Origin of the sequence: Lysobacter sp. Root916, assembly GCF_001429785.1 — a bacterium.
GTDB lineage: Bacteria > Pseudomonadota > Gammaproteobacteria > Xanthomonadales > Xanthomonadaceae > Lysobacter.
Map to the genome: position 1 here is coordinate 53,928 of NZ_LMJF01000012.1, position 230,686 is coordinate 284,613.

General features: G+C 68.5%; 199 protein-coding genes, 1 tRNA gene, 1 other RNA gene, 3 pseudogenes and 1 riboswitch (1 of these 205 running past the window's edge). Of the genes and pseudogenes, 140 read left to right on the plus strand and 64 right to left on the minus strand.

The window, feature by feature from the left end; translation table 11 throughout:
- From ASE35_RS09840 to ASE35_RS09865, 6 genes are all read right to left on the minus strand, one after another.
- Positions 1-374 carry the beginning of a hypothetical protein gene (locus ASE35_RS09840; RefSeq protein ID WP_157489396.1) on the minus strand. The gene continues 412 nt to the left of window position 1, outside the view, so only the first 374 of its 786 coding nucleotides appear in the window; the start codon lies at positions 372-374; its stop codon lies off the left edge, out of view.
- A gap of 100 nt (positions 375-474) precedes the next feature.
- Complete coding sequence (locus ASE35_RS09845) at positions 475-1,362, minus strand: EamA family transporter (protein WP_056178771.1); 888 nt, start codon at positions 1,360-1,362, stop codon at positions 475-477.
- A 114-nt stretch (positions 1,363-1,476) separates the two neighbouring features.
- Positions 1,477-1,992: an Mpo1-like protein gene (locus ASE35_RS09850; RefSeq protein ID WP_056178773.1), complete on the minus strand. Its 516-nt coding sequence runs from the start codon at positions 1,990-1,992 to the stop codon at positions 1,477-1,479.
- A 46-nt stretch (positions 1,993-2,038) separates the two neighbouring features.
- A complete protein-coding gene (locus ASE35_RS09855) occupies positions 2,039-2,374 on the minus strand; it encodes a multidrug efflux SMR transporter (protein WP_056178776.1) in 336 nt (111 codons plus the stop codon).
- Positions 2,375-2,439: 65 nt separating this feature from the next.
- Complete coding sequence (locus ASE35_RS09860) at positions 2,440-2,760, minus strand: hypothetical protein (protein ID WP_056178779.1); 321 nt, start codon at positions 2,758-2,760, stop codon at positions 2,440-2,442.
- 18 nt (positions 2,761-2,778) lie between these two features.
- Positions 2,779-3,705, minus strand: coding sequence for a phosphoribosylaminoimidazolesuccinocarboxamide synthase (locus ASE35_RS09865; protein ID WP_057160658.1), 927 nt, complete (start codon positions 3,703-3,705; stop codon positions 2,779-2,781).
- Positions 3,706-3,858: 153 nt separating this feature from the next.
- Here ASE35_RS09865 and ASE35_RS09870 point away from each other — a divergent pair, with 153 nt between their 5' ends.
- Positions 3,859-4,200 carry a DnaJ domain-containing protein gene (locus ASE35_RS09870; RefSeq protein WP_057160419.1) on the plus strand — a complete coding sequence of 114 codons (342 nt, stop codon included), beginning with the start codon at positions 3,859-3,861 and terminating at the stop codon, positions 4,198-4,200.
- A 65-nt stretch (positions 4,201-4,265) separates the two neighbouring features.
- Here ASE35_RS09870 and ASE35_RS09875 read toward each other — a convergent pair whose 3' ends face one another.
- Positions 4,266-5,117 carry an outer membrane beta-barrel protein gene (locus ASE35_RS09875; protein WP_056178785.1) on the minus strand — a complete coding sequence of 284 codons (852 nt, stop codon included), beginning with the start codon at positions 5,115-5,117 and terminating at the stop codon, positions 4,266-4,268.
- A gap of 166 nt (positions 5,118-5,283) precedes the next feature.
- Between ASE35_RS09875 and rpe the strand changes: the two genes are divergently transcribed.
- The 18 genes from rpe (at position 5,284) to ASE35_RS09965 (ending at position 23,897) form a co-directional block, all read left to right on the plus strand.
- Positions 5,284-5,958 (plus strand): ribulose-phosphate 3-epimerase, encoded by a 675-nt coding sequence (rpe, locus tag ASE35_RS09880; RefSeq protein WP_056178787.1) that lies wholly within the window; start codon positions 5,284-5,286, stop codon positions 5,956-5,958.
- Positions 5,955-6,428 carry a ribonuclease E activity regulator RraA gene (gene rraA / locus ASE35_RS09885; RefSeq protein ID WP_057163741.1) on the plus strand — a complete coding sequence of 158 codons (474 nt, stop codon included), beginning with the start codon at positions 5,955-5,957 and terminating at the stop codon, positions 6,426-6,428. The genes rpe and rraA overlap by 4 nt, the downstream gene beginning before the upstream one ends.
- Positions 6,429-6,652: 224 nt before the next feature.
- The gene (gene yegS, locus ASE35_RS09890) at positions 6,653-7,597 is read left to right on the plus strand and encodes a lipid kinase YegS (RefSeq protein WP_057163742.1); all 945 of its coding nucleotides are present in this window, start codon (positions 6,653-6,655) and stop codon (positions 7,595-7,597) included.
- Positions 7,598-7,752: 155 nt separating this feature from the next.
- Positions 7,753-9,243, plus strand: a complete 1,491-nt coding sequence (gene trpE, locus ASE35_RS09895) for an anthranilate synthase component I (protein ID WP_057163743.1) — start codon at positions 7,753-7,755, stop codon at positions 9,241-9,243.
- 313 nt (positions 9,244-9,556) lie between these two features.
- A complete protein-coding gene (locus ASE35_RS09900; RefSeq protein WP_057163744.1) occupies positions 9,557-10,339 on the plus strand; it encodes an SIMPL domain-containing protein in 783 nt (260 codons plus the stop codon).
- A gap of 182 nt (positions 10,340-10,521) precedes the next feature.
- A complete protein-coding gene (locus ASE35_RS09905; RefSeq protein ID WP_056178800.1) occupies positions 10,522-10,707 on the plus strand; it encodes a hypothetical protein in 186 nt (61 codons plus the stop codon).
- 139 nt (positions 10,708-10,846) lie between these two features.
- Positions 10,847-11,521 carry a response regulator transcription factor gene (locus ASE35_RS09910; RefSeq protein ID WP_057160423.1) on the plus strand — a complete coding sequence of 225 codons (675 nt, stop codon included), beginning with the start codon at positions 10,847-10,849 and terminating at the stop codon, positions 11,519-11,521.
- Positions 11,518-12,891 (plus strand): HAMP domain-containing sensor histidine kinase, encoded by a 1,374-nt coding sequence (locus ASE35_RS09915; protein ID WP_057163745.1) that lies wholly within the window; start codon positions 11,518-11,520, stop codon positions 12,889-12,891. Before ASE35_RS09910 ends, ASE35_RS09915 begins: the two co-directional genes overlap by 4 nt.
- A gap of 402 nt (positions 12,892-13,293) precedes the next feature.
- Positions 13,294-13,875: an aminodeoxychorismate/anthranilate synthase component II gene (locus ASE35_RS09920; RefSeq protein WP_057163746.1), complete on the plus strand. Its 582-nt coding sequence runs from the start codon at positions 13,294-13,296 to the stop codon at positions 13,873-13,875.
- A gap of 1 nt (position 13,876) precedes the next feature.
- Complete coding sequence (locus ASE35_RS09925) at positions 13,877-14,224, plus strand: hypothetical protein (protein ID WP_057163747.1); 348 nt, start codon at positions 13,877-13,879, stop codon at positions 14,222-14,224.
- A 28-nt stretch (positions 14,225-14,252) separates the two neighbouring features.
- Positions 14,253-15,284, plus strand: a complete 1,032-nt coding sequence (trpD, locus tag ASE35_RS09930; protein ID WP_057163748.1) for an anthranilate phosphoribosyltransferase — start codon at positions 14,253-14,255, stop codon at positions 15,282-15,284.
- Between the two features lie 33 nt (positions 15,285-15,317).
- On the plus strand, positions 15,318-15,668 hold the full coding sequence (locus tag ASE35_RS09935) for an antibiotic biosynthesis monooxygenase (RefSeq protein WP_057163749.1): 351 nt from the start codon (positions 15,318-15,320) through the stop codon (positions 15,666-15,668).
- The gene (gene iadA / locus ASE35_RS09940) at positions 15,661-16,872 is read left to right on the plus strand and encodes a beta-aspartyl-peptidase (protein WP_057163750.1); all 1,212 of its coding nucleotides are present in this window, start codon (positions 15,661-15,663) and stop codon (positions 16,870-16,872) included. The genes ASE35_RS09935 and iadA overlap by 8 nt, the downstream gene beginning before the upstream one ends.
- Positions 16,873-16,891: 19 nt before the next feature.
- Positions 16,892-17,734: a cyanophycinase gene (locus ASE35_RS09945; RefSeq protein ID WP_057163751.1), complete on the plus strand. Its 843-nt coding sequence runs from the start codon at positions 16,892-16,894 to the stop codon at positions 17,732-17,734.
- Between the two features lie 12 nt (positions 17,735-17,746).
- Positions 17,747-20,536: a cyanophycin synthetase gene (gene cphA / locus ASE35_RS09950; protein ID WP_056178825.1), complete on the plus strand. Its 2,790-nt coding sequence runs from the start codon at positions 17,747-17,749 to the stop codon at positions 20,534-20,536.
- On the plus strand, positions 20,537-22,363 hold the full coding sequence (locus tag ASE35_RS09955) for a Mur ligase family protein (RefSeq protein WP_057163752.1): 1,827 nt from the start codon (positions 20,537-20,539) through the stop codon (positions 22,361-22,363).
- Positions 22,360-23,151: an indole-3-glycerol phosphate synthase TrpC gene (gene trpC, locus ASE35_RS09960; RefSeq protein WP_056178831.1), complete on the plus strand. Its 792-nt coding sequence runs from the start codon at positions 22,360-22,362 to the stop codon at positions 23,149-23,151. Before ASE35_RS09955 ends, trpC begins: the two co-directional genes overlap by 4 nt.
- Entirely contained in the window at positions 23,148-23,897 is a 750-nt protein-coding gene (locus tag ASE35_RS09965; protein WP_057163753.1) for a haloacid dehalogenase-like hydrolase, read from the plus strand. Before trpC ends, ASE35_RS09965 begins: the two co-directional genes overlap by 4 nt.
- A 255-nt stretch (positions 23,898-24,152) precedes the next feature.
- On the opposite strand, the gene ASE35_RS09970 is transcribed toward ASE35_RS09965, so the two are convergent.
- Both ASE35_RS09970 and crp read right to left on the minus strand, forming a co-directional pair.
- Positions 24,153-24,614 carry a GNAT family N-acetyltransferase gene (locus ASE35_RS09970; RefSeq protein WP_082576477.1) on the minus strand — a complete coding sequence of 154 codons (462 nt, stop codon included), beginning with the start codon at positions 24,612-24,614 and terminating at the stop codon, positions 24,153-24,155.
- Between the two features lie 14 nt (positions 24,615-24,628).
- Positions 24,629-25,294, minus strand: a complete 666-nt coding sequence (crp, locus tag ASE35_RS09975; protein WP_036148366.1) for a cAMP-activated global transcriptional regulator CRP — start codon at positions 25,292-25,294, stop codon at positions 24,629-24,631.
- Positions 25,295-25,537: 243 nt separating this feature from the next.
- Here crp and speD point away from each other — a divergent pair, with 243 nt between their 5' ends.
- The gene (gene speD / locus ASE35_RS09980; protein WP_055908890.1) at positions 25,538-26,329 is read left to right on the plus strand and encodes an adenosylmethionine decarboxylase; all 792 of its coding nucleotides are present in this window, start codon (positions 25,538-25,540) and stop codon (positions 26,327-26,329) included.
- A 108-nt stretch (positions 26,330-26,437) separates the two neighbouring features.
- On the opposite strand, the gene coq7 is transcribed toward speD, so the two are convergent.
- Together coq7 and ASE35_RS09990 are read right to left on the minus strand one after the other, a co-directional pair.
- Complete coding sequence (coq7, locus tag ASE35_RS09985) at positions 26,438-27,082, minus strand: 2-polyprenyl-3-methyl-6-methoxy-1,4-benzoquinone monooxygenase (protein WP_057163754.1); 645 nt, start codon at positions 27,080-27,082, stop codon at positions 26,438-26,440.
- Between the two features lie 9 nt (positions 27,083-27,091).
- Positions 27,092-28,276, minus strand: coding sequence for a (Fe-S)-binding protein (locus ASE35_RS09990; RefSeq protein ID WP_057163755.1), 1,185 nt, complete (start codon positions 28,274-28,276; stop codon positions 27,092-27,094).
- A 179-nt stretch (positions 28,277-28,455) separates the two neighbouring features.
- On the opposite strand from ASE35_RS09990, the gene rplM reads away from it, so the two are divergent.
- The 6 genes from rplM to ASE35_RS10020 all read left to right on the plus strand — a co-directional run bounded on the left by rplM (position 28,456) and on the right by ASE35_RS10020 (position 31,938).
- Positions 28,456-28,884: a 50S ribosomal protein L13 gene (gene rplM, locus ASE35_RS09995; RefSeq protein ID WP_056178849.1), complete on the plus strand. Its 429-nt coding sequence runs from the start codon at positions 28,456-28,458 to the stop codon at positions 28,882-28,884.
- A gap of 15 nt (positions 28,885-28,899) precedes the next feature.
- Positions 28,900-29,292, plus strand: a complete 393-nt coding sequence (rpsI, locus tag ASE35_RS10000; RefSeq protein ID WP_056178853.1) for a 30S ribosomal protein S9 — start codon at positions 28,900-28,902, stop codon at positions 29,290-29,292.
- Positions 29,293-29,334: 42 nt separating this feature from the next.
- Positions 29,335-29,409: transfer RNA gene (locus tag ASE35_RS10005), tRNA-Gln, on the plus strand.
- A 312-nt stretch (positions 29,410-29,721) separates the two neighbouring features.
- Complete coding sequence (locus ASE35_RS10010) at positions 29,722-30,711, plus strand: fumarylacetoacetate hydrolase family protein (protein ID WP_056178855.1); 990 nt, start codon at positions 29,722-29,724, stop codon at positions 30,709-30,711.
- Between the two features lie 96 nt (positions 30,712-30,807).
- The gene (maiA, locus tag ASE35_RS10015; protein WP_057163756.1) at positions 30,808-31,476 is read left to right on the plus strand and encodes a maleylacetoacetate isomerase; all 669 of its coding nucleotides are present in this window, start codon (positions 30,808-30,810) and stop codon (positions 31,474-31,476) included.
- Positions 31,477-31,518: 42 nt separating this feature from the next.
- Positions 31,519-31,938 carry a surface-adhesin E family protein gene (locus ASE35_RS10020; RefSeq protein ID WP_157489397.1) on the plus strand — a complete coding sequence of 140 codons (420 nt, stop codon included), beginning with the start codon at positions 31,519-31,521 and terminating at the stop codon, positions 31,936-31,938.
- A gap of 94 nt (positions 31,939-32,032) precedes the next feature.
- Here the strand turns inward: ASE35_RS10020 and ASE35_RS10025 are convergent, their stop codons facing one another.
- Positions 32,033-33,145, minus strand: coding sequence for a PilT/PilU family type 4a pilus ATPase (locus ASE35_RS10025; RefSeq protein ID WP_056178868.1), 1,113 nt, complete (start codon positions 33,143-33,145; stop codon positions 32,033-32,035).
- Positions 33,146-33,314: 169 nt separating this feature from the next.
- On the opposite strand from ASE35_RS10025, the gene ASE35_RS10030 reads away from it, so the two are divergent.
- The 5 genes from ASE35_RS10030 (at position 33,315) to ASE35_RS10050 (ending at position 37,613) form a co-directional block, all read left to right on the plus strand.
- Complete coding sequence (locus ASE35_RS10030; protein ID WP_235570045.1) at positions 33,315-33,635, plus strand: DUF4398 domain-containing protein; 321 nt, start codon at positions 33,315-33,317, stop codon at positions 33,633-33,635.
- The gene (locus ASE35_RS10035; RefSeq protein ID WP_056178873.1) at positions 33,632-34,522 is read left to right on the plus strand and encodes an OmpA family protein; all 891 of its coding nucleotides are present in this window, start codon (positions 33,632-33,634) and stop codon (positions 34,520-34,522) included. The genes ASE35_RS10030 and ASE35_RS10035 overlap by 4 nt, the downstream gene beginning before the upstream one ends.
- 331 nt (positions 34,523-34,853) lie before the next feature.
- Entirely contained in the window at positions 34,854-35,072 is a 219-nt protein-coding gene (locus ASE35_RS10040) for a YdcH family protein (RefSeq protein WP_056178877.1), read from the plus strand.
- A gap of 229 nt (positions 35,073-35,301) precedes the next feature.
- The gene (locus ASE35_RS10045) at positions 35,302-36,672 is read left to right on the plus strand and encodes a pyridoxal-phosphate dependent enzyme (RefSeq protein WP_056178880.1); all 1,371 of its coding nucleotides are present in this window, start codon (positions 35,302-35,304) and stop codon (positions 36,670-36,672) included.
- The gene (locus tag ASE35_RS10050) at positions 36,669-37,613 is read left to right on the plus strand and encodes a 2OG-Fe(II) oxygenase (RefSeq protein ID WP_057163759.1); all 945 of its coding nucleotides are present in this window, start codon (positions 36,669-36,671) and stop codon (positions 37,611-37,613) included. Before ASE35_RS10045 ends, ASE35_RS10050 begins: the two co-directional genes overlap by 4 nt.
- Positions 37,614-37,623: 10 nt before the next feature.
- Here ASE35_RS10050 and ASE35_RS10055 read toward each other — a convergent pair whose 3' ends face one another.
- Entirely contained in the window at positions 37,624-38,640 is a 1,017-nt protein-coding gene (locus tag ASE35_RS10055; RefSeq protein ID WP_157489399.1) for a hypothetical protein, read from the minus strand.
- Between the two features lie 52 nt (positions 38,641-38,692).
- Between ASE35_RS10055 and ASE35_RS10060 the strand changes: the two genes are divergently transcribed.
- The 14 genes from ASE35_RS10060 to ASE35_RS10125 all read left to right on the plus strand — a co-directional run bounded on the left by ASE35_RS10060 (position 38,693) and on the right by ASE35_RS10125 (position 55,977).
- A complete protein-coding gene (locus ASE35_RS10060; RefSeq protein WP_057160438.1) occupies positions 38,693-39,871 on the plus strand; it encodes a cystathionine gamma-synthase in 1,179 nt (392 codons plus the stop codon).
- 206 nt (positions 39,872-40,077) lie between these two features.
- Positions 40,078-40,668: a class I SAM-dependent methyltransferase gene (locus ASE35_RS10065; RefSeq protein WP_082611217.1), complete on the plus strand. Its 591-nt coding sequence runs from the start codon at positions 40,078-40,080 to the stop codon at positions 40,666-40,668.
- 91 nt (positions 40,669-40,759) lie between these two features.
- On the plus strand, positions 40,760-41,611 hold the full coding sequence (locus ASE35_RS10070) for an ABC transporter permease (RefSeq protein ID WP_056178894.1): 852 nt from the start codon (positions 40,760-40,762) through the stop codon (positions 41,609-41,611).
- A complete protein-coding gene (locus ASE35_RS10075; protein ID WP_057163761.1) occupies positions 41,601-43,067 on the plus strand; it encodes an ABC transporter ATP-binding protein in 1,467 nt (488 codons plus the stop codon). The genes ASE35_RS10070 and ASE35_RS10075 overlap by 11 nt, the downstream gene beginning before the upstream one ends.
- 207 nt (positions 43,068-43,274) lie before the next feature.
- Positions 43,275-44,393: a class I SAM-dependent methyltransferase gene (locus tag ASE35_RS10080; RefSeq protein WP_235567214.1), complete on the plus strand. Its 1,119-nt coding sequence runs from the start codon at positions 43,275-43,277 to the stop codon at positions 44,391-44,393.
- A gap of 1 nt (position 44,394) precedes the next feature.
- Positions 44,395-46,590 (plus strand): glycosyltransferase, encoded by a 2,196-nt coding sequence (locus ASE35_RS10085; protein WP_056178902.1) that lies wholly within the window; start codon positions 44,395-44,397, stop codon positions 46,588-46,590.
- A 10-nt stretch (positions 46,591-46,600) separates the two neighbouring features.
- A complete protein-coding gene (locus ASE35_RS10090) occupies positions 46,601-47,506 on the plus strand; it encodes an NAD-dependent epimerase/dehydratase family protein (RefSeq protein ID WP_056178905.1) in 906 nt (301 codons plus the stop codon).
- Positions 47,507-47,866: 360 nt separating this feature from the next.
- A complete protein-coding gene (locus tag ASE35_RS10095) occupies positions 47,867-51,139 on the plus strand; it encodes a glycosyltransferase (RefSeq protein ID WP_057163762.1) in 3,273 nt (1,090 codons plus the stop codon).
- A 94-nt stretch (positions 51,140-51,233) separates the two neighbouring features.
- Complete coding sequence (locus ASE35_RS10100) at positions 51,234-52,313, plus strand: FG-GAP-like repeat-containing protein (RefSeq protein ID WP_057160444.1); 1,080 nt, start codon at positions 51,234-51,236, stop codon at positions 52,311-52,313.
- Between the two features lie 47 nt (positions 52,314-52,360).
- Positions 52,361-53,098: a class I SAM-dependent methyltransferase gene (locus ASE35_RS21970; RefSeq protein ID WP_057160445.1), complete on the plus strand. Its 738-nt coding sequence runs from the start codon at positions 52,361-52,363 to the stop codon at positions 53,096-53,098.
- A complete protein-coding gene (locus tag ASE35_RS10110; protein ID WP_235567215.1) occupies positions 53,095-54,135 on the plus strand; it encodes a dehydrogenase in 1,041 nt (346 codons plus the stop codon). Before ASE35_RS21970 ends, ASE35_RS10110 begins: the two co-directional genes overlap by 4 nt.
- Positions 54,132-54,716 carry a D-sedoheptulose 7-phosphate isomerase gene (locus ASE35_RS10115; protein WP_304438392.1) on the plus strand — a complete coding sequence of 195 codons (585 nt, stop codon included), beginning with the start codon at positions 54,132-54,134 and terminating at the stop codon, positions 54,714-54,716. The genes ASE35_RS10110 and ASE35_RS10115 overlap by 4 nt, the downstream gene beginning before the upstream one ends.
- The gene (locus tag ASE35_RS10120) at positions 54,713-55,411 is read left to right on the plus strand and encodes a nucleotidyltransferase family protein (RefSeq protein WP_057163763.1); all 699 of its coding nucleotides are present in this window, start codon (positions 54,713-54,715) and stop codon (positions 55,409-55,411) included. The genes ASE35_RS10115 and ASE35_RS10120 overlap by 4 nt, the downstream gene beginning before the upstream one ends.
- Positions 55,412-55,413: 2 nt before the next feature.
- Positions 55,414-55,977, plus strand: coding sequence for an HAD family hydrolase (locus ASE35_RS10125; RefSeq protein WP_057163764.1), 564 nt, complete (start codon positions 55,414-55,416; stop codon positions 55,975-55,977).
- 56 nt (positions 55,978-56,033) lie between these two features.
- On the opposite strand, the gene ASE35_RS10130 is transcribed toward ASE35_RS10125, so the two are convergent.
- From ASE35_RS10130 to ASE35_RS10160, 7 genes are all read right to left on the minus strand, one after another.
- Complete coding sequence (locus ASE35_RS10130) at positions 56,034-57,284, minus strand: VCBS repeat-containing protein (protein WP_157489400.1); 1,251 nt, start codon at positions 57,282-57,284, stop codon at positions 56,034-56,036.
- Entirely contained in the window at positions 57,281-58,444 is a 1,164-nt protein-coding gene (locus ASE35_RS10135) for a VCBS repeat-containing protein (protein WP_082611218.1), read from the minus strand. Before ASE35_RS10135 ends, ASE35_RS10130 begins: the two co-directional genes overlap by 4 nt.
- 38 nt (positions 58,445-58,482) lie before the next feature.
- Positions 58,483-58,869, minus strand: a complete 387-nt coding sequence (locus tag ASE35_RS10140) for a hypothetical protein (protein ID WP_057163767.1) — start codon at positions 58,867-58,869, stop codon at positions 58,483-58,485.
- Positions 58,870-59,142: 273 nt separating this feature from the next.
- Positions 59,143-61,443 carry an FG-GAP-like repeat-containing protein gene (locus tag ASE35_RS10145; RefSeq protein WP_235570046.1) on the minus strand — a complete coding sequence of 767 codons (2,301 nt, stop codon included), beginning with the start codon at positions 61,441-61,443 and terminating at the stop codon, positions 59,143-59,145.
- A 275-nt stretch (positions 61,444-61,718) separates the two neighbouring features.
- Positions 61,719-62,657: an electron transfer flavoprotein subunit alpha/FixB family protein gene (locus ASE35_RS10150; protein WP_057160451.1), complete on the minus strand. Its 939-nt coding sequence runs from the start codon at positions 62,655-62,657 to the stop codon at positions 61,719-61,721.
- Entirely contained in the window at positions 62,657-63,403 is a 747-nt protein-coding gene (locus ASE35_RS10155) for an electron transfer flavoprotein subunit beta/FixA family protein (RefSeq protein ID WP_056178938.1), read from the minus strand. Before ASE35_RS10155 ends, ASE35_RS10150 begins: the two co-directional genes overlap by 1 nt.
- A 171-nt stretch (positions 63,404-63,574) precedes the next feature.
- Entirely contained in the window at positions 63,575-64,387 is an 813-nt protein-coding gene (locus ASE35_RS10160) for a D-hexose-6-phosphate mutarotase (RefSeq protein ID WP_082611220.1), read from the minus strand.
- A gap of 134 nt (positions 64,388-64,521) precedes the next feature.
- Between ASE35_RS10160 and ASE35_RS10165 the strand changes: the two genes are divergently transcribed.
- On the plus strand, positions 64,522-65,934 hold the full coding sequence (locus ASE35_RS10165) for a mannose-1-phosphate guanylyltransferase/mannose-6-phosphate isomerase (protein ID WP_057163770.1): 1,413 nt from the start codon (positions 64,522-64,524) through the stop codon (positions 65,932-65,934).
- Positions 65,935-65,994: 60 nt separating this feature from the next.
- Here ASE35_RS10165 and ASE35_RS10170 read toward each other — a convergent pair whose 3' ends face one another.
- Positions 65,995-66,906: a hypothetical protein gene (locus tag ASE35_RS10170; RefSeq protein WP_057163771.1), complete on the minus strand. Its 912-nt coding sequence runs from the start codon at positions 66,904-66,906 to the stop codon at positions 65,995-65,997.
- 115 nt (positions 66,907-67,021) lie between these two features.
- On the opposite strand from ASE35_RS10170, the gene ASE35_RS10175 reads away from it, so the two are divergent.
- Positions 67,022-67,759 (plus strand): CoA transferase subunit A, encoded by a 738-nt coding sequence (locus tag ASE35_RS10175; protein WP_056178953.1) that lies wholly within the window; start codon positions 67,022-67,024, stop codon positions 67,757-67,759.
- Between the two features lie 53 nt (positions 67,760-67,812).
- On the plus strand, positions 67,813-68,448 hold the full coding sequence (locus ASE35_RS10180) for a CoA transferase subunit B (protein ID WP_057160453.1): 636 nt from the start codon (positions 67,813-67,815) through the stop codon (positions 68,446-68,448).
- 89 nt (positions 68,449-68,537) lie between these two features.
- Here ASE35_RS10180 and ASE35_RS10185 read toward each other — a convergent pair whose 3' ends face one another.
- A complete protein-coding gene (locus ASE35_RS10185) occupies positions 68,538-69,833 on the minus strand; it encodes an alpha/beta hydrolase (protein WP_057163772.1) in 1,296 nt (431 codons plus the stop codon).
- Between the two features lie 121 nt (positions 69,834-69,954).
- On the opposite strand from ASE35_RS10185, the gene ASE35_RS10190 reads away from it, so the two are divergent.
- Positions 69,955-71,319 (plus strand): PLP-dependent aminotransferase family protein, encoded by a 1,365-nt coding sequence (locus ASE35_RS10190; protein WP_200957020.1) that lies wholly within the window; start codon positions 69,955-69,957, stop codon positions 71,317-71,319.
- A 67-nt stretch (positions 71,320-71,386) separates the two neighbouring features.
- On the opposite strand, the gene ASE35_RS10195 is transcribed toward ASE35_RS10190, so the two are convergent.
- Both ASE35_RS10195 and ASE35_RS10200 read right to left on the minus strand, forming a co-directional pair.
- The gene (locus ASE35_RS10195) at positions 71,387-72,106 is read right to left on the minus strand and encodes a hypothetical protein (RefSeq protein WP_057163773.1); all 720 of its coding nucleotides are present in this window, start codon (positions 72,104-72,106) and stop codon (positions 71,387-71,389) included.
- Between the two features lie 2 nt (positions 72,107-72,108).
- Complete coding sequence (locus ASE35_RS10200) at positions 72,109-73,740, minus strand: electron transfer flavoprotein-ubiquinone oxidoreductase (RefSeq protein WP_056178970.1); 1,632 nt, start codon at positions 73,738-73,740, stop codon at positions 72,109-72,111.
- 158 nt (positions 73,741-73,898) lie between these two features.
- On the opposite strand from ASE35_RS10200, the gene ASE35_RS10205 reads away from it, so the two are divergent.
- Positions 73,899-74,636 carry a 4'-phosphopantetheinyl transferase superfamily protein gene (locus ASE35_RS10205; RefSeq protein WP_162259049.1) on the plus strand — a complete coding sequence of 246 codons (738 nt, stop codon included), beginning with the start codon at positions 73,899-73,901 and terminating at the stop codon, positions 74,634-74,636.
- Between the two features lie 6 nt (positions 74,637-74,642).
- Here the strand turns inward: ASE35_RS10205 and ASE35_RS10210 are convergent, their stop codons facing one another.
- From ASE35_RS10210 to ASE35_RS10230, 5 genes are read right to left on the minus strand one after another with little or no spacing between them, the layout of a single operon-like run.
- On the minus strand, positions 74,643-75,317 hold the full coding sequence (locus ASE35_RS10210) for an ABC-type transport auxiliary lipoprotein family protein (RefSeq protein ID WP_057163775.1): 675 nt from the start codon (positions 75,315-75,317) through the stop codon (positions 74,643-74,645).
- Positions 75,314-76,240: an MlaD family protein gene (locus ASE35_RS10215; RefSeq protein WP_056178980.1), complete on the minus strand. Its 927-nt coding sequence runs from the start codon at positions 76,238-76,240 to the stop codon at positions 75,314-75,316. The genes ASE35_RS10210 and ASE35_RS10215 overlap by 4 nt, the downstream gene beginning before the upstream one ends.
- Before the next feature lie 46 nt (positions 76,241-76,286).
- On the minus strand, positions 76,287-77,159 hold the full coding sequence (locus tag ASE35_RS10220) for a CPBP family intramembrane glutamic endopeptidase (protein ID WP_057163776.1): 873 nt from the start codon (positions 77,157-77,159) through the stop codon (positions 76,287-76,289).
- Positions 77,160-77,183: 24 nt separating this feature from the next.
- Positions 77,184-78,017 carry an ABC transporter ATP-binding protein gene (locus tag ASE35_RS10225; RefSeq protein WP_056179938.1) on the minus strand — a complete coding sequence of 278 codons (834 nt, stop codon included), beginning with the start codon at positions 78,015-78,017 and terminating at the stop codon, positions 77,184-77,186.
- Complete coding sequence (locus ASE35_RS10230; protein ID WP_057160460.1) at positions 78,011-79,129, minus strand: MlaE family lipid ABC transporter permease subunit; 1,119 nt, start codon at positions 79,127-79,129, stop codon at positions 78,011-78,013. The genes ASE35_RS10225 and ASE35_RS10230 overlap by 7 nt, the downstream gene beginning before the upstream one ends.
- Positions 79,130-79,263: 134 nt before the next feature.
- On the opposite strand from ASE35_RS10230, the gene ASE35_RS10235 reads away from it, so the two are divergent.
- On the plus strand, positions 79,264-80,535 hold the full coding sequence (locus ASE35_RS10235) for a threonine/serine exporter family protein (RefSeq protein ID WP_056178990.1): 1,272 nt from the start codon (positions 79,264-79,266) through the stop codon (positions 80,533-80,535).
- A 122-nt stretch (positions 80,536-80,657) separates the two neighbouring features.
- Here ASE35_RS10235 and ASE35_RS10240 read toward each other — a convergent pair.
- From ASE35_RS10240 to ASE35_RS10255, 4 genes and pseudogenes are all read right to left on the minus strand, one after another.
- Positions 80,658-81,032: pseudogene (locus tag ASE35_RS10240) on the minus strand (H-NS histone family protein); the annotation flags it as partial.
- 145 nt (positions 81,033-81,177) lie between these two features.
- On the minus strand, positions 81,178-82,908 hold the full coding sequence (locus ASE35_RS10245; protein WP_057163777.1) for a proline--tRNA ligase: 1,731 nt from the start codon (positions 82,906-82,908) through the stop codon (positions 81,178-81,180).
- Positions 82,909-82,979: 71 nt separating this feature from the next.
- Complete coding sequence (locus tag ASE35_RS10250; protein WP_056179000.1) at positions 82,980-83,243, minus strand: DUF4124 domain-containing protein; 264 nt, start codon at positions 83,241-83,243, stop codon at positions 82,980-82,982.
- Positions 83,244-83,249: 6 nt separating this feature from the next.
- Positions 83,250-83,681, minus strand: coding sequence for a DUF4124 domain-containing protein (locus ASE35_RS10255; protein WP_057163778.1), 432 nt, complete (start codon positions 83,679-83,681; stop codon positions 83,250-83,252).
- Between the two features lie 108 nt (positions 83,682-83,789).
- On the opposite strand from ASE35_RS10255, the gene pssA reads away from it, so the two are divergent.
- Genes pssA through ASE35_RS10275 form a run of 4 tightly spaced genes read left to right on the plus strand, consistent with a single transcriptional unit; the run spans position 83,790 to position 85,927 of the window.
- Positions 83,790-84,569 carry a CDP-diacylglycerol--serine O-phosphatidyltransferase gene (gene pssA / locus ASE35_RS10260; protein WP_056179006.1) on the plus strand — a complete coding sequence of 260 codons (780 nt, stop codon included), beginning with the start codon at positions 83,790-83,792 and terminating at the stop codon, positions 84,567-84,569.
- A complete protein-coding gene (locus tag ASE35_RS10265) occupies positions 84,566-84,961 on the plus strand; it encodes an alanine acetyltransferase (protein WP_157489401.1) in 396 nt (131 codons plus the stop codon). The genes pssA and ASE35_RS10265 overlap by 4 nt, the downstream gene beginning before the upstream one ends.
- Complete coding sequence (rimI, locus tag ASE35_RS10270) at positions 84,958-85,452, plus strand: ribosomal protein S18-alanine N-acetyltransferase (RefSeq protein ID WP_056179011.1); 495 nt, start codon at positions 84,958-84,960, stop codon at positions 85,450-85,452. The genes ASE35_RS10265 and rimI overlap by 4 nt, the downstream gene beginning before the upstream one ends.
- A 4-nt stretch (positions 85,453-85,456) precedes the next feature.
- Positions 85,457-85,927 carry a hypothetical protein gene (locus tag ASE35_RS10275; RefSeq protein ID WP_157489402.1) on the plus strand — a complete coding sequence of 157 codons (471 nt, stop codon included), beginning with the start codon at positions 85,457-85,459 and terminating at the stop codon, positions 85,925-85,927.
- A 345-nt stretch (positions 85,928-86,272) separates the two neighbouring features.
- Here ASE35_RS10275 and ASE35_RS10280 read toward each other — a convergent pair whose 3' ends face one another.
- The 5 genes from ASE35_RS10280 to ASE35_RS10300 all read right to left on the minus strand — a co-directional run bounded on the left by ASE35_RS10280 (position 86,273) and on the right by ASE35_RS10300 (position 92,635).
- Positions 86,273-86,797 carry a hypothetical protein gene (locus ASE35_RS10280; protein WP_157489403.1) on the minus strand — a complete coding sequence of 175 codons (525 nt, stop codon included), beginning with the start codon at positions 86,795-86,797 and terminating at the stop codon, positions 86,273-86,275.
- A 16-nt stretch (positions 86,798-86,813) separates the two neighbouring features.
- A complete protein-coding gene (locus tag ASE35_RS10285; protein WP_057163781.1) occupies positions 86,814-89,864 on the minus strand; it encodes a valine--tRNA ligase in 3,051 nt (1,016 codons plus the stop codon).
- Positions 89,865-89,969: 105 nt separating this feature from the next.
- Positions 89,970-90,395 carry a DNA polymerase III subunit chi gene (locus tag ASE35_RS10290; protein ID WP_057163782.1) on the minus strand — a complete coding sequence of 142 codons (426 nt, stop codon included), beginning with the start codon at positions 90,393-90,395 and terminating at the stop codon, positions 89,970-89,972.
- Positions 90,396-90,405: 10 nt separating this feature from the next.
- Positions 90,406-91,143 (minus strand): ATP-grasp domain-containing protein, encoded by a 738-nt coding sequence (locus ASE35_RS10295; RefSeq protein WP_056179026.1) that lies wholly within the window; start codon positions 91,141-91,143, stop codon positions 90,406-90,408.
- 22 nt (positions 91,144-91,165) lie between these two features.
- Positions 91,166-92,635, minus strand: coding sequence for a leucyl aminopeptidase (locus ASE35_RS10300; RefSeq protein ID WP_056179029.1), 1,470 nt, complete (start codon positions 92,633-92,635; stop codon positions 91,166-91,168).
- A 170-nt stretch (positions 92,636-92,805) separates the two neighbouring features.
- Here ASE35_RS10300 and lptF point away from each other — a divergent pair, with 170 nt between their 5' ends.
- Positions 92,806-93,891 (plus strand): LPS export ABC transporter permease LptF, encoded by a 1,086-nt coding sequence (gene lptF / locus ASE35_RS10305; protein WP_057160469.1) that lies wholly within the window; start codon positions 92,806-92,808, stop codon positions 93,889-93,891.
- A complete protein-coding gene (gene lptG, locus ASE35_RS10310; protein ID WP_057160470.1) occupies positions 93,888-94,991 on the plus strand; it encodes an LPS export ABC transporter permease LptG in 1,104 nt (367 codons plus the stop codon). The genes lptF and lptG overlap by 4 nt, the downstream gene beginning before the upstream one ends.
- A gap of 781 nt (positions 94,992-95,772) precedes the next feature.
- Here the strand turns inward: lptG and ASE35_RS10315 are convergent.
- Positions 95,773-96,249, minus strand: coding sequence for an RDD family protein (locus ASE35_RS10315; RefSeq protein ID WP_057163783.1), 477 nt, complete (start codon positions 96,247-96,249; stop codon positions 95,773-95,775).
- 113 nt (positions 96,250-96,362) lie between these two features.
- Between ASE35_RS10315 and xerD the strand changes: the two genes are divergently transcribed.
- The 19 genes and pseudogenes from xerD (at position 96,363) to ASE35_RS10410 (ending at position 123,200) form a co-directional block, all read left to right on the plus strand.
- Entirely contained in the window at positions 96,363-97,337 is a 975-nt protein-coding gene (gene xerD, locus ASE35_RS10320; protein WP_057163784.1) for a site-specific tyrosine recombinase XerD, read from the plus strand.
- A 200-nt stretch (positions 97,338-97,537) separates the two neighbouring features.
- On the plus strand, positions 97,538-98,413 hold the full coding sequence (locus tag ASE35_RS10325; RefSeq protein ID WP_057163785.1) for a DsbC family protein: 876 nt from the start codon (positions 97,538-97,540) through the stop codon (positions 98,411-98,413).
- Between the two features lie 183 nt (positions 98,414-98,596).
- Entirely contained in the window at positions 98,597-102,637 is a 4,041-nt protein-coding gene (purL, locus tag ASE35_RS10330) for a phosphoribosylformylglycinamidine synthase (RefSeq protein WP_057163786.1), read from the plus strand.
- 376 nt (positions 102,638-103,013) lie between these two features.
- Positions 103,014-105,848 (plus strand): RHS repeat domain-containing protein, encoded by a 2,835-nt coding sequence (locus ASE35_RS10335; protein WP_162259050.1) that lies wholly within the window; start codon positions 103,014-103,016, stop codon positions 105,846-105,848.
- 150 nt (positions 105,849-105,998) lie between these two features.
- Complete coding sequence (locus ASE35_RS20730) at positions 105,999-109,307, plus strand: Ig-like domain-containing protein (protein WP_082611222.1); 3,309 nt, start codon at positions 105,999-106,001, stop codon at positions 109,305-109,307.
- Between the two features lie 359 nt (positions 109,308-109,666).
- On the plus strand, positions 109,667-111,418 hold the full coding sequence (gene gspE / locus ASE35_RS10345) for a type II secretion system ATPase GspE (RefSeq protein ID WP_082611223.1): 1,752 nt from the start codon (positions 109,667-109,669) through the stop codon (positions 111,416-111,418).
- 41 nt (positions 111,419-111,459) lie between these two features.
- Complete coding sequence (locus tag ASE35_RS10350) at positions 111,460-111,924, plus strand: hypothetical protein (protein WP_157489405.1); 465 nt, start codon at positions 111,460-111,462, stop codon at positions 111,922-111,924.
- A gap of 7 nt (positions 111,925-111,931) precedes the next feature.
- Positions 111,932-113,149: a type II secretion system F family protein gene (locus ASE35_RS10355; protein WP_056179055.1), complete on the plus strand. Its 1,218-nt coding sequence runs from the start codon at positions 111,932-111,934 to the stop codon at positions 113,147-113,149.
- Positions 113,150-113,416: 267 nt separating this feature from the next.
- The gene (gene gspG, locus ASE35_RS10360; RefSeq protein ID WP_056179943.1) at positions 113,417-113,848 is read left to right on the plus strand and encodes a type II secretion system major pseudopilin GspG; all 432 of its coding nucleotides are present in this window, start codon (positions 113,417-113,419) and stop codon (positions 113,846-113,848) included.
- A gap of 100 nt (positions 113,849-113,948) precedes the next feature.
- Positions 113,949-114,389: pseudogene (locus ASE35_RS10365) on the plus strand (GspH/FimT family pseudopilin); the annotation flags it as partial.
- Positions 114,386-114,844, plus strand: coding sequence for a prepilin-type N-terminal cleavage/methylation domain-containing protein (locus tag ASE35_RS10370; protein ID WP_057163789.1), 459 nt, complete (start codon positions 114,386-114,388; stop codon positions 114,842-114,844). The pseudogene ASE35_RS10365 and the gene ASE35_RS10370, both read left to right, overlap by 4 nt.
- A complete protein-coding gene (locus tag ASE35_RS10375) occupies positions 114,841-115,497 on the plus strand; it encodes a prepilin-type N-terminal cleavage/methylation domain-containing protein (protein ID WP_057163790.1) in 657 nt (218 codons plus the stop codon). The genes ASE35_RS10370 and ASE35_RS10375 overlap by 4 nt, the downstream gene beginning before the upstream one ends.
- Positions 115,494-116,408, plus strand: a complete 915-nt coding sequence (locus ASE35_RS10380; RefSeq protein ID WP_057163791.1) for a type II secretion system protein GspK — start codon at positions 115,494-115,496, stop codon at positions 116,406-116,408. Before ASE35_RS10375 ends, ASE35_RS10380 begins: the two co-directional genes overlap by 4 nt.
- 71 nt (positions 116,409-116,479) lie before the next feature.
- Positions 116,480-117,616 carry a PilN domain-containing protein gene (locus ASE35_RS10385; protein WP_056179070.1) on the plus strand — a complete coding sequence of 379 codons (1,137 nt, stop codon included), beginning with the start codon at positions 116,480-116,482 and terminating at the stop codon, positions 117,614-117,616.
- Complete coding sequence (gspM, locus tag ASE35_RS10390; RefSeq protein WP_235568699.1) at positions 117,606-118,274, plus strand: type II secretion system protein GspM; 669 nt, start codon at positions 117,606-117,608, stop codon at positions 118,272-118,274. Before ASE35_RS10385 ends, gspM begins: the two co-directional genes overlap by 11 nt.
- Positions 118,264-119,082 (plus strand): hypothetical protein, encoded by an 819-nt coding sequence (locus ASE35_RS10395; protein WP_082611224.1) that lies wholly within the window; start codon positions 118,264-118,266, stop codon positions 119,080-119,082. The genes gspM and ASE35_RS10395 overlap by 11 nt, the downstream gene beginning before the upstream one ends.
- Before the next feature lie 10 nt (positions 119,083-119,092).
- Entirely contained in the window at positions 119,093-121,315 is a 2,223-nt protein-coding gene (gspD, locus tag ASE35_RS10400; protein WP_056179077.1) for a type II secretion system secretin GspD, read from the plus strand.
- A gap of 156 nt (positions 121,316-121,471) precedes the next feature.
- Positions 121,472-122,323 (plus strand): glycosyltransferase family 2 protein, encoded by an 852-nt coding sequence (locus ASE35_RS10405; RefSeq protein WP_057163793.1) that lies wholly within the window; start codon positions 121,472-121,474, stop codon positions 122,321-122,323.
- 37 nt (positions 122,324-122,360) lie between these two features.
- Positions 122,361-123,200, plus strand: coding sequence for a glycosyltransferase family 2 protein (locus tag ASE35_RS10410; RefSeq protein ID WP_057164008.1), 840 nt, complete (start codon positions 122,361-122,363; stop codon positions 123,198-123,200).
- Positions 123,201-123,363: 163 nt separating this feature from the next.
- Here ASE35_RS10410 and ASE35_RS10415 read toward each other — a convergent pair whose 3' ends face one another.
- From ASE35_RS10415 to lpxO, 5 genes are all read right to left on the minus strand, one after another.
- Positions 123,364-124,308 carry an MBL fold metallo-hydrolase gene (locus ASE35_RS10415; RefSeq protein WP_056179086.1) on the minus strand — a complete coding sequence of 315 codons (945 nt, stop codon included), beginning with the start codon at positions 124,306-124,308 and terminating at the stop codon, positions 123,364-123,366.
- A gap of 89 nt (positions 124,309-124,397) precedes the next feature.
- Entirely contained in the window at positions 124,398-125,213 is an 816-nt protein-coding gene (pyrF, locus tag ASE35_RS10420; RefSeq protein ID WP_057163794.1) for an orotidine-5'-phosphate decarboxylase, read from the minus strand.
- 12 nt (positions 125,214-125,225) lie between these two features.
- Positions 125,226-125,621 (minus strand): hypothetical protein, encoded by a 396-nt coding sequence (locus ASE35_RS10425; protein WP_056179090.1) that lies wholly within the window; start codon positions 125,619-125,621, stop codon positions 125,226-125,228.
- The gene (ettA, locus tag ASE35_RS10430) at positions 125,618-127,279 is read right to left on the minus strand and encodes an energy-dependent translational throttle protein EttA (protein ID WP_057163795.1); all 1,662 of its coding nucleotides are present in this window, start codon (positions 127,277-127,279) and stop codon (positions 125,618-125,620) included. The genes ASE35_RS10425 and ettA overlap by 4 nt, the downstream gene beginning before the upstream one ends.
- A gap of 240 nt (positions 127,280-127,519) precedes the next feature.
- Positions 127,520-128,422, minus strand: coding sequence for a lipid A hydroxylase LpxO (gene lpxO / locus ASE35_RS10435; RefSeq protein ID WP_057164009.1), 903 nt, complete (start codon positions 128,420-128,422; stop codon positions 127,520-127,522).
- 211 nt (positions 128,423-128,633) lie between these two features.
- On the opposite strand from lpxO, the gene glyA reads away from it, so the two are divergent.
- The 13 genes from glyA (at position 128,634) to thiL (ending at position 140,359) form a co-directional block, all read left to right on the plus strand.
- Positions 128,634-129,887 (plus strand): serine hydroxymethyltransferase, encoded by a 1,254-nt coding sequence (glyA, locus tag ASE35_RS10440; RefSeq protein WP_056179097.1) that lies wholly within the window; start codon positions 128,634-128,636, stop codon positions 129,885-129,887.
- Positions 129,880-130,539 (plus strand): TonB family protein, encoded by a 660-nt coding sequence (locus ASE35_RS10445; RefSeq protein WP_056179099.1) that lies wholly within the window; start codon positions 129,880-129,882, stop codon positions 130,537-130,539. The genes glyA and ASE35_RS10445 overlap by 8 nt, the downstream gene beginning before the upstream one ends.
- A 235-nt stretch (positions 130,540-130,774) precedes the next feature.
- Positions 130,775-131,293: a transcriptional regulator NrdR gene (nrdR, locus tag ASE35_RS10450; protein ID WP_056179102.1), complete on the plus strand. Its 519-nt coding sequence runs from the start codon at positions 130,775-130,777 to the stop codon at positions 131,291-131,293.
- Between the two features lie 42 nt (positions 131,294-131,335).
- The gene (locus ASE35_RS10455; RefSeq protein ID WP_057163796.1) at positions 131,336-132,544 is read left to right on the plus strand and encodes a hypothetical protein; all 1,209 of its coding nucleotides are present in this window, start codon (positions 131,336-131,338) and stop codon (positions 132,542-132,544) included.
- Positions 132,545-132,562: 18 nt separating this feature from the next.
- Positions 132,563-133,399, plus strand: coding sequence for a hypothetical protein (locus ASE35_RS10460; RefSeq protein WP_157489406.1), 837 nt, complete (start codon positions 132,563-132,565; stop codon positions 133,397-133,399).
- A 31-nt stretch (positions 133,400-133,430) separates the two neighbouring features.
- Positions 133,431-134,228 carry a hypothetical protein gene (locus ASE35_RS10465; protein ID WP_057163798.1) on the plus strand — a complete coding sequence of 266 codons (798 nt, stop codon included), beginning with the start codon at positions 133,431-133,433 and terminating at the stop codon, positions 134,226-134,228.
- Positions 134,225-135,325: a bifunctional diaminohydroxyphosphoribosylaminopyrimidine deaminase/5-amino-6-(5-phosphoribosylamino)uracil reductase RibD gene (gene ribD, locus ASE35_RS10470; RefSeq protein WP_057163799.1), complete on the plus strand. Its 1,101-nt coding sequence runs from the start codon at positions 134,225-134,227 to the stop codon at positions 135,323-135,325. The genes ASE35_RS10465 and ribD overlap by 4 nt, the downstream gene beginning before the upstream one ends.
- 10 nt (positions 135,326-135,335) lie before the next feature.
- Positions 135,336-136,097: a class I SAM-dependent methyltransferase gene (locus ASE35_RS10475; protein ID WP_057163800.1), complete on the plus strand. Its 762-nt coding sequence runs from the start codon at positions 135,336-135,338 to the stop codon at positions 136,095-136,097.
- 192 nt (positions 136,098-136,289) lie between these two features.
- Positions 136,290-136,447, plus strand: a riboswitch (FMN riboswitch).
- Between the two features lie 131 nt (positions 136,448-136,578).
- Positions 136,579-137,187, plus strand: a complete 609-nt coding sequence (locus ASE35_RS10480) for a riboflavin synthase (RefSeq protein WP_057163801.1) — start codon at positions 136,579-136,581, stop codon at positions 137,185-137,187.
- A complete protein-coding gene (ribB, locus tag ASE35_RS10485) occupies positions 137,184-138,314 on the plus strand; it encodes a 3,4-dihydroxy-2-butanone-4-phosphate synthase (RefSeq protein ID WP_056179126.1) in 1,131 nt (376 codons plus the stop codon). Before ASE35_RS10480 ends, ribB begins: the two co-directional genes overlap by 4 nt.
- 126 nt (positions 138,315-138,440) lie before the next feature.
- Positions 138,441-138,938, plus strand: a complete 498-nt coding sequence (gene ribH, locus ASE35_RS10490) for a 6,7-dimethyl-8-ribityllumazine synthase (protein ID WP_056179129.1) — start codon at positions 138,441-138,443, stop codon at positions 138,936-138,938.
- Positions 138,935-139,396 (plus strand): transcription antitermination factor NusB, encoded by a 462-nt coding sequence (nusB, locus tag ASE35_RS10495; RefSeq protein WP_057163802.1) that lies wholly within the window; start codon positions 138,935-138,937, stop codon positions 139,394-139,396. The genes ribH and nusB overlap by 4 nt, the downstream gene beginning before the upstream one ends.
- A gap of 15 nt (positions 139,397-139,411) precedes the next feature.
- On the plus strand, positions 139,412-140,359 hold the full coding sequence (gene thiL, locus ASE35_RS10500) for a thiamine-phosphate kinase (RefSeq protein ID WP_057163803.1): 948 nt from the start codon (positions 139,412-139,414) through the stop codon (positions 140,357-140,359).
- A 514-nt stretch (positions 140,360-140,873) separates the two neighbouring features.
- On the opposite strand, the gene ASE35_RS10505 is transcribed toward thiL, so the two are convergent.
- The 4 genes and pseudogenes from ASE35_RS10505 to ASE35_RS10520 all read right to left on the minus strand — a co-directional run.
- Positions 140,874-142,256, minus strand: a complete 1,383-nt coding sequence (locus ASE35_RS10505) for an FAD-linked oxidase C-terminal domain-containing protein (RefSeq protein WP_057160494.1) — start codon at positions 142,254-142,256, stop codon at positions 140,874-140,876.
- Complete coding sequence (locus tag ASE35_RS10510) at positions 142,253-142,789, minus strand: metal-dependent hydrolase (protein WP_057160495.1); 537 nt, start codon at positions 142,787-142,789, stop codon at positions 142,253-142,255. Before ASE35_RS10510 ends, ASE35_RS10505 begins: the two co-directional genes overlap by 4 nt.
- 6 nt (positions 142,790-142,795) lie before the next feature.
- Positions 142,796-143,188, minus strand: a complete 393-nt coding sequence (locus tag ASE35_RS10515; protein WP_056179147.1) for a YraN family protein — start codon at positions 143,186-143,188, stop codon at positions 142,796-142,798.
- A gap of 10 nt (positions 143,189-143,198) precedes the next feature.
- A pseudogene (locus tag ASE35_RS10520) lies at positions 143,199-144,467 on the minus strand (penicillin-binding protein activator); the annotation flags it as partial.
- Positions 144,468-144,706: 239 nt separating this feature from the next.
- On the opposite strand from ASE35_RS10520, the gene rsmI reads away from it, so the two are divergent.
- Positions 144,707-145,531 (plus strand): 16S rRNA (cytidine(1402)-2'-O)-methyltransferase, encoded by an 825-nt coding sequence (gene rsmI / locus ASE35_RS10525; protein ID WP_057160497.1) that lies wholly within the window; start codon positions 144,707-144,709, stop codon positions 145,529-145,531.
- Between the two features lie 119 nt (positions 145,532-145,650).
- Here rsmI and ASE35_RS10530 read toward each other — a convergent pair whose 3' ends face one another.
- Positions 145,651-145,992 (minus strand): hypothetical protein, encoded by a 342-nt coding sequence (locus ASE35_RS10530; RefSeq protein ID WP_057163804.1) that lies wholly within the window; start codon positions 145,990-145,992, stop codon positions 145,651-145,653.
- Between the two features lie 101 nt (positions 145,993-146,093).
- On the opposite strand from ASE35_RS10530, the gene rnpB reads away from it, so the two are divergent.
- Positions 146,094-146,454: RNase P RNA component class A (gene rnpB / locus ASE35_RS12540), an RNA gene on the plus strand.
- Between the two features lie 770 nt (positions 146,455-147,224).
- Here the strand turns inward: rnpB and ASE35_RS10535 are convergent.
- Positions 147,225-147,713, minus strand: a complete 489-nt coding sequence (locus tag ASE35_RS10535; protein WP_057160501.1) for a hypothetical protein — start codon at positions 147,711-147,713, stop codon at positions 147,225-147,227.
- A gap of 509 nt (positions 147,714-148,222) precedes the next feature.
- Here ASE35_RS10535 and mraZ point away from each other — a divergent pair.
- From mraZ to lpxC, 15 genes are all read left to right on the plus strand, one after another.
- A complete protein-coding gene (gene mraZ, locus ASE35_RS10540; RefSeq protein ID WP_057160503.1) occupies positions 148,223-148,669 on the plus strand; it encodes a division/cell wall cluster transcriptional repressor MraZ in 447 nt (148 codons plus the stop codon).
- Between the two features lie 11 nt (positions 148,670-148,680).
- Entirely contained in the window at positions 148,681-149,751 is a 1,071-nt protein-coding gene (gene rsmH / locus ASE35_RS10545) for a 16S rRNA (cytosine(1402)-N(4))-methyltransferase RsmH (protein ID WP_057163805.1), read from the plus strand.
- Complete coding sequence (gene ftsL, locus ASE35_RS10550) at positions 149,748-150,011, plus strand: cell division protein FtsL (protein ID WP_056179165.1); 264 nt, start codon at positions 149,748-149,750, stop codon at positions 150,009-150,011. The genes rsmH and ftsL overlap by 4 nt, the downstream gene beginning before the upstream one ends.
- The gene (locus ASE35_RS10555) at positions 150,008-151,972 is read left to right on the plus strand and encodes a penicillin-binding transpeptidase domain-containing protein (RefSeq protein ID WP_082611225.1); all 1,965 of its coding nucleotides are present in this window, start codon (positions 150,008-150,010) and stop codon (positions 151,970-151,972) included. The genes ftsL and ASE35_RS10555 overlap by 4 nt, the downstream gene beginning before the upstream one ends.
- Before the next feature lie 17 nt (positions 151,973-151,989).
- Positions 151,990-153,447, plus strand: coding sequence for a UDP-N-acetylmuramoyl-L-alanyl-D-glutamate--2,6-diaminopimelate ligase (locus ASE35_RS10560; RefSeq protein ID WP_057164013.1), 1,458 nt, complete (start codon positions 151,990-151,992; stop codon positions 153,445-153,447).
- Positions 153,444-154,850, plus strand: a complete 1,407-nt coding sequence (gene murF, locus ASE35_RS10565; protein ID WP_057163806.1) for a UDP-N-acetylmuramoyl-tripeptide--D-alanyl-D-alanine ligase — start codon at positions 153,444-153,446, stop codon at positions 154,848-154,850. Before ASE35_RS10560 ends, murF begins: the two co-directional genes overlap by 4 nt.
- Positions 154,840-155,925, plus strand: coding sequence for a phospho-N-acetylmuramoyl-pentapeptide-transferase (mraY, locus tag ASE35_RS10570; RefSeq protein WP_056179171.1), 1,086 nt, complete (start codon positions 154,840-154,842; stop codon positions 155,923-155,925). The genes murF and mraY overlap by 11 nt, the downstream gene beginning before the upstream one ends.
- Positions 155,925-157,226, plus strand: coding sequence for a putative lipid II flippase FtsW (gene ftsW / locus ASE35_RS10575; protein ID WP_056179173.1), 1,302 nt, complete (start codon positions 155,925-155,927; stop codon positions 157,224-157,226). The genes mraY and ftsW overlap by 1 nt, the downstream gene beginning before the upstream one ends.
- Entirely contained in the window at positions 157,223-158,338 is a 1,116-nt protein-coding gene (gene murG / locus ASE35_RS10580; protein WP_057163807.1) for an undecaprenyldiphospho-muramoylpentapeptide beta-N-acetylglucosaminyltransferase, read from the plus strand. The genes ftsW and murG overlap by 4 nt, the downstream gene beginning before the upstream one ends.
- 8 nt (positions 158,339-158,346) lie before the next feature.
- Positions 158,347-159,780: a UDP-N-acetylmuramate--L-alanine ligase gene (gene murC, locus ASE35_RS10585; protein ID WP_056179962.1), complete on the plus strand. Its 1,434-nt coding sequence runs from the start codon at positions 158,347-158,349 to the stop codon at positions 159,778-159,780.
- Positions 159,777-160,772 carry a D-alanine--D-alanine ligase gene (locus ASE35_RS10590; protein ID WP_057163808.1) on the plus strand — a complete coding sequence of 332 codons (996 nt, stop codon included), beginning with the start codon at positions 159,777-159,779 and terminating at the stop codon, positions 160,770-160,772. The genes murC and ASE35_RS10590 overlap by 4 nt, the downstream gene beginning before the upstream one ends.
- On the plus strand, positions 160,769-161,524 hold the full coding sequence (locus tag ASE35_RS10595; RefSeq protein WP_057163809.1) for a cell division protein FtsQ/DivIB: 756 nt from the start codon (positions 160,769-160,771) through the stop codon (positions 161,522-161,524). The genes ASE35_RS10590 and ASE35_RS10595 overlap by 4 nt, the downstream gene beginning before the upstream one ends.
- Positions 161,521-162,759, plus strand: coding sequence for a cell division protein FtsA (gene ftsA / locus ASE35_RS10600; RefSeq protein WP_056179184.1), 1,239 nt, complete (start codon positions 161,521-161,523; stop codon positions 162,757-162,759). The genes ASE35_RS10595 and ftsA overlap by 4 nt, the downstream gene beginning before the upstream one ends.
- 190 nt (positions 162,760-162,949) lie before the next feature.
- Positions 162,950-164,173 carry a cell division protein FtsZ gene (gene ftsZ / locus ASE35_RS10605; RefSeq protein WP_056179188.1) on the plus strand — a complete coding sequence of 408 codons (1,224 nt, stop codon included), beginning with the start codon at positions 162,950-162,952 and terminating at the stop codon, positions 164,171-164,173.
- A 386-nt stretch (positions 164,174-164,559) separates the two neighbouring features.
- On the plus strand, positions 164,560-165,468 hold the full coding sequence (lpxC, locus tag ASE35_RS10610; RefSeq protein ID WP_057163810.1) for a UDP-3-O-acyl-N-acetylglucosamine deacetylase: 909 nt from the start codon (positions 164,560-164,562) through the stop codon (positions 165,466-165,468).
- Between the two features lie 231 nt (positions 165,469-165,699).
- Here the strand turns inward: lpxC and ASE35_RS20735 are convergent, their stop codons facing one another.
- Positions 165,700-166,149: a DUF721 domain-containing protein gene (locus ASE35_RS20735; RefSeq protein ID WP_082576486.1), complete on the minus strand. Its 450-nt coding sequence runs from the start codon at positions 166,147-166,149 to the stop codon at positions 165,700-165,702.
- A gap of 7 nt (positions 166,150-166,156) precedes the next feature.
- On the opposite strand from ASE35_RS20735, the gene ASE35_RS10615 reads away from it, so the two are divergent.
- From ASE35_RS10615 to ASE35_RS10625, 3 genes are all read left to right on the plus strand, one after another.
- On the plus strand, positions 166,157-167,068 hold the full coding sequence (locus ASE35_RS10615) for a M23 family metallopeptidase (RefSeq protein WP_056179193.1): 912 nt from the start codon (positions 166,157-166,159) through the stop codon (positions 167,066-167,068).
- 311 nt (positions 167,069-167,379) lie between these two features.
- Positions 167,380-170,100 (plus strand): preprotein translocase subunit SecA, encoded by a 2,721-nt coding sequence (gene secA / locus ASE35_RS10620; RefSeq protein WP_057160509.1) that lies wholly within the window; start codon positions 167,380-167,382, stop codon positions 170,098-170,100.
- A 109-nt stretch (positions 170,101-170,209) separates the two neighbouring features.
- Positions 170,210-171,187, plus strand: coding sequence for a Nudix family hydrolase (locus ASE35_RS10625; RefSeq protein WP_057164014.1), 978 nt, complete (start codon positions 170,210-170,212; stop codon positions 171,185-171,187).
- Positions 171,188-171,403: 216 nt separating this feature from the next.
- On the opposite strand, the gene coaE is transcribed toward ASE35_RS10625, so the two are convergent.
- From coaE to ASE35_RS21995, 10 genes are all read right to left on the minus strand, one after another.
- Positions 171,404-172,015: a dephospho-CoA kinase gene (coaE, locus tag ASE35_RS10630; RefSeq protein ID WP_057163811.1), complete on the minus strand. Its 612-nt coding sequence runs from the start codon at positions 172,013-172,015 to the stop codon at positions 171,404-171,406.
- Positions 172,016-172,020: 5 nt separating this feature from the next.
- Positions 172,021-172,884, minus strand: coding sequence for an A24 family peptidase (locus tag ASE35_RS10635; protein WP_056179202.1), 864 nt, complete (start codon positions 172,882-172,884; stop codon positions 172,021-172,023).
- Between the two features lie 40 nt (positions 172,885-172,924).
- Positions 172,925-174,181, minus strand: coding sequence for a type II secretion system F family protein (locus tag ASE35_RS10640; protein ID WP_057163812.1), 1,257 nt, complete (start codon positions 174,179-174,181; stop codon positions 172,925-172,927).
- A 3-nt stretch (positions 174,182-174,184) separates the two neighbouring features.
- Positions 174,185-175,912, minus strand: a complete 1,728-nt coding sequence (pilB, locus tag ASE35_RS10645; protein ID WP_057163813.1) for a type IV-A pilus assembly ATPase PilB — start codon at positions 175,910-175,912, stop codon at positions 174,185-174,187.
- A 148-nt stretch (positions 175,913-176,060) separates the two neighbouring features.
- Positions 176,061-177,998, minus strand: coding sequence for a hypothetical protein (locus ASE35_RS10650; RefSeq protein ID WP_157489407.1), 1,938 nt, complete (start codon positions 177,996-177,998; stop codon positions 176,061-176,063).
- A gap of 173 nt (positions 177,999-178,171) precedes the next feature.
- The gene (locus ASE35_RS10655) at positions 178,172-180,121 is read right to left on the minus strand and encodes a hypothetical protein (protein WP_157489408.1); all 1,950 of its coding nucleotides are present in this window, start codon (positions 180,119-180,121) and stop codon (positions 178,172-178,174) included.
- Positions 180,122-180,308: 187 nt separating this feature from the next.
- Positions 180,309-180,740 carry a pilin gene (locus ASE35_RS21975; RefSeq protein WP_057163816.1) on the minus strand — a complete coding sequence of 144 codons (432 nt, stop codon included), beginning with the start codon at positions 180,738-180,740 and terminating at the stop codon, positions 180,309-180,311.
- Positions 180,741-180,967: 227 nt separating this feature from the next.
- Complete coding sequence (locus ASE35_RS10665; protein WP_235570048.1) at positions 180,968-182,878, minus strand: hypothetical protein; 1,911 nt, start codon at positions 182,876-182,878, stop codon at positions 180,968-180,970.
- Between the two features lie 135 nt (positions 182,879-183,013).
- Positions 183,014-183,439 carry a pilin gene (locus ASE35_RS21985; RefSeq protein ID WP_057163818.1) on the minus strand — a complete coding sequence of 142 codons (426 nt, stop codon included), beginning with the start codon at positions 183,437-183,439 and terminating at the stop codon, positions 183,014-183,016.
- A 355-nt stretch (positions 183,440-183,794) separates the two neighbouring features.
- On the minus strand, positions 183,795-184,223 hold the full coding sequence (locus tag ASE35_RS21995; RefSeq protein WP_057163819.1) for a pilin: 429 nt from the start codon (positions 184,221-184,223) through the stop codon (positions 183,795-183,797).
- 477 nt (positions 184,224-184,700) lie between these two features.
- Between ASE35_RS21995 and ASE35_RS10680 the strand changes: the two genes are divergently transcribed.
- Genes ASE35_RS10680 through ASE35_RS10700 form a run of 5 tightly spaced genes read left to right on the plus strand, consistent with a single transcriptional unit; the run spans position 184,701 to position 188,276 of the window.
- Positions 184,701-185,063 carry an EamA family transporter gene (locus ASE35_RS10680; RefSeq protein ID WP_157489411.1) on the plus strand — a complete coding sequence of 121 codons (363 nt, stop codon included), beginning with the start codon at positions 184,701-184,703 and terminating at the stop codon, positions 185,061-185,063.
- An 11-nt stretch (positions 185,064-185,074) separates the two neighbouring features.
- A complete protein-coding gene (locus tag ASE35_RS10685; RefSeq protein WP_057163820.1) occupies positions 185,075-185,869 on the plus strand; it encodes a glycosyltransferase family A protein in 795 nt (264 codons plus the stop codon).
- Positions 185,869-186,885, plus strand: coding sequence for a glycosyltransferase (locus ASE35_RS10690; RefSeq protein WP_082611228.1), 1,017 nt, complete (start codon positions 185,869-185,871; stop codon positions 186,883-186,885). Before ASE35_RS10685 ends, ASE35_RS10690 begins: the two co-directional genes overlap by 1 nt.
- Positions 186,886-186,909: 24 nt before the next feature.
- Complete coding sequence (locus tag ASE35_RS10695) at positions 186,910-187,575, plus strand: class I SAM-dependent methyltransferase (protein ID WP_057163821.1); 666 nt, start codon at positions 186,910-186,912, stop codon at positions 187,573-187,575.
- Positions 187,563-188,276: a methyltransferase domain-containing protein gene (locus ASE35_RS10700; RefSeq protein ID WP_056179234.1), complete on the plus strand. Its 714-nt coding sequence runs from the start codon at positions 187,563-187,565 to the stop codon at positions 188,274-188,276. The genes ASE35_RS10695 and ASE35_RS10700 overlap by 13 nt, the downstream gene beginning before the upstream one ends.
- A gap of 46 nt (positions 188,277-188,322) precedes the next feature.
- Here the strand turns inward: ASE35_RS10700 and ASE35_RS10705 are convergent, their stop codons facing one another.
- A complete protein-coding gene (locus ASE35_RS10705) occupies positions 188,323-189,732 on the minus strand; it encodes a sigma-54 dependent transcriptional regulator (RefSeq protein WP_056179236.1) in 1,410 nt (469 codons plus the stop codon).
- 65 nt (positions 189,733-189,797) lie between these two features.
- The gene (locus ASE35_RS10710; RefSeq protein ID WP_057160532.1) at positions 189,798-191,417 is read right to left on the minus strand and encodes an ATP-binding protein; all 1,620 of its coding nucleotides are present in this window, start codon (positions 191,415-191,417) and stop codon (positions 189,798-189,800) included.
- 261 nt (positions 191,418-191,678) lie between these two features.
- Between ASE35_RS10710 and sucC the strand changes: the two genes are divergently transcribed.
- The 5 genes from sucC (at position 191,679) to ASE35_RS10735 (ending at position 196,679) form a co-directional block, all read left to right on the plus strand.
- Positions 191,679-192,845, plus strand: coding sequence for an ADP-forming succinate--CoA ligase subunit beta (gene sucC / locus ASE35_RS10715; protein ID WP_056179243.1), 1,167 nt, complete (start codon positions 191,679-191,681; stop codon positions 192,843-192,845).
- Between the two features lie 12 nt (positions 192,846-192,857).
- Positions 192,858-193,733: a succinate--CoA ligase subunit alpha gene (gene sucD, locus ASE35_RS10720; RefSeq protein ID WP_056179245.1), complete on the plus strand. Its 876-nt coding sequence runs from the start codon at positions 192,858-192,860 to the stop codon at positions 193,731-193,733.
- A gap of 479 nt (positions 193,734-194,212) precedes the next feature.
- Positions 194,213-194,569 (plus strand): endonuclease domain-containing protein, encoded by a 357-nt coding sequence (locus ASE35_RS10725; RefSeq protein WP_057163822.1) that lies wholly within the window; start codon positions 194,213-194,215, stop codon positions 194,567-194,569.
- A 21-nt stretch (positions 194,570-194,590) separates the two neighbouring features.
- Positions 194,591-196,228: an NAD+ synthase gene (locus ASE35_RS10730; protein WP_057163823.1), complete on the plus strand. Its 1,638-nt coding sequence runs from the start codon at positions 194,591-194,593 to the stop codon at positions 196,226-196,228.
- 67 nt (positions 196,229-196,295) lie between these two features.
- Entirely contained in the window at positions 196,296-196,679 is a 384-nt protein-coding gene (locus ASE35_RS10735; protein ID WP_056179256.1) for a RidA family protein, read from the plus strand.
- Between the two features lie 193 nt (positions 196,680-196,872).
- Here ASE35_RS10735 and ASE35_RS10740 read toward each other — a convergent pair whose 3' ends face one another.
- A complete protein-coding gene (locus ASE35_RS10740; RefSeq protein ID WP_056179259.1) occupies positions 196,873-197,940 on the minus strand; it encodes an AraC family transcriptional regulator in 1,068 nt (355 codons plus the stop codon).
- Positions 197,941-198,120: 180 nt separating this feature from the next.
- Here ASE35_RS10740 and ASE35_RS10745 point away from each other — a divergent pair, with 180 nt between their 5' ends.
- The 21 genes from ASE35_RS10745 to ASE35_RS10845 all read left to right on the plus strand — a co-directional run bounded on the left by ASE35_RS10745 (position 198,121) and on the right by ASE35_RS10845 (position 230,611).
- Positions 198,121-199,350, plus strand: coding sequence for a parallel beta-helix domain-containing protein (locus ASE35_RS10745; RefSeq protein WP_056179262.1), 1,230 nt, complete (start codon positions 198,121-198,123; stop codon positions 199,348-199,350).
- Positions 199,351-199,353: 3 nt separating this feature from the next.
- Entirely contained in the window at positions 199,354-200,505 is a 1,152-nt protein-coding gene (locus ASE35_RS10750) for an SO2930 family diheme c-type cytochrome (protein ID WP_057160536.1), read from the plus strand.
- Between the two features lie 94 nt (positions 200,506-200,599).
- Positions 200,600-203,038, plus strand: coding sequence for a TonB-dependent receptor (locus tag ASE35_RS10755; RefSeq protein WP_082611229.1), 2,439 nt, complete (start codon positions 200,600-200,602; stop codon positions 203,036-203,038).
- 128 nt (positions 203,039-203,166) lie between these two features.
- Entirely contained in the window at positions 203,167-205,284 is a 2,118-nt protein-coding gene (recG, locus tag ASE35_RS10760; RefSeq protein WP_056179270.1) for an ATP-dependent DNA helicase RecG, read from the plus strand.
- Positions 205,285-205,414: 130 nt separating this feature from the next.
- Positions 205,415-206,527, plus strand: coding sequence for a glucokinase (locus ASE35_RS10765; RefSeq protein ID WP_255357133.1), 1,113 nt, complete (start codon positions 205,415-205,417; stop codon positions 206,525-206,527).
- Between the two features lie 52 nt (positions 206,528-206,579).
- Positions 206,580-207,587, plus strand: a complete 1,008-nt coding sequence (locus ASE35_RS22005; protein ID WP_057163825.1) for a N(4)-(beta-N-acetylglucosaminyl)-L-asparaginase — start codon at positions 206,580-206,582, stop codon at positions 207,585-207,587.
- Positions 207,584-208,321, plus strand: coding sequence for a copper homeostasis protein CutC (locus ASE35_RS22010; protein ID WP_057163826.1), 738 nt, complete (start codon positions 207,584-207,586; stop codon positions 208,319-208,321). Before ASE35_RS22005 ends, ASE35_RS22010 begins: the two co-directional genes overlap by 4 nt.
- A gap of 592 nt (positions 208,322-208,913) precedes the next feature.
- Positions 208,914-211,814 carry a TonB-dependent receptor gene (locus ASE35_RS10780; protein ID WP_235570064.1) on the plus strand — a complete coding sequence of 967 codons (2,901 nt, stop codon included), beginning with the start codon at positions 208,914-208,916 and terminating at the stop codon, positions 211,812-211,814.
- A gap of 137 nt (positions 211,815-211,951) precedes the next feature.
- The gene (locus ASE35_RS10785) at positions 211,952-214,210 is read left to right on the plus strand and encodes a family 20 glycosylhydrolase (protein WP_057163828.1); all 2,259 of its coding nucleotides are present in this window, start codon (positions 211,952-211,954) and stop codon (positions 214,208-214,210) included.
- Positions 214,207-216,678: a GH92 family glycosyl hydrolase gene (locus ASE35_RS10790; protein WP_082611230.1), complete on the plus strand. Its 2,472-nt coding sequence runs from the start codon at positions 214,207-214,209 to the stop codon at positions 216,676-216,678. Before ASE35_RS10785 ends, ASE35_RS10790 begins: the two co-directional genes overlap by 4 nt.
- A gap of 150 nt (positions 216,679-216,828) precedes the next feature.
- A complete protein-coding gene (locus tag ASE35_RS10795; RefSeq protein WP_056179285.1) occupies positions 216,829-217,878 on the plus strand; it encodes a LacI family DNA-binding transcriptional regulator in 1,050 nt (349 codons plus the stop codon).
- Between the two features lie 52 nt (positions 217,879-217,930).
- A complete protein-coding gene (locus ASE35_RS10800; protein WP_057163829.1) occupies positions 217,931-219,238 on the plus strand; it encodes a sugar MFS transporter in 1,308 nt (435 codons plus the stop codon).
- Positions 219,239-219,243: 5 nt separating this feature from the next.
- Positions 219,244-220,248: a carbohydrate kinase gene (locus ASE35_RS10805; protein WP_057164022.1), complete on the plus strand. Its 1,005-nt coding sequence runs from the start codon at positions 219,244-219,246 to the stop codon at positions 220,246-220,248.
- Entirely contained in the window at positions 220,232-221,527 is a 1,296-nt protein-coding gene (locus ASE35_RS10810; RefSeq protein ID WP_057163830.1) for an AGE family epimerase/isomerase, read from the plus strand. The genes ASE35_RS10805 and ASE35_RS10810 overlap by 17 nt, the downstream gene beginning before the upstream one ends.
- An 8-nt stretch (positions 221,528-221,535) precedes the next feature.
- Positions 221,536-224,184, plus strand: coding sequence for a glycoside hydrolase family 2 protein (locus ASE35_RS10815; protein WP_057163831.1), 2,649 nt, complete (start codon positions 221,536-221,538; stop codon positions 224,182-224,184).
- Between the two features lie 215 nt (positions 224,185-224,399).
- On the plus strand, positions 224,400-225,680 hold the full coding sequence (locus tag ASE35_RS10820; protein ID WP_157489412.1) for a glycoside hydrolase family 47 protein: 1,281 nt from the start codon (positions 224,400-224,402) through the stop codon (positions 225,678-225,680).
- Entirely contained in the window at positions 225,677-226,783 is a 1,107-nt protein-coding gene (locus ASE35_RS10825; protein ID WP_200957022.1) for a glycoside hydrolase family 99 protein, read from the plus strand. The genes ASE35_RS10820 and ASE35_RS10825 overlap by 4 nt, the downstream gene beginning before the upstream one ends.
- A 300-nt stretch (positions 226,784-227,083) precedes the next feature.
- Entirely contained in the window at positions 227,084-227,680 is a 597-nt protein-coding gene (locus tag ASE35_RS10830) for a DUF4166 domain-containing protein (RefSeq protein WP_056179297.1), read from the plus strand.
- Positions 227,677-228,612: a nucleoside hydrolase gene (locus ASE35_RS10835; RefSeq protein ID WP_057163832.1), complete on the plus strand. Its 936-nt coding sequence runs from the start codon at positions 227,677-227,679 to the stop codon at positions 228,610-228,612. Before ASE35_RS10830 ends, ASE35_RS10835 begins: the two co-directional genes overlap by 4 nt.
- Positions 228,613-228,682: 70 nt before the next feature.
- A complete protein-coding gene (locus ASE35_RS10840) occupies positions 228,683-228,925 on the plus strand; it encodes a type B 50S ribosomal protein L31 (protein WP_055903860.1) in 243 nt (80 codons plus the stop codon).
- A gap of 420 nt (positions 228,926-229,345) precedes the next feature.
- Positions 229,346-230,611, plus strand: a complete 1,266-nt coding sequence (locus tag ASE35_RS10845) for a citrate synthase (RefSeq protein WP_056179981.1) — start codon at positions 229,346-229,348, stop codon at positions 230,609-230,611.
- Positions 230,612-230,686 lie beyond the last annotated feature (75 nt).

Genomic DNA, 230,686 nt, shown 5'->3' on the forward strand with positions numbered 1-230,686 from the left:
CGGCTGCTGCCGTCGAAGCGCGAGGTCGGAATCGTTACCGAATCGCGATCGATGTCGAAGATCACGTCGACGCGGTCGGCGGTGGGCGCGAAGGTGAAGCTGTCGGCGAACGCGCGCACCATGCGCGGCGGGAAGGCCTCGGGCGCGCTGGTAATGGTCATGTTCGGGAAATGCGCCGCGCAATCGACGTCGGCGGGACAGGTCTCCTCGCGCAGCAGGTCGTAGGAGGCGGTGACCGTATCGCCCGGGCAGTACTGCGCGGGCGTCACCTGGCCCATGCCGTTCAAGACGCTGCGCTCCAGCCGGCACCCGGCGAATAAGACCGAGCAGGCGAGCAGCAGGGCGAGGGCCGTGCGGGAGGTCCGTGTGGTCATGGCGGCGTCCTTGTCGAGGGGGCATGGTTTGGCGGCTGACAAGGACGATCAACGGCGTGGCGGCGCGCGAGCGGACACGGCCGCGCGCGGTCGCGCGCGTTCAGGGCGTGTCGGAGGCCGGGATCGGGCGCGATTTGGCCAGCGCGCGCAGCGCGATGATGAGCACGCCGCCCAGCACCATGGCGCCGCCCAGCAGCAGACGCGGGCCGGGGCGGTCGCCCCAGAACGCGACGCCCAGGCCGATCGCGAGCACCGGCACCAGCAACAGCCACGGCGTGACCTGCGCGACCGGGTGGCGCTGCACCAGCACGTAGTACAGGCCATGGCCCAGCAGCGAGGACACGAACGCGGCGTAGAGCGCGCCGAACCAGCCGACCCAGCTCACCGATCCCAGGCTGGCGATGCCGCCGGGCTCGAGCAGCGCGCTGATCGCCAGCAGCGGCAGCACGCTGAGCAAGGCGGTCCAGCCCTGCTGGCTGTAAACGTCCAGTCCGCGCAGGCCCTTCATCAGCACCGTGCCCACGGCCAGGAACGCGGCCGAGATCAGCATCAGCACCAGCGACATCGGCTTGTCCAGCACCAGCGGATCGAAGCCCAGCACCAGCACACCGGCGAAGCTCACCGCGATCGCCACGCCGGTGCGCCAGGCGAAGCGCTCGCCCAACACCATCCACGCCAGCAGCGCGGTCATCGGCACATAGCTCTGCATCACGATCGCCGGCGAGGACAGATCGCCGGCCAGTTTGAGCGCGGTGAAACTCAGGCCGAAATGCAGCACGCCGATGCACAGGCAGACCGCGATCAGCCGCGGCCATTGCCCGGGCGCCGGGCGCTTGACGAAGAACATCAGCGGCAGCGCGAGCAGGGCGAAGCGCAGGCCGGTGAACAGGAACGGCGGGATCTCGCGCATCGCGAACGCCGAGGTCAGGAAGTTGCCGGCCCAGGCCAGGACGATGAGCAGCAGCAGGACGATGTCGCGGGCGGGCATGAGGTCGGAAACCGGAAGCGGCGCGGCCGAGGCGTAGCCGCGCGGGCCCTATTGTCGCCGCTGGCGTACGCGCGCGGCGCGTACGCCGTCGCACGCAGCGTTGCGCTTACGCGTTCAGTACGACCAGCCGAGCTTGCGGTACAGCTTGGCCAGTACCCAGGCCGGCCCGATCAACAGATAGCGCAGGTCGGTGAAGAAGCTCGGGCGCTTGCCTTCGAACATCTTGCTGTGGCCGATGAACTGGCCGATCCAGGCGACCACGAACACGCCGATGCCCAGGTACAGCAGCTGCGTCGTGCCCAGGCGCTGGTGCAGCCACTGGGTGAGCCAGCCCGACAGCACGAACAGGACCAGCATGCCCAGGCCGAGCCGGCGCGAGGCGCGGTAATAGAACATCCAGGCCGCGAACATCGCCAGCCCGGCCCAGAAGCCGGCGCGGAACCAGGTGCCCGGCGAGGGGATGCACCACAGCAGCGCGATCACGCTCCAGGCGATCGCGGGCACGCAGATCACGTGGATGAGTTGGTTGGCGTGGTTGCGGTGATCGCGCGAATAGTTGGCGAAGTAGCGATCGATCGGACGCTGCTGGTACGAGGCGTCTTGCGATGCAGGTTCGGCGGCAGTGCTCATGACGGGCTCCCGGCGGGTCAGGCGTGCGCGGCGGCGGACGGGCGGTTCAGTGCGCCCCAGTACGGGAGAATAGCTGGATTACCGCCACCCCGGCCACGATCAGCCCGATCCCGATCATGCCGGCCAGATCCAGCGGCTGTTTCAGCACCAGCCAGCCGATCAGGGCGATCAGGACCACGCCCACGCCGGACCAGATCGCATAGGCCACGCCCACCGGTACGGTCTTGAGCACCAGCGAGAGGAAATAAAACGCAGTCGCATAGCCGGCTGCGACGATCAGCGAAGGCCCGAGGCGGGTGAAGCCCTCGGAGGCCTTGAGGGCGCTGGTGGCCACCACTTCGGCCAGGATCGCGATGGCGAGGAAGAGCAGGCCTTTGGGCATGAGGGTGGCTCCGAGGGCGGTGCGCGACGATGCGGTTCGCTGCGCTCACCGCATCCTACGGTCGATCAGCCGAGCCAGCCATGGACGATCCAGATCGTTGCCACACCGAGATACGCATACAACAAAATATCGCTGGTCAGCAGAACCATGCGTAATTTCTTGACGGTCTTTGCCAACCCCGGCGGCGGCGGTTGGAAGTACAGAACTTTGAATCGACACGGGCCGGATTTTGGGAGGATGCGTTGACCCCAGGTCCGGAACAGCTGCTGCGCATAATCGGGAGCGACTTCCGAAATGCGCAGCTTCGCGGTGTAGGCGCAAAGTTCCGCCGCCAGTAGGCTGATCGCTACCAGCGCAAACAGTCCCAGCATCCAGCCCACGGACATACGCGGATCCGGCCGACCTCAGTCGACCGAAATCCCCGCCAGCTTCTGCAGCGCTTCGGCATACTTGGCGCGCGTGCGCTCGATCACCTCGGCCGGCAGCGGCGGGCCCGGCGGCGTCTTGTCCCAGCCCAGCGCCTCCAGATAGTCGCGCACGTATTGCTTGTCGTAGCTGGGCGGGCTGGTGCCGACCTGGTATTCGTCGGCCGGCCAGTAGCGCGAGGAGTCGGGCGTGAGCATCTCGTCCATCACGTACAAACGGCCGTCGGCGTCGGTGCCGAACTCGAACTTGGTGTCGGCCAGCAGGATGCCGCGTTCGGCCGCGTAATCGGCGGCATAGCGATACAGGCGCAGGGTGGCGTCGCGCACGGCTTCGGCCAGCTCGGCGCCGACGGTGCGCACCGCGGTGTCGAAGTCGATGTTCTCGTCGTGGTCGCCGACGGCGGCCTTGGTCGAGGGCGTGAAAATCGGCTCGGCCAGCTTCTCGGCCTGACGCAGGCCGTCGGGCAGGGCGATGCCGCTGATGCGGCCGGTGCGCTGGTAATCCTTCCAGCCGCTGCCGATCACGTAACCGCGCGCGATGCATTCGATCGGCACCGGCTTCAGGCGCTTGGTCACCACCGCGCGCTGGGCGTAGAGCGCCGGGTCGGTGCCCGCGGGCAGGACCGCGGCGACGTCGATGCCGGTGAGGTGGTTGGCGACGATGTGCGCGGTCTTGCCGAACCAGAAGTTGCTGATCTGGCACAGCATCTCGCCCTTGCCCGGAATCGGGTCGGGCAGGACCACGTCGAAGGCGCTGAGGCGGTCGGTGGCGACGATCAACAGGTAGTCGCCGGCGGGCGTGCCCGGCGGCAGGCGTTCGGCCGGCAGGTCGAAGACGTCGCGGACCTTACCGCGATGGCGCAGCGGCAGGCCGGGCAGATGGGACTCGGAAAGGGCGGATCGCAAGGTGGTCGACAACGTGTAGTCCCCATGGCGGCGGGCGGAATCCCCGACGTCGGCCGCGTGCGCGGGCGCGACAGGGGCCGGGCAGTGTACGCCGGCCGGGCCTCGCGTGCAGGTAGACTGACGGCCGGTTCTGGGCAGGCGGTTGCGGCGGCGATGGCGACGAAACGCTGGTACGGCAAGTTGCTGGGGTTTTTCGCCGGTGCGGCGCTGTTGCGCTCCAACCCCTTCCTGGGCGCGCTGATCGGTCTGCTGGTCGGCCATGCCTTCGACAGCGACTGGTTCCGGCTTGGCCGCGACAACCCGTACGCGGTGCTGGGCCTGACCGCCGAGGCCAGCGACGCCGAGGTCGACCAGGCCTATCGCCGGCTGATCTCGCAGTACCACCCGGACCGCCTCAACGGCGCCGCGCCCGAGCTGCGCCAACAGGCCGAGACCAAGGCGCGCGCGATCAACGGCGCCTACGACCGCATCAAGACCCTGCGCCAGCGGCGCTGAGCCGTCCGGGACCGCGCAGCCGGGGCGGGGCCGGTCGGCCCGCACCCCGGCGCCCGCGTTCGGGTTCAGAAGCGGTAAGTGGCGGTCAGGCGGATGCTGTCCAGATCGAAATCGTCGTCGCTGCGGCGGAAATCGGTGCCGGCGGCGTTCTGGCGGATGAAGGGGTTGGTCGCCGGCGCCGGGCCCTGCGCGCGCACCCGGTACTCGTCGTCCTTGAGCTGGGTGCGCAGGTACTCGATGCCGAGCGCGAGGTGCTCGTTGACCCGACGTTCGTAACCGATGCCGAACTGGGCGCCGTTGGCGTCGCTGTCGCCGTTGGTGGTGAAGGTGTTGACGCCATTGCTGGTCAGGAAGGTGTTCTCGACCTTCGCCGTGGCGTAGCCGGCGGTGAAATAGGCCAGATTCCGGCCGTCGTCGCCGAATGCCATGCCGACGCGAGCGCGGATCGCGGCCACGCTGTCGACCTTGCGCAGCATGGTGTAGCGGGCAGGCGTGGTGCTGAAGGACGACACCGCATCGCGCGCGTCGTTCATGCCGTAGTCGCCGACCACGCCGAACACCCAGTCGCCGACCTGCCAGTCGTAGCCCGCGCGCAGGCCCCATTCGGCGCCGCCGTTGTTGCCGTCGCAGCCGGCGGCCGGCGTCGGGCCGCGCGCCACGCCATTGCAGGAGCCGGGCGAGAACGCGTCGGCGCCGGCCGCGGTGGTCACGGTATCGCCGTAGCGGCCGTCCAGGTTGGTGTCGAAGACGAAGCGGTCGTTGCCGTCGTCCGGGTCCAGGACCTGGCCGAGGTAGCCGCCGACGTAGCCGCCGGTCCAGTCGCCGGAGGATTGGGCCAGCGCGGCCGGGGCCAGGCTGGCGCCGAGCAGGGCGAGCAACAGGGGGCTGTAGCGTAGATGCGGATGCTTGCGGGTCATGCGTTCTCTCCTTAGGGGGCGGTCCGGCGGCCGGGCAGCGCCGCGCAACGGGTCTGGGCCCGCTTTAGGACATACGACGGCGTGGCCGGGACGGATGCAGGCGCCGCGCTTGGCCGGCCCCTCGTCGGGAGGCGACAATGGCGGCCTGTCCGTCCGAGCCCCGCCCATGCAGCCCACCGTGATCGCTCCGTCCATCCTCTCGGCGAATTTCGCCAAGCTCGGCGAGGAGGTCGACAATGTGCTCGCGGCCGGCGCCGACTGGGTGCATTTCGACGTGATGGACAACCATTACGTGCCCAACCTGACCATCGGCCCGTTGGTCTGCGAGGCGCTGCGCAAGCACGGCGTGACCGCGCCGATCGACGTGCACCTGATGGTCGAGCCGGTGGACCGCATCGTCCCCGACTTCGCCAAGGCCGGCGCCAGCATCATCAGCTTCCACCCCGAAGCCAGCGCTCATGTGCACCGCACCATCCAGCTGATCAAGTCGCACGGCTGCCAGGCCGGGTTGGTGTTGAACCCGGCCACGCCGATCGAGGTGCTGGACTGGGTGCTGGAAGATCTGGACCTGGTGCTGCTGATGTCGGTCAATCCGGGCTTCGGCGGCCAGAGCTTCATTCCCTCGGCGCTGGACAAGCTGCGCCGCGTGCGCGAGCGCATCGACGCCACCGGCAAGCCGATCCGCCTGGAGATCGACGGTGGGGTCAAGGCCGACAACATCGCCGAAATCGCGGCCGCCGGCGCCGACAGCTTCGTCGCCGGTTCGGCGATCTTCAACGCGCCCGACTATGCGGACGTGATCGGCCGCATGAAGGCGGCGGTGCAGGGCGCGCGCGGGTGAACACCTGCGATCTGTGCGACCTGCACGGCGATCGCGTGCGCGTGATCGAGCTGCCGCTGCGCGACTACGGCGGGCGCATCGCGTTCGACGGCGTGGTCAGCACGGTGCGGGCGCACGAGGACAATTCGCGGGTGCGCGAGGCGGTGGCCGAATCCGGCCACGGCCGGGTGCTGGTGATCGATGGCGGCGGCTCTATGCGGCGCGCGATGCTGGGCGACCTGCTCGCGGCCAAGGCGGTGGAGAACGGTTGGGCCGGCGTGGTCGTGATCGGTGCGATCCGCGACAGCGCCGCGATCGGCGCGCTCGAGTTGGGCGTCAAAGCCTTGGGCACTTGCCCGCGCAAGACCGACAAACACGATCGCGGCGAGCGCGACGTGGCGGTGGAGATCGGCGGTGCGACCGTGCGGCCCGGCGACTGGCTGTGCGCCGACGAGGACGGCGTCGTCGTGTCCGACGCCGTCCTCCGCTGAAACGCTGGGCGTCCTGCCCGGCGTCTTGAAAGGGCGCCGCGGCGCCCTTCCGGAATATTGGAGGCAATCCAGCCTCCGCCCGTCGTCCCTGATATGGCCTTCGATACTCCAGGCCGGCGATGACGCGACGATGACAGGCGCGCCACCCAAAGCGCGCGACCCGTTCACCGGGTTTTAGCGCACCGCTGCTAGCCTCGCCGATCCTTACGCGCGAGACCCACCCGATGCCGCAGCCGCACTGGCGCCTGATCCTCAACGGCAAGTCCGCCGGCGACGACGCCCTGCGCGAGGCGGTGGCCGCGATCCGCGCCGACGGCGTCGACCTGGACGTGCGTGTGACCTGGGAGGGCGGCGACGCCGAGCGTTACGTCTCCGAGGCGATCGCCGACGGCGCCGACTGCATCGTCGCGGCCGGCGGCGACGGCACCCTCAGCGAGGTCGCGACCACGCTGGCGCATCGCGACGAGCCCGCCGACGCGCTGCCCGCGCTGGGCCTGGTGCCGATGGGCACGGCCAACGATTTCGCCAGCGCCGCCGGCTTGCCGGTCGATGCGCTGGAGGCCTTGCGGCTGATCCGCGCCAGCCGCCCGCAGCCGATCGACCTGCTGCGCCTGGAGGCGGCCGACGGCAGCCACTGGGCCGCCAATCTCGCCAGCGGCGGTTTCGGTACCCAGGTCACGGTGGAAACCGACGCGGGCCTGAAGAAGATGCTCGGCGGCCTGGCGTATTTGATCACCGGCATCTCCAAGCTTGGCCGCATCGAGCCGATCCGCGCGCATCTGCGCGGCGAGGGTTTCGACTGGCAAGGCGATTTCATCGCCCTGGGCATCGGCAACGGCCGCCAGGCCGGCGGCGGCCAGGCGCTGTGCCCGGACGCGTTGATCGACGACGGCCTGCTCGATCTGACCGTGGTGCCCGATCTGAGCGGCGAAGTCGGCGCCACCGCCGCGACCCTGCTGACCCAGGGCCAGCACGCCGCGCTGGAGCGGGTGGCGGTGCGCGCGCGCCTGCGCAGCGTGGAGATCGACAGCGAGCGCGAACTGACCCTCAACCTGGACGGCGAGCCGGTACGTTCGCACCATTTCCGCATCGACTGCGTGCCCGCGCGCGTGCGTATGCACCTACCCGAGGGCTGCCCGCTGCTGGCGGCCTCGGTGCCGGCGGCTTAGCCCCGGTCCCCCGTCGCGCCGGCCCGGCGAAGCCGTTACAGTGTCGGCCATGAAAGCCTGGGCGAACCCGCATTCCTTTTGCGCCGACGTGGGTTGGCGATGGTGGCCGTCGGCCATCGTCGCTCCTGCCCACTCGTCCATGAAGGAACCGCCGCGTGATTTCGCCCGAACTCTTCCAGCAACAGGCCGCTAACGGCTACACCCGCATTCCCGTCGTGCGCGAGGTCCTGTCCGACCTCGACACGCCCCTGTCGGTCTACCTCAAGCTCGCCGACGGCCCGCACACCTATCTGTTCGAATCGGTCGAGGGCGGCGAACGCTTCGGTCGCTATTCCATCATCGGCCTGCCGGCCAGGCGCGTGTACGCCTTCGCCGGCCACACCTTGTTCGTGACCGAACTGGGCGAACTGCTCGAGACCCGCACCGTCGAGGACCCGTTCGCCGAAGTCGAGCGCCTGCGCGCCGCGCATTCGGTGCCGCGCATCGAGGGCCTGCCGGGCTACACCGGCGGCCTGGTCGGCTGGTTCGGTTTCGAATGCATCCAGTACATCGAGCCGCGTCTGGCCGCGCCGCAGGCCGACGGCAGCCACAAGCCCGACGAGCTGGGCACGCCCGACATCCTGCTGATGCAGAGCGAGGAAGTCGCGGTGTTCGACAACCTCAAGGGCCGGCTGTATCTGATCGTGCACGCCGATCCCAGCGAGCCGCAGGCCTACGCGCGCGCCAACCGCCGCCTCGACCAGCTCACCCATCGCCTGCGCCACGCCGGCGCCGGCTATCCGGAAACCCTGGACTCGGTCGGGCTGGAGGAAGAGGATTTCGTGTCCGGTTTCACCCGCGAGGGCTTCATCGCCGCGGTCGAGAAATCCAAGGAACTGATCCGCGCCGGCGATATTTTCCAAGTGGTGCTGTCGCAGCGCCTGAGCGTGCCGTTCAAGGCGCGCCCGGTCGACGTGTACCGCGCCCTGCGCGCGCTCAACCCCTCGCCCTACATGTATTTCCTCGATGTCGGCGAAACCCAGGTGGTAGGTTCGTCGCCGGAAATCCTGGTGCGCCTGCAGGACGGCGAAATCACCGTGCGCCCGATCGCCGGCACCCGTCCGCGCGGCAAGACCGTGGAAGAGGACAATGCGCTCGAAGCCGAACTGCTGGCCGATCCCAAGGAACGCGCCGAGCACCTGATGCTGATCGACCTGGGGCGCAACGACGTCGGCCGGGTCGCCGAGGCCGGCACGGTGCAGGTGGGCGAACAGTTCGTGATCGAACGCTACAGCCACGTGATGCATATCGTCAGCGAAGTCACCGGCCGCCTCAAGGAAGGCCTGAGCTACGCCGAAGTGCTGCGCGCGACCTTCCCGGCCGGCACGGTCAGCGGCGCGCCGAAGATCCGCGCGCTGGAAGTGATCCGCGAACTCGAGCCGATCAAACGCAACGTCTATTCCGGCGCGGTCGGCTACATCGGCTGGCACGGCGACGCCGACACCGCGATCGCGATCCGCACCGCGGTGATCCAGGACGGCCGCCTGACCATCCAGGCCGGCGCCGGCATCGTCTACGACTCCGACCCGCAGAAGGAATGGGAAGAGACGATGAACAAGGGCCGCGCGCTGTTTCGCGCGGTGGCCCAGGCGGCGCGAGGGCTGTAAGCGCGTCGCCCGCGCGCCGCTGCTTCGCGGCGCGCCTCCATCCACGCGCGTTTGCTTTGGGGTAGGAGCGGCGTAAGCCGCGACCGCGACATCCACACGGCGACGCCAGCGCGCATCTCACGACGCAAGCGCATGACCTGTCGCGGCTTACGCCGCTCCTACCCCAAAGCGGTTCGCGCGGGTCGATAGCGCGTGCGCGCCCTATCCGCTAACCCCGGACTCCGACTTCGCCCGTTGCGATACAGGTGCCCCGTCCGATCCCGGACGGCAGCGCGTTCAGCATCGACACCACGATCGTCATCAAGGAGGCGACATGAAGTTGCGTACCCTGGCCTTGCTCGGCCTGGCTTTCATTTCCACCGCCGCGCAGGCGCAGGTCAACGCCTTGCCGCCGACGCGGCATATCCTGGTTTACGGCGATGCCCAGGCACGCGCGGTGCCGGACCGGTTCAAGATCGCCCTGCAGTTCGAGGCGATCGACGTCGACCCAGCCGCGGCGCGCCGCCGCGTCGAAACCCGACTGCAGCAGGTGCTGGCCCAGCTCAAGAGTACGGGCGTGGCCGACAACGAAATCGTCGCGACTTCGATGCAGGTCGATACCCGTCGGCGCCACGACGACAGGTTGAACGAGCAGGTCTTCGTCGGTACCGGTGTGCGCCGTACGCTCAGCGCGCGCTTCGATCGCAAGGAAACTTTGGAGCAGTTTCTGGGCACGCTCAAGACCTCGAACGAACTGTCGATTTCCAGTGTCGCCACCGAACTGTCGAGCGAGGCCGAGCTGCAGCGTCAGCTGCGCCAGAAAAGCATCGAGTCCTCGCGTGAGAAAGCCGAGGTCATCGCGAAGGCCTACGGCGCCCGCCTCGGCGGCGTCTACAGCGTGTCCGATGTCGCACCGCAGTTTCAGTACGGCGTGCGCGAGGGCTCCTGGCCGGCGCAGTACGCCTGGGACACGCAGGGTTATTCGGATGGCTTCGGCAGACTGGAGCGCATCCAGGTCACCGGCAGCCGTATCGGCGCCAACCAGGCGCCTTCGTTCCAGGCCGGCTACGTCGATTTCCAGGACAAGATCTACACCGTCTTCCTGCTCGAAGACTGAGGCCGTCTCGGTTTCGGACCCTGCGCGGGCCGCAACGGCCCGCGCCGAACATTACGGATAGTTCATGCGCCCGAAAGCTCGCCGGCAACGCCCGGCGCGCAATCTGACCCTGCGCTGGGGCAGACCCCAACGGCAAGAACCCGATATCCCGTGTTTCCCATCCATCGTCCAGGAGCCTCACCATGAACGTCCGCAATGCCCTGATCGCGCTCGCCCTGACCGCCGTCGCCGGTTCCGCGTTCGCCGCCGCTCCGGCCCCCGCGCCGGGCGCCGCCGCTCCGGCCAAGACCGCCGCCGTCAAGCACAAGGCCCACAAGGCCAAGAAGGCCGAGGCCAAGACCGCCGCAACCGAAGCCAAGAAGAGCTGATCGCTTCGTAATCGCCGTACCGCAGCGTTCTCCTGCGTTCGACCGTTCCACCCGTCCCCGAAGCCCACCTCGACCCCAGGTGGCTGCCCCGCCGGCTTCCTCCCGGCGGGGTATTCTTTTTGCGACACCGGGAGTCGGCATGCGCGTTCTGCTGATCGAAGACGATCCCCATACCGCGGGCTTCATCGCCAAGGGCCTGCGCGAGGACGGGCACACCGTCGACCATGCCGACAACGGCAAGGACGGCCTGTTCCTGGCCACCACCGAAACCTACGACGCGCTCGTGCTGGACCGCATGCTGCCCGGGCTGGACGGCCTGGTCCTGCTGCAGACCCTGCGCGGCGCCGGCAACCGCACCCCGGTATTGCTGCTGACCGCGCTGGGCGAGGTCGATCACCGCGTCGAGGGCCTGCGCGCCGGCGCCGACGACTATCTGGTCAAGCCCTTCGCCTACGCCGAGCTCAGCGCGCGCCTGGACAGCATCCTGCGCCGCGGCAGCGCCGGCGGCAGCGAGCCGACGCGCTTGCGCGTGGCCGATCTCGAACTCGACCTGCTCAGCCGCGAGGCCCGCCGCGGCGGCAAGCGCATCGAGCTGCAGCCGCGCGAGTTCCGTCTGCTCGAATACCTGATGCGCCAGGCCGAGCGCGTGGTCACCCGCACCATGCTGCTGGAAGCGGTCTGGGACTATCACTTCGACCCGCAGACCAACGTCATCGACGTGCACATCAGCCGCCTGCGCCAGAAGATCGACCTGGGCTATCCCAAACCGCTGCTGCACACGGTGCGCGGCGCCGGCTACCGGCTGGGCGCATGACCCTGCGTTCCACCAGCGGCCGGCTGGCGCTGGCGGTCACCGCCTCCTTCCTGCTCGCGTTCGTGCTGCTGGGCGCGGGCGTGCACTACGCGGTGTCGGCGCTGCTGGTCGAGGACGCACGCGAGGTCGTGCGCGCCGACGCCGCCGGCCTGGTCGAGCTGTACCGCGAACACGGCCGGCAAGCGCTGCGGACCGAGCTGCGCGAGCGCCTGGACGCGCAGGACGATCCCGATGCGGTTTACGCGCTGATCGCCGCCGACGGGCGCGTGCTCGCGGGTCGCTACGAAGGCCATGCGATCGCGCGCGCGCCCAGCACGCGCTGGACCGAATTCGTCGAGCGCGACGGCGACGAACGCCTGCGCGTGGTCGCGCAACTGCAGCGCTTGTCCGGCGGCGACACCCTGCTGACCGGCGTGCGCCTGCGCTCGCAGGGGCGCTTCCTGGCCTTGATGCTGCGCACCGCGCTGGCCGCGCTGCTGGTCGCCGCCACCCTGGGCGCGCTGATCGGCTGGCTGACCTCGCGCTGGGTGTCGCGGCGCCTGCGCAGCCTGGACGACACCGCCGAGCGCGTGGGCGGCGGCGAGCTCGCCTTGCGCGTGGCCCTGGACGGCAGCGACGACGCCTTCGACCGCCTCGCGCGCCGCTTCAACGGCATGCTCGACCGCATCGGCGAGCTGCTGGGCGGCGTGCGCCACGCCACCGACCACATCGCCCACGACCTGCGCACGCCGCTGACGCGTTTGCGCAACCGCCTGGAAGAACTGCGCGACCGCCCCGACGATGCCGGCCGCGAAGCCGAGCTGGACGCGGCGATCGCCGAAACCGACCAGCTGCTGCATTCCTTCGGCGCCTTGCTGCGGTTGGCGCGGATCGAGGCCCAGCCGCCGGTGCACGACGAGCCGGTGCTGGACCTGGCCGAACTCGCGCGCGACGCGGTCGAGCTGTACACGCCCAGCGCGGGCGAGCGCGGCATCGTCTTGCGCACCCAGCTACCGCGCGCCGAGGAGGCGCCGGCGACGGTGCGCGGCGATGCCGACCAGCTGTTCCAGATGCTGGTCAACCTGCTCGACAACGCCGTCAAGTACGCGCCGGCCGATAGCGAGGTCGAGGTGCGCCTGCGCCGCGAGCGCGGCACGGTGACGCTGGCCATCGGCGACCGCGGCCCGGGCATTCCGCCGGCCGACCGCGAACGCGTGTTCGACCGTTTCCAGCGCCTGGAAGCGCACCGCGGCTCGCCCGGCACCGGCCTGGGCATGAGCCTGGTGCGCGCGATCGCCCACCGCCATGGCGGCCATGTCAGCCTGGGCGACAACGCGCCCGGACTGGAAGTGCGCATCGCGCTGGCGGCGGCCGAGACCGGCCGCGGTTAGCGCCGGCGCGGGTCCGGCCCCGTCGCGTCCAAGCCGGGAAGCGGCTACAGTAGGGCCATGATCGTTCGCGCGAACCCGCAATTCCCGTCCAAGGCCGTCCCGGGCTGGCGATGGTGGCGTGCTGCCGCTGTCTGCGTTCCGTCGACCTTCCGGGAAACCCCGCGTGACTCCATCGCCTTCGCTGCAAGCCCGCGCCGTCCGCTGTCCAGCCTCGCCTGACGGCCGCGCGTCCCCGCGCCGCACCCCCTTGCGATCGTTATTTCCCGTGGGCCGCCCGCGGCCGGATAATCGTGGGCTGGCGTTCGCTGGCCCGCGACCGTCGCCGGAGGTGTCCGCGCGTGGCGGTCCGCAGCCCGATGTCCGCCTCCCCAGCCCCGGCCCCCAACGCTTTCGAGACGCGTCATGTCCGTACTGATGATCGATAACTACGACAGCTTCACCTACAACCTCGTGCAGTACCTGCAGGCGTTGGGGGAGGAGGTGAAGGTGATCCGCAACGACGATTTGAGCGTGGCGCAGATCGCGGCGTTGCAGCCGGAGCGGATCGTGATCTCGCCCGGTCCGTGCACGCCGAACGAGGCCGGCGTGTCGCTGGAGCTGATCCGCGAACTCGGCGCGAAGGTGCCGATCCTGGGCGTCTGCCTGGGCCACCAGAGCCTGGGCCAGGCCTACGGCGGCGACGTGATCCGGGCCAAGACCATCATGCACGGCAAGACCTCGCGCATCCGCCACCAGGGGCAGGGCGTATTCGCCGGGCTGCCGGACCGCTACGAGGCCACGCGCTACCACTCGCTGGTGGTGTCGCGCGAGACCCTGCCGGACTGCCTGGAAATCACCGCCTGGACCGAGCACGAGGACGGCAGCTTCGAGGAGATCATGGGCCTGCGCCACCGCGAGCATCCGGTGGAAGGCGTGCAGTTCCACCCCGAGTCGATCCTGACCGAGCACGGCCACGCCCTGCTCAAGAACTTCCTGGAGCGTTGAGATGACCCGCATGCCGTTGACCCTCGCTCTCGCGCTGCTGGCCGTGCCGGCCCTGGGCGCGCACGCGGCGACCAAGCCGTCCAGCAACGCCTGCGCCGCCGACGCGGTGATTCAGGCCAAGAAACTTCTGGCCTTCCACACCGACGACGACGATCGCGCCGAAGTGTCCGGGCCGGCCAAGCCCTTGCCGTCCATCGTCAATCCGGCCAATGCCAAGCAGCGTTTCGACGTGCTGGAAGTCTGGGGTTATGTCTACAAGGGCCAGTACCGGATGCGTCTGGAGTACTACCGCCTCGGCAACGACTGCGTCCTGATGGGCCAGGAAATCCTCGAACACGCCTCGCTCTGATCTGAGAGCTTTGAATCCGGACCACGTCATGCCTCTGACTCCGCAAGAAGCCCTGCAGCGCACGATCGAGCACCGCGAGATCTTCCACGACGAGATGGTCGAGCTGATGCGCATGATCATGCGCGGCGAAGTCTCGCCGACCATGACCGCGGCCATCCTCACCGGCCTGCGGGTGAAGAAGGAAACCGTCGGCGAGATCGCCGGCGCGGCCACCGTGCTGCGCGAATTCGCGCGTCCGGTCGAGGTCGCCGACCGCAGCGGCCTGGTCGACATCGTCGGCACCGGCGGCGACGGCGCCCACACCTTCAACATCTCCACCGCCAGCATGTTCGTGGTCGCCGCCGCGGGCGCCAAGGTCGCCAAGCACGGCAACCGCAGTGTGTCGTCCAAGTCCGGCAGCGCCGACGTGCTCGAGGCCCTGGGCGCGGCGATCGAGCTGCAGCCCGAACAGGTCGCGCAGTGCATCGCCGACACCGGCATCGGTTTCATGTACGCACCCGTGCACCATCCGGCCATGAAGGTGGTCGCGCCGGTGCGACGCGAAATGGGCGTGCGTACCTTGTTCAACATCCTCGGTCCGCTGACCAATCCGGCCAACGCCCCCAGCATCCTGATGGGCGTGTTCCATCCTGACCTGGTCGGCATCCAGGTGCGCGTGCTGCAGGAACTGGGTGCGCGGCGCGCGCTGGTGGTCTGGGGCCGCGACGGCATGGACGAGCTGTCGCTGGGCGCCGGCTCGCTGGTCGGCGAGTTGCGCGACGGGGTGGTGCGCGAGTACGAAGTGCATCCGGAGGACTTCGGCATCGCCATGGCCGCCAGCCGCAACCTGCGCGTGGCCGACGCGGCCGAATCCAAGACCATGCTGCTGCAGGCGCTGGAGAACCGCGACGGCCTGCCGCGCGAGATCGTCGCCCTCAACGCCGGCGCCGCGTTGTACGCGGCCGGCACCGTAGACAGCATCGCCGAAGGCATCGCGAGCGCACGCGCCGCGCTCGCCTCCGGCGCCGCGCGCGCCAAACTGGACGAGTTCGTCGCCGCGACCCGGCGACTGTCTTCCTGACCTCTTCGCCAGCCTTCGCCAGCGAGCCCGACCATGAGCGAACCCTTCGCCACACTGCCCACGCCGCCGTATTACGCGGTGATCTTCAGCTCGCAACGCACGCAGCAGGACGACGCCGGCTACGGCGAGGCCGCCGATCGCATGGTCGAGCTGGCCGCGCAGCAGCCCGGCTATCTCGGCGTCGAATCCACGCGCGGCGCGGACGGCTTCGGCATCACCGTCAGCTACTGGGCGGACGAGGCCTCGATCGTGGCCTGGAAGCGCAATCTCGAGCACGCCGCCACCCGCGAGCGCGGCCGTAAACACTGGTATGGTCGCTACGAATTGCGCGTGGCCAAGGTCGAGCGCGCTTACGGCTGGACCAAGGGACCGCAGGATGAATGACGCCGCGCCGCAGGCCGGAATGCGCCTACTGCGCAACGCCGAGGTCTATGCGCCGCAGCCGCTGGGCCGGCAGCAGCTGCTGCTGGGCGGCGGCCGGATCCTGTGGATGGGCGCCGACGCGCCCGCGCTGCCCGCACAGCTGCAGGTCGAGAGCATCGACCTGCAAGGCCGGCGCCTGATTCCCGGCCTGATCGACGGCCACGTGCATGTCACCGGCGGCGGCGGCGAAGCCGGTTTCCGCACCCGCGTGCCCGCGCCGATGCTGTCGCGCTACACCCGCGCCGGCGTGACCAGCGTGGTCGGCCTGCTCGGCACCGACGATCTGGCGCGCAGCACGCGCGAACTGGTCGCGGCGATTTACGCGCTGCGCGAAGAAGGCTTGAACGCGTGGGGCTATTGCGGCGGCTACCACCTGCCGCCGACCACCCTGACCGGCAGCGTGCGCGGCGACGTGGCCTTCATCGAACCCCTGCTCGGCGTGGGCGAGGTCGCGATCAGCGACCACCGCTCCAGCCAGCCGACCCTGGACGAACTGCTGCGGTTGGCCTCGGAAGCGCACGTCGCCGGCTTGATGACCGGCAAGGCCGGCATCGTGCATCTGCACCTGGGCGACGGCGCGCGCGGGCTGGAGCTGGTGCGCCAGGCCCTGGAGCGCAGCGAACTGCCGGCGCGCGTGTTCAACCCCACTCACGTCAACCGGCGCAAGGCGCTGTTCGAGGAAGCGCTGGAACTCGCGCGCCGCGGTTGCTGGATCGACATCACCGCGTTCCCGGTCGAGGAGGGCGAGGACGCCTGGAGCGCCGATGAGGCGCTGCAACGCTATCTCGACAGCGGCGCGCCGCCGGAGCGGGTGACGGTGAGCTCCGACGCCGGCGGCTGCCTGCCGTGCTTCGACGCGCATGGGCGCGTGTGCGGCATGGACGTGGGCGAGTCCGGCGCCTTGCTGGACAGCCTGAACGCGGTGCTCGCGCGCGGCGTCGCGCTGGAGTGCGCCTTGCCGGCCTACACCCTCAACCCCGCGCGCCTGCTGCGCCTGGACCGCAAGGGCCGGATCGAGGTTGGCGCCGACGCCGACCTGGTCGCCCTGGACGCGGCCGGCGCGGCGCATGATGTGTTCATAGGCGGGACGGCGCACGTGCGCGATGGCGCGCTGTTGCGCCATGGCCAGTTCGAAACCCCGTCGCGGCATTCCGATCAAGTTTAAGTAGAAGCGAGTAAGTAGGATGGCACCCAGCAAAATCCCCGATGGCGAACAACGGGGTTGGATCGTTCCGATCGGCGGAGCGGAAGACAAAGAGAACGACACCGCCATCCTGCGGCGTTTCCTCCAGGTCAGTGGCGGCCGCTCGGCCGATATCGTGGTGATTCCCACGGCGAGTCGTCTGGCCGATACCGGCGACCGTTACGAGAAGCTGTTCAGCGAGCTGGGCGCCGCGCAGGTCGAGGTGATGGACTTCGACACCCGCCGCGACTGCCACGAACCGGGCCGGGTGCGCCGGATCGAGCGCGCCAGCGGCATCTTCTTCACCGGTGGCAATCAGATCCGGATTTCGACCATGCTGGGCGGCACGCCGGTGGCGCAAGCGATCCGCGCCCGCAACGCGCAGGGCGTGACCGTCGGCGGCACCAGCGCCGGCGCCAGTATTCTCAGCGAGCACATGATCGCTTACGGTGTCGAAGGGGCGTCGCCGCGCGCCAACAGCGTCCGGCTCGCGCCGGGCCTGGGTCTGACCAATCGCGTGGTGATCGACCAGCACTTCCGTCAGCGCGACCGTCTCGGTCGTCTGGTGGCATCGCTGGCCTACAACCCGTTCGCGGTCGGGATCGGTCTGGACGAGGACACGGCGGCCTTCATCGCGCCCGACAACACGATCGAGGTCGAGGGCAGCGGTTCGGTCACCGTGGTCGACGCCGACGGCCTGCAGTTCTCGTCCATGCATCTGGTGGGCGAGAACGAGCCGGTGTGCCTGCTCGGCCTGGGCGTGCATATCCTCACCAAGGGCGCCACGTTCAATCTCAACACCCGCAAAGCATCCGCCGGTTCTCTGGCACCACCCAAGACATGAAGTGAGGTTCACATGCGCATACTCGAACGCACCGTCTACGTCGGCCCTTCGCTCTATGCGCATTTTCCGGTCATACGGCTGGAACTGGACCTGCAGGCGCTGGAAGCCTGGCCCACCGCGCGCCTGGGGCCGGCCTTCGTGGACGGCCTGCTGGCGGCGCTGCCCGGGCTGGCCGAACACGGTTGCTCCTACCGCGCCCCCGGCGGCTTCGTGCGCCGTCTGCGCGAGGACGAGGGCACCTGGCTGGGCCACGTGCTCGAACACGTCGCGATCGAGCTGCAGAACGTCGCCGGCGAGAACGTCACCTTCGGCAAGACCCGCAGCGTCGGCGACGACCGCCCCGGCGTGTACTCGGTGGTCTACGAGTACGCCCAGCGCGAGGAGGGCATCGCCGCCGGCGAGCTCGGCCTGAAGTTGCTCAGCTCGCTGCTGCCGACCGAACTGCGTCCGGCCGGCAGCGTGCCCGAGGACTGGGATTGGGAATCGGCGCGCGACGACTTCATCCGCTACGCCCAGCGCCGCGCGCTGGGGCCGTCGACCGCCTCGCTGGTGCGCGCGGCCGAGGAGCGCGGGATTCCGTGGCTGCGCCTGAACACCCAGTCGCTGATCCAGTTCGGCCACGGCAAGTACCAGCAGCGCATCCAGGCCACGATCACCGGCCGCACCCCGCATATCGCGGTCGAGCTGGCCAGCGACAAGGAAGAGACCAACAAGATCCTGGCCTCGCTGGGCCTGCCGGTGCCGCGCCAGGAACTGGTCACCGACGCCTCCGGCGCGGTGCGCGCGGCGCGCAAGCTCGGCGGCGCGGTGGTGACCAAGCCCTATAACGGCAACCACGGCCGCGGCATCACCATCAACATCTCCGGCGACGACGAAATCCGCGCCGGCTTCGAGGCCGCGCGCGAGCATTCGCGGTCGGTGATCGTAGAGACCTATGTCGGCGGCGACGACCATCGCCTGCTGGTGGTCAACGGCGAGCTGATCGCCGCGACCCGGCGCACGCCCGGGCACGTGGTCGGCGACGGCCAGCGCACGATCGCCGAGCTGGTCGAGGCGGTGAATCAGGATCCGCGCCGCGGCGTCGGCCACGAGAAGGTGCTGACCCGGCTGGAGCTGGACGCGCAGGCCGTGCTGATGATGGAACGCGTCGGCTACACCGCCGAATCGGTGCCGGCCGACGACGAGGTCGTCTACCTGCGCTCCACCGCCAACCTGTCCACCGGCGGCACCGCCACCGACGTCACCGACATCATCCATCCCGACAACCGCGACATGGCGGTGCGCGCGGTGCGCGCGATCGGCCTGGACGTGGGCGGCGTGGATTTCATCTCGCCCAACATCGCCGAGAGCTACAAGAACGCCGGCGGCGGCATCTGCGAGATCAACGCAGCGCCCGGTTTCCGCATGCACGTCGCGCCCAGCGAGGGTACGCCGCGCGACGCCGCCGGCCCGGTGATCGACATGCTGTTCGCACCCGGCGCACCGTCGCGGGTGCCGATCGCCGCGGTCACCGGCACCAACGGCAAGACCACCACCGCGCGCATGCTCGCGCACATCGCCAAGATGGCTGGTTACACCCCGGGCCTCACCACCACCGACGGCGTCTACATCGACGGCCAGCGCACGGTCGAGGGCGACATGACCGGGCCGGTGTCGGCGCGCATGGTGCTGTCCGATCCGCAGATCGACCTGGCGGTGCTGGAAACCGCGCGCGGCGGCCTGCTGCGCGCCGGCATGGGCGTGTCCGAGGTCAACGTCGGCGCGGTCATCAACATCCAATCCGACCACCTGGGCCTGAAGGGCATCGACACCCTGGAGCAGCTGGCCGAGGTCAAGCGCGTGGTGGTGGAGGTGGCCAAGGATTGCGCGGTGCTCAATGCCGACGATCCCAACGTGCTGAAGATGTCGGCCTACACCGACGCCAAGGTGATCTGCTACGTCACCATGAACCCGGCCCACGCGCTGGTGCGCGAGCACATCCGCGCCGGCGGCCGCGCCTGCGCGCTCGAAGCCGGCGTCAACGGCCACATGATCACCCTCTACGACAAGGGCAGCCACATCCCGCTGCTGTGGACGCATTTGATCCCGGCCACGATGGAAGGCCGCGCCCTGCACAACGTGCAGAACGCGATGGTGGCCGCGGCGATGGCGTTCTCGCTGGGCATGAAGCTGGACGCGATCCGCCACGGCCTGCGCACCTTCGACACCACCTTCTTCCAGGCGCCGGGGCGCATGAACGTCTACAACGAGCATCCGTTCAAGGTGCTCATGGACTACGGCCATAACGCGCACGCGGTCGGGGTGATGGCCGATCTGGCCCAGCGCCTGGACGTGGCCGGGCGCCGCCTGGTCGTGGTCGCCGGCCCCGGCGACCGCCGCGACGAGGACCTGCACGCGATCGCCGAGGCGGTGGCCGGCAAGTTCGATCACTACATCTGCCGCCGCGACGACGGCCTGCGCGGACGCGACGGCGACGAAGTGCCGCGCATCATCGCCAAGGCCCTGCAGGCGCGCGGCGTGAGCGACGACGCGATCACCCTCATTCCCGACGAGCAGGCCGCGATCGACGCCGCCTTGCGCATGGCCCAGTCCGGCGACCTGCTGCTGGTGTTCGCCGACGCGCTGGCGCGTTCGTGGAAGCAGATCATCCACTTCCAGCCCGAGGGCGGCATGACCGCCGCGGCCGCTCGGATCGAGCTGCCGCCGCTGGAGCAGACCCTGGACGAGGCCGTGGTCGCGGCCATGGAAGGCGTGGTCCGCGACGAACGCGGCCTGCGCTTCGAGCGCGAAGAGAGCGACTGAGTGACGGCCGAATCCAAAGCGGCAGCGCTACCGGAGTACGAGTTCCCGTTCGAGGATTCGCGCCGGCTGACCGGCGCGAATCTGTATTTCGATCGGCCTGGCGTCGTGCTGGAAACCCGTGGCGGTCCACCGGACGCGAAAACGATCGCGCGTTGGCGGTACAACATCGCCAATGCGCGCGACCTGTTGATGCGGTCGCAGGAGGATGAGGTCGTCGTGCGCGAGCATGCCAGCGGCGCTTCATTGGCGTTCGTGGCGCCGATCGATTGCCTCTACGCCGCAACGGAAATCAACGAATGGGCTTGGTCCGAAGCGGCCGGGCCAATCGATCAGGATGTACTGCCGCCGCATGCTCCCGGCTATGCCGCGCATTGGGATAGAGAGGGCGCGTTGTATACCTTGCGTGCGCTCACTTGGGCTGAGGTTCGTCCCGATCTGATCGGATTGATCGAACAAGCGCAGGCGCGCCAGTTGACCGCGTACAGCGACGACGAAGCGCTATCGATCGGTGAGGGGGCAGGAAGCGAGATCTGGCCATTGGATGCGTTGCCCCGGCCGGTGGACGTGTCATGGCATCGGCTGCATTCGATTCCGAAAGCGGTCGTGACAGGCTCCAACGGCAAGACCACCAGCGTGCGCCTGCTAGCGGCGATGGCGCGCGCGCAGGGTTGGAACACCGCGCACAGCAGCACCGACGGCCTTTACGTTGGCGGCGAGTGCATCGACGGCGGCGACTACTCCGGCCCGGTCGGCGCGCGCACCCTGTTGCGCCGCCCCGACGTCGAAGCGGCGATCCTGGAGACCGCGCGCGGCGGCCTGCTGCGCCGCGGCCTCACCCCGCAGCGCGCACGAGTGGCCCTGGTCACCAACATCAGCCCCGATCATTTCGGCGAGTACGGCATTCACAACCTCGACGACCTGACGCAAGTGAAGCTCACCGTTCAGCGCAGTCTGGCTGACGACGGCTTGCTGGTGCTCAACGCCGACGACGAACTCTTAGTCCGTCACAGCGCTAAGTTGTTCGAACGAACCGGCTGGTTCGAGTTCGGCTGGTTCGCGCTTGACGATCAACACCCCTTGCTGCGCTCCCAGCGCAATAACAGCGGCGCGACCTGCGGCGTGCGCGACGGCCGCCTTAGGCTGCACTACCGCGGTCACGATCACGACCTGGGCGAGGTCGCCGCGATGCCGCTGACCCTGGGCGGCCGCGTCGCCTACAACCTCGCCAACCTCACCGGCGCCGCGCTCGCGGCCGCCGCGCTGGGCGTCGCACCTGAGCGCATCGCCCAGGTGCTGGCGCACTTCGGCGCCGCGCCCGGCGACAACCCCGGGCGCCTGCAGCGCTGGGCCTATGGCGACAGCGAGGTCTATCTGGACTACGCCCACAACCCGGACGGCCTGGGCAAGTTGCTGGAGGTCGCGGCCCGGCCCGCACGCCGGCTCGGCCTGCTGCTGGGCCAGGCTGGCAACCGCGAGGACCGCGACATCCGCGAGCTGGCGGCGGTCGCGGCCGGCTTCCGCCCCGACCGGGTGGTGCTCAAGGACATGGAGGGCTACCTGCGCGGGCGCGCCGAGGGCGAGGTCGCCGGGATCCTGCGCGACGAGCTGCTGCGCCACGGCCTGGCGGAGGACGCGCTGGAGGTCTGCCTGCAGGAGGTCGAGGCCGCCACCCGCCTGCTGCGCTGGGCCCGGCCGGGCGACGTGCTGGTGCTGCCCATCCACAACAGCGAGGCCCGCGATGCGGTCGTCGTCTTGCTCGATCGGCTGCAACTGGGACAATGGCGCCCCGGCCAGCCCCTGGGGGGCGATGTGGAGATAATGGAATGACCGATGTCCTGCGCACGATCCTGGCCCGCAAGGTCGAGGAGATCGAACAGCGCAGCCGGGTGCGCTCGCTGGACGACCTGCGCGCGCGCGCGGCGCAGCAGGCGCCCACGCGCGGCTTCGTCGACGCGATCAAGCGCAAGCACGCCGCCGGCGAGGCCGCGGTGATCGCCGAGGTCAAGAAGGCCAGCCCGTCCAAGGGCCTGATCCGCGCCGACTTCCAGCCCGCGCAGATCGCGCGCAGCTACGAGGCCGGCGGCGCCGCCTGTTTGTCGGTGCTGACCGACGTGGATTTCTTCCAGGGCAGCAACCTCTACCTGGGCGAGGCGCGCTCGGCCTGCGCGCTGCCGGTGCTGCGCAAGGATTTCACCATCGATCCCTACCAGGTCTACGAGGCGCGGGTGATCGGCGCCGACGCGATCCTGCTGATCGTGGCCGCGCTCGAGGACGGCCCGATGATCGAAATGGCCGGCCTGGCGATGGAACTGGGCATGGACGTGCTGGTCGAGGTCCACGACATCGACGAGCTCGAACGCGCGCTGCAGACCGATTGCGAGCTGATCGGCGTCAACAACCGCAACCTGCGCACCTTCGAGGTCTCGCTGGACACCAGCATCGCCCTGCGCGACGCGGTGCCGCGCGATCGCACCCTGGTCACCGAGAGCGGCATCGCCACCGGCGCCGACGTGGCCAAGATGCGCGGCGCCGGCATCGAGACCTTCCTGATCGGCGAAAGCTTCATGCGCGAGCGCGACCCGGGCGCGGCCCTGCAGCGGCTGTTCGCGGCATGAGCGCGGCGGGGCGCTTCCCGCCCGCGCGCGAGGACGCGCCGCTGGTGGTGTTCGACTTCGACCACACCCTCTACGACGGCGATTCGGGCAGCCATCTGTTCGCCTGGCTGATCCGGCGCTCGTGGTGGCGGCAGCTGCTGGCGCTGCTGATCGCGCCGCTGTTCGGGCCGATGATCGCCTACCTGCCGACCCGCCGGGTCGGCATTTCCGGCTTCGTCTGGGTCGGTTCGGTCGGCATGGGCGGGCGGCGAGAGTTCGACGCCACCATCGACCGCTACGTGGCCGCGCACACCGACGAAATCCGCCGCCGCCTGCTGCCGGTGGCGCTGGACGTGCTGCACCACCACCGCGAGCGCGGCGACCGGGTGGTGATCGCCACCGGCGCGCCGCCGGAACTGGCGCGCGCGATCCTGGCCTTCGTCGCCCACGAGGACGTGCCGGTGGTCGGCACCCTGGTCGGCGCGCGCCTGGGCGCGGTCGGCGCGCTGCGCCACTGCCATTCCGAAATGAAGATGACCATGCTGCGCGAGGCCGGCTACACCGCGCCGGTCGAAGTCGCCTATTCCGACAGCAGCGCCGACCTGCCGCTGCTCAAGGCCGCGCGCCGGCCGGTGGTGGTCAACCCCAAGCCGCGCCGCATCGAGATGTTCCGGCGTGTGCTGCCGCCGGGCACGCCCATCCTCAACTGGGGCTGCCCCGGCCGCGGCGGCGACGCGGTGGCGTCGGCGGCGTCGGCGGCAGGCTAGGGCCGCGGCCTCGCACAGGCCGCCAGGTTTCGTAATCGCGGCTTACGCCGCTCCCACAGAGAGCCAGGGCGCCCCGTTGTGGGGGGCCGCGATCCGCGCAAGCACGCACAGCGGCGAGCCGCCCGATCCGCGGCGGTCCCGTAGGATGCGGTGAGCGCAGCGAACCGCATCGTTGCGGGGCTCGGGAGGCGGCGTCGGTGCGGTTCTCTACGCTCGCCACACCCTACGAGCGCTCCCAAGCGGCTGTCGGCGGGGCTAGTCGCCCAGCGCCTTCACGAAGCGCAGCGAGCCGTCGCTATAGCCGCAATCGCGATAAAAGGCATGCGCCTCCTCGCGGCGCAGGTTGCTAGTGACCTCGATCCGCGCCACGCCGACGCGGCGCGAAATCTGCTCGACCTCGCGTAGCAGGCGCCGGCCGACGCCCTGGCGCTGGCAGGCCGGCGACACCACCAGGGCGGTGATGCGCGCCAGCTCGGTGCCGTGGACCACCGAATACAGGGTGTAGAGCGAGATCAGGCCGCAGGCGTCGCCGTCGATCTCGGCCAGCAGCAGGTGCTGGCGCGGGTCGTGGCGGACCACCGCGATGCGTTCGGCCGCTTCGTCGCGGCTGCAGGGATAGCCCAGGTCGCCGAGCAGGCGGGCGACATCGTGGGCATCGCCCAATTCCGCCGGGCGCACCCGGGGTGCGGTCTCGGCGGAAGGGGCGGCGCGACCCATCGTGGACGGGCGGCTCAGCGCGTCCCGTACAGGACGACGGTCTTGCCGCGGGCGTGCAGCTTGCCGTCGGCCTGAAGTTTCTTGAGTACGCGGCCGGCCATTTCGCGCGAGCAGCCGACCAGGCGCGACAGCTCCTGGCGCGACACCCGCAGCTGGGTGCCCTGCGGATGGCTCATGGCCTCGGGTTCCTTGGCCAGGTCGTGCAGGGCGCGCACGATGCGGTCGGTCACGTCCAGGAAGGCCAGGCGGCCGGCCTTCCTGCTGGTGTCGAGCAGGCGGCGCGAAATCTGGGCGCCGATCGCGTACAGCAGCTTGGGCGCGTCCAGCGACAGACGGGTCAGCAGCAGGTCGTATAGGCGCTCGTGGCCGATCTCGGCGAGCTCGCAGGTGCTGCGCGTGCGCAGGATCACCTCGCGATGGTCGCTCTCGATGAACAGGCCCAGCTCGCCGACGAACTCGCCGGGGCCGAAGTAGCCCAGCACCAGTTCACGGCCGTCTTCCTCCTCGGTGATGATGCTCACCGAGCCGGAAACCACGTAATACAGCGTGCTGGCGGGGTCCCCCGGGCGGAACACGTCGGTCCGCGACGGGTAGCGTCGGCGGTGGCAGTGCGCCAGGAAGCGTTCGATCGTCGCGCCGTCGGGCAGCAACGGGCTATTGGTTCGGCGCAGGGCAGTCAAGGGGGCTACCGGATTGGCGGACATGGGATTGGGCTTAGGTTATCGAGTGAGCTTAGGACGAACCGGGGGATTGGGCAAATAGCGTCACCCTGCGGCACTCTACGTCACCCCGGGCCGATATGGGCAGTCCCCTGGCCGCCCAGGTCTCCGACTTGTGACCGCGGGGTGACAGCGGCGCGTTTCCCCCCGCTGCCGTTTGCCGCATAATCCACGCCCTCGCCGTCCGACCGGGATCCCCCTACCGTGGTCAAGCCGTTGCCGCGCCTGAGGTTGCAAGGTTTCAACAACCTCACCAAGGCCCTCTCGTTCAACATCTACGACGTCTGCTACGCGGTCTCGGAAGAGCAGCGCCAGCGGTACATCGAGTACATCGACGAGGCCTACAACGCCGATCGACTGACCCAGATCCTCACGGATGTGGCGGACATCATCGGCGCCAACATCCTCAACATCGCGCGCCAGGACTACGATCCGCAGGGCGCTTCGGTGACGATCCTGATCTCGGAAGAGCCGGTGATCGACAAGTCGGCGGCCAAGGGCGTGATCTCCGACGCCGTGGTCGCGCACATGGACAAGTCGCACATCACCGTGCACACCTATCCGGAGACCCACCCGGACAACGGCATCGCGACCTTCCGCGCCGATATCGACGTGGCGACCTGCGGCGTGATCTCGCCGCTGAAGGCGTTGAACTACCTGATCGAGAGCCTCGAGTCCGACATCGTGGTCATGGACTACCGCGTGCGCGGCTTCACCCGCGACGTGAAGGGCAGGAAGCACTACATCGACCACAAGATCAACTCGATCCAGGATTACCTGGCCAAGAACGTGAAGTCGCGCTACGAGATGCTCGACGTCAACGTCTATCAGGAAAACATCTTCCACACCAAGATGCACCTGAAGGAATTCGACCTCGACAACTACCTGTTCGAGGAGAAGGCCAAGAACCTCTCGTTCAAGGAACGCATGAAGATCGAGGCGCGGCTCAAGCGCGAGATCGAAGAGCTGTTCCATGGCCGCAATCTGGTCGATTGACGGCCGGGATTCGGGATTCGGGATTCGGGATTCGAAAAAGCAAAAGGCCCGCCATTGGCGGGCCTTTTGCGTTCTTGCTCTATCGAATCCCGAATCCCGAATCCCGAATCACAGCCTATAAGCCACCGCCTTCATCAGCTTCGACGCCGCCGCCATCAGGCTGGGTACCGGCGGCGGCAGCAGGCGCGCGCCGGCGGCTTCGGCGTTGGCGGCGTGGCGGGCCTCGTCTTCCTTCATGGTGCGCAGGATCGCGCGGCTGCGCGCGTCGGCTTCCGGCAGCGATTCCAGGTGCTCGTCGATATGGGCCTCGACCTGGTGTTCGGTCTCGACCACGAAGCCCAGATTCCAGCCGTCGCCGCGCAGGCCGGCGAGGGCGCCGATCGCGTAGCTGCCGGCGTACCACAGCGGGTTGAGCAGGCTGGGGCGGCTGTCGAGTTCGTCCAGGCGCTGCGCGCACCAGGCCAGGTGATCGGTTTCCTCCTGCGCGGCCTCGAGCAGGTGCTCGCGCGTGGCCGCGTCGCGCGCGACCGCGGCCTGGCCGCAGTACAGCGCCTGCGCGCAGACCTCGCCGACGTGGTTGATGCGCATCAGGCCGGCGGCGTGGCGGCGCTCGCTGTCGTCGAGCTCGATCTGGGCGGTATCGGCGGCCGGGTTGGGGCGCGCGGCGTAGGGCGCGCCGAAGACGGTGTCGAGGGCGCGCTGCGCATCGCTGAGCAGGCGGTCCAGGGGAGACAGCTCGCGGATCGTGTTCATGCGCGCAGTTTACGGCGCGGCGGCGTTCGCCGGCAGTGAATCGGGCGCGGCGTCCTCGATCAGCGCGGCCAGGAATTCCAGTGGATGCAGCGGCGGCGTCGCCAGCGTCGCGCCCAGGTGCAGCCGGCAGCCGATATTGGCGCTGAGCAGGCGGCTCGCGCCGCTGTCGGCGAACTGGCGCAGCAGCGGCGCGCGGTAGTCGTCGGCGCGCTCGGGCTCGGTCAGCATCTGGGTGCCGGCCGCGCCGCAGCAGCCGTAGCCGGCATCGAGCTCGACCACTTCCAGCCCAGGCACGCGCGCCAGCAGGCGGCGCAGCGCCGGCACCGAGCCGACCACGTTGCGCTGGGTGCAGGGCAGGTGCAGGGCCACGCGTTCGCGCAGCGCGCGCAGGCGCAGCGCGTCGGCCTGCGGTTCGAGAAAGGCGACCGCGTCGACCACGCGCGCGCCCGGGTCCAAGGCCTGCGCCAGCGCTTCGTGGCAGCCACTGGCCAGGCTGAGCACGGTACCCACGCCCGCGAACGCGGCGCGGTTGCGCGCGGCCAGGGCCTGCGCGCGCTCGGCGTCGCCCGCATGCGCATGCAGGCTGCCGCAGCAGGTTTGCGCGGCGATCGGGCGTATCCGATAGCCCAGATGGCCGCAGAGGCGGGCGACCGCGTCGCGCAGCGCCGTCTCATACGGGCCGGCGACGCAGCCGACGAACAGCGCGAGTTCGCCGCGCGAGCCCGTTGAGGCGGGGAGCGCGGCCGCGAGGCTTGGCGCCGGCGGCCTTGGCAGCGGCCGCCAGGCCCCCGGCAGGGCCGGGTAGGCCAGCCGATACAGCCCCAGCAGGGCGCGCAGCGCACGCGGACGCGCGGCCAGGGCCTCGATCCAGCGTTGGCGGCGGCCGGCGGGGCGGCGCTGACGCTGACGGCTGCGCGCCAGCCCCAGCAACTCGCCATACTGCACGCCGGCCGGGCATACGGCTTCGCAGCTGCGGCAGCCCAGGCAGTGGTCCAGGTGGGTGTCGGCGATCGTGCTGGGCTCGATCGTGCCCAGCGCCCAGGCCCGCGCCACGGCGATGCGGCCGCGCGGGGATTCGGCTTCCAGGCGGTCGTGGCCGTAGGTCGGGCAGGCCGGCAGACACAGCCCGCACTGGACGCAACGGTCGGCCAGCGCCACCAGCGGGTCGGCGGAAGGCGGGCGGGCGGCGGACATGACCCCCGATGCTAGCACCGGTTCAGCTCGACTTGCAGGCCTGGCCCGACCCCGCTATCATTCCGCCTCTTTCGTTCCACATTCACAACGCGAGGCGAAATTCCGCGCCGCGCCCGCCCTGATCGCAGGTCGGGGAGATGCGCGAAATCAGCCCGACCAGGTACCCATAGCAGACTTCCATGAAGACTTTTACCGCTAAGAACGAGACCGTCCAGCGCGACTGGTACATCGTCGACGCGTCGGGCAAAACGCTCGGCCGCTTGAGCTCCGAACTCGCGCGCCGTCTGCGCGGCAAGCACAAGCCCGTCTACACCCCTCACGTGGATACCGGCGATTACCTCGTGGTGATCAACGCCGAGAAGATCGCTGTCACGGGCAATAAGCTCCAGGACAAGATCTATCACCGCTTCACCGGCTACGTCGGCAACCTGAAGAGCGAAACCCTGGGCCAGGCGCTGGAGCGCCACCCGGAGCGCGTCATCGAGATCGCCGTCAAGGGCATGCTGCCGAAGAATCCGCTCGGCCGCGCCATGTATCGCAAGCTCAAGGTCTACAAGGGCTCCGAGCATCCGCACGCTGCCCAGCAGCCGCAGCCGTTGGACATCTAAGGTAAAGACACGCACATGGCTATCCAGCAGAACTACGGCACCGGCCGCCGCAAGTCCTCCACCGCTCGCGTGTACCTGCGCAAGGGCGAGGGCAAGATCACCATCAACCAGCGTTCGATCGAAGAGTTCTTCGGTCGCGAGACCGCGCGCATGATCGTGCGCCAGCCGCTCGAGCTGACCCAGTCCAGCGACAAGTTCGACGTCAGCGTCACGGTCGCCGGCGGCGGCATCACCGGCCAGGCCGGTGCGATCCGCCTCGGCATCGCGCGTGCGCTGGTCGAGTACGACGAAACCCTGAAGTCCGAGCTGCGCAAGGCCGGCTTCATGACCCGCGACGCCCGCGAAGTCGAGCGTAAGAAGGTCGGCCTGCACAAGGCACGTCGCGCTACCCAGTTCTCGAAGCGTTAATCGCAGTAGCAATCCTGCGTTTTTTGCTAAGATTTGTTCTATAGCCCCGTCGCCAAGCGGTAAGGCACCTGACTCTGACTCAGGCATTCGGTGGTTCGAATCCATCCGGGGCTGCCACAACAAGATCGATCCATGCCGGCGACGGCGCGGATCGGCAACAAGAAACCCGCCCTCCGGCGGGTTTTTTGTTTTTGCGGCTCAGCCGCCACGCTCCGTAGGATGGGGTGAGCCGAAGGCGAACCGCATCGTCGCGCCAAACGGCCGCGACGCGAGCTTCGGGAACCCGTCCATGTAACGCGCCTCGCCCCGACTCGCCGCCGACGCGCAGGCCCGGTAGGGTGAGGACCGATCCGCGCGGGTCTGTTGCCCGCGACGATTCGGTTACAATTGAAACTATCGCGCTGCGGCGCCCTGCAATTTGAGGTCTGGATGAAGCTCGGTTCCCTGAAGGAAGGCGGCCGCGACGGCACGCTGATCGTCGTCTCCCGCGATCTGACCCGCGCCGTGCGCGCCAGCGGCATCGCCGACACCCTGCAGCGCGCGCTGGAGGACTGGTCCAACGCCGCGCCGCGCTTGAACGCCCTGTCCGACGCGCTCAACGCCGGCAGCGCCGAGGGCGCGTTCGATCTGGACTACGCCGCCCTGGCCTCGCCGCTGCCGCGCGCCTACGAATTCGTCGACGGCAGCGCCTACCTGCCGCACGTCGAGCGCGTGCGCCGCGCGCGCGGCGCCGAGGTGCCGGAGAGCTTCTACGTCGATCCGCTGATGTACCAGGCGGTCAGCGCCGGCTTCTACGGCCCGCGCGATCCGGTGCGCGTGGTCAGCGAGGACTACGGCATCGACCTGGAAGCCGAGGTGGTGATCGTGACCGACGACGTGCCGATGGCGGCCACGCCGGAGCAGGCCGCCGCCCATATCCAGCTGATCGGCCTGGTCAACGACGTCTCGCTGCGCAACCTGATCCCGAACGAGCTGGCCAAGGGCTTCGGCTTCCTGCAGTCCAAGCCGCGCTCGGCGCTGAGCCCGGTGTTCGTGACCCCGGACGAGCTGGGCGAGGCCTGGCAGGACAGCAAGGTCCATCGCCCGCTGCTCACCCACATCAATGGCGAGTGGTTCGGAGCGCCCGAGGCCGGCGTCGACATGCAGTTCAACTTCGCCCAACTGGTCGCGCACGCGGCCAAGACCCGGCCGCTGTCGGCGGGCACCATCGTCGGCTCCGGCACCGTCGCCAACGAGGACACCTCGCTGGGCGCGTCCTGCTTCGCCGAGCGCCGCACGGTCGAGACCCTGGAGCACGGCAAGCCCCTGACCCCGTTCATGAAGTTCGGCGACACCGTGCGCATCGAGATGCTGGACGCCGACGGGCGCAGCATCTTTGGCGCGATCGAGCAGCGCATCGAGCGGCAGGCTTCCGCCTGACGGCAGCGGCGCGCCGGACGAGAGGTATCCCCGGCGCGCCGGCCACCGGCTAAGGTGGCGATCGACCAGGCACGACGGCAGATCCAGGGACAGGCAGTGGGCGAGCAACTCAGGCTGTATTCGTACTGGCGGTCGAGCGCGTCCTATCGGGTGCGCATAGGCCTCAATCTCAAGGGCCTGGCGTACGAGACCGTGCCCGTGCATCTGGTCCGCAACGGCGGCGAGCAGCACAGCGAGGCCTATCGCGAGATCAATCCGCTGGGCCTGGTGCCGGTGCTGGAGCACGGCAGCCGCAAGATGCGGCAGTCGATCGCGATCCTGGAATACCTGGACGAGACCTGGCCGCAGCCGTCCCTGCTGCCCGCCACCGCGCGCGACCGCCAACGCGTGCGCGCGCTGGCCCAGACCATCGCCTGCGACATCCATCCGCTCAACAATCTGCGCGTGCTGCAGTACTTCGACCGCACCTGGAGCGTGCCGCATCCGGAGCGCGAGGACTGGATCAAGCACTGGGTGCGCGAAGGCTTCAGCGCGATCGAGGCCACCCTGACCGACCATCCGGCCACCGGGCGCTACTGCGAAGGCGACACCCCGACCCTGGCCGACTGCTGCCTGGTGCCGCAGGTCTACAACGCGCGCCGTTTCGGCGTGCCGCTGGACGAGTTCCCGACCATCGTGCGGATCGAGCAGGCTTGTTTGGAGCTGCCCGCGTTCGATGCGGCGCGGCCGGAGAATCAGCCGGACATGCCCGAGCAAGCCGGCTGATCCACCAGTCGACAGTGTCAGTCGTTCAATAACGGGGTGAGTATGAAACAGCGGTTCGCGGCGTTGGCGCTGGTCGCGTTGGTGGCGTCGATCGGATGGGGGGCGGATTCGGCTGCGGCGCCCACGCAGAAGTCGGGCCGCTTGATCAAGTTGTACGACAACCGCCACGGCATACCGGTCTATTTCATCAAGGACAGCCTGGTAAAAGGGGCAGCGTTCATTCAGATCGATTCATTGTCGGATCACGAGCCCAGCGATACGTCAGGCGCGAAATCGTCCACGGCGCTCACGCGGTTCAAATGCGGCAAGAAAGAGGTCTTGGTGGTCGACATCGTGCTCTACCCCGAGTCGGGCGGACGCGGGCGCGCGATGAAAAGGCTGTTGAATCCGGACACTTCGTTCAAACCCGTACAGCGTGGATCGGAGCACGAGTACATGCTGACGGTGGCGTGCGCCCTGTAAGTTGGAGCGCGTCGACTGGTCTGGCGTCCGCTACGCCTAAAAAAAGGCCGGTCATCTCGCGATGGCCGGCCTTGTGCGTCGGGTGACGCCGCGCTCAGTGCGCGGCGTTGGCGTCGTACATGTCCGCGTAAGGATCGTGCTCGGCGCCGCCCTCGGAGAGGCGGAACTTGAGCGCCAGGCCGTCGCGCGAGTCGGCCGCCTTGAGCGCCTCCTCCATCTCGATCCGGCCTTCCTTGTAGAGGCGGAACAGGCACTGGTCGAACGACTCCATGCCTTCTTCCAGCGACTCTTCCATCGCTTGCTTGATCTCGTGCACCTGGCCACGGCGCATCAGGTCGCGCACGTGCGGGGTGTTGATCAGGATCTCGGCGGCGGGCAGGCGGCGGCCGTCGGTACCGACCACCAGGCGCTGCGACACCACCGCCTTGAGGTTCAAGGCCAGGTTCATCAGCACGTTCTTATGCGCCGACTCGTTGAAGAAGTTGAGGATGCGTTCCAGGGTCTGGTCGGCGTTGTTGGAGTGCAGCGTCGCCAGGCACAGGTGACCGGTTTCGGCGAAGGCGATCGCCGCCTCCATCGTGGTCGCATCCAGGATTTCGCCGATCAGGATCACGTCCGGCGCTTCTCGCATCGCGTTCTTGAGCGCGTTGTGGAAAGCGTGGGTGTCCAGGCCGACTTCGCGCTGGTTGACGATCGACTTCTTGTGCTTGTGCAGATACTCGATCGGATCCTCGATGGTGAGGATATGGCCCGAGGTATTGCTGTTGCGGTGGTCGATCATCGACGCCAGCGTCGTCGACTTGCCGGAGCCGGTACTGCCCACGATGAGCACCAGGCCGCGCGGGGCCATGATGATCTCCTTGAGCACCTGCGGCAGCTGCAGTTCTTCGATGCTGGGAATGATGCTGCGGATGGCGCGGATCACCATGCCGACTTCGCCGCGCTGCTTGAACACGTTGATGCGGAACCGGCCCGCGTCGGGCAGCGCCAGAGCCATGTTCAGCTCCAGGTCGCGCTCGAACTGCGGTACTTGGCCCTCGTCCATCAGCGAATAGGCGATCTTCTTGACCATGCCCGGGGGCAACCCGGTGTTGCCAAGCGGGTACAGTCTGCCCTCGACCTTGATATAAACCGGCGCCCCGGTGGTCAGGAACATGTCCGACGCGTTTTTTTCCGTCATCAGCTTCAGGAAATAGCCGATGTCCATGCACACACCCCTTGTTAACGACGACGTACCGTTGCAAGCACGCCGCCGGCTTCCGACAATGGCCGAGCGCACTCCTTACGCAACGGCATCCCCTATGACCGCAAGCTTCGCACGAATCAGCTTCTCACAGATGCGCTCCGCGCTGGCGGCACTAGTTCTCGCTTCCGCGTTGAGCGCATGCGCCACGCTGCCGCCGCCGACCGCGGAGCTGGCCGCCGCCCAGCAGGCGGTGACGCGCGCCGACGGCGCCGATGCCGACCAGTACGCGCCGCAGGACCTGGCCGCCGCGCGCAACGCGCTGGGCCAGGCCCAGGGCGCGATGTCGCGCGGCCGCGAGGACGACGCCCGTCGCCTGGCCGCGGCCGCCGCGGTCGACGGCGACCTCGCCACCGCCAAAAGCCGCGACGCGGTGATCAACGCCGAGCTGGCCCAGCGCCGCGCCGAGATCGCCGAGTTGCGCCGCCGCCTGCAGACCGGAGACGACCGATGAGCCTGCGCCATCTGCTCAGCTGCACCCTGCTGGCGACCGCGCTGGCCGCCGCAATGCCGGCCGCGCACGCGGCCGAGGACCCGGACGTGGCGCGGCTGTCGCGCCGTCTGACCGCGGTCGACGCCGATCCCGGCCTCAACGGCTTCGGCGCCTACGAACGCCTGCAGGCGCGTCAGGCCGTGCAAGCCCTGGCCGAGGCCAGCCGCCGCGACCGCGACGGCGCCTTCTACGTGGCCGAGCGCCGGGTCCAGATCGCCGAGATCGCGGCGCGCAGCCAGGCCGCGCAGCGCGAGGTCGACCGTCTCGACCGCGAGCGCAGCGACCTGCTGGTCGAGGCCAGCCGCCGCGACGCCGAACGCGCGCGCGCCGAGGCCGAACGCCTGCGCCTGCAGGCGCAGATGCAGGCCGAGGAGGCCGAGCGCCTGCGTGCCCAGGCCGCCGCCGATGCGCTGGCGATCCAGGACGCCGACGCGGCCCTGGCCACGGTCGGCGACGCCCAGACTGCCAAGCTCAACGCCGCGCGCGAGCGCGAAGCGGCGCTGGCGCGCCAGGAAGCCGAGCTGATGGCCGGCGGCAAGCTGCCCGCGTCCAAGCGCGACGCACGCGGCGAAGTGTTCGCCTTGAACCGCGATGCCTTCGGCGCCGGCAAGGCCGCCCTGGGCGGCGCCGCGGCCGGGCAGGTGCGGACCCTGGCCGCCTACGTCCAGGCCGGTCCCTCCGGTTCGGTCAAGGTCGAGGCCCAGGCCGGCGACGCCAAGCTGGCCCAGCGCCGCGCCGACGCGGTACGCGATGCCCTGGTTGCCGGCGGCGTGGCCAAGAGCAAGATCCAAAGCAGCGGCCGCAGCGGCAAGGGCGACCGCGTCGATGTCGTGGTATCGGATAAATAATCTTAAAAATCAGTTATTTGTTGCTTGAGCCCGCGCCAAAGGCACCGCCTTGGCGCGGGCCCGATGCCGATCCTGTCGAATGCGACCGTCGGCCTTGCCGACCCCGAAAAGGAGGAGTAGGGTCGAATACCCAAGCGGCCGGATTTCCGCTTGGCGAAGAGCCAGGCCGATGACGCAAGCCCACCATCTGCAGGAACCCGCCACCGCAAGCTTGTCGGTGGCCGGCCTGTATGAGGCCGGCGCCGCGCCCCGCCTGGCGCCCCTCACGGACCCCCCGCGACGCCCTGGTCATTAGGCCGGGGCGTTTGCTTTTCTGCTGAAGGAGGCTTTCATGTTCGAAGAACGACCGCAGCCCGAAATCGACGCCCTGATCAAGAGCAGCCCCGAGTTCAAACAGCTCTACCAGCGCCATAAGGAGCTCGACAAGAAGGTGATGGACGCCGAGCTCGGCGTACTGCCGATCGACGATGTCACCCTGGCGCAGATGAAGCGCGAGAAGCTGGCGGCGAAAGACCGATTGACCCAGTTGTACGACACGCAACCTCACTGAATCTTCTTCAGCGCGGGCGGTGGCGGCCATCCTCGTCGGCCGCCACCGCCCGCGGCTACCGGACGGACCGTGACCATCGCCGGCCCGTATTCCCGATACGTTCCCTCATCGCCTCCGCGCCCGCGGGCGGCCCGATCGCGCGCCCAGCGCGGCCGCGAAGCGCGGCGCCCCGCTAGAATGGCCGGGTCCCGCCGCGCCGAACGCGGCCTCGCAGAAGCCGCGTAACCGCATGGCCATCCATCAATCCGTACTCGAACTGATCGGTCAGACTCCGATCGTCAAAGCCCAGCGCCTGGACACCGGCGTATGCGAGCTCTACCTCAAGCTGGAATCGCAGAACCCCGGCGGCTCGATCAAGGACCGCATCGGCCTGTCGATGATCGAAGCGGCGGAGAAGGCCGGCAAGATCAAGCCCGGCGACACCCTGGTCGAAGGCACCGCCGGCAATACCGGCATCGGCCTGGCCCTGGTCGCGCAGCAGAAGGGTTACAAGCTGCTGCTGGTGGTGCCCGACAAGATGAGCCGCGAGAAGATCTTCAACCTCAAGGCGATGGGCGCGCAGGTGGTGCTGACCCGTTCGGACGTGGCCAAGGGCCATCCCGACTACTACCAGGACCTGGCCGAGCGCATCGCGCGCGAAACCCCGGGCGCCTACTTCATCAACCAGTTCGGCAATCCCGACAACCCGGCCGCGCACGAGTTCGGCACGGCGCCGGAAATCCTCGAACAGATGGGCGGCCAGCTCGACGCGATCGTGTTCGGCTGCGGCAGCTCGGGCACCATGACCGGCCTGTCGCGCGCCTTCGCCAAGCTGTCGCCGAACACCGAACTGGTGCTGGCCGATCCGGTCGGTTCCATCCTCGAGGAATACATCAACCGCGGCACGCTCTCGGACAAGTCGGCGAGCTGGATGGTCGAGGGCATCGGCGAGGATTTCCTGCCGCCGATCTCCGACTTCACCCGGGTCAAGCAGGCCTACGCGATCAGCGACAAGGAAAGCTTCCTGACCGCGCGCGAGCTGCTGGAGAAGGAAGGCATCCTCGGCGGCTCCTCCACCGGCACCCTGCTGGCCGCGGCGCTGAAGTACTGCCGCGAACAGACCCAGCCCAAGCGCGTGCTGGTGTTCGTCTGCGACACCGGCAACAAGTATCTGTCGAAGATGTACAACGACTACTGGATGCTGGACAACGGCTTCATCCAGCGCGAAAGCCATGGCGATCTGCGCGACCTGATCCTGCGCCCGTACTCGCAGCGCGACACCGTGGTGGTGGGCCCCAACGATCTGCTGGTCACCGCCTACCAGCGCATGAAGCTGTACGACGTCTCGCAGCTGCCGGTGATGGACGGCGAGCACATCGTCGGCATCGTCGACGAGAGCGACGTGCTGCTGCACGTGTACGGCGACGAGTCGCGCTTCCGCGATCCGGTTTCGACCGCGATGGTCAGCAAGCTCGACAAGATCCCGGTGTCCGATCCGATCGAATCGCTGTTGCCGGTGTTCGACCGCGGCCACGTCGCCATCGTCATGGACGGCGAGCGCTTCCTCGGCCTGATCACCCGCATCGACCTGCTCAACTTCCTGCGGCGGCGCGTGCAGTGACCGCGGCGGCGGCCGAACGCTGGCTGCCGGGCGACCGCCTGCCCGACGTGTTGCTGCGCGACGGCGCCGGCCAGGCCCAGACCCTGCACGCCGAGTTCGCCGGCGCGCCGCTGTGGCTGGCCGCACCCTCCCAGGCCGCGCTCGCCGCGGCCCTGCCGGCGCCGCCGGCGGGGGTGCTGGCGCTGTGCCTGGGCGCGGACGCCTACCCGAATCCGCCCGCCGGCTGGCGCGCGTTCGCGACCGATCCGCGTTGGCTGGCCGGGCTGGGCGCGGACACCTTGTGGCTGGCCGACGCCAACCTGCGTTTGCAGGCCGCGAGCGCGCTGCCTGCCGCCGCGCCGCCTGCGCCGGCCGCGATCGAAAGCGCGCTGACGCCGGCGCAGACCTGGCGCATCGCGCCGGTGCTGCAGATTCCCGACGTGTTCGAAGCCGAGCTGTGCGCCGAGCTGATCCGCCATCTCGACGTCGACTGCGGCGGCGGCGACGCCTCCGGCGTGATGGTGCTGGAGGACGGCGCGCAACGTTTCCAGCTCGATCCCACGGTCAAGCAGCGCCGCGAAAGTTTTCCGCGCGATCCGGCCCTGGACGCGCGCATGCACGAACGCCTGCTGCGCCGCGCGCTGCCCGAGATCGCGCGCGTCTATCAGTTCAACGTAAGCCGGCGCGATCCGTTCAAGCTGCTGGCCTATCCGCAGGACGCGGGCTATTTTCGCGCCCATCGCGACAACGAAACGCCCGACGTGGCTTACCGCCGCTTCGCCTTGTCGGTGAACCTCAATGCCGGCGCCTACGCCGGCGGCGAATTCCGCTATCCCGAATTCGGCCCGCATTTGTTCTCGCCGGCGACCGGCTCGGCGCTGGTGTTCTCGTGTTCGCTGCTGCACGAGGTGCTGCCGGTACGCAGCGGCACCCGCTACGCGATGACGACGTTTCTGGCCTGAGCGTCCGCGCTCAGAGGCCCAGTCGCGGTCGCAGACTCTCCGCGCCCGAGCCGGCCAGCGCGCTTTCCGCCCAGGCCAGGCCGGCCTCGATCTGCGCCCCGTGCGCGCGCGCCGCCGCCGCCAGCTCGCGTTCGCGCGCGGCGGCGTCATAGGCCTGGTTGTGGTCCTTGGCGTAGCGATCCAGCAGGCCCGAGGCCGCGATCCGCGCGGCCCAGTCCGCAGGCACGGCCAGGCCGTAGTGCGCGGCCAGTTCGGCGGTGCGCGCGGCCGGATCGGCCAGCACGGCCGCGAAATCCAGATCGATCAGGCGGCCGGCCAGGGCCGGGTCCGCGTTCAAGCGGCGCCAGCGCAGTTGTTCGGCCAGCCATAGCCGGGCCAGGCGGGCGCCGTCGCCGGCCGCGGCGGGTAGGCCGTCGCGGCCGAACTCGGCCAGGCGCAGGGTCTCGCCGGCCAGGCTGCCGTCGCGCAAGCCGTCGTCGCGCAACATCGTCGCCAGCCAGCTGCGCAGGTCGATCCACAGCAGGCAGGCGCGCCCCGGTACCCGCGCCAGCAGCCGCGCGGCGAGGGTGGTCACGGTGCTGGTCGGCTTGATCAGCACGACCTGATCGTCGGCGAATCGCCGGTTCAGCAGGCGCAGCACCGGGCCCTGCCAAGCTAGCGTGGCGGGGTCGTCGGGGGCCTGGGCCAGGCTCAGCAGGGGCAGGGGCTCGCGCAGCCCCAATACCGGATCTAGCGTATCCAGCAAACGACTGACCAAGCTGGAGCCGCAATGTCCTATATGGAAAATCCAGTGCAAGGGCGCCGTTGCGGGCGGCGGCGCCAGCGCGGCCTCGATTTCGGCCAGCGGCAGCTCCCAGCCGCGGATGTCGCGATGGTGCAGGGCGCGCTGGTCCAGGAAGCTTGCGCGGCGGTAGTCGGCGGGCTCGAAATGCAGCACCCAGCCGCGCCCCGCTGCCGCGTCGAAGGCGAACAATGGATAGGCTGCACTGTGACTGAAGTCGGGTGGCAGGCGCCGGGTCGGACTCATGGGCGATGGTAGAATTCGCGTTTGCGCATGCTAGCCGAAGCGGAAGAACGCAATGACTGAACGAAAGCCGGATGGCGGGGCGCACAAGCCCGGACTGGGCACCCTCGCGATCCACGCAGGCCAGTCCCCCGACCCGACCACGGGCGCGGTGATGACCCCGATTTACGCGACCTCGACCTATGCCCAGAGCAGCCCGGGCGTGCACCAGGGTTTCGAGTACTCGCGCAGCCACAACCCGACCCGCTTCGCCTACGAGCGTTGCGTCGCCGGCCTGGAAGGCGGCAGCCACGGTTACGCCTTCGCCTCCGGCCTGGCCGCGACCTCGACGATCCTGGAACTGCTGGACTCCGGCAGCCACGTGATCGCGATGGACGACGTCTACGGCGGCACCTACCGCTTGTTCGAGCGCGTGCGCCGACGCTCTGCGGGCCTGGACTTCAGCTGGGTCGACCTCAGCGACATCGCCGCCTTCGAGGCCGCGATCCGTCCCGAGACCAAGCTGGTCTGGATCGAAACCCCGACCAACCCGCTGCTGAAGCTGGTGGACGTGGCCCGCATCGCCGAGATCGCGCGCAAGCGCGGTCTGATCGTGGTGGTCGACAACACCTTCAGCTCGCCGATCCTGCAGCGCCCGCTCGAATTGGGCGCGCACCTGGTCATGCACTCGGCGACCAAGTATCTCAACGGCCACTCCGACATCGTCGGCGGCATGGTGGTGGTCGGCGACGACGCCGGCATCGCCGAGCAGATGACCTTCCTGCAGAACGCCATCGGCGGCGTGCAGGGCCCGTTCGACAGCTTCCTCGCCCTGCGCGGCCTGAAGACCCTGCACCTGCGCATGAAGGCGCATTGCGAGAACGCGCAGGCGCTGGCCGAGTGGCTGCAGTCGCATCCGTCGGTGGAGAAGGTGATCTACCCGGGCCTGAGCTCGCACCCGCAGCACGAGCTGGCCAAGCGCCAGATGCACGGCTTCGGCGGCATGGTCAGCATCCTGGTCAAGGGCGGCATGGACGGCGCGCGCCGGATGATGGAGCGCTGCGAACTGTTCGCGATCGCCGAATCCCTGGGCGGCGTGGAAAGCCTGATCAACCACCCGGCCGTGATGACCCACGCCTCGATTCCGCCCGACCGCCGCGCCGCGCTGGGCATCGCCGACAACCTGGTGCGCCTGAGCGTGGGCGTGGAGGATCTGGCGGATCTGCGCGCCGAGCTAGAAGGCGCGCTGGCTTGACGCCGATCGCGACGGAGCGCAACGCCAGCGCCGCTGCGCGCGTTCGCTCCGTATCGCGATCCGACGGGTCCGCTCCATTTTCCGCGCCGCGATTCGTGGCCGCGGACAGGCAGGAAGGCCGCGTGCGCGCGGCTCCCACCCAGCCCAACCGAATTTCCCCCGCCATGCCCGTTCGCCGCGCGCGAGCGGCCACCTGGAGCGTCTAAGTGCACCACAGTTCGTACGAACACATGCAGGATCTGGTGACCCGCCACCTGGACCCGCAGCAGTCGCTTTCGGTCGTGGACATCGGCTCCTACGACGTCAACGGCTCTTACCGCACCCTGTTCGGTCAGCCCAAGTGGTCCTACACCGGCATCGACCTGGAGGCCGGCCCCGGCGTCGACGTCGTGCTGACCTCGCCTTACCGCCTGCCGTTCGCCTCCGGCTCGGTCGACCTGGTGATCTCCGGCCAGGCTTTCGAGCACGTCGAGTACTTCTGGATGAGCTGGCTGGAAATGGTGCGGGTGCTCAAGCCGGGCGGCCGGATCTTCCTGATCGCGCCTTCACGCGGCCCCGAGCACCGCTACCCGCAAGATTGCTGGCGGTTCTACCCGGACGGTTACCGCGCCCTGGCCAAGTACGGCGCCTGCGACCTGCTGGAAGTGAGCACGGACTGGGAGCGCAACCATCCCGATCCGCACAGCCAGGACTGGGGCGACACCGTCGGCGTATTCCGCAAGCAACGCGCCGGCCTCAGGACCCGCGCGTTCCAGGCCGCGATGCGATTCGCGTACCGCCTCCACAAGAGCGCATGACCGTGCCCATGTCAGATTCCGATTACCGAACCCGCGCGAGCATCGCCCGCTCGGCGCAGCCGCGCGCGCTGCCGGCAGGCGTGCGGCCGACATGAGTTACGGCCATCTGGTGAACGCGCATCTTCCGCCGAAGGCCGGGCCGGTCAGCATGTTCGCTGGCTTCTGGCGCGAGCGCAGGCTGATCGGGCAGTTGATCCGTCGCGAAGTGCTGGGCCGCTATCGCGGCTCGGTAATGGGTGTGGCCTGGTCGTTCCTGTATCCCGTGCTGATGCTGGCGGTCTACACCTTCGTGTTCTCGGTGGTGTTTTCGGCGAAGTGGCCCGGCGCGATGGCGGGGCAGAGCAAGACCCAGTTCGCGCTGTTGCTTTTCGTCGGCGTGATCGCGCACGGCATCATCGCCGAGGCCCTGACCCGGGCGCCGGCTCTGATCGTGCAGAACGCCAACTACGTCAAGAAGGTGGTGTTCCCGCTGGAAACGTTGGGCTGGAGCCTGGTCGGCTCGGCCGTGTTTCATGCGCTGGCGAGCCTGGCGATCCTGCTCGCGGCCAAGCTCGTGTTCGAGGGTTCCATCACGTTGGCGACCTTGTGGTTGCCGGTGATCTTGCTGCCCTTGGTGCTGTTCGCGCTGGGCATCTCCTGGCTGCTGGCCGCCCTGGGCGTGTTCATCCGCGACATCGGCCAGATGACCGGCGTGATCTCGACGGTACTGATGTTCCTGGCGCCCGTGTTCTATCCGATCGCGTCGCTGCCGGAAAAATACCATCGCTGGGTCTATATGAATCCGATCACGGTGGCCATCGAGCAGAGCCGCGCGGCCTTGTTCGCGGGCACCGCGCCGGACGCCGCGATGCTGATCCGCTACTACTCGTTCGCGTTGGTGTTCATGGCGTTCGGCTACTGGTGGTTCCAGAAGTCGCGCCGAGGGTTCGCCGATGTCCTCTGACACGCAGCTGACGGACATCGCCGACGCCGCGCCGGAGCGCGCCATCGTCGTGTCCGACGTCGGCAAGTGCTATCAAATCTACGAACGGCCGCAGGATCGCCTGAAGCAGGCGCTGCTGCCGCGCCTGGACCGCATGGCCGGCCTGAAGCCGCGCGCGTATTTCCGCGAGTTCTGGGCGCTGCGCGGCCTTTCCATGACCGTCGCCCGCGGCGAGACCGTCGGCATCGTCGGCCGCAACGGTTCGGGCAAGTCGACCTTGTTGCAGATCGTATGCGGCACCTTGTCGCCCACCAGCGGCGATGTGGCGATTTCCGGGCGCGTCGGCGCGTTGCTGGAGCTCGGAAGCGGTTTCAATCCCGAGTTCACCGGGCGCGAGAACGTCTACATGAACGGCGCGATCCTGGGCATGAGCGAACAGGAGATCGCCTCCAAGTACGACGACATCGTCGCTTTCGCCGATATCGGCGAATTCATCGAGCAACCGGTCAAGACCTACTCCAGCGGCATGTACGTGCGTCTCGCGTTCGCGGTGATCGCTCACGCCGATGCGGACATCCTCATCATCGACGAAGCATTGTCGGTGGGCGACGTGTTCTTCGGCCAGAAGTGCATGCGCTTCCTGCGCGATTTCCAGAAACGCGGCACCGTGCTGTTCGTCAGCCACGATGCCGGCGCGGTGACGATGCTGTGCGATCGCGCGCTATGGCTGGATGGCGGCCAGGTGGTGATGGACGGCCCGGCGAAGGAGGTCTGCGAGGCCTACAACGCCAGCGTCTACGGCCATCGTCCCGATCCGTCCAAGCCGGCCGCGATCGCGGTCGCCGCGGCGTCGGATGGCGACGAGGCGAGCCAAACGGACGCCGCCCAGGACGTCGCCGTCATCGATGCCGCCGATCCCGATGCGTTCGATCCGAGTCTGGATCGAAGCAGCATGCGCGTTTTCCGCTTCGATCCGGATGCGCAAAGCTTCGGCGACGGCGGCGCGACGATGACCTCGATACGGTTGGAAAACGTCGAAGGTCGCGGCCTGAGCCTGCTTGAGGGCGGCCAGGTCGTGCGCCTGATCATCGAGGCGACGGCCAATCGCCGCATCCCCAGCCCGGTCATCGGCTTCATGCTGAAGGATCGCCTCGGCCAGCATCTGTTCGGCACCAACACCTATAGGGACGGCGAACCCGCGAAGGCGGTCGAGGCGGGCCGGCAAGTGCGCGCGATTTTCGAGTTCCGCGTGCCTTTCTTGCAGCCTGGCCGCTACACGATAGACGCAGCGTTGGCAGACGGAACTTACCTAAATCATGTGCAAACCGTTTGGGTTTATGATGCGCTCGTGCTCGATTCCACCACGGACACGCGTTCGACCGGGCTGGTCGGGATTCCCTTCCGCGCGATCGAGCTTTCGGTATCGGACGTGGCCGAGGCCGCCGATTCGGCGCATGCCTCCGGGACGCCGATCTGATCCGATCGCATCCCTCGCCACCGCGATCGATCGAGCCGCTCGCCGCGATATCCGTCGGCCGATGCGAATCGATTTTCTCCCCTACACCTGAAGCCCCGGAGTGTTGAACTTGAGTCTCCGTCTTTACCAAAGCAGACCGCGAGTCGGCGAAACCGGGGCTGAGACCGCTCTCGATACGTCGCCCCTATGCGAATCGAAGGTACAAGCATGAGTACGGGTACACCGCGTTTGAAGCTCAACGCCGCCATGTCCTTGCCGGCGCTGCATGTTCCGCCCAGCGCGTGGACGGGGCATCTTCCGTTCGCCTTCTGGCTGGTCGAGGAAGCCAAGCCCCGCATGCTGGTCGAGCTGGGCAGCCACCATGGCACCTCCTACCTGGGGTTCTGTCAGGCCGTTCGTCACTGCGGCCTGGACACGCGCTGTTTCGCCGTCGACATCTGGACCGGCGACGAGCACTCGGGCTTCTATGGCGACGAAGTGTTCAACACGCTCTGGCAGTACAACCAGGAGCAGTACGGCGGCTTCTCGGCCTTGATGCGCATGACCTTCGACGAGGCCCGCGGCTACTTCGCCGACGGCAGCGTCGATGTGCTGCATATCGATGGTCTGCACACTTACGAAGCGGTGCGCGAGGATTTCGAGAACTGGTTGCCGAAGATGTCGACGCGCGGCATCGTGCTGTTCCACGACACCATGGTGCGCGAGCGTAACTTCGGCGTCTGGCGGTTGTGGTCCGAGTTGAGCCAACGCTATCCGAGCTTCGAGTTCGTGCATTCGCACGGTCTGGGCGTTCTGCTGGTGGGGCCGCAGCAGCCGCAGTCCCTGCTGGATCTGGCCGCGCTGCGCGGCACGGACAGCGAGGTGACCGTGCTGCGACTGTTCGATGCGCTCGGCAGCCGCATCTGCGCCGATCAACGCATCGAGGCCGCCGAACAGCGCGTCGACGAAGTCCTGCTCGAGACCCGTCAGCGCTTGGCCCAATCCGGCGCCGCGACCGAGGGGCTGCAGGAAGGCGCCGCCCTCGTCCGCGACCGGGCGGTGCAACTGCCCGAAGGTCTGACCGTGGTTCGCGAGCAGATGTCCCAGCTGTCCAAGGATCTGGCCGTCACGCGTCTGCAGGCGGCCCAGTTGTCCACCGAGGTGACGGCCCTGCGCTCGGCCAACGCCACCAACGAGACGGTTCGCACGAATCTCGAAACCGCGTTGCAGGATCGCGAGACGCGCTTGCGCGCGCGCGACGAGCAAGTGCGCGCGATCATGGCTTCGTTCAGTTGGAGACTGGCCGCGCCCATGCGCTGGCTCTCGACGAAGCTCAAGGGAAAATAGCATGGCCTCGCTCAAGGCCCTGGTCGGCAGGTCTCTGCGCAAGGTGTATCACGCCTTGCCCTTGTCCTGGGCCATGCGGCTGAAGTTGAAACAGCTGATCTTTCGCGGCTTCGCGCCCGTGCTGTCGGGCACGCACGCCTACCGGCGGTGGGATCAGCAGGTTTCCGATGGCTCGGTCGCGGAGCTCGCGGCCATCGCGGCCACCGACGATCCGGCACCGCTTTCCGTGGCGGCGCCGGCTGCGCCGCTGCGCGCCAAACTGGCCTTGATTTCGCACGACGCCAATCCGCATGGCGCGCAGTACTTGGCGCTGAATCTGGTTCGCGAACTGCAGCGCATGCATCAGGACGTGGAAGTCCTGATGCAGAACGGCGGCCTCCTCGAGCCCGAGTTCGAGGCGATCGCGCCGCTGCATCGCCTGTATCAAATGGATCAGGCCGAGCTCCGCGCCTTCGCCGTGCGCCTGCGCGAGCAGGGCGTGCAGGCGGTGATCGCCAATACCACCGTACCGGGTCTCGTCATCGCGCCGTTCCGCGAAGCCGGGCTGCGCGTGGTCTCGTTGATACACGAGCTGCCGGGCATCATCGCCAAGTACGGCTTGGGTCAGGCGTTGTTGGACCTGGTGGACGCCAGCGATCGCGTCGTGATCTCGTCCGAAGCGGTACGCAAGGGCGTCGACGGACTGGTGCCGCCCGAAGCGCTGGCCGGCAAGTTGATCCTGCGGCCGCAGGGCTTGTTCACGCGCAGTCGCTATCGCGGTTTGGACGACCTGTCGGAGCCGCGCGCGAATCTGCGCCGCAAGCTCGGCGTCTCCGAGCAGGCGGTGGTGGTGCTGGCGGTGGGCTTCGGCGATCTGCGCAAGGGCCTGGACCTGCTCGCGCGCGCGGCCGCCATTGCCTACCGCAGCGAGCCGAACCTGCACGTCGTCTGGGTGGGAAACCACGAGGACGAAGTGAAGCAGGATGTCGATCGGATGCTGGAGGAAGCGGGCATCGCTTCTCGCTTCCACTTCGTCGGGCTCGACTTCGACACCGACGACTATTACGCCGGTGCCGACGTGTATGCGCTTCCCTCGCGCGAAGACCCGTTCCCGTCGGTGGTGCTGGAAAGCCTGTCGGTAGGTACGCCGGTGGTCGCGTTCGAGGGCACCGGCGGCGGAGCCGATCTGGTGGCCGACCGCGCCGGCCTGACGGTAAGGGCGTTCGATGTCGACGCCTACGCGCAAGCGTTGCTGCGCATCTGCAGGGACGGCGAGCTGCGCGCGCGCTACGCACGCGCGGGCCGGGATATGGTGGACACGGAGTACTCCTTCCGCCGTTACGCCCAGGACCTGTTGGAGCTCTGCGAGGTGCCGGCGCCGCGGGTGTCGGCCATCGTGCCCAACTACAACTACGCCCATTATCTTCCGCACAGGCTGGCCACGCTGTCCGCGCAGACGCTGCCGCTGACCGAGATCCTGGTGCTGGACGACGCGTCTTCCGACGACAGCGTCGCGGTGGTGCAGGCGCACAGGGGTTCCTATCACCCGGAGCCGATGATCGTGCGCAACGAGCGCAACTCGGGTTCGGTGTTCCGCCAGTGGCTGGCGGGTGCGCGGCGCGCGACCGGCGAGTTCGTCTGGATCGCGGAGGCCGACGACGAGGCCCGGCCGGAAATGGTCGAGTCTTTGGTGGGCGCGCTGCGTGCCGATACCAGCCTGGTCATGGCCTATTGCCAGTCAGAGGCGATCGATGCCGACGGCGTCGTGATCGCGGCCGACTACACCGGCTACACCGACGACCTGTCCCGGGATCGTTGGCGCTCGGCCTACACCGCCACCGGCGCCGAGGAGGCGATCGCCGGGCTGGCGATCAAGAACACCGTGCCGAACGTCAGCGCCGCCGTGTTCCGGCGCGAGGCGTTGCTGCGGGTGCTGAGCGAGCACGAGGACGAGATCGTGTCCTATCGCGTTGCCGGCGACTGGATCGTCTATCTGCGCCTGCTAGCGTTGGGGCGTATCCATTTCGAGCCGCGCGCCCTGAATCGCCATCGCCGCCACACCTCCAGCGTAACCGCGGCGTTAGACCTGCAGCGGCATTACGACGAAGTGGTCGCGGCGCAGGCGTTGGCCGCGCGGTTGTATCCGCTGAAGGAAGAAACGTCAGTCGCCGCATCGAACTACGCCGCGCATCTGCGCGAGCACTTCGGTTTGGCGTGAGAGGAGCGACATGCGGACTTTATTGATTGGCGGCAACGGCTTCATCGGCTCGCACCTGGTCGAGGGCTTACGCGCCGCGGGCCACGCGGTTTCGGTGCTCGATCCCCGGCCTGCGCGCGACGACGTGGATTGGAGCGGCGTGAACTATCGCTGCGCCTCCCATGCCGACGAAACCGTGTTGGGCGAGATGCTGGCGGATTGCGACGTGGTCCTGCACCTGGCCAGCACCACGGTGCCGTTCACTTCCAACGCCAATCCGGTCTACGACGTATCGACCAATCTGGTCGATACCTTGCGCCTGCTGGGCGCGATGCGCAGCCGCGGTCTGCGCCGCATCGTGTTCTTCTCCTCCGGCGGTACCGTCTACGGCAATCCCGATAGCCTGCCCGTGGAAGAGACGCATCCGCTGCGGCCGGTCTCCTCCTACGGCGTGGTGAAGACGGCGATCGAGCAGTACTTGCTGATGTACCACCGCCTGGGCGAGCTGGACCCGTTGATCCTGCGGCCGTCCAACCCCTATGGGCCGCGTCAGGCCGCATCGGGACGCCAGGGGTTCATCGCCAAGGTCCTGTCCTGCCTGCACGACGACGCCCCGCTGCAGATCTGGGGCGACGGAAGCGCGGTCCGCGATTACCTCTATATCGACGATCTGGTGTCCCTGGTCTCGCAGGCGGTGAACGGGGCGGAGTGCGGCGTGTACAACGTCGGCAGCGGAATCGGCCATAGCCTCAACGATGTGCGCTCGGCGGCGGAGCGGGTCGCGGGCAAGACCATGAACGTGGAGTACTTGCCCGCGCAAGGTTTCGATGTGCGCGGCATCGTGCTGGATATCGCCGCGGCCGGCGCACGTTTCGGTTGGCGCCCGCGGATCGATCTGGAGGAAGGCTTGGCGCGCACCTGGCGTCAGGGCGGTTGAGCCGAGCTTGGAACTCGACCTTCCTGAACCGATTCCCGCGCTGCGGGGAGGGCGCGAGCCGATGCGTACTAAAGACCCACTTGAGACGTATTAAAGACTTGTTAATAGCTATAAAATCTGTAGTGGACTTCAAGGAATACAGGGCATGAAGCAGCATTCGAACAACGCCTGCGATTGGACGCCGGGCGCTCGGGTATCGGCACCCACGCAAAAGGTGGCTTTCGTGTGCCGGGTGGTTTCTCGGCGCTGCGGCCGCTACGGCGCGGTCTAACGATTAGCGATGGGGTCGGTGCGCAAGGAGCTCAACGCCTGCGGCGCCGAATTTATGGACTATCCCGCTCTGGATCCGATGTTGTCGATATGAAAGATACTGCCCAACTTACCTTTTTCACGATCTGCTCGAAGAACTTCCTCGCCTACGCGCGTACGTTGTTCGACTCCGTGCGCGAACACCACCCGGACGCGACCTTCTATGTCGCCCTGTGCGATCGCGTCGACGGAATGATCGATCGCGCGAACGAGCCGTTCGAGATCATCGAGCTGGATCAATTGGATATTCCGGATCTGGCCGGAATGATCGCCCGCTACAACATCACCGAGCTCAATACGTCGATCAAGCCGTATGTGTTCGATTATCTGTTCAGCAAGCGCGACGAGCAGCGCGTGGCGTATCTCGACCCCGACATTATCGTGGTCGGCCCGCTGAAGGAGTTGCAGGACGCCATGGATGCGGGCGCGGACGCCGTGCTGACGCCGCACGTGCTGAATCCCGCCGAGAACGTCGATATCGACGACATCAAGATGCTGCAGCTGGGCATCTACAATCTGGGCTTCGTCGCCTTCAACCGCACCCCGCGCGTGCTGGATATCGTGCGCTGGTGGGCGCGGCGGCTCGAGAGCCAGTGCGTCATCGATATTCCGAACGGACTGTTCGTGGATCAGAAGTGGGCGGATCTGCTGCCCTCCTTCATCGCCAAGACGCATATCCTGCATCACCCCGGCTACAACGTGGCTTACTGGAATCTGTGGCAGCGCAAGATCGAAAGATCGGGCGACGGCTGGCTGTCCAACGGCTTGCCCCTGCGTTTCGTGCATTTCAGCGGCAACAATCTCAACGACGAGAACGTGTTTTCGCGGCATAGCCCGCGCTTGACCGCGGCGAACGTCGGCGAAGCCAACGAGTTGCTCAAGGAATATCGCGCACGCGTGTTCGCCAACGGCCACGCGAGTTACTCCAAGCTCCCGTACGCGTTCAGCTGGAATGGCGCCTCTGGCGTGAACGAGCACACCCCGGAGCCGGCGCGCGCGCCGGAATCCGAGGCCACGATGCAGCCGTCGGGCGAGCATGTCGTGGTTGCGCAGGCCGCCGCCGGCGGCGGCGCGCTGAGCAAGCTGTCCAACGCGATCACGACCCTGCGCCGGGTGCGCGATCACTCCGGCGGCTGGTCGGCGGTGATGAGCAAGGCCGTCGCGGTGTATCGTCGCGGCGGCTTGCGCCTGGTTCGCGACACCGTCCGCCAGCTCAACCTCATCTATCCCCTGTTGCACGGTCGTGGTCTGAGCCGTCCGGTCGAAGTGCTGCCCTATCTCGCGCCGGAAACCGAGGCGATCGTCGAGGCCGCCAACAACAGTCGCGGCAAGCTGCTCTTCATCGACATGTACACGCCGAGGCCGGATTGCGACGCCGGCTCGATCACCGCGTTCTACCTGATGAAGATCCTGGTCGACATCGGCTACGACGTGACCTTCATTCCCAGCGATCTGGTCAAGCTGGGTCACTACACGCAGCAGCTGCAGAACGTCGGCGTGACCTGTCTGGGCCGCGACGACGTGCCGTCCATCGAGGCGCACCTGATCGCGGACGGCCACCTGTACGACTACGCGCTGCTTTGCCGCGCGCCCGTCGTGGAGCCCTATCTCGACATCATCCGGCAGCACGCCAGCCGGGCCAAGATCATCCTCAACACCTCCGATCTGCATTACCTGCGCGATATCCGCCAGGCCGAGATCGAGGGCTCGGAGGAGAAGATGCAGGCCGCGCTGCGTTGGAAGGAGCGCGAATTGGAGGTCATTCGGCGCTGCGATCACAGCATCGTGATGAGCGATCACGAACTGGCGATCCTGTCGAAGGAGCTGCCGAACTCGAACATTCATCACGTGCCGCTGATGTTCGTCGATATCCCGGGGCGCACCGGCGACTACGCCTCGCGCAAGGACATTCTGTTCATTGGCGGCTTCCCGCACCTTCCCAACGTCGACGCCGTCACCTACTTCTGCGAGCAGGTGTGGCCGATGGTCCGCGCCCGACTTCCGGATGCGAAGGTGCATCTGCTGGGCAACTCGCCCTCGGAAGAAGTGTTCGCCCTGGGCGAGATTCCGGGCGTCAACGTGGTCGGCTACGTCGAAGATCTCAAGCCGTGGTTCAACGGCATCCGCATGAGCATCGCGCCGCTACGCTACGGCGCCGGCATCAAGGGCAAGCTCGGCACCAGTCTGAGCTTCGGCGTGCCTTCGGTCGCCACGTCGGTGGCGGTGGAGGGCATGCGCGTGGTCGACGAGCAGCATGTGCTGGTCGCCGACGAGCCGGAGGCGTTCGCCGACCAAGTGGTGCGTCTGTACAACGACGAGGCGCTGTGGAACCGACTGAGTCAGGCTGGGCTGGATTTCGTGGCCGATACCTATTCGCTCGACGCGGGCCTGAAGCGCATCGATGAGTTCATGAGCATGGTCGCGGGCGATCCGCCGGCGTTCCCGGCCGTGGCCGTGTCCACGCCCGCCGAGTACGCCCGTTATCACGCCGAGGCGATCGGGGAATATCCCAAGCGCGTTGCCGCGGAAGAAGCTCTGATTCCCGAGCGCGTCGATTCGTTCCTGGTCAACGGTCATTGCGCTGTCTGCGATCGTCCTTCCGCGTTCGACGTCAGCTTTCTGTACTCCTGCGGCACGCGGTCCGACGGCGGGCCGATGCCGAATTGGCGCGAGCATCTGGTTTGCGCGAAGTGCGGCTTCACGAACCGGATCCGCGCGGCGATCCACGCGTTCCGCTCGGAGCTGAAGCCCGAGCCGGAAGCGCGGGTCTATATCACCGAGCAGACCACGCCGCTGTACCGCTGGCTGCGCGAGCAGTTCCCGAACGCCAAGGGCAGCGAATACTTCGCCGACAAGGTGCCGCCGGGCGAGGAGCTGGGCGGGCTGCGCAACGAAGACATCATGGCCTTGACCTGGCCGGACGCGAGTTTCGATTTCGTGCTTTCGTTCGACGTGATGGAGCACGTGCCCGATCCCGCCAAGGCCTTCGCCGAGTGCGCCCGCATTCTGCGCCCGGGCGGCTCGATGCTGTGGGCCGCGCCTTTCGCGCTGGACGGCAATCACAAGATGCTGGACCGGAACGTGATCCGGGCGCGTATCGATGGCGACGGCGAGCTCGTGCACCTGATGGAGCCCGAGTATCACTGCAATCCCGTCGATCCCGACGGTGGGGCTTTGTGCTTCCAGTACTTCGGTCTGCAGGTGCTTGAGCAGATGCGAGCGGCGGGGTTCGCCGACGCGCGGTTGTTGTTCTACTGGTCGCCCAAGTTCGCATACCTCGGACAGGAACAGATTCTTTGCATCGCCACCAAGGCGGCGCGCTGATCCGACCGGGCCCATTCGCACGGGCTTCAAGCTTGATGGTCTATAAGGCTAGGCGGCGCTCGGCGCCCCGCGCACTCGAAGAAGGAATGTTCCAATGAAGAAAGGGATCCTGGTGGTGTTGCTGACGATCGCCGCGCTTGCGGGGATTTGGTGGCTTACCGAACCGAAGTCCGGCAAGGACGCGGCGCCCCCGGCGGCCAGCGTCGAACCCGCGGCTGGCGCGCCGGCGTCCACGGCGACGCCGACGACGACCGATGCGGCGCAAGCCAGCGTCGGTCCGGTGACCTTGCTGTGGCGCAACGGCGCGACGGGCGAGAACCGGCGCTGGCGTTTCGACGGCAAGACCGCCATGGCGCCCCTGGAAACCTGGGCGGTCGCGCCGGAGTGGAGCGCGCTGGGCTACATGTCGCGCGCCTGGGGCGGCAACGATCTGGCCGCATGGCGCATGAAGGCGACGGGCGAGGTCCGGCTGTGGAAGCTTTCCGCCGCTAGCCCCGAGCCGGCCGCGGAGATCCTTCCCGCCGCGGACGCGAGCTGGCAGGTGGTGGCGTTCACCGACGTGAATCAAGACGGCTTCGACGATGTGGTGTGGCTGGGTCGCGACGGCGGCGTCGCGGTCTGGACGCTGCGCGACGGCAAGGTCCAGGAACAGGCGCTGATCGGCAACGTCGGCACCGGCTGGTCGGCCGCGCAAGTCGGCGATTTCGACGGCGACGGTCGCGGCGACCTGTTCTGGATCAAGGACGACGGTTCGTCCGCGAGCCTGTGGCTGCTGGATGGCGCCAAGCTCAAGAGCGCCCGGGCCATCACCTACACGGGCGGCGACTGGAGCCTGGTGGCCGCCGGCAAGTTCGACGGGCAGGCCGGCGACGATCTGTTGTGGCGCGCCTCGGACGGTCGTCTGCAAGGCTGGAGCTCGGCCGATCCGGGTAAGCAGATCGCGTTCACCCGTCAGGCCACCGGCGACTGGCGTTTCGTCGCCGCGCTGGACGTCGACGGCAACGGCTACGCCGACCTGCTGTGGCACAACCCGAAGACCGGCCAGGTCGGCGCATGGCTGCTTGCCGCGAACGGAGCGATCACGGATCGTGAGCTACCGTCCATCGGCGGCGAATGGGCGCCGGTGCCGACGGGGCTGGTGGCCAAGGCCGACGCGGCGCGCTCGCCGAAGTGAAGGTTCGGGCCTGGCCCGGCAACGTATCGCGTGACTAGGATCGCACCATGAAAGAATGCAGCAAATCGATCGCCCGCCGACTGTCGGATCCGAACTTCAGCAATCGGTATTTCGTCGGCGAAGGCATCGATATCGGCGGCAAGCCCGATCCGCTGGCGCTCTACGTCGGCATGTTCTCGCGCATGACCGGCGTGAAGACCTGGGATTGGGAGGACGGCGACGCCCAGCATCTGCAGAGCGCGGGCGACGGCAGCTACGATTTCGTGCACAGCAGCCATTGTCTGGAGCACCTGACCGATCCGCGCGAAGGGCTCAAGAACTGGTTCCGCGTGCTGAAGCCGGGCGGCTACCTGGTGCTTACCGTGCCCGACGAGGACCTGTACGAGCAGGGCGTCTTCCCGAGTACGTTCAATCGCGACCATAAGTGGACCTTCACCGCGTACAAGCCGCAGTCCTGGTCCGATCGCTCGATCAACCTGGTCGACCTCGCCCGCGACCTGGGCGCGGAGGCCGAGATCGTCCGCATCGAGCAGCTGTCCTCGACCTATCGCTTCGATCTTCCGCGCTTCGACCAAACCCTCACTCCGGTCGGCGAATGCGGTATCGAGTTGGTGCTGCGCAAGCGCCCTGCGGCGGAAGTGGAGGCGCGCGGCCGTTGGCAGCGCCCGGCCACCCTGGACGATCGCGAACTGCGCATCCATTTCAATCAGTATCGACAGGACATGCAGTCGATGAAGAACTCGAACCAGGGCGCCGCGCCCTTCCAGAACGACGAGCCGTTGTGAACCGCAACGCTATCATCCGAGCCCGCGCGCCCCTGCGCCTCGGCTTGGCCGGTGGCGGCACGGACGTTTCTCCGTACTGCGATACGTACGGCGGTTATGTGCTCAATGCGACGATCGACCGTTATGCGTATGCGGTGATCAAGCCGATGGAAGGCCCGAACGTCCGCTTCGTGGCCAGCGATCAGCAGCAATCGGCCGATCTGCCGCTGCAGCCGTCATACGAGCTGCGCGACGGCCTGCAACTGCACAAGGCGGTCTACAACGAGATCGTCGCCCGCTACAACAACGGCGAGCCGCTGGCCGTCGAGCTGACCACGTTCTGCGATTCGCCGATCGGTTCCGGCCTGGGCTCTTCGTCGACGCTGGTCGTGGTGATGATCCGTGCGTTTGCCGAGCTGCTGGGCCTGCCGCTGGACGACTACGCGATCGCTCACATGGCCTACAAGATCGAGCGCGTCGATTGCGGCCTCAAGGGCGGCAAGCAGGATCAGTATTCGGCCACCTTCGGCGGCTTCAACTTCATGGAGTTCTACGAGAACGATCGCGTGATCGTGAACCCATTGCGGATCAAGAACTGGGTGCTGTGCGAGTTGGAAGCCTCGCTGCTGCTGTACTACTCGGGGGTGTCGCGCGAGTCGGCGAAGATCATCGCCGATCAGAGCGACAACGTGCGCGACAAGGATTCCGGCACGATCGAGGCCATGCATCGGCTGAAGGAAGAGGCGCAGAGCATGAAGGTCGCCCTGCTCAAGGGCAGCTTCGGCGAGATGGTCAGTTCGATGCGTCTGGGCTGGGAAAGCAAGAAGAGCACCGCCAGTTCGGTGTCGACGCCGAAGATCGAGGCGATCTACGAGGCGGCTGTCGGCGCGGGCGCGCTGGCGGGCAAGGTGTCCGGCGCCGGCGGCGGCGGCTTCATGATGTTTTTCGTCAAGCCGGATCGACGCATGGAAGTGATCCGAGCGCTGAAGGCCTTCGACGGCCAAGTCAGCAACTGCCACTTCACCAAGAATGGCACGCAAGCCTGGAGAATCGAGTGAAACAACAGATCATCGAGAAGCTCGAGCGCGCCGTGCAGGTCATGCGCGCCCTCGCCGACGACCAGACCACGCAGCGGCAGCTGGAAGCCTGCGCGGCCAAGTGCATCGAGACGCTGAACTCGGGCGGCAAGCTCCTGCTGGCCGGCAACGGCGGCAGCGCCGCCGACGCCCAGCACATCGCAGCCGAGTTCGTCAGCCGTTTCGCCTTCGACCGCCCCGGTCTGCCGGCGATCGCGCTGACCACCGACACCTCGATCCTCACCGCGATCGGCAACGACTACGGCTACGAGAAGCTGTTCTCGCGCCAGATCCAGGCGCTGGGCCGCAGCGGCGACGTCTTCATCGCATACTCCACCTCGGGCCGTTCGCCGAACGTGCTGGCCGGTCTGCGCGAAGCGCGCGAACGCGGCCTGTTCTGCATCGGCCTGACCGGCAGCGGTGGCGGCGACATGCCCGAGCTGTGCGACATCCTGCTGCGCACGCCTGCCACCGACACCGCCGAAATCCAGCAGGGTCACGCGGTGCTGGGCCACATCATCACCGGCCTGGTCGAGAGCGCGATTTTCGGTAAGCCCGCGTGAAGCAAGCGATCGTCCTGGCGGGCGGTTTCGGCACGCGTCTGCGCAGCGTGGTCAGCGACGTTCCCAAGCCGATGGCGCGCATCGCCGGGCGGCCGTTCCTGGAGCTGTTGCTGAGCCACCTGGTCGGCAACGGCTTCCAGCGCATCGTGCTGTCGGTAGGCTATCTGTCGGGCACCATCGTCGCCCATTTCGGCGATGCGTTCCGCGGCGTGCCGCTGGCCTACGCGATCGAGAACGAGCCGCTGGGCACCGGCGGCGCGATACGCGAGGCGATGGCCCACTGCGACGACGGCCACGTCTACGTACTCAACGGCGACACCTATCTGGCCGTGGAAACCGCCGAAACCGACGCGCTGTGGGCGCGCCGCGGCCTGCCCGTGATCGTCGCCCGCGAGGTCGAAGACACCGCGCGCTACGGCAAGTTGGAGGTGGATAACCAGGGGCGCATCACCGGCTTCCTCGAGAAGGACGCCAGCGGCGGTCCCGGGCTGATCAACGCCGGCTGCTATGTGCTGCCGACGGACATCGTGCGCGAGTTTCCGGACCGCGAGCGTTTCTCGTTCGAGACCGAGTACCTGCGCGATGCGGTGAGCCGCCGCGAGTTTCTGGCATTGCCGACCAATACGGATTTCATCGACATCGGCACGCCCGAGGACTACGCGCGCGCCCAGACCCTGCTGTCGGCGATCCGCTGACCGTGGCCGAGCTCGCGCGGGCGCTGTTCCTGGATCGCGATGGCGTGGTCAATCGCGACGAGGGCTATACCCATCGCTGGGAGGATTTCGTCTTCATCGACGGCATCTTCGACCTGTGCCGCGCCGCGCGCGCCCAGGGCTACCGCTTGTTCGTGGTCACCAACCAGGCCGGCATAGGCCGCGGTCGCTATACCGAGCAGGACTTCCTCGCGCTGACCGAGCGCATGTGCGAGGCCTTCGCCGCCGAAGGCGCGCCTATCGATCGGGTTTACTTCGACCCCACCCATCCCGAGCATGGCATCGGCGACTATCGCCGCGAGTCGCCGATGCGCAAGCCGAACCCGGGCATGCTGCTCGCGGCCGCGCAGGAGTTCGGCGTGTCGCTGGCGGACAGCCTGCTGGTGGGCGACAAGCCCTCCGACATCCTCGCCGGCCAGCGTGCCGGCCTGGCCACGACCCTGCTGTACCGCCCCCCGGGAGCGGCAGCGGCGGAGGAGCCCGGCCAGGGCGAGGTCGTGCCGACCGCCGTCATCGATCGCCTGCGGCAGGCGATCGATTGGCTGTAACGCTCGACTCTGCGGCGCGCGCCGGAGCGTAGCGACAGCGCCGCGATCGCGTCGAATCATTGGCGTTGGAATGGCACCCAGATGCTGTGGTTGTACTGGGCTACGAGCGTCGAATCGAAGCTGCCATCGCCGCGCCCGCGCCACAGATACAGCAACGCATCCTCTCGCTGAGCCTTGGTCGTCCACATGACGTCGCCCTTGCCGTCGCCGTCGTAATCGCCCACGCCCGCGATCTCGAAGCGGTCGCGGTCGATCGGGATGGTGCCGCCCTGCAGTACGCCGTCGCCGCTCATGAACCAGTAGGCGAACGACCTGCCGGTGTAACTGGTGAAGACGATATCGGATCGGCCATCGCCGTTCAGATCGGTCGTGCCATAGAACTGAAAGGCGATGCTGAGGTTGCCCACCAGCACTTGATCGAACTGACCGTCGGCCCGGCCGCGCCACATGTACAAGGGGCCGTTGGTTCGATGGCCCAGCCATAGCAGGTCGCCGCGGCCGTCGCCATTGAAGTCGCCGCGGCCGAGGAAGTCGTAGTTGGCGGTGTCCACGCCGAACACGGCGCTGCCCGTGATCGCGGTACCGTTCATGAGCCAATACGCCATTTGCCCGCGCGTCTTATCCACCCAGACGATATCGCTCTTGCCGTCGCCGTTCAGATCCTCGACCGCGGACGGAAGCCACGCGCCGCCGACACCGGCCACGAAGGTGGGCGCTAGGATGCCGTTTGCGTCTTGGCGGGCCAGCAACAGTCGACGGTTGCCGGCGTCTGGGTTGAACCATATCTGGTCGACGCGCCGGTCGCCGTCGAAATCGCCGTTGAAGATGGAGTAGTTCCCCTCCGGCAGCACGGTCGCCCCGACCATTTGCAGGATCGTGGCGCCGTTCATTCGCCAATGCGCGACATGAAAGGTTCCGCTGCTGCCGCCTAGCCAGAACATGTCGGAACGGCCATCGGCGTTGGCGTCGCTGTTGGGCGGGCGCACCGCGGTTGCGAGAGGCGAGGCCGCCGCCGCGCCGGTCGGGCCGACACCCAGAGCCTGGACCACGCCGCCCTGCGCTGCGCCGGGCGCGCGGGCCGAAGGGGCGGCGGGCATCCGCGCCTGCGCTGCGCTCGCGACCTGTTTGGCCATGGCTGCGTCGCCTTCCGGGGACGTCGCGATTTTCGCCTGCTCGAGCGGGCAGCCGGTCAATAGCGCGGCGGCGACGGCGGCCGAAAAGAGATTTCGCATGGTTCTATCCCTGGGTTTGGATGCGATGCGCTGAGCGCCGGTCGAGGCCATCGGTTCGCAACGGACGGTGTTCATGCGTCCGCATACGGCGGCATCGGCTGCCAGACGCTGTCGTCGTAAGTCGAGATAAAGCTCGGATCGAACGAGCCGTCGCCGCGGCTACGCCAGAGGTAGAGCGAAGCGGCGGTGGCATCGCGTCGCGTCGCCCAGACGAGATCGCCTTTGCCGTCGCCGTCGAAGTCGCCCCATGCGGCGATCGTGTAGCGCTCGGTGTCCGCACCGATCACGCCCGTCCGTTGCGGGGCGGCTCCATTCATCCACCAGTACGCCATCTGGTTCGCGTCCCGGTTGGTCCAGACCAGGTCGGAGCGCGTGTCTGCGTTGAGGTCGACCACGGCATCGAGCACCCAGCCCGCCGGCACCGTGCCGACGTAGGACTGATCGAAATGGCCATCGCTGCGGCTGCGCCACATGTAATAGGCGCTGTTTTGGCGGCCGCGCCACAGCAGGTCTTCGCGGCCGTCGCCATCGAAGTCGCCGACGGCGACGAGCGCATAGTTGTTGACGTCGAGCGGGTACACGCCGCTACTCAGTATGGTGGTGCCGTTCATGAGCCAGTACGCCATCCGGCCCAAGGTGCGGTTGGTCCAGATCGCGTCGCTGCGGCCGTCGCCGTTGAGGTCCGCGGAGCGATCGAGCAACCAGCCGTCGCCGATCCCGGCGACGTGCCTGTGTTCGTAGGAGCCGGTTTCGTTCAGTCGGCCCAGGGTCAAGCTGCCGCCGCGACGTTCGAGCCGCAACCAGAGTTGGTCGACCCGCTTGTCGCCGTCGAAATCGCCGGTGCTGATGACATGGCTGTCGGCGGCCATCGGCGTCGGGTTGAGCGTGCGCATAACCTGGTTGCCATTCATCAGCCAATGGGCGACATGCAGCCCGGAGAGGTCGCCGGCCCAGACCAGGTCCGAACGGCCATCCGCGTTGGCATCGTTGTAGGCGCCGCGCGCGCTCGCCAGGGGTTGCGCGGATGGGCTGCCGCGTTCGATGGGCGCCGAGGCGCGGGCCAGCGGCCCGGATGCGGATCCGCTCGGCGCGACGAAACTGGAGGCGTTCGCGCCCAGGGCTTGCGCCGGCACAGGCGCCGTGGCGGCCTGCGCGGGCGCAGCGACCTTGTTCGAATCGAGCGGGCAGCCCGACAAGGAGACGGCGGCGATTCCTGCTAGAAACAGATGACGCATGAGGAGCTCCTTGCTGATATCCGAGGTTCGGTTGCCGGTTACGCGCCGGCGAGCCGTGCCCGCGTGTACCGGTTCTGGCGAACGAGATCCGGGCGGCTATCCGCATTCGCATCGCGAAGCGCTGCGCGATTGACATCGGCGCATGCCGCGAGCGTCGCGATGTCGTCAGCGCCGCATGCGTCGACTTGCGCCGGACCTGGCAACGCGATGCCCGCACGGCGCCTCGCCGATGCGATGGCATGGGCGCGCATCGGATCGACGGGATGCGAGGGCAAGATCGCGCGTGCTTGCGGTGCGCGAGCCAGCGCAGTGCGCGTTCGCATGTCGGCCGCGCGCATGTCGATAGCGACGGCGTTTTTATCGGGTTCGATGGCGTAGCTGCGCGGATGCGCAGCAAAGACTGCGATCGAAACGTAATGGCGCATGCTGCGCTCCCTGCGGCTGGATCATCCCACTGGCCGCACGCAGGATACGACGCTTGCGTGAGGAAGAAATCACGCAAACGCTCGCGAAAAATGGGCCTACGTTCTTAAAGTGCCATTGATATTGATGGAGTGTGCATTTCGTGTGTCGCATCTTGCGGTTGCGGCATCGGCGCATTGCAGTAGCGGCACGCGAATACTGGTTGAGACCGCGATCGCGCAAAAAAAAGCCCCGCGAATTTCGCGGGGCTTTTGGGGCCGAGACGCGAGCGTCGGTCAGGGCAACAACGACCAGGCGGTGGAGTAGCCGGCGACGAACGAGGCATCGAAGTTGCCGTCGCCGCGGCTGCGCCACAAGTACATCTGACCGGTGGTGGCATTGGTCCAGATGAGATCGCCGCGGCCGTCGCCGTCCAGATCGCCGGTGGTGGCGATGCGGAACTCGGGCGCCACGCCCTTCACGCCGCTGGACTGCACGCTCGCACCGTTCATCATCCAGTACGCGATCATGGCGTGACCGGAGTGTTCCCAGACCAGATCCGAACGGCCATCGGCGTTCAGATCGGGGGTGCCGACGATGGTCCAGGCGCTGTCGTAACCGCCCAGGGACGGCTTATCGAAATCGCCGTCTGCGCGGCCGCGCCACAGGGTCAGCTGACCCAGGCTCGGATTGGCCAGCACCAGGTCGCCGCGGGTGTCGCCATCGAAGTCGCCGGCGGCGACCACGCGCGCGGCGCCGATCGGGAACACGCGGCTGCCGGTGACGGTGTTGGTGCTCATCAGCCAGTACGCCATCAGGCTCGCGCTGGTGTTCTCCCAGACGATGTCGTCCTTGCCGTCGCCGTTGAGGTCGACCGTCTTCACGACCTTCCATTCGCTGGCGAAACCGCCGATCACCGAGAAGTCGAACTGGCCGTCGCCGCGGCTACGCCACAGCTGCAGCTGGTTGAAGTTGACCCAGAGGACGTCCATGCGGCCGTCGCCATCGAAATCGCCGGTGCCGGCGATGCGCGTGCTGGCCGCCAGCGGGTAGTAGCCGCTGCCGATGTTCGTGGTGTTGTTCATGAACCAGTACGCCATGCCCGGCTGGTTCGCGTTGTACCAGACCAGGTCGGAGTAGCCGTCGCCGTTGATGTCGTTGTGCTTGCGGCTCGGGTTGGGCACCAGGGAAGCGCGGAACTGCGCGATCAGCGGCATCGTGATGTTCAGGCTGCGCGCGTTGTCGGCGGTGGCCGAGCCGGTGGGACGTCCGGTGCCCGGATGGACGACGTTGGGGTTGCCGAAGTACGGGATCGAGAACTGAGTGCTACTGGCCAGGCGGTAGGCCATGACGGTGTAGAAACCGTTGGTCGCCGCTTCGCGGTAGCCGTAGGAATAGCTGTGCGCACCCTGACCGCTGCTGTCTTCGGGATTGTGCGCCTGGCCCATGTTGTGGCCGAGCTCGTGCGCCAGCGTTTCCTCACGGCAGAAGTAGGTCTTGCCGTCGCCTTCGTCGCGGTCCTGGCCGTCGCTGACCACCGAGTAGCCGAAGCCGGCATCGCTGTTGTCGATGGTGCTGCCGCCGCCGCCGAGCAGCCAGGCGATGCCGCAACCGTCCTGTTCGGGCGTGGTGAACGGACGCACCAGCGACACCAGATCGGCGCCGACCGCGTCGCGCGCGGCGCGCAGGCCCTGCAGGCCCGCCGGCACCGGCTGCTGGGTGCAGCCGGAGCTGGTGCAGGTGTAGCCGGTCAGGGCTTCCAGCGCGGTGTCGTTGCTGTTGGCGTCGGTGTAGTCGACCTGCATGGTGTGCACGAGGCGCACGCGCGGGTTGATCTGGCTGTCCTGGTAGGCCTGGTTGGTGATCGCCATCAGGTTGACCAGGCGCGTGTTGACCTGGGTGGCGCCGCCGTAGCGGGCGACCATGCCGGCGGTGTAGCCCAGCGCCACGTCGACGGTGTTGGCCGCGTTGGCCAGCGTGCCGACCTGGGCCGACGCGGCGTTCGCCGCGGCCTTGGGCGGAATCAGGGTGTCGGATTCGGCCTCGCTGCGCAGGTTGCCGTCGAGCAGCTTGGATGGATCGGCCTGCATGACCCAGGTACGGCCGTTGAGCGTGGTGATGCGCAGGGCTTCGGTGGCCTTCTGTTCGATCTTGCCGAACACCGCCTTCTCGCCGAAGGTGATGACGGCGCGCAGGCCGTCCTCGGTCTGGCCGATCCAGGTCCAGTTGCCGTCGAGGCTTTCCTCGTGGCGCTGGTAGGCGATGCGCATCGGACGACCGTCCGGCGTAGTCAGCGAGATCGCGCGACCCGGCAAGGTGGCGGCGAGGCCATGCGCCTCGCTCAGCTCGACCGGCAGATACGTGAAGGCGCCGCGCTGTTCGCTGGGCTGCTTGCGGTCGTACTGGATCAGGGCGCCGCGGTCGGGCAGCGCTGCGAAGCCCTGGCCCGGCGCGTGGCCGAATGCGGGGCTCGTGGCCTGGGCGACGGCGCCAGCACCCGTCTTCGCCGAGGCTGTGGCCTTGCGGCCGTCGTCCGATTCGGACGCACAGCCGGCAAAGAACAAAGTAAGGGTCAAAGCTAATATGGAATAACGCATCGTTGCCTCAGCTGGCTGCATCGTTGGTGGCGCCCGGTGGCAAGCATAGCGCCTTAGCTCGGGCCGTCGCATGACCGGGCTCGGGGCGGATCGCGGCTATTTGCTACGCCTATTCCAGTTCCGAAAGCACATGAATGGGGGCGTTCGTGTGCCAGCTACCTGCGTTGTCGCCGATCGCCCGGAAACGGGCCGGCGCCTGTTCCCTGGGAAAACGGCGACCGGCAACGAAAAAGGCCGCCCGAAGGCGGCCTTTCGCGTGTCGCGGCGAGGTCGGTTCAGAGTGCCTTTTCCAGCTCCGGCAACAGCGTGAACAGATCGCCCACCAGGCCGATATCGGCGATCTCGAAGATCGGCGCGTCGCCGTCCTTGTTGATCGCGACGATGGTGCCCGCGTCCTTGATGCCGGTCAGGTGCTGGATCGCGCCGCTGATGCCGACCGCGACGTACAGCTCCGGGGCGATGATCTTGCCGGTCTGGCCGACCTGCAGTTCGTTGGGCACGTAGCCGGCATCGACCGCGGCGCGCGAGGCGCCGACCGCGGCGCCGAGCTTGTCGGCGAAGTCGTAGATGATCTTGAAGTTGTCGGCCGAACCGACGCCGCGGCCGCCGGAGACGACGCGCTTGGCGCTTTGCAGGTCGGGACGATCCGACTTGCCAGCGGCCAGGCCGACGAAGCGGGTGTGGCCGGGCAGGGTCGCTTCGACCGTGGCCGCTTCGACCGCGGCGCTGCCGCCCTTGCCGGCTTCCGGCCACGAGGCGGTGCGCACGGTGGCGACCACGGTGTGATCGGCCGGGGCTTCGACGGTGATGATCGCGTTGCCGGCGTAGATCGGACGCTTGAAGGTGTGGCTGGCGTCGACCGCCATCACGTCGGAGACCTGGGCCACGCCGAGCAGGGCCGCGACGCAGGGCATCAGGTCCTTGCCGAAGGTGGTCGAGGGGCCGAACACGTGGCTGTAGCCGGGCGCCAGCGCGGCTACCTGCGGCGCCAGCACTTGCGCGATCGCGTTGGCGTTGGCGGGGTTGCTCACGGTCAGCACGCGCGCGACGCCGGCGATCTGCGCGGCTTCGCTTGCGATGCCGGCCGGGTCGGCGGCCAGCACCACCACGTCGATGGCGTCGGGCTTCAGCGCCAGCGCCGCGGACACGCACTTGGCGGTCGAGGCGTTGAGCTTGCCGCCCAGGTGTTCGGCAACGATCAGAACCTTGCTCATCACAGCAACCCCTTCTGCTTCAGTGCGGCGACCAGTTCGGCCGCGTCCTTGACCATCACGCCACGGCTGCGCTTCGGCGGCGGCGCGTAATGGGTGGTCTTGAGGGTGTCGCCGGTGTCCACGCCGAGGTCGGCGAAGGCGATGGACTCCATCGGCTTGCTCTTGGCCTTCATGATGTCGGGCAGCTTGATGAAGCGCGGCTCGTTGAGGCGCAGGTCGGTGGTGACAACGGCCGGCAGATCGACTTCCAGCGTTTCCAGGCCGGCGTCGACTTCGCGCGTGACCGTGGCCTTGCCGTCGGCGACCTCGAGCTTGGAGGCGAAGGTGGCCTGCGGGCGGCCCCACAAGGTCGCCAGCATCTGGCCGGTCTGGTTGGCGTCGTCGTCGATCGCCTGCTTGCCCAGGATCACCAGGTCCGGCTGTTCCTTCTCGATCAGCTTGAGCAGGGTGCGCGCGGCGGTGAGCGGCTGGATCGGCTGGTCGCTGACGACGTGGATGGCGCGGTTCGCGCCCATCGCCAGGCCGTTGCGCAGATGCGCCTGGGCGTCGGCGGGACCAATCGTGGCGACCACGACCTCGGTCGCGATGCCCTTGTCGCGCAGCCGCAGCGCTTCTTCCAGCGCGATCTCATCGAAGGGATTGGCCGACAGCTTGACGCCGTCGGTGACCACGCCGGAACCATCCGGCTTGACCTGAATGCGGACGTTGTAGTCCACCACGCGCTTGTAGCCGACGAGGATCTTCATCGTGCGGGGGTTCCTTGGGGGTGCCCGTTGGGGGGTGCGCGGCCCGGGGGCCGAGAACCGCCAATTCTAGCGGAGACCGTTCGCGGGCGCAGGGGGCGGAACGGCCGGTGGCAGGCGCCGGGCGGCCGAAATGCGCCCAGCGTGCAGGCAACGTGCGCCGATCCGTACGAATTACGCGGCCGGCGTGCGGTCCGCCACGGTCAGGATCTGGCGCCCGCGCCAGTCCGCGCCCGGCGCCAGCGACAGCGGCATGGCGACTGCGGCGGCTTCGATGCAGACGAAGCGCGCGTGCTCGCCCGCGCCCAGATCGTCCAGGCCGGCGGCGAGCGCGGCGCCCGGGTTCCAGACCACGGTGTCGGCATAACCTTCGGCGTCGATGCGCAAGCCGCGTTCGCCGTCGAGCAGATGCAGACCGCCGGCGATGTCGGGGTAGAGGCGGTCGAGCTCGCCGTCGAAGCGCAGGTCGTGTTCGCGCTGGACGGCGGAGGCGCCGGCGCGGGTGGCGTCGGCGTAGGCGCGTCCTTCCAATCCTTGAACGCGCGCGCCGGCCAGGTCGTCCACGCCTAGATACGTGTGCAAGGCAGCGGTGAAGGCGAAGATCTCTGCGCCGGTGTTGCGCACCTGCAGCGCGATCGCCAAGGCATCGGCGCCCAGTTCCACCGTCAACTCGGCCTGGAATGCATAAGGCCACGACGCGCGCGTGTCGGCGTCGTCGCGCAGCACGAAGCGGCCCGCGCCCGCCTGCGACCACTCGCGCACGCGCGCGAAGCCGTGACGCGGGCCGGGCCCGCGGTCGGAGAACTGCGGAAAGATCACCGGCACGCCGCCGCGGATGGCCTGGCCCGGCGCGAAGCGCGCGCGCGGGCTCAGGTACAGGCGCTCGCGGCCGCGGCAGGTCCAGGACAGCAGCTGTCCGCCGTGCAGGGCCACCTGCGCGCTGGCGCCGTCCGGCCCCTGCAGGCGCACCGACGGGGCGCCGTTCACGCCGCCTCCGGGGCCGGACGGCGAGGCTGGGTGACTGCTACCTGAGCGACGGCCCGTACCGACGCGCCGCCAAGCGGGCGGCGCGCGGCTCCGATCCGGTACCCTTCACGACGTAACCCCAGTGCGGAGTCGAAATGCTTCACCCGGTCATCCTCAGCGGCGGCAGCGGAACCCGATTGTGGCCGCTTTCGCGACAGAACCAACCCAAGCAGTTCCTGTCGCTGATCGGGGACCATTCGCTGTTCCAGGAAACCGTGCTGCGCGCGAGCAAGCTGCCCGATGCGCAGGCCCCGATCACGGTCTGCGCCGACGACCACCGTTTCATGGTCGGCGAGCAGTTGCAGGCGATCGGCGTGCGCAGCGGCGGCATCCTGCTGGAGCCGGTCGCGCGCAGCACCGCGCCGGCGATCGCGGCCGCGGCCCTGCACGCGCTGGTCGGCGACCCCGACGCGCTGCTGCTGGTGCTGCCGGCCGATCATCTGATCGAGGACGAAGCCGCCTTCCGCGACGCCGTGAGCGCGGCGCTGCGGCTGGGCCGCGAGGACTGGCTGGTGGCCTTCGGCATCCGCCCCGACTACGCCGAAACCGGCTACGGCTACATCCTGCGTGGCGACGGGCTGGGCGCGGACGGCTATCGCATCGAGCGCTTCGTCGAGAAGCCCGACCAGGCCACCGCCGAACGCTATCTCGCCGAGGGTACCTACGCCTGGAACTCGGGCATGTTCCTGTTCCGCGCGCGCAGCTATCTGGACGAACTGGCGCGGCTGGCGCCGGCGATCCACGCCGCCGCCCAGGCCGCGTTCGCCAGCGCCGGCACCGACCTGGATTTCCTGCGCCTGGGCCATGACGCGTTCGCGGCCAGTCCCAGCGATTCGATCGACTACGCGGTGATGGAGAAAACCGACCGCGCCGCGGTGGTGCCGGTGAGCTGCGGCTGGAGCGACATCGGCTCCTGGTCCTCGCTGTGGTCGGTGGCCGAGCGCGACGCCGACGGCAACCGCCACGAAGGCGACGTGATCTCGGTCGACACCCGCGACAGCCTGGTGCGCGCGTCCGACCGCCGCATGATCGCGACCCTGGGCGTCGAGGATCTGGTCATCGTCGATACCGCCGACGCCACCCTGGTCGCGCGCAAGGATCGGGTCCAGGACGTCAAGATCATCGTCGACCGGCTCAAGGCCGCCGGCCGCCAGGAACACCTGTTCCACCGCAAGGTCTACCGGCCCTGGGGCAGCTACGATTCGATCGGCGTGGGCGAACGCTTCCAGGTCAAGAAGATCGTGGTCAAGCCCGGCGCCGCGCTCAGTCTGCAGAAGCATCAGCACCGCGCCGAGCATTGGATCGTGGTCTCCGGCGTGGCCGAGGTCACCTGCGACGACAAGGTGTTCGAGCTGCGCGAGAACGAGAGCACCTACATCCCGCGCGGCAGCGTGCACCGCCTGCGCAACCGCGGCAGCGAACCGGTCGAGTTGATCGAAGTGCAGTCCGGCGGCTACCTGGGCGAGGACGACATCGTCCGGCTTGAGGACGTATACGGGCGCTCTTGAGCGTCCGTATACGTCTGGTAGGCGTAGCGTTCCTGAGGCGCCCGTGATTCGCGTACGCGCTTAGTTCGTCGCGCCCAGGCGTTCGCGCAGGCGCGCGACGAAACGGTCGGCGCTGCCGTCGGCGTAAGGGAAGAACAGCGACGGCTCGCACAGTTCCAGTTCCAGCAGGCGCGGCGTGCCGTCGGCGTCGCGGATCAGATCCACGCGCGCATAAGCCAGCGGCGCCTCCAGCTTCAGCGCATCGCGCGCGGCCGCCAGCACCGCCTGCGCCAGCGCGTGCTCGTCCTGGCCGGGCTCGCGCGCGACGATCTGTTCGGGCACGAGCGCGGTGCCGTTGCCGCTGTCGTCGGGACGCAACAGCGCGCCCTTGCGGATCGCATGGCTGTAGTCGCCGTCGAAATACAGCAGGGCGGTTTCGCCGTCGCGATCGACCGAGGCCAGGTAGGGCTGCAGCAGCACGCTGCGGCCGGCGTCGAGCAGGCGCGCGATGTGGTTGGCGGCGGCGAACTCCTGCGAGCGCGCATACCGTTGCGTATCGCGCGAACCGGCGCTGACCGTGGGCTTGACCACGAACTCGGCGGCCCCGGCGTGCTCGGCCAGGAAGGCCTGCAGCGCGGGCAGGGGCTCGGCCTCGGGTTCGACGAAGGCACTGGGCACCACCGCCACGCCGCGCGCGGCCAGGTCGGCCAGGTAGTGCTTGTCGGTGTTCCAGCGCACCACCGGCAAGGGATTGAGCAGGCGCGACTGCGCGGCCACGCGCTCGCACCAGGCCAGGAATTCCGGCAGGCGCTCGGTGTAGTCCCAGGGCGAGCGCAGCAGCGCAGCGTCGTAGCGTGTCCAGGCCACGCTGGGGTCGTCCCAGGCGCGCACCTCGGCGGCCAGGCCGGCGCGGGCGCAGGCCTCGATCAGCGGCACCATATCGGTGTCGGTTCCGGTAGCGGCGATGGCGGTGACCAGGGCGATTTTGCTCATGCTTCGAGTCTAACGTCGCCACCCATCCCGGCACGAGTGACCATTGCCCTAAGGTCCGGTGGGGCCGGGCGGGCTGGCGCGCTAAACTGCGCCCATCCCGTACAGGAGTTCCCCCATGGCCGAGGCCATTGCCGCGACGCCCAGCGCCGGCGCCGCGAAGAACAAAGTGTTCCCCAATGCCGACGAAGCGCTGCGCGGACTGGTCGCGGACGGCCAGACCCTGGCGGTCGGCGGCTTCGGCCTGTGCGGCATTCCCGAGGCCCTGATCGCGGCACTGCGCGACAGCGGCGTCAAGGGCCTGACGGCGATTTCCAACAACGCCGGCGTCGACGGTTTCGGCCTGGGTCTGCTGCTGGAAACGCGCCAGATCCGCAAGATGATTTCGTCCTACGTCGGCGAGAACAAGGAATTCGAACGCCAGTTCCTGTCCGGCGAACTCGAGCTCGAGTTCAACCCGCAGGGCACCCTGGCCGAGCGCCTGCGCGCCGGCGGCGCCGGCATCCCGGCGTTCTACACCCGCACCGGCTACGGCACCGTGGTCGCCGACGGCAAGGAGACGCGCGAGTTCGACGGCCACCACTACGTGATGGAAACCGCGCTCAAGGCCGACGTCTCGCTGGTCAAGGCCTGGAAGGCCGACAAGGCCGGCAACCTGGTGTTCCGCAAGACCGCGCGCAACTTCAATCCGGCCTGCGCGATGGCGGGCAAGGTCTGCGTGGCCGAAGTCGAGGAAATCGTCGAGATCGGCGCGATCGATCCCGATCACGTGCACCTGCCCGGCATCTACGTCGATCGCATCGTGCTCAACGCCGCGCCCGAGAAGCGCATCGAGCAGCGCACCGTGCGCGCCTGACGCGCACCCAGTACCGACGACTCGACGCTTACGACTCTTTCAAGGAATTCGACATGGCTTGGACCCGCGATCAAATGGCGCAACGCGCCGCGCAGGAACTCACCGACGGCGCCTACGTCAACCTCGGCATCGGCTTGCCGACGCTGGTGGCCAACTTCATCCCCGAGGGCATGGACGTGTGGCTGCAGTCCGAGAACGGCCTGCTCGGCATCGGCCCGTTCCCGAGCGAGGCCGAGGTCGACGCCGACCTCATCAACGCCGGCAAGCAGACCGTGACCGCGCGCGCCGGCGCCAGCTACTTCGGCAGCCACGACAGCTTCGCGATGATCCGCGGCGGCCACATCGACCTGGCGATCCTGGGCGCGATGCAGGTCACCGACAAGGGCGATCTGGCCAACTGGATGGTGCCCGGCAAGATGGTCAAGGGCATGGGCGGGGCGATGGATCTGGTGGCCGGCGTGAAGCGCGTGGTGGTGCTGATGGAGCACAGCGCCAAGAACGGCGAGCACAAGATCCTGCCCGAGTGCACCCTGCCGCTGACCGGGCTGGGCGTGGTCAACCGCATCATCACCGAACTGGCGGTGATGGACGTGACCGAGGACGGCCTGGTGCTGGTGGAAAGCGCGCCGGGCGTGAGCGAGGACGAGCTGCGCGAAAAGACCGGCGTGGCGTTCAAGCGCGCCGCCTGAGGCGCGCGTCCGCCGCCTGCGGCGACGCCCCTGAGGCATCGCCGCCGGTCACGGACGAAGGCGAAACCGGGCGCTGCGCCCGGTTCGCATCAACGGGATTCGATGAAGTCGCGCATCTGCGGGAAGTAGTTCGCGGGTTGGCGCGTGGACAGGCGGCTGCCGTCGGCGGCCACTTCGAATTCGTACATGCCGTGCTCGGCATGCGGGAACACAGTGAGGCGGATCGGCGCGCCGGCCTTGGCCAATGCGGTGAGGCGGCGCACGGTCTCCGCGCTGGGCGCGTCGATGTCTTGCGCGCCCAACAGCCACAGCTGCGGCGTGCGCAGATTGCGCAGCACCGGTAGGGCGTCGTAGTCCAGGGACGCGCCCGGAAACAGCGTTGGGCCCACGCTGCGCAGTTCAGCCTCGGGTTTTTCCAGAATGAAGTAGCTGACGTTGCCGCGCACGAACTTGAACCAGGGTTCGGCGCCATAGCGCTGCTTGATCCGGGCCACCTGCTCGTAGCCTTCGCGGAAATCGCTCTCCAGCACCGCGGCGGTGGCGTCGGCCACCTGCATGGCCTTGGCGACCACGTCGGGGCCGTAGCCGCGACGCGTCATGTCCAATTCGATCGCGGCGCGGTCCTCGTCCAGCGGCGACACCGCCAGGCCGAAACTGACGATCACGAAATCCGCCGGTTCGATCTGCGCCGCCAGCGGCGCCACCCAACCGCCCTGGCTGCCGGCCTGATAACCCATCTTGCCGGCGCGCGCGCCGGCCAGCCGACGCGCTTCGCGCAAGGCGGCGATCGCGTCGTTGGCCAAGGTGAGGAAGTTCTGGGTGTAGCGCCCGCCGGATGCGCCGGTGCCGCGCTTGTCGTAGACGAAGGCGCCGATGCCTTCGGACGGGAACTGGCGCTGCAGCGCGTAGTAGTCGCGCGCCGAATCGCGTTCGGAGCCGTGCACCAGCACCACGATCGGCACCCTGCTTTTGCCCGGCGGCAGCACCAGACGACCGGACAGGGTTGCGCCGCCGGACTGGAAGCGCGTCTCGGTCACGTCGAACGCGAGCCGCTGGCCTTCGACGCGGTCGAAGGCGATGCGGCCGGCGGCGCAGTCGCGCAAGGCGATCTGGTGGCCATCGGCGCGTTCGGTCCAGCCTCGCGTGCTCGACCAGTCGCCCGGCGCGGCCCAGCTCAGCTTGCCGCTGGTGCCGTCCTTCATGCGCCAGCGGTAGTGCGATTCGTCGGACACCGCGATATCGACGTCGCGGCCGTCGCTCAGGCGGTAGCTGCCGATGCAGCTCTTGTCGGTCGGCTCGGCGGCGGACGCGGGCAGCAGGGCGCTCGCGGCCAGCAGCGCGCACAGGGCGAGGCCGCGGCGGAGGAGGGAGGGGGCGTTATCCATGGTCTAGGTTGGGCCGAAGGCAGGGAGAGGGAGCCGCGGCATCACGCCGCAGGTACTTTTTACCCCTGGCGACCAGTACAGTACCGATACACTTTCCGCGCCTGGGGCCGATACGGTGTCCGTGCCTTCCAAACCTCGCCCGCCCGGCCTGAGCCGGGTCGAAGACTGCGTGCGCTGGGCGCGCCGGCGCATCGAGGGCGAGGTGCTGCGGCCGGGCATGCGCCTGCCTTCGGTGCGCGCGTTGGCGCGCCAACGCGGGGTGTCGCCGTTCACCGTGGTCGAGGCCTACGAACGCCTGGTCGCCGATGGTTATCTGGAAGCCCGCCGCGGTTCGGGATTCTACGTGCGCGAGCGCGCGGTCGCGGTGCCCGCGTCGGAACCGCCGGCGGGATCGGTGATCGATCTGGATTGGCTGATGCAGAACATGCTCGAAAGCGGCGCCGCGCAGGGGCCGGGACTGGGCGTGCTGCCGGCGTCGTGGCTGGACGGCGCGCAACTGGGCGCGGCGATCCGCGCGCTGGGGCGCGAGGGGCGCTGGCTGGACAGCGGCAAGCCGCACGGCTACGGGCCCTTGCGCTCCCTGTTGCAGCAGCGCCTGGCCGAGCTGGACATCCTGGCCCAGCCCGATCAGATCGTGCTGACCACCGGCGTCGCGCATGCGCTGAATCTGGTGCTCGCGGCCCTGGTCAAACCCGGCGATGCGGTGCTGACCTTGGACCCGTGCTGGTTCGGCGCGCTCGGCATCGTGGCCGCGCACGGCGCGCGCGTGGTGGGCATCGCCTGCGGCGCCGACGGCCCGGATCTGGCCGAACTGGAGCGGCGGATGGCGCAGGAGCGGCCGCGCCTGATGGTGCTGAGCACCGCCGCGCGCAATCCGACCGGGCTATCGCTGCCGGAGAGCATCGTGGTGCGCATCCTCGCGCTGGCCGCGCGCCACGATGTGACCGTGTTCGAGGACGACGTCTACGCCGATCTGTGCGGCTCGCGGGTGACGCGCGCGGCGGCGCTGGATCGGCTTGATCGCGTGGTCTATGCCGGCAGTTTCTCCAAGACCTTGGCGGCGAACGTGCGCGTCGGCTACCTGGCCGCCAACGCCGAACTCGCGCGCAAGCTGACCAACGCCAAGATCCTGACCGGCTTCACCACGCCCGAGCTCAACGAGCGGCTGGTGCACAAACTGTTGGCCGAGCGCCGTTACGACAAGCACGTCGAAGGCCTGCGCGAACGCCTCGCGGGTCAGCGCGAGCTGGCCAAGCGCCTGTTCGCGGCCGCAGGCGTCGAGATCCTCGGCGACCCGGCCGACGGCATGTTCCTGTGGGCGGACATGCGCGCCGACACCAATCAACTGGCGATGCGCTGCCGCGAGCAGGGCATCCTGATCGCGCCGGGCAGTCTGTTCACCGCGCAGCAGGCGCCGAGCACCTGGATGCGGTTCAACGTCACCGCGCAGGTGGACAAGCGCATGCGTGATTTATTGTTCGCTTGAGCGAGCTTCCGCGGCGGGCTGCTCGAGCGATGCGTCTCGTATCCCGGCGAGCAGGGCAGCGGTCGCGCTATGGCGAATCGACTCGCGTGATCGTGGCGGGCGGCGGATCGGGGAAGTGCGCGCGCAGGCGACGCCACAATGTCATCGCGTCCGCGGCGCCGGTGGCGCCGCAGGTGCGCGAGCGGGCGTGGTAGCGGCCGAGCACGCAGGCTTCGAGGTAAACGATGTTGCCGTCGAGGCAATGAGCATCGGTCTGCGGCGCGAACCATAAGTCCGGCGCGCTCCAGGCCTCGCGCACATCGGCCAGATCGGCCTTGCGCACGCTGCGCCGTAGGGTCGGGCGCAGCTCGCGGGTGCGCAGGATTTCGCCCGGTGCCGGTTCCGGCGCCATCACCGGAAATCCGTCGACGATGGTCACGTCCAGCCATTCGCCGGACGAGGTCATCTCGATGCTCCAGACCTTTTGGTCCGGTACGAACCAATGGTCGCCGATCAGCGCGGCGTAGGTTTCCGCCGGCTCGCCAGGCCTTCCGTCCCCGCAGCGTTGCACCAAGGGGCGCTCCGCATTGGACGCGAAATGACGTTGGAAGCCATCGCGGAAGTTGCCCAGCAACAAATCCCGGACCGGGTACTCGGACGCATCCATGCCGCCTTCGGGTATCGGAATCCACGAGGCGGGGGCGGTTACGCGGACGGGGGGCTGAGGGCGCGTGACCACCCAGCCGGCCGCCGCGACGATCGCCAACGCGATCGTCCACAGCGCGATGCGCGATGCGCGCACGGCCACCGTCAGAGGTTCTGGTAATTCGGCCCCGAGCCGCCTTCCGGCGTGACCCAGGTGATGATCTCGTAGGGGTCCTTGATGTCGCAGGTCTTGCAGTGCACGCAGTTGGCGGCGTTGATCTGCAGGCGCTTGCCCTCGGCGTCTTCGACGATCTCGTAGACGCCGGCCGGGCAGAAGCGGGTACAGGGGTTGCCGTATTCCTCGGCGCAGCGGGTCACGCAGATCGAGGTGTCGGCGACCTTGAGGTGCACCGGCTGGTCTTCGTCGTGTTCGGTGGCGGCGAAGTAGACGCCGGCCAGGCGGTCGCGCGGCGCCAGGCTGCGGTCGACGTAGTCGCGCTTGGGCTTTTCGGCCTCGTCGAGTTTCTGCAGCGAGGACCAGTCGGGCTTGTTCTTCAGCGTCCACGGCGACAGCCCGCCGGTGACGGTTTCCCAGGCCGCGTTGAGCATGCCGAACCACAGGCCGCGCTTGAACCCGGGCTTGATGTTGCGGACTTTCTTGAGCTCGTCCATCGCCGGCGAGGCGCGCAGCTTGGCGTCGTAACCTTCCGGCGCCAGTTCGGACGCGGCCAGGTGTTCGGCGGCGAGCATGCCGCTGCGGATGGCCTGGTGGGTGCCTTTGATCTTGGGCACGTTGAGCAGGCCGGCGGTGTCGCCGATCAGCAGCGCGCCCGGCATCTCGACCTTGGGCAGCGACTGCCAGCCGCCGGTGACGATCGCGCGCGCGCCGGCCGAGACCAGGTTGCCGCCTTCCAGCAGGGGCTTCACCGTGGGGTGGTTCTTCCACTGCTGGAAGGCTTCCCAGGGCTTGTAGTCGGGGTCGCGGTAGTCGAGGCCGCTGACGTAGCCCAGGGCGATGCGGCCCTTGTCCAGGTGATACAGGAAGCTGCCGCCGTAGGTGTGGTTATCGGCCGGCCAGCCGAAGCTGTGCACGACCTTGCCGGGGGTGACCCGGTCTTCGGGCACCTGCCACAGTTCCTTGATGCCGATCGAATAGCCCTGCGGGTCGCTGTCCGCGTCCAGGCCGAAGCGCTTGATCAGGCGCTTGGTCAGGTGGCCGCGCGCGCCCTCGGCGAACACGGTGACCTTGGCGCGGATGTCGATGCCGGCGGTGTAACCGGGCTTGTGCGACCCGTCCTTGGCCACGCCCATGTCGCCGATGCGCACACCGGCCACGCGGCCGTCGGCGTCGTGCAGGGTCTCGGAGGCGGCGAAGCCGGCGTAGATTTCCACGCCCAGCGCTTCGGCTTGCGGCGCCAGCCAGGCGCAGGTCGCGCCCAGGCTGACGATCACGTTGCCGTGGTGGTTGTTCATGCCCGGCGGCACCGGCAGGCGGCGGCCGCCGTCCTTGCTCAGCAGCCAGAACTCGTCCTGGGTGACCGGCACGCAGATCGGCGGCGGGTTGTCGCGCCAGTTCGGCAGCAGCGCGTCCAGCGGGCCGGTCTCGATCACCGCGCCGGACAGGATGTGGGCGCCGATGGTGCTGGACTTCTCGATCACGCAGACCGAGAGCTCCGGGTTGATCTGCTTGAGCCGGATCGCGAACGACAGGCCGGCCGGACCGGCGCCGACGGTGACGACGTCGTACTCCATGACGTCGCGCTCGACCTCGGCGGGGTTGGGGCTGTGTTCGCTCATGCTGGCTCTCCGCTTGCTGAGGCTGGAATTGTCGCGGGTTTGGGCCCCGAGCTCAAAGTCGGCCCGCGAACGCGGCGGCGACGGTATGCTCGACGCCGCCTCCCTTTGGCCCTGCGCGTATGACCGGCCCCGCCTCTCCACCCGCGAAGGACGCGCGCGTGCCCGCCGGGCCGCGCCTGTTCCTGGCCGAGGTCGATGCCGCCCACGACGCCGTCTACGAGGCCCAACTGGGCCTGCTGGACGAGGACGAGCGCGCGCGCCTGGCGCGTCTGCGCCTGGTGCCGGTGCGGCGCGAGGCCCTGGCCGCGCGCTTGTTGTTGCGCCACGCGCTGTCGGCCTGCCAACCGCGGCGGCCGCAGGACTGGCGCTACCTGCGCGGCGTCTATGGGCGCCCGCGCGTGGCGGATGCGCCGGAACTGAGTTTCAGCCTGTCGCATTGCGCCGGCCTGGTCGGCTGCCTGGTCGCGCCCGGTGGCCGCGTGGGGCTGGACCTGGAGCCCTGCGCGCGCGCCACCGAGGAACTGTGGAACGCGCGCACGCTGGCGCCGCAGGAACTGGACGAGTTGCTGGCGCAGGCGCCCGAGCGGCGCGACGCTGCGTTCCTGCGCAGTTGGACGCTGAAGGAGGCCTATGCCAAGGCCGGCGGCCGCGGCCTGCGCCTGCCGTTCGATCGCATCGCGTTCGCGCGCGCGGGCGACGGCGCGCCGCGATTGCAGCGCGATCGCGCCGAAGCGCCGGCGTGGCGGTTCTGGAGTTTCCGGCTGGACGCCGCGCATGTCGGCGCGATCGCCCTGCGCAGTCGCCGTGTCGCCGCGCAGGCGATCGCGATCGAAACCGTGCCGGCCTTGCCCTATCGCGGCGCCGGCCGCGTGCTGCGGCCGGCCGACCCGTTCTAAGCGCGGTCAGCGCCGCGCGCTGCGCGGGTGCTCGGCCTGTTCGTGGGCGTTGCCGCTGCTCAGGATCCAGCCGCCGAGGTCGCGGGTGATCGCGGCCAGGGCGCCGTCGAAGGCGGCGACCACGTCCGGCACCGCGGTGGTGGACGCGCGCTGGCTCTGCACGAAGGTGCGCGCGGCGGCGATCTTCTGGTCGCTGTTGTGCAGCAGCTTGGCGCTGACTTCGATGGTCGCCGAGGGCAGGGCCTGGCCGTTGTAGTCGGATTCGAAGCGGCGCAGGTCCAGCACCAGCTTGTAGTCGGCGGCCACGCCGCTGCCCTGGCGCGCGACCGCGTCGATCCGGCCGGAGTCCTCCAGCGCGCGCAGCAGCGCGTCTTGCAGCATCTCGCCGGGCGGCTTGGCCCAACCGGCGCCCTTGTAGACCTGCATCTCGTTCGGGCTGGGGCGCACCGCGATGCGCAGGCTGTCGATCATGCGCGCCGAGGTCGGCGGCGTCAGCGACAGCTGCCAGTCGGCGTTGGGCCAGGCAGCGTCGGCCTGCACGCGCGGATCGGGCGCGTACAGGGTGGAGCGCTCCTTGGGCTTTTCGCCCAGGATCGAGCACGCGCTCAGGCTCAACAGCAGGCTCAGGCCGGCGGCGCGGCGCAGCAGCGCGTAAGGGCGGGGCAGGGGGCGAGAGGTCATTGCGGCTCGAACTCCTTCTGGGCATCGCGGCCGAGCAGGTAACGGGTCGGGTTGCTGTCGATGCGGTCGCTGATGCGACGCAGGTCGCGCACCAGCACGCGCAACTCGGCCAGGGTCGGGCCGAGCTGCGCGAGGCCGTCGTTGGCGAAGCTGCTGATCGCGGCGCGGTTGTCGTTGAGGATGCCGTTGGCGCCGTTGGCGGCCGAGTCCAGGCGGGTCAGGGTGCTGTCGAGCTTGGAGATCAGCCCGGGCAGCTTGGCGACCAGTTCGCGGTCGACGTTCTTGACCGCCTGATTGGTGGTGTCCAGGGTGGCCGACAGCTGTTCGCTGGACTTGCGCGCGTTGACGATGAGCAGGCGCAGGTCGTCGCGCTGGTCGGCGATCGAGCCGGTCATGGCCTCGATGTTGGACAGCGTGTTCGACACCCGCTTGACGTTCTCGTCGCTGAGCACCTGGTCCAGGCGCGCGACCAGGCGGTTGGCGGTGTCGGCGATGTTCTGCAGCGCCGAGGCCTCGGTCTGGATCACCGGGATTTCGCGGCGGTCGACGTCGGCCAGGGCCGGGCTGCCGGGGCTGCCGCCGGTGAGCTGGATGATCGGGCTGCCGGTGATGCCGGTCAGCGACAGCTTGGCGCGGGTGTCGGCCTTGATCGGCGCGTCGGCCTGCAGGCGCAGCTGCGCGATCACCCGGCGCGGGTCGTCCGGCGCCAGCCGCAGCAGCTTCACCGTGCCCACCGAGATGCCGTTGTATTGCACGGTGCTGCCCTCCGACAGGCCGGTCACCGGTTCGTTGAAGATCACCGCGTACTCGCGCCAGCTCTTCTCGGACGAGTACTTGGCGGCCCACAGCGCGAACAACAGCAGGAACAGCGTCGCGATGATCGTGAACGCACCGATGAGGACGTAATTGGCCTTGGTTTCCATCAGGCACCTGAGACGATGAGGCCCGGCGGGCGGTCCGTGACGGACATCATGCCAGCACGGGGTAAGTGAACGTGGTGAAGTGGACCAGGTTGAGTCCGAAATGGGTCAGCATCGCGGCCTGCAATCCGCCGCGGCGGTAGGCCAGGCCGTAGCCGGCGCCGGCCACGCCGGCCAGCAGCGCCCAGGCCCAGCCGCCGGCCAGATGGATCAGGCCGAAGGCGAGCGCGGCGACCGCGATCGCGGCCGCGTCGCCCCAGCGCCGCTCGCGCCAGTGCCGGCTCAGGCCTTCCTGCAGATAGCCGCGGAACAGCGCCTCCTCGGCCAGCGTCACCAGCAGCAGATTGTTGAGCGCCCACAGCAGCCCCCAGCTCGGCCACTTCGGCGCCCAGGCGATCTGGCCCAGCGCGTAGGCCAGGCCCAGGCACACAAGCGTCACAGCAAGGCATGCCGGTAGCGCGGCCTTGAGCCAGTCGGCGAGCGGCCGCTCGCGCTGCACCCCGGCCCAGACCAGCACCAGCCAGAAACCGACCAGGGGCTTGTCGAGATTGAGGTACATGCTGAATTCGATCGCGTCGGCGGTGATCCGGGTCGGCGCGATCGCGAGCGGATTGTGGAATCCAGGCGCCACATGGAAGCCCAATGCCAGCGCGACCACCACAAAAAGTACATGCCCGCCGATGCGCGTCGCTTTCGCGCGCGCCGCGCCCACCATCCAGCCGGCCAAGGCCAGCATGGCTAGCGCGATCAGCGCGCGGATATCGAGCTGGCCCAGCGCGAAGCCGGCCACGCCGGCGATCGCCAACAGGGCCAGGCTGGCGACGCGCGCGCGCGGCCACCACAGCAGCAGCGAGGCCAGCGCGAGCGCGGCCCAGGGCAGGTGGTCGACGGCGGCGAGCGCGGGCGAGAGGGCGGAAAGCAAACCGGGGCGTCCTTGCGTGCGGCGTCAGCGTTCGGTCGCCGCGTAGTTGTCGCGCGCGACCTGGGCGGCGCGCGCGCGCGGGCCGTGGAAGTACTCGTGCGCCCAGGGGTGGTCGAGCTTCTCGATCTCGGCCATCGGCGCGCAGGCGATCACCTTGCGGTCGGCGAGCACGGCGATGCGGTCGCAGATCGCGTACAGGGTGTCCAGGTCGTGGGTGATCAGGAACACGGTCAGCCCCAGCGCCTGCTGCAGGGTGCGGATCAGGCGGTCGAACGCGGCCGCGCCGATCGGGTCCAGACCGGCGGTGGGTTCGTCCAGGAACAGCAGCGGCGGGTCCAGCGCCAGCGCGCGCGCCAGGCCGGCGCGCTTGCGCATGCCGCCGGACAGCTGCGAGGGCAGCTTGTTGATCGCGTCGGCGGGCAGGCCGGCCAGCTTGACCTTGAGCAGCGCCAGTTCGTAGCGCAGCGAGTCGGGCAGGTCGCTGTGGTACTCCTTCAGCGGCACCTGCACGTTCTCGCCCACGGTCAGCGACGAGAACAGCGCGCCGTCCTGGAACAGCACGCCGGTGTTGCGCTCGATCTCGCGCCGGCGCGCCGGGTCCTCGCTGCGCGCGTCGATGCCCAGCACCTCGATGCTGCCCTCGTCGGGGCGGCGCAGGGCCAGGATGGAGCGCATCAGCACCGATTTGCCGGTGCCCGAGCCGCCGACCACGCCCAGGATCTCGCCCGCTTTCACGTCCAGGTCCAGGCCGTCGTGCACGGTCTGTTCGCCGAAGCGATTGACCAGGCCGCGCACACGGATGATCGGCGTGTCGGCGTCGATATGGTCGCGCGGATCGTCGAGGGGCTCGCTCAAAATCCGACCTCCATGAACCAGATCGCGGCGAAGGCGTCGATGATGATCACCAGCGAGATCGCCTGAACCACGCTGGAGGTGGTGCGTTCGCCCACCGATTGCGCGGTGCCCTCGACCTGCAGGCCTTCCAGGCAGCCGATCAGGCTGATCAGCAGGGCGAAGATCGGGGCCTTGGACAGGCCGACCAGGAAATGGCGCAGCTCCATGGTCTCGTGCATGCGCGCCAGATACTGCTGGGGCGGGATGTCGAGGTTGTAGGCGCCCACGGTGAGGCCGCCGAGCAGGCCGAAGATCATCGCCACGAAGGTCAGCAGCGGCAGCATCACCAGCAGCGCCAGCACGCGCGGGATCACCAGCAGGTCGATCGGGTCCATGCCGAGGGTGCGGATCGCGTCGACTTCCTCGCGGCTGACCATGGCGCCGATCTGGGCGGTGAAGGCGCTGGCGGTGCGGCCGGCCAGCACGATCGCGGTCAGCAGCACGCCGAATTCGCGCAGGAACGAGATGCTGACCAGCTCGACCACGAAGATGGTGGCGCCGAAGTCGCGCAGGATGGTCGCGCCCAGGAACGCCACCACCGCGCCGACCAGGAAACACAGCAGCGCGATCAGCGGCACCGCGTCCAGACCGACCTGTTCCATGTGGTGCACGGTCGCGGTCGGGCGGAAGCGGCCCGGGTCCTTGAACAGGCGCAGGATCTTCATCAGCGTTTCGCCGAAGAAGGCGATCAGCGCCAGCACTTCCTTCCAGTTGTCGGTGACCGCGTAGCCCAGGCGCGCGAGCGCGGCGTAGACGCCGTACTCGCGCTTCTTCTTGGGGCGCTCGTCGGCGACGTCCTCGATCGCGCTGACCAGGGCGCGGTGGTTGTCGTGGAAGGCGAAGCCGTCGAAATCCAGCTCGCGCCGGCGCGCGAAGCGCATCAGCTGCAGCACGCCCACCGAGTCCAGGCGCTCGACCGCGCTGGCGTCGATCGTGGTCGCGTCCTGCGGCGCGCCGTGCAGCGCGGCCGAGATCGCGTTGGCGTTTTCCAGCGTCCAGCGGCCGGATAGCCGCAACCGCGACGGCGTCTGGGCGTCGGCGGCGATCTGCGGCGTGTGCGTGGACGGTGCGGTCATAGGCTCTCCGGCGGAGGATACAGGCTAGGAACGACGAGGTGAGGGCGGCGTGCGCATGCGCGGACCGTCCGCGGGCTGACTCGACGTGCGGTCGCGCTGCCCATGCGGCACGTCCGCATGCGATGCTTTCGCGCATGTCGACACCCGATTCCTCGAGCGCGCCGCCCGCCCCGCTGAGCGCGACCAGCTATGCCGCGCGTATCGGCTTCGTGGTCGAACTGGCCGAGCGCCTGCACGCCTATGGCACCACCGCGCAGCGCCTGGAAGGCGCGGTGTCGGCGGTGGCCCAGCGGCTGCGCCTGGAGTGCGAGCCCTGGTCGAATCCGACCGGCCTGATCCTGACCTTCAGCGACCCCCACCGCCCGCCCGGCGAAAGCGACACCACCCGCGTGATCCGGATGCCGCCGGGCGAAAACGACCTCTACAAGCTCAGCGAGACCGACCGCATCGCCGAGGACGTGATGGCGGGGCGCCTGGACCTGGCCGCCGGCCATGCCGCGCTGCAGGCCCTGGACCGTCCGCGCACCGCGCGCTGGCGCGCGATGCAGGTGCTGGCCTTCGGCCTGGCCGCGGCGGCGGTTGGCGGCCTGCTGCGGCTGCCCTGGCCGGACATCGCCGTGGCCGGCGTGAACGGCCTGCTGATCGGCGTGCTGATCGACTGGTCGAGCGCGCGGCCGCGCTTCAAGGAGGCGGTGGAGGCGGTCGCCGGCATGGTCGCGGCCATGGTCGCGGTGCTGGTGGCCAGTTTCCTGGTGCCCTTGAATCAGAACACGGTCATCATCGCTTCGCTGATCGTGCTGCTGCCCGGCATGGCGCTGACCAATGCGGTCAACGAACTCACCAGCCAGCATCTGGTGTCGGGCACGGCGCGCTTCGCCGGCGCGCTGACCACGGTGGTCAAGCTGGCGGTCGGCACCATCATCGCGCTGTACCTGGGCGACCTGGTCGGCCTGACCCCGGCGATCCAGGCCTCGCGTCCGCAGCCGGCCTGGGTGGAGTGGTGCGGCCTGGCGGTGGCTTCGTACGCGTTCGCGGTGCTGTTCCGCGCCCATCGCTCCGATTATCCGAAAGTGATGGCGGCCGCCGCCTGCGGTTATCTGATCTCGCGTTTCGCCGGCGAAGCCTGGGGCAGCCCGGCCGGTATCTTCCTGGCCGCGCTGGCGCTGACCGCGGCCGGCAACGCCTACGCGCGCTGGGGCAACCGGCCCGGCGCAATCGTGCGCGTGCCCGGCATCATCATGCTGGTGCCGGGCAGCGTGAGCCTGCGCGGCCTGCTGACCCTGATCCAGCAGCAGGACATGGAAGTCGGCCAGGATGCGGTGCTGGCGGTGATCAATATCCTGCTGGCCCTGATCGCCGGCCTGCTGTTCGGCAACCTGCTGTTGCCGGCGCGGCGGAATCTGTGAGGAGCCGGGAGTGGGGATTCGAGATTCGAAAGAGCCTGAAGCGGCTACTAATCCCGAATAACCAATCCCGAATCCCGCAGCAAAAAAAGCCGGCGTTAAGCCGGCTTTTTGATGAGTTACTTGATCAGGAACTCGTCGAGCTTGCGGCCGTTGCCGGTGTAGGCGGCCAGCCAGCGCGGCTGCTTGCCGCGACCGGTCCAGGTTTCGCCGGTGTTGGCCGGGTTGCGGTACTTCGGCGCGACCTTGCCCAACGGCTTGCGGGTCTTGCGCGCGGCCGCGGCCGCCGGCTTGGCGGCCTTGGCGCGCGCGCTGGGGGCGCTGGCGCCGTTGCCGAACAACTCGGCGATATCGTAGCCCTCGGCCTTGGCGAGCTGGCTCAGCTTCTTGCGCACGGCCGCGATCGGCTTGCGCTTGCTCAGCGTGGTCTTGCGCTTTTTGGCCTGCGAGATCAGCGATTCGAGTTCTTTCGCGGACAACGAGTTCAGATCGATCGACATGGGGGACTCCGGTGGGAATATCGGTGGGGATTATCGGCCGGTCCATGGCGTGCCGGCCCATATTAATGGTCCGGCGCGACGGAAGTAAATCTCCCGGAGTTTTCCGGGAGATTCTAGGTCGGATAATCCCGCGCGGTCGGCGGGCTCAGGCGGCCGCGGTCGGGCCGGCAAGCAGACGCGCGAACAGGCGCTCGCGGTCTAGGTTTTCGGCCTCGGCGGCGCGGCGCTGGCGATACTCGTAGGTGCCGGCGGCCAGGCCGCGCTCGGACACCACGATGCGGTGCGGAATGCCGATCAGCTCCATGTCCGCGAACATCGCACCCGGGCGCAGGCCGCGGTCGTCCAGCGCGGTTTCGATGCCGGCCGCGTTGAGGTCGCGGTACAGCGCCGTCGCCGCCTCGGTCACGCCGGCATCGTTCTTGGGATTGATCACGCACACCACCGCCGCCCACGGCGCCATCGCCTCGGGCCAGCAGATGCCGGCCGCGTCGTGGTTCTGCTCGATCGCGGCGGCGACGATGCGCGACACGCCGATGCCGTAGCAACCCATCGCCGGGATCGCGGCCTTGCCGGTCTCGTCGAGCACGCTGAGCTTCATCGCCTCGGCGTACTTGCGGCCGAGCTGGAACACGTGCCCGACCTCGATGCCGCGGCCGATCCGCAGCGTGCCCTTGCCGTCGGGCGAAGGGTCGCCTTCGACCGCGTTGCGCACGTCGGCGACTTCGTCGGGCTCGGCCAGATCGCGGCCCCAGTTGACGCCGGCCAGGTGGTAGCCGTTTTCGTTGGCGCCGACCACGAAGTCGGCCATGGCGGCGACGCTGCGGTCGGCGACCACGCGGATTTTCTTCGGCGGCGCGACCGGGCCGAGGAAGCCGGGATTCGCGCCCAGGTGCTCGAGTATCTCGGCCTCGCTGGCCAGGCGGTATTCGCCCAGGCCGGCGAGCTTGCGCAGTTTGATTTCGTTGACCACGTGGTCGCCGCGCACCAGCACCAGCGCGAACTGGGCCTGGCCGTCGGCATCCGCGCCGATGATCGCAACCGACTTGACCGTGCGCTCCAGCCCGATACCCATCAGCGCGGCCACGTCCTCGCAGGTCTTCTGGGTCGGCGTATCGACCTTGCGCAGCGTCTCGGTCGCCGCGGCGCGCGCGCCGGGCGCCAGCGCCTCGGCCAGCTCGACGTTGGCGGCGTAGTCGGAGCCGTCCGAGAACGCGATCGCGTCCTCGCCCGAATCGGCGACCACATGGAACTCGTGCGAGGCGCTGCCGCCGATCGCGCCGGTATCGGCGAACACCGCGCGGAACTGCAGGCCCAGGCGGGTGAAGACGCGGCCGTAGGCGTCGTACATGTTGCGGTACTCGCGGCCCAGGTCCTCATCGCTGAGATGGAAGGAGTAGGCGTCCTTCATCAGGAACTCGCGCGCGCGCATCACGCCGAAACGCGGGCGGATCTCGTCGCGGAACTTGGTCTGGACCTGATAGAAGTTGACCGGCAGCTGCTTGTAGCTGGACAGCTCGTTGCGCGCGAAGTCGGTGATGACCTCCTCGGCGGTGGGCGCGTAGCAGTACTCGGCCTCCTTGCGGTCCTTGAGCTTGAGCAGCTGGCCGCCGAACTTCTCCCAGCGCCCGGTTTCCTCCCACAGCTCGCGCGGCTGCACGGTCGGCATCAGCACCTCGATCGCGCCGGCGGCGTCCATTTCCTCGCGCACCGCGCGCTCGACCTTGCGCAGTACGCGCAGGCCCAGCGGCGACCAGGTGTACAGGCCGGCGGCGAGCTTGCGGATCATGCCGGCCTTGAGCATCAGCTTATGGCTGATGATTTCGGCCTCGGCGGGGGTTTCCTTGCTGGTATGAAGATGGAACTGCGACAGACGCATCGGCGGGAATTCGAAACCGGAGGGGAACCCCCATTCTGCCGTGCGCGCGGGCGTCGCGCGAATGGCGGGCCTCAGTCGCGGTCGCCGTGGACTTCGATGCCGGCCTGCGGCTGGCGCGCCACGCGCTCGTACGGGCGCCCCTTGGGCGGCCGTTCGCCGACGTGGAGCTGGCCGGAGGCGTCGCGCCAGCGGTACAGCGGCGGGTCGGCGGATTCGGCGCGGGCCCGCGCATCGGCCTGGGCCCGGCGGCCCGGGGCCGGCTCGTCCTGAGCGGCCCACCAGGCCAAGCCAGCGCCGAGCGCGATGCCCGCGACGATGGCCCAGCCCAGTTTCATCCCGGGTTACAGCTGCGGGGCGGCGGCCGCGACGGCCGGCTTGCAGTAGGCGGCGATCGAGGCCTCGGCCAGCTTGACCTGGGCGGCGCGCTGCTCTGGGGTGAAGGCGGAATCGGCCTTGCCGTCCTTGTCGGTGTCCAGACCGATCGGGGCGTTGCTCTGCAGCTGCTTGAGATTGCTGCGCGCGGTGGTGCATTCCGCGCTTTCGCTGGGCTTGGCCTGGGTCACCGAGGGCGCGCCGGTCTTGTGCTGGATCTGGCGGCCCTTGACGTTGCTCTGGTTGGCCGGCGGCGAATCGGAATAGTGGGTGACGCCGTTGGCGTCCTTCCACTGGTAGACCTCGCCCGCGGCGGCCGGCAGGGCCAGCGCCAGCAGGGCGGCGGCCAGCCACGCGTGGCGCGACGGACGGGGGGTGGGAATGCGGGTCGGGCAGGGCATGGTCGGCTCCGGGCAGGACGGTGCTGGACGGTGGCGGGTAGGGGGACTACGGGGGGAACGTCGATTGCAGCACCGTGCCGGCGCGCAGGCAAGCGCTACACTTCCGTTATGGAACCTACACCTACGCCTCGACCGCGCGGACGCGGCATTTATTTGCTGCCCAATCTGTTCACCACCGGCGGCCTGTTCGCCGGCTTCTACGCCATCATCTCGGCCACCCAGGGCCGCTACGGCGACGCCTGCGTCGCGATCTTCATCGCCGCGATCCTGGACGGCGTCGACGGCCGGGTCGCGCGCCTGACCAATACCCAGAGCGAATTCGGGGTCCAGTACGACTCGCTGGCCGACCTGATCAGCTTCGGCCTGGCGCCCTCGCTGGTGATGTACCACTGGGCGCTGGAGGCGATGAAGCACGACGGTCCGATGCCGGGCAAGATCGGCTGGATCGCCGCCTTCCTGTACGCTGCCTGCGCCGCGCTGCGGCTGGCGCGCTTCAATTCCCAGGTCGGCCAGGTCGACAAGCGCTGGTTCATCGGCCTGGCCAGCCCGGCCGCGGCCGGGCTGGTCGCCAGTTTCGTATGGACCTGCGACGAACTGGGCTGGACCGGCGACGAGCTGCGCTACGTCGCCCTGACGGTGACCGTGATCGCCGGCCTGCTGATGGTCAGCCGGCTGCGCTATTTCAGTTTCAAGGGCGGCGGCCCCAAGCACGACCGGGTGCCGTTCCTGGCGATCCTGGTGGTGGTGGTGGTGGTGATCGCGATCGCGATCGATCCGCCCAGCGTGCTGCTGCTGATCTTCGCGCCCTACGCCTTGTCCGGCCCGGTCTACGCGCTGTACCGGCGCGCGCGCCGGCTGCCGCCGGCCGACACGGGGGCCGCCACGTGAGTTTGTGGAGCGCGCAGCAACGCGAATGGCTGCAGGCGCTGGGCCATCCCGCGCTCGCGCTCGCGCTGGCGTCGGCCGCGCCGGAAGCGGCGCCGCCGTCGCGCCCGGACACGCCGGCCGCGCACGAGCGCGCGCGCGCCGAACTGCGCGCACCCGCCGCCGAACGCGCGCCGGAGCGTCCCATCGAGCGCGCCAGGCCCGCGACACCCGCACGCGGCGGCGACGACGCCCTGCTGCGCGCGGTGCTGCGCGCGGCCGGCCGCCGCGCCGATGCGGCGCCCGACGAGGCGGTGCTGAGCCTGTACGACGCCGCCACCCTGCGCGGCTATCCGGCCGCCAAGCGCGCCCTGTGGCCGCTGTTGCGCAGCCTGCGGCGGGGCTCCCGCCCATGAGCGCATTGGCCGCCGACGTCGACCGCGATTCTCCGGCCGCCGCGCTCCGGCCGATGCGCGAGGAGGACCTGGACGCGGTGCACGCGATCGAGATCCGCGCCTACGAATTCCCTTGGACGCTGGGCATCTTCCGCGACTGCCTGCGCGCCGATTACCCGTCCTGGGTGCTGTACCGCAAGGACCGCATCCTGGGCTATTTCCTGATGAGTCTGGCCGCCGGCGAGGCGCACATCCTCAACGTCTGCGTCGCCCCCGAGCAGCAGGGCCACGGCTACGGCCGCCGCCTGCTGCACGCGCTGCTGCAGGTCGCGCGCGGGCGCGGGGCGCAGCGCGTGTTCCTGGAGGTGCGCCCGTCCAATCCGGGCGCGATCGCGCTCTACCACGCCGAAGGCTTCAACGAGATCGGCCGTCGCCCGCGCTATTACCCGGCCCGCGACGGCCGCGAGGACGCGCTGGTGATGGCGATGGAATTGTTCGCGGACGAAGGCTGAGCGAATGCGACCGGCACGATGGCCCCTTGCGTGGCTGCTGACCGGTTTGGTGCTGGCGCCCGCGTTGGCGTCCGAGCCGGCGCCGAGCGTGCGCCTGTTGACCTCGGCGCCGACCTGCGCGCACAAGCGCCTGGGCCAGGTGTCGGTGACGCTGGGCGAGAAGGCGCCCAACCTGCGCACAGGCATGCCTGCGTCCTCGGTCGACTATCGCCTGGCCTTCGCCAAGCTGGCGCGGGCCGCGCAGGCCAAGGGCGGCGACGCGGTGGTGTTGCGCGGCCACGAAGCGGCCTATGTCACCAAGGGCGCGCGTCCCTCGCGCCGGCCCAGCTACGTGTCCCTGCAAGGCGCGGTGATCGCGTTCGCGAATCCCGATACGGCCTGCGAACTGGCCCTACTCGATCCGCGGACGTTCGCGCGCGAGGTGTTGGCGCGCGAAGCGGAGGACGTGGTCAAGGAAACCGGTACCGCGTTCTAGGCGGCGCTATCGCCCCATCGGTGCAGGTGGCCCCCGTGCGGTGTGTACCGCGCGCTCCTACCCCAGAGCAAAGCGCATCCTCGCGACGCAGCCGCACGCTTCCTGTAGGAGCGGCGCAAGCCGCGACTGCGTCGTGGCCGAAGCTTCGCGGTCGCGGCTTGCGCCGCTCCTACCCAAAAGCAGAGCCGATCCGCGACGCAGCCGCGCGCTTCCTGTGGGAGCGGCGTAAGCCGCGATGCTTTCCCCGCGCACACTGCGGCCGTAGGGTGCGATGACAAACGTATCCTCGTGATCCCGGCCTACCACGCCGGTGCGGTGCGCCTACGGCTTACCGCACCCTACAAGTTACGGCGCGACATAGAGCTCGGCCGGAAGGCCGATGAAGGCCGGGCCCGACAGTTCGCCACCGTCGAGCGAATCGCCCTTGTGCAAGGCGCGATTGACCGTGGTCAGCGATGCGCTGCGCAGCGCGATGGTATTGAAAGCCTCGCTGGGGCCCTCGTCGTGGAGCATGCGCATCGCCGTTGCCGCCGCCAAGGCGAAGATCGGTTCGCGCGCGCATTCGATCGTATGCCAGCGGCCGTTGCGGCCGCGTGCCGAAAAGGTGGCCGGCAGTACGACGCCCGCGCATTCGGGGATGTGCGCGATCAAGGTCAGGCCGAAGGCCTCCGCGGTCACATCCACCAAGCGTCGTGCGGTCAGCGGATGTCCAGCCAGCCGCAACACTTCGGCTTCGATCTGCGCTTCCGCGCGGTCGCCGTGCCCGAAAGCTTCTATGGCTTGGGCGACGAGTTCGGGCGACACCTCCAGCGGCGGCAGCGCGGCGCGGAACGCCGCATCGGCGCCCTCGCGATCGAACCAACCTAGCAAGCGCCGCAGCACGGACTCAGCCCAGCTTCGCGCGCTGCACCTGCAAGGCTTCGCGCTGTGCGCGCCAGTCGCCCAGACGCTTGCGCTCCTGCTCGACCACGGCCGGCGGCGCGTTCTGGACGAAGGTCTCGCTGGACAGCTTGTTCTCGCACTTGCCGATCTCGCCGTCGACGCGCTTGATTTCCTTGTCCAGGCGGGTGCGCTCGGCGTCCAGATCGACCAGGCCTTCCAGCGGCACCAGCAGGGTCAGGTCGCCGACCACGCCGGTCGCGGCGGCCGGCGATGCGGCGCCGGCGGCGAGCGCTTCGACGCGCTCCAGGCGATTGAGGAAGCGCAGCTGCGAATCGAAGCGCGCGGCGCGCGCGCGGTCGCCATCGTTGCCGCCCGACAGCAGCAGCACGACGGTCTTGGACGGGGCCACGTTGAGCTCGCTGCGGATCCTGCGCAGCGCGGTGACCATCGCCTTCAACCACTCCACGTCGGCTTCCGCGCCTGCGTAATCGGTGTCCAGGTCCGCGGCCCGCGGATACGGCCGCAGCATGATCGTGGTCTCGGCGATGCCCAGCTTGGGCGCGACCTGCTGCCACAGTTCCTCGGTCACGAACGGCGTCAGCGGGTGCAGCAGCGACAGCAGGCGTTCGAGCACGTACAGCAGGGTGTGGCGGGTGCTCTGCGCGGCGGCCTGGTCCTCGCCCAGCAGGGCCGGCTTGGCCAGCTCCACGAACCAGTCGCAGAACTCGTTCCAGGCGAATTCGTACAACGCCTGCGCGAGCAGGTCGAAGCGGTAGGCGGCGAAGTGGGTTTCGGCTTCGGCCGCGACCCGCGCCAGGCGCGACAGGATCCAGCGCTCGGCGTCGGTCTTGGGCTCCGGGGCGCCGCTGAAGCTCGCGCCCTCGGTGTTCATCAGCACGAAACGGGTCGCGTTCCACAGCTTGTTGCAGAAGTTCTTGTAGCCCTCGGCGCGGCCCAGGTCGAACTTGATGTCACGGCCGGGGCCGGCCAGCGCGGTCATGGTGAAGCGCAGCGCGTCGGCGCCGAAGGCCGGGATGCCGTCGGGGAACTCCTTGCGCGTGGCCTTTTCGATCTTGGGCGCGTCCTGCGGCTTCATCAGGCCGGTGGTGCGCTTGGCGACCAGGGCCTCGGCGGTGATGCCGTCGATGATGTCCAGCGGGTCGAGGATGTTGCCCTTCGACTTCGACATCTTCTGGCCGTCCTTGTCGCGGACCAGGCCGGTGATGTAGACGTCGCGGAACGGCACGCGGCCGACCAACTCGTCGGTCATCATGATCATGCGCGCGACCCAGAAGAAGATGATGTCGAAGCCGGTCACCAGCACGCTGGTCGGCAGCGCGATGTCGAAGCCCAGTTCGCCCATCTTGTCTTCGTTCGGCCAACCCTGCGTGCTGAACGGGAACATGGCCGAGGAGAACCAGGTTTCTAGCACGTCCGGGTCTTGAATCAGCTCGATCCGGTCCTTGACCTTCTCGTAGTTGTCCCGACCGAGCGCGCCAAGCAGCTTGGCGTGAGCGGCAACTTCGGCCTCGGCTTCCGTGCGGGCGACGATCTCCCCGACGAGCGGCGTGAAATCCGAATCTTCCGAGCGCACGGTCCAGGCGGGGATGCGATGGCCCCACCAGAGCTGGCGCGAGATCGTCCAGTCCTGGATGTTCTCCAGCCAATGGCGGTAGGTGTTGATCCAGTTCGCTGGGACGAACTTCACTTCGCCCGACTCGACGAGTTCGAGTCCGCGCTGGGCCAGGCTGTCCATCTTCACGAACCACTGGTCGGTCAGGTAGGGCTCGATCACCTGGCCGCTGCGGTCGCCGCGCGGCACCTGCAGGCGATGCGGTTTGACCTCGATCAGCAGTTCCGCGACATCCAGATCCGCGACGATGATCTTGCGCGCTTCGAAGCGGTCCAGGCCCCGATACGCGGCCGGGATGTACTTCTCGACGATCGCCGTCATGCCTTGTTCGGTGAACAAGGAGAAATCGTCCATGTACTGAGTCTGCTGCGGCGTGCAGCTATCAGGGGCGATCTTGGTGAAATTCGGATCGGCGGACGACAGCACGTGCTTGAGCGCGGTCGGGCCGGAAAGCGTCCAGACCGACGCGTCGGGCGCGAAGATGTTGATCGACAGCAGCGAATGGCGCTGGCCCACCGCGTAGTCGTTGGCGTCGTGGGCGGGGGTGACCTTGACCACGCCGGTGCCGAAGGCGCGGTCGACGTAGCTGTCGGTGACGACGGGGATACGGCGGCCGGTCAGCGGCAGATCGACGAACTTGCCGTGGATCGCGGTGTAGCGTTCGTCCTCGGGGTGCACCATCACCGCGGTATCGCCCAGCATGGTTTCCGGGCGGGTGGTGGCGACCACGACGTAGTCGCGAATCTCGCGCAGGATTTCGTTGCCGTCGGCGTCGCGTTCGACGTATTCGTAGCTCGCGCCGTCGGCCAACGGGTAGCGGATCGACCACATGTGGCCGTTCTCTTCCTCGTTGGCCACCTCCAGGTCGGAGATCGCGGTCTTCAGCACCGGGTCCCAGTTGACCAGGCGCTGGCCGCGGTAGATCAATCCCTTCTCGTGCAGGCGCACGAAGGCTTCGGTGATCGCGTCCGAGGCCATCGGATCCATGGTGAACACGCTGCGCGACCAGTCGCCGCTGGCGCCGAGGCGACGCATCTGGCGTTCGATGGTGCCGCCGGATTGCTGCTTCCAGGCCCACACCTTTTCGATGAACTTGTCGCGGCCCAGCGAATCGCGGGTCTCGCCCTTGCCTTCGATGGCGAGGTTACGGCCGACCACCATTTCCGTCGCGATGCCGGCATGGTCGGTGCCCATCTGCCACAGGGTGCGATAGCCGCGCATGCGGTGATAGCGGATCAGCGCGTCCTGCAGGGTGTGCTGGAAGGCGTGGCCCATGTGCAGGGTGCCGGTCACGTTGGGCGGCGGCAGCAGGATCGTGTACGCCGGGCCCTCGCCGTGCGGCTGGAATACGCCGCTGCTCTCCCATTGCGCGTACAGGCGGGCTTCGAACTGTTTGGGGTCGTAGCTGGGGGCGAGGGACATAAGAGCCGGGATTCGAGATTGGGGATTCGGGATTGGGAAGGGCGGGGGCGGGAAGTGGTTAGGTTGTTCGAATCTCGAATCACCCATCCAGAATCCCGGCCTTCATCACATGTCGTGCTTTTTCAGGTCGAAGCCGCGGGACTGGTACTGCTTCCAACGTTCGCGCAGCGGGCCGCGCGCTTCGGCGTCGGCGGGTACCACTTCCAGCACGCGGTCGAAGCTGCCCTGTACGGCGTCGTCGCGCAGGTTGATGACCAGCGGGCGCATCGCCGCGTCGGCATCCGGCGCGATGATCAGCACGTCGGCCTCCTCCTCGTCGACGTCGGCGCCGGCGATCTGGTGCGGGATGAAGACGTCGTCGCCCATGTCCCACAGCAGATCGTCCAGGGCCTCGGCCTGGGCCGCGTCGCGGGCCAGGATCAGGGTCGGCAGGCCGGCGTCGAACGCCTTGCGCGCCAGTTCGCCCACCAGCCGCAGCGGCTCCTCGCGGAAACGCGCGGTGGTGATCAGATAGAAGTCGGCGCGCGGCATGGTGTCCTAACTATTCACTTTTTTTGAACGACGCGGCGCGGACGACTTCCAGTACGCGCACGGGATCGCAACCGTAAATGCCGGATCCCCAGGCCGCATTCTGTTCTACGCAGGCCCAACGGCCATCGTCGAGCGTTCCGACATCAATGACCACGGCATTGGGGATTTCGACGGAAGGGTCGGCGAGTATCTCCGCCATGAAAGCTTCGAGCGCTGAACACTCGTCGTCGCTGGTGGAGAACCCTGTATCCCGCTGCAGATCGCCGTTACGCGAATAGATCGAGTAGGTATGCAGCACGCGATTCAGCACGAAGCAACGGAACTCCATATTCCATTGCACGACGTCCGATACCAGGACCGGAGTGTCTCCGTCGTACTCGATCGGGAGGTCCGCGCCGCCATAGACGCCCGCAGGAAACGATTTGTCGTTCGGCGGCTTCACGAACATCGGCACTTCCAGCTTGCGCGCCTCTTGCAAGGTCGTCAGGCGGATATGCCGATGCTTGTACTTCATTGGCAGGCGGACGAGCCAATCCTCCGACGGCGACAGCAGCGTCAGTCCAAGCGTTTCTGCGTAGTCGGGGGCAAACAGAGCCTCTGCGTACAGCACGGGGTCCGGTAGCGCGACGACATGGTCAGGAAGGCGCCATCCGCCCAGCCTTTCCGTAGACCAGCCGAGCGCATTCGCCGCTTTCCACAGAGAGCGGGAATCTTCAGTCTGGCGTGGGGTCAGGATCAGGGTCGGCATCGTATGGAGTCGACAGCTCAGCTCAGGCCGCGCGCTCGAGCAGCCACTGGCTCAGCAGGCCGACCGGACGGCCGGTCGCCAGGCCGCGCTTGCCTTCGTCGTTGGCCACGCCGGCGATGTCCAGATGCGCCCAGCGCTGACCTTCGGTGAAGCGGGCCAGGAAGCAGCCGGCGGTGATCGCGCCGGCCCAGCGGCCGCCGATGTTGTAGACGTCGGCGAAGGTCGATTCCAGCTGGGTCTGGTACTCGTCCCACAGCGGCAGGCGCCAGGCGCGGTCGAACACCTGCTCGCCGGCGCCGAGCAGCTCGGCGGCGAGGTCGTCGTCCTTGCTCATCAGGCCGCTGGCGTACTTGCCCAGCGCGACCACGCAGGCGCCGGTCAGGGTGGCCACGTCGAGCAGGGCCTGCGGCTCGAAGCGCTGCGCGTAGGTCAGCGCGTCGCACAGGATCAGGCGGCCCTCGGCGTCGGTGTTGCCGACTTCGATGGTCTTGCCGGACATGCTGGTGAGCACGTCGGAGGGGCGGTAGGCGTCGGCGTCGGGCATGTTCTCCACCGCCGGCACCACCACCACGAGGTTGATCGGCAGCTGCATGCCGACCGCGGACACGAAGCTGCCCATCACCGTGGCCGCGCCGCACATGTCGAACTTCATTTCCTCGATGCCGCCCTGAACCTTCAGGTTGATGCCGCCGGTATCGAAGGTGATGCCCTTGCCGACCAGCACATAGGGCTTGGCGTCGCCGCCGTTGTTGTACTTGAGCACGATCAGCTTGGGCGGATTGGCCGAGCCGCGCGCCACCGCGAGCAGCGAGCCCATGCCCAGTTCCTGCATCTGGGCGCGGTCCAGCACTTCGCAGCTGGTGGTCGGGAAGCGCGCGGCGAAGGTCTGCGCCTGCTCGGCCAGGTAGGCCGGGTTGCACACGTTCGGCGGCAGGTTGCCCAGCTCGCGCGCGAACGCGACGCCAGCGGCGATCGCCTGGCCCTGGGCCAGCGCGGCGGCATCGTCGCCGTTGATCGCGAGCTTGCGCAGGCCGGCCTCGTCCTTCTTCTTGCCGAGGGTGGCGGTGTAGCGGTAACAGGCGTGATCGGCGGCGATCGCGGCCTGGCGGATCGCCCAGGCGTTGTCGCGGCCGGTCACCGGGGCTTCGGACAGGGTGAACACGGCGTGTTCGACCGGCCCGGCCTTGAGCGCGCGGGCGGCGTCGGCGGCGGCCTTGAGGTACTGCGGCACGCCGAACTTGCCGGCTTCGCCCAGGCCCACCACCAGCACGCGCGGCGCGGTCACGCCGGCCAGATCGTGCAGCAGGGTGGTCTTGCCGGTCTTGCCGCTGACGTCGCCGCGCTCCAGCAGGGCGGTCAGGCGGCCGCCGCTGGCGGCGTCCAGCGCCTGGCCGGCGGCGGTCAGGGTCTTGTCGGCATAGGCGCCGACCACGATGCAATCGGTCTTGACGGCGGCGGGCGCATCGCGGTTCAGGTCGAATTCGAGGGTCATCCAACAGATTCCCAGGTAGAAGTGCAGCTAAAGGAAGTGAGTTCCGTACAATCGGGCGGCTTCCGGTGGGCTGGACTTGCGCGCATCGCGCCGGCTTCAGCCGTCCCATGCCGTCGAACGAACCCCCGAGTTTAACGCAAGCCCGCCCCCATGCCGAAGCCCAATGCCCGATGCCCAAGCTTGACCGCTACCTGCTGAGCGAATTCGCCCAGGCCACCTTCGCCACCCTGGTGGTGCTGCTGATCGTCGCCGTGGGCGGGGCCTTCACCGACGTGCTGCAGGACATCGCCCGCGGCCGGGTGCCGGCCGGGATGATGCTGGCCCAGCTGGGCCTGGTGCTGCTGAAATGGCTGCCGCTGATCCTGCCGCTGGCGCTGATGCTGGGCCTGATGATGGGCACCGGGCGGCTCTACCGCGACTCGGAAATGCCGGTGATCGCCTCGATCGGCGTCGGCCCGCGCCGCCTGCTCAAGCCGGTCATGCTGCTGGTGGTGCCGATCGTGCTGGTGGTGGGCGCCTGCTCGCTGTGGCTGGGGCCCTGGGCCGAGCGCGTGTCCAAGCAGATGATCAGTCAGGCCAACCGCAACCTGATCGTGGCCGGCCTGGAGCCGGGCAGCTTCACCGAATTGCCGGGTGGCAAGGGCGGGGTGATCTATGTCGGCGCCATGTCCAACGACGGCAGCCGCTTCCAGCGCGTGTTCGTGTACCGCCAGAGCGACGACCGCCGCGAAATCACCACCTCCAACGACGGCGTGCTCAATGTCGACGAGCAGGGCAACCGCTACCTGACCCTCAACAAGGGCTTCCAGGTCGAGGGGCCGCGCGACAACGGCCTGGATTTCCGCATGATGCATTACGCCAGCAACGAGCTGCTGCTGCCCGCCGGCGAGACCAAGTTCGACCCCAAGAACCCCGAGCTGATGTCGACCCCGGCCCTGCTCGGCGATGCGCGCCGCGAGGCCGGCGCGCAGCTGCATTACCGGCTGGCGCCGCCGCTGCTGACCTTCGCCTTCGCCCTGATGGCGATCCCGCTGGCGCGCAGCATGCCGCGCCAGGCACGTTACGGACGCATCCTGATGGGCTTCCTGGCCTATCTGATCGGCATCAATCTGATGATCGCGGGCACCGGTTGGCTGGAGAGCGGCAAGATTTCGCTGAGCCTGGGCCTGTGGTGGCTGGTGCTGCCGATGCTGGCGCTGGCGCTGTGGCTGTACTTCGGCGACGGCCGCCTGCGCCGGGCGAGGGCGCTGGCATGAAGCCCTTCCCGAAGATCCACGACGTCTACGTCGGCCGCGTCGTGCTGGGCACGGTGCTGCTGACCTGGACGGTCTTGATGGGCCTGGATGTGATGCTGGGCTTCGTCAGCAGCGAGCTCAGCGACATCGGCAAAGGCAACTACGGCCTGACCCAGGCCCTGACCTACATGGTCTACACCATCCCGCGCCGCGCCTACACGCTGTTTCCGACCTCGGCGGTGATCGGCGCGCTGATGGCGCTGGGCCAGCTCGCGGCGACCTCCGAGCTCACCGCGCTGCGCGCGGTCGGCCTGTCGCGCCGGCGCCTGAGCCTGGCCGTGGCCGGTGCCCTGACGACGCTGACCCTGTTGATGGTGGTCAACGGCGAGACCCTGTCGCCGTGGGCGCAGCGCAGCGCCGAGGCGCTCAAGGCCTCGGCCAAGTCCAAGAACATGATCGTGGCCCAGTATTCGGGCCTGTGGGCGCGCGAGGGCGATTTCATCCTCAACGCCGGCGGCGGTCAGGACCGCAGCAACGGCAAGGACACCTGGCTGGAACTGCGCGACGTGTTCTTCTACGAGTTCGCCGAGGACGGCCGCCTGAAGTCGGCCGCGATCGCGCATATCGCCGAACACCGTCCGGGCGGCTGGGTGCTGCGCGACGTCACCCGCACCACATTCGGCGCCAAGTCGGTGACCCAGACCCATGTGGCGCAGGAGCGTTGGGAGTCCAAGCTGGACGGCGCCGCGCTGATGGCCGGCTCCGACCGGCCGCGCTACCTGAGTTCGACGGCGTTGGCCGCGGCGATCGACTACCGCGAGCGCAACGGTCTGGACGCGGGCGAGTTCGAGGAGCACTACTGGGGCCGCTGGTTCTATCCGATCAACGTGCTGGCGCTGTGCCTGGCCGCGATTCCGTTCGCGTTCGGCGCGCTGCGCAGCGGTGGCATGGGCAAGCGCTTGTTCATCGGCATCGTGTTCGCGCTGGGTTTCTGGCTGTTGCAGACGCAGTTCGTGAAGCTGGCCAGCGTGTACAAGTTCGATTTCCGCCTGGCTTATCTGATGCCCACGGTGATCATGGTCGGGGTGTCGGCATTCCTGTTCAAGAAGCGCTCGGGCTAAAGCTTGGGCGCTGACCGCAGCGCCGCTGTGGGAGCGGCGCAAGTCGCGACTGCGAACGCCGGCCACATCGTAATTTTCGATTCGAGGCGGCTTTCTGTGGGAGCGGCGTAAGCCGCGATCGCGAGCTCCGGCAACGTCGTAATTTTCAATTCGAGTCGGCTTTCTGTAGGAGCGGCGCAAGCCGCGACCGCGAGCTCCGGCTACGTCGTAAATTTCGATTCGAGACGGCTTTCTGTGGGAGCGGCGTAAGCCGCGATCTCGAGCTCCGGCTACGTCGTAAATTTCGATTCGAGACGGCTTTTTGTGGGAGCGGCGTAAGCCGCGATCTCGAACTCTGGTTGCTGTGCAAGCTAGGCTTCAGGCCGGGCTTCCGCCTGCTGCGCATGCGCGCCACTTGCCGTTGCTTCTAGCTCCCTCCTTTGGAAAAGGAGGGTTGGGGAGGATTTGCTTTTGCCTTGCTGTCGCTTCTTCTGACCGAAGGTCAAAGGCTTCCGCCTGCTGCGCATGCGGGTTACTTTCTCTTGCTAGCCCAAGAGAAAGTAACCAAAGAGAAGGGCTAGCGGGACCAAACCTCCCCTGCGGGTTCGGGGCTTGCGCCGGGATTTTTCGAATGGACATCCCTGTCCATTCGAAAAACGGCGCGCGTCCTGCGCGCCGCCCTTCGGGTCTACGGTTGGTCGGGTGAGTGCGGGCAGCTCCGTGAAAGGCGGCATTCGTAGGATGCGGTGAGCCGCAGGCGAACCGCATCGTCGCGTGGCGGCGGCGACGCGCGCGGATCGAGCTACTTCTTCGGCAACCGAATCAACCGCGTCCCGCTGGCGCGGTCGTGCCAGGTCAGGCGGTCGCGATCCAGCCAGGCCCACCAGAAGCCCAGGCCGGCGGCCAGCAGCGATACGCTGCCGACGCCGTAGCGAATCAACAAGGCCTTCCAGCCCGGCCGGCCGCCGTCGGCGCCGATCAGGCGCAGCCGCCACGGCCGCATGCCCAGGGTCTGGCCGCCGCGGCGCCAGCTGATCGTCGCGTAGGCGCCGGTGAGCAGCCAGCACACCAGCCACAGCAGCCACTGCAGCGCGCTGAACGGCGCGATGTTCTCGTGCACGTCGTGCCCGGACACGGTGTAGCCGACCGAGAACAGGGCCGAGGCCAGCATCCACAGCGCCAGCGCCGGCCAGAAATCGTAGAACAGCGCGAACCAGCGCCACAGCAAGACGGGGGCGGGGCGGGTTGGTGTGTCCGGGGCGGCGTGTTCGGTGCTCATCGCAACAGGATAGCCGCCGCGCGCGCGGTCGTAGCGCCTCCGATGCGCACGTGCGCGATCACGGGCGCGCGCCGGGCTTGCGCCGCCGCGCCCGGCTGAGGGACGCTGCCGCGATGACGTCGCCGAAATCCCGCAAGACCACGCCCGCCGAACGCCGCAGCCTGGCGATGTCGCTGCCGTCGCTGCCGGACGCCGACGAGGCCGCGATCCGCGTGTTCCTGGATGCGATCTGGGCCGAGAGCGGCCTGGCTCAGCAGACCCTGGACAGCTACCGGCGCGACCTCGAAGGCCTGGCGCGCTGGCGCGGCGGCCGCGACGGCGGCCTGGCCGGCGCCGATCGCGCGGGCTTGTTCGATTACTTGGCCTGGCGCACCAAGGAAGGCTATTCGCCGCGCAGCAACGCGCGCCTGTTGTCGGCGCTGCGGGCCTTCTACGCGCTGCGCCTGCGTCGTGGCGAGCGCGCCGACGATCCCACCGCCCTGCTGGAGCCGCCGCGCCTGCCGCGTTCGCTGCCCAAGGCGCTGGCGGAAAGCCAGATCGAGGCGCTGCTGGCCGCGCCCGAGGTCGACACGCCGCTGGGCCTGCGCGACCGCGCCATGCTGGAACTGATGTACGCCGCCGGCTTGCGCGTGAGCGAGCTGGTCAACCTGGCCGCGACCGCGGTCAACCTGCGCCAGGGCGTGCTGCGCGTGACCGGCAAGGGCGGCAAGGAACGCCTGGTGCCGCTGGGCGAAGAGGCCCAGCACTGGCTGGAGCGCTATCTGGCCCAGTCGCGTCCGCTGCTGGCCGGCAAGCAGGCGCTGAAGCCCCTGTTCGTCGGCGGTGCCGGCGAGGAAAGTGCGCTGACCCGCCAGCAGTTCTGGGGCCTGGTCAAACGCTACGCCGCGGTCGCCGGCATCGACCCGGCCCGGATCAGCCCGCACGGCCTGCGCCACAGCTTCGCCACCCACCTGCTCAATCACGGCGCCGACCTGCGCGCATTGCAGATGCTGTTGGGCCACAGCTCGCTGTCGACCACCCAGATCTACACTCTGGTCGCGCGCGAGCAGCTCAAGCAGTTGCACGCCAAGCATCACCCTCGAGGGTGAACCGCCATTCAACCTGGTCCGGCCGTTTCCAGCCCCGATTCCCGTACTCCCCAGTTCCCGAAAACGCCAACCCCGTCGCGCTAGCGCCACCGGTCCGGCCCCCCCCGGCCGACCCCGTCCCGCGCCCCGTGCGACAATCGTTGAACCACACCTTCCCCGCGCGGTCCAAACGCTCGGTGAACCAGCCAAGGACCCGATCGATGAAGTACGCCCTATTCGCCGTGCTCGGAGCGCTCAGCCTGTCGGCCTGCGCCGAGGCCCCCAAGCCCGCCGCCGATGCCGCTAAAACCCCGGCCGCCGCCAGCGCCAAGCCTGCCGAGGCCAAGGCCGCCGCCGGCACGCCGGACGCGCGCGCGATCGAGGCGATCCGCGTGCTCAACTCGCGCGTCACCGTCGAACGCGTCGGCGCCGCGCCGATCCCCGGCTTCCGCGAGGCGATCGTCGCCGGCCAGGTGGTCTACGTCAGCGACGACGGCCGCTACCTGTTCCTGCCGGGCTCCGGCGGCGCCCTGTTCGACACCACCGCCAAGAAGAACCTCAGCGAAGTGGCCTTGGCCGGCATGCGCAAAGAGGCGCTGAAGGCGATCCCGGCCAGCGAGCGCATCGTGTTCGCGCCGGCCAATCCCAAATACACGGTGTCGGTGTTCACCGACGTCGAATGCGGCTACTGCCGCAAGCTGCACGGCGAAATCGCCGAGTACAACCGCCAGGGCATCGCGATCGAGTACCTCGCGTTCCCGCGCGCCGGCATCGGCAGCCAGGACTACAACAAGATGGTGTCGGTGTGGTGCGCGCCGGATCGTCGCAAGGCCCTGACCGACGCCAAGGCCGACCACGCGGTGCCGACCAAGAACTGCAAGAACAGCATCAACCAGCAGTACGACGTGGGCCAGCGCGTGGGCCTGACCGGCACCCCGATGATCCTGGCGGCCGACGGCACCCAGCTCGGCGGCTACGTGCCGCCGGCGGCGCTGCGCGAAACCCTGGACAAGCTGGCCGCCGACGGCAGCGCCAAGCCGGCCGCGACCGGCCCGGTCGACGCCGTACCGGCGGCGGCCACGGCCGGCGGGGCCTGAGTCCCGTCGTCCCGGCCGACCCGGCCGGGCGCCACTGACGATGCCGCCGCGAGGCGGCATCGTCGTTTCCGGGCCTCGCCCAGGCCCGCCGGGCTTGCCGCGGCGGGCCGTGTGCACGGAAAACGGCGCGGGTGCGGGCGCTTGGATACAATACCGGGCCCGACGTTGCACGGTTCCCCGGACATGATCGTCCTCGAGGGCCTTTCGGCCCTGTCTCCGTTCCGCCGCGAACGGCTCCAAGCCCGCCTGCAAGCCATTCACCCCGAAGTCCGCCTGATCGACGCCTGGCCCGTGTATTGGGTCCGGCCCGACGTGGGCGCGCAGCCGGATGGCGACACCCTGCGCCGCATCCTGCAGGCCGAGCCGGACGCCGCCGCGCGCGAAGCCGGCGCGGTCTCGCGCTACGTGACCCCGCGCCTGGGCACGCTGTCGCCCTGGGCCAGCAAGGCCACCGAACTGCTGCGCGGCGCCGGGCAGCCGGTCGCGCGCGTGGAGCGCGGCACCCGCTACGACCTCGCCGGCTGGCCGGCCGATGCCGCCACGCAGGGCGAGCTGGCCAAGGCCCTGCACGATCCGATGACGCAGTCGCTGCTGGACGCGCGCGACGACGCGGCGGCGCTGTTCGCGGTGCCGGAACGCGGCGAACTCGAACGCATCCCGCTGGACGGCCTGGAGAGCGCCAATGTCCGCCTCGGCCTGGCCCTGGCCGAGGACGAGATCGCCTACCTGCGCGAACGCTATGCCGCGCTCGGCCGCGCCCCGTCCGACGTCGAACTGATGATGTTCGCGCAGGCCAATTCCGAGCACTGCCGGCACAAGATCTTCAACGCCTCCTGGACCATCGACGGCCGCGAGCAGACCAGCTCGCTGTTCAAGATGATCAAGCACACCCACGCGCAGACGCCGGAAAACACCCTGTCGGCGTACAGCGATAACGCGGCTGTGGTCGAAGGCTATCCGAGCCGGCGCTTCCGCCCGCAGCCGGGTAGCCAGGCGTATGCGGCCGAGGCCGAAACGCCGTCGGCGTTCTGCATCAAGGTCGAAACCCACAATCATCCGACCGCGATCGCGCCGTTCCCGGGCGCCAGCACCGGCAACGGCGGCGAGATCCGCGACGAAGGCGCGACCGGCCGCGGCGGCCGCCCCAAGGCCGGCCTGTGCGGTTTCAGCGTCTCGCACCTGCGCATTCCGACCTTGCCGCAGCCTTGGGAGGGCGAGCGCGCCTTGAACCCGCGCATGGCGCCGGCGCTGGAGATCATGCTCGACGGCCCGATCGGCGCAGCCGCGTTCAATAACGAGTTCGGCCGTCCGAATCTGGTCGGCTACTTCCGCAGCTTCGAACTCGCCGAGGGCGCGCATGCGCGCGCCTACGACAAGCCGATCATGCTCGCCGGCGGTCTCGGCGCGATGGACCGCATCCAGGTCGCCAAGCTCGGCCTCAAGCCCGGTCACGCCGTGATCGTGCTCGGCGGCCCGGCCATGCTGATCGGCCTGGGCGGCGGCGCCGCCAGTTCGGTCGCATCCGGCGACAGCGCCGAGGACCTGGATTTCGCCAGCGTCCAGCGCGACAACCCGGAAATGGAGCGGCGCTGCCAGGAAGTGATCGACCGCTGTGTCGCGCTCGGCGCGGACAATCCTATCGACAGCGCCCACGACGTCGGCGCCGGCGGTTTGTCCAACGCGATCCCCGAATTGCTGCACGACTCCAACCTCGGCGGCGTGATCGACCTGGCGCGCGTGCCCAGCGACGATCCTTCGCTGTCGCCGATGCAGCTGTGGTGCAACGAATCCCAGGAGCGCTACGTGCTCGGCCTGCCGGCCGACCGCGTCGCCGACTTCGCCGCGATCTGCGAACGCGAGCGCTGCCCGTTCGCGGTGGTCGGTTACGCGACCGCGGAAGAGCGCCTGGTGGTGGGGTATGGCGCGACCGTCGAATCCGTCTACGGCGTTGCGGATTCCCTTCTCCCGCCTGCGGGAGAAGGTGCCCGCAGGGCGGATGAGGGCACGCGGCAAGGCGTTGGCGGCGACTCTCAGCAGTGGCCGATCGACCTGCCCATGGACCTGCTGTTCGGCAAGCCGCCGAAGATGCACCGCGACACCCGCCGTCCGCCGACCGCGCCGTGGCCGGCGCTGAACTGGAACGGCCTGGACCTGCATCAGGCCGCGCTGCGCGTGCTCGCGCATCCCACCGTCGCCTCCAAGCAATTCCTGGTCACCATCGGCGACCGCAGCGTCGGCGGCCTGACCGCGCGCGATCAGATGATCGGCCCCTGGCAGCTGCCGCTGGCCGATTGTGCGATCACGCTGTCGGGCTTCGAAGGCTACGTCGGCGAAGCCATGGCGATCGGCGAGCGCACCCCGCTGGCCCTGCTGGATGCGGCCGCGGCCGCGCGCATGGCGGTGGGCGAAGCGATCACCAACCTGTGCGCCGCGCCGGTGGAATCCCTGAACCGGATCAAGCTGTCGGCCAACTGGATGGCGGCGGCCGGTCACCCGGGCGAGGACGCGCTGCTGTTCGACGCGGTCAAGGCGGTCGGCCTGGAGCTGTGCCCGGAGCTCGAGCTGAGCATTCCGGTCGGCAAGGACTCGCTGTCGATGCAGGCGCAATGGCAGGCCGACGGCGTCGCCCACAAGTCGGTGTCGCCGGTGTCGCTGATCGTGAGCGCGTTCGCGCCCGTGGTGGATGTGCGTCAGCAGCTCACCCCGTTGCTCGCACGCGAACCCGACAGCGAGTTGTGGCTGATCGGCCTGGGCGCGGGCAAGCAGCGCCTGGGCGGCTCGGTGCTCGCGCAATGCCATCCGCAGGCGACCGGACCGGCCGAGGCCGGCGGTCTGCCCGCGTTCGCCGCGCTGTCCGCCGACGGCGACCGCGACGACCTGGGCGTGCCCGATCTCGACCACCCGCAGCGCCTGCGCGATTTCTTCGAACTCATCCGCGACGCGCGCGAAGCCGGCCTGCTGCTGGCCTACCACGATCGCAGCGACGGCGGCGCGTTCACCGCGCTGTGCGAAATGGCGTTCTGCTCGCGCCTGGGCCTGGATATCAGTCTGGACGGCTGGGGCGAGGATCCGTTCCGCACCCTGTTCAACGAGGAACTCGGCGCGATCGTGCAGATCGCCGACGAGGACCGCGCCGAATTCGCCGACCTGGTCGCGCGCCATGGCCTGATCGACTGCGCCCAGCGCATCGCCAAGCCGGTGCTGAGCCGCGTAGAAGGCGCGGCGGCCGCACCCGCGGTGCGCGTGCGCGAGGATGGCGCAACCCTGGCCGAATGGCGTTGGGACGAGCTATTCGATGCCTGGTGGTCGGTCAGCCACGCCATGCAAAAGCTGCGCGACAACCCCGATTGCGCCGATGAGGAGCGCGCGATCGCGCGCGACTTCGCCGCGCCGGGCCTGAAGCCCAAGCTCACCTTCGACCCCGCCGACGATGTCGCTGCGCCGTTCGTGAACCTGGGCGCGCGTCCCAAAGTCGCGATCCTGCGCGAGCAGGGCGTCAACGGCCAGATCGAAATGGCGGCCGCGTTCGACCGTGCCGGCTTCGAAGCCTTCGATGTGCACATGAGCGACCTGATCGCCGGCCGCGTCTCGCTGCAGGACTACAAGGGCTTCGCGGCCTGCGGTGGTTTCAGCTATGGCGACGTGCTCGGCGCGGGCCGCGGCTGGGCCACCAGCGTGCTCGAGCGCAGCGCCCTGCGCGACGCGTTCGCGGCCTTCTTCGCGCGCGAGGACAGCTTCTCGCTGGGCGTGTGCAACGGTTGCCAGATGCTGGCCCAGCTCAAGCCCATCATCCCGGGCGCCGAGCATTGGCCGCGCTTCCTGCGCAACCGCAGCGAACAATTCGAAGCGCGCCTGGGCCTGCTGGAAGTCGGCGAGTCGCCGTCGCTGTTCTTCCGCGGCATGGCCGGCTCGCGCATCCCGGTGTCGGTGGCGCACGGCGAAGGCCGCGCCAGCTTCGATAACAACCTCGACCAGAGCGCGGCGGACATCTCGTTGCGTTACATCGACGGCGAAGGCCGCGTCGCCGAGCGCTACCCGCTCAACCCGAACGGCTCGCCCGACGGCATCGCCGGCCTGACCTCGCGCGACGGCCGCGCCACCATCCTGATGCCGCACCCCGAGCGCACCCTGCGCAGCGCGAATCTGAGCTGGGCGCCGCGCGACTGGAGCGGCGACTCGCCGTGGATGCGCATGTTCCGCAATGCGCGGGTGTGGGTGGGGTAAGTCTTGGCGCCGCAGCGAGCGAGGCATTGAAGAAGGGCGTCCGCAAGGGCGCCCTTTTTTTGTGCCAGTTGGCACGCATAAAAAGCGGCGAATTTCGCATGGCCGGCTTGGTGCGCGCACGCCGCTTGCGACGGCGATAGAACCGCTGAATTGCGCTCGATTCGACGGCATAGCGTTCGGATCTGCGCCGAGCCGTGCTCGCATTGCGCTAAGGCGTGATCGCGCATGCGCATGCACGGAGTTTCACCGCGAACATCCGATTGACAGCCTTTTCCACTCGGCTGCGATCCTGCGATCAGGCGTGCGCCCACTGCGCCGAAGCGAACGCATTCGCGCGTTCTTCGGTCCGACAATGCATCGACACGACCGGGAGTTAATGACCGGTCTCACATCGGGCCTCTGGTCCTGGGTCGAGGGGAAGACCGTGCGATATCTGATCGGTGCATTGCTCACGCTTACGTCCTGCGCGGTTTGCGCGCAGAAGGCGCCGTGGGAGGAATACGACAAGCTCATCAAGTCGGCGCAGACCATCAAGTCCGAGGGCCCGACCTTGTTCGGCGATTCGGTGAACCTGTACACGGGCGCGACTTCGTTCGCGACCGTGGACGTGTCGATCCCCGGCAACTTTCCGATTCCGGTCGCGCTTGGGCGGCGTTTCTCTTCCGCGACCGACGCGCGCAGCCGCCCGTTCGGAGATTGGGATTGGGACGTTCCGTATATCAGCGGCAACTTCAGCCGTGCCGAAGGCTGGGTGCTGGGAACCTCGGCCGCCACTGCCAGCGCCAATCGCTGTTCGTTCCCAACCAGCCCGGAAACGGCGCGGCCGCCCTTGGTCAAAGTGCAGAGTTCGACGCCTACGAGTGCGCCGGCGGTGCAGCCCTGGGAATACTGGAGCGGCTACAACATGTCGGTTCCTGGCGGAAGCCAGGAACTGCTGATCGCGACCGCGGAGACGCGACCGCGCCCCACCGACGGCGGCGTGTACCCCTGGGTCACCAACAAGCACTGGCACCTGTCCTGCGTGTCGAGCCTGCAGAGCGGACAGGCGGGCGAGGGCTTCATGGCGCGTTCGCCGGACGGTACCCGTTACCGTTTCGACTGGATGGTGGCGCGTCCTTCCGACGATCTGTTGAAGCCGGTGGTCAGCCAGGGCGTCGTGGTTCAGCGCCCGGTGCCGCGCGACGAGATACGCCTGTACCCGACGCGGATCGAGGATCGATTCGGCAACTGGGTCGCCTACGCCTGGAGCGGCGCCAAACTGCTGTCGATCACCTCCAGCGACGGCCGTCAGCTCAGCTTGAGCTGGGAGAACGTCAACGGCTACGACCGGGTCACTAAGGTGGCGACTAATACCGGGCGCGAATGGAACTATGGCTATTCGCCGTACTCGCAGCTCACCGCGGTGACGCTGCCCGACAGCAGCCAGTGGGCGATCAATTTCGCCGCGCTTTGGGGAAGCCCGTACTACGAGATCGACGAAGAAACCATGACCGACGGCCGTCGCGTGCCTCTGCAGGACAAGGCGCTGTATTGCTCCTGGATGCGCAAACTCAGGCCGCTGACACGTATCGCGACCATCCGGCATCCGTCCGGCGCCAGTGGCGAGTTCGTGTTCCAGACGGTGCGCCATGGCCGAAACGGCGTGCCGTTCGATTGCGTCTTCCCGCCGAACATGGGGCCGCGTCCCGATCCCGATTTCGAGCCGGGCGATGACACGCTTAACGCCATGATTCCGGCACGCTTCGACGTGCTGGCCCTGCAGACCAAGCGCGTCACCGGGCCGGGCCTGCCGGGTCACGTCTGGAGCTACAGCTACACCACTCCGATCGGTAGCTGGGAAGGCGAGTGTCCAAGCTGCGCGACCACCAAGACCACCACGGTTACCGATCCCGACGGCGATCGCACGGTGAATACTTACGGCGTGGTCTACAACGACAACGACGGCAAGCTCTTGAAGGTCGACGTCTACGCCGGCAGCAGCTTGCTTCGCAGTTCGACCACCACCTATCTCAGTAACGCAGCCGCGCCGAATCAGGAATTCGCCGACCGAATGGGCGTAAGCCCGCAGATTCGTCTCGACTCGTTCTCGTCAGAGCGCCAGCGGCCGGCGGTGTTCAGCTCGGTGCAGCAGGACGGCGTGCGCTTCGATACGGCATACGAGACCTTCGACGAATTCGCCCAGGCGAAGCGCGTTGGGCAGTCGAGCACTTTGGGCTACACCCGAACCGACATCACCGAATACCTCAACGACAAGACGAAGTGGGTGATTGGCCAGGTCCAGCGCCAGACCAACTTCAACACCGGTGCCATTCCTTCGCGTACCGAATACGACCCCGCCACTGCATTGCCTAAGCAGACCTTCGCCTACGAAAAACCGCAGCAGGGACTGACCTACAACGCCGACGGCACGCTGGCCAGCGTTGTCGATGGGCGTGGTTTGGCTACGACGGTAAGCAATTGGAAGCGCGGTATTCCGCAGACGATACGTTTTCATGACGGCACGCGGAAGCTCGTGGGCGTGGACGGAAACGGCTGGGTCGGATCGGTTACCGATGAAAATGGTTATGCCACGGGCTATTCCTATGATTCCATGGGGCGTATCACGCGCGTCACGCAGCCGGCTGGCGACAATGTCGCGTGGCTGGATACGGTGCTGCGTTTCGAACCCGTAGCCACGGTCGAGTACGGCCTGGAGGGCGGGCATTGGCGCCAGGTGGTGACCACTGGGAATCGAAAGAAAATCGTCTATTTCGACGCTTTGTGGCGTGCCGTTGTGGAGCAGGAAGAGGATATGGCCAACCCTGCCGGCACGCTGCGCTGGAGCGCCAAGCGCTACGACGACGAAGGGCGGACAGTGTTCGCCTCCTACATGCGCAATCCACGGGTCGATGGTGAGTCGACGTTCTCAAATCCCGCATTGAAAGGCACGGTGTCGCAGTTCGATGCGCTCGGACGGCCGACGCGGACGATACAGGACGGCGAAGAGGGGCCGCTGACGACGGTGATCGACTACCTGGCCGGTTTCAAGCGTCGCACCACCGACCCACGCGGAATCGCCACCAGCGAGACGTTCGAAGTCTACGGGACGCCGGGTTACGACGCGCCGAGGCAGATCGATGCCGCTGAGAACACCGTCGACAAGGCCCGCACCACCATCGTTCGCGACGTGCTGGGCAATACCAAGGAAATCGTGCGCGGTCCCGGGGGTTAACCGGCGTTCGCATAGGGGATTGCGATCCGCGCGTGTGCGCGGGTTGCGGTGGGGCATGGGACAGCAGGCCGGATTCGGCCCATAGGTCGGTTTATGCGCAAGACACGTGATGTGGTGGGTTCCCTGTGGGCGACGAGCGCGCCGCGGCGAATGGCGTTGTGGCTGTGGCTGCTGGTGGCGGTCTTGCTGCCGGGCTTGGCTGTCGCTGCGGCGGGGCCGACGCTGAGCTTCAGCTATCCGGCAACGCCTGAGCGCGACTACGCCGCACCGGCCAACGTCAAGGTACTGCTGAACGCGACTTCGGGCTGCGGCCCCATCAATATTTTCGTCAGCGGGCCGGGGTTGGATACCTCGATCAACAACGGCGATACCCTCAACAATCTGCCGCCGGGTCGATACTTCATCGATGCTTCGTTCGAGATGTGCAATCGGCAGTGGATCGACCCGGTTAGTGCGGGGCGTGCATTCAATGTGCTAGGCGGCAGCATCACCGCTTCGCCCGGCACTTGCACCATCCCTTGGGGCGGCAGCAGCTGCACGTCGACGATCAACTGGAGCTCGAACGCTCCTAGTGCGCAGATCTGGTACTCGTTGCCCAATGGCAGCGGCATGACGCTGTGGACGCAGGGCCAGAACGGCTCGGCGCTGGCCGGGATCGACACCAACGGTCGGCGCTTCTACCTGAAGAGCGGCGATCTAACGCTGGCGACCGTCGATGTAGCTGCGGTACCAACCAATAACAGCGCGCCCACGGTTGGTCTGACCGCGCCCGGGCACAGCTATGTCTACCAGCTCGGGGCCGCGGTGCGGCTCGCGGCTAACGCCAGCGACACCGACGACGGCGTGCAGCGGGTCGAGTTCCTGATAGACGGCGTCAAGGTGGGCGAAGACATCAGCGCGCCCTACGAATTGAATTGGGTCGGCACCGAGGGCGGTCACACGTTGGTCGCGCGTGCGTTCGATACGCGCGGCTTGTCGACGTCGTCCGCAGGAATGTGGATCGTCGGCAACGGCCGCCCCGTCATCACGCTGACCAGTCCCGCCAACGGCGCCCAGGCGAATCTGCCCGCAAGCTTCGTCCTGAGGGCGGATGCGTCGGATTGGGATGGCGTGAACCGGGTCGAGTTCTATGCCGATGGTCAGCTGGTCAATACCGATACCGTGGCGCCCTACGAGTACACCTGGTCCGGTGTAGGCGTGGGCTCGCACAGCGTGCACGCGATCGTGCACGACAACCTTGGCGCCTCGGTGCAATCGGCCACCGCCAACGTCACGGTTTCGCAGCCGCCATCGGGTCCGACGGGTGTCGCTAGGCGCTACGTCTACGACCTGCATCAGCAGTTGTGCAAGGTCATTGAGCCCGAAACGGGCGCGACAGTCATGGGCTACGACGCAGCCGGCAACCTGGCCTGGTCGGCTGCCGGTCTCGATCTTCCGGACCAGAACAACTGCAATACCAACGAAGGCTATGCGTCCGGTCGTCGTGTCGATCGCGGCTACGATCAGCGCAACCGTTTGCACACCTTGGTGTTCCCTGACGGTCGCGGCAATCAAACCTGGGTCTATACGCCCGACGGTTTGGCCAAGGAGATCAGCACCAGCAACGACGGCCCGGGTTTGGGTGTCGTGGTCAATACCTACGCCTACAACAAGCGCCGCCTGCTGACTGCCGAAACGCAGGCCCTGCCAGGCGACTACACCGGCCTCATCGCCTACGCTTACGACGCCTACGGCAATCGCAGCCAATACACCACGCCGGACGGCCAACCGATCAGCTACGCCAACAACGCGCTGGGCCAGCCGGTCAGCGTGAGCTCGAACTGGGGCAATCACGCCACTGGTATCAGCTACTACCCCAACGGTGCGATCAAGCAGTTCACTTACGGTAATGGCGTCGTCCACACCCTGACCCAGAATGCCCGTCAGCTGCCTAGCTCCAGCGCCGACGCGGGCGTGGCTCGGTTGGACTACACCTACGACCCCAATGGCAACGTCAACGGCATCCTGGATCGGGTGCGCGGCGATACCTACAGCCGTTGGATGACCTACGACTATCGCGACCGTCTGACCGCCGCGGGTTCGTGCAGTTTCCTCGGCGATTGTTGGCATCGTTTCACCTACGACCCGCTCGACAACCTCAAGAGCTGGACCCTGGGCGGCGTCAAGGATCACGCTACCTACTACTACGACGATCGCAATCGCCTGACCAATATCCGCAATACAGCAGGCGCAGCGGTGGTTGGTCTGGGCTACGACGCGCAGGGCAATCTGGAGAACAAGAACGGCCAGGCCTACCAGTTCGACTACGGCAACCGTCTGCGCACGGTGGTCGGCAAGGAGGCCTACCTATACGACGCGCAGGGCCGGCGCGTAGCTACGACCGGGCGCCCCGACACCACGTACTCGCGATCGTTCTACAACCTCGATGGCCAGATGGTGATGAGCGAAGACCATCACACGGCCGAGGCGCAGAACGACAGCCATCCCGAACTCACCGTTCCTCACGTCTATTTGAACGGCAGTCTGCTGGCGACCATCGAATGGAACCGCGCGGCGGGCAACGGTCAGGTCAAGTACCACCATACCGACGCGTTGGGCAGTCCGATCGCGGTCACCAATGCTGCAGGCGCGGTCATCGATCGCACCGACTGGGAACCCTACGGCGCGGCAATCGGAAAGCCGAACTACAACGGTGTGGGCTACACCGGCCATGTGATGGATGGCGCGACTGGATTGACCTATATGCAACAGCGGTACTACGACCAAAACATCGGTCGGTTCCTTAGTGTCGATCCTGTTGCTGCCGACAAAGTTATCGGCAGTAACTTCAACCGGTACTGGTACGCCAACAACAACCCGTATCGTTTCACGGACCCTGATGGCAGATGGATTGAGGATGCATTGATCGGTGTTCCGAGCATGCTTCTAGGCATGAAAAGCTTCTCGGACAACGTGAGTGAAGGAAATTTCGGTGCAGCGACAGTCGATGCAATCGGAGTGATTGCCGATGGGCTTGCTATTGCATCTCCTGGTATTCCCGGGGGGGCTGGTGCGATTATCAAAGCATCCAGAACGGCCGATGAGGTAGCTGAGATTGCTCGGATCGCGGACGATGCCCTGGTCGTTCGTGGGGGCTCTGAGCAAGGAGCGAATTCCGTGGAGGGGATCGCTGGTGGGACCGGTCTGCATCGCGAAGTCGATGTAGTGGGATTCTCATCAGAGAGCGCTAACGGCGCTACGCTGTGCGAGCTTTGTTCAAATGTGGCTCACAATCAGGTTGGCGTTACGACGGCCGGCCAGATCCGGGCGGCTGGGGGCGACGTTGTCTCCACCCCTGGAGTCTCACCCACGCATGCTACGGTGACGGGGCTTTCCCCTCAAAAGGCGAATAGCTTGTTGACTCCGACTCGACCTAATCCGATTCCCAAGGATCAACGCCGGAATTACGACAAGGACTAACGTGTGAACGTGATCTTTGCTGATTTCAACAACATAGATGCCGACGGCTGTCTACGGTTTACGGATGGAACTATGTCGGACCTGGAGGTTTCGGGAGTCGAGCCGAAGGAAGGCATGTTGCTGATGTTCTCCGATGGGGATCTTCTCGCTCAGGGCGAGGTAATAGCTCCGTCAGGAGTGCATGGGTGGCGTGCGCGGATAGTTGGTGGGTTGCAGTATCTCGACGGGAAATAGGCCGCATCACGAGATCCGGGCGGGCTGTTGCGGCTTGGCGGAATTGCGATGTGGGTGTGCTGAAGGAAACTGCTAAAGTCCGGGTTCACGCGCAGGAGGGTGACGTGAACGCAGTAGCCACCAATATGGGATCGCCCGGGGCTCCGGAACCCGGGCTGTCCGCCGCCGAGGCCGGGGCCGGAGGCCCACAGGCCGCCGTGGACGCGGCCATCGTCGAGGCCCTGCTGGCCAAGGGCCGGCTCAAGGAGCCGGACCTGGCGCGCGCGCGCCGGCTGCAGGAGGAAACCGGCGGCAGCTTGCTGGCGCTGCTGGCCCGGCTGGGCCTGGTGTCCGAGCGCGACCACGCCGAAACCGTGGCCGCGGTGCTGGACCTGCCCCTGGTCAGCATCAAGGACGCACCGGAATTACCTCCGGAAGGCGTCGCCCTGACACTCAAATTCATGAAGCAGTTCGCGGTTTGCCCGGTCCGCGAGACCGAGCAGGCCGTTGAGGTGCTGATGGCCGACCCGCAGGATGTCTACACGCTGGACGCGCTGCGCCTGGTGACCCAGCGCGACATCCGGCCTTACGTGGCGCTGCGCTCGGAGATCGGCGACGTGATCGAGCGCTGGCACGGCCAGGGCCGCAGCGCGATGGGCGCGATCGTGGAGACCGCCGAGGGCGAGGGCTCGGGCGATCTGGACGACGTCGAGCACCTGCGCGACCTCGCTTCCGAGGCGCCGGTGATCCGGCTGGTGAACCTGGTGATCCAGCGCGCGGTCGAGCTGCGCGCGTCGGACATCCATATCGAGCCGTTCGAGAACCGCCTGAAAGTGCGCTACCGCGTCGACGGCGTGCTGGCCGAGGGCGAGAGCCCGCCGGCCAATCTGACCGCGGCGGTGATCAGCCGCATCAAGATCATGGCCAAGCTCAACATCGCCGAGCGCCGCCTGCCGCAGGACGGCCGCATCATGCTGCGCGTGCAGGGCAAGGAGCTGGACCTGCGCGTGAGCACGGTGCCGACCGCGCACGGCGAGTCGGTGGTGATGCGACTGCTGGACCGCGAGACGGTGGTGTTCGACTTCTACAAGCTCGGCTTCACCGACGAGTTCCTGCCGCAGTTCCAAAAGGTGTTGGACCAGCCGCACGGCATCTTGCTGGTGACCGGCCCGACCGGCTCGGGCAAGACCACCACGCTGTACACCGCGCTGAGCAAGCTCAACACCAGCGACGTCAAGATCATCACCGTCGAGGACCCGGTCGAGTACCAGATCGAGGGCATCAACCAGATCCAGGCCAAGCCGCAGATCGGCCTGGATTTCTCGCATGCGCTGCGCTCGATCGTGCGCCAGGACCCGGACATCATCATGATCGGCGAAATGCGCGATCTGGAGACCGCGCGCATCGCGATCCAGTCCGCGCTGACCGGCCACCTGGTGCTGAGCACGCTGCACACCAACAACGCGGCCGGCGGCGTCACCCGCTTGCTCGACATGGGCGTAGAGGACTACCTGCTGACCTCGACCATCAACGGCATCCTGGCCCAGCGCCTGGTGCGCCGCCTGGAGCCGACCCACGCCGAGAAGTATCCCGCCTCGCCGGAGGAGATCGAGAAGTTCCATCTGCGCCGTTACCAGCCGCAGGGCGAGATCTTCCTGTATCGCCCGCGCGGGTCGGCGCTGGCGCCGACCGGTTACCACGGCCGCACCACGATCATGGAATTCCTGGTCATGAACGACGAGCTGCGGCGTGCGGTGATGCGCCATGCGGGCATGGGCGAGATCGAGCAGATCGCGCGCGACGCCGGCATGCGCACCATGTACGAGGACGGCATCGTCAAGGCCCTGGCCGGGCACACCACGATCGAAGAAGTACTGCGCGTGACCGAGGACGCGTGATCGCGTCGGGGCCGCGCGCCACCACCATAGGGGCAGGGCGTATGAGTAACGCAACGGTAAGGATATCGGGCCTGTGTGCGCTGGCGGCCGCGCTGGCCATGGCCGGCGTCGTGCATGCGGCGGGCAAGGCGCCCGCCAAGTCGCTGAGCAAGGACGCGCTGCCGGCCGGCTTCGCAGTCGGCAAGGGCCAGCCGCCGTTGACCCTGAAGGTGGACGTGGCCGACGGCAAAGCCAGCAGCACGGTGGTCAGCGACGCGGCCCAGGCCAACGTCACCGCCAGCGGCGGCGCCGACGGCGGCGAGACCATGCTGACGATCCGTCACGACCTCGCGGTCGCGATCAAATTCGATCTCTACATCTCCTCCGACGGCGAGCGCTTCGAGTACACCAGTTCCTGCGCGGTGACGCCGGGCATTTCCAGTTTTGAGATGTGGTCGCGCCCGATCCGCGCCTTCGCGCTGGGCAACCCGCGCGTGGTGCCGGCCGACCGCATGGCCTGCGACTGAGCCGCCGATGGCCCTGTACCACTACAAAGCCCTCAACGCCCGCGGCGAAATGCTGGACGGCCAGATGGAGGCGGTCAGCAACGCCGAGGTCGTGCAGCGCCTGCAGGAGCAGGGTCATCTGCCGGTCGAGGCCAAGCTGGCCAGCGAGGCCAGCGGCGCTTCGGTATGGAAGGGCCTGTTCAAGCCCAAGCCGTTTGCGGGCGCGCGCCTGGTCCAGTTCACCCAGCAGCTGGCGACCCTGCTGGGCGCCGGCCAGCCGCTGGATCGCGCGCTGACCATCCTGCTGGAACTGCCCGAGGACGAGGCGGCCAAGCGCACCGTCACCGACGTGCGCGACGCGGTGCGCGGCGGCGCCTCGCTGTCGACGGCGCTGGAGCGCCAGCACGGCACCTTCTCGCGCCTGTACATCAACATGGTGCGCGCCGGCGAAGCCGGCGGCAGCATGCACGAGACCCTGGCGCGCCTGGCCGACTATCTGGAGCGCAGCCGCGCGCTGCAGGGGCGCGTGATCAACGCCCTGATCTACCCGGCGATCCTGGTGGTGATGGTCGGCGCCAGCCTGCTGTTCCTGCTGGGTTACGTGGTGCCGCAGTTCGCGGTCATGTACGAGAGCCTGGACGCGCCGTTGCCGTTCTTCACCAAGATCGTGCTCAGCATCGGTCTGTTCGTGCGCGACTGGTGGTTCCTGCTGGTGGCCACGCCGGCGGTGGCGTTCTGGTGGTTCGACCGCAAGCGTCGCGACCCGGTGTTCCGCGAGGCGCTGGACGGCTGGCTGCTTAAGCGCAAGTTCGCCGGGGCGCTGGTCGCCAAGATCGAAACTGCACGTTTGGCGCGCACTTTGGGCACGCTGGTGCGCAACGGCGTGCCGCTGATGACCGCGCTGGGCATCGGCCGCAACGTGATGGACAACCGGGTGTTGGCCGCCGATGTCGAGGCCGCGGCCGAAGAGGTCAAGAACGGCGTCGCCCTGTCGACCGCGCTGGGCAAGGGCAAGCGCTTCCCGCGCCTGGCCCTGCAGATGATCCAGGTCGGCGAGGAGTCGGGCGCGCTGGACACCATGCTGGTCAAGACCGCCGAGACCTTCGAGCACGAAACCAGCCTGGCCCTGGACCGCATGCTGGCGGCGATGGTGCCGGTGATCACCGTGGTCCTGGCCGGCGTGGTCGGCACGGTGGTGCTGGCCGTTTTGACGCCGCTGTACGATCTGACCAATGCGATCGGCTGAGCGCGGGGCGGCAAAACTGCGACACGGTTCCCTGTTCAGGCTGGCGCCCGGCGGTCCGGATCGGCGCGCTTCCGCCGTTTTGAACGCAAGCTGTACCGCTTCCCGCGCGCTTGCACCGGCGTCGGGATCGCGGCACAGAATCGAGCTGGACCACGCCGCTCCGGAACCGTTCCGGCACGCGGCGGTCGAACCGAGTCGCGGGGGCAGCGGGATCGTCCCTGGCAGGATCGCCTCTTCTGTGTACCCAACCACTTACGGATGAACGAAATGCGAAATCCCCGTTCCCTGCGCCGCCCGTCCGCCGCCCTGCAGCGCGGCATGAGCCTGATCGAAATCATCATCGTGATCGTGCTGATCGGCGCGGTGATGACGGTGGTCGGGACCAAGGTATTCGGCGCCAACGACAACGCCAAGTTCAAGCTCGCCAAGACCCAGGTGCAGACCCTGGCCGGCAAGATCGAGTCCTTCCAGATGGACACCGGCCGCCTGCCGGGCTCGCTGGACGAACTGGTCAAGGCGCCCTCGGACGCCAGCGGCTGGCTCGGCCCTTACGTCAAGGACACCGACCTCAAGGATCCGTGGGGCCACCCGATCGAGTACCGCTCGCCCGGCGAAGGCCGCGATTTCGACGTGGTGATCCTGGGCAAGGACGGCAAGCCTGGCGGCACCAGCGTCGACGGCGACGTCAAGTACGAGTAAGCCGCGCATGAGGCAGTCGCGGCAACGCCCTTGCGCTCCCGTAAGGGGCCACCGGGGCTATGCCGCGGCGCGGGCGGCTGTCGCCTCGCCTCGCCTCGTACGCGGTTTCACGTTATTGGAAATGCTGTTGGTGATCGCGCTGATCGCGGCGATCGGTTTGCTGGCCGCGTTCGCGTTCACCGGCGGCATCGCCGGCATGCAGCTGCGCAGCAACGCCAAGGAACTCGCCGCGCAACTGCGTTACACCCGCACCCAGGCGATCGCCACCGGCCAGAAACAGACTTTCACCATCGATCCGGGCGCGCATACCTGGAGCGGCGCGAACGGGCGCGCGGGCGAGATTCCGAAGTCCTTGAAACTGTCCTTCGTCGGCGCGCGTCAGCTGCAGCCCGCCGAAGGCCAGGGCGCGATCGTGTTCTTCAACGACGGCGCCTCCACCGGCGGGCGCATCCAGCTCAGCGCCAAGCGCGCGGGCTGGAACATCGATGTCGCCTGGCTCACCGGCGAAGTGCGGCTCAAACGCGTGGAGGCGCGCCGATGAGCGCGTCGCCGCGTCGGTCCGGCTGGCGCGCCGCGCGTGCGGCGCGCGGCTACACCCTGATCGAAGTCATCATCGCGTTCGCGCTGCTGGCGCTGGCGATGACCCTGCTGCTGGGCACGCTGTCGGGCTCGGCGCGGCAGGTGCGCTGGGCCGGCGACGCCGGGCGCGCGAGCTTGTACGCGCAGTCGCTGCTGGACCAGGTCGGTGTGGCCGAGCCGCTCACGCCGGGCCAGCAAAGCGGCGATTTCGAGGAAGGCCGCTACCGCTGGACCCTGGGCGTGGCGCCGTGGCGCGACCGCGCCGTGGCCGCGGTCGCGCAACCGCTCGATGTGAACGGTCCGCAGTTGTTCGAAATCACCCTGGCGGTGGAGTGGGGCGATGGTGGGCCCGCGCAGCGCTTCCAGTTGCGTAGTCTGCGCAGCGCCTTGCCGGGCACCGAGGCGGTGCTGCCATGAGGCGCGCGCGTCGCGCCGCCGCCGGCTTCACCCTGATCGAGATCCTGCTCGCGACCGTGCTGTTGGCCGCGGGCGTGGCCCTGGCTTTCGCGACGCTGTCGGCCGCCACCCAGACCGCGACGCGCGGCGAGGCCATGGCCCAGCGCAACGAGCGCCAGCGCGCGGTCGAAGGCTTCCTGCGCAAGCGCCTGATCGCGACCCGCCCGGTCGCGTTCGGCTTCGACCAGGCCAGCGCCCTGCCGCAGCGCTTCATCGGCGAGCCCGACCGTCTGCGCTTCGTCGCCGACCTGCCGGACTACCTCGGCCGCGGCGGTCCCTACCTGCACGATTTCGCGATCGAATCCGACGGCGACCAGGCGCGCATCATGCTGTCGCTGTCGATGGTGCTGGCCGGCCAGACCATCGAGGAGGAACAGGAGCGTCCGCCGGAACTTTTGGTCGAAGGCCTGAAGTCGGCGCGCTTCCGCTACCGCGCCCTGGACGAGACCGGCAAGCTCGGCGACTGGCAGGAGCGTTGGCAGGCGGTGGAGCAATTGCCGCTGATGGTCGAAGTCACCCTGACCGATATCGACGGCCGCGACTGGCCGCCGCTGGTGGTATCGCTGCCGCTGGCCGCCAGCGTCGCGCGCGGCGTAGTGCCGGGGACGATATGAGCGCGCCCGGCATCCGCGCCCACCGTCACGCTCGCGGCGCCGCGCTGCTGCTGGTGCTGTGGCTGATCGCGATGCTGACCGCCTTGATCGGCGCGTTCGCGCTGTCGGCGCGGGTCGAGAATCTGCAGGGCCGCGTCCTGATGCGCGGTTTGGTCGCGCAAAACGCAGCGCGTGCAGGCATGGAATTTGCGCTGACCCGGGTCGGCCAGACCGATGCGCGTCTGCAATGGCGGCCGGACGGCACGGCCTATCGCTGGTCGTATGGCGGCGCCGAAGTGGAAGTGAAACTGATCGACGAGAACGGCAAGGTCGATCTCAACCAGGCCGATCCGGCCCTGCTGACCGCGCTGATCCAGGGCGTCGGCGGCATCGAACAACAGGCCGACGCGGCGCGTCTGGCCTCGGCGATCGCCGATTGGCGCGATCCCGATCCGCTGACCCAGATCGCCGGCGGCGCCGAGGATCCGGACTACGCCTCCGCGGGCCTGCCCTACGGCGCCAAGGACGCGGAGTTCGAAAGTGTGGCCGAGGTCGAGCAGATCCTGGGCTTTACGCCCGCGCTGTATGCCAAGCTCGAGCCTTACCTGACCGTCTACAGTGGCCGCGCCCAGCCCGATCCCGCGTTCGCTGCGGCACCGGTGCTGGATGCGATGGGACTGAACGGTGCCGATGTGGTGGCCCAGCGTGGCCGTCGCAACCCCGATGGCACACCGATGCCAGGTGGGGGGGCGCCCGGGCAATTGCCCGGTCTCGTCGGCGAAGGCAGTGGCACCTATAGTATCGACAGCCGCGCGCGGCTCTCCGATGGCCGCGAGTCGGTGTTGCGAGTAGTCGTGCGCGCGGGAGGCGGTGCCGTGCCAGGCATGGCCTATACACCGTTGCGTTGGGAGGAGGGAGCTTCGCCACGATGAATTCGCAAGTGGAAAGCCGGCCGGGAAGCTGGCAGACGGACAATCCGTTACGACGTCTGGGCAGCCGCGTGATGCCGGGCGCGGGCGGCTTCCTGTCGTGGTGGGGGCGCAATCTCGCGGCCTGGCTGCCGCTGCGCGCGCGCCAGGCCCTGGGCATGGACCGCGGCCGCTTGCTGCTGCAGGTGCAGGGCGATGCCGTGTCGCTGCGGCTGCAGCGCGGCGCCGAACTGCGCGAACTGGGCGTGCTGCCCGGGCTGGCGGGCTACGCCGACCCCGCCGCCGCCGAACTGGCCGCGCTTGCCGGACCGAACGCGGTGGTCGCCCACACCAGCGATCCGCTGGCGCCGCTGCTGCCGTCCGGTCTGGCGGATCTGCCGCGCTGGCTGCTGCTGCCGGCCGCGAGCAGCCTGCGCCGTCGCCTGGCCTTGCCGGCCGCCGCGGCCGAGCGCCTGCGCGACGTGGTCGGTTTCGAGATCGACCGCCAAACCCCCTTCACCGCCGACGCGGTCGCGTTCGACGCGCGCGTGCTCGCGCGCCGCGATGCCGACGGCCAGCTCGACGCCGAACTGGTGGCGGTGCCGCGCCAGGCCCTGACCCCGCAACTGGCGGCGATCGGTCCGCTCGCCGACAGCCTGGCCGGTGTCGATGTCGCCGGCGCCGACGGCATGCCGCTGGCCGTGAACCTGCTGCCGCCCGCGCAGCGCCGCAGCCACAGCGATCCGTTCCGGCTGTGGAACCTGGCCCTGGCCGCGGTCGCGTTGGTCGCGATCGCCGCGACCATGTGGCAGTTGCTGGCCAACCGCCGCAGCGCCGCCGACGCCCTGGAGCAGACCATCGCCAGCCACGCCGTCGCCGCGCGCAACGCCGCCGCGCAGCGCCAGGAACTGATCGGACTGATCGAAGGCCAGGCCTTCCTCGATCGCACCCGCGCCGAGCGTCCGAGCACGATCGAACTGATCGACGAACTCAGCAAGCGCCTGCCCGACAGCACCTACCTGGAAAAACTCGCGATCGAGGACAACAGCCTGTTGCTGATCGGCCTCAGCCGCGAAGCCTCTTCCTTGATCGCGCGCCTGCAGGGCACCCAGCTGTGGCGCTCGCCGGCCCTGACCGGCGCGGTCCAGCCCGACCCCACCAGCGGCCGCGACCGTTTCACCCTGACCGCCGAGATCGGTCCGCCGCGAGCGGAGGCCGCCCGTGGCCAATGAGCTGAAGATCGGCGGTATCGAACGCGACCGCTGGGCGGCGCTGGGCCTGCTGTTGGCCGCGCTCGCGCTGGCCTACGCGGTGCTGGTGCACCCGTGGTGGACAGTGCCGATGCTGGAAGCCAACGAACGCCTGGAAGACCTGAAGGAGCGCGAGCTGCGCCAGCGCATGCAGTTGCAGCAGGCGCCGCAGGTGCAGCAGCGTTTGCAGCAAGTGCGCCAGCAACAGGCCGGGCTGCCGGGCTTCCTGCCCGAGGCCTCGGCCGAACTGGCCAGCGCGTCCTTGGTGCAGCGCCTGGAGAACGTAGTCGCCCAGGCCAGCCCGGGCAACCGCAGCTGCCGCATCGACAACCGCTCGCCGCTGGCCGACAACAGTCGCCGCGACAAATACGCGCGCGTGGTCGTGCAGGTGCGCCTGCGTTGCGGCACCGGCGAGACCGCGGCCGTGCTGCATTCGCTGGAGACCGGTTCGCCGCGTTTGTTCGTGGGCAATCTCAATCTGCTGTCGGCGCGCGGCTATTTCGTGCCCGGCACCGGCCGGCCCTCGTCCGACGGCGGCATCGACGTGAGCTTCGACCTCTACGGCTACCTGCGCCCCGGCCCCGCGGCCGCGACGCCCGCGCCCAAGGCCAACATTCCGGGGGCCGCCGATGCGTCTTGACGCCGCCAGCCCCCGTACTTGGTTGCTGGCCACGGTGGCCGGCTGGGCCGTGCTGGCCTGGCTGCTGGCCCTGGCCGGCATGGGGCGCCAGACCCGGCTGTTGGACGACGATGCCAGCCTGGTTCAGGCGCTGCCGCAGTCGCGCGCGCCGGCCAAGCCGCGTATCGGTCCGCTCACCCAGTACGGCGAAATCGCCGCGCGTCCGCTGTTGATGGACGATCGCCGGCCGCGCGCGTTCTTCGTCCAGGGCAAGGGCGACGAGACCGCGCAGGCCAACACCTTCGACTACGTGCTGACCAGCGTGCTGATCACGCCGGATCTGAAGATGGCGATCCTGCAGCCGGCCGACGGCAGCGAGTCGGTGCGGGTCAAGTTGGGCGAAGTGCCGGAATCGCACCCGGCCTGGCGCCTGAGCGCGCTGGATCCGCGCAAGGCCGTGTTCGAAGGCCCCGAAGGCCGGCGCGAGATGGATCTGCGCGTGTACGACGGGCAAGGCGGTCAACCGCCGACCGCGGTCGCTGTGCCGGTGCCGCCGCCTAACCAGGCCGGGCCTGGTACGCGCGCGCCGCCGCCCCCGCCGCAACCGCAGCCGCAGCCGGTCGCGCGCAGCACCGCCGGGCCGATGCCTTCGACCAACCCGCCTGGACAGGTCGCACCCGTGACCAACAGCAACACCGTCGTCAGCCCTGCCGGTAGCGAACCGATGACCGAGCAGGCGCAGATGGAAGCCATCCGCAAAAGGATAGAGGCGCGTCGCGCCCAATTGCGGCAACAGCAAGCCCAGCAACCCCCGGCCAAGACGCCGTGAGAGTGAACGCATGAAGCTACGTCACAACCCAACCGCGTCCCGCGCCCTCGTTGGCCTCACCATTGCCAGTCTGCTGGCGGGCTGCTCTACGGTGCCGGTCCCGAACATCAGGCGCGATGCCAATCCGGCGGCCTTGTCCGACAAGGCTACCGCTGCGGGCACCTCTTCCAGCGAAGGCGTTTCGTCGCAACCGCTGCCAGAGCAAGACAGCGGCCCGCGTGCGCAGATCCGGCGCGGCACCGGCCAGGTCATCAACCGCAGCGCGGCGGCGGAAGCGCCTCCGGGCATTGGCGCCACCAGCGGTTCGGCCACCTTCAATTTCGAAGGCGAGTCGCTGCATGCCGTGGTCAAGGCCATCCTCGGCGACATGCTGGGCCAGAACTACGTGATCGCGCCGGGCGTGCAGGGCACGGTGACCCTGTCCACGCCCAAGCCGGTCAGCCCGGCGGCGGCGATGAACCTGCTGGAAATGGTGCTGGGCTGGAACAACGCGCGCCTGGTCTACAGCGGCGGCCGCTACAACGTGGTGCCCGCCGATCAGGCCCTGGCCGGCAACGTCGCGCCCAGCACTAATCCGGCCTCGACCGCGCGCGGCTTCGAAGTGCGCACCGTGCCGTTGCGTTACATCTCGGCCACCGAGATGGAGAAGATCCTCAAGCCTTACGCGCGTCCGAACGCGATCATCAACGTCGACGGCGCGCGCAACGTGATCAGCGTCGGCGGCAGCCGCGCCGAGCTCGAGAACTACCTGCACACCATCGAGATCTTCGACGTCGATTGGCTGTCGGGCATGTCGGTGGGCGTGTTCCCGCTGCAATCGGGCAAGGCGACCAAGGTGGTGGCCGATCTGGAGAAGGTGTTCGGCGAGCAGAGCAAGTCGCCGGTCGCGGGCATGTTCCGCTTCATGCCGCTGGAAGGCGCCAACGCGGTGCTGGTGATCAGCACCCAGGCCGACTATCTCGACGATATCCAGCAGTGGCTGGAGCGCATCGACGGCGCCGGCGGTGAGATGCAGTTGTTCACCTACGAACTCAAGTACATCAAGGCCAAGGAACTCGCCCAGCGCTTGTCGGAGGTGTTCGGCGGCGGCCGCAGCGGCGGCGGCGATGGGGGCGGTGGTTCGCCCTCTCTGATGCCAGGCCTGGATCCGGTCGAGCTACAGGACGGCGCCAACGGGTCCGTGGCCAACATCGGCGGAAAGGACGGTGGCACTGGTGGCGGCGGTGGCAGCGGCGGCGAGATGTCGCTGGGCTCGCGCCAGAGCGGCAACGGCGCGGTCACCTTGGAAATCGACGGCGCGCGTGTGGGCGTGGCCGCGGTCGAGGAAACCAATTCGCTGCTGGTGCGCAGCAGCCCCGGCGCCTGGCGTTCGATCCGCGACGTGATCGACAAGCTCGACGTGATGCCGATGCAGGTGCACATAGAGGCTCAGGTCGCAGAGGTTGAGTTGACCGGCGACCTGTCCTACGGCGTGCAATGGTTCCTCGATCGCGCCACCAGCGATAATGGTTTCGGCGACCTCAATCGGCGAACCAACCCGCTGGTGCCGCCGAAGTGGAGCACGCTCGCGGCCAGCATCGGCGGCGTCAATGGCGACGGCCTGTCGTGGTCGCTGATCCGCAACAACGCGGCAGCGTTGATCACAGCGCTGGACGAGGTCACGGACGTACGTCTGTTGCAGACACCCTCCGTGTTTGTGCGTAATAACGCCGAGGCCACGTTGAACGTTGGCAGCCGCATTCCGATCGAGTCGGTCACGGTCAACCCAGGCTCCAACAACGACAGTACCTACAGCCAGGTCCAGTACCTGGATACGGGCGTGATTCTGAAGGTTCGTCCACGAGTAAGCCGCGACGGCATGGTGTTCCTGGATATCGTCCAGGAAGTCAGTTCGGCTGGTGCGCCGCTACGCGCGAACAGTCAGAACGTCACTATCAACACGCGCAAGCTCAAGACCGAGGCGGCGGTGCAGAGCGGCGAAACGGTCCTGCTTGCAGGTTTGATCTCCGACAGCGTCACGCGTGGCTCCACCGGTTTCCCAGGGTTGAGCCGCATACCGGTGATCGGTGGCTTGTTCGGAACGCAAGGCTCCAAGACCGAACGGCGGGAAACCATCATATTGATCACGCCGACCCTGGTGCGTAATCCACAGGAAGCGCGCAACCTGACCGACGAATACAGCCGCCGGTTCCGCGCCATGGAGCCGCTCAACCCGCCTAAGAAGAAAAAGTAAGAGCCGGGCGCGTCCGTTGAGGCGAAACGGTGCTGCATCGCATGCGTCGGATGCGATGCAGGCCGATACCCGCGAACGGGCGCGTAGGCCCGCCGAGCCGGCGCCACGGTTCTTGGTTAAGATCGCGGCAATACCGGCTGCTACGGACCGCGACGTTTGGCCGAAACGCTTTCTAGTAACAGCCTGCCCATCGTCGTGGTCCCGGTCGGCGTCGACGACGACGCGCTGGACGCCTGCCTGGCCGCGCTGGACGCGTGCACGCCGCCGGGCACCCGGGTCTGGCTGGCCGACGACGCCCAGGCCGGTCCGCGCGGCTATGCCATCGTCGAACGCTGGATGGCGCGCACCCCGCTCAAGGCCGACTACACCCGCCGCCAGCGCCCGATCGGCGAGGCCGCCCACCTGGGCGAGGCGCTCGCGGTCTGCGGCGATGCCGACGTGGCGGTGCTGGCGCCGGACGCGATCCCCGCGCCGGGCTGGCTCAGCCGGCTCGCCGCCTGCCTGAGCACCGACGGCGCGATCGCCACCGCCACCCCCTGGAGCAACGCCGGCGAGGCCGCGTCCTGGCCGCGCATCGGCGAGATCGAGGCGGTGCCCGCCGACCTGGAACGGCTGTCGCGCGCGGCCGCCGGCATGCCGGCCCTGTACCCGGAACTGCCGGCCGCGATCGGCCACGCCGTGCTGCTGCGCGGCAGCGCGCGCAAGCGCGCCGGCGGCATCGACGGCGCCAGCTACGGCTCCTGGTATGCCGCGCTCACCGATCTGTCGCTGCGCCTGTCCGGCCTGGGCTGGCGCAACGCGCTGTGCGAGACCGCCTTCGTCGCTCGCCGCGGCGAGGGCGGGCCCTGCGACGGCGACATGGACCACCTGGCGGTGCGCTGGCCGGACTGGCACGCGCGTCTGGCGGGATTCTTGATGAGCGACCCGCTACGCGGTTCGCGCGAACGACTGGCCGCGCTGCTCGACGGCGTCGGCCCACCGGATCCGCAACGTGACTTCTTCACCTGATTCCCCTGCGCGCGTCGCGGCGGCGCCCGACGACGGCATCGCCGCGATCGTGGTCAGCTACCAGAGCGCGGCGACCATCGACGACTGCCTCAGCCGCCTGCGCGCCGCGCAAGGCGTGAGCGCGATCCGCGTGGTCGACAACCACTCCAGCGACGGCACCTTGGACATCGTCCAGCGCCACGCGGCCGGCGACGCGCGCGTGCGTTTCATCGACAATCCCGACAATCCCGGCTTCGGCGTCGGCTGCAACCAGGGCGTGGCCGATCTCGGCGGCGCGCCGACGGGCTGGCTGGCGTTCGTGAATCCGGATTGCCTGCTCGAAGCCGACGCGCTCGCGCGCCTGCGCGCGCTGGCCGCGCCGTTGGGCGAGGCGCTGCTGGGCGCCGATCTGGTCGACGACGACGGCGTGCGCGACGGCGCGGCGCGGCGCAACGATCCCGACTTCGCCGGCATGCTGGCCGGCGCGCTGCGGCGCGCGCCCAGCGCTGCGCTCAACCTCGCGCCCGACGACAGCCAGGCCTTGCAACGCGTGCAGGCGGTGTCCGGCGCCCTGATGCTGATGCCGCGCGCATTGTTCGAGCGCATCGGCGGTTTCGATCCGGGCTATCGCCTGCACGCCGAAGACCTGGACCTGTGCCGGCGCGCGCGCGAGGCCGGCGCCACCGTCGCGGTGGCCAACGGCGTGCGCGTGCTCCACGTGCGCGGCGTGTCCAGCCGCTCACGGCCGCTGTTCGTGGAGTGGCACAAGCACCGCGGGCTGTGGCGTTACTTCCGCAAGTTCGAATACGCGCGTCGCGGTTTCGCGACCCGGGTGGGCGTGTTCGCGGCGATCTGGCTGCGATTCCCCATCGCGGCCGTGCGTGCTTGGCTGCGCTGATACGGCCAAAGCCAAAGCAAATCCCCCCTAGCCCCCCTTTTTCAAAGGGGGGGATCAAAAGCGGGGCCAAGTTGTTGCCGGCCCGTTCTTTGAAGAGCTGTTGCTGTTCCCCCCTTTGAAAAAGGGGGGCTAGAGGGGATTTGCTCCTGCACTCAAACCTCCATCAAATCTCCATCAAATCCCGCCCCACGATCAGCTCGCCGCTGAAATGCGGCGCCACCGCTTCGCGCCACACCGCATCGGTCAGCGAGGCGTCGCCGCCCGGCACGAAGTGATTCAGCACCAGGGTTTTGACGCCGGCCTCGCTGGCCAGGCGCCCGACCTGTTCGGTGGTGGTGTGGCTGTCGAGCAGATGCTGACGCAGGCGCGCGGCCTGCGCTTCGCTGGCGATCAGGCGCTCCAGCGCCGGCAGGTACATCACCTCGTGCACCAGCACGTCGGCGCCGCGCGCCAGTTCGACCAGCGCCGGCGAGGGCCGGGTGTCGCCCGAGAACACGATGGAACGGTCGGGGCCGTCGAAGCGATAGGCGAACGCGGGCGCGACCGGCGGATGCTCGACCAGCGCCGCGGTCACCTTCACCCGCTGGTCGCGCATCACCACGCCGCCGCGGGTGAGCTCGTGGGCGCGGATCATCGGCGCCAGCGGCGCGCGGCCTTCGTCTTCGATGCGGGTACGGATGTCGGCCTGGTTCATGGCCAGGAACTGCCGGGTCATGCGCTTGAGCGGCGGCGGCCCCCAGGTGTCGACCGGATGGCGCAGGTCCGCGGCCCAGGCCAGCCACAGCAGATTGCCGTAGTCGGCGTTGTGATCGGAGTGGTGATGGGTGACGAAGACGTCGGCGATCGCGCCCAGCGACAGGCCGGCCAGGGCCAGCTGCCGCGCAACGCCGTTGCCGCAGTCGACCACGTAGACCGCGTCGTCGATCACCACCGCGCTGGCCGGCGCCGCGCGCAAGGCCTTGGGCGTGGGGCCGCCGGCGGTGCCGAGCAGGATCAGGCGCGTGCGCTTGCGCGCGATCGCGCTGGCGAGCGCGGGCAGGGCCGGACAGGCGCCGGCAGCGAGCCCGAATGGAGCGGCGGCGAGCAGGCGACGGCGGTGGCGATCCATGGGGAGCAGTAACTAAATGAAGAGTAATTAGTGACTAGTAGAGCCATGGTGCCTCTACTGGTTCCTCGTTACTAGCTACTCGTTACTGCTCACCTGAAGGCATTGATCTGGTCGCGCAGGGCGCGCGCCGCGGTCGCGGCGGCCTCGGCATAGTCCTCACCCGAGGACGCGTACAGGATCGCGCGCGAGGAGCTCACCATCAGGCCGCTGCCATCGGCGGTCTTGGCGTTGCTCACCACCGCCTCGACGTCGCCGCCCTGGGCGCCCACGCCAGGCACCAGGAAGGGGACGTCGCCGACGATCGCGCGCACCTCGCGCAACTGCGCCGGCCAGGTCGCGCCGACCACCAGCGCGCAATTGCCGTGCGCGTTCCATTCGTGCGCGACCTTATGGGCGACGTGCTGGTACAGCGGACGGCCGTCGACCATGAGGTCCTGCAGGTCGCCCGCGCCCGGATTGGAGGTGCGGCAGAGCACGACCACGCCGCGATCGGCGCGATCCAGGAACGGCTGCACCGAATCGCGGCCGAGGTAGGGATTGGCGGTGACCGCATCGGCCGCATAGCGATCGAAGGCTTCGCTCGCGTAGTGCTGGGCGGTGCTACCGATATCGCCGCGCTTGCTGTCCAGGATCACCGGGATGCCGGGATGCGCGGTGTGGATGTGGGCGATCAGGCGCGTCAGCGCATCCTCGGCGCCGAGCGCGGCGAAATGCGCGATCTGCGGCTTGAACGCGCAGGCGTACTGCGCCGTGGCATCGACGATGTCGCGGCAGAACCCGAACACCGCGTCCGGATCGGCGGCCAAGCGCGCCGGAAACTTGGCCGGTTCGGGATCGAGGCCGACGCAGACCAGCGAGTCGGCCTGGGTCCAGCGTTGCTTCAAGTCGGCGATGAATCGGCTCATGGCGAGTCCTGCTTATCCGTTAGGAGGAGAGGCCTGATCGGCCTCTCCGTAACTCGGCGGCTTCGGTCGCGGCATCAGGCGGATGACGATGGGCGCGCTATCGCCGTTTCCCAGCGCCTTGTGCGTGGTCGCGTGCCGGCCTATGCCGAAATCGGGGTGTGTGGCGATCAGTTCGATGGGGAAGTCGCAGGTGCAGTCCGTTCGCTGCAGTCCGAAGCGACCTTGCGCATCGGTCCACAACACCGGGTCGTACGTATCGGCACGATCCGACACGAACAGATACACCGGAACTCGCGCCATCGGCGTACCGGTGGGGCCGACGACCTGGCCGGACAACTTCAAACTGCCGTCGCAGCCTGCCGAGACCAGGCAGGCTGCGAGCAGGAGGCCGGCCAGGCCTCGCGTCACTTAAGCGCCTTGAAGCGCAGGCGATGCGGCTTGGCGCCTTCCTCGCCCATGCGACGCTTCTTGTCTTCCTCGTACTCGCGGTAGTTGCCCTGGAAGAACTCGACGTGCGAGTCGCCTTCGAAGGCCAGGATGTGGGTCGCGATGCGATCCAGGAACCAGCGATCGTGCGAGATCACGAAGGTGTTGCCCGGGAATTCGAGCAGGGCATCTTCGAGCGCGCGCAGGGTTTCGATGTCGAGGTCGTTGGACGGTTCGTCCAGCAGCAGCACGTTGCCGCCCTGCAGCAGGGTCTTGGCCATGTGCAGACGGCCGCGTTCGCCGCCCGACAGCGAGCCGACCATCTTCTGCTGGTCCTGGCCCTTGAAGTTGAAGCGGCCGATGTAGGCGCGCGACTGGATCTCGATGCCGTTGATGTTGAGGATGTCGAGGCCGCCGGAGACTTCCTGGAACACGTTGTGGTTGCCGGTCAGGGCCTCGCGGCTCTGGTCGACATAGGCCAGCTTGACGGTCGGGCCGGTCTCGATGGTGCCCGAGTCCGGCAGTTCCTTGCCGATGATCATCTTGAACAGCGTCGACTTGCCGGCGCCGTTGGGGCCGATGATGCCGACGATCGCGCCCGGCGGCACGCTGAAGCTCAGGTCCTCGATCAGCAGGCGGTCGCCGAACTTCTTGTTGACGTTCTTGAACTCGATGACCTTGTTGCCCAGGCGCTCGCCCGGCGGAATGAAGATCTCGTTGGTTTCCTGGCGCTTCTGGTAATCGACCGACTGCAGCTCATCGATGCGCGCAAGACGGGCCTTGCCCTTGCTGCGGCCGCCCTTGGCGTTGCTGCGCGCCCACTCGAGCTCCTTCTGGATCGCCTTCTGGCGCGACTTTTCCTGGTTCTCTTCCTGCTTCAGGCGCTCGTCCTTCTGCACCAGCCAGTCGGTGTAGTTGCCCTTCCACGGAATGCCGCGGCCGCGGTCGAGCTCGAGGATCCACTCGGCGGCGTTGTCGAGGAAGTAGCGATCGTGGGTGACGGCCACCACGGTGCCGGTGTAGCGGGCCAGGAACTGCTCCAGCCATTCGACCGATTCGGCGTCGAGGTGGTTGGTGGGTTCGTCCAGCAGCAGCATGTCGGGCTTCTGCAGCAGCAGCTGGCACAGCGCGACGCGGCGCTTCTCGCCGCCCGACAGGTTGCCGACGATGGCTTCCCACGGCGGCAGGCGCAGCGCGTCGGCGGCGACTTCCAACTGGTTCTCCAGGGTGTGCGCATCGCCGGCGGCCAGGATCGACTCCAGGCGCTGTTGTTCGGCGGCCAGCTTGTCGAAGTCGGCGCCTTCCTCGGCGTAGGCGGCGTAGACCGCGTCCAGCGCGGCCTGGGCGTTGATGATCTCGCCCAGGCCGACTTCCACCGCCTGGCGCACGGTGTGGGCCGGATCCAGCTGCGGCTCCTGGGCCAGATAGCCGACCTTGATGCCGTTGGCCGGACGCGCTTCGCCGGTGAAGTCCTGGTCGACGCCGGCCATGATCTTCAGCACCGTCGACTTGCCGGCGCCGTTCAGACCGAGCAGGCCGATCTTGGCGCCCGGGAAGAACGACAGCGAGATGTCCTTGATGATCTGGCGCTTCGGCGGCACGGTCTTGCTGACGCCGTTCATGGTGTAGATGTATTGCATGCGGACTCCGAAGCATGGGCGCGCCGAGCCGGGCCGGGGATGGCCGGAGGGGCGAGGCGGGAAGCGGTAATTATCCCGCAGGCGCGGGCGGGGTTCCAGCGCGGGGCGGGGCGGTGGGGGATCCGATGGGGCGGCAGGCCCCGTCGGAGGCAGGCGGAGCGGGCGCCGAGGGGCCTGGCTTGCGCCGGGAGGCCTGTTTGCGTGGTCGCGGCTTACGCCGCTCCTATCCCAAGGCGGGGGTTAGAGCCAGATCACGAAGCCGATCGCCGCCAGCACCAGGGCGTATTTGAGAGCGTAATACAGGGGCTTGTTGCGCTCGCGCAGGCCCTTGGCCTTCAGGCGCAGGGCGTAGAAGTACTTGAACAGGCGGTTGATGCCGCCGGTCTTGTCGCCTTCCATGTTCGGCGAGGCGCCCGCGGCGATGAAATTCTTGGCCACGAAGCGGTTCAGGCCGCGCGCCCAGGCGAAGCGCATCGGCCGCTCGATATCGCAGAACAGGATGATGCGGTTGGCCTGCGAGCCGTTCTGGGCCCAATGGATGTAGGTCTCGTCGAACATGGTCCACTCGCCGTCGCGCCAGCTGTAGCGCTGGCCGTCGACGTCGATGAAGCAGGCGTCGTCGTTGGGCGTGTCCAGGCCCAGGTGCAGGCGCAGCGAGCCCGCGAAGGGGTCGCGGTGCGGGCGCAGCTCGCCGCCCGGGGGCAGCTCGGCGAACATCGCGGCCTTGACCGCCGGGATCTGGCGCAGCAGCTCGGTGGTGCGCGGGCACAGCTCGGCGGCCGAGGGGTGGGCCTCGTCGTACCACTTCAGATAGAAGCGCTTCCAGCCGCGGCGGAAGAACGAGTTGAAGCCGACGTCGTTGTAGCCGTCGGCGGCCTTGATGTGCTGCAGCTCGCGCAGGTGCAGGGCTTCCTCGCGGATTTCGCGCCAGCGCGCGCGCAGCGGCTCGAGTTCGGGGAAATGCCGGTCCGGCTCGATGTAGGGGCTGGTCGGCACCCGCGAGCAGGCGTACATCAGCACGTTGATCGGGGCCATGAAGGTCGAATGGTCCAGCAGCTGCCGCCCCAGACGGTGGCGTACCTTGCCGCGCAGGTGCACGTACACGGCGCTGGCCAGGAACAGGAAGACGAAGACCCATTTCACGGTCGGGACATCCAACAAAGCGGTGGGGTGGGGGTGCGGGAGCGGTTTCGGGCGCTCCGGGGCCTGCGGGCCCATCATGGCGGTTGGCCGCCATACGCCCCTAGGCTAACATTTCAAGTCTTACGTCAAGCCTGCTCGTAGGTTAACGCCGGCCTGGGCCTGACGCGGCGCACCCCTCTCCCCCCGTCCGTTTTACCCTCCGAGGCCGCGAATGTTCCCCAGCCAGACCCGTATTGCCGGATTCGACGACGAACTCGCCCAGGCCATCGCCGCCGAGGCGCGTCGCCAGGAAGACCACGTCGAACTGATCGCCTCGGAAAACTACGCCAGCCCGCGCGTGCTCGAAGCGCAGGGCAGCGTGCTCACCAACAAGTACGCCGAGGGCTACCCGGGCAAGCGCTATTACGGCGGCTGCGAGTACGTCGACATCGCCGAGCAACTGGCGATCGACCGGGTCAAGGAACTGTTCGGCGCCGACTACGCCAACGTCCAGCCGCATTCGGGCTCGCAGGCCAACCAGGCCGTCTACTTCGCCCTGCTCAACCCCGGCGACACCATCCTGGGCATGAGCTTGGCCCACGGCGGCCACCTCACCCACGGCGCCAAGGTCAACGCCAGCGGCAAACTGTTCAACGCCGTCCAGTACGGCGTCAACGACCAGGGCCTGATCGATTACGACGAAGTCGAGCGTCTAGCCCTGGAGCACAAGCCCAAGATGGTCGTGGCCGGTTTCTCCGCGTACTCGCAGGTGGTCGACTGGGCGCGCTTCCGCGCCATCGCCGACAAGATCGGCGCCTACCTGTTCGTGGACATGGCCCACGTCGCCGGCCTGATCGCCGCCGGCGTCTACCCCAGCCCGGTCCCGCATGCGCACGTGGTCACCTCGACCACCCACAAGACCCTGCGCGGCCCGCGCGGCGGCATCATCGTCGCCAAGGACGCCTCCGAGGACCTGGTCAAGAAGCTGCAGAGCATCGTGTTCCCGGGCATCCAGGGCGGTCCGCTGATGCACGTGATCGCGGCCAAGGCGGTCGCGTTCAAGGAAGCGCTGGAGCCGGAGTTCAAGGACTACCAGGCCCAGGTGGTCAAGAACGCGCAGGCGATGGCCAAGACCATCATCGCGCGCGGTTACAAGATCGTTTCCGGCGGCACCCAGAACCACCTGATGCTGGTCGACATGATCGGCAAGGGCATCACCGGCAAGGCCGCCGAGGAAGCGCTGGGCAAGGCCCACATCACGGTCAACAAGAACGCCGTGCCGAACGACCCGCAGAAGCCGTTCGTGACCTCGGGCCTGCGCATCGGCACCCCGGCCGTCACCACCCGCGGCTACAAGGAAGCCGACTGCGTGGCGCTGGCCGAGTGGATGTGCGACGTGCTCGACCACCCCACCGACGAGAAGGTCATCGCCGGCGTGCGCGAGAACGTGACCAAGCAGTGCGCGCAGTTCCCGGTGTATGGCTAAGGCCGGTTTCCGGCTGGCGATGGTCGGCTGGCTTGCATGCCTGAGCGTGCAAGCCGCCGAGGCGCCGCCGGCCGGGACAGAGCCGCCGCCGGCGATCGAGTACAGGACGCTGACGCCGGCCGAAGCCGCCGAAGCGACGATCGTCGAGATCAACGCGCCCACGCCGCCGCCGCTGCCTGACATGCGCGAAAGCATCGGGATGACGGAGACCTACTACATCCCGATGTGCGAGCTGTCCGCCGGAGCGGGGCCGTACCGAACGAACTGGCGCGAGATCTCGGACTTCCACGCGCGCAACCGCGTGCCGTGGTTGTCGGAAGCCAATCGCGGCAAGGCGCAAGCCGCCTACACGCAGGAAGGCAGCCGCGCGCCGGAGCCGAACAACCGCCCCGAGGCGGTGTATCCCGCCGCCGCCGGCGACAAGGTCGGCGAGGTGGTGGTCAAGGTCATTATCGACGCCAAGGGCCGCACCCGCGATGCGATGGTGATCTGCAGCAACGACCCGGTTTTCCACGCGCCCGCGTTGGCATTCGCGCGGAAAGTGAGCTACACGCCGGCCTTGAGCGATGGTCGGCCGGTGGCGGACTACGGCAACGTGAGCATGCGTTTTTATCCGGATGGGCCGCAGTACGGGTTTCGGCGGCATAAATGATCGCCTCCGCTACCGGCCGAAACGAAGCCATGAGCCCAATGGGCGTGTCGTCCGCACGAGCCTTGTTCAACGATGCGGCCCTGGCCGCAGTAAGATCGGCGACGTTCGTCCCCGCCACGTCTCGCGGCGTTGCCGTCGCCAGCGTGGAATCCGTCGAATACCGGTACCCGCGGTTCTGAGCGCATGAACGACGCGAAGGCCGATTCCCCGCTGCTGTCCAGCCAAGGCTAATCCTTTGCATTGCCCCTTCTGCCAGCACCAGGACACCCGCGTGATCGATTCGCGCGTGTCCGACGACGGCGCCACCATCCGCCGTCGCCGCGTCTGCGAGGCCTGCGGAGAGCGCTTCAGCACGCTCGAGACGATCGAGCTGAAACTGCCGATGATCATCAAGGGCGACGGCCGCCGCGAAGCCTTCGACGCGCGCAAGCTGCGCGTGGGCTTCGACCGTGCGCTGCAGAAGCGGCCGGTGTCGGAGGAGCAGATCGAAGCGGCGGTGCGCGCGGTCGTGCACCAGCTGCGCATGACCGCCGAGCGCGAACTGGCTTCGCGGCGGGTCGGCGAGTTCGTGATGGCCGAGCTGCGTAAGCTCGACCACGTCGGCTACGTGCGCTTCGCCTCGGTCTACCGCTCGTTCGAGGACGTGGCCGATTTCCGCGAGGAGCTCGATCGCCTGGAACGCGATATCCCGGGCGACGCGCAGTTGCCGTTGCTGGGCGAGGACGAACCGCGTCCGGATAAGAAGAAGCGCTGAACCGAGCGCGAGCCCCTGTCACGCGCCGAAAGGAGTTCGCGCATGTCGAACGCATTGAAATTTTCGCTGCTCGCCCTGAGCTTGCTCGCGGCCGGCGCCCAGGCCGCCGATCCGATCCAAGACCGCCAACGCGCGGCGTTGGCCGGGCACTACGTCCTGGAAGGCGTGGCCGATGCCGGCTCCGAACTGGAGCTCAGGCCCGACGGCCGCTTCGAGTGGAGCCTGAGCTACGGCCTGATGGTCGAGTCCGCCAGCGGCATCTGGAATGTGGGCGCGGATAGGGTGGTGCTGACCATGCAAGCGCCGGCCGAAGGCAAGCCGCTGTTCTCGCTCGATCAGGTGCTGCCGTGGAATCAGGACGCGCAGCGGCGCCTGGAAGAGTTTGCGCAGGAACAGCGCGACGCGATGGCCGAACGCGCATGCGGCTTCGCGCAGACCTACCGGCTCGGCCTGGCTCAGGCCGAAACCGAGGCCCTGGTGGCCCAGCCTGCGAACGATCCGGCCGACCCGGCGCATCGCGCCGCCGCCGAGGCGGCCCTGACGCCGGAGTTGGCTGCCCTGGAGCGGTCGCGCCTGGCGGTGGAGGCGGCGGCCGCCACGGCGATCAAGCGCAAGGCGGGATCCGCTGCTGCCTACGACCCCTTGCCGCCGCCGATGCCGTCGGCGACGGACGCGGCCGCGGCGGCCGCGGCCGCCGCGGCGAACGAGGCCAAGGCCATGCAGTCGCCCGGCCACGCGGCTCCCGTCGACGAGATGGAAGCCGCCGACCGCGCGGTGCGCGCCTACCTGCGGCAATACCAGCGCGTCGGCGAATTGCACGCGCTGGCCGGCCGCGCCCCGCCGCAGCTGCGCCAACCCCAATTCGATACGACGGGCTGTCTGCCGCCGTCCGCGGCCGCCAAGCCCAGCGGCTATGCGGTTGTCGTCGGCGATCCGCAGCGTGGCTACCGGGCCGAGGGCATCGGCGTCGAGTTCGTGTATTCCGATGGTCGCAGTGCGAGCGCCCAGACCAGTCCTGGCGGTTGGGCCCTGGCCTTGCAACGACCGGGTGCGCGTCTGCAACGCGTGGTCCTGCAGGCGCCCGATCGGCCAAGCGAAACCCTGGCGCTGGATGAGGGCCAGGGCCGGGTGTTCGCGATCCGCCTCGACACCGCGGCGGCGCGGCCGCCGTCTTTCGAGCAAATGATCCTGACCCAGGACGATGGCGATCTGATATCGCCGCAGATCCGCGGTCGCTATGTACGGCAGTGACTAGTACAGGAGCACGACGTGAATCCCGAGATCCCCGCGCGACACCGCGCCGAACCTTGCGCGCGTTTTGCGCGCTTGCCCCGTTGCGCGCGCCTGTGCACCCTGGTCGCCTGCCTGATCCCGGCCGCCTCCGCGGTGGCGGCCTGCAAGCCCGCCGACCCCGCGCTGGCGGCGCGCTACGCCTCGGTGGCCGAAGCGCCGGTGAGCCTGAGCTTGCACCAGGACGGCCGCTTCCGAATCTACGACCTGCCGGCGGCGGCGCCGACACCCGAGGTGACCGGCTGCTGGTCGCGCGACGGCGACCGCGTGATCTTCGCGCCGGGCGCGGATACCGGCGGCGAGGGCATCCGGCGCGTCCTGCCCGATCCGCTGACCCAGGCCGATCTGGACCCGGTGCGCGGCGACGGCATCGAGACGATCGCGCAGGCGGTGGACGCCGGTTTGCTGCCGGCCGGACGCGTGTGGGCGCACCAGGTGCGTAAGCCCGGCGAGCCGGTGCGGGTGAAGCTGTTCGACTCCAAGGTGGGCATCGCCGCGGGCGAGGCCAAGGTCGTGCTGCGTCTGGCCGGCGGCCAGGAACTCGACGCCAGCGCGGGGACGGGCGACGGCGAGTACGAGCTCGCGTCCTTGCCCGCCGACGCCGTGGTGACCGCCATCGGCGTACGTTTTTCGTACCCGCCCGAGCGCATGCGCTGGCTGACGACGACCGATTCGACCAAGCGCTTGTACCTGATCGATTTCGATGCGCTGGCCGTTGGCGCTCTTCCGGGCGGCCCCTTGACGCTGACCGTCCAAGCCGACGGCAGCCTGCGCGCGGATACGCCCGACCGCATCCATTTCAAACGCATGCCATGAGCGCGAGCTACGCCGAGGGAATCTCCACCGCATGACGCGCCATCGATCCTACCCGCGCGCCGCCGGCGCGATCGTGCTGGTGTGCGCCTGGATGCTCGCGCTACCTGCGGCCGCGGCCTGCGCGGCGGGCGACGCGGCGCTCGCGGGGCGTTATGCGGCGAGCGCGACGAAAGCGGCGCCGAGTCTGCAGTTGAACGCGGACGGCAGCTTCCGCCTGCGCGAGTTGCCGATGCCGGGCATGGACGTGACCGGCTGCTGGCAGCGCAGCGACGGCACGCTGGTGCTGGTGGAGCGCATGCTCGACAGCGAGGACGGAATCAAGCGCGCGCTACCGCCGCCCCTGACCGAGGCCGATCTGAACAAAGTGCGCGGCGACGGCATCGAAACCCTGCAGCAGGCGGTGGACGCGGGACTGTTGCCGATCGGCACCTGGTGGGCGCACCGGCCGCGTCGCGCTGGCGAGGCCGTTTGGGTCAAGGTGTACGAGCCGCGTATCGGTCTGGCGGTGGGCCAGGCCAAGGCGATGCTGCGTCTGGCCGACGGTCGGGTGATCGAGCAGACCTCGAAGGAGGGCGGCGACGGGGAGTTCGAGTTCGCGGCCTTGCCGGCCGATGCCGCGGTGAAAGCCGTCGGCGTACGCTTCCCCGAACAGCCCGACCGTCCACGCTGGCTGAACGTGGACGATGCGACCAAGCTGTTGTACCTGATCGAGTTCGACGCCAACGCCATCGGCGCCAGCGAGGGCGGCGCGATGACCCTGACCGTGCAGGCGGACCGCAGCCTGATCTCCGACTTTCCCGACGCCACCCATTTCAAGCGCGCCCCATGACGACCTCCTTCACCGCCTCCGATCACCTCCACATGGCCCGCGCGCTGCGCCTGGCCGAGCGCGGCGCCTACACCACCAAGCCCAATCCCATGGTCGGTTGCGTGATCGCGCACGGCGACGAGGTGGTGGGCGAGGGCTGGCACCAGCGCGCGGGCGAGGCGCACGCCGAAGTGCACGCCTTGAACGCGGCCGGCGAACGCGCGCGCGGCGCCACCGCCTACGTCACCCTCGAACCCTGCGCGCACACCGGTCGCACCGGCCCTTGCAGCCAAGCCCTGATCGCGGCCGGCGTCGCGCGCGTGGTCGCGGCGATGCGCGATCCCTTCCCGCAGGTCGACGGCGCCGGCTTCGCCCAACTGCAGGCGGCCGGCATCGAGGTGGCCAGCGGGCTGATGGAGACGCAGGCGCGCGCGCTCAATCGCGGTTTCCTGTCGCGTATCGAGCGCGGCCGGCCGTGGTTGCGGGTCAAGCTGGCGACCAGCATCGACGGCCGCAGCGCGCTGGCCAACGGCGAATCGAAATGGATCAGCGGCGACGCCTCGCGCCTGGACGTGCAGCGCTGGCGCGCGCGCGCGGGCGCGATCGTCACCGGCGCCGGCACCGTGCTGGCCGACGATCCCTCGCTGACCGTGCGCCTGGGCGACGACACCGCGTTCGTGGCGCCGCTGCGGGTGGTGCTGGATCCGGGCCTGGCCACGGTCGCGCGCGGGCGCGTGCGCGAGGGCGATGCGCCCACCTTGTACCTGCACGCGCCCGACGCCAAGCCGCCGCGCGAGCTCAGCGCCCAGCACGCCGCGGTCGCGGTGCGCGAAGGCCGTTTCGATCTGGACGCGGTGCTGCGCCTGCTGGCCGAGCGCGGCGTCAACGAAATCCAGCTCGAAGCCGGCGCGACCCTGGCCGGCGCCTTCCTCGCCGCCGGCCTGGTCGACGAAGTGCTGTTGTACGTGGCGCCGGTGTTGCTGGGCCAGAACGCGCGGCCCTTGTTCGACGGCCTGGACATCGAGGCCATGACCCAGAAGCTGCGTTTGCACATCGTCGAATCGCGCCGCATCGGCGAGGACGTGCGCCTGTTGCTGCGGCCGGAGACTACGGGCTGAGGGCGCGGTCATGAGCGGCACCGACTTCAAAGACCATTTCTCGGCGATCGCCGGCGCCTACGCGGCGGCGCGACCCGAGTACCCCGATGCCTTGTTCGACGTGCTGAGCGGCGTGGCGCCGGCGACCGCGCGGGTGTGGGAGCCGGGCTGCGGCAGCGGCCAGGCCACGCGCGGCCTGGCGGCGCGTTTCGCCTGGGTCCACGCCAGCGATCCCAGCGCGCAGCAGATCGCCCAGCACTGGGCCCAGACCGGCGACGCGCGCGTCGAGCTAGCGGTCGAGCCCGGCGAACGCACCGTGCTGGCCGACGCGAGCGTGCAGTTGGTCGCGGTCGCCCAGGCCCTGCATTGGTTCGACCGCGCGGCCTTCTTCCGCGAATGCGAGCGCGTGCTCGCGCCCGGCGGCGTGCTTGCGGCCTGGGGCTACGGCGACTTCCTGGCCCCGGAAGGCATGCTGGAGCCGGTCGCGGCGTTCCGCGCCCAGATCGAGGCCTACTGGCCGCCGGAGCGCGCCCAGGTCGACGCCGCCTATGCCGGTTACGACTGGCCGTTCCCCGCGCTGCCCGCGCCCAGCCTGTGGCTGGAGGCCGAATGGTCGCTGGCACGTTTCCTAGGTTATCTGGGCAGCATGTCGGCGACCGCGCGCTGCCGCGCCGACGGCGGCGACGACCCGGTCGCGCGGCATGCGCCGGCGCTGGCGGCGGCCTGGGGCGATGCGGGCGACCTGCGCACGCTGCAGTGGCCGCTGTTTTTGCATTTGCGGCGCAAGGCTTGACAGCAAATCCCCCCTAGCCCCCCTTTTTCAAAGGGGGGAACAGCGCTTGTCTTCCCCCTTTGAAAAAGGGGGATTGAGGGGGATTTGCTTTAGGCCGCGAACCCCCACCACCCCCAGAACACTGCATCCGGCCGGCCATCCCCACCCCCGGTGCTAGAATGCCCGCGCCGGTTTCCGGCACTACTACTTACGTAACGTCTTCAGGGCGGGGTGCGATTCCCCACCGGCGGTAGGCGCGGGGCCTAAGCTCCCCGCGCGAGCCCGCGAGCGCCTCCGGCCACGCCGGAGGGTCAGCAGATCCGGTCGGATGCCGGAGCCGACGGTCACAGTCCGGATGAAAGAAGACGGCTTTCGCATGGCGCGCGTCGCCGTGCGCTTGCCTCGTGCCTTGAGGCGTTTTTCGCTCACCATCATGCGGGAAACGTTTCATGTCCAAGCTCCACCTTAGCCGCCGCGCGCTCGCTGTCCAGGAGACGCGCTGATGTTCACCGGCATCATCGAAGGTGTCGGTGTGCTCGCCGATCGCCAAAGCCTGGGCGGAGACGTGCGCCTGCGCGTCGCCACCGGCAGCCTCGACTTCGCCGAACCCAAGCTGGGCGAAAGCATCGCGGTCAACGGCGTGTGCCTGACCGTGATTGCGTTCGGCAGCGACTGGTTCGACGCCGACGCCTCCACCGAAACCCTGGCCCTGACCACCCTGGGCGGCCTGCGCGACAACGCCATCCTCAATCTGGAACGTGCGATGCGGCCCAGCGATCGCCTCGGCGGACACTTGGTCAGCGGTCACGTCGACGGCGTCGGCCGCGTGCTCGACGTGCGCGAGGACGCGCGCGCGCAGCGCTGGCGTTTCGCCGCGCCCGCCGCGCTCACGCGCTACATCGCCAAGAAGGGCTCGATCTGCGTCGACGGCGTCAGCCTCACCGTCAACGAAACCGATGCGCAGGGCTTCGAGGTCGCGTTGATCCCGCACACCGTCGCCCACACCGCGTTCGCGCAGACCGCGGTCGGCGATGCGGTGAATCTGGAAATCGACCTGGTCGCCCGTTACGTCGAGCGCCTGCTGGGCCACGCACAGGAGACCGGCGCATGAGTTTCGCCAGCATTCCCGAACTGTTGGAAGAGATCCGTAACGGCCGCATGGTGGTGATCGTCGACGACGAGGACCGCGAGAACGAAGGCGACCTGATCATGGCCGCCGAACTGGTGCGTCCGTCCGACATCAACTTCATGGTCACCCACGCGCGCGGCCTGGTCTGCCTGTCGCTGATGCGCGAGCGCTGCCTGCAACTGGGCCTGGGCCCGATGGTGCGCGACAACACCTCCTCGCACCACACCAACTTCACCGTCAGCATCGAGGCCGCCGAGGGCGTCACCACCGGCATTTCCGCCTACGACCGCGCCCACACCGTGCGCACCGCGGTGCGTCCGGACGCCAAGCCCGCCGACCTCGCCCAGCCCGGCCACATCTTCCCGCTGATGTCGCAGCCCGGCGGCGTGCTCAATCGCGCCGGCCATACCGAAGCCGCCAGCGACCTGGCCATGCTCGCGGGTCTGGAGCCGGCCGGCGTGCTGGTGGAGATCCTCAACCCCGACGGCAGCATGGCGCGGCGGCCGCAGTTGGAGGCGTTCGCGGCCGAGCACGGGCTCAAGATCGGTTCGATCGAGGAGCTGATCCGCTACCGCCTGGCCACCGAGCACACCGTCGAGCGCGTCGACGAGCGCGAGATCGAGACCGAATACGGTCCGTTCCGTTTGATCAGCTACCGCGACCGCCTCAGCCATGCGCTGCATTTCGCGATGCTGCGCGGCCAGCCCGATCCGACCCTGCCGACCCTGGTGCGCGTGCACGTGCAGAACCCGCTGGCCGATGCGCTGCACTGGCGCCGCGCCGACTTCGGCCCCGCGGTCGGCGACGTGCTGGCCGCGATCGCGCGCGAGGAGCGCGGCGCGCTGGTGCTGCTGGGCGACGCCTCCGGCGCCGATGCGCTGCTGGCGCGGGTGCGCGAGCAGCCGGCCGCGCACGAGGCCGAACCGGTCGTCGCGCCCAGCCAGGGCCATACCCTGGCCGAATGGCGCCGCAACGGCGCCGGCGGCCAGATCCTGGCCGATCTCGGCCTGGCCCGTCTGCGCGTGCTCGGCACGCCCCGGCGCCAGGTCGGCCTGGCCGGCTTCGGGCTGGAGGTCGTCGAATACGTCGATCCGGCCGCGCTGGGCTGAGCCGCGGCGCCCGCGCATGCGTCCGTTCGCGGTCGCGTGCGCGCACCGCGGCGGTCGCGGCCGCCGATTCGTCGGCACTGGCCGCCCCAGCCGCTAAACTACCCCTTTCGTCCAGACGGTTCCCCCATGTCCCATTACGAAGGCGATCTGCGCAGCCCCGAAGGCGCGCGCTACGCCGTCATCGCCAGCCGCTGGAACCCGCGCATCACCGATACGCTGGTCGCCGGCGCGCGCCGTACCTTCGCCGAACACGGCGTCGCCGAGGACGCGATCGACGTGATCCGCGTGCCGGGCGCCTGGGAACTGCCGGTGGTGGCCGCGCGACTGGCCCGCGCCGGTTCGCACGCCGCGGTGGTCGCGCTGGGCTGCGTGGTGCGCGGCGATACCCGCCACTACGAACAGGTCGCCGACGGTTGTTCCGAAGGCCTGATGCGGGTATCGCTGGACTACGGCCTGCCGATCGCCAACGGCGTGCTGGCGGTGGAGCGTCACGAAGACGCCGAGGCCCGCGCTGGCGGCAGCCACGGCAACAAGGGCGAGGAGTGCGCATTGGCCGCATTGGAGATGGCCCACCTGCTCGCGCAGGCGCCGTTCGAGCAAGCATCACAGGAGCACAGCCGATGAACCGCCGCCGCCACGATGGCATCGATCCGGTCGCGCGTTCGCGCGCACGCCGCCGCGCGCTGCAGGCGGTCTACGCCTGGCAGTTGTCGGGCGCGCGCGTCGAGGACGTGATCGCCCAGTTCGCGCACGAACAGGCCCACGAAGTCGCCGACCTGATGTATTTCGAGGATCTGGTGCGCGGCGTCGACAAGTACCAGGAAGAACTGGACGTCGCGCTGGCGCCGTTCCTGGACCGCGACATCGAGCAGGTCGATCCGATCGAGCGCGCGGTGCTGCGCATCGCCGCCTACGAGCTGCGCCGCCGCCCGGACGTGCCGTATCGCGTGGTCCTCAACGAGGCCATCGAAACCGTGAAGCGTTTCGGTGCCGAGCACGGGCACACCTACGTCAACGGCGTGCTCGATCATGCCGCCGCCGATTGGCGCCCGGTGGAAACGCAGGCGCCGCGCACCAAATAAGCGCGACCTGCCGCGATGGCCGAATTCGACCTGATCGCGCGCATCCGCCAGCGCGTGGCCGCGCGCGACGACGTCGTGCTCGGCATCGGCGACGATGCGGCGGTGCTGCGCGTGCCGGCCGGGCGCGAGGTGGTGGTGGCGATGGACACGCTCAACAGCGGCGTGCATTTCCCCGACGAGACCGCGCCGGCCGATATCGGCTGGAAAGCCTTGGCCGTGAATCTGTCGGACCTGGCCGCGATGGCGGCCGAGCCGGCCTGGTGCACCTTGTCGCTGTCCCTGCCGCAGGCCGACGCGGGCTGGTTGGACGGGTTCCTCGACGGTTTTCTCGGCCTGGCCGCGCAGCACCGTGTGGCCCTGGTAGGCGGCGACACCACCCGCGGCCCGTTGTCGGTGTGCGTGACCGTGCACGGGCTGGTCGAACCGGGCCGCGCGCTGCGCCGCGATGGCGCGCGCGTGGGCGACACGGTATGGGTCAGCGGCAGCCTGGGCGATGCCGCGGGCGCTCTGGCGCAGTGGCGCGCGGGCGCGGCGATGGACGCCTTCCTGCGCGAGCGCCTGAACCGGCCGACGCCGCGCTTGGCCTTACTGCCCGCGTTGCGGCATGCGCACGCGGGCATCGACGTGTCGGACGGTTTGTTGGCCGATCTGGGGCATGTGTGCGCGGCCAGCGGTGTGGGGGCGCAAGTCGATCTGCCTGCGCTGCCCGCTACGGAAGCCTTGCGCGCGTGCTTCGACGACGCGACGCGGTATCGGCTGCAGGCCACAGGCGGCGACGATTACGAGCTGTGCTTCACCGCGCCGCAGGGCGCGCGCGAGGCGATCCTGCGCGACGCGACCGACGCCGGCGTGGCGGTTACCGCGATCGGCCGCGTGGTGGCGGGCACGGGCGTGTCGGCGTTCGATGCCGAGGGTTCGCCTTGGCAGAACGCGCGCACGGGGTACGACCACTTTGCCGCGTAGGCGGTCGAGGTTCGCATCGCGCATCGTCGCAACGCGCCTGCGCGCGCTTGCGCGACGATGCGGTTCGCCTGCGGCTCACCGCATCCTACGGCTCTGGCAACCGCGATGCCGTCGCTCTTCCTCCCCCTTTGAAAAAGGGGGATTGAGGGGGATTTGCTTTCGCGCGATGAAAATCAGTCGCGCACGGTCCGATACGCTCGCTACGAGCGGCTCCACCGAACCCTCAATCGATGCCGATGGTTCGCCTTGGTAGGACGCGCGCACGGGGTACGAGCACTTCGCCGCGTAGGCGGTCGAGGTTCCCATCGCGCATCGTCGCAACGCACCTGCGCGCGCTTGCGCGACGATGCGGTTCGCCTGCGGCTCACCGCATCCTACGGCTCTGGCAACCGCGAGGCCGTCGCTCTTCCTCCCCCTTTGAAAAAGGGGGATTGAGGGGGATTTGCTTTTGCGCGATGAAGATCAGTCGCGCACGGTCCGATACGCTCGCTACGAGCGGCGCTCCAACGCCCCCTTAATCCGGCAACAACTTCCCCGGATTGAGTATCCCCTGCGGATCGAACACCGCCTTGATCTGGCGCATCAGCGCCAAGGTCGGTGCGTCGATCGCCTGCGTCATGAAGTCGCGCTTGGCCAGGCCGATGCCGTGCTCGCCCGAGAGCGTGCCGCCCAAGGCCAGCGCCAGGCCGAACACCCGCGCCATCGCCGCGTTAGCGCGCGCGCTTTGGTCGGCATCGGCGGGGTCGTAGAGCAGGTTCACGTGCAGATTGCCGTTGCCGGCATGGCCGAAGCAGACGATGGGCAGAGCGAACTCGCGCGCCAAGGCCTGCACGCCATCGACCAGTTCCGGTATGCGCGAGACCGGCACCACCACGTCTTCGTTGATCTTGCCCGGCGCCAGCGTGCGCAGCGCCGGCGACAGCGCCTTGCGCGCGGCCCAGAGCTTTTCGCGCGCGGCCTCGTCGGCCGCGTCGTCCAGCGCCAGCAGGCCTTCGCCGGCGGCCGCGCGTTTCAGCGCTTCGATCGCCTGCGGCAAGGTGTCCGCATCGCCGTCGGCCTCGACCATCAGCAGCGCGCCGGCCTCGTGCGGCAGATCCGCGCCACCGACGTCGCGCGCGAGGCGCAAGGCGTCGCCGTCCATGAACTCCAGCATCGAGGGCGTCACCGGCTGCGCCATCAGGCGCGCCACCGCCAGCGCCGCCGACGAAACGTCGCGGTAGATCGCGCGCAGCGCGCGCCGCTGCGGCGCCGACGGCGTGAGCCGCAGGCTGGCCTCGACGATCAGCGCCAGTGTGCCCTCGCTGCCGACCAACAAGCGATGCAGGTCGTAGCCGGTCGAACCCTTGGTGGTCGCGGTGCCGCAGACGATGAGGTCGCCCGCGCCGGTGACCGCGGTGATCGCGAGCACGTTGTCGCGACTGGCGCCGTATTTGACCGCGCGCGGGCCGCCCGCGTTGCAGGCCAGATTGCCGCCGACGGTGCTGAAGGCGGCGCTGGTCGGATCCGGCGGCCAGAACAGGCCGTGCGGCTTGAGCGCGGTTTGCAGCTCGCCGTTGAGCACGCCGGGTTCGACCACCGCGCAGCGGTCGCCGGGGCGGATCGCGAGGATGCGGTTCATGCGCTCGAACGAGACCACCACGCCCGCCGCGACCGGCACCGAGGCGCCGGTGGTATTGGTGCCGCGCCCGCGCGCGACCACCGGCACGCGGTGCGCGCGACAAGCGCGTACCAGCGCCTGCACCTGCTCGCGCGTGCGCGGCAGCGCGACCGCGTCGGGCAGCGCCTCGCGGCGCGAATTGTCGTAGGCGTAGGCCAGTCGCTCGCCGGGGTCGGTGAGCCAGCCGTCGCCGAGCAGCTCGGCCAGCGTGCGCGCCAGCTCGACCGGCAGCGCGCTCATGGGCGCGTACCCGCGTTCCGGCGCGCCAGCCAGGCCAGCGGCGCCGCCAGCAGCAGGGTCGGCAGCCACACCCATTGGATCTCCGACCACAGCACATGCACACCGCGCAGACTGAAGAAACCGGCGCCGATCGGCGAGACCTCGATCGGCCGCCACGGCGCGAAGAGGCGCGCATCCGACCACGGCCACCATAGGGCGACGCCGAGCCCGCCGTCGGTGAACGCGTCCAGCAAGGGATGCGAAGCCACGCACAGCGCCAGCCACAGCGCCGCCCACAGCGGCGGACTGCGCAGCCAGCGGCTAACGAGCGCGCCCAGCGCGCCGACGGCGGCGGCGAACGCGAAGGAGTGGCTGGCGCCGCGATGGCCGAAATCGTCGGCGTAGGCGATGCCCAGCTTGAACGCGACCACGTCGGCGTCGGGCAGCATCGCCGCGATCGCACCGGCCACCAGCAAACGCCGGTCGACCCGGCGCGGGCCCAGGGCCCAGCCCAGCGCTAGCGGTACCACGGCATGGCTGATGACGGTGGGCATGCGGTGTCAGATCTCGTCGGCGCGGAAGGCGTCGCGCAGCCAGTGCAGGCGCGGGGCGGTGGGATCGCCGTCGGCTTCGATCACGTCGAAGCGGCAGGGCGCGTTGCGGTAGGCGCGGTGCGCGACGAGGAAGGCCTGCGCGGCCTGGACCAGGCGCCGGCGTTTGCCGATATCGACCGAGGCCGCGCCGCCGCCGAAGGCCGCGCTGCGGCGGTAACGCACCTCGACGAACACCACGCAGTCCTCGCGCGCGGCAGGGTCCAGCATCACCAGGTCCAGCTCGCCGAACCGGAAGCTGGCGTTGGCGGCGATATCGCGCAGGCCCTGTTCCAGCAAGTACGCGCGCGCGGCGGCCTCGACCGCCGCGCCGCGGCTGCGTCGGTCCGTCGGCGCGGCCATGCGGGCTGGCTTACTGGCGCGCCACGTCGCTCAGCGAAACCGCGACGCCGCTGCTGAAGGTCGACCACGCCGGCGTGCGCATCACGTTGCCGAAGCCGTCGATGCGCAGGGTGCCGGTGGCGCCGGTGATCTGACCGTCGGTGGCGGTCGCCATGCGTTCCAGATAGGCCGACAACAGCCAGGCGTCGTAGCCGAACGCGAACAGGCGCGCGGCCGGCCCGCGCGCGGTCGGCAGGGTCTGGCCGGCGGACGCCGCCGCCGGCAGGCCGCGCACGCCGCGGGTGGTCCAGGCTTCGGAGGGGAACACGATGCCGTCGAGCACGCGGTCCTGTTCCGGCTTGCCGGTGCCCGACAGCACATAGGAGGTCGCCACGCGCGGCTTGCCGCCCAGGCCGGCCAGGGCCAGCTTGGGCATCAGCGTGCGCGCCGAGGCGCCCTTGACCGCAAGGAAGATCGCATCGACGCCGCCTTCTTTATTGGCGAACGGTGCGAAGTCGGCGGTGCCTTCGCCGACCACGTCGCTGATCGCGGCGCCGCGCTCGTTCAGGCGTGCGCGCAGCGCGGCCACCGCGCGGTTCTGACCGTCGTCGCCGCCGCCGACCACCAGCACGCGGCGCGCACCGCGGCCGAGCAGGTAGTCGGCCGCCGCGATGCCTTCGTCTTCCGGCGACAGCGAGAAGCTGGCATTGCCGGACGGCGGCGCGACGCTACCGCGGTTGAGCGCGAGCACCGGCAAAGGCAGCGCGCCCTTACCGAACAGCGCGCTGACCTCGTCGCGGCCGAGCGGGCCGACCACGAAATCGTTGCCCTCGGCGGCGGCCTTGTCGTAGGCGGCCAAGGTGCCGCCGGCGGTGCCGAGGGTGTCGTAGAACACCACGTCCGGACGTCGGCGGTTCTCGCCGTAGTAGCCGGCGAGGAAGCCGTCGCGCACCGGCGAGGCGGCGGTGGCCAGGCCGCCGGACAGCGGCAGCAGCACCGCGATCTTGTTCGGCGGGCGGTAGCCATCGCTGTCGGCCGGCGGGCGGCTGGGATCGAGGCGCAAATTGCGGTCGAACGGGCGCGGCAGCGGCAGGCCGCGGCGCAGCAGGGCACGGCCTGCGTAGTTGTAGAGCGGGTCGCCGGCCGGCAGCGCCGCGGCTTCGCGGGCCAGGCTGTCGTTGTCGAGCTGATTGAGCAGGCGCTCGATCTGGCTGTCGTTCTCGCTGCGCGCCGCGCCGCTGAGGGCGGCGCCGTTGCGCGCCAGCTCGGCGGCCTGCATCACCAACGGATGGCCGGCGGTCCGCGCCGGCGCCGGGCCCGTTTGGGTGGCTACCGTGCCGCAGCCCGCCAGCGCGAGGCCCAGCGCCAGAGCGGCCAAGGCGAACCGCGCGCCGCGCCAGCCGACCCGGCCGGCAGCGGTAGGCGTGAGGGGGGATCCTGCGATCTCGAGCTGAAGGCGCATCGGCTTGCTTCCCGCCGCGACGCGGCGTTCCTTGGGGGACCGGTTAGGATTCTACCCGGCCCCGACACGGAAGCACGATGCACAGCCCCGGCACCCTTCACATCGTTGCGACCCCGATCGGCAACCTAGGCGACCTGTCGCCGCGCGCGCTGGAGACCCTGCGCGGAGTGGCCGCGATCTGCGCCGAGGACACCCGCCACACCCGTCAGCTGCTGTCCCACTTCGGCCTGGAGCGGCCGCTGCTGGCCCTGCACCAGCACAACGAGGACGCCCAGGCCGCGCAACTGATCGCGCGCCTGCAGGCCGGCGACTCGCTGGCGCTGGTGTCCGACGCCGGCACGCCCCTGGTCAGCGATCCCGGTTTCCGCCTGGTGCGCGCCGCGCGCGCGGCCGGCATCCGGGTCTCGCCGGTGCCCGGCGCCTGCGCCGCGATCGCCGCGCTCAGCGTGGCCGGGTTGGCCTCGGACCGGTTCGCGTTCGAAGGCTTCCTGCCGGCCAAGGCGTCCGCGCGCCGCGAGCGCCTGAGCCGGCTGGCGGCCGAACCGCGCACCTTGCTGTTCTACGAATCCGCGCATCGCATCGAAGAAGCCTTGGCCGACATGGCCGCCGCGTTCGGCGACGAGCGCCCGGCGGTGCTCGCGCGCGAGCTGACCAAACTGTTCGAGACCGTGCTCGACGGCAGCCTGGCGCAATTGCGCGAACGCGTCGCCGCCGATCCGAACCAGCGCAAGGGCGAGTTCGTGGTGATGATCGAAGGCGCTGGCGAAGACGCCGATGCGCAGATCGTCGAAGGGCGGCGGCTGTATGCGAAGCTGACCGAATACTTGAAGCCGTCGCAGGCCGCCAAAGTGGCGGCAGAGCTCAGCGGAGCATCGCGCAAGATGCTATACGGCGGCGATTGAGCGATCGGCGGGCGGTCTCGCAGTACCGCGCCCTGTATGCGGCGCGACCTTGCATTCGAGCTGCCGACGAGTTGCGCCGATGCTGGCCGCAGCGAAGGCTTGTTCGCTTTCGCGGGCGGCTAATCCGCTTGCGTCGGGCGCGGGTGCAGCAGCGCGGCGACCAATCGACCCATCAGTTGCGGGCCGGCTAGTACCTGGAAGCTCCAGATGTCTTCGGACACGAAGATCGGCAGGCCGTTGAGCAGGATCACCCGCTCGCCGCCGTCGATACCGTACATCTGCTCCAGGTCGGTTTCGGTTTCGCGGATCGAGCGATACGCCGGCCAGAAGGCGTCACGCAAACGCTGTTCGGTCCAGTCGGGCAGGCGCTGGGCCAGGTCCTGGGCGCCGATCAGGCCGTGACGGCGCAACATGCCCAACGGATACAGCGGGTAATGGTCTTCCGGGTCGTCGCTATGCATGGGTTCCAGCCGATCCTTACCTGAGCGCGCGCTTTGTGCGTTTTCGCCAATTTAGCCCCGCCGCGTCGGCGCGGCGTCCCACGTGCGACAATACGCGCGGCGGAGTCGGCCAGGCAGTCGCGTCATCGGATCGCAAGATCGGGTGCCGAGGAAAGTCCGGGCTCCACAGGGCACGGTGCCAGGTAACGCCTGGGCGGCGCGAGCCGACGGAAAGTGCAACAGAGAGCAAACCGCCGAACGGCGTCGCAAGACGCGCGTGGTAAGGGTGAAACGGTGCGGTAAGAGCGCACCGCGAGTCCGGTAACGGACCGGCACGGCAAACCCCACCGGGAGCAAGGCCAAATAGGGAGACTATGCCGCGGCCCGCGGTGTCTCCGGGTAGGCTGCTTGAGCGTAACGGCGACGTTGCGCCTAGAGGAATGACTGCTCACGACAGAACCCGGCTTATGGCCGGCTCCGCCGCTTTTTTAGACGCCAGTGGCGTCTAAAAAAGCCCCAAAGTTTTCGTAGAAAACTTTGGGCCCCAGGCCTCTTCTTCCAATCCCCGCCGCTTCGCGGCGCCCCCTTACTAAGGGGGGCATTTCGTGCTGCGCACGAAATCCCTAACTTGCTGCGCAAGTTCGGGCCCCGCTATGTGCCTCCAATCCCCGCGGCTGTCGCCGCGCCCCCTTACTAAGGGGGCTCTCCATATCGAGCGGCGTCGCTGTGGTCGCTTCCTGTGGGAGCGGCGTGAGCCGCGATGTATTTCGTGCTGCGCACGAAATCCCAAACTTGCTGCGCAAGCTCGGGCCCCGCTATGTGCTTCCGATCCCTGCCGCTTCGCGGCGCCCCCTTACTATGGGGGGAGCATTTCGTGCTGCGCACGAAATCCCAAACTTGCTGCGCAAGTTCGGGCCCCGCTATGTGCCTCCAATCCCCGCGGCTGTCGCCGCGCCCCCATACTAAGGGGGCTCTCCACGTTGTGGCGATGGCGGGGGCATTTGTACGTTTTATGGCTTGCGATTTTGCTCCCTCTCCCGTTTACGGGAGAGGGTTGGGGTGAGGGCACGCGGGGCATCGGGTTCGCGCCGAAATTCTCGTTTCGCGCGCTCTTTGTTTCGCGCATGCGCAGCGAAAAATCGGCATGCGGATTACTTCGCCAAACCGATCTGCTTCATGAAGGCCTGGTTGTCCCAGAACAGCCCCTTGCTATCGAGCCGCGACGCCGTAGGCGGCAATGAGCTGCGCTTGCCTTATTCGTCCTCGCGGACGTGCAACTGCGCGATGGCCGAGTCCTTGAGGGTTCCGGGTTCCTTCTTAATCCTCCCGGCCTCCAGCGACATCATTGCGTAGATGATCGGGCCAACGGCGCGCCTGTCGGCGTTGCCCGGCGCACCCACGTACCGGAACAGTCGCGGCTTCTTGTTCGGATTGTTGGGCACCCACACGCCGCCCTGCGTCTGGATGACTTGTCCGTCGCCGAGGAAGTTGACCAGCCGGAAGCAACCCTCGGGGCCGATGAAATAATCGCCGGACGAATCCCGGTGCGCGACGCGGTAGGTGCATGCGCCCAGCGTGATGTTGGACGGCTGCCCTTTGTCGGTGAAGTAGTCCTGGGCGACGACGTCCTGCTCCAGGGTGAAGTAGCGCTTCGCGGCCTCGGCCGGCGCGGGCTTCGGTGGGCGGGCGTGACCGACGCCGAGGCTCGCGCATAAGACGATCAGAAGCAGCATCCATTTCATGTAGCGATCCCCAGCACCTGCGCCGACAGCGCCGTGAGCTTAGTAGCGCGCCCCGAGATTGTCGCGGGCGTGGCCGCGTGCCCCTAATCAGGATTCTGGCGCGGCGCGCTGGCGTTGGCAGGTCGGCCCCGGATCGCCCGGCTCATCGTCCCAATTTGAGTGTTGCGGCGCAGCAGGCTGGCTGCCGGGCGGCCGCAGATTGCGACGGCGGTCAAACTAATCGCCAGAATCTCAAAATATGAGACGAAACAAAGGTTAGTGGATAAGTCTTGAATAAAACTCTGAAGATTGCCGCAAGCCATTGATGCGCCTAGCGAAATTCCGTCTCAAAAGTTGTTGACAACCTTGTGCGCAGTGCTAAGGTGGGCATCCGAGGGAAAACCGGGTTTTTTGTGGTTTTTTCGGAGGCCTTGGCCGCCGGTTGGCGGCCAGTACGCAGGTGATCCGTCGCGAGGCGGACCTAACCAGGCGACCCATCCGGTAGAGAGGGGCGCCGCACAAGGTGGGCAATGTTCCAGGGCGAAACCGCCATCACGATCGACGACAAGGGCCGGCTAGCGGTGCCCACCGCTTACCGGGACCTTGTCGCGCGCGATTGCGGCAACCGTCTGGTCATCACCTACAACCCGTTCGAGGCCGGCAGCCTCTATCTCTATCCGCTGGCGATCTGGGAGCGCGTGCGCGACCAGGTCAACGCCCTGCCCAAGGCCAAGAAGGTCAACCGCAACATCCAGCTCAAGCTGGTCGGCGCGGCCTCCTTTGTCGAGCTCGACGGCAACGGCCGCATCACCGTGCCGGCCAGCCATCGCGCCGCCGTGGGCATAGAGAAGAAGGCCGTGCTGCTGGGCATGGGCGACAAATTCGAGTTGTGGAGCGAGCAGGCGCATCACGCCCAGATCCGTCAGACCATTACCGACGACGATCTGAGCGACGAGCTGCTCGACCTGCAGCTGTGACGGGCGGTGGCATGGAGCGCCCGGGTGCGCGGTCCGGCCACCTCCCCGTGATGTATCGGCAGGTCCTGGACGGCTTGCGCATCGACGGGAGTGGGACGTACCTGGATGGCACGTTCGGCCGTGGCGGTCATGCGCGCGGCGTACTCGATCAACTCGGCGCCGGAGGCCGGCTGCTGCTGATGGACAAGGATCCCGAAGCGATCGCCGTCGCCGAACGCGAGTTCGGCGCCGATCCGCGCGTGGCGATCTTCCGCGGCAGCTTCGCCCAGCTCGCGCATTGGGATGCGGCCGAGTCCGGTCTGGACGGCGTGCTGCTGGACCTGGGCGTGTCCTCGCCGCAGTTGGACGTGGCCGAGCGCGGTTTCAGCTTCGGCAAGGACGGTCCGCTGGACATGCGCATGGACCCCGACAGCGGTGAGAGCGCGGCCCAGTGGCTGGCGCGCGCGGACGATCGCGAGATCGCCGATGTGCTGTGGACCTACGGCGAAGAGCGCCAGAGCCGGCGCATCGCGCGCGCGATCGTCGCCCGTCGCGGCGAGCAGCCGCTGACCCGCACCGCCCAGCTGGCCGACCTGATCGCCTCGGTGGTGCCGCGCGGCGGCGACAAGATCCATCCGGCCACGCGTAGCTTCCAGGCCATCCGCATCCACATCAATCGCGAGCTGGCCGATCTGGAGACCGGGTTGGACGGCGCGTTGGCGCGGCTCAAGCCCGGCGGCCGCCTGGCGGTGATCAGCTTCCATTCGCTGGAGGACCGCATCGTCAAGCAGTTCATCCTGCGCCACAGCAAGGCCCCGCCGGCCAACCGGCGCATGCCGATCGAGATCGCGTTCACGCCGACCCTGCTGGCGGTTGGCGGCGCCCAGAAGGCGCTGGACGAAGAAACCGCCGACAACCCGCGCGCGCGCAGCGCGGTGCTGCGCGTGGCCGAGAAGCTGGGAGAGCGGGAAATCGGGAATCGGGAATCGGGAATCGGCACGGCGAAAGCCCAAGCCGCTGACGATGTGCCCGGGGCCTTGCTTGTCCGATTCCCGATTCCCGATTCCCGACTCCCGGCGCCACCGGCGGGAGGCGCCCAGTGATGCGCCTGCTCGTGACCGTGCTGGTGGTGGCCAACGTGGCCTCGGCCCTGGCCGTGGTCTATGCGCGCCATCAGCACCGCCAGTACTTCGTCCAGATCAACAAGCTCGACCGCGAGCGCGACGAGCTCAACATCGAATTCGGCCGCCTGCAGCTGGAGCAGGCGACCTGGGCCGAGAGCAATCGCATCGATCAGGTCGCGCGCGATCGCCTGGGCATGAAGTTCCCGGAAGGCGTCGAAACCGTGGTGATCAAGCCATGAGCGGCCGGCGCGACGACCACCGCAGCGGCCCGCTGGACCGCCTGCTGGGCGAGCGCGGCAAGCGCCAGGGCCCGTATTCGCGCGGCCCTTCGGATCGCGGCGCGGGCAAGCCGCGCGGGCGCGCGCGCTTCGACCTGCGCAATCGCCTGCTGATCGTCGGCGGCACTCTGGGCCTGTGCGCGCTGGCGCTGGTCGGGCGCGCGTTCTATCTGCAGGTGATCGGCAACGATTTCTACCGCCAGCAGGGCGACGCGCGCGCGCTACGCGAGATTCCGATCCCGACCTCGCGCGGCATGATCACCGACCGCAACGGCGAGCCGCTGGCGGTGTCGACGCCGGTCGAGTCGATCTGGGGCAATCCCAAGGAACTGTTGAAGAACCCGGCGCGCCTGCCGGAGCTGGCGGCGGCGCTGGGCGTGCCCACCGATTACCTGACCCGCAAGCTCAGCCAGCGTTCGGGCAAGGAGTTCTTGTACCTCAAGCGCCGGATCAATCCGGACGAGGCCCACCGCATCCTCGCGCGCAAGATCCCGGGCGTGTTCTCGCAGCGCGAGTTCCGTCGCTTCTACCCGCAGGGCGAAGCGATGGCGCACGTGCTGGGCTTCACCAATATCGACGACCGCGGCCAGGAAGGGCTGGAGCTGGCCTTCGACGACTGGTTGCGCGGCAAGCCGGGCGCCAAGCGCGTGATCCGCGACGGCGCCGGCCGCATCATCGAGAACGTCGATCTGGTCAAGTCGGCCGAGCCCGGCCACGACCTGACCCTGACCATCGACCGTCGCATCCAGTACCTGACCTACCGCGAACTGCGCCGCGCCCTGCTCGAGACCGGCGCCAGCAGCGGTTCGGCGGTGGTGCTGGACGTCGACACCGGCGAGGTCTTGGCGATGGCCAACCTGCCGACCTACAACCCGAACCTGCTCGGTTCCGGCAACCCCGACACCCATCGCAACCGCGCGGTCACCGACGTGGTCGAACCGGGTTCGACCATGAAGCCGATCACCATCGCGGCGGCCCTGCAGTCGGGCCGGGTCACCCCCAACACCATCGTCGATACCCGCCCGGGCTCGATGCCCAACGGCCGTTACCGCATCAACGACACGCACAACTACGGCGTGCTGACGGTTACCGGCGTGATCACCAAGAGCTCCAACGTCGGCGCCGCCAAGCTCGCGCTGCCGTTGCCGAACGACTACTACTATCAGTTCGTGAAGGGCTTCGGTTACGGCCGCAAGCCCGAAAGCGGCTTCCCGGGCGAATCCTCTGGCGTGCTGATGCCGCCGGACCGCTGGAGCGGCACCACCAAGGCGACCATGTCCTACGGCTACGGCCTGTCGGCGACGCCTCTGCAGATCGCGATGGCCTACGCAGCGATGGCCAACGGCGGCAAGCTGATCGCGCCGACCTTCGTGCGCGGCCAGCGCAACGAGCCGCAGCAGGCGATGGATCCGAAGGTCTCGGCTGAGGTCATGCGCATGATGCAGACCGTGACCGAGCCCGGCGGCACCGCCAAGGCCGCGGCGATCCTGGGCTACCACGTCGCCGGCAAGACCGGCACCGCGCGCAAATTCAGCGGCACCGGCGGTTATTCCAACAAGTACATCTCGCTGTTCGCCGGCGTGGTGCCGGTCAAGCGTCCGCGTTTCGCCATGACCGTGGTCATCAGCGAGCCGGATCCGTCGATGCGCGGCTATTACGGCGGCTCGGTGTCCGGCCCGGTGTTCCGCAACGTCATGGACGGCGCCCTGCGCCTGATGGACGTGGCGCCCGACGACATCGACACCTGGCTGGCTGCGCAGTCGGCAGCCGAAGCCAAGCGGCTCAAGGCCAACGGCGGCAAGCCCAGCGGCCCGGTGCTGCCGATCGACGCCGAAAGCGTGAGCGAGAACATCGAAGAATTGCCCGCCGATCTGCCGCCGGTGGCGGCGGGCGCGGTCGCGCCGCTCGGAGCCGGGCGATGAACGCCGCGCGCCGCGCCATGCCGCTGACCGAACTGCTGCCCGACGTGGCGGCGGTGCCGGCCGGCCTGAGCATCACCGGGCTCACCCTGGACAGCCGCGCGGTGCGCGCGGGCGATGCCTTCGTCGCGATCGCCGGCTTCGGCGCGCACGGGCTTAAGTTCGTCGCCCAGGCGCGTGCCGCCGGCGCCAGCGCGATCCTGTTCGAGCCGCCCGCGCCGCAAGACCTGCCGGCGCCCGACGACGCCATCGCCGTGCCGGGCTTGCGCGCGCGCCTGGGCGAGATGGGCGACCAATTCCATGGCCGCGCCAGCGCCGCGATGAGCATGGTCGGGGTGACCGGCACCAACGGCAAAACTTCGACCGTGCAGTTGCTGGCGCAGGCCTGGAATCTGCGCGGCCTGCGTTGCGGCACCATCGGCACGCTCGGCGCCGGGCTTTACGGCCAGATCGTGCCGACCGGCTTCACCACTCCGCTGGTGCTGCAGCTGCACGAGCTGCTGGCCGACATGCACGATGCCGGCGCCCAGGCGGTGGCGATGGAAGTCAGCTCGCACGCGCTCGATCAGGGTCGCGTCGACGGCGTGCATTTCGATGTCGGCGTGTTCACCAATCTCACCCGCGACCACCTCGACTACCACGGCGATATGGCCAGCTACGGCGCGGCCAAGGCGCGGCTGTTCGCGTGGCCGGGTCTGAAGGCGGGCGCGATCAACCTGGACGACGAGTTCGGGCGCACGCTGCACGCGGGACTGTCCGCGAGCGTGCGTGCGATCGGCCTGAGCTCGCGCGGCGCCGACGGCGCCGACCTGCGCGCCGAGCGCCTGAGCCTGGACAACCGCGGCATCGGCTTCGACCTGGTGGTCGACGGCCAGGTGCACGCGGTGGCCTCGCCACTGCTGGGCCGTTTCAATGTCGACAACCTGCTGGCGGTCGCGGGCGCACTGTACGCGCTGGGCGATGCGCCCGCGCAGATCGCCGCGACGCTGTCGCAGCTGCAGCCGATCCACGGCCGCATGAACCGCCTCGGCGGCGACGGCCGCCCGCTGGTGGTGATCGACTACGCGCACACGCCCGACGCGCTGGATCAGGCCCTGAGCTCGCTGCGCGGTCACGCGCGCGCGCGCCTGATCTGCGTATTCGGCTGCGGCGGCGAACGCGACCGCGGCAAGCGCCCGCAGATGGCCGCGATCGCCGAGGCGCGCGCGGACACGGTCGTGGTCACCGACGACAACCCGCGCGGCGAGAACGGCGACGCCATCGTCGCCGACATCGTCGCCGGCTTCGCCCATCCCGAACGCGCGATCGTGCTGCGCGACCGCGCCGCCGCGATCGCCCGCGCGATCGCCGATGCCGGCGCCGACGACATCGTGCTGGTGGCCGGCAAGGGCCACGAGCCCTATCAGGAAATCGACGGTGTGAAGCACGCCTTCGACGACACCGACGTCGCGCGCGCGGCGCTGGAGGCGCGAGCATGAAGTCGCTGCGCCTGTCCGAGATCGCACGCATGACCGGCGGTCGCCTGCACGGCGAGGATGCCTCGGTCGCGTCCGTGGTCACCGACACCCGCGCCCTGGCCGAGGCGCGCGATGCGCTGTTCGTCGCGCTCAAGGGCGAGCGTTTCGACGGCCACGACCACGTCGCCGCCGCGGCCGCCGCCGGTGTGGCCGGCGCGCTGGTGTCGCGCCAGATCGACAGCGCGCTGCCGCAGGTGGTCGTCGCCGACACCGAGCGCGCGCTGGCCGCCTTCGCCACCGCCGTGCAGCGCGAGCGCAACGCCACGATCACTCTGGCGATCACCGGCAGCAGCGGCAAGACCAGCGTCAAGAACCTGACCATCGCGATCCTGGAACGCGCGGGCCGCGCCTACGCCACGCCCGGCAACCGCAACAACGAGATCGGCATGCCGCTGGCGGTGTTGGCCGCGCCCGAAGACGCGCAGTACGCGGTCTATGAGATGGGCACCGGCGCGCCAGGCGATATCGCCTACCTGACCGCGATCGCGCCCGCGCGCGTGGCCCTGGTCAACAACATCGCGCCCGCGCATCTGGAGCGCATGGGCAGCCTGCTCGCGATCGCCGATACCAAGGCCGCCGTCTACGACTCGCTGCCGCCGGACGGCGTGGCGGTGATCAACGCCGACGACGCGTTCGCGCCGTATTTCGCCGAGCGCGCGCACGGCCGCCGCCTGATCCGCTTCGGCCTGGATGCCAGTGCCGACGTGAGCGCGCGCGACATTCGCCTGGGCGAGGAGGGCTCGCAGTTCGTGCTGACCGCGCCGCAGGGCGAGGCCGCGATCGCGCTGGCCATTCCGGGCCGCCACAACGTGCGCAATGCGCTCGCCGCGGCCTCGCTGGCGCTGGGCGCCGGGGTGGCGCTGGACATCATCGCGGCCGGCCTCAACGCCGCGCGTCCGGTGTCCGGGCGTCTGGTCACCCACCGCCTGCGCAATGGCGCGGTGCTGATCGACGACAGCTACAACGCCAATCCGGGCTCGGTCGCGGCGGCCATCGACACGCTCGCCGACGCCACCGCGCACGGCCGCGCGGGCGAGGGCTGGCTGGTGCTGGGCGACATGCGCGAACTCGGGGCGGACGGCGCGGCGATGCACGCCGAGGCCGGCCGTCGCGCCAAGGGCGCCGGGCTCAAGCGCCTGTTCGCGCTGGGCGCGCTCAGCGCCGAAGCGGCGCGCGCGTTCGGCAAGGGCGCCACGCATTACGACAGCCACGAGGCGCTGGCACAGGCGCTCGCGGCGGAGCTGCGCGAGGGTGTGCGCGCGCTGGTGAAAGGTTCGCGCGGTAGCGCGATGGATCGAATCGTGACAGCGCTGCTGGCCAGCGACGCGTCGCCGAACGGGGAGGAACCGACGCATGCTGCTTGAACTGACGCGCTGGCTGGAACAACTGCAGAGCCTGTTCGGCCTGTTCGGCTATCTGACCTTCCGCGGCATCCTCAGCGCGCTGACCGCGCTCGGACTGTCGCTGTGGTGGGGGCCTGCGGTGATCCGCAAGCTCGCCCAGTACAAGGGCGGCCAGCCGATCCGCAAGGACGGCCCGCAAACGCATTTCTCCAAGGCCGGTACGCCGACCATGGGCGGCGCGTTGATCATCATGACCGTGCTGGCCTCGGTGCTGCTGTGGGGCGACCTGCGCAACCGCTACGTCTGGCTGGTGCTGGCGGTGATGCTGGCGTTCGGCGCGATCGGCTGGTACGACGACTGGATCAAGATCGTGCACCGCGATCCGAACGGGTTGAAGTCGCGCTGGAAGTATCTGCTGCAGTCGATCTTCGGCCTGGCCGCGGGCATCTTCCTGTACTACACCGCCGACGCCCCGGCCGCGACCACCTTCTATATCCCGATGCTGAAGTCGATCGCGCTGCCGCTGGTGGGCGTGACCTTCATCGCGATCGCCTATTTCTGGATCGTCGGTTTCTCCAACGCGGTCAACCTGACCGACGGCCTGGACGGCCTGGCGATCATGCCGACCGTGCTGGTGGCCTGCGCGCTGGGCGTGTTCGCCTACGCCTCGGGCAATGCGGTGTTCTCCAACTATCTGCAGATTCCGCAGGTGCCGGGGGCGGGCGAGCTGGTGATCATCTGCGCGGCCATCGCCGGCGCGGGATTGGGCTTTTTGTGGTTCAACACCTATCCGGCGATGGTGTTCATGGGCGACATCGGCGCGCTGGCGCTGGGCGCGGTGCTGGGCACGGTCGCGGTGATCGTGCGCCAGGAACTGGTGCTGGTGGTCATGGGCGGCGTGTTCGTGATCGAAACCCTGTCGGTGATGATCCAGGTCGCCTCGTTCAAGCTCACCGGCAAGCGCGTGTTCCGGATGGCGCCCATCCACCACCATTTCGAGCTCAAGGGCTGGCCCGAGCCGCGCGTGATCGTGCGCTTCTGGATCATTTCGGTGGTGCTGGTCCTCGTCGGCCTGGCGACCTTGAAGGTGCGCTGATGAACGACACCGCCGCACGCCAGGCAACACGACTGGACGCCATCCACGGACGTTACGACCCGTGGCTGTTGGCGGTGTCGTGCGCGCTGGCCTGCGCCGGTCTGGTCATGGTCGGCTCGGCCTCGATCGGCATCGCCGACGGGCTCGACGTCGGACCGTTCTATTTCCTGGTCAAGCACGCGATCTTCCTGGCCGTGGGCCTGGTGGCGGCGGTGTGGCTGATGCGCACCGAGCTCAAGACCCTGGAGCAGTACAACCAGGTGCTGCTGCTGGTGTGTCTGGTGCTACTGCTGGCGGTGTTCGTGCCCGGCATCGGCAAGAGCGTCAACGGCGCGCGTCGCTGGTTGAACCTGGGCGTGTCGAATTTCCAGGCGGTGGAAGCGGTCAAGCTGCTCTACATCCTGTGGCTGGCCAGCTACCTCAAGCGCTTCAGCGAAGACATCTCGGCGACCTGGATGGCGATGCTGAAGCCGATCGGCGTGGCGGTGGTGCTGGTGGCGCTGCTGCTGCTGCAGCCCGACTTCGGCTCCTCCTCGCTGATCCTGGCGATCACCGCCGGCATGCTGGTGCTGGGCGGCGTGAACATGCCGCGCATGTTCGGCCCGGTCCTGATCGGCCTGCCGGTGCTGGCGATCGTCGCGATCGCCGAACCCTACCGCGTGAGCCGACTGACCTCGTTCCTCGATCCCTGGTCGGACCCGTTCAAGACCGGCTACCAGCTCACCAACGCCTTGATGGCGGTCGGCCGCGGCGAATGGCTGGGCGTGGGCCTGGGTGCGTCGGTGCAGAAGCTGTCCTACCTGCCCGAGGCGCACACCGACTTCATCCTGGCGGTGATCGCCGAGGAGTTCGGTTTCGCCGGCGTGTGCACCGTCGTCGGCATGTACGCGCTGCTGACCGGGCGCGCGTTGTGGATCGGCCTGAAGTGCGTGGAGATGCGCCGCCATTTCTCCGGCTACGTCGCCTTCGGCATCGCCTTGTGGATCGGTCTGCAGAGTTTCGTCTCGATCGGCGTGAACCTGGGCCTGCTGCCGACCAAGGGCCTGACCCTGCCGATGATCTCCTCCGGCGGTTCCAGCGTGATCATGACCTGCGCCGCATTGGGCGTGCTGTTGCGCGTGTCCTACGAACTCGACCGCGCCCAGCGCCAGGTCGCGCGCCTGCGCACCGAGGCCACCCAGCCCTCGGCCGGCGTGCCGGCGACCGCGAATCCGTTGCCGGCCGGCGTCGCCGCCGATCCGGTGCGCGGCACCAGCCGCCTGCGCCAGCGCATCGAGCCCAGCCTGGGGAGGACGGCATGAGCCTGAGCAAGGCCGCCACTGATTCCGACCTGCATCCGGTGATGATCCTCGCCGGCGGCACTGGTGGGCATATCTTCCCGGGCCTGGCGGTCGCGCGCGCGTTGATCGCGCGCGGCACTCCGGTGCTGTGGCTGGGTGCCGACGGCGGCATGGAAACGCGTCTGGTGCCGCAGCACGGCATCGCGATCGACACCATCGCGGTGCGCGGCATCCGCGGCAAGGGCGTGGCCGCGCTGCTGGCGGCGCCGTTCAAGGTCGTGGGCGCGGTGCGCGCGGCCGCGCAGGTGCTGCGCCAGCGCCAACCGCGCGCGGTGATCAGCTTCGGCGGTTACGCGGCCGGGCCGGGCGGCATCGCCGCGCGCCTGGCCGGCATTCCGCTGATCGTGCACGAGCAGAACCGCGCGCCGGGCCTGACCAATCGCGTGCTCGCCAAGTTCGCGCGGCAGGTGCTGACCGGCTTCCCGGACACCTTCGCCAACGGCAAGGAAGAGGTCGTCGGCAACCCGGTGCGCGCCGAGATCGCCGCGCTGGCGCCGCCGGCCGAACGCTATGCCGGCCGCAGCGGTCCGCTGCGTTTGCTGGTGCTGGGCGGCAGCCAGGGCGCGCGCGCGCTCAATGCCGCGGTGCCCAAGGCGATCGCCGGCCTGCGCGGGCGCCTGAGCTATGAAGTGCGCCACCAGTGCGGCGAGAAGCTGCGCGAGGATGCGGTGCGCGCCTATGCCGAGGCCGGCGTGGCCGCATCGGTCGAGCCCTTCATCGCCGACATGGCCGCGGCCTACGCCTGGGCAGACCTGGTGATCTGCCGCTCCGGCGCGCTGACCCTGGCCGAGCTGTGCGCGGCCGGCGTGGGCAGCGTGCTGGTGCCGTTCCCGCAGGCGGTCGACGACCACCAGACCAAGAACGCGCAGTTTCTGGTCGACCGCGGCGCAGCCCAACTGCTGCCGCAAAGCACCGACCTGGCCGAACGCATCTCGGCCACGATCGAAATTCTCGGCGAGCGCGAGGGCTTGTTGCAGATGGCGCTGGCCGCGCGCGCGCTGGCCAAACCCGACGCGGCCGAACGCGTCGCGGACATCGTCCTGGAGCAATCGAACATGAGGAAGCCGGCATGAGTACGGCCCTGCGCCGCCGGCTGCAGCACACGGGCGATCTCGCCAAGGCCTTCCCGCGCGTGCATTTCGTCGGCATCGGCGGCACCGGCATGAGCGGCATCGCCGAGGTCATGTGCACGCTGGGCTATCAGGTGTCCGGCTCGGACATGGCCGACAACGCGGTGACCCGTCGCCTGGCTTCGTTGGGCATCGCCGTGCATCGCGGCCACGCCGCCGCCAACGTGCTGGGCAGCGACTGCGTGGTGGTGTCCAGCGCGATCAAGCGCGACAACCCGGAGCTGATGGAAGCGCGCGCGCAGCGCATTCCGATCGTGCCGCGCGCGGAGATGCTGGCCGAACTGATGCGCTTCCGCCGCGGCATCGCGGTCGCCGGCACCCACGGCAAGACCACCACCACCTCGCTGGCCGCCAGCGTGCTGGGCGAGGGCGGCATCGATCCCACGTTCGTGATCGGCGGTCAGCTGCTCGCCGCCGGCGCCAACGCGCGCCTGGGCGGCGGCCAGTGGCTGGTGGCCGAGGCCGACGAGAGCGACGGCAGTTTCCTGCGCCTGAACCCGCAGATCGCGATCGTCACCAATATCGACGCCGACCACCTGGAGAACTACGGCGGCGATTTCGCCAAGGTCCTGGCCGCGTTCGAGGAATTCCTGCACCGCCTGCCGTTCTACGGCCTGGCGGTGTTGTGCATCGACGACCCCAAAGTCGCCGCGCTGGCCGCGGAAACCCCGCGCCACGTCATGACCTACGGCTTCGACGAGGCCGCCGACGTGCGCGCCGAGGACGTCGAGCAGCACGGCCCGAACATGCGCTTCACCCTGTGCCTGCCGGACGCCACCCGCACCGCGGTGACCCTGGCGCTGCCGGGCCGTCACAACGTGCAGAACGCGTTGGCCGCGGCCGCGGTGGGCTGGCAGTTGGGCGTGCAGCCCGATGCGATCGCGCGCGCGCTGCAGAACTTCGCCGGCATCGGCCGTCGCTTCAACCTGCTCGCGCAACTGCGCACCGCCAAGGGCGCGAACGTGCAGCTGGTCGACGACTACGGCCATCACCCCAAGGAATTGGAGGCCGTGTTCGCCGCCGCGCGCGGCGGCTGGCCGGACAAGCGCCTGGTGGTGGCGTTCCAGCCGCACCGCTACAGCCGCACCCGCGATCTGTTCGACGAATTCGCCGCGGTGCTGTCCAGCGTCGACGCGCTGGTGCTGACCGAGATCTATCCGGCCGGCGAAGCGCCGATCGCCGGCGCCGACGCCAAGTCGCTGGCGCGCGCGATCCGCGCGCGCGGCCGCATCGATCCGGTCGTGGTCGGCGGCGCGGCCGAGCTGGCCGCGGTGCTGCCCGACGTCCTCAACGACGGCGACCTGCTGCTGATGATGGGGGCCGGCGACATCGGCCATGCCGCCCAGCAGATCGCCAGCCAAGGTTTTCAGGGAGAATCCAAGTGAGTTCGCAGTTCGCACCGCTCCGCGTCACCGATCCGGCCGTGTTCGGACGGGTCGCCGTGCTCATGGGCGGCACCAGCGCCGAGCGCGAGGTGTCGCTGGATTCCGGCCGCGGCGTGCTCGAGGCGCTGCGCTCGCGCGGCGTCGACGCGTTCGCGATCGACGGCATCCCCGCGCTGATCGAGGCGATCCAGGCCGGCCGCGTCGACCCCACCAAGCGTGTCGATAGGGTCTTCAACATCCTGCACGGCAACAAGGGCGGCGGCGAAGACGGCGTGCTGCAGGGCGTGCTGGAAGCGCTGGGCGTGCCTTACACCGGCTCGGACGTGCTCGGCTCGGCGCTGGCGATGGACAAGATCCGCACCAAGCAGGTGTGGATGGCCGAAGGCCTGCCGACCCCGCGCTACAAGCGCATCGCCAAGGGCGAGGACGTGCATGCGGCGGCGCGCGAGATCGGCCTGCCGGTGATCATCAAACCGTCCAGCGAAGGCTCCAGCGTCGGCGTCTCGCGGGTGCTGGCCGATGCCGACATCGACGAGGCCGTGGCCCTGGCCGCGCGCTACCCCGGCGAGATGCTGATGGAGCAGATGGTGATCGGCGACGAGCTCACCGTCGCGGTGCTGATCGATGGCGACGGCTACACCGCGCTGCCGTCGATCCGGATCGTGCCCAAGGGCCCCTGGTACGACTACCACGCCAAGTACATCGCCGACGACACCCAATACCTGTGTCCGGGCCTGGAAGGCGAGGTCGAGGACGAGATCCGCCGCATCGCGATGCGCGCCTTCGTCGCCGCCGGCTGCAAGGGCTGGGGCCGGGTCGACGTGATGCGCGACCGCGTCAGCGGCCAGCTGTATCTGATCGAGGTCAACACCGCGCCGGGCATGACCAGCCATTCGCTGGTGCCCAAGGCGGCGCGTCAGCTCGGGATCGAGTACGACGAGCTGTGCTGGCGCGTGCTCGAGGCGACGGTGCAAGGAGGTGCCACGGCGTGAACGCCATGCTGCGCCTCATCGGTTGGCTGCTCGCGCTGGCGCTGGTCGCGCTGCCGGTGGTCGCCGTGCTCAACGGCTGGATCGGCGCGGGCCAGTGGCCCTTGCGCAAGCTGCGCGTGACCGGGCAGTTCGATCGCGTCGACGAGGCGCTGTTGCGACGCACGCTGTTGCCTTACGCGCAGCGCGGCTTCTTCGCGGTCGATCTGGCCTCGGCGCAGGCCGCGGTGGCCAAGCTGCCGTGGGTCGAGCATGCCGAGGTGCGCAAGCGCTGGCCGGACGTGCTGGAAGTGAGCGTGGCCGAGCACCGGCCGTTCGCGCGCTGGGGCGACGACCGCCTGCTGTCCGAGCAGGGCCGGCTGTTCCCGTCCAAGGGCATCCAGGTGCCCAAGGGCCTGCCGCAGTTCGCCGGGCCGGAAGCGCGGGTGGCCGAGGTGGTGGCTTTGTACAACGAGTCGCGCGCGATGTTCGCGCCGATCGGAATGGAGGTGCAGCGGGTCGAGATCGACCAGCGCGGCAGTTGCACCCTCGGCCTGGTCAACGGCGCCGCTCCGGGCGGTACCGAAGTCGTGGTCGGACGCGATCAGGCGCGCGCGCGGCTATCGCGCTTCGTGCGGCTGATGCCGCGCTTGCTGGCGCAACGGGTGCAGATCCTGGCCCGCGCCGACCTTCGCTACACCAATGGTTTCGCGCTGTCGTGGGCGCCGGTCACGGCGCCTTCGGCCGCAACGCAACAGCAGCAGGAAAAGTCATGAATCGCAAAGGCGACAAATCGCTGATCGTCGGCCTCGACATCGGCACCTCGAAGGTGGTCGCGCTGGTGGGCGAGTATTCGCCCGGCAACCCGATCGAGGTCATCGGCATCGGATCGCACGAATCGCGCGGCCTCAAGCGCGGCGTGGTGGTCGATATCGAGTCGACGGTGCAGTCGATCCAGCGCGCGATCGAGGAAGCCGAGTTGATGGCCGGCTGCGAAATCCGCTCGGTCTACGCCTCGATCTCCGGCAATCACGTGCAGTGCCGCAATTCGCAGGGCATCGCCCCGATCCGCGACGGCGAGGTCACCTACGGCGATCTCGACCGCGTGCTGGAGGCGGCCAAGGCGGTCGCGATCCCGGCCGACCAGAAGATCCTGCATGCGATCCCGCGCGATTACGTACTGGACGATTCGCAGGAAGGCATACGCAACCCGGTCGGCATGAGCGGCGTGCGCCTGGAAGTGCACGCCCACCTGGTGGTGTGCGCGCAGTCGGCCGCGGCCAACATCAGCAAGTGCGTGCAGCGCTGCGGTCTGCAGGTCGACGACCTGGTGCTGAGCGTGCTCGCGTCCAGCACCGCGGTGCTGACCAGCGACGAGCGCGAACTGGGCGTGGTCCTGGTCGACATCGGCGCCGGCACCACCGACATCGCGGTGTTCGTGCAGGGCGCGATCGCGCACAGCGCCAGCCTGGCGATCGCCGGCGACAAGGTCACCGAGGACATCGCCCACATGCTGCGCACGCCCACGCCCGAGGCCGAGCAGATCAAGGTCCGCTACGCCTGCGCGCTGGCGCAGATGGCGACCGCCGAGGAGTCGATCCAGGTGCCCAGCGTCGGCGACCGGCCGCCGCGGCGCATGCCGCGCCACTCGCTGGCGCAGGCGGTGCAGGCGCGCTACGAGGAGATCTTCGAAATGATCCAGGCCGAGCTGCGCCGTTCGGGTTTCGAACAGCACGTGCGCGCGGGCATGGTACTGACCGGCGGCGCCGCGAAGATGGAAGGCGTGGTCGAACTGGCCGAGGAAATGCTGCAAATGCCGGTGCGCGTGGGCATCCCGCAGCACGTGACCGGCTTGGGCGAGGTGGTCGGCAACCCGGTCCACGCCACCGGCGTCGGCCTGTTGCTGATGGGCAGCCAGATCGAACACCCGCGGCGCAGCTCGGTGATTCCGACCGGTCGCGCCGGCAGCTTCTTCAACAAGATCAAGAACTGGTACCGCGGCGAGTTTTGACGGCCGGGATTCGAGATTCGGAATTGGTTAGAGCGGCGGGCGAGAAGACGGCGAGCGAAGGATTTGCAACACGTTCCAAAAACGGCAGTGCACCAAAAACGTCGGTGGTGAGGACGAAAGGCGAGGGGCCCGCTTCTGCGAATCCCCAATCCCCAATCCCCAATCCCGGCACTTATAAGAGGACGAGGACATGGCACATTTCGAATTGGTTGAAAAAATGGCCCCGAACGCGGTCATCAAGGTCGTCGGCGTGGGCGGCGGCGGCGGCAACGCCGTGGCGCACATGGTCAGCGGCAACGTCGACGGCGTGGAATTCATCACCGCCAACACCGACGCCCAGGCGATCAAGAACTGCGGCGCCAAGCTGCAGCTGCAGCTGGGCAGCAACGTCACCAAGGGCCTGGGCGCGGGCGCGAATCCGGAGGTCGGCCGTCAGGCCGCGCTGGAGGATCGCGAACGCATCATGGACGCGCTGACCGGCGCCGACATGGTCTTCATCACCGCCGGCATGGGCGGCGGCACCGGCACCGGCGCCGCGCCGGTGGTGGCGCAGCTGGCCAAGGAGATGGGCATCCTGACCGTCGCCGTGGTCACCAAGCCGTTCCCGTTCGAAGGCCGCCGCCGCATGCAGGTCGCGCTCAAGGGCATCGAGGAGCTGTCGCACCACTGCGACTCGCTGATCACGATCCCGAACGAGAAGCTGATCACCGTGCTCGGCCGCAACGCCACCATGATCCAGGCCTTCCGCGCCGCCAACGACGTCCTGCTGGGCGCCGTGCAGGGCATCGCCGACCTGATCGTGCGTCCGGGCCTGATCAACGTCGACTTCGCCGACGTGCGCACGGTGATGAGCGAGATGGGCCTGGCGATGATGGGCACCGGCTCGGCGCGCGGCGACGATCGCGCCCAGGCCGCGGCCGAATCGGCGATCCAGAACCCGCTGCTGGACGACGTCAACCTGTCCGGCGCCAACGGCATCCTGGTCAACATCACCGCCGGTCCGGACTTCACCATGGCCGAGTTCGACGAGGTCGGCCGCACCATCGAGGGCTTCGCCTCCGAGGATGCGACCGTGGTCATCGGCACCGTGCTCGATCCGGACATGCAGGACGAGGTCAAGGTCACCGTGGTCGCCACCGGCCTCAACCGCGTCGCCGCCAAGCAGTCGGTGCGCGGCCAGGGCTACGAGCGCGAATCGCAGCGTGCCCCGATCCAGCTGGTGCGCAATGCGACCACCGGCCAGCCGGAGTTCTCGGCCATGGACGAAATGCCGTCCTCGCCGATGCCCAGCTTCGGCGGCAGCCTGCGCGGCGGCTCGCGTCCGGTCGAGACCTCGGCCCCGGCCGTGGCCGACTTCGGCAACGACAGCAGCTACCTGGACATCCCGGCGTTCCTGCGCCGGCAGGCGGACTGAAAGGCGAGGAGTGAGCGTAGAGGAGTGAGGAGCGAGTAAGAGCGGTTTTCGCTCACTTCTCACTTCTCCGGGCTCGCTCCTGCTGTACATCCCCGGGCCGGACTCGTCCCCTGGCCCGGGGGGCAACACTCCGCCGCACGCTTCGGCGCACGGCGTTTGGACCGGTCGACCCGTCCCTAGGCGGGTCGACCGGTCGGTTTCTCCGTGCGAGGCTCCGGTATAGGAACTCGGGTGGGACATTGCGTCCTTTCCGTTCAGGTTCAGGGTCCTGCGTGCTACCCTTGCGCGGTTTCGACCCCGTCCCGATAGTGATGGAGTCGGCCGCAAGACCAGAATCCACGACCGGCCGCCGTTCCCCAGCAGCCCAGGCAGATCCTCTCCGAACCATGTTGCGTCAGCGCACTCTCAAGAACGTGATCCGCGCCACCGGCGTGGGCCTGCACAGCGGCGAGAAGGTCTTTCTCACCCTGCGCCCGGCCCCGGTGGATAGCGGCATCGTGTTCCGGCGCGTCGATCTGGATCCGGTGGTGGAGATCCCCGCGGCCGCCCAACTGGTCACCGAGACCGTGCTGTGCACCGGCCTGACCCAGGGCGCCGGCAAGGTCATGACCGTCGAACACCTGTTGTCGGCCCTGGCCGGCCTGGGCATCGACAACATCTTCATCGAACTGTCCGCGGCCGAAGTGCCGATCATGGACGGCTCGGCCGGCCCCTTCGTGTTCTTGCTGCAGTCGGCGGGCATCGCCGAGCAGGAGGCGCCCAAGCGCTTCATCCGCATCAAGCGCCTGGTCGAGGTCCGCCACGGCGACAAGGTCGCGCGCTTCGAACCCTACGACGGCTTCCGCCTGGGCTTCACGGTGGTGTTCGACCATCCGGCGATCCCGGCCTCGCAGTCGCGCGCGGAAGTGGAGTTCTCCACCGAGAACTACATCCGCGAGGTCAGCCGCGCCCGCACCTTCGGCTTCATGCGCGATCTGGAGTACATGCGCGAGCGCAACCTCGGCCTGGGCGGCTCGATGGACAACGCGATCGTGCTGGACGAGTTCCGCGTGCTCAACGACGACGGCCTGCGCTACGCCGACGAATTCGTGCGCCACAAGATCCTCGACGCGGTCGGCGACCTGTACCTGGCCGGGCACCCGATCATCGGCGCCTACGAGGGCTACAAGTCCGGCCACGCGCTCAACAATCAGCTGGTGCGCGCCCTGCTGGCCGAGCGTTCGGCCTGGGAAGAAGTCACCTACACCGACGTCGACGCGCCGCCGGTGGCCTACGGCGAGCCGGTCACGGCCTGAGCCTCGCGCCCGACCCGGCACAGCCCGGGAACAGAGGGCGCACAAAGCATGACCCCAACGTGCGACGGATCACAGACGTGAACGTCCGGTGACGCTTTAACTAAATTTTAACGGATTTTTTCCGTTTCTTTAGTGCGCTCTTAACAAATTCAAGGGTTTAGGCCGTTAGCATGCCCCGACCCGGCCTCATAGCCGGCGGCGGCACAGACCGTGCCAGCCGTCGAACGGTGGTCAGGCGGCGTCATCCGAACCCGATGGATCGGGTTCTTTGAGCGATGCCAGGGCGTCCGCCAACGCTTTTTGCGCGTACGCCGACATGGGTAAGGCTTTCCTGGCCGGTTGCACAGGCGCAGCCGCCGGTGCTGTCGTTTTGACGATCAGTTCAGCTGCATCCAGCCCGACGGAACGGGCCGCGTCGAGTAGTTCCGGAGCCGCGAGCCGCAGCTTGGCCCGCCACACCGGAGCATCGACGACAAATACGAGCTTGCCGTTCTCGAAGTTAGCCAGTCGCGCGTGCGCGGCCAGCGAAGGCGGCAAGAGGGGGCGTAACCGTCGGTCCAGACCGTCCAGCCAGAGCGCTCGACGGATCGGGTTCCCCGCCGGCTCCGCGAGCAGCGCTTCCAGCGCGTCGCGAGGGGTCGAGGGGGGGCGCGTTGGTGGTTTGGACTTGGAATCAGACATAGAACAAATGACCTATCAAACCATCGTAAACAAATCGCGGGCGCAGCTGGGATCGTTCTTCCAGCACGTAGGCCACTTCGGCGGACGTCGCCCCGCGGTCGCGGTAGCCCTGCTGCTGGGCACCGGCGTGGCGCTGGGTGCCGGCGCCGGCATCGCCGACAACGCCATGCTGCGCGCCCAGGTGCGCGACCAGCAGGCCCAGATCGACGCCACCCGCCGCGACGCCCAGCGCGAGATCAACGCCCTGGCCGCCCGCATGGGCGAGCTGCAGGCCGAGGCCAACCGCCTCAACGCGCTCGGCGAGCGCCTGACCCGTATCGGTCAGCTGCAGGACGGCGAGTTCGACTTCAACAAGCCGGTCGGCCAAGGTGGCGCCGGCCCGGTCCGGGACATGCCCAAGGCCGAGTTATCGGTGGGTATGGCCAAGCTGGACGGCCAGTTCAAGGCCTCCGGCGAGCAGCTGTCGGTGCTGGAGTCGCTGCTGTTCAATCGCCAGCTCGACATGAACGCCGTACCGTCGCGCGCGCCGATCGCCAACAGCTATATCACGTCGGGCTTCGGCGGTCGCGCCGATCCCTTCAACGGCGGTAGCGCCTTCCACAAGGGCATCGACTTCGAAGCCGACGTCGGCGATCCGGTGCTGGCCGTGGCCGACGGCGTGGTCAGCTATTCCGGCGTGCGTTCGGGCTACGGCAACGTGGTCGAGGTCGATCACGGCAACGGCTACGTGACCCGCTACGCGCACAACTCGCGCCTGCTGCTCAAGGTCGGCGAGCTGGTGCGCGCGGGCCAGGAAGTGGCCAAGGCCGGCTCCACCGGCCGCTCCACCGGCGCCCACGTGCACTTCGAGGTCTGGGAGAACGGCCGGGTCGTGAACCCGGTCAAGTTCTTGAACCAGCAGTCGCCGTTGCGCGGCTGAGGCCTTAAAGACGCCAGCGCGCCCCCTCGGCGCCTGGCCACACCGCTACGGCGCCCTCGGGCGCCGTTCGCGTTTTCGGGCCCCGGCCCGCATGAATGCGGGGCCCGTCGTCGGCCGCCGTGGCCCCTTGCAAGCGCCGGGGCGCGGCCCAAGCTAGAATGAGCGTTGGCTTAAGACCAGGCTCGATGCGATCGGGGCGCCACGCGCTCCGATTCCGTCTCTGGACCTTCCTCAATCGGGAACTCGCCGGCGGTTAAGCGTTCTTAACGCGTTCCGCCCCCGGATTCCTGTTCCGCTTCACGGACCCGTTCATGCTCAACAGCCTGCTTACCCGCGTTTTCGGCAGCCGCAACGATCGCCTGCTGCGCCAACTGCAACGCTCCGTCGTCAAGATCAACGCGCTCGAACCGGAGATGGAAAAGCTCTCCGACAGCGAGCTGCAGGCCAAGACTCCCGAATTCCAGCAGCGCATCGCCGCCGGCGAGACCCTGGACAAGCTGCTGCCGGAGGCGTTCGCGGTCTGCCGCGAGGCGTCCAGGCGCGTGCTCGGCATGCGTCATTACGACGTGCAGCTGATCGGCGGCATGGTCCTGCACCTGGGCAAGATCGCCGAGATGCGCACCGGCGAGGGCAAGACCCTGGTCGGCACGCTGCCGGTCTACCTCAACGCGCTCGAGGGCAAAGGCGTGCATGTGGTCACCGTCAACGACTACCTGGCGCGCCGCGACTCGGCCTGGATGGGCCGTCTGTACAACTGGCTGGGCCTGAGCGTCGACGTGGTCTACCCGGGCATGGCGCACGGCGACAAGCACGCCGCCTACGCCGCCGACATCACATACGGCACCAACAACGAATTCGGCTTCGACTACCTGCGCGACAACATGGCGCTGTCGAAGGAAGACCGCTTCCAGCGCGGCCTGCATTACGCGATCGTCGACGAGGTCGACTCGATCCTGATCGACGAGGCGCGCACGCCGCTGATCATCTCCGGCCCGGCCGACGAGTCGCCGGAGCTGTACATCAAGGTCAACCGCATCGTGCCGTCGCTGATCCGCCAGGAGAAGGAAGACGGCGAGGGCGATTACTGGGTCGACGAGAAGGGCAAGCAGGTGCATCTGTCCGAGTCCGGCCAGGAACACGCCGAGGACCTGCTGCGCCGCGCCGGCATCCTGCAGGGCGACGAAGACAGCCTGTACGGCGCCAACAACCTCAGCGTCGTGCACCATCTCAACGCGGCGCTGCGCGCGCATGCGATCTACCAGCGCGACGTCGATTACATCGTGCGCGATGGCGAAGTGGTGATCGTCGACGAATTCACCGGCCGCACGCTGGCCGGCCGTCGCTGGTCGGACGGCCTGCACCAGGCGGTCGAGGCGAAGGAGGGCGTGCCGGTCCAGCGCGAGAACCAGACGCTGGCGTCGATCACCTTCCAGAACCTGTTCCGCATGTACAAGAAGCTGGCCGGCATGACCGGTACGGCGGACACCGAGGCTTACGAGTTCCAGAGCATCTACGGCCTGGAAGTGATCGTGATCCCGACCCATCGGACGATGGTGCGCAAGGACCATCCCGATCAGGTGTTCCTCAATCGCGCCGGCAAATACCGCGCCGTGCTCAACGAGATCAAGGACGCGCACGGCCGCGGCCAGCCGGTCCTGGTCGGTACGACCTCGATCGAAGTCTCGGAAATGCTCAGCCAGCAGCTGCGCGAAGCCGGCGTGCCGCACGAAGTGCTCAACGCCAAGCAGCACGAGCGCGAAGCCAACATCGTCGCCCAGGCTGGCCGCCCCGGCGCGATCACCATCGCCACCAACATGGCCGGCCGCGGTACCGACATCGTGCTCGGCGGTTCGCTGGAGAGCGAACTGGCGGAACTGGCGGCGCAGAACGAAGGTCAGGCGGTCGACGAAGTCACCCACGCGCGCCTGAAGGGCGAGTGGCAGCGTCGCCACGACGCGGTCAAGGCGTCCGGCGGACTGCACATCGTCGGCACCGAGCGCCACGAGTCGCGTCGTATCGACAACCAGCTGCGCGGCCGCGCCGGTCGCCAGGGCGATCCGGGCTCCTCGCGCTTCTACCTGTCGCTCGAAGACAACCTGATGCGCATCTTCGCCGCCGACTGGGTGCAGCGCGTGATGGCGCGCATGGGCCTGAAGGAAGACGACATCATCGAAAGCCCGCTGGTGACCAAGCAGATCGCCAACGCGCAGCGCAAGGTCGAGGCCCACAACTTCGACATCCGCAAGAACCTGCTCGACTTCGACGACGTCAACAACGATCAGCGCAAGGTGATCTACGGCCAGCGCGACGAACTGCTGGAAGCCGAGAGCGTGCAGGACAACGTCGACGGCATCCGCGAGGATGTGGTCGCCGACCTGGTCGCGCGCTACGTGCCGCCGAATTCGGTCGACGAGCAGTGGGACCTGCCGGGCCTGGAAGCCGGCATCGCCGAGGAGTTCGGCGTGCAGGTGGACATGGTCGATTTCGCCCGCGGCCACGACGAGCTCGACGCCGACGGCGTCGCCGCGCGCGTGGTCGAGGCGGTCAACCAGCACTTCGTCGATCGCGAAATCCAGCTTGGCGCCGAGACCATGCGCATGCTGGAGAAGCACATCATGCTCAACGTGCTCGATCAGAACTGGAAGGAGCATCTGGCGCGCATGGACTACCTGCGCCAGGGCATCCATCTGCGCGGTTACGCCCAGAAGCAGCCGAAGCAGGAGTACAAGAAGGAAGCCTTCGAGCTGTTCTCGGACATGCTGGAAAAGGTCAAGCGCGAGGTGGTCACGCTGCTGTCGCGCGTGCGCATCCGTAACGAGGAAGAGATCGCGGCGATGGAAGCGCAGGAACGCGCGCAGGCCGAGGCCCAGGCCCGGCAGATGCAGTTCCAGCATGCCAGCGCCGGCGGTTTCGGCGCCGACGAGGAGGCCGCGGAAGTGTCCGAGGAGGCGTTCGCCAACGTCGGTCGCAACGATCCCTGCCCCTGCGGTAGCGGCAAGAAGTACAAGCACTGCCATGGGCAGTTGGCCTAACAAGGCCGGGATTAGGGATTCGGCAGTCGGGATTGGAAAGGCCAAGGCCGATCCGTCCCCAGGTCCAGCCGCTGCATGCGGCGTAGAAGGCGGGCCTGCCGAATCCCCGATCCCAAATCCCGAATCTCGGGTCGTGGAAGTGGTGGCCGGCGTGATCCGCGACGCGCGCGGCCGCATCCTGCTCACCCGCCGCACCGAAGGCCGCGACCTGGCAGGCCTATGGGAATTCCCGGGCGGCAAGCGCGAGCCTGGCGAATCGCCCGAGGCCGCGCTGCAGCGCGAACTGCACGAAGAGCTGGGCATCGACTGCGAGGTCGGCGCGGCCCTGATCGACGTGCCGCAGGCCTATCCCGACAAGCGCCTGCGCCTGGATGTGCGCGAGCTCAAGCACTGGCGCGGCAGCGTGCGCGGTCGCGAGGGCCAGGCCCTGGTCTGGGTGCCGCCGGCCAAGCTGGCCCGCTACGAGATGCCGCCGGCCGACCGTCCGGTGGTCGCGGCTCTGCTGCAACCCGATCGCTATCTGGTTACGCCCGCGCCCGGCGCCGACGACGATGCGCGTTGGCTGGCCGCGCTGGAGCGCGCGCTCGCGGCCGGTGCGACCCGAGTGCAACTGCGCGCGCCCGGCACCGGACCCGCGCGCTGGCGCGCGCTGGCCGCGGCCGCGGTGACGCGCTGCCGTACGGCGGGCGCCGAGGTCCTGATCAACGGCGATGCCGAGCTGGCCCTGGCCTTGTCGGCGGGCCTGCACCTGCGCGCCGCGCAACTGCGCGAGTACGCACGGCGCCCGCTACCGGCGGAGCTGCCGCTGGCCGCGTCCTGCCACGATGCCGAGGAGCTGCGCCGCGCCCAGGCGCTAGGCTGCGATTTCGCCGTGGTCGGCGCGATCCGCGCCACGCCCACCCATCCCGGCGCGGCCGGAATCGGCTGGGACGGTTTCGCGGCTCTGCGCGAGGCGGTGTCCCTGCCGATCTATGCGATCGGCGGGCTGGCGCCGGACGACATCGCCACCGCACGCGCGCACGGCGCCCAGGGCGTGGCCGCGATCCGCGGCCTGTGGCCCGATGCGATCGCCGAGGCGGCGGCTTGAGGAACATCGGCGGCACTAGCCTGCCGTCTGAGAGTGGGCACGGGCGCGGCTTGATTCACGAGCCGCGATTCGTGGCCTAGGCCGGGGCCGGCCTCGGCAGGATTCCGGCGCCTGTGGGAGTGGCGTAAGCCGCGATTCGCGCGCTGACATGTTGGGCGCAACAAAGCGGTCGCGGCTTACGTCGCTCCCACACAAAGCAGTGCCCGGTGTACGGGCTCAGCCCGCGGCCAAGGCCCGGTAGCGCCGGTCCAGGGCCGCCACGTGGCGGTCCAGCGCCTCCAGTGGCCCGTCGTTGACGATCACGTCGTCGGCGATCGCCAGTCGCGCCGCGCGCGTGGACTGGGCCGCGATCATGCGTTCGGCCAGTTCGGCCTCGACCCGGTCGCGCGCCATCACGCGCGCGCGCTGGACCGCGACCGGTACGTCGACCAGCAGGATGCGCTGCAGCCAGGGATAGGCTTCGCGGCCGCCGCCCTCGGCCAGCAGCGGGATAGCGGCGATTGCATAGGCGCCGGGCGCCTGTTCGCATTGCGCGCGCAGCAGGGCGCGCACGCGTGGATGGACGATGGCTTCCAGGCGCCGGCGCGCGTCGGGATCGGCGAACACGCGTCGGCGCATCGCCGCGCGATCCAGGCCGCCCTGCGCGTCCAACACCTCCGCACCGAACGCGGCCACGACCTCGGCCAGCCCTGCGGAGCCGGCCTCGACCGCCGCGCGCGCGGCCAGATCGGCGTCGGCCACGGTCACGCCCAGCGCTTCGAAACGCCGCGTCACTTCACTCTTGCCCGAAGCCACGCCGCCGGTCACGCCGACGCAGAACGCGGCCATGGCGGTCAGCGCAGCCCGGCGTAGCGCATGTACGCGCCGACCAGTTGCTCGCCCCAGAAGAACACGATCCAGCCGGCGATCGCGAGATAGGGCCCGAACGGTATCGGGGTGGCCTTGTCGCGCCCGCGCGCGGTCAGCCAGATCGAGCCGATGATGGCGCCGACCAGCGAGGACAGCAGGATGGTCGGCAGGATGCCCTTGAGCCCGACCCAGGCGCCGATCGCGGCCAGCAGCTTGAAGTCGCCGTGGCCCATGCCTTCCTTGCCGGTCAGCTGTTTGAACACCCACCACACCGACCACAGGCTCAGATAACCGGCGATCGCGCCGAGCAGGGCCGGCTTGGTGGTGAAGTACAGATTGTCGGAACTGGCGATCAAGCCCAGCCACATCAGCGGCAGGGTGAGCTGATCGGGCAGCAACTTGGTGCGGAAGTCGATGCCGGACAGGGCGATCAGGTAGGTGCTGAACACGATCGCGCCGAAGCCTTGCCAGCCGAAGCCGAAGCGCCACACGCAGGCCAGCACGGCCAGCATGGTCACCAGTTCGACCAGCGGGTACTGCGGCGAGATCGGGGTCTTGCAGCTGCGGCAGCGTCCGCGCAGGAACAGGTAGCTGAAGACCGGGATGTTCTCGTACCAGCTCAGCTGATGCTTGCAGTGCGGGCAATGCGAGCGCTCGACCACGATGCCGGGCGGCGGCGGGTCGTAGATCTCCGGCAGCTCGAGGATCTCGCGGGCGTCGCGCTTCCACTCCCATTCCAGCCGCTTGGGCAGGCGCAGGATGACCACGTTGAGAAAACTGCCGACCAACAGCCCGAAGCCGGCCGCGAGCGGAAACCCGAGGCCGGGGTTCTGATCCAGGAATGCCATGCGTGAAGAATAACCCTAGATGGTCATCGGCACGTAGCGGTCAGATCGTCGCGGCGAGCTTGAAGATCGGCAGGTACATGCCGATGACCATGCTGCCGACCACGACGCCCAATACCACCATGATCAGCGGTTCGAGCAGGCTGGACAGAGCGTCGACCGCGTTGTTGACCTCTTCCTCGTAGAACTCCGCGACCTTGAACAGCATGGTGTCGAGGGCGCCGGCCTCTTCGCCGATCGCGGTCATCTGGATGACCATGTGCGGAAACAGGTTGACCTGCTTCATCGACATGTTGAGCTGATAACCCACCGAGACATCGTCGCGGATGCGGCGCACGGCCGATTCGTAGACTACGTTGCCGGTGGCGCCGGCGACGGTGTCCAGGGCCTCCACCAGCGGCACGCCGGCCTTGAAGGTCACCGCCAGGGTGCGCGCGAAACGTGCGATCGCCGAGTTGTGCAGGATCTGCCCGACCACCGGAATCTTCAGCATCATGCGGTCGAGGAAGTGAGCGAACGCCGGCGACCGGTTCTTGGCCATGATGAAGCCGACGATGGTGCCGACCACGATAAACAGCACCGCCCACCAGTATTTGATCATGAAGTCGCTGGCGCCGATGATCATCAGGGTGAACGCCGGCAGCTCGGCACCGAAGCTCTCGAAGGTCTTCTGGAACTGCGGGACCACGAAGATCAGCAGGATCGCGCTGACCAGGATCGCCACTGCGACTACCGTGGCCGGGTAGAACAGCGCCTTCTTGATCTTGCCCTTCAGGCTTTCGATGTTCTCCTTGTAGCTGGCGACGGTGTCGAGCACCGTTTCCAGCACACCCGCCGATTCGCCGGCCTTGACCAGGTTGCGGTAGAGCTCGTCGAACTGGACCGGATGCTTGCTCAGCGCCTCGTGCATCGAGGAACCGCCTTCCAGGTCGGCGCGGATCGAGTTGATCAGCGTCTTCATTTTCTGATTCTTCTGGCCGCCGGCCATGATCTCCAGCGAGGTCACGATCGGCACGCCCGATTTCATCATGGTCGCGATCTGGCGGCTGAAGATGGCGATATCGCGCGGCGTGATGCGCTTGCCCGCGCCTCCCAGGAACGGCTTGCCCTTGGGCTTGACCGTGCCGGGCGTGATGCCCTGACGGCGCAGTTCGGCGCGCAGCATGTTGGCGTTCTTCGCCGACTGCTCGCCCTTCATGACGACGCCGCGCTTGTCCTTGCCTTCCCAGACAAAGATCTCGAGCGGATTAGGGCGCCGGACGGGGGTCGGCTGCTTGGTCGCGGTGCGGGTCGCGGACATGGTTTAGTCCTTGGTAACGCGGTTGATTTCGGAGAGGCTGGTGACGCCGTTCCTGACCTTCATTAACGCCGATTGGCGCAGGTCGCGGACGCCGGACTTCAGTGCGGCGGCCGCGATCTGCATCGCGTTGCCGCCTTCCAGCACGATGGCCTGGATCTGTTCGGTCATGGGCATGACCTGGTAGATGCCGGTACGTCCCTTGTACCCCTCGGTGCAGTCCGGGCAACCGGCGGCTTCGTAGATCTTCAGTCCGCCGACGATCTCGTCGTGGGTGAAGCCCTCGGCCAGCAGCGCGTGTTCGGGCAGATGAACCTCGCGCTTGCAGTCGTGCAGGCGCCGGGCCAGACGCTGGGCGATGACCAGGGTCACCGAGGAAGTGATGTTGTACGGCGCCACGCCCATGTTCATCAGACGCGCGATGGTCTGCGGCGCGTCGTTGGTGTGCAGGGTGGACAGCACCATGTGGCCGGTCTGGGCGGCCTTGATCGCGATTTCGGCGGTTTCGAGGTCGCGGATTTCGCCGACCATGATCACGTCCGGATCCTGGCGCAGAAAGCTGCGCAGCGCGGCGGCGAAGGTCATGCCGCGCTTCACGTTCATCTGCACCTGGTTGATGCCCGGCACGCGGATTTCGACCGGGTCCTCGACCGTGGAGATGTTGCGCATGTCGTCGTTGAGGATATTCAGCGCGGTGTACAGCGACACCGTCTTGCCGGAGCCGGTCGGACCGGTGACCAGGACCATGCCGTAGGGCTTGACCACGGCGCCGACGAACAGCTCCTTCTGGTCTTCCTCGTAGCCGAGCTTGTCCACGCCCAGGCGCGCGGCGCTGCCGTCGAGGATACGCAGCACGATCTTCTCGCCGAACAGGGTCGGCAGGGTGCTGACGCGGAAGTCGATCTGCTTGGTCTTGGACAGGTTGAGCTTGATGCGGCCGTCCTGCGGCACGCGCTTCTCGGCGATGTCCAACTGCGCCATGACCTTCAGGCGCGCGGCGATACGCGGGCTGAGCTTGACCGGCACCTTGGCGACCTGCTTGAGCAGGCCGTCGATGCGCAGGCGCACCCGATAATCGGTTTCGTAGGGCTCGAAGTGGATGTCCGAGGCGCCGCGGCGGATCGCGTCCACCAGCACCTTGTTGACGAACTTCACCACCGGGGTGTCATCGCCCTTGGCATCGACGCCGCTGTCGCCGGCCGCGGTCAGATCGTCGTCGCCGCCGCCGACGTCGAGGGTCTCCAGGCCTTCTTCGTTGACGCCGTCGCCTAGCGCGTCGGCCGACTCCAGCCACTGATCCAGGCTACGCCGGATCGTGTCTTCGTCGACCAGGATGGCCTCGATCACCAGGTTGGTCTGGAACTTGATCTCGTCCAGGGCGCGGGTGTTGGTCGGATCGGCCAGGCCCACGAACAGCTTGTTGCCGCGTTTGAACAGCGGCAGCACGCTGTGCTTGCGGACCAGTTCTTCGCTGACCAGCTTGATCGCCGATTGCGAGGCGTCGAGGGTGGAGGCGTCGAACAGCGGCACGCCGAACTCGATCGAGTTGGCGGCGGCCAGCTGCCCGGCCGAGACCAGGCGCTTTTCCGACAGGTAGGTCGCGATCGGCTTGCGTTCGCTGCTGGCCGTGGCCATGGCCTCGCGGGCCGCGGTCTCTTCCAGGGCGCCGTCCAGCACCAGACGCCGGGCAATGCCGGTGATCCCCACCAAGTTGGCGGTAGCGACGCTAGACATCGCAGTCCTCGGTTTTTCCCCGGTCCGACTTTACCCCAATCCATGGGTCACGCGAGCGGACAGATGTCGCCTTTTTGCTAGTCAGGGCTCGATTTTGGCCATTAACGTAGGCGTCTGGAATGGTAGGACAGCCATTGCGGGCGACGGTTCAATGCTGCTCGATCAGGCCTCGGAGCTCGCCCAGCAGGTGCTGACCGGCACGATCATAGGGCCGGACCCTGGCCTGCAACTCGCGCCAGGTCCGCTCGGCCGCGTCGCGATCGCCGTTGGCCAGATAAGCGCGGACCAGGATGTCGGCGGTCTCCAGGGGCGCTTGCGCGGCCCAGGCGCGCTCGGCCTGCTGTTGCGCCTCCGGCCAGCGCTGCGCGCGCGCAAGCAGCAGGGACGCGATCAGGCGCATCTGGCGCTTGGGTTCGGCGGTGTCCGGCTGCTTCGAGGCGGCGGCCAGCAGGCTCAGGATCGTGTCGATGGTCCGCTCGGAGGTGATCCGCGGGCAACGGCCGACACTGGTGGCTTGAGCCAGCAGATCGGCTACCAGGACTTCATCCAGGGTGATTTGCGGTTGGGCGTCGGCCAAGGCGCGTTTGAGCAAAGCCGGGTCGGGGTCGCGTTCGCCCAGGCAGGCGATGGACACCGAATCGATTCGAGCCAACAGGCGCCGACGTGGTATCGGGCCGTCGGCCATCTGCGCCATCTGCGCGAGCGCCGCATCGATCCGATCGGCACTGACGTCGATAAAGGCCTGGGTCTGGCGCGCGCGTAGCGAGTCCGGGTGGTGCAGCAAGGCATTCGACACGATCCCCTGTTTGCTACGCCAAGTTTGAACACGGCCCCAGGTGGAGGTGGCCAGCAAGGCGCACAGTCCGGCCGCAGCCAGGGTCAAAGGCAGCGGTCGCAAGCCCATCGACGCGCGTTTCGGCAGCAACGCCAGCACGCCAATCAGGGCCAGGCCCAAGCCCAGCGACGGCAGGTAGTTGCGATGCTCGTAGTACATCTCCAGCGGCAGCACGCTGGACTCCACGGTGTGCGCGGCCAGGAACCAGAACCAGCCTGCGAACAGGCTGGGGGCGCGTCGACGGAGCGCGAATACCACGCCGCTGATGGTCGCGAGGGCAAGCAGCGCGGGCAGTGGCGAAGGCGCCGAGAGCAGGCCGGTCGATAGGGCGAAGTCATCGCCGAACAAGCTCATCTGTTCGGCCCTCGGCCATAGCAAACTCCCCAGATAGCTTGTTAGCGCGCGCGCCTGGGTGAGCAGGCGCTGCCCGAGGCTGAAGTCCCAATCCGCGTAACCGCGGGTCAGGAGTTCGGGCGACCAGAGCAGGGCCAGCGAGGCGGCGGCCATCGGAAGGGCCAGGAACAGGGCGAAGAAGCACTTCACGGCGCGCGGTCGAGGGCCACGGAAGTAGGCCAGTTCCAGAACCAGGCACAGCAGCGGCGCGATCGCCGCGCTTTGTTTGCTCAGCACGCCGCAGACGAGCGACACCGGAAATGCAACGAATAGCAGCAGGGTCGCCGAGCGTGCTCGGCCGTTGGCCAGTCGCGCCCGTCCGACCCAATAGACCAGAACGGACCCTAGCGCGAACAGCGCGGCCAGTTGCGCCATGCGTTGGACCGAATACAGCACCGTGCTGACCTGGATCGGGTGCAGCCACCACAAAGCGACCGCGATCGCCGCCAGCAGCCGGGCGCGCGCCGCCAATGCAGCATCCTCGGACAGCGCGCGCTGCAGGACTCGGAAAGCCAACAGGCCGCAGGCCAGGTGAATCAACACATTGCCCAGCTTGTAAGGCATGGGGCCAGGGCCGCCGATACCGACCGTGAGCAGAAAACTGGCCATCGATACCGGTCTGGCGGACAGCAGATCGTTGCGCCCGAACACCGCGAAACGCCAGTCGACCCGGCCGTGGTACCAATCGCGGAACACTGACAGATTGGCGGGATCGTCGAACAGGAAGGGGCCGTCCAAGCCGGCCCAGTACACCGCCAGCGTCACCGCCGCCATACAGCACAGCCACCATCGCGCCGCGTCCCAGCGTGCGCCGATACCGCGCGCGTCGCGCTTCAGTAGTTCAAGCCAAGACGACATTCGGAGCCTATGAGTTGGAGGTGCAGAAGAAGCCTGGGATTACGGACGTTGCGACGATCATGAGGGCCCGCGCAGGGCGACTTTAGCGTGGAGGCGGCCATGCGTAAGCGGATCGTGATCCCATGTCGATTGCCCACCGATCGACTCGGCACGGGCGCTGGCGAGAAGCGGCGTTACGGCGCTGGCGCGGTCAACATGGCGCGAATCTGGGCGAGTTCGGACCGACCTAGGCTGTCGTAGGGCTTGATGCGGGAGTCCAGTTCCAGCCAAATCCGCGCCGCATCCTCGCGCGCGCCGCGCGCAGCCAGAATCTTCGCCAGCAGTACGCCGGTGGGCAGATCGCCGCTGGCGCTCCAGCCGATGCGTGCCTGGGTTTCGGCGGCGGCAAGGTTGCCGGCGCGCGCGTAGGTCTCCGCGGCGAGTAGGCGGACCAACCACTTCGGCCGCGCCGATTCCGGCTGGGCGCCGGCGGTCTCGGCCGCTTGCGCGATCAGATCTCCGAGTTCGTGCGCGGCGATGGCGCAGCCGCGACGTTGCTGCGTGACTGCCAGCGAGCGCATCGCCTGTAGCTCGAAGATGGTCAGTTTCGGCAGCAGTAGAGGGGCGATCCCGGCATAGTCCGCGCGCACGACCGGAAGGCCCGCATCGCAGCGCGCGCGTATCACGTGCAAGCGGCCCAGCAGTCGATGCCGAGGGTCTTCGCTGGCAGCCAAGGACACCATCAGCGCGAGATTGCCCTGTATGTCCCCGCGCGCCAAAAGCACGTTGCCGCGATCGTAGATGGCGCGCAACGAATGCGGATGTTCGCGCAGACCTTCGGCGGAAATGCTGTCCAGGCTGCGCCAGACCGAAACCCGGCCGGCGGTGACCGTCGCCAGTGCGACGATAACCACCAGCGCCGCGCCCGCGAGTCGCATCGGGTAGGTCTTGCGCGTGGTCGCTCCGGCGGGCAGCAATGCGGTCGCGCCCACCGCCGCCAGGACCAATCCGGTCAGCGGCAGGTAGTTGCGGTGCTCGTAGTAAAGCTCAACCGGCAGCAGGCTCGACTCGACCGCATGCGCGGCCAGGAACGCGAACCATCCCGCGCACAGGCTGGGGGCGGCTTTCCGCCAGTACGCGGCGCCCGCGCTGGCCGCCAGCAGTGCCAGGACCGATAGCGCGGTGGCGGGCGGCGAAAACAGCCCGGTCGAGAGCGCGAAATCGTCGGTGTAGACCCCCATGCCGGGGCCGCGCGGCCACAGGATCAAGCCCAGATACGAGGTCAGGGCGCGCGCTTCGCTGAGCAGGCGCTGCATCGGGCTGAAGTCCCATTCCGCATAGCCGCCCAGCAGCCAGTCCGGTGCGAGCAACAGCGAGGCCAACACCGCCGTCCCGGGCAGGAGCACGAAGGCGGCGAAGAATGCGCGCACCGGTCCCTTTCCTGCGAGGCCGAAGTAACTCAACTCGATGGCCAGGCAGATCAGAGGCGCCACCGCTGCGTTCTGCTTGCTCAGCAGGCCGAGCACCACCAGCAGCGGGAAGGTCACGAACAGTTTGAATAGCGCCGATCGCACGCGGCCTTCGGCGAGTTCGCGTCGCGCCAGCAGATAGAGCAGCACCGCGGCGAGGACCAGTGCGGTGCTGAGCTGCGCCATGCGTTGTACCGAGTACAGGACGGTGCTGACCTGGATGGGATGCAGGAGCCATAGGCCGCTCGCGATCGTCGCCAGGAACGGCGCGCGTGCCGCCAGTCGCGGGTCGAGTTCCAGCAGGCGACGGACCAACTGCCAGACCAAGAGGCCGCACAGCACATGCAGGATCAGATTGCCGAGCTTGAAAGAGAACGGCGTATCGCCGCCCAGCATTGCGCTAAGCGCGAAACTCGCCATGGCGACCGGTCGCGCCGTGAGTTGCGAGCCCCGGCCGAGCACGGCTTCGGCGAGGCTGGCTTGCCCTGCCAGCCAGCGTTGGATCGGGGGGAAAGTGACACCGTCGTCGAGCAGGAAAGGCCCGTTCAGGCCCGGCCAGTAGATCGCCAGAGTGGCTAGCGCCAGCAGTGCGAGTCCGATGCTTGCCAGGCGCAGGTGCGCGCCGTCAGCGAGTAAGGCTGCTCGCCAGGAGCGAGGAGAGGTCGGGGATTGCATGGGATGGCGCTACCGCTGGGGCCGATTCCCGGTCGGGTGCACGGCGGCGAGGGGCGGAGCGTGACGCGCCCCGGAGTGCCGGAATCCTGCGTCATCGGCGCGGATCGTGTCCAGCACGAGACAGGCCTACAAGAAAACGGCCACATGGTAAGTGGCCGCTTTCGTCGATCCCGTCACGTCCCCGAAATCAGGGGTTGCGGCACTCGGCAGGCAGCTGCGACGGCGGAACATTCGCTGCAGTGTTGCTGCAGGTCCAGTCGATGCGGCCTTGTGCGGCATTCGGAACCAGCGAGAACACGGCCGGAACGTCGGCGCCGGTGCTGCGGGTCGTCGCGGTGACCGTGCCGCCGTTGGCGATCGTCACCGAGGCGCAGTAGTCGCTACCGGCGAAGGTGTAACCCACGTTGCTGGAGGTCACATTGGTCAGTCCGATGGCGGAATGAGCGGTTTCGCCCACGGCCAACTTGGCGCTGGCGGCAACCTGCAAGCACTCGGCATTCTTGGTGCGGATCGAGTAGTCCTGATAGGCGGGCAATGCGATGGCGATCAGGATGCCGAGGATCGCGATCACGATCATCAGTTCGATCAGGGTAAAACCCCCGGTATGACGCTTATTCATGGCCCTCTCCGATAGTAGCGTTCGGATCGGCCGGCCTGAGCACGATGCTCCCGGTCGGGCGCTGATCCCCCCTATAGGAGAATGCTGCAAAGAACGTGCCAAGCCTGGGATGTGACGGCCGTCATGAACGCCAGGCCCTGAGGTCGATCGCGATCTCGCCGATCAGCCTTCTACGTCGTGATATGACGCAGTTCGGCCATTACGCTCTTACCCTCCAGGCAAGCGCGTCAGGGGGCCTGGGAGGAGGGGGGACGGGGGCCGCCCTGATCCAGGGATTTCCGGAGCTCGCGCAGGTTGTGCTGCCCCGGGCCATCGTAGGCCTTCGTGCGCTGCTTCAATTGAGCATAGGTGCGCTCGGCATCACTCAGGCGCCCGTTATGGATATAGATTCGCGCCAGCATCTCGCCGATGGCCAAATCCGCGCCCGGCTGCCATGCCAATTCGGCCTGCGTTTGCGCCTGCGACCAGCGGTCGGCGCGCGCATAGAGTTGGGCGGCGATCGCGCGAGTCACCCATTTCGATCGGACCGAGTCGGATTGCGCATGGGCGGCGGCGATAAGCGTCTCGGTGGTCCCGGCCATGTCCAGCAGAGAGATCTCGCCGCAGCCCTTACCGGCGATGTTGGTCATTTGCAGTAACGACTGCGATTCGAAGATGGTCAGCTCCGGCTGCGCGTCCTTCTCGATGCGCTTCAGCAGGTCGGGGTCGGCGCTGTCATTGCGCAGGCATTGCGTGGTGATCAGGTTGATATTGGCCAGCAGTCGGTCGCGGGGTGTGGTGCTGGCGGCCAAGTCATTGAGTATGCGTTCGCTTTCATCGTAGCGGCGACCGAACAAGGCCAAGGTCGACAGGTCGAGATGCGCGCGCATCGAATTGGGATGGAAGCGCAACGCCTGCTCGACGATGGTATCGAAATGGCGCCAGACCAGGGCGCGGCCGAGCGTGGCGAACGCCAGCACCGCGGCCAGGCCCAGCGTCGCCGCCAGGACCAGTCGGTTCGGCCGCTCACCTTCCGTCGTGGCTGCGGGGACGAGCGCGGCCAGGCCGGCTACGGCCAGCAGCAGGCCGATGGACGGCAGGTAGTTGCGGTGCTCGTAGTACATCTCCAGCGGCAGAAAGCTGGATTCGACGGCGTGGGCGATCAGGAAGAACATCCAGCCTGCGAACAGGCTGGGCGCGCGTCGTCGCAATAGGATCGCAGCCAACGTTATGCCGGCTAGCAACAGCAGGCACAGCAGAGTGCTGGGCGGCGAAAGCAGGCCGGTGGAGGTGGCGAAATCGTCGGTGTACAAACCCATGCGTGGCGCATAGGGCAACAGCAGCGTGCCCAGGTAGTCGACCAGCGCGCGGGCCTGGGTCAGCAGCCGCTCTCCGAGGCTGAAGTCCCATTCGCCGTAGCCGCCTAGCAGGCGCTGCGGAGTAAAAGCCAGCAAGGTGGCGACGCCGACTGCGGGCAGGGCCAGGAACACACCGAAGAACGCGAGCAAGGGCTTGGGGCGCGGGCCACGGAAATAAGCCAGTTCCAGCGCGAGGCACAGCGCCGGGGCCACGACGCCATTCTGTTTACTCAGCACTGCGGCCGCGAACAGCAGCGGCGCGAGCAGAAACAACAATGGCAGGGCGGCCCGGGTGCGGCCTTCATCCAGGCGTTGACGGGCGGCGAGATAGCACCACAGCGAAGCCAGTGCAAACAACGCGGCGAGCTGCGCCATGCGCTGAACCGCGTACAGCACGGTGCTGGCATGCAGCGGATGCAGCAGCCATAGGGTGGTCAGGATTGCGGCGATCAGGTCCGCGCGCGCGGTCAGGCGAGGATCGCGCGCCAGCAGCCGCCGCAGGACCTGCCAGGCGAGCAAGCCGCACAGCAGATGAGCGACGAGGTTGCCGAATTTGTAGGAGAAAGGCGTGCCGCCGCCCAGCGCCGCGGTGAGCATGAAGCTGGCCATGGACACTGGCCGGGCGTACAACCACGACGCATTTCCAGGCAGCACTTCCTGCCAATTGGCTTTTCCGTGCAGCCAACTTTGCAGGGCGGCGAAGGAGGAAATATCGTCGTGTACGAACGGTCCATTCAATCCGGGCCAATAGACGACCAGCGCGATCAGCATGGATGCGGCTAACAGCAGTCGTGCCTGCATGTCGGGACCTGGATGCCAAACGAAAGAGTATGAGCGGCCAAGCCTGCCCATGCGATAGGCGCTTGCGACGATGGCACAAAAAAAAGCCCCGGCTTGTGGCCGGGGCTCGGGTCTTACGCGTTGCCTAAGTCGTGCTTACGGACGGCACTCGGCCGGCAGCTGCGACGGCGGAACGTTGGCAGCGGTGTTCGTGCAGCGCCAGTCGATACGGCCAGCGGCAGCGGTCGGAGCCAGCGAGAACACGGCCTGGACGTCAGCACCGGTGCTGCGGGTGGTCGCGGTGATCGTGCCGCCGTTGGCGACGACGACCGTGGCGCAGTAATCGCTCTGCGAGAAGGTGTAGCCGGTGTTGGTGCTGCTGACCAGGGCCAGCGAGCCGCGGTCCTGAGCGGTTTCGGACACGGCCAGCTTGGCGGCCGCGGCGACGTTCAGGCACTCAGCGTTCTTGGTGCGGATCGAGTAGTCCTGGTAGGCCGGGAGCGCGATGGCGATCAGGATGCCGAGGATCGCGATCACGATCATCAGTTCGATCAGGGTGAAGCCTTGCTGGTTGTTCTTCATTGTGTTTCCCCTAGGAGTGGTGAACTTCACGTGCCTGCTGGCCCGGCTTGGCGGTCCGTCGGCTTGCCGTGCGTAACTGCACGTGCACGGAAAGCTTACGCACAACCCATGCCAACAAGGCCAACTTAAGTCTCGAAAAGACTGCCTTGTTGGTGCCGGTACGTCGAATGAGAGCGCAGTCGCAGTTAATTGGTGAACGACGGCAGGCATGAAGAAGTCACATTGAGGATGATTGCTCTGTTGGGGGCGAATATGTGATTTATGGACATTTCTTGTCCTAATCAGGGTTCAGGTTTTCTGAAGCAAAAAAAAGCCCCGGCGAACCGGGGCTTGGGATCATCGGGTAGTGCGGGGGTTACTTCGGGCGGCACTCGGCCGGCAGCTGCGACGGCGGAACGTTGGCAGCGGTGTTCTTGCATTCCCAGTCGATGCGGCCCAGTGCGCCAGTCGGGATCAGCGAGAAGATGGCCTGCACGTTGGCGCCTGTGCTCTTGGTGGTCGCGGTGATCGTGCCGCCATTGGCGACCGTCACCGAGGCGCAGTAGTCGCTGGACTCGAAGGTGTAACCGGTGTTGGTGGAGCTGACCAGGGACAGCGAGCCGCGGTCCTGGGCGGTTTCGGACACGGCCAGCTTGGCAGCCGCAGAGACGTTCAGGCACTCGGCGTTCTTGGTGCGGATCGAGTAGTCCTGGTAGGCCGGCAGAGCGATGGCGATCAGGATGCCGAGGATCGCGATCACGATCATCAGTTCGATCAGGGTGAAGCCTTGCTGGTTGTTTTTCATGACTTTTTTCCTAGGGGTGGTGTGAGTCACGTGCCGGCTCGCTCGGCCTGGCGATCCGTCGCCGGCCGCACGAGTAGCGCGTGCCCTAGGTATCACGCACAACTCGTGCCAGCCTGTTTGGGACATTAAAATCTCTAAAAAGAAAATATCGTCACATTTAGAGTCTCCGAAAGGGGCGGGCGAGCTGCCCTTTTTTGTCAGTCGGGGAGGCGATGGTGACCATGAGCGTCACATCCGTGACTGGCCCCGGGCCGGATTCCGTGCGACGCGCTGTCGGCGAACGGCGACGGCCTGCCCGTGCGGTGATCCAGGTCGCAGCTCGACGGTCGCCGTGTGGCAGGCCTGAGGCGAGCTTGCATACTAGATAGGCTGCATAGCCCCGGCGTCCGTCGCCGCCTTTGCCGTGGAACCTGCGCGCGCGCAGGTGCTGAATCGTTGCCTGTACGCCTTGGGGGCTGAGTGATCCGCGAAATTTTCATGATCCTGTTCGTGAGCTGCTCGACCATCGGCAGCCAGTTGCTGATCAAGCGCGCGTTGCTGCAACTGGCCGTGCGCAGCCCCGACCTGAAGGGGTTCGACTGGTTGATGTCGGCCATGCTGTCGCCGGGCGTACTGGCCGCGATCGCGATCCAGGGGCTGGGCTTCACCATCTGGGTGATCGTCGTGAGCCGGGTCAAGCTCGGCATGGCGTTCGCGATCTCCGGCGCGACCATGTACATACTGATGGCGACCGCGAGCTGGCTGGTCTATGGCGAGCGGCTCACGCCGGCGCAATGGGTCGGCGTCGCGCTGGTGTCGTCCGGGGTTTTGCTGCTGGCATCGGTGGGGCAGGGCTCCTGAGCGTCGCGCGCGTGCCCGAATCGCTGCATTCCTTCGTCGTTCCCGCCTATGGGCGCTCGCCGCATCTGCGCGCGTGCCTGGACTCGCTGCGCGCGCAGAGCCTGCCTTCGCGTCTGCATGTGGCGACTTCGACGCCCTACGAGGGGCTGGCCGAACTGGCGCGCGAGTACGGCGCCACGCTCGCGGTGCACGCCCCGAACGCCGGCATCGGCCGCGACTGGAACCAGGCCCTGGCCCAGGCCGACACGCCCTGGGTCACGATCGCGCACCAGGACGATCTCTACCTGCCCGAGTTCACCCGCCGCACCTTGGATGCCGCCGCCGCGCATCCGGACGCGGCCTTGCTGTTCACCGGTTACGCCGAACTGCTGGGCGATAGCGAGGCCGTGCGCGGCGCCACCGCGATGCTGCGGATCAAGCGCCTGCTGCTGGAGCTGGCGTTTCTGGGGCGCGGCGCGATCGCGCGACCGGGCGCCAAGCTGCGCGCGCTGCGCTTCGGCTGCCCGATCCCGTGCCCGTCGGTGACCCTGGCGCGCGGGCCGGTACCGCCGCGCTTCCGCGAGGACCTGCGCGTCAATCTGGATTGGGACGCCTGGGTTCGGCGCGCGCGGGAGCCGGGCGCGTTCGTGTACATTCGCGAGCAATTGATGCTGCATCGCATCCACCCCGGCAGCGAAACCAGCGCGGGCGTGCGCGATGGGGTGCGTGCGGCGGAGGACCAGATGATGTTCGATTCCCTGTGGCCGCGACCGATCGCACGCCTGCTCGCGCGCGCCTATCGCCTGTCCTACGAAAGCGCCGCCTGATGAGTCAGCTCGCCGAACCGATCGCTGCTTTGCCCGGGCTGGATCCCGCGACCGACGCGCCGCGTATCGCCGTGGTCGTGCCCTGCCATCGCGTGCGCGAGCATATTCTGGGCGTGATCGAGGACGTGCCAGCGGCGGTGTGGCGCATCTACGTGGTCGACGACGCCTGCCCGGAGCAATCCGGCCGCTACGTCGAAAGCGAATGCCGCGATCCGCGCGTGCGCGTGCTGTTCAACGAGGTCAACCTGGGCGTGGGCGGCGCGGTGATGGCCGGCTACCGCAGCGCGGTGGCCGACGGCGCCGATGTGGTGGTCAAGATGGACGGCGACGGTCAGATGGCCGGTGCGGCGCTGCCGCAGTTGGTCGGGCCGATCCTGCGCGGCGACGCCGACTACACCAAGGGCAACCGCTTCTACGACCTGGCCCAGATCGGCCGCATGCCCAAGCTGCGCATCTTCGGCAACGCCATGCTGTCGTTCATGACCAAGATTTCGTCCGGCTACTGGGACGTGTTCGACCCGACCAACGGCTACACCGCGATCCACGCCAAGGTGGTGGCCAAGCTGCCGCTGAAGAAGATCAGCCGGCGCTATTTCTTCGAGACCGACATGCTGTTCCGGCTCAACATCATCCGCGCGGTGGTGGTGGACGTGCCGATGGACGCGCGCTACGGCGCCGAGACCAGCAATCTGCGCATCTCCAAGATCCTGTTCGACTTCCTGTTCAAGCATGTGCGCAACACCTGCAAGCGGGTGTTCTACAACTACTTCCTGCGCGACCTGTCGCTGGCGTCGATCGAGCTGGCGTTCGGCCTGCTGTTCATGGCGGTCGGTGGCGCGATGGGTCTGGGGTTCTGGATCGAGTCGTTCCGCAGTGGGGTGCCCACCAGTGCCGGTAGTGTGATGCTGGCGGCCTTGCAGATCATCGTCGGAATTCAATTATTGCTTGGGTTCCTGGCCTACGACATTTCCGCAGTGCCGCGGCGTGCCGTGCATCCGCTGTTGCGCGATGAATAAGCCCACATCGATCGCGGGGGCGTCATGAGGATCGGTCCGCTGCTGCGGGCATGCATGCCCGCGTCGCTGGAACGTGCGGCAGCCAATGCCTATCGCGCGATATTCGTGGACTTGGACCGGGTGGCCGCGAAGTTGGCCGAGGCGCTGCCGGCCGACGCCAGCGTGCTGGACATCGGCGGTGGCGATGGCGAGCTGCTGAACCGATTGTTCGCGCTGCGTCCGGACCTGCGCGTGACCATGGTCGATGTGGCCGGCAGCGTGGGCCGGTTCCTGCGCCCGCAGTTCCAGGCGCGCGTTGCCTTGGTGCCCTCGACCACCATCCAGGATCATTTGCTGTCCCTGCCGGGCAAGTACGATGCGGCGATCGTGGTCGACGTCATGCACCATGTCGCCCCGGAGCAGCGCGAGGATTTCCTACGCGCCGTCAGCGATGCGCTGCGGCCGGGCGCGCCGTTGCTTATCAAGGACGTCGAGCCTGGCCATTACCGGGCGACGCTGGGTTTCCTGGCCGACAAATACATCAGCGGCGATCGCGGCGTGATGCTGATCGGATCGGCGCAGGTGGCGGAGATGGCGCGGCGTCTGTTGCCCGACAGCGCGCCGGCCGAGCTGGGTCTGTTGACGATAGACCGCCCCAACTATCTGGTGCGCGTGTGCGTACCCCAAGGCGACACGCCATGCAGCCGTTGAGCTATACCGCCCTGGAGGCCGTGAAGGTGCCGCGGCCGCGCGATCGCGTCGCCCAGATCGAGGCGCATGCGCGCGGCAAACGGGTTTTCGATCTGGGCGCCCTGGACGAGACGGCCTACGCCGCCAAACAGGACAACGGCCGCTGGCTGCACGCTCGCCTGTGCTCCGTCGCGCACGAGGTGGTGGGCATAGACAACTCTGCGTTGGTGCCTCCCGAAGGGCTGCAGACGCGCCCGAACGGACGCATCGTCAATGCGGACATTTTCGCGCTGTCGTCGTCGGTCGCACTCTATGGCCGGCCCGACGTGATCGTCGCCGGCGAACTGATCGAGCATCTGCCCGACACGCTGGCGTTCCTGCGCAGCCTTAAGGCCAGTCCGGAGCTGGCCGGCGTCGACTTCGTATTTTCCACGCCGAATGCCTGCAGCTGGCACAACATCGCGATCGGGCTGATGGGGCGCGAGTCGACCCATCAGGACCATCTGCAAATCTATTCCTACAAGACGCTGCGGACCCTGTTCGACCGCGCCGGCGTCGAGTTGTTGTCGCTGCAGCCCTATGGTGCGCGCTTCGACGAGATGATCGAGCGTAGCGGCGGCGCGACCCGGGTTGCGGTCAAGGGCTTCCAGGCCACGATCAATGCGCTGGAGTGGGTCACGCCGGTGCTCAGCGCCGGTTGGGTCGGCGTGGCGCGGATCTGATGGGTCTGGCTGGTCCGGCCGTCAGCGTGGCGGGCGGCCGAACTCCTCAGTCGATCCCGAGCTTCTTGAGCTTGTAACGCAGCGCGCGGAAGGTGATGCCCAGCGCGGCGGCGGTGCGGGTCTTGTTGTAGCGGTTTTCCTGCAGCGCCTGCTGGATCGCGGCGCGTTCGATTTCCTCGATGTACGAGGGCAGGGCGCTGGTCGAGGTGTCGCGGGGGTTCAGCGTGCGCGGGTCGACGCCGGCCGCGGGAGCGGGCGCGGAGGTTGCCGCGGGAGCGCCCGCCACGGGCGCCGGCGCCTGGGTCGACAGGCGCGGCAGGCGCAGGTCGGCGGCGTTGAGCAGCTCGCCTTCGGCCAGGGCCAGGGCGCGCTCGAGGATGTTCTCCAGTTCGCGCACGTTGCCGGGGAAGGCATAGGCGCGCAGCGCTTCCAGGGCGTCGTCGCCCAGGCGCGGAATCGGGCGGCCTTGGGCGCTGGCGAGGCGTTCGAGCACCTTGCTGGCCAGGCCGGGCAGATCGTCCAGGCGTTCGCGCAGCGGCGGCACGCGCAGTTCGATCACGTTGATGCGGTAGTACAAGTCCTGGCGGAAGCGACCGTCGGCGACCAGCGCGGCCAGGTCCTTGTGGGTGGCCGAGAGGATGCGCACGTCGACCACGACCTCGGCCTGGGCGCCGACCGGACGGATCGACTTTTCCTGGATCGCGCGCAGCAGCTTGACCTGCATCGGCAGCGGCAGTTCGGCGACTTCGTCGAGGAACAGGGTACCGCCGTCGGCGGCCTGGAACAGGCCGGGCTTGTCGGCGTGGGCGCCGGTGAAGCTGCCCTTCTTGTGGCCGAAGAATTCGCTTTCCATCAGCTCGGCCGGGATCGCGCCGCAGTTGACCGGTACGAACGGACCGCCGGCGCGGCCGCCTTCGGCGTGGATGGTGCGCGCGACCAGCTCCTTGCCCACGCCGGACTCGCCGGCGATGTAGACCGGGGCCTGGCTGCGCGCGACCTTGCCGATGGTCTGGCGCAGCTTGGCCATGGCCGGCGATTCGCCGTATAGGCGCGAGGCGACGGTGTCGGCGGTGCTGCGGCGGCTCTCGTTCAGTTCCAGCGCGTGCCGGACCAGATCGCGCAGCACGGTCAGTTCGACCGGCTTGGCGACGAAGTCGAAAGCCCCGGCCTTGAGCGCTTCCACCGCCGCTTCGACGTTGCCGAAGGCGGTGATCATCGCCACCGGGGTGTCCGGATGCTTCTGGCTGATCTCGGCGATCAGTTCCAGACCGGAGCCGTCGGGCAGGCGCATGTCGGTCAGGCAAAGATCGTAGCGATTGCGGGCCAGCTGGCTGCGCGCCTCCGAAACGCTGGAGGCGGTGTCGCAACGCAGGCCCATGCGGCCCAAAGTCATGACCAACAGCTCGCGAATATCGCGCTCGTCGTCGATCACCAGTGCACTACGAGTTTCAGCCATTGCATCCTCCGCCCGACACGATAGCTTAAGGGTGCGTCACGGCCAAGCCGGGAGCGTGCTCCAGGTCACGCCGGCAACATCGCGTTGGTGCCGGAGAGATGGATACGGAAGCAGCCGCCGCCGCCCGGCATGGGTACATAGTCGAGCGAGGCCTGGTTCGCCCGCACCAGCTCGCGGGCGATGTACAGGCCCAGTCCGGTGCCGTGGCTGGAGGTGGTGAAGAACGGCCGGAACAGCCGCGAGGCCACCGATTCGGGAATGCCCGGGCCGCGATCCAGCACGTCGATCACCGGCGCCGCGCTCGCGTCCAGGTAGGCGTGCACGGTGACGCGCGCCGGTTCGCCCGGCATGCGGCCGTAGGTCAGGGCGTTGTGCACCAGCACGGTCAGGGCCTGATGCAGCTGGCGCGGATCGACCAGCGCCGGGATGCGCGGCTGCGCCGAGGTCGCGCGCAGGCTGTCCAGTTCGATCGGGTGGCTGGTGTTGTACTCGTCGACGAACTGGCGATTGAACGCGACCAGGTCGACATGCTCGGGCTTGGCCGGTTCGCGCCGCGCCATGCCCAGCACGTTCTCGACGATGCCGTTCATGCGCGTGCCCTGCTGGCGCACGATCTCGAGCAGGCGGCGGTCGGCCACGGCGATGTCGCGCGACTCCTCCAGCAACTGCACGGCGTAACTGATCGCGGCCAGTGGGTTGCGGATCTCGTGGGCCAGGCTGGCCGAGAACCGGCCCAGCGCGGCCAGGGTGATCGATTCGGCGCGGCGCGAGACCAGCGAGGTGTCGTCCAGGAAGATCAGGGTCTGGTCGCTGCCGGCGAGCAGCCGGGTGAAGCGCGGCACCACCTCGGGCTGGTCCGGCGCCATCTGCAGCGGGGTCTCGTCCGGGACCGCGTCGGCGCGCCAGCGCCCCAGCCGGCGCGCAAGCTCGGGCGAGGCGATCGCCAGGTTGCGGTGGCTGTGGTCGGAATGCTCGCCGGGTTCGCCCAGCAGCAGCATCGCGGCCTCGTTGGCTAGGCGCAGGCGTCCCTCGCCGTCGACCAGCAGCACGCCGGTACGCATGCGCCGGATGATGAGTTCGTTGACCTCGGCGTAATTGGCGGCCTCGGCGCCGCGGCGCTCGGCCAGGGCCGAGCTGGCGCGCATCTCGCGCCCGAGCAGGCTGGTCAGGGTGGCGATGGCCATGAAGCCCAGGGCGAACATGACCGGCTCGCCGACCACGCGCTCGCTGCCGTTGCCGATCAGCTCGCTGAATGCGTACTCGCCCAGCAGCAGCGCCACCGCGATCACCGCCATGCTCAGGCCGTAGCGCATGCGCAGCAGCAGGGCCGCGGCGCCGACGTTGAACACCAGCATCAGGGCGATGCCGGTGCCGGCGGCGGGCAGGGCGTGCAGGGCCAGGATGCCGGCCAGCAGGTCGACGGTGATGCCGATCAGGGCCTGGGTGTGCAGGTTGCCGCGGCGCCCGGACACGAACAGCAGCATCGCCGCCAGCATGTAGCCCAGGACCACGGCGCGCGCGAGCAGGGGCAGGCTGGGGGCGCGGATCAGGACCTGGGCCGGCCCGAACACCAGCAGCGCCAGCAGGGCGGCCTCCAGCAGCCGATACAGGGTGAAGAAGTACAGCTCGCGGCGCAGCGCATGGTCGGCGTCGGAGGCGGCGACGGGGGCGAGACCTGACGGCAAGCGGCTGACCCTGTCCGGACGGAATGGCGCCGAGTATGCGCGAAAGCGCCCGGATCGCCCATGCGCCGGGCCCCGCGCGCCAGCCCTCCCGGGGCGGTCGCGGGCCGCCCCGGCGGGCTTTGCCGGGTCTGGCGGGGCCGGCCGGGTCCGGGCCCGGTTTTGCTCGCTCCGCCGCGATCGGCGACAATGCGGCCCCCTCGCGCTGGCCCGCCCAGCGGTCCGCTATTCGCGCGGGACGTCTTTCACTCCCCTCGGTGACGCATGAATTTTCACGAATATCAGGCAAAGCAGCTGTTTGCCGACTATGGCATCGCGGTGCCCGCCGGGCGCGTCGCGCGCACGCCGGATGAGGCCGTTGCGGCCGCCAAGGCCATTCCTGGCGACCTCTGGGTGGTCAAGGCCCAGATCCACGCCGGTGGCCGCGGCAAGGCCGGCGGCGTCAAGCTGGCCAAGAGCTACGACGAAGTGAAGCAGTACGCCACCGCCATGCTCGGCACCCGCATGGAGACCTACCAGTCCGCCGGCGTCGCCCTGCCGATCGACACGGTGCTGATCTCCGAAGGCACCGACATCGCCAAGGAGCTGTACCTGTCGGTGTTGGTCGACCGCTCCACCAAGTCGATCACCTTCATCGCCTCCGCCGAAGGCGGCGTCGAGATCGAGAAGGTCGCGGCCGAGACGCCGGACCTGATCAAGACCCTGCACGTGAACTACATCCAGGGCCTGCAGGCCTACCAGTGCCGCGATCTCGGCTTCGACCTGGGCCTGAACGCCAAGCAGGTCGGCCAGCTGACCAAGATCATGCAGGGCCTGTACCGCCTGTTCAACGAGAAGGACCTGGCGCTGGTCGAACTGAACCCGCTGGCCATCCTCACCAACGGCGACCTCGCCGTGCTCGACGGCAAGGTCAACAGCGACGACAACGCCACGTTCCGTCACAAGGACCTGGCCGCGATGCGCGACATCCGCCAGGAAGACGAGACCGAGGTGCTGGCCAGCCAGCACGACCTCAACTACGTCACCATGGACGGCAACATCGGCTGCATGGTCAACGGCGCCGGCCTGGCGATGGCGACTATGGACGTGATCGCGCTCAACGGCGGTTCGCCGGCCAACTTCCTCGACGTCGGCGGCGGCGCCACCAAGGAACGCGTGACCGAGGCCTTCAAGCTCATCCTGAGCTCGGACAAGGTCAAGGCGATCTTCGTCAACATCTTCGGCGGCATCGTCCGCTGCGACATGATCGCCGACGGCATCATCGCCGCGGTCAAGGAAGTCGACGTCAAGGTGCCGGTGATCGTGCGCCTCGAGGGCACCAACGTCGAAGCCGGCAAGGAACTGCTGAAGAACTCGGGTCTGGCCATTACCCCGGCGGACGATATCAACGATGGCGCTAAGAAGGCGGTTGCCGCCGTCGCCGGCAAGTAAGGGGCCACTGACATGTCCGTTTTGATCAACAAGAACACCAAGGTCATCGTCCAGGGCTTCACCGGCACGCAGGGCAGCTTCCACGCCGAGCAGATGCTCGACTACGGCACCCAGGTCGTCGGCGGCGTGACCCCGGGCAAGGGCGGCACCCAGCACCTGGGCCTGCCGGTCTTCAACACCGTGCGCGACGCGGTCGCCCAGACCGGCGCCGACGCGTCGGTGATCTACGTGCCGCCGCCGTTCGCGGCCGACGCGATCCTGGAAGCGGCCGACGCCGGCATCAAGGTCATCGTCTGCATCACCGAAGGCATTCCGGTGCTGGACATGCTGCGGGTGAAGAACACCCTGGCCGGCTACCCGGACACGGTCCTGATCGGTCCGAACTGCCCCGGCGTGATCACGCCCGGCGAGTGCAAGATCGGCATCATGCCGGGCCACATCCACCTGCCGGGCAAGATCGGCATCGTGTCGCGCTCGGGCACGCTGACCTATGAAGCCGTCAAGCAGACCACCGACGCCGGCCTCGGCCAGTCGACCTGCATCGGCATCGGCGGCGACCCGATCAACGGCACCAACTTCATCGACGCGCTGAAGCTGTTCCAGAACGATCCGCAGACCGAGGGCATCATCATGGTCGGCGAAATCGGCGGCTCGGCCGAGGAAGAAGCGTCCGAGTACATCGCCCAGCACGTGACCAAGCCGGTGGTCGGCTTCATCGCCGGCGCCTCGGCTCCGGCCGGCAAGCGCATGGGCCACGCCGGCGCGATCGCGTCGGGCGGCCAGGGCACCGCCGCCGGCAAGTTCGCGGCGATGGAAAAGGCCGGCATCACCACGGTCAAGTCGCCCGGCGACCTGGGCGCGGCGATCGCGAAGCGTCTGGCGAAGTAAGCCGGCGCTGGATGTGGTTGTCGAAAAGGCCGCCTTCGGGCGGCCTTTTCGCGTTTGTGGGCCTTGGCGATTGGGCGGCCCTCACCCCAACCCCTCTCCCGCGAGCGGGAGAGGGGCTCGGTGCGTCGCTTTGGGCGGCCGGCCCGATGGGGCGGAGCCACGTGATGCTCCGGATGTCTATCAGAGCGACTTCCCATATTCCTACCCATGGCCGCGGCTTGGCCCCGCTCCCGCTTGCGTGAGAGGGGCTCGGTGCGTCGCTTTGGGGCGGCCGGCACGATGGGGCGGAGCCGCGTAATGGCCCGGATTTCCAGATGCCCCGGATCTCTATCAGAGCGACTTCCCATATTCCTACCCATGGCCGCGGCTTAGCCCCTCTCCCGCTTGCGTGAGAGGGGTTGGGGTGAGGGCCGCTTTTCCTACACGCGTGAAGCCCCGCCCATCGCAAGCTGAGATCCCCTACCAAGAACCGCGCAAGGATGCGCCCAGGCCAGAAACGCAATGACGCACGCCGCTTGCGCCGAAGCATGACCGACGCCGAGTGCCGCCTATGGTTTCATCTGCGCAATCGCGCCCTGATGGGCTGCAAATTCCATCGTCAGCACCCGATCGGGCCGTACGTCGCCGATTTCGCCTGTATCGAGCGCGGCCTGATCGTCGAAGCCGATGGCGGTCAGCACGCGGATTCGGGTGCTGACCGCGCCCGGACCCGTTTCCTCGCATCCCGCGGCTACCGCGTCCTCAGATTCTGGAACAATGACGTCCTGGCGCGGACCGAAGCGGTGCTGGAGCAGATCCATGCCGCTGTGGCCTGCGACGCCGTCAGCCTGAGCTGACCTTCTGCCAATCGAGCGCCCATGTCCCAGACCCTCCGCATCGCCCTGGCTCAGTTCGATTTCCCGGTCGGCGCCGTCGAGCGCAATGCCGAACGCATCGCCGAAATGATCGTGGAGGCGCGCGACCGGCATCGCGCCGACGTGGTGCTGTTCCCCGAACTCGCCATCAGCGGCTACCCGCCCGAGGACCTGCTGCTGCGCCCGAGCTTCCTGGCCGACTGCGAGGCCGCGCTGCTGCGCGTGGCCGCCACCACCCAGGGCATCACCGCCGTGGTCGGCTGGCCGCAGGCGGCCGGGGCGGTGGTCTACAACGCCGCCAGCGTGCTGCGCGACGGTCGCGCGGAGGCGACGTATCGCAAGCGCGAGCTGCCCAACTACGCGGTGTTCGACGAGCGTCGCTACTTCGACGTCGATCCCGACGGCGAGCGCTGCGTGTTCGAGGTCAAGGGCGTGCCGCTGGGCCTGGTGATCTGCGAGGACCTGTGGTTCCCCGAACCGCTGGCGGCGACCGCCGCGGCCGGCGCCGAGCTGGTGCTGGTGCCCAACGCCTCGCCGTTCGAGCGCGACAAGCACGCCCAGCGCGACGCCCTGATCGCCCAGCGCGTGCGCGAAAGCGGTTGCGCGCTGGCCTATCTCAACGTGGTCGGCGGCCAGGACGCGCTGGTGTTCGACGGCGCCTCGATGCTGGCCGACGGCGACGGCCGCGTGCACAACGCCGCGCGCGCGTTCGAGGATCATTGGCTGGTCGCCGACTACGACGCCGCCACGCGCGCGTTCGCGCCGGTGGCCTGGCCCGAGGAAACCGACGACGGCCGCGATTCGCTGGCCTGGCGCGCCATCGTGCGCGGCACCCGCGACTACTGCCGCAAGAACGGCTTCGATTCGGTCTGGCTGGGCCTGTCCGGCGGCATCGATTCCTCGCTGGTGCTGGCGATCGCGGTCGACGCGTTGGGCGCCGACAACGTCACCGCGGTACGCATGCCTTCGCGCTACACCGCCGGCCTGTCCAACGACCTGGCCGCCGAGCAATGCCAGGCCCAGGGCGTGCGCCTGATCGCGCTACCGATCGAAAAGCCGTTCCAGGGCTATCTGGACACCCTCGCCGAGACCTTCGCCGGCAAGGCCGTGGACGTGACCGAGGAGAACCTGCAGTCGCGCACGCGCGGCGCGCTGCTGATGGCATTGAGCAACAAGTTCGGCGGCCTGCTGCTGACCACCGGCAACAAGAGCGAGTACGCGGTCGGCTACGCCACCATCTACGGCGACATGTGCGGCGGCTACGCGCCGATCAAGGACCTCTACAAGACCGAGGTCTACGATCTGGCGCGCTGGCGCAACGCGGTCGCGGGCGCGCCGCTGATTCCGCCGGGCGTGATCGACCGCCCGCCCTCGGCCGAGCTGCGCGACAACCAGAAGGACCAGGACTCGCTGCCGCCTTACGACGTGCTCGACGCGATCCTGCTGCGCCACGTCGACCAGGAGCAGTCGCGCGACGAGATCGTCGCCGCCGGTTTCGCCGCCGACACCGTCGACCGGGTGCTGCGCCTGGTGCGCATCAGCGAGTGGAAGCGCCACCAGGCCGCGCCGGGGCCCAAGGTCTCGCACCGCGCGTTCGGGCGCGAACGCCGCTACCCGATCAGCAACGGCTACCGCGGCTGACGCCGCCGCGCCGCACGCGACGGCGCAAACGTCTTAGCATTCCCCGTCCCCCATCAGGAGCCCGTCCATGTCCAAGCAGATCATCAACACGGCCAAGGCGCCCGCCGCGATCGGCCCCTACTCGCAGGCCGTGCGCGTCGGCGACACCGTCTATCTGTCCGGCCAGATTCCGCTCGATCCGGCCAGCGGTCTGGTCATCGAGGGCGACATCGAGGCCCAGGCCCACCGCGTCTTCCTCAACCTCAAGGAAGTCTGCGAGGCCGCCGGCGGTTCGCTGGAAAAGATCGTCCGTCTCGGCCTATTCCTGACCGACCTGGGCCACTTCGGCAAGGTCAATGCGGTGATGGGCGAGTACTTCAACGCGCCGTATCCCGCACGCTCGACCGTGCAGGTCGCGGCGCTGCCGCGTGGCGTGGCCTTCGAGGCCGACGCGATCATGGTGCTGGACTGATCCCAGTCGCGATCGCGGCGGTGCGCGGCCGGCGCATCGTTCCGGGGGGGGCGGGCAGGGCTCGCACGGCCCGCGCCCTGGGTGCCGCAAAACCTACAGATGTTCCAAAAGCCGTTCGTGGCGAGCCCGTCGAACCGCGAGCGCTGTCGCAGGTCGCTGCGGACCTCGCGTCGCGCGGTTGCGAATCGGCGGCTCAGTCCGGCGCGGTCCTGCGCACCGCCGCCTCTTCCAGCAGCCGCTCGCGCGCCTCGCGCGGGGTGGTCTGGGTCAGGCGCTTGAACGCGCGTCGGAACTCGCGCGGGTCCTTGTAGCCGATCGCCGCCGCGATGCTGGCGATCGGGCGTTCGCGGTCGCGCAGCAGGGCATAGGCCTGGTCGATGCGCAGCCGGTCGTGCAGCGCGTTGTAGCGCGTGCCTTCGGCGCTGAGCTGGCGGCGCAGAGTGCGCTCGCTCACGTGCAACTGCGCGGCGATGTCGGCCAGCTTGGGGTCGCTCGCCAGTTGCGCGCGCAACAGCCGCTCCACCGCCGCCGTGGTCTCGCCCGGGGCCTGGGTCGCGGGCATCTGCGCGCGCAAGAGCGCCAGCACCTGCTGCGCCGCGATCGGGTTGTGGGTGCTCAGCGGATGCGCCAGCCAGCGTTCGTCCAGGACCAGCCGGTCCTGCGGCTGGTCGAAGGCGATCGGGCATTCGAACACCTCGCGATAGCGTTCGGCGTAGTCCGGTGCCGGGTAGCTGAACTCCAGGCGCAGGGGCTTGAGCGCCGCGCCGACCAGCCCGCGCGCCAGCGCCAGGCAGCTGGCGAAGAACTCCTCGCACACGAAGCGGTGGATGGCCGCGTTGGCCACGATCATCTCGCCGGCCAGGGCGATCTCGCCCGGCGCGGCCGCGCTTTCGACGAAGCGCATCAGGCTGCCGACCACCGGCGTGAAGCGCAGGCCCAGCGCGATCGCCTCGCCGAAGGTGGCGGCGGTGGTCATGGCCAGGCCGAGCAGGCCGAAGTTGCCGACGTTCTGCTGTGCGCCCAGGTCCAGCCCGATCGACGGCGGTAGTACCCGCAGCGCGCGTTCGACCACGATCGCGGTCTGGCGGTCGGGCAGGCGCACGCCGGGGTCGTCGATCTGGGCGCGGGTGAGCTGGGTGCCCAGCAGCCAGTCGGCGCTGGACACGCCGTGTTCCTCCGCGCTACGGAACAGGCCCCACAGCAGATTCGGCGACATCAGGGCGATGTCGGTGCGCGGCGCTTCCTGGATCCGGTGCGGCATCGTTCTCGCAACTTGGCCGTTAATCCCCCCTTAGTGTGCCGCAACTGCCCTCACGCGCGCGCGCGACCGCGGCCGAGACTCGTGAATGGAACGGCGGCGTCGGTAGGGGGGATGCCGCGCGGCCCGACGCAGCGGCGCGCGAGCGCSCCAGCCACGACCACACGGGGAGCGCAAGACTCGATGAGCAGACTGACCCTGGCACTCGCGATCCTGATCGCCCTGACCGCCTGCGGCCGCGACGCCGGACCGGCGCACGTGCCCAGCGCGCAGGTCGCAGCGGGCGATCCGGCCTACGCCGAAACCCTGCGCACGCGCCTGCTCGACGCCAAACCCGGCGACGTGATCGAGGTGCCGGCCGGCCGCTACAGCTTCGACCGCAGCCTCAGCCTGCGCGTGGACGGCGTGACCATCCGCGGCGCCGGCCCCGACAAGTCGGTGCTCAGCTTCAAGGGCCAGAAAGCGGGCGCCGAAGGCCTGCTGGTCAACGCCAGCCACTTCACCCTCGAGAACATCGCCATCGAGGACAGCAAGGGCGACGGCCTCAAGGTCAACGAAGGCGAGCACATCACCATCCGCAACGTGCGCGTGGAGTGGACCGGCGGGCCCAGCACCAAGAACGGCGCCTACGGCCTGTATCCGGTCAAGACCCGCAACGTGCTGATCGAGAACTCGGTGGCGATCGGCGCCTCCGACGCCGGCATCTACGTCGGCCAGTCGCGCGACGTGATCGTGCGCAACAGCCGTGCCGAGTTCAACGTCGCCGGCATCGAGATCGAGAACACCGTCAACGCCGACGTCTACGACAACGTGGCCACCAACAACACCGGCGGCATCCTGGTGTTCAACATGCCGGCGCTGTCGCAGCAGGGTGGGGCCATCCGGGTGTACAAGAACAAGGTGTACAAGAACAACACCGCCAACTTCGGCGCCAAGGGCACGCCGGTGGCCAGCGTGCCGGCGGGCAGCGGCGTGGTGGTCAATTCCAACGACGACGTCGAGATCTTCGACAACGACATCAGCGACAACGCCACCACCAACATCATCATTTCCAGCGTCTACTCGACCGGCTACAAGGACGATCAGGCGGCCAAGGACTTCGATCCCTATCCCGAGCGCATCTCGGTCTACGGCAACCGCTTGTCCGGCGGCGGCGACGCGCCCGACGGCTTCGACCTGAAGGCGCTCAAGGTGGCCAGCTACGGTCTCACCGGCCGCCTGCCCGATGTGCTCTGGGACGGCTACCGCAATCCCAAGCCGGCCAAGCCCGGCGATCCGCACCTGTGTCTGCGCGACGTGTCGGGCGTGCTCAACGCCGACGGCCCCGGCGGCTACAAGAACCCGAGCAAGGACATGGCGGCCTACAACTGCACCCTGCCCAAACTGCCGGCCATCGACCTCAAGCGCGGCTAAGCGATGACGGGATTGCGATCGCGCACCTGCTTGCTGTTATTGCTGCTGTTGTCGGTGCTGGCCGCCTGCGAGCGCGCACCGGCGCCGGTGCGCTTCCATGCCGAGGGCCAGCCGGCCCTGCTCAGCGAATGGGGCGTGTTGCGCGTGGCCGATCGCCACTTGCGCCTCAACGAAGGTGTGGTGCCCTACGAACTCAACACGCCGCTGTTCAGCGACTACGCGCACAAGCTGCGCACGGTGTGGATGCCCAAGGGCGCATCGGCGCGCTACAGCGCCGAGGGCGCGTTCGAGTTTCCGGTCGGTACCGTGGTCAGCAAGACCTTTTACTACCCGCGCGTACCCGGCCAGGCCGCGGACAGCGACGTGGTCGTGCGCAGTAACAGCGCCGACGGCGAGTTCCGCGACGGCGGCCTGGACCTGGCCAAGGTGCGATTGATCGAAACCCGCCTGCTGGTGCGGCGCCAGGAAGGCTGGATCGCGCTGCCCTACGTGTGGAATGCCGAGCAGACCGAAGCCAAGCTGATGCGCGGCGGCGAACTGGTGGCGCTGAGCCTGCAGGCCGCCGACGGCAGCCGCGAGGACGCGACTTATCAGGTTCCCGATCAGAACCAATGCGGCGGCTGCCACGGCACCGACATCAAGAGCAAGGCGCTGCAGCCGATCGGCCTGAAGGCGCGCCATCTCAATCGCGAGTTCGACTACGCCGGCGGTCGCGCCAACCAGCTCGCGCATTGGCAGCAGTTGGGTTACCTGCGCGATGCGCCGGCGCCCGGCGCCGCGCCGCATGCGGCCGACTGGCGCGACACCGCGCGCGCCAGCCTGGACGCGCGCGCGCGCGCCTACCTCGATATCAACTGCGGTCATTGCCACAGCCCCAAAGGACCGGGCAACACCTCGGGCCTGTGGCTGGATGCGGCCACCGAAGAGCCGCTGCGGCTGGGCCGCTGCAAGCTGCCGATCGCTGCGGGCAAGGGCACCGGCGACCGCCGCCACGACATCGTGCCGGGCGATCCGGACGCGTCGATCCTGACCTACCGCATGGACAGCGACGACCCCTCGGCGATGATGCCGGAGGTCGGTCGCTCCGTGGTGCATCGCGAAGGCGTGACGCTGATCCGAGAATGGATCGCGGCGCAGCAGGGAGATTGCGGCTAGCGCCCGGCGAGGCGTGCGCTGCCTGGGGAGGACGACGGGCGTGTTCGGGGGAACGCGTCGTCCATGTCGAAAACGAGCGTGAAGGAAGATCACGATGCTCTTGCGTAAACATAAGTTGGTCACCGCGATCGCCGCGCTTTGCGGCGGTGCCGTCCTCACCTTCGGCGCGCCGTCCACGGCGCTGGCGCAGTCCGCCGCGACCGAGCCGCAGCCGCGCGCCGAGGCCAAGGACCTCGACGCCATCACCGTCACCGCGCAGAGCCGCGAGCAGGAACTGCAGGACGTGCCGATCGCCCTGCAGGTGGTGAGCGACCAGCTCATCGACGACGTCGCCGCCAAGGACCTGGGCGATCTCGACAGCTTCGTGCCGGGCCTGGTGGTGAACAGCCAACAGCCGACCCAGCCCAGCTTCCAGCTGCGCGGCATCAGCACCGACGACTTCGGCATCGGCACCGACCCGGCGGTCGGCATCTACGTCGACGGCGTCTACGCCGGCCGCGGCGGCGGCGTGCTGCTGCCGTTCACCGACGTGGAGCGCATCGAAATCCTCAAGGGCCCGCAGGGCACCCTGTTCGGCCGCAACACCGCCGCCGGCGCGGTGTCCATCATCACCCGCAAGCCCGGCAGCGAAACCGAAGCCGCCGCGCGCCTGCGCCTGGGCAACGAAGGACGCGTCTACGCCGACGCGATGGTCAACTTGCCCACCGGCGAGGACGCGGCCCTGCGCGTGAACGCGTTGTTCAACCACAGCGACGGCTGGATCCAGGACGCCAACACCGGCCGCGATCTCAACCCCGAGAACAACTGGGCCACGCGCGCCGCGTTCCGGCTGGGCCTGGGCGAGCGCACCACCGCCACCTTGAGCTGGGACCACGAGAACCTGGACCAGCTCGGCCAGGCCACCACCGGCATCGTGCCGCTGCCGCCGCGGCCGGGCCTGCCGACCCTGCCGGTGGACGAGTTGGGCTACCTGGATCCGCGCAAGGTGCCCACCGCCTCCGACGCCGAAGGCAACGAGGAGTCGCGCCGCTTCGACGGCGTCACCCTGATCGTCGACCACGGCTTCGACTGGGGCACGCTGACCATGACCAGCTCCTGGCGCGACTACGACTCGGTCAACCGCGTCGAAGAGGACGGCACCGACCGCAACTACCTCTACGTCGACTCCACCAATACCGAGAGCAACGAAAGCCTGTACCAGGAGTTCAAGTTCGCCGGCAGCACCGACCGCATCGACTGGGTCGCCGGCGCCAGCTACTTCAAGGAGGAGGCCGACCAGACCAGCGAGGTCAACGCCCTGACCGACTCGGTGGATACCATCGTCCACAACCTGGGCCTGGCGCCCACGCCCACCGGCTATCTGTTCGGCTACGTCGACCAGCAACTGGCCGCGTTTGGCATTCCGATCCGACTGCGCGGCCACCGCTGGAACGAGAAGTTCATCAATACCCTGGAGACCCAGTCCTACGCGGTGTTCGGCGACGTGATCTGGCATGCCACCGACAAGCTCAACCTGACCTTCGGCCTGCGCTACACCCGCGACGAGAAAGAATTCAGCTGGCTCAACAACCCGCGTTCGGCGCCCGAGCTGGATGCGGCGCTGGACCAGTTGGAAGCGATGGGCTTCTTCGCCCTGGCAGGCATCCCACGCGAGACCTTCGTCTTCGACGTGGCCTTCATCGACCCGCCGGCCATGCTCAACAAGGGCGTGACCAACCGCGCCAAACGCTCCTGGAGCGATGTCAGCCCGCGCTTCGTCGCCGACTACCATTTCAACGACAACACCATGGGTTACGCCTCGCTGGCCAAGGGCTACAAGGCCGGCGGGTTCAACTCGCTGCAGATCGGCAGCCGCTTTGACAACGAGGACGTGTGGAATCTGGAGTTCGGTCTGAAGCAGTCCTTCCCCGATCATCGCCTGCAGTACAACCTGTCGGCCTACTACTACGTTTACGACAACCGCCAGGCGGTGGTGCTGGACATGAGCACCACCATCCCGCGCTTCGTCGTCGACACCTCGGACATGGAAGCCTACGGCGTGGACTTCGATGCGCGCTGGCAGGTCACCGACGGCCTGGGCCTGGACTTCAACGCCGCCTTCATCGACGCCACTTACAAGAACTACGCGTCGATCAGCGGCCTGGACCTGTCGGGCAAGCCCACCGGCGTGCCGCACTGGTTCCTGGCCGGCGGCATGAACTACCAGTGGTACCTGCAGGAGCACGGCGACCTGCGTCTCTCGCTGCGTCACGCCTACCGCAGCAAGAAGCGCTGCAACACCGAATCGGTGGCGCAGGGCGACTGCGGGCCCAGCCCGGCGCTGGACCTGGACGAGTCGCGCAACCGCACCGACGTGCGCCTGGCCTGGACCGCACCCAACGGCCATTGGGGCCTGGCCCTGTTCGGCAACAACGTGTTCGACAACCAGTACATCAATTCCCTGGGTACCTACGGCAAGACCGTGCTCGGCACCGTCGGCGCGCGCGTGACCGAGCCGCGCACCTTTGGTGTGGAGTTCAACGCGAAGTTTTGAAGGCCGGGATTCGAGATTCGGAATTCGGGATTCGACAGAGCGACCAGCGAGGGCCCGCCCATGGCGGGCTCTTCGCTTTTGCGAATCCCGAATCCCTAATCCCGACTCTCGGCCTTTATGCTTAGCGCATGCCGAAGCGCAAGGGCGGGGCGTCCGTCGATCTCCAATTGCAGCCGCTCTCCAGCCTGCCCGGGGTCGGCCCGAGCGTGGCCGAGAAACTCGCCGCGCGCGGTCTGAACAGCCTGCAGGACCTGTGGCTGCAATTGCCGCGGCAGTACGAGGACCGCACCTCGATCACCCCGATCCGCTTGCTGCAGCCGGGCGTGCCGGCGCAGGTCGAAGGCCGCGTCGAAGCGGTCGAGCGCGGCTTCCGCTATCGCCCGCTGCTGCGGGTGGCGATCGGCGACGACAGCCGCGGCACCCTGGTGCTGCGCTTCTTCCATTTCCGCGCCGCCCAGGTCGCGCAGTTCCGGGTCGGCGCGCGCGTGCGCTGCTACGGCACGCCCAAGCCCGGCCAGATCGGCCTGGAGATCGTGCATCCCAGCTATCGCGTGCTCGACGATCACGACGACAGCGCGCTGGGCGAGCGCCTGGATCCGGTCTATCCCGCGGTCGAGGGCATCGGCCCGGCTTCGCTGCGGCGCCTGATCGGCCTGGCCCTGGACCGCCTGCCCGACGAGGACGCGCTGGAGCTGTTGCCGCGCGAGCTGCGCGAGCGCCTGCAACTGCCGACCCTGCGCGAGGCCCTGCTGACCGTGCACCGGCCGCCGCAGGATGCCGACGTGGCCGCGCTGATCGCCGGCACCCATCCGGCCCAGCGCCGGCTGGCGCTGGAGGAACTGCTGGCCCATCACCTCAGCCTGCGTCGTCAGCGCATCGCCCAGCAGGCGCACAAGGCGCCCGCTTTGAAGGGCCTGGCCCTGGCCGAGCGCCTGCGCAAGGCCCTGCCGTTCGCGCTCACCGGCGCCCAGCAGCGCGTGTTCGCGCAGATCCGCGCCGACCTCGCCAAGCCCTCGCCGATGCTGCGCCTGGTTCAGGGCGACGTCGGCAGCGGCAAGACCGTGGTGGCGGCGATGGCGGCGATGATCGCGGTGCATGCCGGCCGCCAGGCCGCGCTGATGGCGCCGACCGAACTGCTGGCCGAGCAGCACCTCAACAACCTGCGCGGCTGGCTGGAACCGCTGGACGTGCGGGTGGCCTGGCTGGCCGGCAAGGTCACCGGCCGCGCGCGCGCCAAGGTGCTGGAACAGGTGGCCTCGGGCGAGGCCCAGGTGGTGGTCGGCACCCACGCGCTGATGCAGGAGGGCGTGGCCTTCCGCGATCTGGCGTTGGCGATCGTCGATGAGCAGCACCGCTTCGGCGTGCACCAGCGCCTGGCGCTACGCGACAAGGGCGCGGGCGGGGAGGTCGGCGCGAACGCGATCGTCCCGCACCAGTTGGTGATGACCGCCACCCCGATCCCGCGCACCCTGGCGATGGCCGCCTATGCCGATCTGGACGTGTCGGCGATCGACGAACTGCCGCCCGGGCGCACGCCGGTGCAGACGGTGGCGCTCAGCGAGGAACGCCGTCCGGAGCTGGTCGAGCGCATCCGCGGCGCCTGCGCCGAGGGCCGCCAGGCCTATTGGGTCTGCACCCTGATCGACGATTCCGACGAGGTGGTGGCGCAGGCCGCGCAGACCACCTTCGAGGAGCTGTCGCGGCAGCTAGCCGAGCTGCGCGTGGGCCTGGTCCACGGCCGCATGAAGGCCAGCGAGAAGCAGGCGACCATGCGCGCGTTCAAGGACGGCGACATCGACCTGCTGGTCGCGACCACGGTGATCGAGGTCGGCGTGGACGTACCCAATGCCTCGCTGATGATCGTCGAGAACGCCGAGCGCCTGGGCCTGGCGCAGCTGCACCAGCTGCGCGGCCGGGTCGGGCGCGGCCGCGCCGCGTCCAGCTGCGTGCTGCTGTACCGCGCGCCGCTGTCGGGGCTGGCGCGGCAACGCCTGGAGACCATGCGCCAGACCCACGACGGCTTCGTGATCGCCGAGAAGGATCTGGAATTGCGCGGCCCGGGCGAACTGCTGGGCACGCGCCAGACCGGTCTGGCCGGCTTCCGCGTCGCCGACCTGGCCCGCGACGCCGACCTGCTGCCGCAGGTGCAGGCGCTGGGCGAGCGCCTGCTCGCCGACGCGCCCGAGATCGCCCAGCGCATCGTCGAACGCTGGGTCGGCGGCGCCGCGCGCTACGCTTCGGCGTAGGCGGGCGGGCGCCCCCATGCGCCGCGGTATCCGGGCGGCGCCGCTGAATTGACGAAATCGGCTGGTTTTGATCGATACAAATGCGCGACGGCTTGGTCGATAATCGGGCCAACCCCCTGGGAAGCAGGCCATGCCCGCCGTCCGCTCCAACGCCGCCGTCCTGCCCGCGCCGGCCGCCGCCGGCACTCCGGTCCCTCGTCGCGGCGAGACCGCGCTAGCGGTGCACGTGTCGGAACCGGCATGCTCGCCGGCTATGACGGTCCATCCCAAGTGCGCGCAGCTGCGCGATCTGATCGCCGCCGATGTCGGCGGCACCCATGCCCGGGTCGGACATGTGCGCGTCGGCGACGACGGCACGCTGTCGGTACTGCGCTTTCGCCAATACGCCTGCGCGCAGGCCCCCAGCCTGGCCGCGATCCTGCGCGACTTCGCCGAAGAGGCGCAGGTGGCGCCGGAACACGCGGTGGTCGCGATCGCCGGGCGCCTGGACGGCGACCGCCTGCTCAACAGCAATCTGCCCTGGCCGGTGTCGCTGGAGCGCACCCGGCTGGAGGCCGGCTGCGGACAGTTGGCCCTGCTCAACGATTTCGAAGCCGTGGCCTACGCGGTGCCGCGCCTGGACCCGGCGCGCATGCTGCACATCTGCGGCGACGCCGCCGCCAACGCCGGCCCGGCGCTGGTGCTGGGCCCGGGCACCGGCTTCGGCGCCGCGCTGTACGTGCCGGGCTCGCCCGCGCGCGTGCTGGCCAGCGAAGCCGGCCACGCCGCGCTGGCCGCGGGCACGCCGCGCGAACTGGATCTGCTGCGGCAACTGCTGCAACGCTGGCCGCACGTGGACAACGAACGCGTGCTGTCCGGCCCCGGTCTGGTCCACACCTACGAAGCGCTATGCGCGCTGGACGCGGCGCCGCCGCGACTGGACACGCCCGAAGCCATCGCCGCGGCCGCGCAGCGCGGCGACGATGCGCAGGCGGTGGAGGCGCTGTCGATCTTCTGCGCCATGCTCGGCAGCCTGGCCGGCGACCTCGCCGTGACCTTCGGCGCGCAGTCGGTGTACCTGGCCGGCGGCATCCCGGCCCAGATCGCGCCGTTCCTGCTGGCCAGCGATTTCGCCGCGCGCTTCCGCAACAAGGGCGTGTTCGCCGAGCTGATGGCGCGCACGCCGGTGCGGCTGGTCGAGCACGGCCAACGCGGCCTGCTCGGCGCCGCCGCCTATTACCTGGAGCGCCACGCCGGCGACTGAAATCGCGCGGCGCGACGGCGACCGCCGACCGACTTCCCATCGAGACCACGCCATGAGCACGCGCCGCCACTTCCTCCAGTCCTCGTTATTGGCCGCGGGCGCCCTGGCCGCGCCGCGTCTGGCGCGGTCCGCGCCCGCCAGCGGCGCCAAGGTGGTGTCGACCTGGGATTTCGGCGTCGGCGCGAATGCGGCGGCCTGGCCTGTGCTCGCGCGCGGCGGCGACGCGCTGGACGCGGTGGAGGCCGGCGCGCGCTGGGCCGAGGCCGACCTGTGCAATCCCACCGTGGGCCGCTGTGGCAATCCCGACCGCGACGGTGTGCTGACCCTGGACGCCAGCATCATGGCCGGCGACGGCCGCTGCGGCGCGGTCGCCGCGCTCGAGGACATCCTGCATCCGGTGTCGGTGGCGCGCGCTGTGATGGATAAGACTCCGCACGTGATGCTGGTGGGCGAGGGCGCCCAGCAGTTCGCGCTGGCGCAGGGCTTTCCCAAGCAGCCGCTGCTGACCGACGAGGCGCGCAAGGCCTGGCGCGAATGGCTGAAAACCAGCGAGTACCGCCCGCAGATCAATGCCGAGCGCAGACAGCGCCCGGGCGACGCCAGCAACCACGACACCCTGGGCATCCTGGCGATCGGCGCGGACGGCAAGCTTGCCGGCGCCTGCACCACCAGCGGCATGGCCTGGAAGCTGCACGGCCGGGTCGGCGACAGCCCCATCGTCGGCGCCGGTTTGTACGTGGACAACGAGGCCGGCGCCGCCACCGCCTCGGGCGTGGGCGAGGAGATGGTGCGCAACGCGGCAAGCTTTCTCGTGGTCGAACTGATGCGCCAGGGACGCTCGCCGGCCGAGGCCTGCCGGGAGGCGATCGAACGCGTGGTGCGCAAACGGCCGGAAGCCAGCAAGCAATTGCAGGTGTGCTTCCTGGCCTTGAACAAGCACGGCGAAGTCGGGGCCTACGCGCTGCACCAGGGCTTCGTCTACGCCGTGCACGACGACGGCGCCGGCCCGCACGAGCGTCTGCACGAATCGGCCTCGGTCTACGCCACGGCACGCAAGTGAGCCGCATCGCCCTGGAGATCGCCGCCAACTCGCTGGCCTCGGCGCTGGCGGCGCAGGACGGCGGCGCCGACCGGGTCGAACTGTGCGAGAACCTGGGCGAGGGCGGTTGCACGCCGTCCTACGCCAGCATCGCGATGGCGCGCGAGCGCCTGCGCATTCCCCTGTACGTGCTGATCCGTCCGCGCGCCGGCGATTTCCTCTACGACGCGTTGGAGCGCGAGCGTATGCGCCGGGACATCGAACTGTGCGTTCGCCTGGGCTGCGACGGCGTGGTGATCGGCGCGCTGGATGCCGACGGCGACGTCGACCGCGCCGCCTGCGCCGAACTGATCGCCGCGGCCGGCGCGCTGGGCGTCACCTTCCATCGCGCCATCGACGCCGCGCGCGATCGCGCGCGCGCGCTGGAGGACGCGATCGCGCTCGGCTGCGAGCGCGTGCTGAGTTCCGGCGGCGCGGCCGGCGCCCCTGCCGGCGCCGCCGGCATCGCCGCGCTGGTGCGGCAGGCGCAGGGACGCATCGCGCTGATGGCGGGGGCGGGGATCGGGGCCGGCAACGTGGCCGCCTTGCTGGCCGCGACCGGGGTGAACCAGGTGCATGCCTCGGCCAAGGGCATGCAGCGTTCGCGCATGCGCTGGCGTAACGCAGCGCTGGTGGGGCTGGATCCGGATTGGATCGCCAGCCAGCGCGAGCAAGTAGCTGCGCTGCGCCAGGCCCTGGATGCCAGCGCTGCCTGATCCAGCCCGTAGGGTGTGGTGAGCCTGGGGCGAGCCGCACCGTCGCGCGAGCCCGAATCGTCGTGCCGGGGCGGTCGCCACCTCGTGCCAATCACCGAAGCGGCCACGCCGCCTTGGAAGCGCCGAGACCTTGCATCGTCGCCGCGCTCGCTCGTCGCCGTGGAAGCCGCGCCGCAGTAGGGAGCGGCGAACCGCAGCATCGCACCGATGCGGCGGCCACCGCGGCCTGGGGCGCAGCGCTGCCTCGCCACCTCGATCACAAACGGCACGGGGCCCGGTCTGGCCGGATTCTCGAGCACTAAACCCATCCGGCTCAATCGCTTAGCCGTCGAAGGTTAAAGATTTGTTGCAGCGCAGAATGCAATCCGGCAAAGCCTGTGATGAATTTAGATCGATCCAGTTTTGTAGGGGGAAAGGGATGGCCGGGCCGGCGTCCCTTTTAAACGGTCGGATTTTTAGATCGTGACAAAAGCTGGAGATCGCTGTCCACGTGTCCCGTTGCAGCCCACCTTTCGAGATCGCCGTGATGACTCACTCCACGCTTCACCGCAATGCGTTGACCAGCGCGCTCGCGCTCGCTTTGTTCGCACCGCTGGCCGCGCAGGCCCAGGACGCGCCGCAGGGGACGGCCGCCCAGGACCAGGTAACCGAAGTCGAAAAAATCACCGTCACCGGTTCGCGCATCAAGCGCACCCAAATCGAAGGCCCGGCGCCGGTCACGGTGATGACCGCCGAGCAGATCAAGGCCGAAGGCTTCGTCACCGTGCACGACGCCCTGAGCACGCTCAACGAGGCCATCGGCACCGTCGAGGCCGACGTGCAGTGGGGCTCGCACACGCCCAACGCCAGCCCGCTCAATCTGCGCAACATGGGGCCCAACCGCAGCCTGCTGCTGGTCAACGGCCGCCGCGTCGCCGATTACCCGCTGCCATACGGCGGCCAGAGCAACTTCGCCAACTACTCCAATATTCCCGCCGCGGCGGTCGAGCGCATCGAAGTGCTGACCGGCGGCGCCTCGGCGATCTACGGCTCCGACGCCATCGCCGGCGTCATCAACGTGATCCTGAAGAAGAACTACAGCGGCGACGAAGTGCGCGTGCGCGGCGGCACCTCCACCGAAGGCGGTCGCGACACCTGGGACCTGTCCTGGGCCGGCGGCAAGACCGGCGAGCAGTGGAGCGTGAGCTACGCCTTGCAGTGGACCAAGCGCGACCCGCTGTTCGGCCGCGACCGCCCCGAGATGGACGACTCCGACGACGCCGCGCCCAGCTCCTGGAACACCGAGCAGCGCAAGGTCGGCTTCCGTCCGTTCACCGGCCTGGCCCTGCTTGACGCCGGCAACGGCAACCGCCGCCTGGCCCCGCCCCCCGGCGCTTGCGAACAGTTCCGCGGCGAGTACTACCGCGCCGACCGCCTGGTCTACAACTACAACACCAACACCGTCAGCAACACCGGCCAGCTATGCGGCAAGAGCGCCGACTTCGGCGATTGGCTGCTGCGCAGCGGCAGCGAGGACTGGTCGGCCTACGCGCATGCCACCTGGGATTTCGACAACGGCATGCAGGCCTGGGTCAACGTGGCCCTCTACGATTCCAAAGCCCAGTGGGGCACCTCGCCGCCGTCGTTGCAGCTCACCGACGGCCTGGACGGCGGCGCCTTCATCGACGCCAACACCGGCCGCCAGCTGATCGGTGTGCGCAGCTTCACCCCGTTCGAGGTCGGCGGCATGGACAACATGCGCAACCTCAACAAGGAACAGTCCTGGGACCTGAGCGCGGGCCTCAGCGGCACTGTGTTCGACGGCCGCTTCAACTGGGACGCCTCGGTCGGCCGCTCGCGCTACACCGTGCACGAGCGCATCGCCACGGTCGATTGGGACGCGGCCGAGAACTTCTTCCTCGGCCCGCAGATCGGCACCCAGGGCGGTCTGCCGGTGTACAACTTCAGCGAAGCGCGCTGGTGGGCGCCGGTGACGCCGGAGCAGTACCGCCAGTTCGGCGTCAACTCGATCAACAACGCCGCGTCCTGGGTCAATCAGGCCCAGGCCTCGATCAGCGGCGACCTGTTCGAAGGCTGGGCCGGCCCGATCGGCTTCGCCGCGGTGCTGGAAGCGGCCAAGCAGGGCTACCAGCTCGACCCCGATCCACGCGGCAACCAGGATTACTGGGTGCAGAACATCGATCGCGGCGGCGGCGAGCGCACCCGCTATTCGGCCGGCGTCGAGTTCAAGGTGCCGCTGCTGGAATCGGTGACCCTGACCGCGGCGGCGCGCCGCGACCACTACGGCAGCTACCACGCCTTCGATTCGGCCGCGCGCCTGGCGATCGGCTCACAGGCCGAAACCACCTGGAACGCCGGCATCGAATGGCGCCCGCTGTCCAACCTGTTGTTGCGCGGCAGCTACGCCACCAGCTTCCACGCGCCGGACATGCATTTCCTGCTGGCCCAGCCCAGCACCTCCGACGTCGGCATGAGCGACCCGCTGCGCTGCATCCAGAGCGGCGCCTATCTGACCAACGACTGCGGCAGCGGCAACCCCGACGTGTTCTACGCCTTCGGCGCCAACCGCCGCGGTACGCCGGACCTGAAGTCGGAACTGGGCGAGTCGTGGACGGTCGGTCTGGTCTGGGATCCGCTGGACAACCTGTCGCTCACCGCCGACTACTGGTCGATCGACCTGGACGACGAAATCCGCGACCTGCCGCTGGACGTGATCCTCAATGACGAGGCCGGCTGCCGTACCGGCAAGACCGTCGATCCCTCGGTGCCGTGGTCCAACCCCAGCGGCGCGGAGTACTGCGCGACCATCCTGGCGCGCGTGAACCGCGACGCCAACGGCCGCCTGCTGTCGGTGGAAACCGGTCCGATCAACATCGCCCAGCGCAGCGTCGCCGGCGTCGACGCCTCGCTGCGCTACCGCCTCGATACCGCGCGCTGGGGCAACTTCCAGTTCGGCCTGAACTACACCAACCTGGTGTCGATGAAGGAGCAGGTGTACGCCACCGATCCCAACCCGGAACGTCGCGATCGCGACGTGCGCAGCAAGATCCGCGGCAGCGTGAGCTGGCAGGGCGAGAAGTGGAACTGGACCGTGTACGGCGACCGCATAGGCTCGGTACCGGGCGTGCGCTACCACTGGGGCACCGACCGTCTCGACAACCCCGGCGGCTGCCGCCCGTTCCCGGACGGCTACGTGCCCAGCGACAGCCTGGACGCCAATTGCGCGGTGCCGCCCGGCAGCAGCAACCCCAACGCCGGCAAGAGCACCTCGCGCTACTACGGCCGCGTCGGTCCGGCGATCACCTGGAACTTCAACGTCGGCTACAAGGTGACCGACCGCGCCAAGATCAACTTCTACGTCAACAACGTGTTCAACAGCACCGGCTGGAACCACAAGGACCCGTACAAGCTCGACTACGAGTTCTACAACAGCCGTCTGTTCAGCCCGGTCGGCCGCGAAGTGTCCCTGGAGTACGTGTTCAACTTCGATTGATCTCTCCCGCCCTCCCCCTCGGGCCCTGGGCCCGGCCGACTGGCCGGGCTCTTTTTTCCCTGGGGCGGCGGCCGTTTTCGGGCGACCGCCCGATCCTCGCCTACGGGCCGTAGGCACGCATCCGGAACGCGTTCGACTTGGGTATCCGCCTCGCCACGACGCTGCTGTTGCTGCTGTTCGCGCCGGCCTGCGTCTGCGCGCAAGCGCCGTTGTCGCAGGCGGCGGCCACGCATGCGCCGACGTCGCCGGCGCTGATTCCGCAGCCGCGGCATTGGCAGCTCGGCGAGGGTAGGTTCGTGCTCGACAGCGGCGTGGCCCTGGTGGTGCCGGCCGATACGCGCAGCCGCGAGATCGCCGATTTCCTGCGCCGCTCGCTGGCCGACGATCACGGCCTGTGGCTGACCGCCCGCGGGGTGCGCGACGCGCGCACGATCGAGCTGCGCCTGGACGCCGCGGTGGCCGGCGAAGAGGCCTACCGCATCGAGGTCGCGCCACAGCGCATCGTGCTGAGCGCCGCGCGACCGCGCGGACTGTTCTGGGCGGTGCAGAGCCTGCGTCAGCTGCTGCCGCCGGGCCGCGCCACGCGCATCGAAGTGCCGGCGCTGCGCATCGAGGATGCGCCGCGTTACGGCTATCGCGGGCATATGCTCGATGTCGGCCGCCATTTCATGCCGGTCGACTTCGTCAAGAAACAGATCGACCTGCTGTCCTACTACAAGATCAACACCTTCCGCTGGCATCTCAGCGAAGACCAGGGCTGGCGGATCGAGATCAAGCGCTATCCCAAGCTGACCCAGGTCGGCGCGTGGCGCGACGAGGAAGACGGCAGCCGCTACGGCGGCTACTACACCCAGGCGCAGATACGCGAAGTGGTGGAATACGCGCGTCAGCGCAACATCATGGTGATCCCCGAGATCGAGATGCCCGGGCATGCGTCGGCGGCGCTGGCGGCCTATCCGGAGCTGTCCTGCCGCAAGCAGCCGATTGCCGTGCCCGCCAGCTGGGGAGTGTTCGAGGACATCTACTGCGCCGGCGACGAGTCCACTTTCGAGTTCCTGCAGCAGGTGCTGGACGAAGTGGTCGCCTTGTTCCCCGCGCCCTATGTGCACATCGGCGGCGACGAAGCGCCCAAGGCGCGCTGGAAGGAAAGCGCGTCCTCGCAGCAGCGTATGCGCGAACTCGGGCTGAAGGACGAGGACGAACTGCAGGCCTGGTTCGTGCGCCGCATCCAGCGCTACCTCGCCGGTAAGGGCAAGACCCTGATCGGCTGGGACGAGATCCTCGACGGCGGTCTGGGCAAGGACGCCATCGTCGAAGTCTGGCGCGGAGACGAACCGGCCGCGCGCGCGCTGCGCAACGGCAACCGCATCGTCGTGGCCAGCCCGTTCTATCTGGACCGGGCGCAGAGCGATCTGAGCCTGGAAAAGCTCTATCGCACCGATTTCGCCGCCGCACCGGCGTTCGCCGAGCATGCCGCGCAGGTGCTGGGCGCCGAGGCGCCGCTGTGGACCGAGCGGGTGACGCCGCGCAATGCCGAGGCGATGCTGTATCCGCGCCTGCTCGCGTTCGCCGAGAACACCTGGAGCGGCGTCGGCGACTACCCGGATTTCCAACGCCGCCTGAGCCAGCACTACCCCAGGCTCGACGCCTGGCGGGTGAGCTACGGCCCGGAAGCGACGGACGTGGTGGGCTATCGGCTGGAGCGCGATCCGGCGCAACGCGTATGGCGGGTGCACGCGCAACGCGGTTTCTCCGACCTGCGCATCCACTACAGCACCGACGGCCGCGAACCGGACGCGACCTCGCCCTGGTTCGAGGACAGCCTGGAGATCGCCCGGCCGGGCACGCTGAAGTTGACTCCGTATCGCCACGGCCGCGCCTATGCGCGCAGCCGCGCTTACACCCTGGTGGCGCACCGCGGTCTGGATCGCGAAGTGCGCTACTCGCTGCCGGCGCACCCGCGCTACCGCGGCAATGCCGATACCGCGACCCTGAGCGATGGCGTCCTGGCCGGCGACGAGCATGCCGACGGCCGCTGGACGGCCTGGGCCGGCGGCGACGTCGAACTCATCGTGGACCTGGGCGCGCCGACCGTGCTGCGCGCGCTGTCGGCGCGCTTCCTGCAGCAGACCCAGAGCTGGATCCTGCCGCCGCGTAGCCTGCAGCTGTTCACGTCCGACGACGGCCGGCGCTGGACGCCGGGCGCGGAGCTCGCGCTGGACGTGGATGCCGCCGAGTTGCGCCAGCGTTATCACACGCCGCACCTGGCCTTGCCGCAGCCGATGCGCGCACGCTACCTGCGCCTGCAGATTCAAGGCTATGGCGCTCTGCCCGCGGGCCATCCCGGTGCCGGCAGCCCGTCCTTCTATTTCGTCGACGAACTGGTGATCGAATGAGTCGCTCGCACACGCCGCCGCAGACCGCCCGTTCCGCTCTCCGCTTGCGCACGGGCCTGCGCTGGTTGGGTTTGGCCCTGGCCTTGACCGTTGCCGCCGCGCAGGCCGCGCCCGCGCGCGAGGACCTGGCCGCCACGGTCAACACCTATATCGGCAGCAAGGACGACGGCAACACCTATCCTGGCGCGTCCGCGCCGTTCGGCCTGATCCAGGTCTCGCCGATCGGCGATCACTACGCCGGCTGGCGCTACGACGAGCCCAAGATCCGCGGCTTCGGCCATTCCTTCCTGTCCGGCGCCGGCTGCTGGGAGCAGGGCGGGCAGTTGTCGGTGCTGCCGGTGACCGGCAGCATCGCGCCGGGCGGCGCCTTCGACACGGCCAAGTCCGACAGCTTCGATCAGCGCAAGTACGCCGCCGCCTATACCCACGAAGGCGAGGTCGGGCAGGCCGGTTACTACAAAGTGCGGCTGACCGATTACGGCGGCATCGACGTCGAAGCCACCGCGCGCACCCGCGCCGCCGCCGAGCGCTACACCTTCAGCGTCGATGCCGGCACCGGCCACGTGCTGGTCAACACCGGCCAGGCCAACAACCGCCACTGGGTGGTCGGCAGCGCGCTGCGCGTGGTCGACGAGCGCAGCGTCGAAGGCCGCATCACCACCAAGAGCTTCTGCGGCGGCCAGAACTACACCACCTGGTTCGTGCTGCGCTTCGACCGCCCGTTCCAAAGCCAGGGCACCTGGGACGAGGAGGGCGGCCACCCCGGCGGCCGCGCCGCCATGCAGGGCGACGGCCGTCCGGCCGGCGCGTGGTTCAGCTTCGATCTCAAGCAGGGCCGCGCGGTCACCGCGATCAGCGCGATCTCGCACGTCGATCAGCAAGGCGCCTGGAACAATCTGCGCGCCGATGCCATGGCCGGCGAGCAAACGCTGGGATTCGACGCCATGCGCACGCGTGCGCAGGACGCTTGGCGCAAGGAGCTGCAGAGCGTGCGCGTGCAGGGCGGCAGCGGCGACGATCGCACCGTGTTCTACACCGCGCTCTACCACACCTTGTTGCAGCCGCTGACCGGTAGCGACGCCGACGGCCGTTATCGCGGCTACGACGATCGCATCCACCAGGCCGAAGGCTGGACCTATTACGAGTACTTCTCGCTGTGGGACACCTACCGCTCGCAGAACCAGCTGCTGGCGATGCTGCGTCCGCAGCGCGCGCGCGACATCGCTCAGTCGGTGCTGAAAATTCGCGAGCAGGGCGGCTGGCTACCGCGCTGGGGCTACGCCAGCTTCGAGACCAATGTGATGACCGGCGACCCGGTCACGCCCTTCCTGGTCGATCTGTGGAAGTTCGGCGCATTGCAGGGCCGCGAGCGCGAGGCCTGGACCGCGCTGCGCGAGAACGCCTTCGGGGTGCCGCCGTTCGGCTCGCGCAGCAGCGGTCGCGCCGGCAATCCCAGTTATCTGCAGCGGGGTTTCGTCCAGTACGACCGCGCGTTCCCGGTCAAGAGCATGGACATCGATCCGCATCACGGCGGTTCGGCCACGCTGGAATACGCGCTCGCGGATTGCTCGCTCGCGAGCTTCGCCCAGGCCCTGGGCGAGGACGCGGACGCGCAGACCCTGCGCACGCGCGGCGGCAACTGGCGCAAGGTGTGGGACGCGCAAGCCCAGGACGCCGAGCTGGGCTACACCGGCTTCCCGCGTCCGCGCCTGGACGACGGCGGCTGGTACAGCGGGCCGGACGGACGCTACAACCCGCGTTCGCACCACGGCTTCCACGAAGGCACCGCCTGGCAATACCAGTGGCTGGTGCAGCAGGACGTGCCCGGACTGGCCGCGGCGATGGGCGGCGAAGCCGAGGCGCTGCGCCGGCTGGACGCGTTCTTCGCTTACGACGCGCTGGTGGCGGACCCGGCCCACGCCGCGCGCAAGCAGTGGGTGGTGGGGCCGTACAGCTACTACAGCCAGTACCGCTATAACCCCAACAACGAACCCGACCTGCACGCGCCCTGGCTGTACGCGCTGCTGGGACAGCCGTGGAAGACCTCGACGGTGCTGCGTTCGGCGCAGACGCTGTTCACCAACGCGCCCAACGGCGTCACCGGCAACGACGACCTGGGCACCATGTCGGCCTGGTATCTGTTCAGCGCGATCGGCCTGTACCCGCTGATGCCGGGCAGCGGTGAGCTGGTGCTGCACGCGCCGCGGTTCGAGCGCGTCGAGCTGGACCTGGGCGAGGGCAAGACCCTGCGCATCGAGGCGCCGGGCGCCGACGGCCGCAAGCTGCAATATCCGCAGTCGGTACGTTTCGGCAGCGCGGCGGTCGATCAGGTCTGGCTGGATTGGTCGCGCGTACGCGATGGCGGCACCCTGCGTTTCGAACTCGGTCCCGCGCCGTCGGCCTGGGCCACCGCCGCTTCGGCGCGTCCGGCCGCGGCCTGCGGCGCGCAAACCGGGAGCGCGCCTTGAATGCGGTCGCGGCGCCGCCGCGCCGCCCGGCGGTCCGCAGCGGCCGCGGGTCGGCCGGCCTGGGCCTTACCGCCGCAAGCAGCCAACTTGGATCGATCCACTTGGTGAATAATCGGGCGACAGCACGAGTCCAAGGACCCGGGATCTCCGATGACGACCCACAAGCCCGGCACCGGCCGGTCCAACCGCAAGCAGGTCACCGTGACCGACATCGCCCAAGCCTGCGGCGTGTCGCGGGCGACGGTGTCGCTGGTGCTGCGCGGCAGTCCGCTGGTGCATGCCGATACCCGCGCGCGGGTGGAAGCGGAATTGAAGCGGCAGCGCTACGTCTACAACCGCGCGGCGGCGAACCTGCGCCGGCAGACTTCCAGTTCGGTCGCGTTGGTGATCAACGACCTGTCCAACCCCTTCTTCGCCGAGTTCGCCGCGGGCGTGGACGAGGCCTTGGGCGAGGAGGGCTACGTCACCCTGTTGGGCAGCACCGCCGAATCGCCGCAGCGCCAGTTGGCGGTGCTGGGCTCGCTGGTCGAGCACGGGCCGGCCGGCATCATCCTGTCGCCGGCCGAGCACAGCGACGGCGCGGCGCTGCAACGCTTGCTGGGCGCGCACACGCCGGCGCTGGTGTTCAACCGCGCCTTGCCGGGCGTGGACTGGGACTTCCTGGCGCTGGACAACGAGCACGGCGCGCGTCTGGCCACCGAGCACCTGCTGTCGCTGGGGCACCGGCGGATCGCGTTCTTCGGCGGGCATGCCGATTCCAGTTCCTGTCGGCAGCGCCGGCAGGGTTACAGCGACGCGATGCGCGCGGCGGCGATCGAGCCTTCGCCGGATTGGCTGGTCGAATGCAGCCCGACCCGCGTCGAAGCCGCCTCGCGCACCGCCGAACTGTTCGAGCACGCGCCGGATGCGACCGCGGCGGTTTGCTACAACGACACCGTCGCCTTGGGCCTGATGCTGGGCCTGAGCGCGCGCGGGATCCGGCCGGGGCTGGACTTCGCCCTGACCGGATTCGACGACATCACCGAGGCGGCGCTGTCGACGCCGTCGCTGACCACGCTGGCGGCGCAGCCGCGCGCGTGCGGGCGCCAGGCCGCCGAACTGCTGTTGCAGCGCGTGCGCGATCCGGGCGCGTTGTCGCGGCGCGTGATCGCGCCGGTGAAGCTGGTGGTGCGCGGCAGCAGCGGAGCCGCGGCCATGTGAGTTCCCTCCTCCGGCGCCGACCGCACGACGCCTCCACCGAGCCGTCGACGCCATGAGCACTCAAGATCCCAACGCGCCGGCGTCCGCCGCGCGCAACCGCGCGGCCCTGATCGCGATGACCGCGATCTTCTTCATGTGGGGCTTCATCACCGAGCTCAACGGGGTGCTGATTCCGCACCTGCAGTCGGTGTTCCAGCTCACCCACGCGCGCTCGATGCTGCTGGACTCGGCCTTCTTCGGGGCCTACTTCGTGATGGCGGTGCCGGCCGGGCGGGTGGTGGCCAGAGTCGGCTACAAGCTGGGCATCGTGATCGGCCTGCTGATCGCCGGCGGCGGCGCGCTGCTGGTGCTGCCGGCGGCGCAGGCGGCCTCGTTCGAATTGTTCCTGCCGGCCTTGTTCATTCTGGCCACCGGCATCGTCCTGTTGCAGGTCTCGGCCAATCCCTACGTGAGCCTGCTGGGCGCGCCCGAGCGCGCCGCCAGCCGGCTCAACTTCGCCCAGGCGGTGAATTCGCTGGGCCACACCATCGGCCCCTACGTGGCCGGCCTGCTGATCTTCAGCGCGACCCTGCTCAGCGCCGAACAGCTGGCCAAGCTGCCGGCGGCCGAGCGCGTGCAGACCGTGCAGCCGCTGTACATCGGCGTGGCCGTGGCGCTGATCGCGCTGGCGGCGGCGGTGTACTTCTTCCGCATGCCGGCGCTCACCGAGGCCACCGAACAGGCCGACGCGCGCAAGCACGGCTTCGTCGACGTGCTGCGTCATTCGCATCTGCGTTGGGGCGTGCTGGCGATCTTCTTCTACGTGGGCGTGGAGGTCACGGTCGCCCACTTCATGGTCAAGTACGTCTCGCGCCCGGAGATCGGCGCGATGAGCGAAGGCCAGGCTTCGCTGTACCTGTCCTACTACCACGGCGCCGCGATGATCGGCCGCTTCCTCGGCGCGGCGCTGCTGATGAGCGCCAATCCGCGCCGGTTGCTGCCGTTGTACGCAGCGATCAACATCGTGCTGCTGCTGGTCACCATGAACACCCTGGGCGGCGTGGCCTTGTGGTCGGTGGTGCTGGTGGGCCTGTTCAACTCGATCATGTTCCCGACCATCTTCACCCTGGCGATCGAGCGCCTGGGCCCGATGACGGAGAAGGCTTCCAGCCTGCTGGTGATGGCCATCGTCGGCGGCGCGGTGATTCCGCCGCTGCAGGGCGCCTTGGTGGATCTGCTCAAGGGCGCGCTGGGCGACGAGACCCGCGCCCTGCAGTACGCCTTCGTCGTATCCGCGCTGTGCTACGCCTACATCGTCTGGTACGGCCTGCGCGGTTCGCGCCTATCGCCGCCAGCCAACACCGTACAGGGGCAGGATTGAACCGCATGCGCAACATCGTTTGCTTCGGCGAGGCCTTGATCGATTTCCTCGCCCAGCCCGCGCCCGCCGACGACGCGCCGCGCGCGTTCCTGAAATACGCCGGCGGCGCGCCGGCCAACGTCGCCGCCGCCGCGGCGCGGCTGGGCGCGCCGACCCAGTTCGTGGGCATGCTGGGCCACGACATGTTCGGCGACTTCCTGCTCGACAGCCTGCGCGGTTGCGGCGTGGCCACCGACTACGTGCTGCGCACCGACGCGGCCAAGACCGCGCTGGCCTTCGTCGCCCTGGACGAACACGGCGAACGCAGTTTCAGCTTCTACCGTCCGCCGGCGGCGGATCTGCTGTTCCGCAGCGAGCACTACGCCGCCGACTGCTTCGCCCGGGCCGGCGCCTTCCACGTCTGCTCCAACAGCCTGACTGAAGACGAGATCGCCGAGGCGACCCTGCAGGGCATGCGCCTGGCGCGTGCGGCTGGCGCCCTGGTCAGCCTGGATCTCAACCTGCGCCCGATGCTGTGGCCGCAGGGCGTGGAGCCGCGACCGAGCTTGTGGCAGGCGCTGGCCGCGGCCGACCTGGTCAAGCTGGCGCGCAACGAACTGGACTATCTGGCCGAGCCCTACGGCGGCGGCGAAGCCGGCGAACGCGCGGTGCGCGAACGCCTGTTCGCGGGCGCGGCGCGCTGGCTGGTGGTCACCGACGGCGGCGCGCCGATGCGCTGGTACGGCGCTGACGGCGAGGGCGAGGTGCGCGGCTTCCGGGTCAAGGCGGTCGATACCACCGCCGCCGGCGACGCCTTCGTCGGCGGCCTGCTGTCGTATCTGTGCGAACGCGGCGTGGATGCGGCGGGCCTGCCCGCGTTCCTGGCCGACCGCGCCGCGCTGGAGGACGCCCTGCGTTTCGCCGCCGCGGTCGGCGCGCTGGCGGTGACCCGGCACGGCGCCTTCGCCGCGATGCCCTCGCGCGCGCAGGTCCAGCAATTGCTCAAGGATCAGTATGAACACGCTGCCTGACCCCGTCGCCCCGGACTTCCGTTCCGCCGACTTCCTGCGTGCGCATATCGCGCGCACCATGGCCTTCTATCACCCGCGCTGCATCGATCCGTCCGGTGGCTTCTTCCACTATTTCAAGGACGACGGCGGGGTTTTCGAGGCCTCGCACCGGCATCTGGTCAGCAGCACCCGCTTCGTTTTCAACTACGCCATGGCCGCGCGCGAGTTCGGCGAGGACGCGGCTTTGCGCGCGCAGTACCTGCAGGCGGCGCGCCACGGCCTGCGCTACCTGCGCGAGCGCCACCGCAATCCGGACACCGGCGGTTACGCCTGGACCCTGCGCGACGGCCGGGTCGAGGACGAGACCTACCATTGCTACGGCGTGGCCTTCGTGCTGCTGGCGTACTCCACCGCGCTCAAGGCCGGCATGGACGAAGCGCGCGCCTGGATGGACGAAACCTGGCAGCTGCTGGAGCGGCGCTACTGGGAACCGCGGCACGGCCTGTACCGCGACGAAGCGGACGCGCACTGGAACTTCAGCGGCTACCGTGGCCAGAACGCCAACATGCACATGTGCGAGGCGATGCTGGCGGCGTTCGAAGCCAGCGGCGAGCGCCGCTACCTGGATCGCGCGCTGGGCCTGGCCGAGCGCATGACCCGCCACCACGCCGCCCAGGCCGGCGGGCTGGTGTGGGAGCACTACGACGCCGACTGGAACATCGACTGGACCTACCACCTCGACGATCCCAAACACCTGTTCCGCCCCTGGGGCTTCCAGCCCGGCCACCAGACCGAGTGGGCCAAGCTGCTGCTGATCCTGGACCGGCACATCGAGGCCGACTGGCTGCTGCCGACCGCGCGCCATCTGTTCGACACCGCGCTCGCGCATTCCTGGGATGGACGGCGCGGCGGCATGTATTACGGTTTTGCGTTCGAGGGCCTACGGCAGGCGTTGAGCGAAGCAAGCGCTTTGGAACGTCCAGCCATGGATGGCCCGGCGCTTGCGGAGGGACCCGCGTATGTGTGCGACGACGACAAGTATTTCTGGGTTCAAGCCGAATCGCTGGCCGCCGCCGCGCTGCTGGCCGCGCGCACCGGCGAAGATCGCTATTGGGATTGGTATCAGCGCCTGTGGGCCTACTCCTGGACGCATCTGGTCGATCATCGCTACGGCGCCTGGTTCCGCATCCTCGATGCCGACAATCGCAAGTACAGCGACGAGAAGAGTCCGGCCGGCAAGACCGATTACCACACCATGGGCGCGTGTTACGAAGTGCTGAACCTGGTGCGCGGGAGCTGAGGGCGAAGATGCGGCCGGCCAAGCTCTGGCGGGGATGGCGAGGCTGCGCGGCGGTCGTATCGATCGCCGTGGCGGTGCTGTTCGCCACGGCCGCGCCGGCGGCGCAGCCCCAGGTGCGCTACCTGCATCAGGGCTGGGAGTTCCGCTTGCTGCCGGACGACCCGCAGGCGCGCGAGCATGCGCCCGCGACGCAGTGGCGCGCCGCGCGCGTGCCCGGTCACGTGCATACCGACCTGCTCGCCCAGGGGCTGATACCCGATCCCTATGTCGGCGCGCCGGAAGCGCAGCTGCAATGGATAGGCCTGGGCACCTGGGAATACCGCAGCCGCTTCGATCTGAGCGAGGCGACACTGCGCAAGTCTCATGCCGAGCTGGTATTCGAGGGCCTGGATACCTACGCCGACGTCTACCTCAACGGCGAGGCGCTGCTGTCGGCCGACAACGCTTTCCGGACCTGGCGGCTGCCGGTGGCCGGCAAGCTGCGCGCGCGCGGCAACGAGCTGCGGGTGGTGCTGCATTCGCCGATCCGGCGTCTGCTGCCGCGCGTGGAGGCGATGCCGCACAAGATCGCCGGCAACTACCCCTCGCCCTACGGCGACGAGCCCAAGGAGGCGATGACCGGCAACTTCGCGCGCAAGCCCGGCTACCACTACGGCTGGGACTGGGGCCCGCGCTACGTCACCGCCGGCGTATGGCGCGACGTGAAGCTGGAGAGCTGGGACGGGCCGCGTATCGACGAACTGCACCTGCGTCAGCTGCGCGTCGATGCCGATGTCGCCGAGCTGCGCGCGCAGGTGCAAGTGCGCGCCGACGCCGCCGGCAGCGCGACCCTGGAGCTGGACTGGCTGGACCCCGACGGCCGCCGTGCGCGCGCGCTGCGCCAGACCGTGCAACTGCGAGCCGGCGCGCAGACGCTGAATGTGCCGGTGCGGATCGAGCGGCCGCGGCGCTGGTACCCGTTCGGCTACGGCGAGCAGGCGCTGTACACCTTCCGCGCGCGTCTGCTCGACGCGGACGGCCAGCGCGCCCAGGCGCAGCAGCGCACCGGCCTGCGCCGGGTCGAGCTGCGCCGGCGGCGCGACGCGGCGGGGCAGGGCTTCGCGTTCGCGGTCAACGGCATCGAGATCTTCGCCAAGGGCGCCAACGCGATCCCGTTCGACATGTTTCCCGCGCGGGTGCCGCGCGAACGTTTGCGCAAGACCCTGGAGGACGCGCGCGCGGCCAACATGAACATGCTGCGCAACTGGGGCGGCGGCTATTACGAAAGCGATGCGTTCTTCGACCTGGCCGACGAGCTCGGCCTGATGGTGTGGCAGGACTTCATGTACGGCGGCGGCATGCAGCCGGGCTTCGATCCGGCTTTCCGCGCCAATGCCGTGGCCGAGGCGCGCGACCAGGTCCGACGCCTGCGCCGCCATCCCAGCATCGTGCTGTGGTGCGGCAACAACGAAGAGGAAACGGCCTGGAAGGATTGGGGCCATCGCCGCAAGCTGATGGAATCCGATCCTGCTTTCGCGCAGACGGTCTGGGACGGCTACGTGCAGCTGTTCGGACGCGACCTGCGCGAGGTGGTCGCGCAGGAGGCTGGCGACCTGCCGTACTGGTCCAGTTCGCCCGGCAACGATCTGGACGAGAAGGCCAACGATTCGGCCAAGGGCGACAAGCATTACTGGGACGTGTGGGCCGGCTCCAAACCGATCGCCGCCTACTTGGACGAAGCCCCGCGCTTCATGTCCGAGTTCGGCCTGCAGGCCTGGCCGTCGCTGCGCACCGTCGACGCCTTCGCCAGCGCGGCGGAGCAGGGTATCGATACACCGGTGATCCGCGCCCACCAGAAGTTCCTGGCCGGCGCCGGCAACGAGCGCCTGCTGCACTACATTCGCGCCGGCTACGGCGAGCCGCGCGATTTCGCCCAGTTCGTCTACCTCAGCCAGGTCATGCAGGCCGAGGGCATCGAGCTGGCCGCGTTGCACCACCGCGCCAGCCGGCCGCACACCATGGGCTCGCTGTACTGGCAGCTCAACGACGTGTGGCCGGGCGCGTCCTGGTCCAGCCTGGACTATTACGGCCGTTGGAAGGCTTTGCACTTCCACGCACGCCGCTTCTTCGCCCCGGTCGCGGCGGCGGCGCTGCGCAAGGACGGGCGCACCACGCTGAGCCTGCTGTCGGACCGCACCCAGGCCCTGCCGGCGCGATGGACGTTGCGCGTGATCGATTTCGACGGCCGCGAACATTGGCGTGCGCAGGGCGAGGTCGCGCTGACGCCGCTGGCCGTCACCGCCGCGGGCGCCTGGAGCGATGCCGAACTGCTGCGCGGCGCCGACCCGCGCCGTACCGCGGCGGTGTTCGAGCTGCAGGCTCAAGGCGAGCCGGTATCGCGCCGTGTGATCTATTTCGACGAAGCCAAGGCGCTGGCGCTGAGCGATCCGCAGTTGCGCACGCAGTGGCGTCGTGACGGCAAGGCCGCGGTATTGACGCTGCAGACCGAGCGCCTAGCGCGCGGGCTGTGGATCGAGTTCGACGGCCTCGACGCCGAATTGTCCGACAACGCCTTGACCCTGCTGCCCGGCGAAACCGTGCAGCTGCGCGTGCGCGCCGATGCCGATCTCGCGCGTCTGCGCCAGGCGCTGCGGCTGCGCTGGCTGCGCGCCCCCTAAGTCCGGCTTCCGTTTTCCCGCGCCGCGCGCCGGTATGGGCGCGGCCCCAACCGACCTTGGTGACCCTGATGACTCCACGCACGCTCGCCTGCCTTATCGCCGCCGTCCTGATCGTCGGCTGCGCCCGCCCCGCTAGCGATGTCGCTACGGCGCCCGCCGCCCAGCCACCTGCCGCGGCACCCGCGCAAAGCGCCGACGTGGCTGAGGCCGCGCGCATGGCCGAACGAGTGAAGGCCGAGACCCGTCATGCCTGGCAGGGTTACAAGCGCTACGCCTGGGGCCGCGACGCGCTCAAGCCGCTGAGCAAGAGCGGCCACGACTGGTATCCGCACTCGCTGCTGATGACGCCGGTGGACGCGCTGGACACTCTGCTGCTGATGGGCCTGAAGAGCGAGGCCGACGAGGCACGCGAGCTGATCGCGACCCAGCTGAACTTCGACCGCGACATGGTCGTGCAGAACTTCGAGGTCACCATCCGCCTGCTCGGCGGCCTGTTGTCGGGCTATCAAGCCACGGGCGACGAGCGCCTGCTCAAACTCGCCGACGACCTGGGCACGCGCCTGCTGCCGGCGTTCGACTCGCCCACCGGCCTGCCTTACACGCACGTCAATCTGCGCACCGGCAAGACCCGCGGCAAGGTCAGCAACCCGGCCGAGACCGGCACCCTGCTGATCGAGTTCGGCATGCTGTCCAAGCTCACCGGCAAGCCGGTGTACTACGAGCGGGCCAAGCGCGCGTTGGTGGAGACCTATAAACGGCGCGACCCCAAGACCGGCCTGGTCGGGTCCTGGATCGACGTGGAGAGCGGCCGTTGGACCGATACCGGCTCGCACATCGGCGGCGGCATCGATTCCTATTACGAGTACCTGTACAAGTGCTGGCGTTTGTTCGGCGACCAGGAATGCAAGGCGATGTGGGATCAGAGCATCGTCGCGGTCAATGCGCACCTGGCCGACGAAGTGCGCGAGCGCGAGCTGTGGTACGGCCACGCCGACATGGTCACCGGCAAGCGCACGGCCACGCGCTACGGCGCGCTGGACGCGTTCATGCCGGCGCTGCTGGCCTTGGGCGGCGATCTGGATCGCGCCCAGCGCCTGCAGGATTCGGGCTTGAAGATGTGGCGCCTGCACGGCATCGAGCCCGAGTCGCTGGACTACGCCAAGATGCAGGTCGCATCGCCCGGCTACGCGCTGCGGCCGGAGATCGTCGAATCGGCCTACTACCTGCATGTGCTGACCGGCGATCCCAAGTACCGCGCGATGGGGCGCGAGTTCTTCGACGATTTCGTGCGCCACTGTCGCACCGAGGCCGGCTACGCCGCGCTCAAGGACGTGACCAGCAAGCAGCAGGACGACTCGATGGAGAGCTTCCTGTTCGCCGAGACCTTCAAGTACTACTACCTGCTGTTCGCGCCGGCGCAGACACTGGACTTCGAGCAGGTGACCTTCAATACCGAGGCGCATCCGCTGCGCCTGCCGGTGGCCAAGTCGCAGTGAGGCTGCGCGCGGCGCTGGCGCTGTGCGCGCTGTGGCTGGTGGCCTGTGCCGTCACGCCGCCACGCACGCCGCCGGCCGTCGCGCTCCATCCGCGCGCGATCGTCTTCTACTACAACTGGTACGGCAACCCCGAGCGCGACGGCGCGCGCCTGCATTGGTCGCATCCGGTGCTGAAGCTGCGCGCCGAGGACGCGGGCGCGCCGGACATTCCGGGCGGCGGCGACATCGCCGCCGACTTCTACCCCGCGCTGGGCGAGTACAGCAGCGCCGACCCGGCGCTGGCCGAGCGTCACATGGCGATGATCGCGCAGGCCGGCATCGGCGTGGTCGCGGTGACCTGGCTGGGGCGCGCGGACCCGAGCTACCGCAGCCTGCCCGCGCTGTTCGACGCCGCCGAGCGGCATGGCCTGCGCATCTGTTTCCAGATCGAGCCCGGCTCGCGCCCCGATATCGGCGCGGCGCGCGCGCAGTTCGTCGCCGCGATCGACGACTACGGCCGGCATCCGGCGTTCTATCGCGATCCCGGCAGCGGGCGTCCGTTGTTCTTCGTCTACGACTCCTACCAACTGCCGGCCTCCGACTGGGCGCGGCTGCTGCGCGCGGACGGCGCCGATACGCTGCGCGGCGGCGCTTACGACGCCGATGTGATCGGCCTGTGGGTGCGGGCCGACGAGGGCCGGTTCTTCCTCGATGGCGGCTTCGACGGCGTCTACACCTATTTCGCCAGCCGCGGCTTCACCTGGGGCGCCACGCCGGAACACTGGCCGCAACTGCAGCGCTGGGCGGATGCGCACGGGCTGCGTTTCATCCCCTCGGTGGGGCCGGGCTACAGCGACCGGCGCGTGCGGCCCTGGAACCGCGCCAATGAGCGTGGCCGCGACGGCGGCGCCTATTACGACGCGATGTTCGGCGCGGCCGTGGACAGCGGCGCCCGCTGGGTGTCGATCACGTCCTTCAACGAATGGCACGAAGGCACGCAGTTGGAACCGGCGCGCGCGGCCGACCGCGATGGGCGCTATTTCGACTATGCGCCGCTGGCGCCGGATCACTATCTGCGGCGTACGCGGTACTGGCTGTCGCGGTTTCCGCAGGGCTCGCCCTAGCGTAGCGACGAGGCGGTGTGGGGCCGGAGCCTCGCAGCCGCTCGCCCCATATCCGCCCTGCGGGCACCACACCTCCTGCGGTCGCCGCAAGCGGGAGTAGGGACTGCAGAGTCTGCATCCCGCTCGGTTCTGGGCCCTCTCCCGCCAGCGGGAGAGGGGTTGGGGTGAGGGCCCGGCGCAAGCGAGCATCCCGAGATCCGTGACCTCGTCTCGAGCATCCAGGTCCCCTCCCACACCCTCAACACACAAACCCGCAAAACTCTGGCTATAGTGTCCCGCCGCCAGGAGCGCACCCCCCGGATGCCGGGAGCCCCTCACAACGCGGCCACGCAATGGTTCGGCCCGGCTTTCGAGCGGCTGCACCCGCTGCTGCAAGCGCTGCATCGCAGCGGCGGCAGCCTGAGCGGCGAAGTCGCGATCTCCACCGGCAGCGGCCTGGCCGGGCGCCTGGGACGGCGCCTGGCGCGACGCTTGGGCATCCCCCTGGATCGCCCGCGTCGCGGCTTCCAGGTGCGCATCGTCCACGACGGCCAGGCCATGCACTGGCGCCGCCGTTTCGACGACGGCAGCGAACTGGTGTCGACATTCCGTCCGGTCGGTCATTACCCCGACGGACACTGGCTGGAACACACCGGCCCGGCCCGGCTGCGCCTGGGCGTGGACCTGGCCGACGGCGGCTGGCGCTGGCGCCTGCGTTCGGTCGCCCTGCGCGGCCTGCCGCTGCCGCGCTTCCTGTTCCCGCGCACCGACGCCTACAAACGCATCGAGGACGGCGACCGCTATCGCTTCGCGGTCGCCTTCTCCCTGTTTCCCCTCGGCGAACTGCTGCGCTACGAAGGCGCGCTGCACGCCATCCCGGCCGATCCGGCCGTCAATGTCGAAAGAGTGGCTACATGACCGACCGCATTCCCTTGCTAATCGATACCGACCCGGGCGTGGACGACGCGCTGGCGCTGCTGATGGCGTTCAACGATCCGCGCCATGAACTGGTCGGCCTGACCATCGCCGCCGGCAACGTCGGCCTCAAGCACACCGTCGCCAACGCGCTGAAGCTGTGCGAGGTCGCCGGCGTCGAGGTGCCGGTGTTCGCCGGCGCCGCCGCGCCGCTGCTGCATCCCTCGCCGGACGCGGGCTACGTGCACGGCCAGGACGGCTTCGGCGATGTCGGCTACGAACCCGCGCGCCGCCAGGTCGAGGCCGAGCACGCCGCGCTGGCGATCCTGCGCCTGTCGCACGAGCACGCCGGCAAGCTGCTGCTGGTCGCGCTGGGGCCGCTGACCAACATCGCGCTGGCGCTCAAGCTGGACCCGACCCTGCCCGAGCGCGTCGCGCGCTTCGTGGTCATGGGCGGCGCGGTCACTTGCCGCGGCAACATCACCCCGGCCGCCGAGTTCAACATCTACTTCGATCCGGAGGCCGCGCACATCGTGTTCGAGGCCTTCGAGCGCATCGAGCTGGCCGATTGGGAGGCGGTGATCGCGCACGGTTTCCTGCACGACGACGTGGTCCAGTGGCTGCAGGCCGACAGCGAGCGCGCGCGCTTCTACGAGCGCATCTCGGAGAAGACCCGGCTGTGGTCGGCCGACCGCCGCGGCGCCCACTGGCATGCCGCCGACGCCCTGGCGATGGCGTTCGCGCTGGAGCCGGAGGGCGCGCTGGAGGTGTTGGACCGGGCCCTGGCGATCGAGCTGGAGGGCCAGCACGGCCGCGGCGCCACCATCGTGGACTGGCGCGGGGAGGGCGCGGCCCCGGCCCGGGTCGCGATCCTGATGCGCTACGACCAGGAACGCTTCCAGGGCCTGATCCGGGGGGCGTTGGCGGCTGTTTAGACCGGGGCTTGCCTCGGCCGCGGAGGGGCGGCTATAATGCCGCTCTTTCCCGCATCAATTTGTGAGTGCCATGAAGGCAGGTATCCATCCCGAGTACCGCGACGTCGTTTTCCAGGACGTCACCACCGATTTCCAGATCGTGACCCGTTCGACCCTGTCGAGCAAGGAAACGGTCAAGGTCGACGGCACCGAGTACCCGCTGATCAAGGTCGATATCTCCTCGGCCTCGCACCCGTTCTACACGGGCAAGCACAAGATCATGGACACCAGCGGTCGCGTCGACAAGTTCCGCAAGCGCTACGCGCAGAAGTAATCGCGTCGCCAGGTTTCGCGCACAACGGCTGCCCTCTGGGCGGCCGTTTGCGTTTGGGTCGCGTCGGTCGCCGGCCCCGTCTCATGGCCGCCGCATCGCCCGCGTTCGCGGCCGTCGCCGGCGGCGCCAGACGGGCGCCTGCTGACGAATTCCGCGCGCCGGCCCGCGCCGCGATCGACCCCGCCGGCGGAACAGCCCGGCCCGTCCTCGCGACCAAAGTCAGAGCCGGTGCTCCATGCCGGTGTGCGATAATTCAGGCACGCGGCGAGTCCGCGATTCCCTGTCCCCACCTCGCCCGCGGCCATCCCTGCGCGGCGCAGACATGAGGAGCTGTTCGTGTCCGGTACTGATAAGTCCGCCCCTGAAAAAACCGCTGCTGAGAAAGCTGTCCCGAATAAACCCGGCTTCGACCAGGTCACCCTGGCCGCTGGCGACAAGAGCGTGACCCTTCCGGTCCAGCACCCGGTGCTCGGTGCCTCCTGCATCGACATCGCCAAGGTGCCGAAGGAAACCGGTCTGTTCACCTACGACCCGGGCTTCACCGCGACCGCCAGCTGCAAGTCGGCGATCACCTACATCGACGGCGACGAAGGCGTGCTGCTGTACCGCGGCTACCCGATCGAGCAGCTCGCCGAGAAGTCGAACTTCCTCGAAGTCGCCTATCTGCTGATGAACGGCGAACTGCCGACGGCCAACGAATTCAGCAAGTTCGAGCACGAGGTCACGCATCACACGATGATGCACGAGGCCTTCCGCACCTTCCTGTACGGCTTCCGCCACGACGCCCACCCGATGGCGATGCTGGTCGGCATGCTCGGCTCGATGGCGAGCTTCTACCACAACGAACTCGACCTGGAAGATCCGGAACAGCGCCGCCTGGCCGCGATCCGTCTGATCGCCAAGGTGCCGACGATCGCCGCCGCCTGCCATCGCTATTCGATCGGCTGGCCGATCCGCTATCCGAAGAACAGCCTGGACTACACCACGCGCTTTCTGCACATGCTGTTCGAAGTGCCGAGCGAGCCGCTGGAGCTCAATCCGGTCGCAGCCAAGGCCATGGACCTGCTGTTCATCCTGCACGCCGACCACGAGCAGAACGCGTCGACCTCGACTGTGCGCCTGGTCGGTTCGACCGGCGCCAACCCCTACGTCAGCGTTGCCTCCGGCGTCGCGGCGCTGTGGGGGCCGGCGCACGGCGGCGCCAACGAGGCCGTGCTCAAGATGCTCAACGAGATCGGCCGCCCGGAGAACGTCAAGGCCGCGGTCGACAAGGCCAAGGACAAGGAATCGGGCTTCCGCCTGATGGGCTTCGGCCACCGCGTCTACAAGAACTACGACCCGCGCGCGGCGCTGGTGCGCAAGATGACCCACGACGTGCTGGGCGCGCTGGGCGTCAACGATCCGCTGCTGGAAGTGGCGATGAAGCTGGAAGAGGCGGCGTTGCAGGACGAGTACTTCGTGCAGCGCAAGCTCTATCCGAACGTCGACTTCTATTCCGGCATCATCTACAAGGCGCTGGGTATTCCGGTCGAGATGTTCACGGTGATGTTCGCGATCGCGCGCACCGCCGGCTGGGTGTCGCATTGGCTGGAGCAGCAGAACGATCCGGAGAACAAGATCGGGCGTCCGCGTCAGATCTATACCGGTCATGGCGTGCGCGATTACGTGGCCAGCGACAAGCGCTGAAGCCGCATCGCAGCGCATACGAAACGCCCCGCTTAGTGCGGGGCGTTTTCGTTATGGGGTATGGCGATAGCAGGA

Excerpts from the sequence above, each read along its gene's own strand:
- mraZ (WP_057160503.1), top strand. The coding sequence starts at position 148,223 with ATGTTCCAGGGCGAAACCGCCATCACGATCGACGACAAGGGCCGGCTA.
- ASE35_RS10515 (WP_056179147.1), bottom strand. The coding sequence starts at position 143,188 with ATGGCCGCGCCGACGGACCGACGCAGCCGCGGCGCGGCGGTCGAGGCC.
- ASE35_RS10290 (WP_057163782.1), bottom strand. The coding sequence starts at position 90,395 with ATGCCGCGCGCCGACTTCTATCTGATCACCACCGCGCGTTTCCGCGAG.
- ASE35_RS10025 (WP_056178868.1), bottom strand. The coding sequence starts at position 33,145 with ATGGACATCGGCTATTTCCTGAAGCTGATGACGGAAAAAAACGCGTCG.
- ASE35_RS10135 (WP_082611218.1), bottom strand. The coding sequence starts at position 58,444 with ATGCGTCATCTGTTTCTAGCAGGAATCGCCGCCGTCTCCTTGTCGGGC.
- gspG (WP_056179943.1), top strand. The coding sequence starts at position 113,417 with ATGCGAAATCCCCGTTCCCTGCGCCGCCCGTCCGCCGCCCTGCAGCGC.
- ASE35_RS10725 (WP_057163822.1), top strand. The coding sequence starts at position 194,213 with ATGCGCCCAGGCCAGAAACGCAATGACGCACGCCGCTTGCGCCGAAGC.
- ASE35_RS09945 (WP_057163751.1), top strand. The coding sequence starts at position 16,892 with ATGGCACCCAGCAAAATCCCCGATGGCGAACAACGGGGTTGGATCGTT.
- lpxC (WP_057163810.1), top strand. The coding sequence starts at position 164,560 with ATGTTGCGTCAGCGCACTCTCAAGAACGTGATCCGCGCCACCGGCGTG.
- ASE35_RS10680 (WP_157489411.1), top strand. The coding sequence starts at position 184,701 with ATGATCCTGTTCGTGAGCTGCTCGACCATCGGCAGCCAGTTGCTGATC.
- ASE35_RS10835 (WP_057163832.1), top strand. The coding sequence starts at position 227,677 with ATGACCGACCGCATTCCCTTGCTAATCGATACCGACCCGGGCGTGGAC.
- ASE35_RS10235 (WP_056178990.1), top strand. The coding sequence starts at position 79,264 with ATGTCGACACCCGATTCCTCGAGCGCGCCGCCCGCCCCGCTGAGCGCG.
- ASE35_RS10075 (WP_057163761.1), top strand. The coding sequence starts at position 41,601 with ATGTCCTCTGACACGCAGCTGACGGACATCGCCGACGCCGCGCCGGAG.
- ASE35_RS10375 (WP_057163790.1), top strand. The coding sequence starts at position 114,841 with ATGAGGCGCGCGCGTCGCGCCGCCGCCGGCTTCACCCTGATCGAGATC.
- ASE35_RS10165 (WP_057163770.1), top strand. The coding sequence starts at position 64,522 with ATGCTTCACCCGGTCATCCTCAGCGGCGGCAGCGGAACCCGATTGTGG.
- murF (WP_057163806.1), top strand. The coding sequence starts at position 153,444 with ATGAAGTCGCTGCGCCTGTCCGAGATCGCACGCATGACCGGCGGTCGC.
- ribD (WP_057163799.1), top strand. The coding sequence starts at position 134,225 with ATGACGACCTCCTTCACCGCCTCCGATCACCTCCACATGGCCCGCGCG.
- ASE35_RS10070 (WP_056178894.1), top strand. The coding sequence starts at position 40,760 with ATGAGTTACGGCCATCTGGTGAACGCGCATCTTCCGCCGAAGGCCGGG.
- glyA (WP_056179097.1), top strand. The coding sequence starts at position 128,634 with ATGTTCCCCAGCCAGACCCGTATTGCCGGATTCGACGACGAACTCGCC.
- ASE35_RS09915 (WP_057163745.1), top strand. The coding sequence starts at position 11,518 with ATGACCCTGCGTTCCACCAGCGGCCGGCTGGCGCTGGCGGTCACCGCC.
- coaE (WP_057163811.1), bottom strand. The coding sequence starts at position 172,015 with ATGGCCGCGTTCTGCGTCGGCGTGACCGGCGGCGTGGCTTCGGGCAAG.
- ASE35_RS09855 (WP_056178776.1), bottom strand. The coding sequence starts at position 2,374 with ATGCCCAAAGGCCTGCTCTTCCTCGCCATCGCGATCCTGGCCGAAGTG.
- ASE35_RS21975 (WP_057163816.1), bottom strand. The coding sequence starts at position 180,740 with ATGAATAAGCGTCATACCGGGGGTTTTACCCTGATCGAACTGATGATC.
- rpe (WP_056178787.1), top strand. The coding sequence starts at position 5,284 with ATGCAGCCCACCGTGATCGCTCCGTCCATCCTCTCGGCGAATTTCGCC.
- rsmH (WP_057163805.1), top strand. The coding sequence starts at position 148,681 with ATGGAGCGCCCGGGTGCGCGGTCCGGCCACCTCCCCGTGATGTATCGG.
- coq7 (WP_057163754.1), bottom strand. The coding sequence starts at position 27,082 with ATGAACACGATCCGCGAGCTGTCTCCCCTGGACCGCCTGCTCAGCGAT.
- ASE35_RS10040 (WP_056178877.1), top strand. The coding sequence starts at position 34,854 with ATGTTCGAAGAACGACCGCAGCCCGAAATCGACGCCCTGATCAAGAGC.
- ASE35_RS10170 (WP_057163771.1), bottom strand. The coding sequence starts at position 66,906 with ATGAGCAAAATCGCCCTGGTCACCGCCATCGCCGCTACCGGAACCGAC.
- ASE35_RS10830 (WP_056179297.1), top strand. The coding sequence starts at position 227,084 with ATGCCGGGAGCCCCTCACAACGCGGCCACGCAATGGTTCGGCCCGGCT.
- ribH (WP_056179129.1), top strand. The coding sequence starts at position 138,441 with ATGTCCCATTACGAAGGCGATCTGCGCAGCCCCGAAGGCGCGCGCTAC.
- purL (WP_057163786.1), top strand. The coding sequence starts at position 98,597 with ATGATCGTCCTCGAGGGCCTTTCGGCCCTGTCTCCGTTCCGCCGCGAA.
- ASE35_RS10370 (WP_057163789.1), top strand. The coding sequence starts at position 114,386 with ATGAGCGCGTCGCCGCGTCGGTCCGGCTGGCGCGCCGCGCGTGCGGCG.
- ASE35_RS21985 (WP_057163818.1), bottom strand. The coding sequence starts at position 183,439 with ATGAAGAACAACCAGCAAGGCTTCACCCTGATCGAACTGATGATCGTG.
- secA (WP_057160509.1), top strand. The coding sequence starts at position 167,380 with ATGCTCAACAGCCTGCTTACCCGCGTTTTCGGCAGCCGCAACGATCGC.
- ASE35_RS10010 (WP_056178855.1), top strand. The coding sequence starts at position 29,722 with ATGAAGCTCGGTTCCCTGAAGGAAGGCGGCCGCGACGGCACGCTGATC.
- ASE35_RS10820 (WP_157489412.1), top strand. The coding sequence starts at position 224,400 with ATGGCCGAACGAGTGAAGGCCGAGACCCGTCATGCCTGGCAGGGTTAC.
- ASE35_RS10215 (WP_056178980.1), bottom strand. The coding sequence starts at position 76,240 with ATGGAAACCAAGGCCAATTACGTCCTCATCGGTGCGTTCACGATCATC.
- ASE35_RS10180 (WP_057160453.1), top strand. The coding sequence starts at position 67,813 with ATGGCTTGGACCCGCGATCAAATGGCGCAACGCGCCGCGCAGGAACTC.
- ASE35_RS10415 (WP_056179086.1), bottom strand. The coding sequence starts at position 124,308 with ATGGATCGCCACCGCCGTCGCCTGCTCGCCGCCGCTCCATTCGGGCTC.
- mraY (WP_056179171.1), top strand. The coding sequence starts at position 154,840 with ATGCTGCTTGAACTGACGCGCTGGCTGGAACAACTGCAGAGCCTGTTC.
- ASE35_RS10230 (WP_057160460.1), bottom strand. The coding sequence starts at position 79,129 with ATGACCGCACCGTCCACGCACACGCCGCAGATCGCCGCCGACGCCCAG.
- ASE35_RS10480 (WP_057163801.1), top strand. The coding sequence starts at position 136,579 with ATGTTCACCGGCATCATCGAAGGTGTCGGTGTGCTCGCCGATCGCCAA.
- ASE35_RS10315 (WP_057163783.1), bottom strand. The coding sequence starts at position 96,249 with ATGAGCACCGAACACGCCGCCCCGGACACACCAACCCGCCCCGCCCCC.
- ASE35_RS10060 (WP_057160438.1), top strand. The coding sequence starts at position 38,693 with ATGACTGAACGAAAGCCGGATGGCGGGGCGCACAAGCCCGGACTGGGC.
- rplM (WP_056178849.1), top strand. The coding sequence starts at position 28,456 with ATGAAGACTTTTACCGCTAAGAACGAGACCGTCCAGCGCGACTGGTAC.
- ASE35_RS09965 (WP_057163753.1), top strand. The coding sequence starts at position 23,148 with ATGAGCGCGGCGGGGCGCTTCCCGCCCGCGCGCGAGGACGCGCCGCTG.
- ASE35_RS10155 (WP_056178938.1), bottom strand. The coding sequence starts at position 63,403 with ATGAAGATCCTCGTCGGCTACAAGCGCGTGGTGGACTACAACGTCCGC.
- ASE35_RS10150 (WP_057160451.1), bottom strand. The coding sequence starts at position 62,657 with ATGAGCAAGGTTCTGATCGTTGCCGAACACCTGGGCGGCAAGCTCAAC.
- ASE35_RS10085 (WP_056178902.1), top strand. The coding sequence starts at position 44,395 with ATGGCCTCGCTCAAGGCCCTGGTCGGCAGGTCTCTGCGCAAGGTGTAT.
- ASE35_RS21995 (WP_057163819.1), bottom strand. The coding sequence starts at position 184,223 with ATGAAAAACAACCAGCAAGGCTTCACCCTGATCGAACTGATGATCGTG.
- sucD (WP_056179245.1), top strand. The coding sequence starts at position 192,858 with ATGTCCGTTTTGATCAACAAGAACACCAAGGTCATCGTCCAGGGCTTC.
- ASE35_RS10805 (WP_057164022.1), top strand. The coding sequence starts at position 219,244 with ATGCGCAACATCGTTTGCTTCGGCGAGGCCTTGATCGATTTCCTCGCC.
- ASE35_RS10385 (WP_056179070.1), top strand. The coding sequence starts at position 116,480 with ATGCCGGGCGCGGGCGGCTTCCTGTCGTGGTGGGGGCGCAATCTCGCG.
- ASE35_RS10255 (WP_057163778.1), bottom strand. The coding sequence starts at position 83,681 with ATGCCCTGCCCGACCCGCATTCCCACCCCCCGTCCGTCGCGCCACGCG.
- ASE35_RS10655 (WP_157489408.1), bottom strand. The coding sequence starts at position 180,121 with ATGCAATCCCCGACCTCTCCTCGCTCCTGGCGAGCAGCCTTACTCGCT.
- ASE35_RS10445 (WP_056179099.1), top strand. The coding sequence starts at position 129,880 with ATGGCTAAGGCCGGTTTCCGGCTGGCGATGGTCGGCTGGCTTGCATGC.
- ASE35_RS10815 (WP_057163831.1), top strand. The coding sequence starts at position 221,536 with ATGCGGCCGGCCAAGCTCTGGCGGGGATGGCGAGGCTGCGCGGCGGTC.
- ASE35_RS10615 (WP_056179193.1), top strand. The coding sequence starts at position 166,157 with ATGACCTATCAAACCATCGTAAACAAATCGCGGGCGCAGCTGGGATCG.
- ASE35_RS10035 (WP_056178873.1), top strand. The coding sequence starts at position 33,632 with ATGAGCCTGCGCCATCTGCTCAGCTGCACCCTGCTGGCGACCGCGCTG.
- ASE35_RS10045 (WP_056178880.1), top strand. The coding sequence starts at position 35,302 with ATGGCCATCCATCAATCCGTACTCGAACTGATCGGTCAGACTCCGATC.
- iadA (WP_057163750.1), top strand. The coding sequence starts at position 15,661 with ATGAATGACGCCGCGCCGCAGGCCGGAATGCGCCTACTGCGCAACGCC.
- ASE35_RS10380 (WP_057163791.1), top strand. The coding sequence starts at position 115,494 with ATGAGCGCGCCCGGCATCCGCGCCCACCGTCACGCTCGCGGCGCCGCG.
- ASE35_RS10285 (WP_057163781.1), bottom strand. The coding sequence starts at position 89,864 with ATGTCCCTCGCCCCCAGCTACGACCCCAAACAGTTCGAAGCCCGCCTG.
- ASE35_RS09900 (WP_057163744.1), top strand. The coding sequence starts at position 9,557 with ATGAAGTTGCGTACCCTGGCCTTGCTCGGCCTGGCTTTCATTTCCACC.
- ASE35_RS10020 (WP_157489397.1), top strand. The coding sequence starts at position 31,519 with ATGAAACAGCGGTTCGCGGCGTTGGCGCTGGTCGCGTTGGTGGCGTCG.
- trpC (WP_056178831.1), top strand. The coding sequence starts at position 22,360 with ATGACCGATGTCCTGCGCACGATCCTGGCCCGCAAGGTCGAGGAGATC.
- ASE35_RS10810 (WP_057163830.1), top strand. The coding sequence starts at position 220,232 with ATGAACACGCTGCCTGACCCCGTCGCCCCGGACTTCCGTTCCGCCGAC.
- ASE35_RS10535 (WP_057160501.1), bottom strand. The coding sequence starts at position 147,713 with ATGAAATGGATGCTGCTTCTGATCGTCTTATGCGCGAGCCTCGGCGTC.
- ASE35_RS10095 (WP_057163762.1), top strand. The coding sequence starts at position 47,867 with ATGAAAGATACTGCCCAACTTACCTTTTTCACGATCTGCTCGAAGAAC.
- nusB (WP_057163802.1), top strand. The coding sequence starts at position 138,935 with ATGAACCGCCGCCGCCACGATGGCATCGATCCGGTCGCGCGTTCGCGC.
- xerD (WP_057163784.1), top strand. The coding sequence starts at position 96,363 with ATGACGTCGCCGAAATCCCGCAAGACCACGCCCGCCGAACGCCGCAGC.
- ASE35_RS10765 (WP_255357133.1), top strand. The coding sequence starts at position 205,415 with ATGCCCGCCGTCCGCTCCAACGCCGCCGTCCTGCCCGCGCCGGCCGCC.
- ASE35_RS09920 (WP_057163746.1), top strand. The coding sequence starts at position 13,294 with ATGTCCGTACTGATGATCGATAACTACGACAGCTTCACCTACAACCTC.
- ASE35_RS10090 (WP_056178905.1), top strand. The coding sequence starts at position 46,601 with ATGCGGACTTTATTGATTGGCGGCAACGGCTTCATCGGCTCGCACCTG.
- ASE35_RS10510 (WP_057160495.1), bottom strand. The coding sequence starts at position 142,789 with ATGCCCACCGTCATCAGCCATGCCGTGGTACCGCTAGCGCTGGGCTGG.
- ASE35_RS10140 (WP_057163767.1), bottom strand. The coding sequence starts at position 58,869 with ATGCGCCATTACGTTTCGATCGCAGTCTTTGCTGCGCATCCGCGCAGC.
- ASE35_RS09905 (WP_056178800.1), top strand. The coding sequence starts at position 10,522 with ATGAACGTCCGCAATGCCCTGATCGCGCTCGCCCTGACCGCCGTCGCC.
- ASE35_RS10275 (WP_157489402.1), top strand. The coding sequence starts at position 85,457 with ATGCGACCGGCACGATGGCCCCTTGCGTGGCTGCTGACCGGTTTGGTG.
- gspE (WP_082611223.1), top strand. The coding sequence starts at position 109,667 with ATGGGATCGCCCGGGGCTCCGGAACCCGGGCTGTCCGCCGCCGAGGCC.
- ASE35_RS10530 (WP_057163804.1), bottom strand. The coding sequence starts at position 145,992 with ATGCATAGCGACGACCCGGAAGACCATTACCCGCTGTATCCGTTGGGC.
- recG (WP_056179270.1), top strand. The coding sequence starts at position 203,167 with ATGCCGAAGCGCAAGGGCGGGGCGTCCGTCGATCTCCAATTGCAGCCG.
- lptF (WP_057160469.1), top strand. The coding sequence starts at position 92,806 with ATGCCCAAGCTTGACCGCTACCTGCTGAGCGAATTCGCCCAGGCCACC.
- ASE35_RS20730 (WP_082611222.1), top strand. The coding sequence starts at position 105,999 with ATGGCGTTGTGGCTGTGGCTGCTGGTGGCGGTCTTGCTGCCGGGCTTG.
- sucC (WP_056179243.1), top strand. The coding sequence starts at position 191,679 with ATGAATTTTCACGAATATCAGGCAAAGCAGCTGTTTGCCGACTATGGC.
- ASE35_RS10650 (WP_157489407.1), bottom strand. The coding sequence starts at position 177,998 with ATGTCGTCTTGGCTTGAACTACTGAAGCGCGACGCGCGCGGTATCGGC.
- ftsA (WP_056179184.1), top strand. The coding sequence starts at position 161,521 with ATGAATCGCAAAGGCGACAAATCGCTGATCGTCGGCCTCGACATCGGC.
- ftsZ (WP_056179188.1), top strand. The coding sequence starts at position 162,950 with ATGGCACATTTCGAATTGGTTGAAAAAATGGCCCCGAACGCGGTCATC.
- ASE35_RS10800 (WP_057163829.1), top strand. The coding sequence starts at position 217,931 with ATGAGCACTCAAGATCCCAACGCGCCGGCGTCCGCCGCGCGCAACCGC.
- pyrF (WP_057163794.1), bottom strand. The coding sequence starts at position 125,213 with ATGAGCCGATTCATCGCCGACTTGAAGCAACGCTGGACCCAGGCCGAC.
- ASE35_RS10185 (WP_057163772.1), bottom strand. The coding sequence starts at position 69,833 with ATGGATAACGCCCCCTCCCTCCTCCGCCGCGGCCTCGCCCTGTGCGCG.
- ASE35_RS10080 (WP_235567214.1), top strand. The coding sequence starts at position 43,275 with ATGAGTACGGGTACACCGCGTTTGAAGCTCAACGCCGCCATGTCCTTG.
- ASE35_RS10700 (WP_056179234.1), top strand. The coding sequence starts at position 187,563 with ATGCAGCCGTTGAGCTATACCGCCCTGGAGGCCGTGAAGGTGCCGCGG.
- ASE35_RS10295 (WP_056179026.1), bottom strand. The coding sequence starts at position 91,143 with ATGCCGACCCTGATCCTGACCCCACGCCAGACTGAAGATTCCCGCTCT.
- ribB (WP_056179126.1), top strand. The coding sequence starts at position 137,184 with ATGAGTTTCGCCAGCATTCCCGAACTGTTGGAAGAGATCCGTAACGGC.
- ASE35_RS10130 (WP_157489400.1), bottom strand. The coding sequence starts at position 57,284 with ATGAACACCGTCCGTTGCGAACCGATGGCCTCGACCGGCGCTCAGCGC.
- ASE35_RS09990 (WP_057163755.1), bottom strand. The coding sequence starts at position 28,276 with ATGTCCGCCGCCCGCCCGCCTTCCGCCGACCCGCTGGTGGCGCTGGCC.
- ASE35_RS09970 (WP_082576477.1), bottom strand. The coding sequence starts at position 24,614 with ATGGGTCGCGCCGCCCCTTCCGCCGAGACCGCACCCCGGGTGCGCCCG.
- ASE35_RS10335 (WP_162259050.1), top strand. The coding sequence starts at position 103,014 with ATGACCGGTCTCACATCGGGCCTCTGGTCCTGGGTCGAGGGGAAGACC.
- ASE35_RS10560 (WP_057164013.1), top strand. The coding sequence starts at position 151,990 with ATGCCGCTGACCGAACTGCTGCCCGACGTGGCGGCGGTGCCGGCCGGC.
- ASE35_RS10750 (WP_057160536.1), top strand. The coding sequence starts at position 199,354 with ATGACGGGATTGCGATCGCGCACCTGCTTGCTGTTATTGCTGCTGTTG.
- ASE35_RS10755 (WP_082611229.1), top strand. The coding sequence starts at position 200,600 with ATGCTCTTGCGTAAACATAAGTTGGTCACCGCGATCGCCGCGCTTTGC.
- ASE35_RS10465 (WP_057163798.1), top strand. The coding sequence starts at position 133,431 with ATGACGCGCCATCGATCCTACCCGCGCGCCGCCGGCGCGATCGTGCTG.
- ASE35_RS10795 (WP_056179285.1), top strand. The coding sequence starts at position 216,829 with ATGACGACCCACAAGCCCGGCACCGGCCGGTCCAACCGCAAGCAGGTC.
- ASE35_RS10635 (WP_056179202.1), bottom strand. The coding sequence starts at position 172,884 with ATGGCATTCCTGGATCAGAACCCCGGCCTCGGGTTTCCGCTCGCGGCC.
- ASE35_RS10475 (WP_057163800.1), top strand. The coding sequence starts at position 135,336 with ATGAGCGGCACCGACTTCAAAGACCATTTCTCGGCGATCGCCGGCGCC.
- pilB (WP_057163813.1), bottom strand. The coding sequence starts at position 175,912 with ATGTCTAGCGTCGCTACCGCCAACTTGGTGGGGATCACCGGCATTGCC.
- ASE35_RS09910 (WP_057160423.1), top strand. The coding sequence starts at position 10,847 with ATGCGCGTTCTGCTGATCGAAGACGATCCCCATACCGCGGGCTTCATC.
- ASE35_RS10790 (WP_082611230.1), top strand. The coding sequence starts at position 214,207 with ATGAGTCGCTCGCACACGCCGCCGCAGACCGCCCGTTCCGCTCTCCGC.
- ASE35_RS10735 (WP_056179256.1), top strand. The coding sequence starts at position 196,296 with ATGTCCAAGCAGATCATCAACACGGCCAAGGCGCCCGCCGCGATCGGC.
- ASE35_RS10055 (WP_157489399.1), bottom strand. The coding sequence starts at position 38,640 with ATGAGTCCGACCCGGCGCCTGCCACCCGACTTCAGTCACAGTGCAGCC.
- ASE35_RS10840 (WP_055903860.1), top strand. The coding sequence starts at position 228,683 with ATGAAGGCAGGTATCCATCCCGAGTACCGCGACGTCGTTTTCCAGGAC.
- ASE35_RS10695 (WP_057163821.1), top strand. The coding sequence starts at position 186,910 with ATGAGGATCGGTCCGCTGCTGCGGGCATGCATGCCCGCGTCGCTGGAA.
- ASE35_RS10455 (WP_057163796.1), top strand. The coding sequence starts at position 131,336 with ATGTCGAACGCATTGAAATTTTCGCTGCTCGCCCTGAGCTTGCTCGCG.
- thiL (WP_057163803.1), top strand. The coding sequence starts at position 139,412 with ATGGCCGAATTCGACCTGATCGCGCGCATCCGCCAGCGCGTGGCCGCG.
- ASE35_RS10730 (WP_057163823.1), top strand. The coding sequence starts at position 194,591 with ATGTCCCAGACCCTCCGCATCGCCCTGGCTCAGTTCGATTTCCCGGTC.
- ASE35_RS09875 (WP_056178785.1), bottom strand. The coding sequence starts at position 5,117 with ATGACCCGCAAGCATCCGCATCTACGCTACAGCCCCCTGTTGCTCGCC.
- cphA (WP_056178825.1), top strand. The coding sequence starts at position 17,747 with ATGCGCATACTCGAACGCACCGTCTACGTCGGCCCTTCGCTCTATGCG.
- ASE35_RS09870 (WP_057160419.1), top strand. The coding sequence starts at position 3,859 with ATGGCGACGAAACGCTGGTACGGCAAGTTGCTGGGGTTTTTCGCCGGT.
- ASE35_RS10745 (WP_056179262.1), top strand. The coding sequence starts at position 198,121 with ATGAGCAGACTGACCCTGGCACTCGCGATCCTGATCGCCCTGACCGCC.
- gspD (WP_056179077.1), top strand. The coding sequence starts at position 119,093 with ATGAAGCTACGTCACAACCCAACCGCGTCCCGCGCCCTCGTTGGCCTC.
- ASE35_RS09850 (WP_056178773.1), bottom strand. The coding sequence starts at position 1,992 with ATGAGCACTGCCGCCGAACCTGCATCGCAAGACGCCTCGTACCAGCAG.
- ASE35_RS10245 (WP_057163777.1), bottom strand. The coding sequence starts at position 82,908 with ATGCGTCTGTCGCAGTTCCATCTTCATACCAGCAAGGAAACCCCCGCC.
- ASE35_RS20735 (WP_082576486.1), bottom strand. The coding sequence starts at position 166,149 with ATGTCTGATTCCAAGTCCAAACCACCAACGCGCCCCCCCTCGACCCCT.
- trpD (WP_057163748.1), top strand. The coding sequence starts at position 14,253 with ATGCCTCTGACTCCGCAAGAAGCCCTGCAGCGCACGATCGAGCACCGC.
- ASE35_RS10145 (WP_235570046.1), bottom strand. The coding sequence starts at position 61,443 with ATGCGTTATTCCATATTAGCTTTGACCCTTACTTTGTTCTTTGCCGGC.
- ASE35_RS10175 (WP_056178953.1), top strand. The coding sequence starts at position 67,022 with ATGGCCGAGGCCATTGCCGCGACGCCCAGCGCCGGCGCCGCGAAGAAC.
- yegS (WP_057163742.1), top strand. The coding sequence starts at position 6,653 with ATGCCGCAGCCGCACTGGCGCCTGATCCTCAACGGCAAGTCCGCCGGC.
- ASE35_RS10665 (WP_235570048.1), bottom strand. The coding sequence starts at position 182,878 with ATGCAGGCACGACTGCTGTTAGCCGCATCCATGCTGATCGCGCTGGTC.
- ASE35_RS10640 (WP_057163812.1), bottom strand. The coding sequence starts at position 174,181 with ATGTCCGCGACCCGCACCGCGACCAAGCAGCCGACCCCCGTCCGGCGC.
- ASE35_RS09935 (WP_057163749.1), top strand. The coding sequence starts at position 15,318 with ATGAGCGAACCCTTCGCCACACTGCCCACGCCGCCGTATTACGCGGTG.
- rpsI (WP_056178853.1), top strand. The coding sequence starts at position 28,900 with ATGGCTATCCAGCAGAACTACGGCACCGGCCGCCGCAAGTCCTCCACC.
- rimI (WP_056179011.1), top strand. The coding sequence starts at position 84,958 with ATGAGCGCATTGGCCGCCGACGTCGACCGCGATTCTCCGGCCGCCGCG.
- murG (WP_057163807.1), top strand. The coding sequence starts at position 157,223 with ATGAGCCTGAGCAAGGCCGCCACTGATTCCGACCTGCATCCGGTGATG.
- ASE35_RS10325 (WP_057163785.1), top strand. The coding sequence starts at position 97,538 with ATGAAGTACGCCCTATTCGCCGTGCTCGGAGCGCTCAGCCTGTCGGCC.
- ASE35_RS10395 (WP_082611224.1), top strand. The coding sequence starts at position 118,264 with ATGCGTCTTGACGCCGCCAGCCCCCGTACTTGGTTGCTGGCCACGGTG.
- ASE35_RS10350 (WP_157489405.1), top strand. The coding sequence starts at position 111,460 with ATGAGTAACGCAACGGTAAGGATATCGGGCCTGTGTGCGCTGGCGGCC.
- ASE35_RS10690 (WP_082611228.1), top strand. The coding sequence starts at position 185,869 with ATGAGTCAGCTCGCCGAACCGATCGCTGCTTTGCCCGGGCTGGATCCC.
- ASE35_RS10250 (WP_056179000.1), bottom strand. The coding sequence starts at position 83,243 with ATGAAACTGGGCTGGGCCATCGTCGCGGGCATCGCGCTCGGCGCTGGC.
- ASE35_RS09925 (WP_057163747.1), top strand. The coding sequence starts at position 13,877 with ATGACCCGCATGCCGTTGACCCTCGCTCTCGCGCTGCTGGCCGTGCCG.
- ASE35_RS22005 (WP_057163825.1), top strand. The coding sequence starts at position 206,580 with ATGAGCACGCGCCGCCACTTCCTCCAGTCCTCGTTATTGGCCGCGGGC.
- rsmI (WP_057160497.1), top strand. The coding sequence starts at position 144,707 with ATGCACAGCCCCGGCACCCTTCACATCGTTGCGACCCCGATCGGCAAC.
- ASE35_RS10100 (WP_057160444.1), top strand. The coding sequence starts at position 51,234 with ATGAAGAAAGGGATCCTGGTGGTGTTGCTGACGATCGCCGCGCTTGCG.
- ASE35_RS10505 (WP_057160494.1), bottom strand. The coding sequence starts at position 142,256 with ATGAGCGCGCTGCCGGTCGAGCTGGCGCGCACGCTGGCCGAGCTGCTC.
- lptG (WP_057160470.1), top strand. The coding sequence starts at position 93,888 with ATGAAGCCCTTCCCGAAGATCCACGACGTCTACGTCGGCCGCGTCGTG.
- ASE35_RS10705 (WP_056179236.1), bottom strand. The coding sequence starts at position 189,732 with ATGGCTGAAACTCGTAGTGCACTGGTGATCGACGACGAGCGCGATATT.
- ASE35_RS10555 (WP_082611225.1), top strand. The coding sequence starts at position 150,008 with ATGAGCGGCCGGCGCGACGACCACCGCAGCGGCCCGCTGGACCGCCTG.
- ASE35_RS10740 (WP_056179259.1), bottom strand. The coding sequence starts at position 197,940 with ATGCCGCACCGGATCCAGGAAGCGCCGCGCACCGACATCGCCCTGATG.
- ASE35_RS09860 (WP_056178779.1), bottom strand. The coding sequence starts at position 2,760 with ATGTCCGTGGGCTGGATGCTGGGACTGTTTGCGCTGGTAGCGATCAGC.
- ASE35_RS10210 (WP_057163775.1), bottom strand. The coding sequence starts at position 75,317 with ATGACCTCTCGCCCCCTGCCCCGCCCTTACGCGCTGCTGCGCCGCGCC.
- ASE35_RS10300 (WP_056179029.1), bottom strand. The coding sequence starts at position 92,635 with ATGACCCTCGAATTCGACCTGAACCGCGATGCGCCCGCCGCCGTCAAG.
- ftsW (WP_056179173.1), top strand. The coding sequence starts at position 155,925 with ATGAACGACACCGCCGCACGCCAGGCAACACGACTGGACGCCATCCAC.
- ettA (WP_057163795.1), bottom strand. The coding sequence starts at position 127,279 with ATGCAATACATCTACACCATGAACGGCGTCAGCAAGACCGTGCCGCCG.
- ASE35_RS10355 (WP_056179055.1), top strand. The coding sequence starts at position 111,932 with ATGGCCCTGTACCACTACAAAGCCCTCAACGCCCGCGGCGAAATGCTG.
- ASE35_RS10200 (WP_056178970.1), bottom strand. The coding sequence starts at position 73,740 with ATGAGCGAACACAGCCCCAACCCCGCCGAGGTCGAGCGCGACGTCATG.
- pssA (WP_056179006.1), top strand. The coding sequence starts at position 83,790 with ATGGAACCTACACCTACGCCTCGACCGCGCGGACGCGGCATTTATTTG.
- ASE35_RS21970 (WP_057160445.1), top strand. The coding sequence starts at position 52,361 with ATGAAAGAATGCAGCAAATCGATCGCCCGCCGACTGTCGGATCCGAAC.
- ASE35_RS09845 (WP_056178771.1), bottom strand. The coding sequence starts at position 1,362 with ATGCCCGCCCGCGACATCGTCCTGCTGCTGCTCATCGTCCTGGCCTGG.